At 39.0% G+C, this 230,686-nt stretch carries 201 protein-coding genes, 1 tRNA gene, 2 pseudogenes and 1 riboswitch; of the genes and pseudogenes, 91 read left to right on the top strand and 113 right to left on the bottom strand.

Annotation, left to right across the window (positions count from 1 at the left end):
* Positions 1 to 67 precede the first annotated feature (67 nt).
* From nadC to B3297_RS12070, 3 genes are all read left to right on the top strand, one after another.
* Positions 68 to 925 carry a carboxylating nicotinate-nucleotide diphosphorylase gene (nadC, locus tag B3297_RS12080; RefSeq protein WP_286778944.1) on the top strand — a complete coding sequence of 286 codons (858 nt, stop codon included), beginning with the start codon at positions 68 to 70 and terminating at the stop codon, positions 923 to 925.
* 15 nt (positions 926 to 940) lie between these two features.
* Positions 941 to 1,591 carry a glycerol-3-phosphate 1-O-acyltransferase PlsY gene (gene plsY / locus B3297_RS12075; protein WP_075993893.1) on the top strand — a complete coding sequence of 217 codons (651 nt, stop codon included), beginning with the start codon at positions 941 to 943 and terminating at the stop codon, positions 1,589 to 1,591.
* A gap of 125 nt (positions 1,592 to 1,716) precedes the next feature.
* On the top strand, positions 1,717 to 2,529 hold the full coding sequence (locus tag B3297_RS12070; RefSeq protein WP_112375777.1) for a M48 family metallopeptidase: 813 nt from the start codon (positions 1,717 to 1,719) through the stop codon (positions 2,527 to 2,529).
* Between the two features lie 74 nt (positions 2,530 to 2,603).
* Here the strand turns inward: B3297_RS12070 and B3297_RS12065 are convergent, their stop codons facing one another.
* Positions 2,604 to 3,080 (bottom strand): hypothetical protein, encoded by a 477-nt coding sequence (locus B3297_RS12065; protein ID WP_070563649.1) that lies wholly within the window; start codon positions 3,078 to 3,080, stop codon positions 2,604 to 2,606.
* Between the two features lie 465 nt (positions 3,081 to 3,545).
* On the opposite strand from B3297_RS12065, the gene B3297_RS12060 reads away from it, so the two are divergent.
* On the top strand, positions 3,546 to 6,854 hold the full coding sequence (locus B3297_RS12060; protein ID WP_159333232.1) for a TonB-dependent receptor: 3,309 nt from the start codon (positions 3,546 to 3,548) through the stop codon (positions 6,852 to 6,854).
* An 833-nt stretch (positions 6,855 to 7,687) separates the two neighbouring features.
* On the opposite strand, the gene B3297_RS12055 is transcribed toward B3297_RS12060, so the two are convergent.
* The 14 genes from B3297_RS12055 to B3297_RS11990 all read right to left on the bottom strand — a co-directional run bounded on the left by B3297_RS12055 (position 7,688) and on the right by B3297_RS11990 (position 20,708).
* Positions 7,688 to 9,091: a HEPN domain-containing protein gene (locus tag B3297_RS12055; RefSeq protein WP_286778943.1), complete on the bottom strand. Its 1,404-nt coding sequence runs from the start codon at positions 9,089 to 9,091 to the stop codon at positions 7,688 to 7,690.
* Positions 9,092 to 9,154: 63 nt separating this feature from the next.
* Positions 9,155 to 10,471 carry an ATP-binding protein gene (locus B3297_RS12050; protein WP_286778942.1) on the bottom strand — a complete coding sequence of 439 codons (1,317 nt, stop codon included), beginning with the start codon at positions 10,469 to 10,471 and terminating at the stop codon, positions 9,155 to 9,157.
* Positions 10,472 to 10,603: 132 nt separating this feature from the next.
* Positions 10,604 to 11,287 carry a hypothetical protein gene (locus tag B3297_RS12045; protein ID WP_286778941.1) on the bottom strand — a complete coding sequence of 228 codons (684 nt, stop codon included), beginning with the start codon at positions 11,285 to 11,287 and terminating at the stop codon, positions 10,604 to 10,606.
* A 15-nt stretch (positions 11,288 to 11,302) separates the two neighbouring features.
* Positions 11,303 to 11,911, bottom strand: a complete 609-nt coding sequence (locus B3297_RS12040; RefSeq protein WP_286778940.1) for a hypothetical protein — start codon at positions 11,909 to 11,911, stop codon at positions 11,303 to 11,305.
* Between the two features lie 201 nt (positions 11,912 to 12,112).
* On the bottom strand, positions 12,113 to 12,628 hold the full coding sequence (locus B3297_RS12035; RefSeq protein ID WP_286778939.1) for a DUF4468 domain-containing protein: 516 nt from the start codon (positions 12,626 to 12,628) through the stop codon (positions 12,113 to 12,115).
* 378 nt (positions 12,629 to 13,006) lie between these two features.
* Positions 13,007 to 13,216 (bottom strand): SymE family type I addiction module toxin, encoded by a 210-nt coding sequence (locus B3297_RS12030; RefSeq protein WP_286778938.1) that lies wholly within the window; start codon positions 13,214 to 13,216, stop codon positions 13,007 to 13,009.
* A gap of 163 nt (positions 13,217 to 13,379) precedes the next feature.
* Complete coding sequence (locus B3297_RS12025) at positions 13,380 to 14,018, bottom strand: hypothetical protein (protein ID WP_286778937.1); 639 nt, start codon at positions 14,016 to 14,018, stop codon at positions 13,380 to 13,382.
* Between the two features lie 30 nt (positions 14,019 to 14,048).
* The gene (locus B3297_RS12020; protein ID WP_286778936.1) at positions 14,049 to 14,801 is read right to left on the bottom strand and encodes a hypothetical protein; all 753 of its coding nucleotides are present in this window, start codon (positions 14,799 to 14,801) and stop codon (positions 14,049 to 14,051) included.
* 30 nt (positions 14,802 to 14,831) lie between these two features.
* On the bottom strand, positions 14,832 to 15,155 hold the full coding sequence (locus B3297_RS12015; RefSeq protein ID WP_286778935.1) for a helix-turn-helix domain-containing protein: 324 nt from the start codon (positions 15,153 to 15,155) through the stop codon (positions 14,832 to 14,834).
* 331 nt (positions 15,156 to 15,486) lie between these two features.
* Positions 15,487 to 17,052 carry a reverse transcriptase domain-containing protein gene (locus B3297_RS12010; RefSeq protein WP_286778934.1) on the bottom strand — a complete coding sequence of 522 codons (1,566 nt, stop codon included), beginning with the start codon at positions 17,050 to 17,052 and terminating at the stop codon, positions 15,487 to 15,489.
* A 733-nt stretch (positions 17,053 to 17,785) separates the two neighbouring features.
* The gene (locus B3297_RS12005; RefSeq protein ID WP_286778933.1) at positions 17,786 to 18,487 is read right to left on the bottom strand and encodes a hypothetical protein; all 702 of its coding nucleotides are present in this window, start codon (positions 18,485 to 18,487) and stop codon (positions 17,786 to 17,788) included.
* Positions 18,488 to 18,581: 94 nt separating this feature from the next.
* A complete protein-coding gene (locus B3297_RS12000) occupies positions 18,582 to 19,604 on the bottom strand; it encodes a site-specific integrase (RefSeq protein WP_286778932.1) in 1,023 nt (340 codons plus the stop codon).
* Positions 19,519 to 19,818, bottom strand: a complete 300-nt coding sequence (locus tag B3297_RS11995; RefSeq protein WP_286778931.1) for an Arm DNA-binding domain-containing protein — start codon at positions 19,816 to 19,818, stop codon at positions 19,519 to 19,521. Before B3297_RS11995 ends, B3297_RS12000 begins: the two co-directional genes overlap by 86 nt.
* 440 nt (positions 19,819 to 20,258) lie before the next feature.
* Positions 20,259 to 20,708: a helix-turn-helix domain-containing protein gene (locus B3297_RS11990; RefSeq protein ID WP_286778930.1), complete on the bottom strand. Its 450-nt coding sequence runs from the start codon at positions 20,706 to 20,708 to the stop codon at positions 20,259 to 20,261.
* Positions 20,709 to 21,379: 671 nt separating this feature from the next.
* On the opposite strand from B3297_RS11990, the gene B3297_RS11985 reads away from it, so the two are divergent.
* The 4 genes from B3297_RS11985 to B3297_RS11970 all read left to right on the top strand — a co-directional run bounded on the left by B3297_RS11985 (position 21,380) and on the right by B3297_RS11970 (position 28,419).
* On the top strand, positions 21,380 to 21,754 hold the full coding sequence (locus tag B3297_RS11985) for a hypothetical protein (RefSeq protein ID WP_286778929.1): 375 nt from the start codon (positions 21,380 to 21,382) through the stop codon (positions 21,752 to 21,754).
* 152 nt (positions 21,755 to 21,906) lie between these two features.
* Positions 21,907 to 23,835, top strand: a complete 1,929-nt coding sequence (locus tag B3297_RS11980) for a TlpA family protein disulfide reductase (RefSeq protein ID WP_286778928.1) — start codon at positions 21,907 to 21,909, stop codon at positions 23,833 to 23,835.
* 9 nt (positions 23,836 to 23,844) lie between these two features.
* Positions 23,845 to 27,063 (top strand): SusC/RagA family TonB-linked outer membrane protein, encoded by a 3,219-nt coding sequence (locus tag B3297_RS11975; protein ID WP_201638777.1) that lies wholly within the window; start codon positions 23,845 to 23,847, stop codon positions 27,061 to 27,063.
* A gap of 3 nt (positions 27,064 to 27,066) precedes the next feature.
* Positions 27,067 to 28,419: a RagB/SusD family nutrient uptake outer membrane protein gene (locus tag B3297_RS11970; RefSeq protein WP_286768232.1), complete on the top strand. Its 1,353-nt coding sequence runs from the start codon at positions 27,067 to 27,069 to the stop codon at positions 28,417 to 28,419.
* A 56-nt stretch (positions 28,420 to 28,475) separates the two neighbouring features.
* On the opposite strand, the gene B3297_RS11965 is transcribed toward B3297_RS11970, so the two are convergent.
* The 4 genes from B3297_RS11965 to B3297_RS11950 form a co-directional block, all read right to left on the bottom strand.
* Entirely contained in the window at positions 28,476 to 28,826 is a 351-nt protein-coding gene (locus B3297_RS11965) for a hypothetical protein (RefSeq protein ID WP_286768231.1), read from the bottom strand.
* Between the two features lie 26 nt (positions 28,827 to 28,852).
* Entirely contained in the window at positions 28,853 to 29,569 is a 717-nt protein-coding gene (locus B3297_RS11960; RefSeq protein ID WP_286768230.1) for a MauE/DoxX family redox-associated membrane protein, read from the bottom strand.
* 426 nt (positions 29,570 to 29,995) lie between these two features.
* Positions 29,996 to 31,084 carry a hypothetical protein gene (locus B3297_RS11955; protein WP_286778927.1) on the bottom strand — a complete coding sequence of 363 codons (1,089 nt, stop codon included), beginning with the start codon at positions 31,082 to 31,084 and terminating at the stop codon, positions 29,996 to 29,998.
* The gene (locus B3297_RS11950) at positions 31,081 to 31,776 is read right to left on the bottom strand and encodes a hypothetical protein (RefSeq protein WP_145329640.1); all 696 of its coding nucleotides are present in this window, start codon (positions 31,774 to 31,776) and stop codon (positions 31,081 to 31,083) included. The genes B3297_RS11955 and B3297_RS11950 overlap by 4 nt, the downstream gene beginning before the upstream one ends.
* Positions 31,777 to 32,092: 316 nt before the next feature.
* Here B3297_RS11950 and B3297_RS11945 point away from each other — a divergent pair, with 316 nt between their 5' ends.
* Positions 32,093 to 33,121, top strand: coding sequence for a hypothetical protein (locus tag B3297_RS11945; protein ID WP_070567060.1), 1,029 nt, complete (start codon positions 32,093 to 32,095; stop codon positions 33,119 to 33,121).
* A 31-nt stretch (positions 33,122 to 33,152) separates the two neighbouring features.
* On the top strand, positions 33,153 to 33,461 hold the full coding sequence (locus tag B3297_RS11940; protein ID WP_070567057.1) for a hypothetical protein: 309 nt from the start codon (positions 33,153 to 33,155) through the stop codon (positions 33,459 to 33,461).
* Positions 33,462 to 33,477: 16 nt separating this feature from the next.
* Here B3297_RS11940 and B3297_RS11935 read toward each other — a convergent pair whose 3' ends face one another.
* Positions 33,478 to 34,017, bottom strand: a complete 540-nt coding sequence (locus B3297_RS11935; RefSeq protein WP_286778926.1) for a DKNYY domain-containing protein — start codon at positions 34,015 to 34,017, stop codon at positions 33,478 to 33,480.
* Positions 34,018 to 34,180: 163 nt separating this feature from the next.
* On the opposite strand from B3297_RS11935, the gene B3297_RS11930 reads away from it, so the two are divergent.
* Positions 34,181 to 34,486, top strand: coding sequence for a hypothetical protein (locus tag B3297_RS11930; protein ID WP_075993880.1), 306 nt, complete (start codon positions 34,181 to 34,183; stop codon positions 34,484 to 34,486).
* A 30-nt stretch (positions 34,487 to 34,516) separates the two neighbouring features.
* Here B3297_RS11930 and B3297_RS11925 read toward each other — a convergent pair whose 3' ends face one another.
* Entirely contained in the window at positions 34,517 to 34,780 is a 264-nt protein-coding gene (locus B3297_RS11925) for a 5-oxoprolinase (protein WP_070567048.1), read from the bottom strand.
* A gap of 66 nt (positions 34,781 to 34,846) precedes the next feature.
* Positions 34,847 to 34,940: riboswitch (SAM-I-IV-variant riboswitch) on the bottom strand.
* Between the two features lie 210 nt (positions 34,941 to 35,150).
* On the opposite strand from B3297_RS11925, the gene B3297_RS11920 reads away from it, so the two are divergent.
* The 4 genes from B3297_RS11920 to B3297_RS11905 all read left to right on the top strand — a co-directional run bounded on the left by B3297_RS11920 (position 35,151) and on the right by B3297_RS11905 (position 40,101).
* Complete coding sequence (locus B3297_RS11920; RefSeq protein WP_286778925.1) at positions 35,151 to 35,921, top strand: DUF3050 domain-containing protein; 771 nt, start codon at positions 35,151 to 35,153, stop codon at positions 35,919 to 35,921.
* A 264-nt stretch (positions 35,922 to 36,185) separates the two neighbouring features.
* Positions 36,186 to 37,463, top strand: coding sequence for a TolC family protein (locus B3297_RS11915; protein WP_070567041.1), 1,278 nt, complete (start codon positions 36,186 to 36,188; stop codon positions 37,461 to 37,463).
* Complete coding sequence (locus tag B3297_RS11910) at positions 37,463 to 38,524, top strand: HlyD family secretion protein (RefSeq protein WP_070567039.1); 1,062 nt, start codon at positions 37,463 to 37,465, stop codon at positions 38,522 to 38,524. Before B3297_RS11915 ends, B3297_RS11910 begins: the two co-directional genes overlap by 1 nt.
* Positions 38,524 to 40,101, top strand: a complete 1,578-nt coding sequence (locus B3297_RS11905; protein ID WP_139145021.1) for a beta-carotene 15,15'-monooxygenase — start codon at positions 38,524 to 38,526, stop codon at positions 40,099 to 40,101. The genes B3297_RS11910 and B3297_RS11905 overlap by 1 nt, the downstream gene beginning before the upstream one ends.
* 70 nt (positions 40,102 to 40,171) lie before the next feature.
* Here B3297_RS11905 and B3297_RS11900 read toward each other — a convergent pair whose 3' ends face one another.
* The 4 genes from B3297_RS11900 to B3297_RS11885 form a co-directional block, all read right to left on the bottom strand.
* Positions 40,172 to 41,389, bottom strand: a complete 1,218-nt coding sequence (locus tag B3297_RS11900; RefSeq protein ID WP_236560265.1) for a HAMP domain-containing sensor histidine kinase — start codon at positions 41,387 to 41,389, stop codon at positions 40,172 to 40,174.
* 158 nt (positions 41,390 to 41,547) lie between these two features.
* Positions 41,548 to 42,228 (bottom strand): response regulator transcription factor, encoded by a 681-nt coding sequence (locus B3297_RS11895; RefSeq protein WP_070567033.1) that lies wholly within the window; start codon positions 42,226 to 42,228, stop codon positions 41,548 to 41,550.
* 199 nt (positions 42,229 to 42,427) lie between these two features.
* Complete coding sequence (locus tag B3297_RS11890) at positions 42,428 to 43,714, bottom strand: sensor histidine kinase (protein ID WP_070567030.1); 1,287 nt, start codon at positions 43,712 to 43,714, stop codon at positions 42,428 to 42,430.
* A gap of 9 nt (positions 43,715 to 43,723) precedes the next feature.
* A complete protein-coding gene (locus B3297_RS11885) occupies positions 43,724 to 44,398 on the bottom strand; it encodes a response regulator transcription factor (protein WP_070567028.1) in 675 nt (224 codons plus the stop codon).
* Positions 44,399 to 44,564: 166 nt separating this feature from the next.
* Between B3297_RS11885 and B3297_RS11880 the strand changes: the two genes are divergently transcribed.
* Positions 44,565 to 45,089: a hypothetical protein gene (locus B3297_RS11880; RefSeq protein ID WP_070567025.1), complete on the top strand. Its 525-nt coding sequence runs from the start codon at positions 44,565 to 44,567 to the stop codon at positions 45,087 to 45,089.
* Between the two features lie 144 nt (positions 45,090 to 45,233).
* Here the strand turns inward: B3297_RS11880 and B3297_RS11875 are convergent, their stop codons facing one another.
* On the bottom strand, positions 45,234 to 45,983 hold the full coding sequence (locus B3297_RS11875) for a hypothetical protein (RefSeq protein ID WP_070567022.1): 750 nt from the start codon (positions 45,981 to 45,983) through the stop codon (positions 45,234 to 45,236).
* 245 nt (positions 45,984 to 46,228) lie between these two features.
* Here B3297_RS11875 and B3297_RS11870 point away from each other — a divergent pair, with 245 nt between their 5' ends.
* Positions 46,229 to 47,353, top strand: a complete 1,125-nt coding sequence (locus B3297_RS11870; RefSeq protein WP_083295997.1) for a serine hydrolase domain-containing protein — start codon at positions 46,229 to 46,231, stop codon at positions 47,351 to 47,353.
* Between the two features lie 81 nt (positions 47,354 to 47,434).
* Here B3297_RS11870 and B3297_RS11865 read toward each other — a convergent pair whose 3' ends face one another.
* The 4 genes from B3297_RS11865 to B3297_RS11850 all read right to left on the bottom strand — a co-directional run bounded on the left by B3297_RS11865 (position 47,435) and on the right by B3297_RS11850 (position 51,895).
* On the bottom strand, positions 47,435 to 48,331 hold the full coding sequence (locus B3297_RS11865; protein WP_115050007.1) for a 3-hydroxyacyl-CoA dehydrogenase: 897 nt from the start codon (positions 48,329 to 48,331) through the stop codon (positions 47,435 to 47,437).
* Positions 48,332 to 48,395: 64 nt separating this feature from the next.
* On the bottom strand, positions 48,396 to 50,336 hold the full coding sequence (locus B3297_RS11860; protein ID WP_115050009.1) for an oleate hydratase: 1,941 nt from the start codon (positions 50,334 to 50,336) through the stop codon (positions 48,396 to 48,398).
* Between the two features lie 97 nt (positions 50,337 to 50,433).
* Positions 50,434 to 51,330 (bottom strand): helix-turn-helix domain-containing protein, encoded by an 897-nt coding sequence (locus tag B3297_RS11855; protein ID WP_115050774.1) that lies wholly within the window; start codon positions 51,328 to 51,330, stop codon positions 50,434 to 50,436.
* A gap of 64 nt (positions 51,331 to 51,394) precedes the next feature.
* Positions 51,395 to 51,895 (bottom strand): GNAT family N-acetyltransferase, encoded by a 501-nt coding sequence (locus B3297_RS11850; protein ID WP_115050011.1) that lies wholly within the window; start codon positions 51,893 to 51,895, stop codon positions 51,395 to 51,397.
* Between the two features lie 217 nt (positions 51,896 to 52,112).
* Between B3297_RS11850 and B3297_RS11845 the strand changes: the two genes are divergently transcribed.
* Together B3297_RS11845 and B3297_RS11840 are read left to right on the top strand one after the other, a co-directional pair.
* On the top strand, positions 52,113 to 52,565 hold the full coding sequence (locus B3297_RS11845) for a GNAT family N-acetyltransferase (RefSeq protein WP_201303570.1): 453 nt from the start codon (positions 52,113 to 52,115) through the stop codon (positions 52,563 to 52,565).
* Positions 52,566 to 52,587: 22 nt separating this feature from the next.
* Positions 52,588 to 52,788: pseudogene (locus B3297_RS11840) on the top strand (VOC family protein); the annotation flags it as partial.
* Between the two features lies 1 nt (position 52,789).
* Here the strand turns inward: B3297_RS11840 and B3297_RS11835 are convergent.
* The 5 genes from B3297_RS11835 to B3297_RS11815 all read right to left on the bottom strand — a co-directional run bounded on the left by B3297_RS11835 (position 52,790) and on the right by B3297_RS11815 (position 56,152).
* The gene (locus B3297_RS11835; protein WP_070567003.1) at positions 52,790 to 53,314 is read right to left on the bottom strand and encodes a GNAT family N-acetyltransferase; all 525 of its coding nucleotides are present in this window, start codon (positions 53,312 to 53,314) and stop codon (positions 52,790 to 52,792) included.
* Between the two features lie 3 nt (positions 53,315 to 53,317).
* Positions 53,318 to 53,680 carry a DUF4180 domain-containing protein gene (locus tag B3297_RS11830; RefSeq protein ID WP_046675035.1) on the bottom strand — a complete coding sequence of 121 codons (363 nt, stop codon included), beginning with the start codon at positions 53,678 to 53,680 and terminating at the stop codon, positions 53,318 to 53,320.
* A 112-nt stretch (positions 53,681 to 53,792) separates the two neighbouring features.
* Entirely contained in the window at positions 53,793 to 54,716 is a 924-nt protein-coding gene (locus tag B3297_RS11825) for a Dyp-type peroxidase (protein ID WP_070567000.1), read from the bottom strand.
* Positions 54,717 to 54,789: 73 nt separating this feature from the next.
* Positions 54,790 to 55,386 (bottom strand): hypothetical protein, encoded by a 597-nt coding sequence (locus B3297_RS11820; RefSeq protein WP_070566997.1) that lies wholly within the window; start codon positions 55,384 to 55,386, stop codon positions 54,790 to 54,792.
* Complete coding sequence (locus B3297_RS11815; protein WP_070566994.1) at positions 55,367 to 56,152, bottom strand: class I SAM-dependent methyltransferase; 786 nt, start codon at positions 56,150 to 56,152, stop codon at positions 55,367 to 55,369. The genes B3297_RS11820 and B3297_RS11815 overlap by 20 nt, the downstream gene beginning before the upstream one ends.
* A gap of 488 nt (positions 56,153 to 56,640) precedes the next feature.
* Here B3297_RS11815 and B3297_RS11810 point away from each other — a divergent pair, with 488 nt between their 5' ends.
* Complete coding sequence (locus B3297_RS11810; protein WP_139145020.1) at positions 56,641 to 57,474, top strand: hypothetical protein; 834 nt, start codon at positions 56,641 to 56,643, stop codon at positions 57,472 to 57,474.
* Between the two features lie 151 nt (positions 57,475 to 57,625).
* Here B3297_RS11810 and B3297_RS11805 read toward each other — a convergent pair whose 3' ends face one another.
* Genes B3297_RS11805 through B3297_RS11795 form a run of 3 tightly spaced genes read right to left on the bottom strand, consistent with a single transcriptional unit; the run spans position 57,626 to position 63,434 of the window.
* Positions 57,626 to 58,723 carry an efflux RND transporter periplasmic adaptor subunit gene (locus B3297_RS11805; protein WP_070566989.1) on the bottom strand — a complete coding sequence of 366 codons (1,098 nt, stop codon included), beginning with the start codon at positions 58,721 to 58,723 and terminating at the stop codon, positions 57,626 to 57,628.
* A 21-nt stretch (positions 58,724 to 58,744) separates the two neighbouring features.
* Positions 58,745 to 62,035, bottom strand: a complete 3,291-nt coding sequence (locus tag B3297_RS11800) for an efflux RND transporter permease subunit (protein ID WP_070566987.1) — start codon at positions 62,033 to 62,035, stop codon at positions 58,745 to 58,747.
* Positions 62,036 to 62,045: 10 nt separating this feature from the next.
* Positions 62,046 to 63,434: a TolC family protein gene (locus tag B3297_RS11795; RefSeq protein WP_286726851.1), complete on the bottom strand. Its 1,389-nt coding sequence runs from the start codon at positions 63,432 to 63,434 to the stop codon at positions 62,046 to 62,048.
* 172 nt (positions 63,435 to 63,606) lie between these two features.
* On the opposite strand from B3297_RS11795, the gene B3297_RS11790 reads away from it, so the two are divergent.
* Together B3297_RS11790 and B3297_RS11785 are read left to right on the top strand one after the other, a co-directional pair.
* A complete protein-coding gene (locus B3297_RS11790; protein WP_070566983.1) occupies positions 63,607 to 64,617 on the top strand; it encodes a sensor histidine kinase in 1,011 nt (336 codons plus the stop codon).
* A 3-nt stretch (positions 64,618 to 64,620) separates the two neighbouring features.
* Complete coding sequence (locus B3297_RS11785) at positions 64,621 to 65,316, top strand: LytR/AlgR family response regulator transcription factor (RefSeq protein WP_070566981.1); 696 nt, start codon at positions 64,621 to 64,623, stop codon at positions 65,314 to 65,316.
* 44 nt (positions 65,317 to 65,360) lie between these two features.
* Here the strand turns inward: B3297_RS11785 and B3297_RS11780 are convergent, their stop codons facing one another.
* Positions 65,361 to 66,257, bottom strand: a complete 897-nt coding sequence (locus tag B3297_RS11780) for a LysR family transcriptional regulator (protein WP_046675049.1) — start codon at positions 66,255 to 66,257, stop codon at positions 65,361 to 65,363.
* A gap of 97 nt (positions 66,258 to 66,354) precedes the next feature.
* Here B3297_RS11780 and B3297_RS11775 point away from each other — a divergent pair, with 97 nt between their 5' ends.
* Positions 66,355 to 66,966 (top strand): NAD(P)H-dependent oxidoreductase, encoded by a 612-nt coding sequence (locus B3297_RS11775; RefSeq protein WP_159333219.1) that lies wholly within the window; start codon positions 66,355 to 66,357, stop codon positions 66,964 to 66,966.
* Positions 66,967 to 67,046: 80 nt separating this feature from the next.
* Complete coding sequence (locus B3297_RS11770) at positions 67,047 to 67,337, top strand: putative quinol monooxygenase (protein ID WP_070567167.1); 291 nt, start codon at positions 67,047 to 67,049, stop codon at positions 67,335 to 67,337.
* A gap of 143 nt (positions 67,338 to 67,480) precedes the next feature.
* Here B3297_RS11770 and B3297_RS11765 read toward each other — a convergent pair whose 3' ends face one another.
* The 5 genes from B3297_RS11765 to B3297_RS11745 form a co-directional block, all read right to left on the bottom strand.
* The gene (locus B3297_RS11765) at positions 67,481 to 67,804 is read right to left on the bottom strand and encodes a hypothetical protein (RefSeq protein WP_070566978.1); all 324 of its coding nucleotides are present in this window, start codon (positions 67,802 to 67,804) and stop codon (positions 67,481 to 67,483) included.
* 89 nt (positions 67,805 to 67,893) lie between these two features.
* The gene (locus B3297_RS11760) at positions 67,894 to 68,631 is read right to left on the bottom strand and encodes a type 1 glutamine amidotransferase (RefSeq protein ID WP_070566976.1); all 738 of its coding nucleotides are present in this window, start codon (positions 68,629 to 68,631) and stop codon (positions 67,894 to 67,896) included.
* A gap of 11 nt (positions 68,632 to 68,642) precedes the next feature.
* On the bottom strand, positions 68,643 to 69,374 hold the full coding sequence (locus B3297_RS11755) for a YggS family pyridoxal phosphate-dependent enzyme (RefSeq protein ID WP_070566974.1): 732 nt from the start codon (positions 69,372 to 69,374) through the stop codon (positions 68,643 to 68,645).
* A gap of 1 nt (position 69,375) precedes the next feature.
* On the bottom strand, positions 69,376 to 69,912 hold the full coding sequence (locus B3297_RS11750) for a GNAT family N-acetyltransferase (RefSeq protein WP_083296001.1): 537 nt from the start codon (positions 69,910 to 69,912) through the stop codon (positions 69,376 to 69,378).
* A 110-nt stretch (positions 69,913 to 70,022) separates the two neighbouring features.
* Positions 70,023 to 70,535: an FMN-binding negative transcriptional regulator gene (locus tag B3297_RS11745; RefSeq protein ID WP_083295995.1), complete on the bottom strand. Its 513-nt coding sequence runs from the start codon at positions 70,533 to 70,535 to the stop codon at positions 70,023 to 70,025.
* Between the two features lie 152 nt (positions 70,536 to 70,687).
* On the opposite strand from B3297_RS11745, the gene B3297_RS11740 reads away from it, so the two are divergent.
* Positions 70,688 to 71,182: a GNAT family N-acetyltransferase gene (locus B3297_RS11740; protein ID WP_070566972.1), complete on the top strand. Its 495-nt coding sequence runs from the start codon at positions 70,688 to 70,690 to the stop codon at positions 71,180 to 71,182.
* A gap of 92 nt (positions 71,183 to 71,274) precedes the next feature.
* Here B3297_RS11740 and B3297_RS11735 read toward each other — a convergent pair whose 3' ends face one another.
* Positions 71,275 to 73,095 (bottom strand): mechanosensitive ion channel family protein, encoded by a 1,821-nt coding sequence (locus B3297_RS11735; RefSeq protein WP_083295994.1) that lies wholly within the window; start codon positions 73,093 to 73,095, stop codon positions 71,275 to 71,277.
* Between the two features lie 272 nt (positions 73,096 to 73,367).
* Here B3297_RS11735 and B3297_RS11730 point away from each other — a divergent pair, with 272 nt between their 5' ends.
* Complete coding sequence (locus B3297_RS11730; protein WP_070567163.1) at positions 73,368 to 75,836, top strand: glutaminase family protein; 2,469 nt, start codon at positions 73,368 to 73,370, stop codon at positions 75,834 to 75,836.
* A 276-nt stretch (positions 75,837 to 76,112) separates the two neighbouring features.
* Here B3297_RS11730 and B3297_RS11725 read toward each other — a convergent pair whose 3' ends face one another.
* Together B3297_RS11725 and B3297_RS11720 are read right to left on the bottom strand one after the other, a co-directional pair.
* Positions 76,113 to 78,032, bottom strand: a complete 1,920-nt coding sequence (locus B3297_RS11725) for a sensor histidine kinase (protein ID WP_070566968.1) — start codon at positions 78,030 to 78,032, stop codon at positions 76,113 to 76,115.
* Complete coding sequence (locus B3297_RS11720; RefSeq protein ID WP_083295993.1) at positions 78,029 to 78,772, bottom strand: LytR/AlgR family response regulator transcription factor; 744 nt, start codon at positions 78,770 to 78,772, stop codon at positions 78,029 to 78,031. The genes B3297_RS11725 and B3297_RS11720 overlap by 4 nt, the downstream gene beginning before the upstream one ends.
* Before the next feature lie 187 nt (positions 78,773 to 78,959).
* Here B3297_RS11720 and B3297_RS11715 point away from each other — a divergent pair, with 187 nt between their 5' ends.
* The 4 genes from B3297_RS11715 to B3297_RS11700 all read left to right on the top strand — a co-directional run bounded on the left by B3297_RS11715 (position 78,960) and on the right by B3297_RS11700 (position 81,262).
* Positions 78,960 to 79,613 carry a Pr6Pr family membrane protein gene (locus tag B3297_RS11715; protein WP_070566966.1) on the top strand — a complete coding sequence of 218 codons (654 nt, stop codon included), beginning with the start codon at positions 78,960 to 78,962 and terminating at the stop codon, positions 79,611 to 79,613.
* Positions 79,614 to 79,685: 72 nt separating this feature from the next.
* A complete protein-coding gene (locus B3297_RS11710; protein WP_070566963.1) occupies positions 79,686 to 80,207 on the top strand; it encodes a hypothetical protein in 522 nt (173 codons plus the stop codon).
* Positions 80,208 to 80,335: 128 nt separating this feature from the next.
* Positions 80,336 to 80,743: a VOC family protein gene (locus tag B3297_RS11705; protein ID WP_046675059.1), complete on the top strand. Its 408-nt coding sequence runs from the start codon at positions 80,336 to 80,338 to the stop codon at positions 80,741 to 80,743.
* A gap of 255 nt (positions 80,744 to 80,998) precedes the next feature.
* Positions 80,999 to 81,262, top strand: coding sequence for a hypothetical protein (locus tag B3297_RS11700; protein ID WP_070566961.1), 264 nt, complete (start codon positions 80,999 to 81,001; stop codon positions 81,260 to 81,262).
* Positions 81,263 to 81,343: 81 nt separating this feature from the next.
* Here the strand turns inward: B3297_RS11700 and B3297_RS11695 are convergent, their stop codons facing one another.
* Entirely contained in the window at positions 81,344 to 81,967 is a 624-nt protein-coding gene (locus B3297_RS11695) for an HPP family protein (protein WP_070566959.1), read from the bottom strand.
* Positions 81,968 to 82,349: 382 nt separating this feature from the next.
* Here B3297_RS11695 and B3297_RS11690 point away from each other — a divergent pair, with 382 nt between their 5' ends.
* Positions 82,350 to 82,808 carry a VOC family protein gene (locus B3297_RS11690; protein WP_070566955.1) on the top strand — a complete coding sequence of 153 codons (459 nt, stop codon included), beginning with the start codon at positions 82,350 to 82,352 and terminating at the stop codon, positions 82,806 to 82,808.
* A gap of 2 nt (positions 82,809 to 82,810) precedes the next feature.
* Here B3297_RS11690 and B3297_RS11685 read toward each other — a convergent pair whose 3' ends face one another.
* From B3297_RS11685 to B3297_RS11670, 4 genes are all read right to left on the bottom strand, one after another.
* Positions 82,811 to 83,143: a winged helix-turn-helix transcriptional regulator gene (locus B3297_RS11685; protein WP_046675064.1), complete on the bottom strand. Its 333-nt coding sequence runs from the start codon at positions 83,141 to 83,143 to the stop codon at positions 82,811 to 82,813.
* A 93-nt stretch (positions 83,144 to 83,236) separates the two neighbouring features.
* Positions 83,237 to 84,400, bottom strand: coding sequence for a PepSY-associated TM helix domain-containing protein (locus B3297_RS11680; RefSeq protein WP_070566953.1), 1,164 nt, complete (start codon positions 84,398 to 84,400; stop codon positions 83,237 to 83,239).
* Positions 84,401 to 84,485: 85 nt separating this feature from the next.
* Positions 84,486 to 84,965 carry a hypothetical protein gene (locus B3297_RS11675; RefSeq protein WP_070566950.1) on the bottom strand — a complete coding sequence of 160 codons (480 nt, stop codon included), beginning with the start codon at positions 84,963 to 84,965 and terminating at the stop codon, positions 84,486 to 84,488.
* A 279-nt stretch (positions 84,966 to 85,244) separates the two neighbouring features.
* The gene (locus tag B3297_RS11670; RefSeq protein ID WP_254667721.1) at positions 85,245 to 85,709 is read right to left on the bottom strand and encodes a GNAT family N-acetyltransferase; all 465 of its coding nucleotides are present in this window, start codon (positions 85,707 to 85,709) and stop codon (positions 85,245 to 85,247) included.
* A 363-nt stretch (positions 85,710 to 86,072) separates the two neighbouring features.
* On the opposite strand from B3297_RS11670, the gene B3297_RS11665 reads away from it, so the two are divergent.
* Positions 86,073 to 87,521 (top strand): DUF2931 family protein, encoded by a 1,449-nt coding sequence (locus tag B3297_RS11665; protein WP_070566948.1) that lies wholly within the window; start codon positions 86,073 to 86,075, stop codon positions 87,519 to 87,521.
* 95 nt (positions 87,522 to 87,616) lie between these two features.
* Here B3297_RS11665 and B3297_RS11660 read toward each other — a convergent pair whose 3' ends face one another.
* Complete coding sequence (locus tag B3297_RS11660; protein WP_070566947.1) at positions 87,617 to 88,108, bottom strand: GNAT family N-acetyltransferase; 492 nt, start codon at positions 88,106 to 88,108, stop codon at positions 87,617 to 87,619.
* A gap of 278 nt (positions 88,109 to 88,386) precedes the next feature.
* Here B3297_RS11660 and B3297_RS11655 point away from each other — a divergent pair, with 278 nt between their 5' ends.
* Both B3297_RS11655 and B3297_RS11650 read left to right on the top strand, forming a co-directional pair.
* Positions 88,387 to 88,992: a hypothetical protein gene (locus B3297_RS11655; RefSeq protein WP_070566945.1), complete on the top strand. Its 606-nt coding sequence runs from the start codon at positions 88,387 to 88,389 to the stop codon at positions 88,990 to 88,992.
* Between the two features lie 71 nt (positions 88,993 to 89,063).
* Positions 89,064 to 90,107, top strand: coding sequence for a hypothetical protein (locus tag B3297_RS11650; protein WP_070566943.1), 1,044 nt, complete (start codon positions 89,064 to 89,066; stop codon positions 90,105 to 90,107).
* Positions 90,108 to 90,248: 141 nt separating this feature from the next.
* Here the strand turns inward: B3297_RS11650 and B3297_RS11645 are convergent, their stop codons facing one another.
* Entirely contained in the window at positions 90,249 to 90,932 is a 684-nt protein-coding gene (locus tag B3297_RS11645; RefSeq protein WP_070566941.1) for a YceI family protein, read from the bottom strand.
* Between the two features lie 311 nt (positions 90,933 to 91,243).
* Here B3297_RS11645 and B3297_RS11640 point away from each other — a divergent pair, with 311 nt between their 5' ends.
* The 3 genes from B3297_RS11640 (at position 91,244) to B3297_RS11630 (ending at position 94,999) form a co-directional block, all read left to right on the top strand.
* Positions 91,244 to 91,627: a winged helix-turn-helix transcriptional regulator gene (locus tag B3297_RS11640; protein WP_070566939.1), complete on the top strand. Its 384-nt coding sequence runs from the start codon at positions 91,244 to 91,246 to the stop codon at positions 91,625 to 91,627.
* A gap of 158 nt (positions 91,628 to 91,785) precedes the next feature.
* Positions 91,786 to 93,132, top strand: a complete 1,347-nt coding sequence (gene acpA / locus B3297_RS11635) for an acid phosphatase (protein ID WP_070566937.1) — start codon at positions 91,786 to 91,788, stop codon at positions 93,130 to 93,132.
* Between the two features lie 34 nt (positions 93,133 to 93,166).
* The gene (locus B3297_RS11630) at positions 93,167 to 94,999 is read left to right on the top strand and encodes a cytochrome-c peroxidase (protein ID WP_083295992.1); all 1,833 of its coding nucleotides are present in this window, start codon (positions 93,167 to 93,169) and stop codon (positions 94,997 to 94,999) included.
* A 105-nt stretch (positions 95,000 to 95,104) separates the two neighbouring features.
* Here the strand turns inward: B3297_RS11630 and B3297_RS11625 are convergent, their stop codons facing one another.
* Together B3297_RS11625 and B3297_RS11620 are read right to left on the bottom strand one after the other, a co-directional pair.
* Complete coding sequence (locus tag B3297_RS11625) at positions 95,105 to 95,617, bottom strand: GNAT family N-acetyltransferase (RefSeq protein ID WP_046675073.1); 513 nt, start codon at positions 95,615 to 95,617, stop codon at positions 95,105 to 95,107.
* A 306-nt stretch (positions 95,618 to 95,923) separates the two neighbouring features.
* Positions 95,924 to 96,283 (bottom strand): response regulator, encoded by a 360-nt coding sequence (locus tag B3297_RS11620; RefSeq protein WP_046675074.1) that lies wholly within the window; start codon positions 96,281 to 96,283, stop codon positions 95,924 to 95,926.
* Positions 96,284 to 96,493: 210 nt separating this feature from the next.
* Between B3297_RS11620 and B3297_RS11615 the strand changes: the two genes are divergently transcribed.
* Positions 96,494 to 97,285, top strand: a complete 792-nt coding sequence (locus B3297_RS11615) for an NIPSNAP family protein (protein WP_070566935.1) — start codon at positions 96,494 to 96,496, stop codon at positions 97,283 to 97,285.
* Between the two features lie 13 nt (positions 97,286 to 97,298).
* Here the strand turns inward: B3297_RS11615 and B3297_RS11610 are convergent, their stop codons facing one another.
* The 4 genes from B3297_RS11610 to B3297_RS11595 form a co-directional block, all read right to left on the bottom strand.
* Positions 97,299 to 97,700, bottom strand: coding sequence for a hypothetical protein (locus tag B3297_RS11610; protein ID WP_070566934.1), 402 nt, complete (start codon positions 97,698 to 97,700; stop codon positions 97,299 to 97,301).
* Positions 97,701 to 97,890: 190 nt separating this feature from the next.
* Positions 97,891 to 98,685, bottom strand: coding sequence for a helix-turn-helix domain-containing protein (locus B3297_RS11605; RefSeq protein ID WP_070566932.1), 795 nt, complete (start codon positions 98,683 to 98,685; stop codon positions 97,891 to 97,893).
* Positions 98,686 to 98,765: 80 nt separating this feature from the next.
* Entirely contained in the window at positions 98,766 to 99,323 is a 558-nt protein-coding gene (locus B3297_RS11600) for a hypothetical protein (protein WP_046675076.1), read from the bottom strand.
* Between the two features lie 168 nt (positions 99,324 to 99,491).
* Positions 99,492 to 101,030, bottom strand: a complete 1,539-nt coding sequence (locus B3297_RS11595) for an ArnT family glycosyltransferase (RefSeq protein WP_286778924.1) — start codon at positions 101,028 to 101,030, stop codon at positions 99,492 to 99,494.
* A gap of 232 nt (positions 101,031 to 101,262) precedes the next feature.
* Here B3297_RS11595 and B3297_RS11590 point away from each other — a divergent pair, with 232 nt between their 5' ends.
* From B3297_RS11590 to B3297_RS11580, 3 genes are all read left to right on the top strand, one after another.
* Entirely contained in the window at positions 101,263 to 102,189 is a 927-nt protein-coding gene (locus B3297_RS11590; protein WP_070566928.1) for a 2-hydroxyacid dehydrogenase, read from the top strand.
* A 150-nt stretch (positions 102,190 to 102,339) separates the two neighbouring features.
* Positions 102,340 to 104,409 (top strand): M48 family metalloprotease, encoded by a 2,070-nt coding sequence (locus B3297_RS11585; RefSeq protein ID WP_070566926.1) that lies wholly within the window; start codon positions 102,340 to 102,342, stop codon positions 104,407 to 104,409.
* 118 nt (positions 104,410 to 104,527) lie between these two features.
* The gene (locus B3297_RS11580) at positions 104,528 to 105,118 is read left to right on the top strand and encodes a dihydrofolate reductase family protein (RefSeq protein WP_046675080.1); all 591 of its coding nucleotides are present in this window, start codon (positions 104,528 to 104,530) and stop codon (positions 105,116 to 105,118) included.
* A 51-nt stretch (positions 105,119 to 105,169) separates the two neighbouring features.
* On the opposite strand, the gene B3297_RS11575 is transcribed toward B3297_RS11580, so the two are convergent.
* Positions 105,170 to 105,667, bottom strand: a complete 498-nt coding sequence (locus B3297_RS11575; protein ID WP_070566923.1) for a DinB family protein — start codon at positions 105,665 to 105,667, stop codon at positions 105,170 to 105,172.
* Positions 105,668 to 106,031: 364 nt separating this feature from the next.
* Here B3297_RS11575 and B3297_RS11570 point away from each other — a divergent pair, with 364 nt between their 5' ends.
* A complete protein-coding gene (locus tag B3297_RS11570) occupies positions 106,032 to 106,604 on the top strand; it encodes a hypothetical protein (protein ID WP_070566921.1) in 573 nt (190 codons plus the stop codon).
* Between the two features lie 136 nt (positions 106,605 to 106,740).
* Entirely contained in the window at positions 106,741 to 112,740 is a 6,000-nt protein-coding gene (locus tag B3297_RS11565) for an alpha-2-macroglobulin family protein (RefSeq protein WP_286778923.1), read from the top strand.
* Positions 112,741 to 112,817: 77 nt separating this feature from the next.
* Here B3297_RS11565 and B3297_RS11560 read toward each other — a convergent pair whose 3' ends face one another.
* The 5 genes from B3297_RS11560 to B3297_RS11540 all read right to left on the bottom strand — a co-directional run bounded on the left by B3297_RS11560 (position 112,818) and on the right by B3297_RS11540 (position 119,609).
* Positions 112,818 to 114,254, bottom strand: a complete 1,437-nt coding sequence (locus B3297_RS11560) for a TolC family protein (protein ID WP_070566915.1) — start codon at positions 114,252 to 114,254, stop codon at positions 112,818 to 112,820.
* Positions 114,247 to 117,408, bottom strand: a complete 3,162-nt coding sequence (locus tag B3297_RS11555; RefSeq protein ID WP_286775143.1) for an efflux RND transporter permease subunit — start codon at positions 117,406 to 117,408, stop codon at positions 114,247 to 114,249. The genes B3297_RS11560 and B3297_RS11555 overlap by 8 nt, the downstream gene beginning before the upstream one ends.
* Before the next feature lie 16 nt (positions 117,409 to 117,424).
* Complete coding sequence (locus B3297_RS11550; RefSeq protein WP_254667720.1) at positions 117,425 to 118,504, bottom strand: efflux RND transporter periplasmic adaptor subunit; 1,080 nt, start codon at positions 118,502 to 118,504, stop codon at positions 117,425 to 117,427.
* Positions 118,505 to 118,615: 111 nt separating this feature from the next.
* Positions 118,616 to 119,038 carry a hypothetical protein gene (locus tag B3297_RS11545; protein WP_070566908.1) on the bottom strand — a complete coding sequence of 141 codons (423 nt, stop codon included), beginning with the start codon at positions 119,036 to 119,038 and terminating at the stop codon, positions 118,616 to 118,618.
* Between the two features lie 346 nt (positions 119,039 to 119,384).
* Entirely contained in the window at positions 119,385 to 119,609 is a 225-nt protein-coding gene (locus B3297_RS11540) for a YdeI/OmpD-associated family protein (protein WP_070566906.1), read from the bottom strand.
* Between the two features lie 219 nt (positions 119,610 to 119,828).
* Here B3297_RS11540 and B3297_RS11535 point away from each other — a divergent pair, with 219 nt between their 5' ends.
* From B3297_RS11535 to B3297_RS11505, 7 genes are all read left to right on the top strand, one after another.
* Positions 119,829 to 120,854, top strand: a complete 1,026-nt coding sequence (locus B3297_RS11535) for an NAD(P)-dependent alcohol dehydrogenase (protein WP_070566904.1) — start codon at positions 119,829 to 119,831, stop codon at positions 120,852 to 120,854.
* A gap of 226 nt (positions 120,855 to 121,080) precedes the next feature.
* A complete protein-coding gene (locus B3297_RS11530) occupies positions 121,081 to 121,932 on the top strand; it encodes a universal stress protein (RefSeq protein WP_070566902.1) in 852 nt (283 codons plus the stop codon).
* A 197-nt stretch (positions 121,933 to 122,129) separates the two neighbouring features.
* Positions 122,130 to 122,942 (top strand): glycoside hydrolase family 16 protein, encoded by an 813-nt coding sequence (locus B3297_RS11525; protein ID WP_070566900.1) that lies wholly within the window; start codon positions 122,130 to 122,132, stop codon positions 122,940 to 122,942.
* Positions 122,943 to 122,991: 49 nt separating this feature from the next.
* Positions 122,992 to 123,726: a YoaK family protein gene (locus tag B3297_RS11520; protein ID WP_286778922.1), complete on the top strand. Its 735-nt coding sequence runs from the start codon at positions 122,992 to 122,994 to the stop codon at positions 123,724 to 123,726.
* 32 nt (positions 123,727 to 123,758) lie between these two features.
* Positions 123,759 to 124,598 (top strand): helix-turn-helix domain-containing protein, encoded by an 840-nt coding sequence (locus B3297_RS11515; RefSeq protein WP_112375861.1) that lies wholly within the window; start codon positions 123,759 to 123,761, stop codon positions 124,596 to 124,598.
* Between the two features lie 67 nt (positions 124,599 to 124,665).
* Positions 124,666 to 125,280, top strand: a complete 615-nt coding sequence (locus B3297_RS11510; RefSeq protein WP_046675093.1) for a DUF417 family protein — start codon at positions 124,666 to 124,668, stop codon at positions 125,278 to 125,280.
* Positions 125,281 to 125,446: 166 nt separating this feature from the next.
* Positions 125,447 to 125,854 (top strand): hypothetical protein, encoded by a 408-nt coding sequence (locus tag B3297_RS11505; protein WP_139145018.1) that lies wholly within the window; start codon positions 125,447 to 125,449, stop codon positions 125,852 to 125,854.
* 58 nt (positions 125,855 to 125,912) lie between these two features.
* Here B3297_RS11505 and B3297_RS11500 read toward each other — a convergent pair whose 3' ends face one another.
* The 5 genes from B3297_RS11500 to folE all read right to left on the bottom strand — a co-directional run bounded on the left by B3297_RS11500 (position 125,913) and on the right by folE (position 132,467).
* Positions 125,913 to 126,089, bottom strand: coding sequence for a DUF6496 domain-containing protein (locus B3297_RS11500; RefSeq protein WP_167450483.1), 177 nt, complete (start codon positions 126,087 to 126,089; stop codon positions 125,913 to 125,915).
* A gap of 110 nt (positions 126,090 to 126,199) precedes the next feature.
* On the bottom strand, positions 126,200 to 128,008 hold the full coding sequence (locus tag B3297_RS11495) for a glycoside hydrolase family 2 protein (RefSeq protein ID WP_083295991.1): 1,809 nt from the start codon (positions 128,006 to 128,008) through the stop codon (positions 126,200 to 126,202).
* 185 nt (positions 128,009 to 128,193) lie between these two features.
* Complete coding sequence (locus tag B3297_RS11490; RefSeq protein ID WP_070566893.1) at positions 128,194 to 130,233, bottom strand: M13 family metallopeptidase; 2,040 nt, start codon at positions 130,231 to 130,233, stop codon at positions 128,194 to 128,196.
* 488 nt (positions 130,234 to 130,721) lie between these two features.
* Positions 130,722 to 131,729 (bottom strand): CobW family GTP-binding protein, encoded by a 1,008-nt coding sequence (locus B3297_RS11485; RefSeq protein WP_070566891.1) that lies wholly within the window; start codon positions 131,727 to 131,729, stop codon positions 130,722 to 130,724.
* Positions 131,730 to 131,795: 66 nt separating this feature from the next.
* Positions 131,796 to 132,467, bottom strand: a complete 672-nt coding sequence (gene folE, locus B3297_RS11480; RefSeq protein ID WP_286778921.1) for a GTP cyclohydrolase I FolE — start codon at positions 132,465 to 132,467, stop codon at positions 131,796 to 131,798.
* A gap of 161 nt (positions 132,468 to 132,628) precedes the next feature.
* Here folE and B3297_RS11475 point away from each other — a divergent pair, with 161 nt between their 5' ends.
* Positions 132,629 to 133,117 carry a hypothetical protein gene (locus tag B3297_RS11475; protein WP_070566887.1) on the top strand — a complete coding sequence of 163 codons (489 nt, stop codon included), beginning with the start codon at positions 132,629 to 132,631 and terminating at the stop codon, positions 133,115 to 133,117.
* A 7-nt stretch (positions 133,118 to 133,124) separates the two neighbouring features.
* Here the strand turns inward: B3297_RS11475 and B3297_RS11470 are convergent, their stop codons facing one another.
* A complete protein-coding gene (locus B3297_RS11470) occupies positions 133,125 to 133,562 on the bottom strand; it encodes a helix-turn-helix domain-containing protein (protein WP_070566885.1) in 438 nt (145 codons plus the stop codon).
* A 75-nt stretch (positions 133,563 to 133,637) separates the two neighbouring features.
* On the opposite strand from B3297_RS11470, the gene B3297_RS11465 reads away from it, so the two are divergent.
* Positions 133,638 to 134,330, top strand: a complete 693-nt coding sequence (locus B3297_RS11465) for a CPBP family intramembrane glutamic endopeptidase (protein WP_070566883.1) — start codon at positions 133,638 to 133,640, stop codon at positions 134,328 to 134,330.
* 71 nt (positions 134,331 to 134,401) lie between these two features.
* Here the strand turns inward: B3297_RS11465 and B3297_RS11460 are convergent, their stop codons facing one another.
* Positions 134,402 to 135,694, bottom strand: coding sequence for a DUF389 domain-containing protein (locus B3297_RS11460; RefSeq protein WP_070566881.1), 1,293 nt, complete (start codon positions 135,692 to 135,694; stop codon positions 134,402 to 134,404).
* Between the two features lie 396 nt (positions 135,695 to 136,090).
* On the opposite strand from B3297_RS11460, the gene B3297_RS11455 reads away from it, so the two are divergent.
* Positions 136,091 to 137,059, top strand: a complete 969-nt coding sequence (locus B3297_RS11455; RefSeq protein WP_046675099.1) for an ROK family protein — start codon at positions 136,091 to 136,093, stop codon at positions 137,057 to 137,059.
* Between the two features lie 239 nt (positions 137,060 to 137,298).
* Positions 137,299 to 137,682, top strand: coding sequence for a hypothetical protein (locus B3297_RS11450; protein ID WP_046675100.1), 384 nt, complete (start codon positions 137,299 to 137,301; stop codon positions 137,680 to 137,682).
* A 134-nt stretch (positions 137,683 to 137,816) separates the two neighbouring features.
* Here B3297_RS11450 and B3297_RS11445 read toward each other — a convergent pair.
* The 4 genes from B3297_RS11445 to B3297_RS11430 form a co-directional block, all read right to left on the bottom strand.
* Positions 137,817 to 137,898, bottom strand: a tRNA-Leu gene (locus tag B3297_RS11445).
* A 194-nt stretch (positions 137,899 to 138,092) separates the two neighbouring features.
* Positions 138,093 to 139,151, bottom strand: coding sequence for a hypothetical protein (locus B3297_RS11440; RefSeq protein WP_070567155.1), 1,059 nt, complete (start codon positions 139,149 to 139,151; stop codon positions 138,093 to 138,095).
* Positions 139,152 to 139,352: 201 nt separating this feature from the next.
* Positions 139,353 to 139,796, bottom strand: coding sequence for a hypothetical protein (locus tag B3297_RS11435; protein WP_286726834.1), 444 nt, complete (start codon positions 139,794 to 139,796; stop codon positions 139,353 to 139,355).
* Between the two features lie 144 nt (positions 139,797 to 139,940).
* Entirely contained in the window at positions 139,941 to 140,930 is a 990-nt protein-coding gene (locus B3297_RS11430; RefSeq protein ID WP_139145017.1) for a preprotein translocase subunit SecD, read from the bottom strand.
* Between the two features lie 439 nt (positions 140,931 to 141,369).
* Between B3297_RS11430 and B3297_RS11425 the strand changes: the two genes are divergently transcribed.
* The 3 genes from B3297_RS11425 to B3297_RS11415 all read left to right on the top strand — a co-directional run bounded on the left by B3297_RS11425 (position 141,370) and on the right by B3297_RS11415 (position 143,384).
* Positions 141,370 to 141,690: a hypothetical protein gene (locus tag B3297_RS11425; protein ID WP_139145016.1), complete on the top strand. Its 321-nt coding sequence runs from the start codon at positions 141,370 to 141,372 to the stop codon at positions 141,688 to 141,690.
* Positions 141,691 to 141,978: 288 nt separating this feature from the next.
* Positions 141,979 to 142,545, top strand: coding sequence for an RNA polymerase sigma factor (locus B3297_RS11420; protein WP_112375870.1), 567 nt, complete (start codon positions 141,979 to 141,981; stop codon positions 142,543 to 142,545).
* A gap of 2 nt (positions 142,546 to 142,547) precedes the next feature.
* A complete protein-coding gene (locus tag B3297_RS11415; protein WP_112375871.1) occupies positions 142,548 to 143,384 on the top strand; it encodes an anti-sigma factor in 837 nt (278 codons plus the stop codon).
* A 65-nt stretch (positions 143,385 to 143,449) separates the two neighbouring features.
* On the opposite strand, the gene B3297_RS11410 is transcribed toward B3297_RS11415, so the two are convergent.
* Both B3297_RS11410 and B3297_RS11405 read right to left on the bottom strand, forming a co-directional pair.
* Positions 143,450 to 144,184 carry a ferritin-like domain-containing protein gene (locus B3297_RS11410; protein ID WP_312905311.1) on the bottom strand — a complete coding sequence of 245 codons (735 nt, stop codon included), beginning with the start codon at positions 144,182 to 144,184 and terminating at the stop codon, positions 143,450 to 143,452.
* A gap of 120 nt (positions 144,185 to 144,304) precedes the next feature.
* Positions 144,305 to 145,027: a ferritin-like domain-containing protein gene (locus B3297_RS11405; protein ID WP_046675105.1), complete on the bottom strand. Its 723-nt coding sequence runs from the start codon at positions 145,025 to 145,027 to the stop codon at positions 144,305 to 144,307.
* A 442-nt stretch (positions 145,028 to 145,469) separates the two neighbouring features.
* Here B3297_RS11405 and B3297_RS11400 point away from each other — a divergent pair, with 442 nt between their 5' ends.
* Complete coding sequence (locus B3297_RS11400) at positions 145,470 to 148,283, top strand: PAS domain S-box protein (protein ID WP_286767059.1); 2,814 nt, start codon at positions 145,470 to 145,472, stop codon at positions 148,281 to 148,283.
* 227 nt (positions 148,284 to 148,510) lie between these two features.
* Positions 148,511 to 149,245: an SDR family NAD(P)-dependent oxidoreductase gene (locus B3297_RS11395; protein WP_070566866.1), complete on the top strand. Its 735-nt coding sequence runs from the start codon at positions 148,511 to 148,513 to the stop codon at positions 149,243 to 149,245.
* A gap of 175 nt (positions 149,246 to 149,420) precedes the next feature.
* On the opposite strand, the gene B3297_RS11390 is transcribed toward B3297_RS11395, so the two are convergent.
* Together B3297_RS11390 and B3297_RS11385 are read right to left on the bottom strand one after the other, a co-directional pair.
* Entirely contained in the window at positions 149,421 to 150,500 is a 1,080-nt protein-coding gene (locus B3297_RS11390) for a fatty acid desaturase (RefSeq protein WP_239468819.1), read from the bottom strand.
* A 264-nt stretch (positions 150,501 to 150,764) separates the two neighbouring features.
* Positions 150,765 to 152,171: a hypothetical protein gene (locus tag B3297_RS11385; protein ID WP_070566864.1), complete on the bottom strand. Its 1,407-nt coding sequence runs from the start codon at positions 152,169 to 152,171 to the stop codon at positions 150,765 to 150,767.
* A gap of 125 nt (positions 152,172 to 152,296) precedes the next feature.
* Here B3297_RS11385 and B3297_RS11380 point away from each other — a divergent pair, with 125 nt between their 5' ends.
* Both B3297_RS11380 and B3297_RS11375 read left to right on the top strand, forming a co-directional pair.
* Entirely contained in the window at positions 152,297 to 153,595 is a 1,299-nt protein-coding gene (locus tag B3297_RS11380; protein ID WP_070566861.1) for a hypothetical protein, read from the top strand.
* Between the two features lie 20 nt (positions 153,596 to 153,615).
* Positions 153,616 to 154,713 (top strand): TlpA disulfide reductase family protein, encoded by a 1,098-nt coding sequence (locus tag B3297_RS11375; RefSeq protein WP_286775145.1) that lies wholly within the window; start codon positions 153,616 to 153,618, stop codon positions 154,711 to 154,713.
* A gap of 89 nt (positions 154,714 to 154,802) precedes the next feature.
* Here B3297_RS11375 and B3297_RS11370 read toward each other — a convergent pair whose 3' ends face one another.
* The 3 genes from B3297_RS11370 to B3297_RS11360 form a co-directional block, all read right to left on the bottom strand.
* Positions 154,803 to 155,951 carry an efflux RND transporter periplasmic adaptor subunit gene (locus B3297_RS11370; protein ID WP_070566857.1) on the bottom strand — a complete coding sequence of 383 codons (1,149 nt, stop codon included), beginning with the start codon at positions 155,949 to 155,951 and terminating at the stop codon, positions 154,803 to 154,805.
* A 2-nt stretch (positions 155,952 to 155,953) separates the two neighbouring features.
* Positions 155,954 to 160,297 carry a CusA/CzcA family heavy metal efflux RND transporter gene (locus B3297_RS11365; RefSeq protein WP_070566855.1) on the bottom strand — a complete coding sequence of 1,448 codons (4,344 nt, stop codon included), beginning with the start codon at positions 160,295 to 160,297 and terminating at the stop codon, positions 155,954 to 155,956.
* Between the two features lie 172 nt (positions 160,298 to 160,469).
* The gene (locus B3297_RS11360; protein ID WP_046675112.1) at positions 160,470 to 160,865 is read right to left on the bottom strand and encodes a hypothetical protein; all 396 of its coding nucleotides are present in this window, start codon (positions 160,863 to 160,865) and stop codon (positions 160,470 to 160,472) included.
* Between the two features lie 224 nt (positions 160,866 to 161,089).
* Here B3297_RS11360 and B3297_RS11355 point away from each other — a divergent pair, with 224 nt between their 5' ends.
* Positions 161,090 to 161,470, top strand: coding sequence for a YidH family protein (locus B3297_RS11355; RefSeq protein ID WP_070566851.1), 381 nt, complete (start codon positions 161,090 to 161,092; stop codon positions 161,468 to 161,470).
* Positions 161,471 to 161,569: 99 nt separating this feature from the next.
* Here the strand turns inward: B3297_RS11355 and B3297_RS11350 are convergent, their stop codons facing one another.
* The 6 genes from B3297_RS11350 to B3297_RS11325 all read right to left on the bottom strand — a co-directional run bounded on the left by B3297_RS11350 (position 161,570) and on the right by B3297_RS11325 (position 166,093).
* Entirely contained in the window at positions 161,570 to 162,751 is a 1,182-nt protein-coding gene (locus tag B3297_RS11350) for an MFS transporter (protein ID WP_070566850.1), read from the bottom strand.
* A gap of 218 nt (positions 162,752 to 162,969) precedes the next feature.
* Positions 162,970 to 164,046, bottom strand: a complete 1,077-nt coding sequence (locus B3297_RS11345) for a DKNYY domain-containing protein (RefSeq protein WP_217493543.1) — start codon at positions 164,044 to 164,046, stop codon at positions 162,970 to 162,972.
* A gap of 31 nt (positions 164,047 to 164,077) precedes the next feature.
* Positions 164,078 to 164,455: a nuclear transport factor 2 family protein gene (locus B3297_RS11340; RefSeq protein WP_083296000.1), complete on the bottom strand. Its 378-nt coding sequence runs from the start codon at positions 164,453 to 164,455 to the stop codon at positions 164,078 to 164,080.
* A 179-nt stretch (positions 164,456 to 164,634) separates the two neighbouring features.
* Positions 164,635 to 165,435: a 3-keto-disaccharide hydrolase gene (locus tag B3297_RS11335; protein ID WP_070566848.1), complete on the bottom strand. Its 801-nt coding sequence runs from the start codon at positions 165,433 to 165,435 to the stop codon at positions 164,635 to 164,637.
* Between the two features lie 86 nt (positions 165,436 to 165,521).
* Positions 165,522 to 165,884, bottom strand: coding sequence for a VOC family protein (locus tag B3297_RS11330; RefSeq protein WP_175442012.1), 363 nt, complete (start codon positions 165,882 to 165,884; stop codon positions 165,522 to 165,524).
* Positions 165,885 to 165,889: 5 nt separating this feature from the next.
* Complete coding sequence (locus B3297_RS11325) at positions 165,890 to 166,093, bottom strand: ArsR family transcriptional regulator (RefSeq protein WP_070566847.1); 204 nt, start codon at positions 166,091 to 166,093, stop codon at positions 165,890 to 165,892.
* Positions 166,094 to 166,287: 194 nt separating this feature from the next.
* Between B3297_RS11325 and B3297_RS11320 the strand changes: the two genes are divergently transcribed.
* The gene (locus tag B3297_RS11320; RefSeq protein WP_070566846.1) at positions 166,288 to 168,306 is read left to right on the top strand and encodes a recombinase; all 2,019 of its coding nucleotides are present in this window, start codon (positions 166,288 to 166,290) and stop codon (positions 168,304 to 168,306) included.
* 92 nt (positions 168,307 to 168,398) lie between these two features.
* Here the strand turns inward: B3297_RS11320 and B3297_RS11315 are convergent, their stop codons facing one another.
* Together B3297_RS11315 and B3297_RS11310 are read right to left on the bottom strand one after the other, a co-directional pair.
* Positions 168,399 to 168,665: a hypothetical protein gene (locus B3297_RS11315; protein WP_139145015.1), complete on the bottom strand. Its 267-nt coding sequence runs from the start codon at positions 168,663 to 168,665 to the stop codon at positions 168,399 to 168,401.
* A gap of 61 nt (positions 168,666 to 168,726) precedes the next feature.
* On the bottom strand, positions 168,727 to 169,635 hold the full coding sequence (locus tag B3297_RS11310; protein ID WP_070566842.1) for a diacylglycerol/lipid kinase family protein: 909 nt from the start codon (positions 169,633 to 169,635) through the stop codon (positions 168,727 to 168,729).
* A gap of 51 nt (positions 169,636 to 169,686) precedes the next feature.
* Here B3297_RS11310 and surE point away from each other — a divergent pair, with 51 nt between their 5' ends.
* Positions 169,687 to 170,421 (top strand): 5'/3'-nucleotidase SurE, encoded by a 735-nt coding sequence (gene surE, locus B3297_RS11305; protein ID WP_070566840.1) that lies wholly within the window; start codon positions 169,687 to 169,689, stop codon positions 170,419 to 170,421.
* A gap of 70 nt (positions 170,422 to 170,491) precedes the next feature.
* Here the strand turns inward: surE and B3297_RS11300 are convergent, their stop codons facing one another.
* Both B3297_RS11300 and B3297_RS24875 read right to left on the bottom strand, forming a co-directional pair.
* Positions 170,492 to 171,646, bottom strand: coding sequence for a GAF domain-containing sensor histidine kinase (locus B3297_RS11300; protein ID WP_175442011.1), 1,155 nt, complete (start codon positions 171,644 to 171,646; stop codon positions 170,492 to 170,494).
* Between the two features lie 80 nt (positions 171,647 to 171,726).
* On the bottom strand, positions 171,727 to 171,906 hold the full coding sequence (locus B3297_RS24875; protein ID WP_070566836.1) for a lmo0937 family membrane protein: 180 nt from the start codon (positions 171,904 to 171,906) through the stop codon (positions 171,727 to 171,729).
* 238 nt (positions 171,907 to 172,144) lie between these two features.
* On the opposite strand from B3297_RS24875, the gene B3297_RS11295 reads away from it, so the two are divergent.
* Complete coding sequence (locus B3297_RS11295; protein WP_070566833.1) at positions 172,145 to 172,486, top strand: DUF4377 domain-containing protein; 342 nt, start codon at positions 172,145 to 172,147, stop codon at positions 172,484 to 172,486.
* Positions 172,487 to 172,696: 210 nt separating this feature from the next.
* Here the strand turns inward: B3297_RS11295 and B3297_RS11290 are convergent, their stop codons facing one another.
* Positions 172,697 to 173,335 (bottom strand): isochorismatase family protein, encoded by a 639-nt coding sequence (locus tag B3297_RS11290; protein WP_070566830.1) that lies wholly within the window; start codon positions 173,333 to 173,335, stop codon positions 172,697 to 172,699.
* A gap of 514 nt (positions 173,336 to 173,849) precedes the next feature.
* Here B3297_RS11290 and B3297_RS11285 point away from each other — a divergent pair.
* Entirely contained in the window at positions 173,850 to 176,096 is a 2,247-nt protein-coding gene (locus tag B3297_RS11285; RefSeq protein ID WP_070566828.1) for a TonB-dependent receptor, read from the top strand.
* Between the two features lie 259 nt (positions 176,097 to 176,355).
* On the opposite strand, the gene B3297_RS11280 is transcribed toward B3297_RS11285, so the two are convergent.
* The 5 genes and pseudogenes from B3297_RS11280 to B3297_RS11260 form a co-directional block, all read right to left on the bottom strand.
* Positions 176,356 to 177,168, bottom strand: coding sequence for a helix-turn-helix domain-containing protein (locus B3297_RS11280; protein ID WP_070566826.1), 813 nt, complete (start codon positions 177,166 to 177,168; stop codon positions 176,356 to 176,358).
* A 92-nt stretch (positions 177,169 to 177,260) separates the two neighbouring features.
* Entirely contained in the window at positions 177,261 to 178,280 is a 1,020-nt protein-coding gene (locus tag B3297_RS11275) for an SDR family NAD(P)-dependent oxidoreductase (RefSeq protein ID WP_070566824.1), read from the bottom strand.
* 177 nt (positions 178,281 to 178,457) lie between these two features.
* Positions 178,458 to 178,967 (bottom strand): STM3941 family protein, encoded by a 510-nt coding sequence (locus B3297_RS11270; RefSeq protein WP_070566822.1) that lies wholly within the window; start codon positions 178,965 to 178,967, stop codon positions 178,458 to 178,460.
* A 201-nt stretch (positions 178,968 to 179,168) separates the two neighbouring features.
* A pseudogene (locus tag B3297_RS11265) lies at positions 179,169 to 180,509 on the bottom strand (outer membrane beta-barrel family protein).
* A gap of 250 nt (positions 180,510 to 180,759) precedes the next feature.
* The gene (locus B3297_RS11260) at positions 180,760 to 181,632 is read right to left on the bottom strand and encodes a carboxypeptidase-like regulatory domain-containing protein (protein WP_070566816.1); all 873 of its coding nucleotides are present in this window, start codon (positions 181,630 to 181,632) and stop codon (positions 180,760 to 180,762) included.
* 275 nt (positions 181,633 to 181,907) lie between these two features.
* Here B3297_RS11260 and B3297_RS11255 point away from each other — a divergent pair, with 275 nt between their 5' ends.
* From B3297_RS11255 to B3297_RS11235, 5 genes are all read left to right on the top strand, one after another.
* The gene (locus B3297_RS11255) at positions 181,908 to 182,549 is read left to right on the top strand and encodes a MarR family winged helix-turn-helix transcriptional regulator (protein WP_070566814.1); all 642 of its coding nucleotides are present in this window, start codon (positions 181,908 to 181,910) and stop codon (positions 182,547 to 182,549) included.
* Between the two features lie 110 nt (positions 182,550 to 182,659).
* On the top strand, positions 182,660 to 184,138 hold the full coding sequence (locus B3297_RS11250; protein ID WP_286778920.1) for a phytoene desaturase family protein: 1,479 nt from the start codon (positions 182,660 to 182,662) through the stop codon (positions 184,136 to 184,138).
* Positions 184,139 to 184,142: 4 nt separating this feature from the next.
* Positions 184,143 to 184,979 carry a phytoene/squalene synthase family protein gene (locus B3297_RS11245; protein ID WP_070567139.1) on the top strand — a complete coding sequence of 279 codons (837 nt, stop codon included), beginning with the start codon at positions 184,143 to 184,145 and terminating at the stop codon, positions 184,977 to 184,979.
* A gap of 9 nt (positions 184,980 to 184,988) precedes the next feature.
* The gene (locus B3297_RS11240; protein WP_070566810.1) at positions 184,989 to 185,447 is read left to right on the top strand and encodes a sterol desaturase family protein; all 459 of its coding nucleotides are present in this window, start codon (positions 184,989 to 184,991) and stop codon (positions 185,445 to 185,447) included.
* Positions 185,444 to 186,145 (top strand): lycopene cyclase domain-containing protein, encoded by a 702-nt coding sequence (locus B3297_RS11235; protein WP_070566807.1) that lies wholly within the window; start codon positions 185,444 to 185,446, stop codon positions 186,143 to 186,145. The genes B3297_RS11240 and B3297_RS11235 overlap by 4 nt, the downstream gene beginning before the upstream one ends.
* 136 nt (positions 186,146 to 186,281) lie before the next feature.
* Here the strand turns inward: B3297_RS11235 and B3297_RS11230 are convergent, their stop codons facing one another.
* The gene (locus tag B3297_RS11230) at positions 186,282 to 186,548 is read right to left on the bottom strand and encodes a hypothetical protein (RefSeq protein ID WP_139145013.1); all 267 of its coding nucleotides are present in this window, start codon (positions 186,546 to 186,548) and stop codon (positions 186,282 to 186,284) included.
* A gap of 142 nt (positions 186,549 to 186,690) precedes the next feature.
* Positions 186,691 to 186,969, bottom strand: a complete 279-nt coding sequence (locus tag B3297_RS11225; protein WP_139145012.1) for a Crp/Fnr family transcriptional regulator — start codon at positions 186,967 to 186,969, stop codon at positions 186,691 to 186,693.
* A 687-nt stretch (positions 186,970 to 187,656) separates the two neighbouring features.
* Here B3297_RS11225 and B3297_RS11220 point away from each other — a divergent pair.
* From B3297_RS11220 to B3297_RS11205, 4 genes are all read left to right on the top strand, one after another.
* Positions 187,657 to 188,730, top strand: a complete 1,074-nt coding sequence (locus tag B3297_RS11220) for an ATP-binding protein (protein ID WP_070566801.1) — start codon at positions 187,657 to 187,659, stop codon at positions 188,728 to 188,730.
* Positions 188,731 to 188,745: 15 nt separating this feature from the next.
* Positions 188,746 to 189,318, top strand: a complete 573-nt coding sequence (locus B3297_RS11215; protein WP_217493542.1) for a hypothetical protein — start codon at positions 188,746 to 188,748, stop codon at positions 189,316 to 189,318.
* On the top strand, positions 189,303 to 189,674 hold the full coding sequence (locus B3297_RS11210) for a helix-turn-helix domain-containing protein (protein ID WP_217493541.1): 372 nt from the start codon (positions 189,303 to 189,305) through the stop codon (positions 189,672 to 189,674). Before B3297_RS11215 ends, B3297_RS11210 begins: the two co-directional genes overlap by 16 nt.
* Before the next feature lie 76 nt (positions 189,675 to 189,750).
* A complete protein-coding gene (locus tag B3297_RS11205) occupies positions 189,751 to 190,332 on the top strand; it encodes an NAD(P)H-dependent oxidoreductase (RefSeq protein WP_070566799.1) in 582 nt (193 codons plus the stop codon).
* Between the two features lie 94 nt (positions 190,333 to 190,426).
* Here the strand turns inward: B3297_RS11205 and B3297_RS11200 are convergent, their stop codons facing one another.
* Both B3297_RS11200 and B3297_RS11195 read right to left on the bottom strand, forming a co-directional pair.
* On the bottom strand, positions 190,427 to 192,625 hold the full coding sequence (locus B3297_RS11200; protein ID WP_217493540.1) for a hypothetical protein: 2,199 nt from the start codon (positions 192,623 to 192,625) through the stop codon (positions 190,427 to 190,429).
* Positions 192,626 to 192,888: 263 nt separating this feature from the next.
* On the bottom strand, positions 192,889 to 193,407 hold the full coding sequence (locus B3297_RS11195; RefSeq protein ID WP_112375903.1) for a ferritin-like domain-containing protein: 519 nt from the start codon (positions 193,405 to 193,407) through the stop codon (positions 192,889 to 192,891).
* A 363-nt stretch (positions 193,408 to 193,770) separates the two neighbouring features.
* Here B3297_RS11195 and B3297_RS11190 point away from each other — a divergent pair, with 363 nt between their 5' ends.
* From B3297_RS11190 to B3297_RS11125, 14 genes are all read left to right on the top strand, one after another.
* Entirely contained in the window at positions 193,771 to 194,895 is a 1,125-nt protein-coding gene (locus B3297_RS11190; protein ID WP_070566797.1) for an aldo/keto reductase, read from the top strand.
* A gap of 108 nt (positions 194,896 to 195,003) precedes the next feature.
* Positions 195,004 to 195,648: an Imm19 family immunity protein gene (locus B3297_RS11185; protein WP_083295987.1), complete on the top strand. Its 645-nt coding sequence runs from the start codon at positions 195,004 to 195,006 to the stop codon at positions 195,646 to 195,648.
* A gap of 179 nt (positions 195,649 to 195,827) precedes the next feature.
* Positions 195,828 to 196,379: a putative glycolipid-binding domain-containing protein gene (locus B3297_RS11180; RefSeq protein ID WP_070566793.1), complete on the top strand. Its 552-nt coding sequence runs from the start codon at positions 195,828 to 195,830 to the stop codon at positions 196,377 to 196,379.
* A gap of 138 nt (positions 196,380 to 196,517) precedes the next feature.
* A complete protein-coding gene (locus tag B3297_RS11175; protein WP_070566791.1) occupies positions 196,518 to 196,856 on the top strand; it encodes a hypothetical protein in 339 nt (112 codons plus the stop codon).
* Between the two features lie 564 nt (positions 196,857 to 197,420).
* Positions 197,421 to 197,957 (top strand): RNA polymerase sigma-70 factor, encoded by a 537-nt coding sequence (locus B3297_RS11170; RefSeq protein ID WP_070566790.1) that lies wholly within the window; start codon positions 197,421 to 197,423, stop codon positions 197,955 to 197,957.
* A 163-nt stretch (positions 197,958 to 198,120) separates the two neighbouring features.
* Positions 198,121 to 199,011, top strand: coding sequence for a FecR family protein (locus tag B3297_RS11165; RefSeq protein WP_167450485.1), 891 nt, complete (start codon positions 198,121 to 198,123; stop codon positions 199,009 to 199,011).
* Between the two features lie 85 nt (positions 199,012 to 199,096).
* Positions 199,097 to 202,603, top strand: coding sequence for a TonB-dependent receptor (locus tag B3297_RS11160; protein WP_070566785.1), 3,507 nt, complete (start codon positions 199,097 to 199,099; stop codon positions 202,601 to 202,603).
* A 10-nt stretch (positions 202,604 to 202,613) separates the two neighbouring features.
* Positions 202,614 to 204,605, top strand: a complete 1,992-nt coding sequence (locus tag B3297_RS11155; RefSeq protein WP_083295986.1) for a RagB/SusD family nutrient uptake outer membrane protein — start codon at positions 202,614 to 202,616, stop codon at positions 204,603 to 204,605.
* An 85-nt stretch (positions 204,606 to 204,690) separates the two neighbouring features.
* The gene (locus tag B3297_RS11150; protein WP_070566783.1) at positions 204,691 to 206,193 is read left to right on the top strand and encodes an alpha-L-fucosidase; all 1,503 of its coding nucleotides are present in this window, start codon (positions 204,691 to 204,693) and stop codon (positions 206,191 to 206,193) included.
* Positions 206,194 to 206,320: 127 nt separating this feature from the next.
* Entirely contained in the window at positions 206,321 to 208,852 is a 2,532-nt protein-coding gene (locus tag B3297_RS11145) for a glycoside hydrolase family 2 TIM barrel-domain containing protein (protein ID WP_083295985.1), read from the top strand.
* A 207-nt stretch (positions 208,853 to 209,059) separates the two neighbouring features.
* The gene (locus tag B3297_RS11140) at positions 209,060 to 210,511 is read left to right on the top strand and encodes a hypothetical protein (RefSeq protein WP_286778919.1); all 1,452 of its coding nucleotides are present in this window, start codon (positions 209,060 to 209,062) and stop codon (positions 210,509 to 210,511) included.
* Complete coding sequence (locus tag B3297_RS11135; RefSeq protein ID WP_139145010.1) at positions 210,498 to 212,057, top strand: hypothetical protein; 1,560 nt, start codon at positions 210,498 to 210,500, stop codon at positions 212,055 to 212,057. The genes B3297_RS11140 and B3297_RS11135 overlap by 14 nt, the downstream gene beginning before the upstream one ends.
* Before the next feature lie 40 nt (positions 212,058 to 212,097).
* A complete protein-coding gene (locus B3297_RS11130; RefSeq protein ID WP_070566777.1) occupies positions 212,098 to 212,436 on the top strand; it encodes a hypothetical protein in 339 nt (112 codons plus the stop codon).
* Positions 212,437 to 212,441: 5 nt separating this feature from the next.
* On the top strand, positions 212,442 to 214,391 hold the full coding sequence (locus B3297_RS11125) for a leucine-rich repeat domain-containing protein (protein ID WP_070566775.1): 1,950 nt from the start codon (positions 212,442 to 212,444) through the stop codon (positions 214,389 to 214,391).
* 406 nt (positions 214,392 to 214,797) lie between these two features.
* On the opposite strand, the gene B3297_RS11120 is transcribed toward B3297_RS11125, so the two are convergent.
* Entirely contained in the window at positions 214,798 to 215,580 is a 783-nt protein-coding gene (locus tag B3297_RS11120) for a DUF6794 domain-containing protein (RefSeq protein WP_139145009.1), read from the bottom strand.
* A gap of 307 nt (positions 215,581 to 215,887) precedes the next feature.
* On the opposite strand from B3297_RS11120, the gene B3297_RS11115 reads away from it, so the two are divergent.
* Positions 215,888 to 217,321: a DUF4932 domain-containing protein gene (locus tag B3297_RS11115; protein ID WP_083295983.1), complete on the top strand. Its 1,434-nt coding sequence runs from the start codon at positions 215,888 to 215,890 to the stop codon at positions 217,319 to 217,321.
* A 194-nt stretch (positions 217,322 to 217,515) separates the two neighbouring features.
* Here B3297_RS11115 and B3297_RS11110 read toward each other — a convergent pair whose 3' ends face one another.
* The 8 genes from B3297_RS11110 to B3297_RS11075 all read right to left on the bottom strand — a co-directional run bounded on the left by B3297_RS11110 (position 217,516) and on the right by B3297_RS11075 (position 230,069).
* Entirely contained in the window at positions 217,516 to 217,782 is a 267-nt protein-coding gene (locus B3297_RS11110) for a hypothetical protein (RefSeq protein WP_070566772.1), read from the bottom strand.
* A gap of 297 nt (positions 217,783 to 218,079) precedes the next feature.
* The gene (locus B3297_RS11105; RefSeq protein WP_254667718.1) at positions 218,080 to 220,248 is read right to left on the bottom strand and encodes a glycoside hydrolase family 97 protein; all 2,169 of its coding nucleotides are present in this window, start codon (positions 220,246 to 220,248) and stop codon (positions 218,080 to 218,082) included.
* A gap of 49 nt (positions 220,249 to 220,297) precedes the next feature.
* The gene (locus tag B3297_RS11100) at positions 220,298 to 221,677 is read right to left on the bottom strand and encodes an alpha-galactosidase (RefSeq protein WP_139145008.1); all 1,380 of its coding nucleotides are present in this window, start codon (positions 221,675 to 221,677) and stop codon (positions 220,298 to 220,300) included.
* A 5-nt stretch (positions 221,678 to 221,682) separates the two neighbouring features.
* Positions 221,683 to 222,822 carry a SusF/SusE family outer membrane protein gene (locus B3297_RS11095; RefSeq protein WP_070566766.1) on the bottom strand — a complete coding sequence of 380 codons (1,140 nt, stop codon included), beginning with the start codon at positions 222,820 to 222,822 and terminating at the stop codon, positions 221,683 to 221,685.
* 34 nt (positions 222,823 to 222,856) lie between these two features.
* Positions 222,857 to 224,566 (bottom strand): RagB/SusD family nutrient uptake outer membrane protein, encoded by a 1,710-nt coding sequence (locus B3297_RS11090; protein ID WP_070566764.1) that lies wholly within the window; start codon positions 224,564 to 224,566, stop codon positions 222,857 to 222,859.
* 20 nt (positions 224,567 to 224,586) lie between these two features.
* Positions 224,587 to 227,529 (bottom strand): SusC/RagA family TonB-linked outer membrane protein, encoded by a 2,943-nt coding sequence (locus B3297_RS11085; RefSeq protein ID WP_070566761.1) that lies wholly within the window; start codon positions 227,527 to 227,529, stop codon positions 224,587 to 224,589.
* A gap of 391 nt (positions 227,530 to 227,920) precedes the next feature.
* Positions 227,921 to 229,597: a DUF6377 domain-containing protein gene (locus B3297_RS11080; RefSeq protein WP_070566759.1), complete on the bottom strand. Its 1,677-nt coding sequence runs from the start codon at positions 229,595 to 229,597 to the stop codon at positions 227,921 to 227,923.
* Positions 229,598 to 229,829: 232 nt separating this feature from the next.
* Positions 229,830 to 230,069 (bottom strand): DUF1569 domain-containing protein, encoded by a 240-nt coding sequence (locus B3297_RS11075; protein WP_070566757.1) that lies wholly within the window; start codon positions 230,067 to 230,069, stop codon positions 229,830 to 229,832.
* A gap of 218 nt (positions 230,070 to 230,287) precedes the next feature.
* Here B3297_RS11075 and B3297_RS11070 point away from each other — a divergent pair, with 218 nt between their 5' ends.
* Complete coding sequence (locus B3297_RS11070; RefSeq protein WP_070566755.1) at positions 230,288 to 230,572, top strand: right-handed parallel beta-helix repeat-containing protein; 285 nt, start codon at positions 230,288 to 230,290, stop codon at positions 230,570 to 230,572.
* Positions 230,573 to 230,686: the final 114 nt, after the last annotated feature.

The following is a 230,686-nucleotide window of genomic DNA, read 5'->3' as shown; positions in this document are numbered from 1 at the left end:
TGCTTTTTTTATAAATCTATTTTTCGATTAAAAAATTATTCCACATCTTAGCCCAATAAATAGTATTATGGAGAAGGAAATCAAGGACTTTTTGGCCCATTTTGTAAAACAGGCTGTCGCGGAGGATTTGGGCGATGGAGATCATACCTCACTTTCTACGATTGAAACTGGGGCACAAGGGGAAGCCAAATTGATTGTTAAGGATAATGGTATTTTGGCCGGAGTTGAAGTGGCGCAGGCGATTATTGCCTATATTGACGATACGTTGACCTGCGAGGTGTTTATCCACGATGGAAGTCAGGTTAAAGTAGGTGATATTGCTTTTTATGTGAGGGGAAATATCCAAAGTATTTTGCTGGCAGAGCGTTTGGTGCTGAATGTCATGCAGCGTATGAGTGGCATTGCGACAACTACCCGAAAATACGTAGACCTTCTCAAAGGTACAGGTACGAAAGTTTTGGATACCCGGAAAACCACACCCTTATTGCGTGTATTGGAGAAAGAAGCCGTTCGTATAGGAGGTGGGACCAATCATCGTTTTGGTCTTTTTGATATGATTTTAATTAAGGACAATCATGTGGACTATAGTGGCGGTATTGTACCGGCTCTAAAGCGCGCAAATGATTACAGAAAGAACCTAAATAAACCAATAGAAATAGAAATTGAAGTCCGAAATTTTGCGGAGCTTGATGAAGTTCTTAACTTTGGCGAAGTGGACCGAATCATGTTAGATAATTTTTCGCCGCAGGATGTAGCCAAAGCTGTTCAGCTAATTGACCATCGATTCAAGACAGAGGCCTCTGGGGGAATAACTTTCGACACGATCCGATCGTATGCGGAGGCTGGGGTAGATTATATTTCAGTAGGCGCTATAACACATAGTGTAAAGAGCTTGGATCTTAGTCTGAAAGCCAAATTAATATAAGAACTGATTTAATTAATGATATCGATTTATTTAGTAACTGCAGTATTACTAGCTTATTTGTTTGGTTCCATACCTACAGCAGTTTGGTTGGGACAGGCATTTTATGGGGTAGATGTTCGTGAGTATGGTAGCGGTAATGCTGGGGCGACTAACACCTTTCGCGTATTGGGCCCTAAAGCGGGATCGATCGTGATGTTTGTAGATATATTTAAAGGCTGGACAGCAACAAACCTGGCTTATTTAATAGAACTGGGGCAAAATACCAGCGATGTCCAATTTGTCAACTTTCAGTTGGCACTTGGCGTTATTGCGGTATTAGGACATTTGTTTCCTGTATTTGCAGGGTTTAGAGGTGGAAAAGGGGTGGCAACCCTGTGTGGTATGATCCTCGCTATACATACACCTGCCGCTTTGGTCTGTGTTTCAGTGTTTATCATCATCCTGCTGACAACTCATTATGTTTCGCTCGGTTCCATTTCTGCAGGTTTTGCATTTCCTTTTAGTTTGGCCTTTATTTTTAAAACAACGATACCTTCTGTGCTGCTTTACGGAATAGCCATCTGTATTCTGTTGTTAATTACCCACCAAAAGAATATAGAGCGTTTGTTAAAGGGGCATGAATCCAAGATTTACCTCTTTAAGAAAAAGCCGAAGGAAAAAGAATAGGCACAATAATTGCATTCGCTACGATGGATTAATAAATTATTGTAAAATATCCATGTTGGATGCGCTGAAAAGCGATTATCTTTCGCTTCGAAACTCCATATGGCCCTTGAAATAAAATTTAAACTATGAACGGAATGTTTAAGTATTCAGCTATGGTATTAGCATGTGTAACACTGGCATCGGGGTTGTCGGGTTGTGCAACTTCTGCTGTTACCGGGAAAAAATATTTGAAATTGGTCAGTGCTGATCAAGTGAACCAACAAGCTGCATTGGCTTATAAAGATTTTTTATCGAAAAATAGCGCGAAAGTAGTAACCGGAACTGCAGATGCGGCGATGGTAAAACGTGTTGGTAACAAGCTTGCAACGGCGGTAAATCAGTATTTGCAGAGTACAGGTCGCGCAAATCAATTTAACTTCAATTGGGAGTTTAATCTGGTGAAGAGTGATGACGTGAATGCATGGTGTATGCCTGGGGGTAAAGTTGCGGTATATACCGGAATATTACCAGTAACACGTACAGAAGCGGGATTGGCAACAGTAATGGGACACGAGATAGCACACGCTATTGAAGAACACTCTGTGGCTCAGGCTTCGAATCAGATCGCTTTACAGCTGGGTGGACAAATTTTAGGTTCAGCTGCAGGCGTATCTGGAAACAGTACGCTTGGTGTTTTTAACAATCTTTATGGATTAGGAGGCAACTTGGCGCAACTGAAATTTTCGAGAAGCGACGAATCGGATGCGGATGCAGCGGGTTTGATTATTATGGCTTTGGCGGGTTACAATCCCAATGAAGCTGTAGATTTCTGGAAGCGTATGGCATCGGGTAGTCAAAAAGGGCAGCCTGAGTTTTTGAGTACCCACCCGAGTGATGAGCGACGGATTGCGGATATTCAGAAATTGATTCCAAACGCAATGAAATATTATAAAAAATAAACGATTGATAGGATACGAAAAGAGGAATTTGCGTGAGCAGATCCCTCTTTTTTTTGCATTATATTTTGATCAAGTTACACCCCGGCTAGCGCATCGCTAACGCCGAGCACTACACCGATAACCAATCCCATAAAATTAAAGGCTATGGTAATGATGACCATGATGCCAATAAATTTGTAATGTTTTTTTAACGCATCCAAGCAGAGCTCCAGCTGAATGGTGTCGCGGTTTTCAATAGCTTTTTTCGCTTTGGATCCGAAATTATAAAGGAAATAAATTGGAAGGCAGAAAAAAGCAAGAAATAAAAGATAAAGTACACCGAATGTGGATAAGGCCCCTGCTGTGACATATTCGTCGGCCCCGAGTGATAATGCACTGGCTCCGAAGATTAGGCTGACCATGGTTATGGCAGAAATGCCGATGAAAATAAAACAGACAATGGCCAAAAAATTGGCCCATTTGGCCGCTGAAGCCAAGAAGGAGAGTCCTGCCGGAGACAATTTAATGTCTGCAGGTTCTTGAAAAGAAGAATTTTGAATACCGTCTTCCATGAAGCATAAATCATTAGGTGTGCGAATTTCTGAAAAGTTCTTGGCTTTTGAAACATTTTTTATATAAACCATCAGGCCTATAGAATCGTTTAGATTTTTTTGGTCAGAATAAGTTACAGTGGCTCAAATTCGACAAGAAACTGAGTTGTTTAATAAAAGTCTCGATTGACAGGAAATTAGTTAAAAATTTTCAAAAAGTTAAATTCCGATTGGAAGAATGTTGTTACAAAAAAAAAATCCAGAATTGATGTGGAAAACTATTTTTGATCCGATAATTAGAATGTAAATGCTGGTTTAAAACATCTTACAACGTTTTTTGTCGTGATAAATTATAGGTTGATGTCTGATTTTTGGTGTGGATTTCATGAAATGGGTGTGGTTTAGTGTGTTAAGTTTATATTAAGTCCTTTGTAATTTGAAATCTCTTAGTAATTTTGCTTAACATTTTTTAACAAATCACATTATATGAAAAGATCTTTACTCTTTTTCGCTCTTGTTATGGCTAGTTATGGTGCTGTACAAGCTCAGGTTACGACAAGTAGCGTTACAGGTATTGTAAAAGAGTCAAACGGACAGTTCACATCGGGAGCAACAATTAAAGCTACGCATGTCCCATCAGGAACAGTTTATTCAAGCTCGGCTAATGCTGCAGGCAGGTTTAACCTTGCCAATATGCGTGTTGGTGGACCTTACAGAATTGAAGTAACCTATGTAGGACAACAACCTATCGTGTATGAAGATGTTTATTTGCAATTAGGTGAACCATTCGTAGTAAATCCTGTTTTCGGCGATTCAGCGACTAATCTTGAAGAAGTAGTTGTTACAAGAGCTGGAGTTTTAAAAGGAGAGCGAAATGGAGCATCTACCATTGTTGGGCGTCGTCAGATCGAAAATTTGCCTACAATTACTAGAAGTGTAAATGATTTAACCCGTTTAACTCCCCAATCTAACGGTACTGCTATTGGTGGGGGAAATTACCGTGCCAATAATTTCACTGTTGACGGAGCGAATTTCAATAACCAATTTGGTATTGGCCAAAATATTCCAGCAAATGGATCTCCAATTTCTATTGACGCGATAGAGCAGATCTCAGTGAATGTAACTCCTTTTGATGTTCGCCAATCAGGTTTTACAGGAGCGTCTATTAATGCTGTAACACGTTCTGGTCGTAACGATTTCTTTGGCTCAGCTTTTTATAGTGGTCGTTCTGATAAACAACAAGGAACTCGTGTAAATGATGTGGTGTTTACACCTAATGATCTAAGTGTAAAACAGTATGGTGTAAGTTTAGGTGGTCCAATTATTAAAAACAAGTTATTCTTCTTTGTGAATGTTGAACAATTGAAGCAAACTGAACCAGGGCCGACCAAAGTTGCTTCTGTAAAAGAATCTGACTATGGAACTACAAGTTATTTTGCAAGACCTACAGTTGCTTTTATGGATGAAGTGAGCAATTATTTGAAAAATACTTACGGTTATGATCCTGGTGCTTACCAAGGATATTCTTCGAAAAGTAATAATGATAAGATTTTTGCTCGTATCGACTGGAACATTGCTGATAATCACAAAATCAATTTTAGATACAACCAAGTTAAAGGGAAATCTCCTTCTAATTTGAGTTCTTCATTTAGTGGTTCTAATATTGATACAAAAGTGTATCCAATGAGTAGAACTGGAAATAATGCTTTAAGTTTTCAAAACTCGAATTATTTTCAAGAAACAAACTTATATTCCGCGACAGCCGAATATAATGGAAAGATTGGTAATTTGAATCATTCTGCCCGTCTATCTTATGTAAATCAAGATGAGCCGCGAAGTGTCTCTGGAGATATATTTCCTTTAGTTGACATACGTGATGGTATTGCTGGTACAGGTGGTAACGTACTTACCTCTTTTGGAACAGATCCGTTTACGTACGGAAACCTTCGCTCGGTCAAAACTTGGACTGCAAATTATGACGCTAACTATACCTTGAACGATCATTATTTTACTGGAGGTCTTCAGTTTGAGACATCTCGGACAGTAAATGGGTTTCAACGTTTCGGAGCAGGGTATTATATGTATAATTCTTGGCAAGACTTTATTGGGGGTAAACCTGCTGTAAATTATGCGTTGACTTATCCATTAACTGCAGATGGTTCGCAAGCTATGCCAAGCTTCAAGTTTAACCAGTGGTCACTTTATCTACAAGATCAGTTTACAGTAAATGAAAAACTGAAATTAACGGGGGGAGTGCGTTTAGAACTTCCAACGTATCCAGATGTTTCAGAAATGAAAACTCACCCACTGTTGCAGAGCTTAGAATTTGCTAACGGACTTCATCTAAATACAGGTGCGATGCCTAAAACAAGAGTAATGGTATCTCCGCGTTTTGGATTTAATTATGATGTTAATGGTGATCGTTCATTTATTGTTCGTGGAGGTACAGGAGTATTTACTGGTCGAATTCCTTTTGTTTGGATCGTTGCTCAATCAGGAGATTCCGGTATGCTTCAATATACAAAGACTTATGCTGCAGGTGATGCTAATATGCCTGTATTTAGCCCAGATATTAAAGCGAATTACCCAGCTAAACCTGATGCTGCTGGTACTTCATTGCCTGGTAACATGTCAGCGATGGATGTTAACCTTAAATTTCCTTCAACCTGGAAATCAAGTGTCGCAGTTGATTACAAACTACCTTGGGGAATGGTCGGTACAGTAGAAGCTATCTATAATAAAGATATCAATGCTGTAGTTGCAAAAAATGTAAACTTGGTTGATCCGACGGCAATGAATATCGCTGGATATGGAGATACTAGATTTATTTTCCCGAATGCAAACGCAGATAAATACCTATATACAATTGACTCAAAAGGACAACCTGTTAAAGGATCTTCAGGACAGTTTATTCCAACGTACATGACCAATGCGAAAGGTGGACATTATTATTCGGTAACTGCTCAATTGCAAAAAGGCTTCGATAAAGGATTTTCCGGAATGGTTGCATACACTTATAGTGGAGCTAAAAATTACGGTGATGGAGCTGGAGATCAAATTCAAAACCTATGGTCTATTCCTCTTCAAGCAAACGGTAACTCCAATAATCCCGAACTGGGATATACTACCAATATTGTTCCTCATCGTTTAATGGGATCTGTGACTTACACCAACAATTGGATTGGTAAATTGAACACTTCGATGACATTATTCTATAGTGGAAGCTCAATGGGTAGATTCTCTTACTATTATGGTTCTGATTTTAATCGTGATGGTCAAAATAATGACTTAATCTACATCCCGAAAGATGCTTCAGAATTGAAATTTATTGATATAGCGGCTGGTAACAGTAACTATGGTAAGAAAGCATACACTGCGCAGGAGCAATCCGACATATTTTGGAGCTTAGTGGATGGCGATAAGTACCTTAGCGAGCACAAAGGAAAGTATGTTGAACGTAATGGCGCTGTTGCACCATGGAGACACCAGTTTGACTTCCATTTGTCACAAGAAGTATTTAGAGGAATCGGTGGCGGAAATAATTCATTAGAATTCTTCTGGGATGTGATGAATATTGGTAACCTATTTAATTCTTCTTGGGGTACTTATAAAATTAATAACAATATTTTATTGACTCCAAAAAATATTGATAAAGTAGCAGCAAATGGCACTACAGTTCCAACATTTAACTTGGGCTATGCAAATGGCGATGTAATAAAAGAGTTGAATCGACCGAACGAATCGATCTCTTCAACTTATTATATGCAGTTTGGTGTTAAATTTAAATTTAACTAGGAATAATATATAGTAAATTAATCTACGACACCCCAAAAGCTTGATGATAGCTTTTGGGGTGTTTTTTTTCGATTGCAAAAAGTGCTCGAATTAGGGGGGTATTGCAAATTAAAACTTAAACAAATATTATCAGTCCATTAGAACTAAAAAATTCTTCAATGTTTAGAAATTGCTCATACTATAATTTACAACGGAGGTTTTGATTTATATTATCAAGAGCAACTTTAACAAAGTTTTGTTTTGTCGCAAATAAAGTTCTTTTACGATCACTCTAATTTTCGATCTTTCCGATTATTTGATCAAATGTGTTACCGAATTACTCACATTTACATTGATATATATTTATGGATTATAATATGAAATAAAACAAAAAAACCGCAAATCCATAGAATTTGCGGGTTTCTGATAACACTTAGTGTTAGTGTTGTCGGGGTGGCAGGATTTTCCACCACTCCCCTAAATCGTTGATTATATTATTGTTAGCAAGTAACCTATCAAGAGAGGTAACCGAATAGGTCTCCTTTAATATGTCCTACTTTGTAGGCTTTTGAGTTCTCTTGATAGAACCTTTTCCAATCAGTCAATGTACTTTGTTATCATGAAGATACAAAACTTCCCCGATAATAACAATCCTTTTTTCATGGAATTTAGTCAACAAACCAATTCCGTAAACAGCCAAAGCGAGAACAGCACAGGACAAGAGCGGTGGGGTTTCGCAAGCCACTAATGAGCGAGGGGAAAACGACTTGGCTTCATTCTGGCTTTATCATGGCGTTATTCACCGAATAAATAAAAATATAAGCTCCATCACATCTCGTTTTCAAGCTTTTTAATCATATCAACCTGAAAGGGCTTTCTCCCTTTTTGACTTGTTCGAAATTAATTAACTCTAACAAATACCCACTAAATCCAGCTTTTTTTAAAATTAATGCAATTAATAAAAAGTGTAAACTGTAAACTATATAATGTAGCATTTTATCATCTCCATCAACACTCTCCAATGGTACACGACCATGTAAAAAGTCATTTCTCTTACTAATAGCATCCTTATCAGCTTCAGTAAGCTGAATACCAATCACTTCAAACATTTTTATAAAGCCATCGGAATTAGTCGTCTGATTTAGATTATTTATTTTACTAATAACTGCCTGTCTATTATTAAACGCATTTTCAGAGTATTCATCTATAATGGTTTTGAAACGCTCCCTTATCTCTTTTGAAACACCTTTATCTTTTATCGGATTAATTTTGTTTGAATTCTCGGATAGTATTACATCCTTAAACGTTTCCAGCCCAACGCAATAAGTTGACGCTTTAATTTCAAGAGGAAGTTCAAAACTATTAACAATCATGGATATTACCCTTAAAATCCTTATGTCATCTAACGATTGTTCAACCAGTTTTGCAAATATTTCCCCATTTAAATACCGTTCTTTTTTTTCCAACGAGGGGTAGAAACTAAGAAGATCTCTGGGCATAAGTAGAGACGGGAAACCATTAACATCAGTTTTAAGTTTTTTAAATGAATGCAATACAGGGCTTTCGAACTCTGCATTTTCGCTACGGAAAATAAGTCTTTTTTCCCTCACCTTAACACCACTCAACAATTGATAGTTTAATGAGATAGCCTCAACAATCTTCTCAAACTTTTCATAATAGCATTTATCAAAAGTATCGAAAATCAAAAAATTGTCATCATTAATCTTTGACAAATAAATATGCAACCGAACACCTTTTACAAGGATTTTCAATAATCCTCCAGCATACCTAACAGATTCCGTTTCAAACGGAGATGTGATAAAGTATGAAATCAAATTAGCTTCCAAAGTACTTGGAAAGCCGAAAATACATTGAAAGAAATATTTCGCCTCATTATCAAAAGCAAGAGGCTTAAGTTCAGAAATAGTTCCACTATATGCATACTCTTCGGAATGGTTCATTTTAAACGTTTTCATCCCTCTTTCGATTAGATACCCTGTATTATCCCCAAAAATTGAAAATCGTTCACAAAACCCATAGCAAACTCTCTGATAAATATATGGCTCATTCTTTAAGTTCCGATTTAAGTCTTTCGCTCCAAGACGAAATTCAGACTTATTAAATGTCAGAGTACAGTCAATGCCATTAATAGTTTCAAAATCAGATTCAATTTTATAATCTGTTTCCAAACCTAATCTTCGTACACATTCTTCTGTAGGTCGAATAGAAATTTTCTCAAAAGATAGCTTATCACTCATTTAGAATACTATTTATAATCCAAAAGAACCAATTATGAGCCAATCATGAGCCAATTGAGCCAATTATGAGCCAATTATTTCGTAATAACTTCCTGCTCCTTTTCCAGTATTTCTAAAAATACCATATTCAACCAACTCTGATAAATCACGGGTTGCGGTTGGTTTGGCAACTAAATTTATCTCTTGATACTCTTTATTCGTAATTTTCCCTCTCTCTTTTACATATTCAACTGCTTTTAACTGCCGTTCATTTAGACCAAGCTTAACCAATTGTTCGGTAGTCATGCTATTTTTGAAAAGTGTTACCAACAAACCACCGTCCCGTTCAATAATTTCGGGTTCGGGAAGTCCGGCTTGTTTACAAGCTTCTATGATTTTTATTGTACCACGTCCCCAAGCATCTATCAAACCGCCTTTAAAGCAAACATCAGCAATAAGGACGTTGCGTGGTTGTGATGAATGTGGTCGTTTTAATGACTCAATAGTTAAAGGACTTTGTAAACCGCCCTCGTTCCAAAAAGTAATTTTATCATCGTAAACTCTAATTTGCGTATGTGCACCCATATAATTGCGATGCACCAAAGCGTTTAAAATAGCCTCACGCATTGCTTCACGTGGATATTCGGGCGTTTCAATTCGGTGCATTCCCTCAAACGTAATGTTCTTGACAATGAATTTATGATTGATTTGGTTCAAAACAGTTTGATACAAATTGATGATGTTATTTTCTTCGCTCTCTTGAAATACCAAATCCAATTCATCTCTAAAACGACCAATCCTAACATTAATGCTTGGATAAAATTTACCTGGGTCTTTGCCAAAAAGAACTAATGCGGCACGCTTTAGTTGCCCGCTTTCGGTTAAGCGTAGCTTGTCAAAAAGTTGTTGGGTGCTTAATCCGTCCACTTCGGGCAAGCGTCCTTTTTCTTTTGCCATTACCAAAAACTTAGCAACTGCCGTTTCATCAATATCATAAAAAGTTGCTCGTGGTTCAATCACATCATCCCACGTCTTGCCCGACTTCTTCAACAAAAACTCGTTGAGTGATGCGCCTGTCAATTCCTGCTTGGTGCTTCCACTACGATAGTAATATCTACCACGCAATGAAATAGGTACGGAATAAGGGTGGGTAACGATTTCAATAAAATATTCCCCTGCTTCCTCGTGCAAATTTACCTCAACGGTTATCCCCATTGCATTACGAATCTTATTGGGAATATCGTCCATTAGCTTTTTATACTCTTCTAAGCCAACAATATCTCCATTATCATCTTTTCCAATATAAATCACCCCACCTTGTGCATTTGCAAAACCACAAACCCACTTAAGATATTCTTCGTGCCAATTCTGTTTATATTCTATGTTCTGCTGTTCGGGCATACTGAGCGCTTTTTTATAATTATCCCAAAAATAACCATAATTCTCTATTTGGTGTGAACATCCTACGAAATATGGCTTGTTGGCTTAGTATATTGCCAATACACGAACAACAAAAGGAAATACCTGTTACTTTTAGCGATTTTGTATTTTTTGTATCTCGAAATATAAAGCCACTAAAGAAAGAATTATAAATATTATAGTGGCTACAGTTTTTGCATTCCTATAATCTCTTTCATTCCAAGTGCCATTATTCATACTTTCAATCTTCAATCTTTGCGCTTCTTCATCTCTTCTTCTATTAGAATAAGGATTTCTTGACGAAAATGAAGTTCGGGGTCTATATGGCTTAATTGGGCTTCCGTACTGATCTAATAGCACAATTTTTTGAGATTTTATTTGGGTACTTAAAGGAGTATAATTTATTTTAGAAAAAAATAAATCATCATAAAATTGATCTGATAGCTTGGAATCAGCGATTGAATTTAAATTAACAGCCAAATTGTCTCTAATAGTTTGAAAATATACTTTTTTATTCCTCTGGAATTTTAATAATTCATTGGTCTGCTTTATAGATTGTCTAATGAATTCTCTTTTCTTTTTTACCTCTAATAACAATTGTGGTGAAATCTCTCCGTCCTTTCTATACTGCAATTTTTCCGTTAAGGATTTAAAATAAAAGACTATAGAGATATAGGCTTCCGAATTCTTATTAAATGATATTTTTACATTTCCTGCATTAGGCACTTCCACTTTAATATTTATTTCAGAAGACTTAGTAGACTGGCTTGATGCAACCAATTTTTCAAAATTATACATACCTAATCTTATGAACTATAAAGAAGAATTATCCAACTCGTCTGAATGCAGTAAATCTTTGAAATCAATAGTCACTGATATCATACTTGTTATTTCTTCTAAAACTGAAATACTTGAACTTATTGAGGACAAAAAGTTAGAAATGTCAATTTTATTGAAAAATATCAATGTTGGATTTCCATTTTTGTCGTATGGATAACGGAAAGCATCGGATCTCTCATCATACAGATCTATTTCTGCTATAACTCGATCAACACACTCTAAATTTTCTTCTGACGTCCCTTGTATATTAAGACCACGTTGCTTCATAATCGTAATCCGATCTTTACACCTTCCCCAATTTTCTGTTAACTTGTGAGTACGTTTTAATAAATCTTTCGTGTCGTCAAATTCTCTATAACAAAACAAAATCTCTTTGATTCTAAGTTCGAAATAATGTCGATACAAAAATACTAATGGATAGATTAGAAGATCGATTTCTGATTTCTCTGAATTTATTTTTTCAGCAATAGCTTCTGCTGCTAATTTATATGAAATAGCAAGTTTATTCCACATATTGTAATACTGTCCGCTGTGAGAGACATCCGCATTATTTTCGTGATCGTCAGTTTCCTTAAATATCATCTTGTTATTTTAATAAAAAGCAATATTGAATTAAATTCCCAAAATTATCATCCAATATTATTTCTTTCAATGATTTCCTGTACGTAATCAGGTGAAATAAATACTTGAGTAACTAATGACTTACAGCTTCTCAATGCTTAAGTTCATTTTTATGACTGCGAATTTAAGCCTGGTTACCATGATTTGATACGATTAATAAGTTTAAAAGTCCGATATTGTAGGTTTAGTTTTCAATCTATCATTAAGACCTCGTATAAGCCGTATAATCTCCTCATGAATCTTGTTCGCTTTTTCTACTTTCATTTTATAGTTAGTACTATCGTTAAAGTAATTTCTAATAAAGTCCTTACTACTCTTGTCGACCCAATTCTCAACATCACCGAAAGGAGTGGACGTAGTCACAAATATTTTAATATTATTTAAGGTGATAATATACCTATACTTACTATCTTTTATATCTATTCTCAAAGTATAGAATTGTTCAAAATCGGTCTCATATGTATGGAAAGTATTCTCCCCGACCCGATTAAATGGAAAAATATCTTTTACGGTTCCCTTTATAATCAAAAGCCCTTCATCTTTATTTTCTTCTACTACAACATTTGAAGGAGTATCATAATAGTCTATAATCCACTCTTTGGCCGACAAAAAAAGGAGATCTTTTGAAAACGGTGATTCTATTACTTGCTCATAAACTATAGTACTATCCTTCGTCAATGGTAAGTTTATTTGTTGTTGACAATACAATAAAGCTGGCGTCAGGAATAGGAATAGACAAAAGATCTGTTTTATTAGTGTCATGATTAATTTTTCACACAATTATAATACAAAAAAACATAATGAAATGGCAATAATTTTCACATTCAACTTGACAACATTCACGATGAACCTAATTATGTTAATAACTGAGCGCTAATGAAACTAAATTTTTGAAAACATCCAACAGTTTTATTTGGAATAGCAACAATATTTAACCCTTATGACAGACTAATCATTTTATGCCTTATTTAGACTGTTATCCAATCTGAAGTAAAGGCAAAATTAGAAGAATAAAAAAGTCGTCATTCAGTTTTGAAGAGACGGTATTTTTACTTATTATTCGTCCAATCGAATAATAAGCAGTTTATCCATCGTAGTGACAGTAACCCGTTTTTCGGGGCTAAATCCCAACCTTTCAAGCCATAACCCGCTTAATCTTATAACCGGAACGGTGGTTTTGCTCCAACGATTAAATTTAATTTCCGGCTGTATTTTTAAGCTTCTGACCTCTGGCTGTCTGTTTCCTGTCTTCTTGTGTATATGCATAACCTTTAAGATTCTAAATAGTAATGAACAGATGTGAGATAATACCCTATATGGCGCACGAGTTTTCACGGTAAACGGCAAAAGCGAAAACAGCATCGGCTAAGAGCGGTGGGGGTTCGCAAGCCACAAATGAGCGAGGGGTATTTAGTTCTTATGCCATCGTTTATTCCAGTTTTTCGGTCGCCTCTATAGGCAACCCAAGCATATCGGCTATGGCATTGGTCACAAGTCCACATTCTACCATTTTAATGGTTGCCTTTAATTTTTTGGATAAAATTTTGGCTTCTGTTTTTATATGTTCTTTCTCGCCTATTATCGAAATCGCTTTTTTTACAGCTACGCTGATTACTTTGTCTAATTCTTCGTTAAAAACCTCTGTTTCCGAGTTTTTGGTTTCAATCAATCGCTCATAAAGTTCCACGATTTTCTCAGTTGGATTGTTTTTTTGATTAATATATCCAGCCTGCTCACCTAAAGGGGTAATTTGAATTATTCTCTCATTATCCATCTCCTTAATTGCCTCTACAGTCGTGTGTAATATTTTAGCCACTTTGGCTATCTGCTTATCGCTTATATTTTTTTTCTTTTCCATTTTTGATACGATTTGTTGTGTCATATTTAACATGTCTGTCGATACGGCATGCGCTCCCCCATTAGGACTTAAATTTGAATCATAAATTTTAATTTCTTCCTTAGTAAGACTATTTTTTTCGGTAATGCCAAACAATTTTTTTTCAATTTCCGCGTACATTGTAAGCGCTATTTGGTAGGCCATCTCTGCTTTTTCAATTGCGGTTGCCAATTTTCCTTTTTTGATAGCATAGCGATGTCCTTACCGCACTGCCAAGTAAGCATCATCCAGTTGCATGACCAAGCGCTGTACTGCTTCATCCCGTTGGTCGAATACTTCGCTCAAATGAGGGAAGTAAGGCGCTACGTGCCTTTGGTGTGCATTTATGGAATGTGTGACCTTGTCCCGACCCATCATGAAAATTTCTATTGTACGATAGGTAAGTTCCAACTGCTGGTGGAGCATAAACGCGGTAAGAGGATGGTTGCCATTTTCATAATAGAACGACACACCATCTCTAAATGACAACACTTTTGCCATCTCCCTATCGAAATATGCTTTGGCCTCGACACGGAAATGGCCATCTATGGAAATTAGGTAAGAAGCCATTCGGAAACCAAAAACAGGATTGGAATATAGATGTTTTTCCCCGTGGCACGCTAAATAATAGAATATATTGCGTCTTTGGACTTCCTCTTTTGCCCGCTGTGAATTGAACAGCCTGTAGTTTAAATAAGGATAGTCGCGAAACACCATATCCAGCAATGGCGCATATTCGGACAATGAATTGCCAATGGTTTTGGTTACGAGTACCACCAACTCACCTTGGCTATCCATCTTCACGAAATTTTGGTTATAATATATTTCGTCCACTCGTATTAACCCGATAATTCGTGCGATAAGTTCGATGTATGCGGTATCGCGGGTGTTCAAGTCTGTTGGCTTACTGGCTACAGATGTAAAGATATTAGGTGGCTCCCACCCCATAATTGTCGTGTTAAGTTCATGCATCATCTTTGTCCGCTTCCTTGTTTTTAGATTTGTCTAAGGATAAGCTTCCTGTTTCACCAAAAAGCCTTTCAATCCGTTTGTTAAAAATGGTTCACCTCCTTCCATCAGTTTTTGGATGTCCTCGTATCTGTAGTACATTAGTCCGCCGATTTTCTTGAATGGCAACGTGCCGTTCACCCGTAGGTTTTGGAGCGTGCCTGCGGATATGCTAAGTAACTTGCGCACCTCGTAACTTTTGAGCCGTGTCCTCGGTTCATGTCCTTGTCTCCTCGGATGGGGGTGGTGCTTTCTGATTTCCTCCAACAGTTCCTTTTTGAATTTTTCGAGGTCGTCCCTCGTGATAAGCTCTACGTTCATCTTTCTCCTTTTTGTTATCGTTAAAAACTCTGTTATCCTGCGGACGGAAACAGATGGTACATTTCCGACCGCTTTTGGCACAAAGGAACGGGGTAAAGCTGTTCAGAGGATGACCATTATAGGCATTTGGTCAGTTTTAGTTGAATGTGTATAGAGTTTTATAGTTTGTAGCGAGAGAAATATTGTTTGACTTGTCTGATGACGTGTATTATTTGTTAAATAATAGGTTCTCCTATTACTGTATTTCTGGAAAGTTGATATTAGGAATTGGTTTCATACAAATAGCACCGCCGATTATTAAGCTATACCGATGTTATATAGTGTTTTCATTTTATATTCCAATCTCTATGTAGGTCGATTTTTTCACTTCGTGAAATTTATTCCATATTTTTCTGTATTGTTTAGCAATCGTATCATCATTATTTATTTCTTTCATTACTTGATTTGATTTGTTCAAGTAACTAATAAAATTGCCCCAATCATAATACTTTGAAGGACTATATCCCGTTGGACTGTCATCATCAGGAAGCCATTTTAATCGTCTTTTAGAACCTAAATGAGTAAACCTTTTATAAAGACGAGTTTCAAAGAGTGCATCAGAAGGTATGTGTGCAGATTTAGCAAAATGAGCTCCACGTTTGAAAGACCTTTTCATAGTCCTATAATATTTTGAAAAGCCAGCTGATTTAACTCTTATTTTTGAGCCATTATACATAAACCCTAAATACTCTATTTGCTTATTGGCATTAACATCGCCATTTTTTACAATGCCACCTTTAAATTCTAAATCCTCGTTCAACTCATATCTGTATATGTTTGTTTTTTTAGTTTGTATTTCAAGATTCGCTTCAACTTCAATTTCTTTTCTAATCAGTTCAGCAAAATAATTTTCATCTTTTTGGTCACAAACAATTATTAAATCATCACTATATCTTTGATAAAAGGCATTTTTTGAAGCTGACATAGTTTCAGTATAAACACGTTCGTCAAAATCCAACATATAAATATTTGCGAGTGTTGCACTAATTGGAGTTCCTTGTGGAATACCTTTTTTTTCAATTTTTTTAAGTGATTTTCGAAGTGTTTTTTTATAAGGTTTGTCTACTCTAATCAAATCTGTTGCTTCTTCAAAAAATTCATCCTTATTGCAAAAGGCAACAACATTTTCGTGTCGTAAATTGTATATATTATTTATTTTTTTGCGTTTAAGTTCTTTTTTGGTAGGGTCATTTGGCTTAAAACGTTCGATTATCAATTTATGCTGGAATCTTTTGAATAGTTCATTTTCATTTACATATTTATTGTCAACGAGGTTTTTGTAGATTGTATAATGGTCGTCCGGCAAATTGTCTTCTTTTAATACACGTTTCCATTGTTTATGTAAGATTCTATGGTCTAAGTTGTCAAAAAATGAAGTAACATCTGCTATAATAACAGAAAGTTTTCGATGTTTATTATTTTCTATAAACTCAAATGCTTCAAATGCAAATTCTATATTTGATTTATTTCCACTCTTGCCTTTTTCGATGGGAATTTTTCTATATGCAACCGCAACAGAACCATAAGGTTTGTCTTCTAAATAATTCTCATATGCTGTCGTTAGTAAATTGCTATAGTAGCTATAAATAATAGAATCCAAATGTGAGGGAAAATAAATGTGTCTTTCTTTCTTATCACTTATTGTGCGTTGCCGTTTACCGCTTTCATTTTTGGGAGCATCTTCTACAGGTCTATATTTTCTTTGACTGAGGGTACGGTGAAGTAGGGGAACGAACTTATGATTGGAAATATTCTCTGAATTTGCAATGTAACCTTTTATCCAAATTTTATCTCTTTTACTTGTTAAAGGTTTTCCAATGTGAGGGTATTTTTTAAACTTTAGCCAATCATCATTCATAATATACAGATTAATAAAAAAGGATGGAGTTGGTCGTGGCTTACTTATTAGTAGATACAATCCTGAAGTTGCTTTTCACTTTCGTTATAGGCAACGCCACTCATTGATAGAATTAAATTCATATCTTTACTAAAATTATCAATTATGACAACACCAGTAGAAACAGAACCTAAGATAGTTCATCTTACAATCCTCGCAATGCAACTGTTAATAACATTGTTAGAGGGTTGCAGAATTGGAATCTCTCTTCACACGTCAGCCAAGGTCTGCGTGTGGAACACAAATGTGCACTTTACATAAAACGTACCTACCAGTCTTGTCCCAACTCTCATCCATATCCAGTAAATAGCACAAAGTATTCCAATAGTAAGAGTATGCAAAATTGGCGGTTAGACATCTTATTTTTGAGACATTTTGACATTTTATTGATGATTTATTTATAATTTATTGACAGTTAGTTTGGCATAACGCTACGACCAACTCAAATATATCAGCAAGTATCTAGGGTCTCAAATTTGCAACAAAAAAGCTCTTCTTTAATTGTTTGAGTTTATAGCCGGCTTTACAATGGATTTTGTTCATAAAAATTATTGCGTAATTTGTATAACCCTTTTTATATTCATGCTGTTTATGAATAATGACCTTATAATCTAAGATTAAAATTCTTCTGGTACAATCTTAAAAAACTTGTCCTTTTCCCTTATCGGACGGTAATTTTATACCTCGTTTTTCTTTATCGGCAGTAAACCTGCTCCTTATAGTCAATATTGAGTGCATCCTCTCCATGTTGGAAATATTTACATATCATCTTTGCCCATACCATTTCCGTAGACCCACTCAAAATACGTACACCATCTTCGTTTGGGGTTCTGATTTCACGAAATTGGTGTATGAGGTCTAAAAAGGTACTCAAATACCCATTTGTTATTTTCACTTTATACTTGCTTTCGTATACCTTCAATTTTTCAAGTTTTTCGCTCAGCGTTGAAAGTTCCTCATCCTTATCTGCAAGCTTCTTTTTCAGAGAAGCAATCTCCATATCATAACGTGTAATGGTAATATCAACAGGGTCACGGTATCCATAGGTATTTATAGATACGAGAAAGTCTGGGAAAGTCCGTAGATATTTAAGGTTGACACGGTTACGTGCGTGCTTACGTGAAAAGGGGGATTCTTTTCTGATGGCTTCGATATGGTCGGCAACTATCTCCCTTACGTGTTCGTAAAACTCGGCTTGGGTACATTTGCCCGTGCTTACGGCATAGTCCATTTGATAATTGTAATACTGCTCCTGTTCTTCGTTGCCTATTACGTATAGTCGGGTAAGAAAATGGTTGTCATCGTAGTAGTTCCAAAACCCAATGGGGCTACCGATGTCGTATGGGTGTTTTCTTCTGCTGAATGGTCGGCGTGTCTTGAAATAGGTATCTCGCATGGCAAATCACTTTTGAAATAAAAAAGAGACAGTACAACGGACTGTCTCTAACAAATATACTGAATTTGACCTGTTTAGGGGAATAGCGGTCTTTTTAGCTTCCTGTCGCCATGCGTTCCCTTAGGTTCTGCATATCCTCGCGTAGCTTGTGTTCGACGACTTTGGCGTAAATCTGCGTGGTGCGGATGCTCGTATGTCCGAGCATCTTCGATACACTCTCTATCGGCACTCCGTTACTGAATGTGACCGTAGTGGCAAACGTATGCCGTGCAATATGAAATGTAAGGTCTGTGTTTATTTCGCATATCTCCGCTATTTCCTTTAGGTAACCGTTCATCCGCTGATTGGAGATAACGGGGAATACTGTACCGTTGCTGACTGCCCTCGGGTCGTCTTGGTACTTTTCCATCAGTTCCGTTGCCTTTGGCAATAAGGGAATGCGGACACTTGTGTCCGTCTTTGCCCTGCTTGTATATATCCATAGGTCACCGTCTATACCCGTAATGATGTTATCGGGCGTAAGTTCTGCAAGGTCGATGTATGCAAGCCCTGTATAGCAACTGAAAAGGAACATATCCAATACCTGTTGCAGTCGCTCGACTCTAAACCGTTTGCTTTCGAGCCTGTCAAGTTGCTGTTTTGTTAGGCTTTTGCGCTCTACTTTGTCAAAATGTTTCCTAAACTTGGCAAAGGGGTCTTTTGCCAGCCAGTCCATTGTGACCGCCATATTGACCATCTTGCGGAGACGCTCGATGTGCTTCATGATACCGTTATTGTTCAACGGTCTATGGTGGTCTTTCGGTTTGTAGCCTCGCAGGTAATGTTCAAAATCGGAGATAAACGAGTAGTTCAGTTCCAAAATGGCTATATCTGTACGGCGGTATTTCTCTTTCAGAAAGCGTTTGATATAGCTTTGCGTGGTATAATAGTTCTTCATCGTGCCGTAAGCAAGTTTACTCTCCTGCTCTTTGTTATGGTATTCAATCAGACTGCCAAGTGTCCACCCCGACTGTGCAGACCCCGTTACCCGTTCACGGATGACCACTCCGTCTACTGTATTCCCCGACAATACCAATTCTTGGTAGGCATCGATGATTTTTGCCTTGAAAACGGGCAAGAAATCGGTTAAGTTCCGCCGTTTCCTCACGGCTTCCCTTTGCCAAACCCTTTTTTGCATCCCATCCCGAAACGACTACCGAACGTTTGACGGATATTTCCGTGCGTTTGCCGTTCACCGTTACCCTCGCATAGATAGGTGCTTTTCCCTGCGCTGTTGTTTTCTGTTTCTTGAGGTAAAAGATAACCCCGAATGTGCAATTCTGTGTTTTCATATCAACTTACTTTAATGGTTGCATATCCGCGTTCTGGCGCTATTTGCTCGGATTTGATATAAAAAGGGGTCACCAATCGGTAAAAGCCTTATATCAAACAGTTACAAAAAGCACCAAAACAAACAACTACAAAAAACTGATTTTTAGATATTTGAACCTATTTCGGTGACCCAAAATTAGGTATATAAAATGGGTAACCGAATAGGTCTCATTTTCTTTGGTTTTACTTGAACAAATTGGGGTAAGGAAAAAAGAAAAAACCCTCTAATCATACGATTAGAGGGGTTTTGACCACCTTTGTAGACTTCTCGGTCGGGGTGGCAGGATTCGAACCTAAGACCTCTTCCTGCCGAATAAGGCACGCTATCAGGCGATACTAGATACCTTGTAAATATTAATAGTACTGTTAAAACGAGCTTTCTCAAAATCGCATCTAAAATTTATCCCTTCAACCTTTTCACCTCTTCCGCCAAATCAGCAAACACTTTAGTCAAATCCAAAATCGCTTTAGTCTTAATAGCATCGTCCTGAACGAGTTTTTCTAAAAGCATCTCTACTTTTCCAAGGCCGTTATAGGTAACGTTAGGTTGATTGCTAAGCCCAAATGAATTTTCCGAAACGGTAAATGTGTTGTTGTTTTGGATATTAAATATGGCTTTCTCTTCATTGAATGCACGAATAAATTCGACTGTTATACCCAAAGCATCAGCCAACTCCTTTAATGCTGGTTCAGCAATAGTCCATGAGTTTTCAAATTCAGAAATGCGTCTTTGGTCAAATTTGCTTTCGCATTTTTGTCCTAAAGCCTCCTGTTTTATACCCATGATTTCACGAATTCTCTTTAGATTTTTTCCTTCGTGTATTTTCTCTTCTTGAAATGCAACGCCCATTTTTTATAGATTTTAATAAGTTCGGTAATTTACCGGTATTTTACCATTTTGCTCTAAATAATTGGTTCCTTACCTTTGATATAAAGATACGATTATTTGTCGATAAAATGAGCTTTATACATAGTCTAAAGCCACTTTTAAAGTGAATTATTTGTCTTTAGTAGATTAAAACAATACATTTGCACCATCTTAGGTGGCTGCACTTATGAGTCTTGTCTGTGAAACGTGAGAAATTTCAAATGGAGCAAGGCGATTAAGTGGATCAAAACGCCCGTCAGCAATGGCGCGGCGTCCGCTTACTCGTTCCATCGGCTTCTCACGGCCGCACAGACGGTAGGTTGGATGTCGCGCCATTGCTGTTTCTAATACCTGCTAAAAAGACTCGTTTTTATAAACAAACGAGTTATGAACAAAAAACAACAATCAAAGAACATCATCACAGCCCCCGAGTAGCTCGGCTGGTTAGGCCAAATTAGATTTGGCTTCTCTTTGCCATGGACCACGTAACGCCAATATTATATACCTTGTGACCCCTCATTCAAACGTAGTCTGGCTCCCAATGAATTAATTATTACAAATGTGAACTGAGTAACATCAGGCTCCCAATAAAAAGCTGATTTCGATCGGAGAGGGGATGCTATGTACTTTCGGTTACGAAGACTTACTGAAAAATGAACAGGATTTTAGCGCTACAATTTGCTTTTGATTCGATGATTTATGATGTCCATAAGGACGATTATAACCCTATAAATGAGATTGAGGCATTCTGGAATAATTATGCCTTAGATGCTATTTCTGCTAATATTATCCAGCTATTGAGTACTTATCTTGATGGTGGCATAGGAGAAAATAGGCTTCTGAAAGATGAGGAAATGCAGGAATTTGCAACCGCATTGTATAGGGTGTTGATAGCTTATTGTATCGTCAATCATCGCCATATAGACCTGCGTAAAATGCAGCTGTCAGCAGAAGCTGAAGAGCGCATCGGAAAAGAGCTAGAATTGAGCAAAAAAGTCGCTGAGTTTTTCCGTAGGATATCGAAATAACCACTAACAAAAATATAATGAATACCCTACAATTACTAGCCTTTTTTAAGGGCTATATAACTTATATATTTCAAGTACCTGTGAAGCACTACTTAAGCACAGATATAGTACTAATTACGCAAAATTTGCGTAAGAAAATTAGACAAGGAAAAATGTACTTTAAAGGTACTTCGATCCTGCTAAAAAAGCGCTGTACGATTAGCGCTCAGACCCTAATAGAAATAAGTCTCGAAGCTGAGCCGAAGGCCAGCAGAACAGGGAGTGAGGTATCACCTTCTAGGGACTTTTTTCTGACCAACTTCGCCCTGGCTTCTGCCTTTCATGCAATTGGCATCAAGTTTTCATCGGGATCTCATCGGGCCACAGCGATCAAAACCCGATGCCGACCCGATGAAAACCCGATGAAATGTAAAAATTCGGCAGGAATTGCTCAAAAGATGGTCGACTATAGCTTGGCACAAGAAACACTCAAGCTTGACTATAGCGCGACCCTAGGTTCACCCTTGCTAAGCCCTTGTTATACACAAGGACAACTAAACGATTGCACAAGACCCACACAACAAAAGCAAGCTTTTCAGCAGGTGGGAAATGCTAGATTGACTTATGAAGTAGAATCTGAACGATCTGTTTTAAGGCTCTTTAAGTCGATCTGCAAGGCTTTGGTGTTGCGAGCCAATACTTTGCTTGGATCAATAGGTTTAGTTGTTCAGCAGGCTTTAAAATGCTTTTTATTTGTTGCAGATTATAAGCGTGCGCATCGCATGGTTTTGTCATGCTTGTTTTTATGTTTAGTTTCTATGTTTAGTTTATCGGCTCAGACGCCCCGCAAGGACAGCGGGGCCGATGGGCTCTCCAATCTTGTTGCGCTAAAGCCGGGCGATAAGGTTCCAGATGCGGTATGGAACCAGTCGCTTGAACTCCATTATTTTAATGGGAAAAAGAAAACAATCAAGTTCGCTGATCTGAAAGGGAAGCTGATCTTTTTAGACTTCTGGTCAACAGGTTGTCCGAGCTGCATTGAAGGTATTCCTAAAATGGAATGGATACAGCAGCGTTTTCCGGCTAACATACAGGTTATAATGGTCAATAGTAAGCGGAATAAAGATACAGCAAAACGGATAAAGACAAGATTTGAGAAATTTAAAGCTGATTTTAATTTTACGCCCTCTCTACCCACAGTATTAGATGATACCGTGTTTACCGCATTGTTTGCGCATAATACCCTGCCTGCATTGGCGGTAGTTGATACAAATGGTGTCTTTATTGCCATGACCAGCTCGCATTCGCTGACGGACAAAAATATTCAGGCTTTGGTGGATGGAAATGCCGTGTTAAAGAGCGAAGGCATTTATAAAAACCTCACTCGGAGTGCTGCTGAACCGCTACTGGATACTGTGGGGGTGCATTACATTTCTGCATTTGGGGGATATAGAGACAATTACCTACCTGTTTACCCGAATCTGAATCATAAGAAAGGGACAACCTTCCTTCAAATGGGCAATCAGAGTCTACAGTTTATGCTCTTTCAAGCCTATGGGCAGGTGCTCAAAGGGTTCCGACAAAATGATCTGGTCATAGATGCTCGTCTCGGTAGACAATTCAAAGAAAAGTTGTTGAACGGAAATAGCACCCAAAATAAGTATTGGTATCAGTTTTATACCGATGACTCGGTATCCCGCTCACAATTTGCGGATATTTTTTGTCGAGAATTTCAGAACTATTTTAAAATTGCTGTTGCGCGTAAAAGCGACAGCATTGAACTGTATAAAATACGATTCTCCGATAAGATCAAAACCATTCTTACCAGTGGAAAGGCTTCAATTGCACGCTTTCAAGGGATAGGCGAAGAGGCTTTCTATCAGAATATTCCTATCGGTCTATTTCTGCAGAATCTCTTTTATGCTTTTGATCTTCCGACTGAACTGCAAGAGAAGGAAAATTTTAATATCGATATCACCATACCTGCTGGCTTTGTCCGGTGGACAGAACAAGAAAAGTTAACTTTTCTGAACGAAAGAGGGATAGTGTTTAGTGCTGTGAAAGAATACAGAACTTATCCTTTAGTTTATCCAATCTACTAGCCCGAAGTAATGAAAGTTGGATTATTAACGCTGCTATGCAGCGTAAACATCTTGCTGGGCAAGGCTCAGCAGATGCAAAGTATGGAGATTAAAGGACGCGTACTAAATAGTACGGATAGATCTCCTGTGCCGAATGCGAACATTCGCGTGATGAATAAACAGCTGGTAACGCGTACTGATGACAAGGGGCAGTTTGCTTTAATTGGTGTTGTCGATAGGGACTCGTTGACAGTCAGTTTGGTGGGATATCACGGCCGCACTGTGGCCGGAGGTTATTTTAGAGATAATGCAGTGATATTGCTTCAAAAGGAAGAAAACTATTTGCAGGAGGTACAGGTGAATACCGGCTATCAGACACTTCGGGCAAACGAAGTCACGGGGGCTATAAATTTAATTTCCCGAAAAATGTTGGATCAGCAGGTTGGGACCAATATCCTTCAGCGTCTTAACAATGTTGTACCCGCTATTCGCTTTGACAATCAGCCGATCAAAAATGCTATGCAGCAGAAGCTAAATGTTTCTGTTCGGGGACTAAGTACCATTAACGGTAATCTTGATCCTTTAATTGTGCTGGACGGGTTTATCTATGAAGGTGATATCACCAACATAGACCCTGCGATGATTGAGTCGGCTACAGTTTTAAAAGATGCCGCGGCGAGTGCAATATGGGGAGCCCGGGCGGGAAACGGTGTAATTGTACTGACCACCAAGAAGGGTATGATAGGGACAAATACCCGCAATAAAATTACGTTTGGAAGTACGATGATCTTTAAAGATCGCCCAAATCTGTCGCAGCTGTATCAGGTTCCGAATGCTGATTTTATAGCTATTGAAAAGATGCTGTTCGATGGAGGACATTATGATGTTTTTCTACAATCATTTCCTTATGTAGCAATGACCCCCGTAATTGATATTTTGGACCGTACAAAAAATGGAAAGATTTCGTCATTGGACTCCGCAGAGGCAATCAATAACCTCTTGGCGCAGGACGGTTTGAAGAATTATTCAGACGCTTTTTATAGATCACCGATGTCGATGCAGTATAACTTGCATATCGCCGGTGGCAATGCAAAAAACAGTTATGGGTTAGGATTAGGCTACACGAAAACAACAACTGAATTAGATAGCCGAAATAGAAAATGGAATCTGCTATTTTCAAATAGTTATCGTCCGATTGCAAACTTGCAGGTAGATCTGAATGTGAACTATACCGATCATAGGGATCAATCGGGGAGACCTGATTATTCCAGCCTGAGCTATGGTAGCAAATCGGTTCCCTATATGCAGTTCTTTGATAATGACGGTAAGGAAATATCGTTTGACGGGGATTTTAGAAGGTCGTATCTCGACCAGAATTTTGGTGCTAATTATTTAGACTGGTCTTACTATCCGCTATCGGAATATAACTATTCGAAGACTACCAAAAACTTGACTGAGCTCTTTGCATCGGCCGGTATATCTTATCAGATCTTGCCCTACCTCAAGTTAACCGCTTCAGGACAACATCAAAAGCAGGCTTCCAAGAGTGAGTTTTTAAGTGAAATGGAAAGTTATAGTGCTCGACTGTTGATCAATAAATTTACACAGGTGGATCCGGTGACTGGAAAAGTAAGCTATCCGGTGCCGCGTGCGGGAATTAATAAAATTGGTGAAAGTGAGGGGCAGTCGTACACCGTGCGTAGTCAGCTCAATTTAGATCAACGATTGAGTGCGCACCACTTAATTGGCATCGTTGGTGCGGAGATGCGGCAGAATACGCAGCGTGGAGGAGCCTATACTGTGTATGGATACAACAGTATCCCCCTGACTTCGCAGGCTGTTGACTTTATAAACCTTTACCGCACGAGTCCCGACGCACTATTACAGACAATAGTGGGAAGTCCGGATTTCACAAAAACGGTCAATAGGTTTGTTTCAACATACATCAATTTTTCTGATATATGGAAGGAGAAATATGGCATTTCTTTCAGTTTTAGGCAGGATGGAGCCAATATATTTGGAGCCAATACAAATGATAAATGGTCACCACTATGGTCTGTGGGTGGTTTTTGGGATCTCGGCAAAGAGCAGTTTATGGAGCTGCCTTGGTTGGATAATCTCAAGCTCAGAGCCACATTTGGTTACAGTGGTAACGTTGATCTGACCAGGACGCCCGAACCCATTGCAAATATCGAGACAGCACGATATACGAATTACCCCATGTTGAGTATCCGAAACCTAAATGATCCTTCACTCCGATGGGAGAAGGTCGGAACTTTCAATCTAGGAGTGGATTATGCGTTACTTAAAAACCGGATCTCAGGCAGTGTTGACTATTATGTGAAAAATGGAAAAGACCTGTATGGTACCACAGATTATGATTATACAACATGGGGAGCACAGGCAACAGTGGTTAAAAATGTCGGCGCCATGCTTGGTCATGGACTCGATCTGGCTCTGAATAGTATCAATACAATAAATAGGCTCAAATGGAGTACGAGTCTGGTAGTAGGCCTGAATAAGAACAAAACGACCGCATATTATAGAAGTGTGAACCAAGGGCTCGGCAATTTTCTCGGTAATGGCAATGGTATCACGCCGATAGTAGGACGACCTTTAAATGCAATAGCGGCTTATCGATGGGCTGGACTGAATGAAAAGGGGCAGCCACAGGGATACCTGAACGGTGAAGTCAGCACAGAATATCTCAAGATCAGAAATGCGTCCCTACAAAACGCTTCGGATTCAGAAAGTATTGTCTTTATTGGTTCCTCCAAACCCCAGCTGTTTGGCAATCTCATCAATACTTTTGCGTGGAAAGCATTTTCGATGTCTTTTAACATGAGCTTTAAAGCTGATTATTATTTTCAAAAGCCGTCCACGTCTTACTACTCACTCTTCGAGCAGGGTGTGGCTTATCCCGATTTTGAAAATCGCTGGATGAAGCCTGGCGATGAAAAGCAGACCAGCATGCCTAAAATGGAGTATCCGATAAATGATAATCTCAGTGCTTTTTATACCCAATCAGAAATCCAGATACTTAAAGGAGACCATATCCGCTTGGAATATATTAATGCCGCCTGGGAACATAGGGTACCTGGCAAGAACGAAATGAAATTTAGGCTGTATGGAAATATTGCTAACCTAGGTGTAATCTGGAAAGCTAATAGGCAACATATTGATCCTGAATTTGCATATCGTCTAACCCCTCCAAAAACATTTTCATTGGGAATTCAAATAGATTATTAAGAGATGAAAACAATAATTATAAGTATAACCCTGGGCTTTGCTACACTAATTTTCGGGGCTTGTGATAAATATTTGGATGTACAATCCAATAATAAATTGGTTGTACCCAAAGAACTGGATGACTTACAGAAACTACTGGACAATGTACGTGTAATGAACAATAATTTTTGTTCACGTGGTGAAAAGGCCTGTGACGATTATTTTATTCCTGAGAGCAATTACAAAGCATTGAATGATGTGGAGAAGCTGGATTATATTTGGGAAGATTCCCAATATAATTTTTCCAACGATTGGTCGAGCATGTACAATGTTGTATATATAGCTAATCTCGTACTGGAGCGTCTTGATAAAATTGATAGAAATGAACAGAATGCTGCAAAATGGGACGGTATTAAAGGCGCTGCCCTATTTTTTCGTGCCAACAGTTATCTCAGTTTGTTATGGACCTATGCCAAGGCCTATCAAAAAAATGCCGCTGAGACGGATCTAGGTATTGTTCTTCGGGAAACATCGGATTTTAATGTGAAATCCGTACGGGCCTCCGTGGAAGATAGCTATAGAAAGGTGATCACAGATCTAGAAGCTTCGATTTCGCTTCTGCCATTGGAACCGGATTATGTGGTACAGCCAAGTAAGCCTGCTGTATATGGGGTTTTGGCAAGAGCTTATCTGTCGATGCGTCAATATGATCTGGCATTAAAATATGTTGAGCTGTATTTGCAACGGCGAAACGAGCTACTTGATTATAATAACAGCAATGAAGTGAAGTTGACGGCCTCTTTTCCCTTTAGTTTATTCAATAAAGAGACTACATTTTATATGGAACTGAAGGCAACAATACTGAGTAATGCGTATTCAAATATCGATTCTGTACTCTATCGCTCTTATGATCCCAATGACCTGCGGAAGCAAGCGTATTTTAAAGTGTTAAATAATGTAATCAATTTTAAAGGGCAGTACTCAGGAAGTACGCTTTTATTTGGCGGGGTGGCTACAGATGAAATATACCTGATCCGGGCGGAATGTCTGGCGCGAGCGGGCAAGTTGGTGGAAGCGCAAGCAGATCTTAATAAACTTTTGGCGACGCGATATAAATCAGGAACCTATAAACCTTATCTTTTGACGGAGGCGGGGGAGGTGCTGAAAGTGATATTAAGCGAAAGACGGAAAGAGCTGGTCTATCGAGGGCTGAGGTGGATGGATATCAAACGATTAAATCTGGAAGGGCAGGAGATCGTCTTAAAAAGAGTAGTCGATGGGAAAGAATACAGGCTTTTGCCCAACGAAAACCGGTATGCATTACCTCTGCCGGCAGATATTGTGAGGATAGCAGGAATTCCTCAAAATCCACGTTAATTTACGATAATAGTGGCCCTGTATAGGGCCACTATTAATTGATGCAAGTCGAATCTCTAATTTCGATTAATCGGATTAAACTGCATAGGGCTATACCCAGGTTCCAACGAAGGAATGTATCCAGAGCTGGTAGAAGTTGCTTCGATTGCTATTTTGCTCGAGTCGAAAGATGTTCCAGAACTGTTAAGGTCTGTTGGATCAACTTGAACTGCACAAGCGAGCTCATCTTGGTTATTACAACTTTTGCCATTAGGAGATGTATCCCATTTCGACAAATTCTCTACCTCATTGGGAATTGTTGGATTCCCATGAAAATACACTGTCACAGGATCTAAACTTTTTCCTGCATAAGCTTCAGCACCTTTAAATGCTGAGAATCCGATAATCATGGCTCCGCCTAATATCATGTAGCCATAATTGTTTAAAAATTTGGTTAGCATGTAGCTACCCTCCTTTCTGTATTGCAAACCGGTAATTGATTAGTAAAGCTGCCAGTTTGCAAACTTTTGGTAAATAATTGTCGGTACGGTCCTGTGTACCGATCGTATGTAGATACCAGCAGACCTTTTACATTGCTGCTGGCAGTATTGGGTTGTTGATAGTCGTAAATGCTATCTGGTGCGTACCAAATATCCTTTGACTTCGTATAGTGGATATTACAGTTACTGATGGCTCCCGTTGCCATAAAGCCTATCAGTAATAATGCGATATTTGTTCGGCCTGTTAGTGCACGCTCGCCGTAGTTGATCGTCTTACGGTGCAATCGCCATCCGGTTATCGATAGGCCAAGAATAATGAGATTAAAGATCAAATGTGCTGTCCAGGAAATATTGCTCAAAAAACTGGTACACATGCAAGGTTTCTTGTCATATACATTGAGGATGCCAAGACCGATATAGATACTAAAAGCTATAATAAGTATGGTCGAAACTTTCCATCCCCGGGAGCACAACCTCGCTGATGGTATCGCTAGCAATACGCCAACACCAATTTCCATAAGCGGAAGTAGCCAAAAGAGTATTGGAGCCAGAGAACTGATCACTGGCTGCTGCTCCAGGGCAATCTTGAATGCCCCAAGCTGCCAGAGTTTCTCCATCCCCACATATACCCAAAAAAGTATCATTGCTGCCCGGATGATCTTGTATATCATGTTGCTTTTTTTATTCCTGTCCATAACTTTAATTATTTAGATCATGGTATTTATTATTGCCTATCCCTGTTTTACTATTTTTCGTCGTTTCAAAAACAGGGCGCCGTACCTGCCCATACAATTGGATACAGCGGCCTGCCTGAGCGTCAGCTTCTACTTTCTCGTACGCTGTAAAACAAAGGTAGTATGGAAAATAGGCCGGAGCAGGTGTAGCGAAATGGTTAAGTTGGAAAGTGCACCTGCCTCTATTGGATTTAAATAACGACTGGGATGTAATGAAGATGTATTATGCGATAAAAAGATCCGCAGAGGATTCTTGGTAAAACCGTTGATTTTTGGCGTCTTAAGGCTTGTTTTGATAGATAGAACGAATATGATGAGGGGGGGTAGCGATGGCATACCCCCTGTTTTTTAAATTTTTATGTTTTATTTATTTAAGTCAGGAAACTGTCTATTCAGTTCGTCAAGCATCGTATTCAATACCTTGCGGATACGGAGCGCTGTATGAAACTCGGCGCTTTTGTCCATCCGGATCAGGCTATGCGCAGAAAGTAAGGTGCCTTCCCTCGTTTTGACGAGCCTGGAAAACACCTCGGCAACTTCTTTTTTCTCTGACGACCACATAATGTTGGCTTTTACAGATATATGCATCCAAAGTTTGAGCTCTTTGCCATTAAAATTGCTTTGAATAAATTGTTGGGGATAATCCTGCATTGTTGCTGATGGAGAGATTTTTTCATCCTCCATGTACCCGCGCATCAACTTGAGCAAGCTCCTACGGTTGCTATCATATGCAAAGTCCGGGATACAGGAGAAGTGTTTGGGGAAGCGTAACAAGGCATCCATAAAGGATGGGTCTGAATTGTAAAGTTCTTTCCAGCGATTGAAGAAGCCCATGTGGTTAAAATTGAAATTGACCATCAGAATCAAAAAGCGGTAATGCCAGTTTTTACTCTGGCGCTTGTCTTCAGCCAATTGGCAAAGTGATTCGATCATTTTGGTTAGGTAGTTCTGATGTCGGTATTGAATATAGGGAATCTTGCCATTTTCAAATAGGCTGTCCATACCCGAAAGGATCTCGGTGAGATAGGCTTTAGGTATGCTTTTCTGAGCCAACTTATCCAGAATATAGGGCATATGTTCGTATACATATTCATGCAGCCTCAGATAATAATGCTCTGGCAGCGGCGTACAGGGATCAATATCTTTTTTAAAGAGCTGTTCGATTCGCTCAAGTAATTCTTCTAAGGCAAATAGCGCTGCAGAACTCACAATTTTACGCACGTTACAGAAGCTATACAACAAAGAGTGTAGCCGCAACAATTGAGTATGGTAGATTTGGATAGCCTGACGTGCATTATTTACCTGAATAATCTCCCGATGGGCTTGTAGTGCCAATGCAAAATTAGTATTGCAGGCCTCGGTGATCTCACCCAAATGGTTTGGAATATCTTTGTTATCAAGATAAACCAAGGCTTCTATGAGCGTTGTCAGCTTCTGTAAACTTACGATCATCTATACCTCCTTTTGATATCCTTATGGTACCATGGCCAGCCAAATCTCCCGGGATGCATCTGAAGTATGAGTGAATCTCCTTCATTGGTCTGTTCATGTAGTTGGGGATTGACATTAATCGAAACTTTTTCTTCCTCACCTTCATAATTGAACGAAAACCATAGTTCGTATAGGTCACAGCAAGCAGGGCATTTCTGGATAACAATGGCGGGTATGCGTACAGCTTTTGCATTTGGGATATGCTGGCAATTAGCCATGATCAGCAGCATACGGATATACCAGGTACATGCAATGATCATGATGGGAAATTGGATCCCATAAAGTTTGAAAAGGTCTGTCTTTCTCCAGAAAAACAGATGTGCCATTGCGCAGATGATAAAGGCTGTCGGTATGCCCTTTTTTACAGCTGTCCAAAAGGGTTGTGAGCTGATCAGCAGCTGGTAGGGAAGGCGGTCAAATAGTGCTATGCTGCTGACCTGAATACAGACAAAAAAGATAACGAAAAGCTGCATGACGCGTTCTTGGCCACGCATTTCCAGAAATGGGATAAGAATGATCATTGCCCCGATGCTATAGACGCGCTCGCTATGTGACCGGGCCCAGAAAATCCCATATAAGGTAATCAGTACAGCAATTGCAATAAATACATAATTGCGGCTAAATAGCAGTCTAAATTTCTTTATCGTCCTCATGATTTATGGTTTAATAATCAGTGAAGTTTTACGCTATAAATTTACCCACTATAGCATGAAATTTCAGTGAATATCCCAACCATTTCAATGAAGGTCAATTTTTTACAATGAGGGCTAATTTCTTGACAGCGAAATAGGATTTTCTAGCAACAAAGAATTAAATTTTTCATCCAGCAGGGGAATTATTTGAACCGTAAAACGATGCAAAAGCATTGATTTAAGTTAGTTGGACATCGTTTAATAAATAATTGGCTAAATTTATATAACAAAAATAAGTATGTAAATTTTAATAGCGTTATTAAAATGTCGTCTGTACATGAAAAGTTTTAGCAAAAATAGATATCAGGATAATAGAACATTGACGGTGCAGTATCCCGATGGGATCTGGCAGTTGATTGCATCTTTCATTTTTGGAGGATTCTGTTGGTATCTGGGCTATCGGGGCGCCTTGGCGGAATGGCTTTTAGACTGGCCGGTAACCTATAGCTATCTATTTTTTGTATTGATGGTAGCGATTATTTTCTTTTATATACGATTGGTTATCGTAATATTAGACAAAAAGCAGAACTGGCTGGTTAACCCCGAAAAACGCGCCGGTATGCAATTATTTTTTTGCTGCATACTTCCGACGCTTTTATTGTTCTGGATCATTGGCCCCGATCCACAGGCGAAGGATGAATGGCTGCTGTTTCCTTTAATGGTCATATTTAGCGGTATTCTGGTCCTGAACATGTCCTATACAGTTTATTTCTACGTCGCTGTTTACCACAGGCAAAAAATATTGATTTTAGAACAGAAAGAAACTATCCTGCAGCAGGAATCAAGAACGATAGATCTCCAGGAGCAGATTGAGCTGCTTTCTCCGGGCATCGAAGAGCTGAAAGAGATCCTGGAAACAGCAGGGGAAGATAGAGATGTGGATGCAATGGATGAAATAGACTTAGCTCTGTTAAGATCCATGGATCTGGAACAGGAAGTATTCCTGCTCAATAATAAAATCTTGTCCCAAAAGATATCCTATAAGGATATCGGGATTTTTACTTATAAAAATGGTATAGTCAGCCTTTATTTAAGAACTGCGATGGACGAAAATCTGACTTGTGGCGAGCAGCGCAGCTTAAAGGAAGTTGTCAATAGCACGAAGGGATTTGTACAAAAGATAGACCGGGATAAGGCTATACCTTTGGATATGATCCAAGCTTGCCTGCAACTGAAACGGGGCCGATTGCGTATCCTGCTCAAAATCCCTTTTGAGGGAAGGTATAATTTTGAGGTATCCGATAAAATTGCAAAACATATCAGAGAATGGGTCATGATGCAGGTGCCAATAGAAAAGGAGCAATAAAATTGAATAGATGAACTTTAATAGATAGATTATGGAAAAAGTAAGGGACAATACCTGGAAATGCCGAGCTACTGGTAAAGTTGGATTTCCTTCTTTAATTGAGGCGCAATGGGCAATGCTTCACTTTAAGTTCAGATCCCGGATGAAAAACAAACTGGATGGTAAACGTATCAAACACAGGATGGGTAAAGATGCCTGCAAAAGGGCTTATTATTGTAAGTTCTGTAAAGGTTACCATATTACCACTTGGGAAAAAGGTCACTTTAATAATTACAAGACCAAAGCCGAATCCTGGGAGATACCGAAAGGATTAGGAAATTGGAATTATTCAATAGAATAATCCCGTGGTCTATTTTCTATTCTAATTTTTTTCCTCTATAATATTCATTCCAGCTATCCTTCGCATAACCTTTGCCCAGATATTTAAATGTAAAAGCAGTTGCATCTTTTATCTCCTGACCAAAATAATAGACTTTCCAGCTATCTTTGCTGTATCCATCACCGAGAAGAACAAAGCTTTGGTCGGATACATCTTTTAGTCGATTGCCTCTATAATAGACATTCCAACTGTCTTTGGCATATCCTTCATCCAGTATTTTAAAGCTGGGCGCAGAGACATCTTTAATCTTAACGCCACGATAATAGGCATTCCAGTTGTCTATTGCATAAGCATTGCCAAGGTCTTTGAAAGATCGTGCATCGACACCTTCGACCATCTTATCCCTGTAGAAGATCCGGTTGCCTATGTTGACATAATCGTTTTCTCTGTCATGTCGAAACGTCGTCTGAGACGTAGATCTTTTATTGTGACGACCTTGTTGAGCAATACTTTTCTCCAATATACATAGCAATGCAAAGGAAATAACAAGCATATTTTTTAAGTGGATAAAGGCCATAATGTATCTGTTTTATAATATGATATTTATATTGAATCCCTCCTTTATGACCAAGATAATTCACCGAAGATTTAATCATTTTATCATTTTATTTCTCGTTATCCTTATCCGTTTCAAATGCAACTATTTTGGAATCCAAATATTTTTTTGTATATTGCTGGTTATGAGTTTTAAAGAAAAATTAGAGAACTGGCGCACGTCAATCAATCGCGCCGGTAGTGGTGAGGAATTGTATATTTTGCTTTTGAACTATAAAAGGTTTATCAACAAAAATTGGGTGGACGATTTTGGCGATCCGGGCAACTGGAAATCGGAATTAAATCAGGTCATCAGCAAAGTAAGAAACAAGGTGGATGTAGCAGATATCAGAGCCTGCCAAGATTTATCGTCCTATCAGGACGATGCCCGGCAGACCGCACATTCACTCAATCATACCTTAAAATATCATCACTCATTGACAAAAGGGTAGGCTAGGCCTACCTTTTTTTGCCGATAACGATTACTGTAAAGGAATCAGGACATTCTGTTCCAAGCGTACAGGGACATGCTTCACCGAGGTAAAACCGTCTTCCTTGGAAATGATGTTGGAAAGATCCAGTCCTCTTTTGGAGAACGTACTGATCAAAGCTGTTCTAAAGGTTGCTTTGGCTGAACCCCAGCCTTGTCCTAAAATCGTGTCATTGTTGAGCTGGATCAGTTCATCTGTTGAGTAATAACTGAATTTTTCCAGTAAGTGTTGGTAAAGATTTGTTGTAGTAGCCATACAATTTAAAAATTTAAAGGATTAAACCATAAACTGTATCCAGATCTTGTTGGGAAAATAATCGTTCTGTGACGTTTATTTTGGTCGAAACCCGTATTAATTTACCACCGCGGTGCCTCCACTCGGTTGGTATTGCATCATGCAATTCTGAATACTCTACAAATATAATAGATTATTTTTTATAATAAAAAATATTTTTGTTTTTAAGGGTAAATGAGCGCTAACAACAGGAATAGGGAGTTCAAAAGCGAGGCGCGTTGTTGGCTGTGATTTGGTTATGAAGCGGATAGCTGGGCGAAAAATTTATCATGTTACTGTAATCTCATCGAAAATACTTTTAAAAACAGAGATAAGACAATACTTTTGCGCCATGAATAGAATTGCGGAAATTAACGAATACATTGCTACCGAACGCGAGGTATTATTGCAACACCCTTTGTATCGTAAGATCAAAACGATCAAGAATCTACGTTCTTTTACAGAAGGGCATGTGTACGCTGTATGGGATTTTATGTCTTTACTAAAAGCTTTACAGATTAAATTGACCTGTACGACTTTACCTTGGTTTGCGAGTGAGCATCCATCAACACGCTATCTAATCAACGAAATTGTCTTGGCTGAGGAATCGGATGAATACATTGATGGCCGCCGTTTGAGCCACTTTGAGATGTATCTGGACGCCATGGATGCCATGGGTGCCGACCTTCATCTGGTCAACAAATTTATTGCTCAAGCCAAAAAATCGAACAACATATTCGATGTCATTGCAACGACCACATTGGACAAGCGGATCAAAGACTTTTTGAATTTTACATTCGAAGTGATTGCTGAGGGCGAGGTGCATAAAATTGCCGCAGCATTTACATTTGGACGCGAAGATCTTATCCCGGGAATGTTTACCTCTATTTTGGAAGAAATTAAAACAAACTTTCCTACAGCCAATCTGGATAGCTTTATTTATTATTTTCAACGCCATATTGATCTTGACGGCGACGAGCATGGACCGTTGGCGATGCAGATGATCACAGATCTTGCGAAGGACGATGAGGTTAAATGGACGGAAATGAAAGAGATCAGTAAAGTTGCGCTACAAAAGAGAATCCAGTTGTGGAATGCAATAGAAGATTCCTTATACGGATAATCTATTATTATACCGTCGAGAAAGGCCTTTCAAATCATGATTTGAAAGGCCTTTTTTATGTGCTGTAAAAAAGGATATTGTAAGGACTTCTTGGCAGATATTGGTCTTTTTGTTTGAATTGATGAAAAAATGTCTTTTTTCCATAACATATTGGCGTTTGTGAAGAAATCCAAGTTCCAATAAGTGTCTAAGTTTGCAACGCAAAAAAATTACATAGCACACGTGAACTTTTTTCCTCCCTATTGGGCAAAAGGCATACTAACCATGGGATTGTTAGTATGCGCTATTTCGGACACCTTCGCCCTCGATTCTTTGCGTATGTCGCTGAAAGACATGATCGACAAAGCACTACAAAACAGTAAATACATCGAGCAGTCCTATTTGCAGCTCAAAGAAACTGAGGTGGCAGTACAGCAGCAACGCATGGAGTTGCTCCCTAAGATTTCCGCCAGAGCTTCTGCTAGTTATGCAAGTAATATGCCTGTATATGACCAGGGGCTTTTAAATAAACCTTCCCAGCATGATATCATTCATTACTTGTACGATAGCGGCCTGGATTTTTATCTGAACCTCTACAATGGGCATCGGGACCTAATGAAAATAGAGTCCAAAAAACTGGAAAATGAGCTGGCTAGAATCGATTGGAAGAATGCCGCAGCACAGACGAAATTGGAGGTTTGCAATCTTTTTTTGGATTTGGAACTGTCGTATAGTAACCGATCTTTAATCGAGCAGGATATTGCTGATCAACGGGTACAGCTCAAGGAGATTGAGCATCTGTATAAGGCGGGCGTGGTATTACACAGTGACGTCTTGCGTATTTCGTTGGAACTTTCGAAGCGGGAACTGTTGCTCGTGCAGATCGGTCATGATATTCAGGCTGCAAATCAGAAGCTGCAGCTAATTGGCGGTATTACAGCAGAGATTATCCCCTTGACCGAACCTTTTAAAGTGGAAAGCCCCAGCTATGAAGCGCTTGTTGCCGAAGCGCGAAGCCATGCTTTTTCCCTTCTAAAATCCGAACAGGAAGTTGTTTTGAAGAAATTGTCGGTCAAACAGGCGCGATCAAATTATCTTCCTGAGTTGGGTTTGACCAGCACATTTACCTTTGCCAATCCACAGGTCTTCTTGTATCCCTATAATCCCAGCTGGTATAATCTGAGTATCACAGGGCTCAAATTAAGCATACCGATCTCGGCTATCTATCTCAATAAAAACGTGGTGCGCGGAGCACAGATCGCATTGGATCGACAAGAGGTAAAACACCATCATGAAGAGGAGATTCTGGAAAATCAGCTGTTACAGGCCCTGTTGGATTATCAATTGGCTATTAAGCAGCAGGACGTCTGTCAAAACAATAAGGCGTTGGCGCAGGAAAATGCACGAATTATAAAAAACAGGTATTTTAAATCATCGGCTTTGATTACGGATCTATTGGATGCTGATATGCAATACCTAAAAACACTTTTTGATCTTGAAACCGCACATATTGCGATACAGAAACATTATTATTTTATCGAATTTTTGAAGGGTACTATCTAATGAAACCTAAATCACGAAGAACAGTTGTGGAGGCACAACTCACTCGAATCACCAACTGGTTGGCCGGAATTGTCTTGTTGGCCTTGTTGTTATGGGGCGCTCAAGCATTATGGATGCGACTGCGGTATACCTACACAAATGATGCACAGGTAACGCAGTATATCAATCCCATTGTTTCCCGGGTAGGAGGATATGTAGTTTCTGTGCATTATCACGATCATCAATTGGTTAAACGGGGTGATACCTTGTTGCTTATAGATAATAAGGAATATAAATATGAGGCTGATCAGGTAGCGGCATCCGTCAATAAGGAAGCTGCAGAGATCAATGTTCTTCATAGTCAAAAGGAAATTCTCCAGGCGGAACATGAATCTTTACGCACATCAATTGCTGCCGGGGAGGCTCGGGTAACCAAGCAACAGTTGGAATATGATCGATATAATTATTTGTTTCAGGAAAAGTCTGCAACGGCACAGCAACTGGAGGATGTAAAAGCGACGTTGGATGTGTATAAGAGTGAGCTGGCTTCGTTAAAGCATAAATTACAGGCTTCACAGGAGCGTGTGCATGATGTGGATATGAAAAAAGGTGTGGTTGATGCCGAACGTGTTCGTTTAACGGCAGCTGTCGGCCGCAAACGGCTTGATGTCGGCTATACCGTTATTCGCGCACCTTACGATGGACAGATTGGCAAACGCACGATTGAAAAAGGTCAAATGATAAGTGCTGGCGAAGTTTTGGGCTTTATCGTCAATAGAGAAACCCCAACCTGGGTAACCGCTAATTTTAAGGAAACACAACTCCGCTATTTGCATCTTGGCAATAGGGTTGAGGTGGTTGCTGATGCGTATCCGGATCAAAAATTTTATGGAAAAATTATTTCCATCTCCCCGGCTACTGGATCTGCATTCTCCCTTTTGCCGCCAGATAATGCAACGGGCAACTTTGTGAAGATTGTACAACGCGTACCTGTGCGCATTGAGCTGGATAAGCAAAAGGGAGCCCAACAGCTTCTTTCGGGAATGAATGTGAATGTATCGGTATCAAAAAAACAGAAATAGTGAAGGGAATTTTTAAAGAATGGGTGCCGGAGTGGTTGATCAAGCTTATCTTGTTTAGCAGTTTGATGCCCAGTATGGTCTTATTTTTCCTGCCGGGTGCAAATACAAATGTCACCGCTGGATTTTACGGTGCACAACCCAGTGATGTCCAGTTTCTGATCATTTTGTTTTATGCTGGTTTTGTTGGATTCTACGTTTTAGAACGGCGCTTTTTTTTATACTTTCCCATCAAGCAGTACTACATTATTTTTAATCTTCTACAGCTATTGAATTGCTTTTTGATGTACAGCATCACCGATATCAGCTGGGTATATGGCCTGCGCTTTTTCCAAGGGATGTTGTTTGCTTCTGCCGTAAACTTATCGATCTCCATGATATTCTCACGGTTGAAAAGCGATCGGGCTAAGGAAGTAAGTTATGCTGTCTTTTTTGGTATGTTACTCTGCAGCTCCCCATTTAATACTTTCGTCACGGCTGAATTTATCGATTCATTCAATTTTGATCAGCTCTATCTATACGCTGCCTTATCATTTGTACCGGGTTTATTGTTGATTATGCTGTCGATGCGCTCCATACGGCATATACGTCCTTACCCTTTGTTTTCATTAGACTGGGCAAGCTGCATTTTCTATAGTCTTGTGATCGTCAGTTTTGGCTATCTAATGGTGTATGGACAAGAAGTTTATTGGTTTAACGATCAGCATATGCTGATCATATTCGGGGTAGGTCTAACGTTGCTTATTCTTTTTATTGTTCGGCAAATGGTGCTCAGGCGTGTGTATGTTCATTTGGTGATTTTTAAAAACAGGAACTTTCTCTTGGGCTTATTGATTTTGTACATGATGTATATTGAGCGTTTCTCCTTGACCATCTCAAATCAATATCTCGTACAGGTTATTCAACTCGATCCTATTCATTTGTCCTATATCCAGTGGTTTAATATTGCTGGTATTGTCGCTGGTGTTCTAGGCTCATTGTATTGGATGCTTGGGCAACGCCCCGTAAAATGGATCTGGATTTCGGGCTATTGTTGCTTGCTGCTGTTTCACCAATGGATGTTTTTCTCCTTTGAGGGGCAGGGGAATGATGCGCATTTTTGGATACCCTTAGTTTTACATGGACTCGGAGTAGGGCTTATTATGGTACCCACCATTTTATTTTGTATTACCAGTGTCAGCCCGCAATTGGGGGCTTCTGCGGCTGCGGTCTGTCTTGCTATCCGATACCTGGGCTACACGAGCAGTATCGGTTTGCAGAATTTTTTCAAGTTGTTTGAATATGCCCAGCACCAGCAGGTTTTTAGGGACCAAACGGAAGTGGGCAATCCCTTATTTCGGGAGTACCTGCAGCAGGAATCTGTCAGCATTTTGCAGCATGGACTGCAGTATAAGGAACATACGGCAGCCTTAAAGCTCGTTGCTGAGCGGGTCAAGATCCAATCCTTTGTGCGCTATGCCATGGATTATTATGAGATCATGTCCATGATCAGTATCAGCATACTTTTGCTGATACTGATTTCGCCTTCCTTGAAAAGCATGTATAAAAAGTTGAGAAAAAACAGAATTTCTCCTGCTTAGCTGACAGTGCTACATTTTTCCTTTACCACAATATGCTGGTTAAGGAGACTTAAAAAAAAATAGCATGCTATCAGGATAGGGAACGATGTGAGATATCAATGCTAAAAACACTTCCAACGCCTTTTGCCGAGCGGACGGTGATCTCGCCTTGATGGAGAAGCACGATTTTTCGGGTAAGCGATAAACCAATACCATTTCCCTCGCTATAATCTTTGTTGCTTCCACGATAGAATGGTGTGAATATATTGGGCAGATCGACTGGGTCAATGCCTATTCCGTCATCTTTAAATTCCAGCTGAATTCTATTTTCATCCGCTTTGATAGCGATTAGGCATTTTTGATTGGGTGAAAATTTACAGGCATTTTCAATGAGGTTGACAAAGGCGACCTGCAATAGATACTCATTTGCATTGATGGATAGAAGTTTTTCATCTTCAATCGCCGGATCGACAAAAATGTCGAGTTTATAATTTGGACTTGACTGGAGAACCTGCTGGCATGCATCAATTAGTATTTCGTCTATACGTAAGGTTTTAAACGCGATTTCAGCACTGTCGTAACTTGCTTTGGCAAAATCAAGTAAGCTATTAAATAACTTCTTCAGTTTTTGGGCATCATTTAGCGTATTGTCGATGACAGTTTTATACTCCACTATGCTACGGTCCTTATTGGCAGAAATCTCGAGTTCTGCAATCATGGCGGCCAAGGGTGTTCTTAGCTCATGCGAGATATTGGAGACAAAATGCTTTTGGGCATCAAAGGAGTTCTCGAGGCGGTCGAGCATCGCATTGAATGTGCTGGCCAATTCGGAAAGCTCGTCTTTATTTCCGCTACTCGTAAGCCTGGCATCCAAACTTGTCGCAGAAATGGTTTTTACACGTTGTGTCATTTCCAGGATAGGTTGAAAGACCTTTTTGGAAAAGAATATTCCTGCTGCATAGATCAGAAATATAGACAAAATGAAAACCAAAAAAATGGTAGATAATAGACTATTCAGTTTATTGTAGCCGTATTGATCATAGGCTGCGGCTGTGATGATGTAAGTTTTGTCTTTATATGGAAAGGTTATGCCGATGACCTGCCATTTTTCCTGATAAAATCGTATCTCTTTATTTTTGAGAATATCCTGCAGCATGGCTGGTGTCTCTTTGACAAAGTCGATATCTACGGCATCATGATACAAGAGATCAAAACGGGTGTCGTAAATTGCAACCTCGACTTCGTTGAGGATTTTTCGGTTGTTGTGGTAGATATCTTCTAAGGTCTTTTTGTCGACTTTTGCATTCAAAAAAAGGTTTGCTTTGGTGTAAGCTTCTTTTTTCTATAGGGCGTAAAACTCTCTTTCCCGATTCTCCACCGCTGAAAAATATACTGTACAGGCAAATACCAGCAATATGGTGGCTGTAATCAGCGTGAATAATATGGAGATTCGTGTCCTGATCCGCATTAGTCCTGTTTTAGAATAAAGCCCATTCCGGATCTGGTATGGATATATCTGGTTGCAAAATCTTTGTCGATTTTTTTACGTAGATAGTTGATGTAAACATCAATGAAGTTGGTTCCGGTGTCGAAATGTGTTTCCCACACTTTTTCAGCAATTTCCATTCTGGAAAGGACACGCTCGGGATTTTGCAATAAATAATGGAGTAACTTGAACTCTTTGGGGGTCAAATGGATTTCGGTATTATTCCTTTTGACGCTTTTGGTATGGAGGTTCATTTCCAGGTCTCCATAACGCAAAATTGTTCCTGTGAGTGTATCTTGTTTTTGATATTTTTTGAGCAGGACTCTGATGCGGGCTAGGAGTTCGCGCATTTCAAAAGGTTTGACCAGATAGTCATCCGCTCCGGCGTCAAAACCCTCAATTTTATCGTCTGTAGTTCCTAATGCTGTTAACATGATAATGGGAACATCGGGTTTGATATGACGAATCTCTTTGCAGAGATCCAATCCATCCATCTTAGGGAGTACGATATCGGTTATGATAAGATCAAAGTCGTGTTGTAAGGCCATTTTCTTTCCAGATATGCCGTCGTAGGCAATAGCTGTTTGAAATTCATTTTCATCAAGTCCGCGTTTGATCAATCCTGCGACACGTACGTCATCTTCGACTAGGAGAATCTTCATATAAAGAAAAACGTTAAAAACTTCGATGAATCGAAATTTATCTATGATACCAAATCAGGGGCTATCCATGCATCGTCCCTACAAATGTATTAAACTAAGCTAAATTTACACGGATATGCAAATAAAACTTTCTACACGGTCCTGCGATGACATCACTTACCTAATGTCTGTTATTGATCGTAGGACTACTTTTGGAATTTTAAAAATGAATGGAAAAAATATGTTGATTATTTTCAAATTGATAATCAACAATCCAGCCTTGATACCGGGCGATTTCGGTAATAATTGCCAATCCTAAACCACTGCCTTGGCTGTTTTTCGAAAGTTTGGAAAACCGTTTGAATAAAAGTATTTTATCTAAGGGCATTGAACCGGGGTTATATACCGTTAAAGAAGTTTGATTGAGATGTACAGCAATTGTATCGTTGGCATTGCTGTAACGTATGGCGTTCAGGAGTAGGTTGTTGATCAGAATTTCGGTCAGACTGCTGTTTCCTGTCAGCAGCACCGATGGTTGGATCTCTTGTTGCAGTCGTAGCTGTTTTAGCTCCAGATGTTCTTGCATGACTTCAATACTTTGTGTAACAAGCGAGTCCATACTGATTTTTTCGGAATGATCGAATTGACTGTTGTCAATCTTGGCGAGCAGCAGCAGGTTGCGGTTGATTCGCGTGCTACGTGAAAGCGCTTTATGCATATCTTCAAAGAGCTGGTATTGCTCATCGCTTAGATCCGGGGACTGCAATAAGATATCTAACTTATTTTTTAGGATTGCCAAAGGTGTTTGCAATTCATGAGAAGCATTTTCAGTGAATTCCTTTTGTGATCGGTATACGGCCAGGTTTTTTTCAAGAAGCTTGGATAAGGATTGATTAAGCTCATGGAACTCTATGGTGTCCGTTTGCTGAAAGTCAACCTGTTGTTGACTATTGAGATTAAATGCCTTCAATTTATCAACGGTATCTCGAAATGGTTTCCAGAGCCTAAGTGATATTTTTCTGGAGATAATAAGTAAACCAATGACCAAGATAACAAAGAAAAACAAGGTTGTTGCGGCGATGGCGGCGATGGTTTCTACAGATTCTTCAATATTTGTTTGTACGGTAAAACGATAAGGCGCACCATTGATCTGAATAACAGATGATAGGCATCTAAATCGGTCAATTGTCTTTGGCTCGACAAAACGCTGCGGTTTTTCGATGGTATACACGCTATCTTGCAATAAATCGCCCGGCTTTACGCGATGTATATTGGTTTCAGGTTGTATGTTATTCCATAAAGCGATGCTGGCTTCGAGCTTGTCTTCGGAGAGTTTTAAACTGTTCAGTTCGTAGGTTGTTTTTTTGACGATAATTTCGTTATGTTCGTCTAATTCACTTTTCCATATCCCGTCGATTACAAAATAATAAACAGGAATACTGACACCTAGTACAATCAATACATAGAGTAGAAATGGGGTCGTTATTTTGCTCAGTAGGGGTTTCATCTCACTATTTTAATTTTCCCATTTGTAGCCCGTACCGTATACCGTTTTGATATAGGATTGACTTCCGGCGTCCTGTAGTTTCTTTTTTAAATTTTTGACATGAGCATAGACAAAGTCATGGTTATCGAGCATATCAGCAATGTCGCCGGACAAGTGTTCTGCTAAGGTACTTTTTGAAATTACTTTATTTTTGTTGCCGATAAAAAACATCAGCAGATCGAACTCTTTTTTGGTCAATACAACAGGAAGATCATTGACAATAACAGTTTTTGCCAGTAGATCAATCTGTATTTCATTTTGCACAACAATATTTGAGCTATTGAATTGTTTTCGACGGATCAAGGAATAGATTCGTGCTGTGAGTTCAGATAAATGGAAAGGTTTGGTCAGATAATCGTCGGCCCCCAGTTGTAGTCCATGGATTTTGTCGTCCAATGCATTTTTTGCAGAAATGATGATCACACCGTCCTGCTTTCGCTGCGTCTTCAACTCTTCGAGTAGTTTCAGACCATTTCCATCTGGTAGGCCGATATCCAGTAAGATACAGTCGTACTGGTATAACTGAATTTTGTCCAGAGCATCCTGCAAAGTTGGCGCAAATTCGCATAAATACTGTTGCTCGCTAAGGTATGTAGCGATGCTTTTGGCCAGCTCCAATTCGTCTTCTATGATCAAAATCTTCATGTGGTAAAGATAGAACTTCAATTTAGTAGAAATTTAGAATTTATTTCGCAATGATCTATCAATTTTGTTCATTTTTATTTCTTGTCCTACGACAAGTGTAATCGCTATTGAAACGTGTAATTTTAGTCTAAATCAGTTATTTAGTATTTAAAAAAATCAAAACGAAATGGATAAACCGAAATCATTAAAATTAGAAATCATCATTCCTGCTTATCGCATGCACAGTCAAATTTTTCTGAATGCGTTGGATGGCGTTTCGGAAGAAGATGCATTAAAACGAATTGATGGACAGACCAACCATATCGTATGGATGGCGGGTAATTTTGTAAATGTGCGTTATGCAATGGCACATGTTCTTGGGCTTCAGGAAAATGATCCTTACCATGAGCTATTTTTTATGGGAAAGACACTCGATGAAAGTTATCACTATCCCAGTGTGCAGGAATTAAAAGAAAATTTTAAAGCGATATCACCGAAAGTCTATGCTGCTTTGCTGCAAGTGGACGATACGCAGCTGGCTGAACTATTTAAGATTAATATGAATATCCCTTTTATTGAGGAGGACAAGCTAAATTTCATAGGGATGTGTATCGGACGGGAAGATTATCTGGCCGGTCAGATTGCCTTGATGCGAAGGTTGCTGCACTATCCAGGCATGAAATACGATATTGACGAAAAAATCCAGTACTAAAAGAAAAAATCCAGTACTAAAAATAGAGACTCAAGATCGGCCGCTGCTTAAAACGTTCGATCTTGAGTTTTTTAAGTATGGATCTAGCCGCATGATCTGTCTGCGCTGAAAAGTCAATACGTTGGTTATACCTAGAAATAAGGTTTACTCGCTACCTTTTATCGTCAATATAACACCTGAATATTTCTCGTGGTCTTTACCGATATAGAGCAGATCGACTTTTTTTGTCGCAGCATCCTCGAGCTGTTTTTTCAATAGATTTAAATCCATTTTTTCTGTTTTTTCCTGCCATTCATCGGTCGATTGGGGCCTGAACGAAGCAATGTTCTTCATGTCAAAAAGTGCCGAATTTGTGTCGAGCTGCTTTGAACGATGTATAAAAACAGTGTCGCCCACGATTTTATCTATTTTTATCCAACCTGCAGGAAGTCCATTTATACTGTTACCATCCTGATCGGTAAAAAAAGTAGCGCCATAAAGCTGGCCTGCCTTTAGTTGCTTCAAATTATCAATCATCTGACCAACTTCTTTTTCCCGTTGTTGATTTCCCAATTTATTCTTTACCCCATAAATGACTGCCCAGATAAGGATTGCCGCAGTGACAATTAGAAATCCTTTCCATAACTGAAAATAGGGGATGCTATACTGACTTTTGAACGCTTTGATCTCTGCTTTTAATTCATCTGAATAATTCCGTGCGTGAATCAATTTACCCTGTTCGTCGTAAAGTCTGGAAAGTTTGACAAATCCACCGCCAAAAGGTAGGCCTATAAACCGACGGGCTGGCGTAATAATCTGCAAGGTGAAATTTCTTGGCGCGTTTTCTTTTTTTAAGGTTGCGGTTACCGTTTTTTCTGCTAATACAAAGTCGTAGATACTGAAAATAAAAAACATAGTCTGTCGTGATTTTTTAATGAAGAACTGAGGGAAGGATTCCGGATCAGTTCGGCTTCATGAGAAATGAAGCATGAAAGCAAAATTAAAAGAAATAAATAAAAATCAATAAAAACACCCGCGCATTGCAAGAAAATTTCGATTTTTGAAGGGTACATTTTTGAAAAGCAATAAGGTCAAATTGATTTAATACGCTGTGCCTTTCAGGAGGCTGACAATATAAACCGAAATGTACTGTATAAAATATGATAAACCTAAAACTGAGTTTTATTTTGATCTGTGTAACAAGTGTTGTTATGGGACAAAAAATGGATAAATCAAAATTGGATAGCACCATTGCAGGCTATTATAAGGACCCGGCAGCTCCGGGGATTAGCTGTGCAGTTAGCCAAAATGGTCGTCTTATTTATCGTTATGCAATTGGACGTGCAGATTTGAAGGAAAAGCGTGCAATCACATCCAGCTCACATTTTCGCCTGGCATCGGTAAGCAAACAGGTGACTGCACAGGCGATATATACCTTAGTGATTCAAAAGCGTTTAAAACTAGACGACCCATTGTCCCTTTTTTTTAAAGATCTGCCAGTCGCGCTGAAAGGTATTACTGTAGCACAGCTTCTGCAACATACATCCGGAATCTGGGACTATGAAGAGCTTATACCGAAAGAAAGGAAAGATCAGGTATCGGATAAGGATGTGCTGAAGTATATCCGGCAGACTGATCGTTTATATTTCCCTTCGGGAAGTCAATTTCGCTATAGCAATACAGGCTATTGTCTTTTATCGCTGATTGTCGAGCATGTTGCAAAAAAATCCTTTGCTTCCTTTGTCAAAAATCACTTGTTTGAACCCATAGGCATTAGCAAGGGATTGGTATATGAACCGGGCACGACGGTTGATGAACGAGTCTACGGTTATCATCCGACAGAAGGCTCCTACCTGTTTGCCGATCAGAGTGTGACAAGTGCGACACAGGGGAATGGGGGTGTTTATCTATCTGCGGATGAATATCATACATGGGCCAATTTTTTGGTAAAAGATCGGTTAATACAGCCGGGACTGGAGCAATTGTTCGATCAAATGGCCTACCCGGTAAAGGATGGAATAGCGTATCATTTCGGATGGTTTATTCAAAAAAATGCAGGCCATAAAATCCTGTTTCATTCAGGTGAATCTACCGGGTTTCATCATATCGTATATATCGATGTACAGAAAGACCTTGTGGTTTCACTTTTTAGCAATCGTGATGATTTGATGATCGGTGAAGCATTTGATGCCATCCTTAAAACAATGGGTATCAGCAAACCGGTATTGAATGGACAGCATCGTTCAACTTTTGCATGGTTGAACGGAGTATATGCAAATGAGTGAAAGAAGGAAGCGGATTGAAATAAGCATAAACACTAAATCGTCACCGCTCCACCTGCGACGATTTAGTGTTTATGAAGAGACCTACTTTAAAAAGTCGGGCGATTGATAGGCTGGATTGGGATAGGTATAGAACCCTTCCCCAGTAGCGACGCCCAATTTGTTTTTGTCTATAAAATGCTCTTTGAGATAGGCCACTGTTTTGATCTTTAAGGGATCATTTGTTGCATCGGCGCTCATTTTATTGATATTATAAGCTGTTGTGATGCCAACGATATCGAGTATGCCGAAGGGGCCTGTTGGCGCCCCAGTGGCAACCATCCAGGTTTTGTCGATCGTTTGGGCATCCGCCACTTCGTTGACCAAAAGATCTGTTGCCGCCGAAAGTAATGGGACAAGTAAGGAGTTTACAATATAGCCAGGCTGCTCCTTGTGCAGCGGGAGGGCAACCATGCCAATGGATTTTGCAAAGTTTACAACCTGCTCAAATACAGTTTTGTCTGTACCCGGATGGCCCATAATTTCTGCTGTATTGTGCTTCCAGATTTCATTGGCAAAATGTAGCGCCAGGAACTTCTCTGGACGGCCGGTTTCTTGGGCAAATTGACTTGGTAGCAAGGTTGAGGAGTTTGTGGCAAAAATGGTTTTCTCCGGAGCCACTTTCGCTAACTCCTGATAGAAGCCAATTTTAATGGCTGGGTTTTCGGGAACGGCTTCGATAAGAAGATCTGCGTTTGCTACCGCCGCGGCCAGATCTGAACTATAACTTAGCCTGTCAAAGGTTGAAGCCAGTTGTTCTTTACTCGCATGAAGATCTTTCTCGAATGCCTGCGCCAAAATATCAAATTTTGCTGCTGCTTTTTTTAATACATCGTCGTTGATGTCGTATACAGTGACATGATAGCCATGAAATGCTGTTTGGAAAGCGATTTGATAGCCTAAAACCCCACTGCCAGCTATCGTTATATTTTTAAAGTCCATGATGTTATTGTTTTTTCAATTCGTAAAAATCTGCGCCACGGAATCATGGCGCAGGTTGTGATCCCTATCCTTTAATTCCTTTTAACCAATCTTTGAATTTGGTGATCTGCTCTGTCAGGAAAGATTCATGGTCTTCTTGTTCCTCAGAACCGATAGGCAGGATATGTTCAAAATAAGTGCCTTTTAGCATTTTACGTAGTAAGCCTTCGCCCACAAATGGTTTGTCATCATTTAATGTTTTGGCTGCTTTCAAAAGATGGCGGATGTCGTATTGTAGGGGATTAATATCCGGAACCTGCTTGTTTAAGTTCAGCAGTTCGTATACCGCAATACGTGCGGTACGTACCGAGCTTTCCATGGTAAAGACAACGTCATTGTTGGTTTCGACAAACTGACCGATCAAGCCCAGGTTTTTACATCCTTCAGGTACGACTCTCGGACGGTCGCCTTTTGCTCTTGGCATAAACATCGAGGTGATGTAAGGCATAAATGTCGTACGTACAATCGTATTTTTGATAACATCGTCCAGTTGATCAATAATGCCCAAATGGTGACATAGTTCGGCTAAAATTTCATCTCCAGTACATTGTGGCATTGGCTTTTTGATGTAATTTCCTTCTTTATCCATAAATAAGGCATATACCCATAAGACAAGAACATCATCCGGTTGGCCAGGGAAATGTGGCTGTCTATTACAGGTGAAACTCATCAGCCAATCAGAATCGGTAATGGTAATAATACCGCCAGTGACTGTTTTGCCGGAATAAGGGTCATTGACAGAATATTCTTTTAGTTTTTCGACTAAAGCCGAAGGTTTACATGTCAGGGTCGCAGACTCCCATGCTGATTTTTCGATGTTACTGCAGAACTTTTCGGGTTTACCAAAGATGGCGGATTTGGCAGCCAGATTTTTCCAGAGTTTCCAGCCTGCACTTTGACCGCTGCTGCTGTTGTCGATAGCGATGATCGGTGCATTTTTGTTGTCGCCGTAGAAGGTATCTTCTGTCATTGATCCAGTTGTCACAATGACGAAGTCGTCTTTTCCGATTGGAATTTTTACCTCTTTACCGTCTTGTTCTGTAATCAGGGCCTCCACAACTTTTCCATCGGTATTGCTTTGGATATCCAAGTCTTTGACTAACACATTGAATCGAATGTTTACACCTTTGCTTTGGAGTACTTTGCGCAAAGGGGTCACAAAGGTGTCGTATTGATTGTATTTCGGGAATACGAGTGATGAAAGATCATTCAATCCGTCTATCGCATGTAAAAAGCGGTGCATGTACAATTTCAGCTCAAGTAAACTATGCCAGTTTTCGAAAGCGAACATGGTACGCCAGAAGGTCCAGAAATTGCTGGATAAAAATGACTCGCTGAAGTAGTCTTCGATGGTTAAGTCATCTAAATCTTCTTTATTTTTGAGGAGCAATCGAATGATGGCCAGCTGATCCATTTTGCCCAATCCAAACTTGCTGAAGTCTTTTATCTCACCAAGTTTATGAATAAGCCTTGCTTTGGAGTAGTTGGAGTCGTTGTCATTGATCAAACGGTACTCGTCCAGAACACTGTAGGGGGCAGGCATTTCCAATGCAGGAATGTCCTGAAACATATCCCAAAGATTTTCGTAGGTCATATCCATTTCCCTACCACCGCGGATGACATAGCCGTCGGTTGCATTACCGGCGCCATCTAACGAGCCGCCTTCCACATGGAGCTGTTCAAGGAATGTGATGTTTTCAGCAGGAACATGACCATCTCGGATAAAATAGTAGGCTGCAGACATCCCTGCTATACCGCTTCCGACGATGTAAATTTTACTGTCTTTATATGATTTTGGTGGAATACCTTTATTGCGTTGATAATTTCCGATCTGATCAGAAAAGGGCATCGATTTTTTCGGTGTGTTACGTTGTTGTTCTTTGCTTGAATCGGGTTCATGATTTACATTTCCATATTCAGCAGATGCATTTAATACTTTGTCGAATTTTGAGGTGATTTCTTTCATGATTCTTATGTTTTTTTAATTGTTGAGTAAAGTTACAAAGACCACCTTAATCATTTGTGCCCTCAAATTCGCTATTGTTCTACCGAATTTCCTCTTTCTACATATTTTGTCGCTTTCGGTACTCTGATGGCGATAAGGTGGAGTATTTTTTGAAAAAACGACCAAATGCTGAGATGGAATTAAATCCGATTTCATAAGAAATTTCTGAGATAGTCTTTTCGGGATTCCCGAGCAGCACATAGGCTTCTTTAAGCACACGCTCATCAATAATTTCATGTGGTGTTTTACCTGATGCTCTTTTAACAATCTGAATGAGGTATTTGTTTGAAATAAATAACTGGTCGGCGTAATATTGTACTTCTTTGTATTGATTGCTATGTCGCTGAACCAGGTCTGTAAACTTATAGAACAGGTTGTTGGTCTCTTGTACACTTTCCGTTGTATTATGGTCTTTAGAGACCAATTCGTCGGCGATCTCTAACAGGAGATTAAAGATGATCGTGCGGATGATATCTGCTGTAAAATGTGTTGTTCTTAAGGTAACTTCTTTGAAGTAGTCCATTAATTTTAACAGCTTGTCAATTTGTTTATCTTGGGAGCTGACAATGGTAAAGGTCGAATTTTTAAAAAGCCCCAGTTGTTCGATAAAGAATGGATTGACAATATGTTTAAGCAGGAATGCTTTGTCAAAAAAGAGTAGCTTCATTCTAAAGTCGGCGCTGACCTGCGAAAACCGGATAATTGTTGTTGGGGCGGATATGAGGATATGGTTTGTCGAGATATGGTATTCCTGATTGTCTACCTGAATATTTATATCGCCCGCTGTACAGATACAGATGGCATAATAATCAATACGAAAAGCATTGCTTGGGTATTCAAAAATCGGATTTCCAGAAGAAATATAATAGGGGCGGTGGCAATTTACGCCAAAGAATGATAAGGTATCTTGAAGACTTTCGTGTGTATTATAAGTTGTTTTTACCTTAAACTTCATTGACTTTTTGTTCGGTTTGGGCATATACAGTTCCTATTGTTTTAAATATTCGAATGGGCTTTGTTTATTCGGATGCTGTCCGTTTGAGCATCAGCTTTTCTGTGGCAATATCGTCTTCTATCCCCACGAAGAAACTTTTGAATCCGAATTTATTCAGTAGTCGTCTCGATGCGGTGTTATCGGGATCAATAATACCAATCACATCTTTACCTGGATTTAATGTTGTGGCAAGGGCTAGCATCGACTCGCAAATCTGTGTTCCCAGCCCCTTTCCCCAATGTTCTTTGCGGAGCAAATAACCAATTTCGAATACACTTGGATCTTTTTTGTAGTTAACAAGCTTACAGTCGCCTAAAAGCTTTAGCGTATCCGCTTCGATTACTTTAAAATAGCCTAAATCAGGATCCTGGTTGATTTCTAGAATCGAATCGAACTTTTTCCGGGCCTGCTCTTCGGACAATCCTTTGCCGGTAATGTATTTCATGACATCATCCGCTTTAACCAAGTCGTGGAAAGCGTCAAAATCTTCCGGAAGATATTTTTTGAATAGAAGTGTATTGTACATGGCTAATGTGTTTATTTACAAGATAAGGTTGTTTTCTCTGAAATCAAATTATCGGAACCTAAATCATCATCTTTCTGTCTTATTTAACTTTTTCATGATTTTAGTTCTCCAATTTAACTTACATTGCCTTTCTGTAAAGCGGAAGGGAAGCTTTTATAAGAATGCTATTCCGTAGCGATACGGTGTAAATAAGAATTTTTAGAGGGAGATAATCGTTATGGAAATAAGAGCGGCAAGTGGAGCCGACTATGCGGCAATCCTGCGCATTTGGGAAAATTCGGTTCGGGCAACACATGATTTTTTGAAAGAGGAGGATCTTCAGTTATATAAGAGACTGATCCCAACCGAGTATTTACCACAATTAAAGGTCTATGTCATCGATGACGCTGGACAGCCTACTGCTTTTTTCGCTGTCTCCGATGATAATCTAGAAATGTTATTTGTGGATTCAGCCTACAGGGGAAAAGGTATTGGGACTGTGGCACTACAGTATGTGCTGGATAAGCTCCAGGTGTATAAAGTTGATGTCAATGAGCAAAATCAGCAGGCTGTTGATTTTTATCTGAAAAAAGGATATCAGCTTATCGGACGCTCAGCTGTAGATGGTATGGGCAAATCCTATCCGATCTTGCATTTACATCACGAGAGCGCTATTAATGGATCGAAATAATTTTAATAAAATGAAATAACTCATGATACAAGGTTTATACGAAACGCATATTCAGGTGCGGGATTTAGCTAAGTCTGTCGCATTTTATACGGAGGTACTGGGATTACGTGTGGCACATCGTGATCCGACACGTCCTATTGTTTTTTTATGGATTGGAACCGGCAAAGACTATATGTTGGGCCTGTGGCAGGAAGAAACAAACTTTCAACCGAGACATTTTGCTTTTAGAGTGGATAAAGAGGATATCTTGAACTATGCCGTGGACTATCTGAAAACACGTGACCTGACACCTTATAATTTTTTAAAGGACGGGATCGAAGCACCGATGGTCTTTGCATGGATGCCTTGTTTTCCGGAGCTACCGAGGCCATGATCCGATGTTTATGATACTGACGGAACAGGGCCGCTATAACTGTTTTTAGTCCTTCTTTGGCATAACCCTGTTGCTGGAATTCTTTTTTTATGGTACAGCCCAATTCCACCTGCAGGTGTTCAGCACCAAAAAAATGAACGCCAATATCGCCGATTACAGCCTTTGCTATTTTGTCGGTCATAACGAGCTGAAACCAGGACTCTGGAAGATTGAACGTGTTTGGGTTTTTTGCTATAAATTCATCGACTTCTGCCAAAGAGTCTGGAATCCAGCCCTGGTATTTATTGGTTTCTTTATCTGAACGATACCCGAATATTGCCCGACTGTCTTCCGGCATGATGGGCCGAATCGCTAATCTTTCTGAATCAATGCGCATGGTTTAACGTTTTGAAAATCTGGCTATCGCTTCTTCACGCGTACCTACAAAATTGATTTTTTTTGATTTATTGCTTTCGTAGATAAAATCGTTTAAACTTTTGCTGTTGTATTTGGAGAAATCGCCAACGATGGCAATGTCAAAGCCATACTGCGTATATTTTTGAAGAATTTCACCGGCAAGTTTTGTTTTAAGTTCGAAGAAGTCATCCGTGATGTTCTCTTGATAAATAATTGCTTTGTATGCTTCTTGCGCGCCACAGTCGACCATAATCTGTAGACCATCATCGAGATTATGGATAAAGACGCCTGAACCTTTAACTTCAGCAATGTTTTCGTCACCTAGCTGAATAATAGTGATTTCCATTTTTTTTGTTGTGTCGTTTGAAAAATATATTTGTGGGATCAGATTCCATGATCCATTGCACATCGTTGGGATATGCTGTTGAAAATGATCCGAGATAGCGGATAAATAGGTTTTAACCTGCAAATTCTTTCAGCATATTGATTGTTGGACAGAAGAACAGGGAGCCGGTATGTGCTGTACTAAAGTCTAGTATTCTATCGTAATTTCCTTCGGGTTCACCGATAAACATTCTGTTCAGCATCAATTGTACGGTACTGAATGTGCTGGCGTAAGCGATAAAGTATGTTCCCATTTCATTTGTTGCGATTTGCCCAAAAGGCATATTGTCGCGCACAATCTTTAAATCGTCACCGACATTGGCCAGGGCCGAATGAGAATTGGCCGGTTTTTCATCGTCGCTCATCTCAATATCGTTTGCTTTGCTTCTGCCGATGACCTTTTCCTGATCGGCGACGGGTAAAGAACGCCAGGCATTCATGTCATGAATATATTTTTGCACAAATAAATAGCTTCCACCCTTATAGGCTGCATCCTCATCACCTACGATACCAAAGAAAGCACGATCCTCACCAAGGGGATTTTCCGTTCCGTCGACGAAGCCCAAGATACTTCGCCCATCCCAATATCTGAACCCATGAACTTCCTCCTTGCAATCCGCAACGGGATTTAATAAGGCTGCTATTTCGGTCGCCATGTCAATGCAATAGCTTTTTTCATAAGCACGAATATGGAAATGTAAATCTCCGGGGGTAGCCACAGCAATATGTTTTTGACCGATGATAGGTTCGAAAGGAACCAATTCCTTTGGCATAGGTTCGTTGAGTTCAAGCTTTTTCCAGGCATGGTGGCTTATGCCCAATACCACGCTTGCTTTCACAAGATTTGAACGTACCTGTGCCGAATTGTTGAGATTGACAACCAATGCACATAAGCGTTGGAAGACATCCTTAATGACCACATTTTCGTGGAAATTCCATACCATAAACACCGTATTGTTGCTCGGTGTATCGATGACATTTTGGGCCTGATGATCCATAAGATAAGTTGTTGTGTGTTGTACAGCCTTGCTAAGCTACAAATAAAATCGGTTGTACGGATAGACTTTTTGATTACTCGAATGCGGTTTTTTGATATAGTTTGACGATTTCATCAATGACCAGATCCGGTTCGTCATAAAAGACATGATGCTCCGCATTTTGAGCCAAAAGATAACGTCTATTGTTTTTTTGATCTGCAAATTTTTTAAGGGCAGCAATAAATAAACTGCGATCGGGTTCTTCAAAAGGCGATTTTCCTGAACCAATGACAGTCATGGGGACATTGATTTTTCCTGCAACCTCATGTAAAACAGCCGTTGACGCTTCGTAGTTTAAAACGAGATGATAGAACCCTAGGCTTTCTTTTTTGATGTTATCAAGTTCACTGGCATATTCGCTCTTCAATGATTTGGATCGCTCCATGGTCATGAGATAAGGGGAGACAATATCGATCATTACTGTGCCAACAACCTGAGCGGGATTGGAACCATCATTTCCCGCTCCAGATTCAAAGACAATGGGGATACCTTTTCCTTCCATTAAAGTGAAATGAAGGCTATGGTTGCCTACATTGATCATGGTATCCCTGAGCTGTGCTTTTACGGCCAGCCCGGGAAGTGTCAGTAGGAGGAAAACGGATAAAAGGAGATTATACTTTAGCCTGTACATCGTTCATTTTAAGTGTCATGCTTGTCGCTTCTGTCTCGATCCATTGGCTGTATTCGGCGATAGCCTGTAAGCGAAGTTCGTCGGAGATATACCCTTCCGTAACCATTTGTCGCGATTGGGCGACTTTGTTCCAGATGGCCAGATTGGTATCAAAGTTAGCTTCTCCTTTTTTGTAGGTCTGATCGGCATTGATAACCTGAACAGAATGGAAACCTGCTTCCTGGAGCAGTGCAGCGACCTCATCAGCAACACGATTGTTCATACCTGCATCTGCTCTCCACTTCAGGAAAGTATGGTAAAATGTGAGCATGCTTTCCGGAGGGGCGGGGTTCCATTCAATGGCGGTGTGATTGTAGTCTAAAATAGAAATTTGTCCTCCGGGCTTTAACCAGGATTTGAATAAGCCCAATGCCCTGGGAATATCACTTAACCATTGCATGGTGCGCGGCGTTATAATCAGGTCGAAAGGATGTGGAGGCTGATAATCAAAAATATTGCTGCAGACCAGGTTCAGATTTTGGGTGCTACCATAGTGCTCATTGCCACTGTCGATAAATGACTGTGTATTATCGAGCCCGGTTATAGTTCCGTCGCCGATATAGCTTGCTACCTCATTCGTGAGCGTTCCGGTACCACAGCCCACGTCCAAGATTTCCATGCCAGGAGATAGTAAGGGAATAATCGTTCTATAATCGAAGGATAATGTTCTTCTTTCAAATATCTTATTGGCCTGTTGGTCTTTTCTGTCGATAAATTTCTCTTTCATTGGATTTGGTTTAGTTGACTGTAAATATAGCTTTTGCTTTCCGGTTAAAAAAAAATCTATTCGTTTAACCGTTTTTGTTACGCTAATCAGACCAACAGTTGATGGTATTCCTTGATTTGTTTATGGTTACTATCAGTCGAATATCCTATTCTCCATTAAGAGGGATATAATAATCTTTTTACAAGGTATTAACAGGGGGTTAACTGGGGATTTACCCCTGCTAACCCCCTGTTAACCCCCTGCAATATCCCTGTTATTATGTAAACTGATGTAAAGCAATTTCAAAGCTGTATCGGACGATAAAAGAGGGCCATTTACTGCTTTATGACGATCATGTACTATTTTGATAGAAACAGTGATACTTTGCGATTAATACCCTAATTAGGAAATTATTTTATGTCGTTTCGTTGTTTTTTTAATAATAGTTTTTTATATTGTTGTACAACAGCACTCGTGCCGTTGCAATTACACTAAGATATCCTGATTTTATGCGAAAAGTATTCAAAGTTCTCACGCTAACGTATTGTGCTGTTTTTCTTTCAGCCTGTTCTTCCAACTATCTCATGACATTCAATGGGGAGAATGTAAAAAAAGATGAAGACAAGGGAACGTTTTCATTTAATAATGATACAGTACAAATTGATTATTCCTTTGCCGACAGAAATGGTCGAATTTACCTTCGAATAGAAAATAAAATCGATAAACCGATCTTATGGGATCTTAAAAATTCGGCCATGATTATTAATGGTAAAACGCAAGGTTATTCTGTTGAACAAGCTGCTTTTAATGGAAAGATGAATGCTTCGGTTTACGATATAAACGCTAGTAAATCCACTATATTCAATGATACTTGGGTAAACGGTTCTATCACAGGATCGGTAAGTTTGCCTAAAGATGTGGTGCTTATCCCACCACATGCCTATGTGGATGGGCATTATTTTGATTTTAAAAACGATGTTAAATCCATTGTACGATCATCCCAAAAAGAAAAAGTGTATATGTATGATATGAATGGCGAGAGTTTTGCGGTAAAACTTGCTCGATTTGAAGGCGCTGATTCACCTTACAGTTTACGTAGTTATTTAAGTTATTCGATTTTAGAAGATGGTAAAGCCATTGTTAAAACTACGGAGCAAAAATTTTATGCTGCCCAGCTTTGGCAGACCGGTTCAGTAGCGCTTAATAATATTATTGAACTGTATAATAAGCGTGGAGACGTGCTGGCTGTTAAGGAAAAAAAGGGGCAGGAGGCTATGATCGTTGGCGGGGCCTTAGCACTAACTGCAGCAGCAGCAGCAATTGACCCGAAAGCAGCTGAATAGTGCTTGTCAAAAAGGCATTTCAAATAACCTGTTTAAGGCTGCCCAACCCTTTAAATTTATGGGCATTTAAATTAGAAAAACCGAATAAATTAGAAAGACCGAATCCGGTTATGGGTTCGGTCTTTCTTTTGTTTAGGAATTAGGAGATGTCCTATTTGACTGATGTACCGTCTATAATCTCTTCATCCGCTTTGCTGACCAATTTGGTGTCTTGTTTTAAGTCGCCAAATATTTCGATCTGACCATCGATGCTGCGTCCTTTCTGTACAGGAATACGTTGTGTTTTGTTCGAAACAACAGCAATCACAAAACTTCCTTCGCCCGAAGTAAATACGGCTGATTTCGGTACAACAAAAGTACTATCCTGAGATGTTAAAGGCAATTCGACCTCTGCAACCATGCCCGGCAATAACTTGTTGTCGGTATTGTTAATGTCAATTTCTACCCGTTCGGATCTTAACCGGCTGTCCAGGGCACCCGATTTACGAGCGATCTTACCCGAGAAGGTTTGCCCCGGCAATGATTTGACGGTAAATTGTAAGGGCTGGTTTTCGGTCAGGAAACCCGAATATTGTTCCGGAACAGCAACGGCTAACCTCAGTTTGCGTTGTTGTTGAATGGTCATGATGGGCATTTCCGAACCACGGCCAGCTGGACCAACATAGGCGCCTTGATTGACATTTCTTGTTGCGATGACACCGTCGAAGGGTGCTCTGATTTCCAAATAATTCAAGAGGTTTTGTACTTCTGCATAGGCTGATTTAGCGGCTTGGTACTGGGCAAAATCAGCATTCTTTTTTGACTCAGCAACCTCAAGATCGAGTCTAGCCACAGTTCCTTCCACCTTGCTGGTTTCGAAGAGTCTATCGTAAGTGCTCTTTGTAGCCATATAAACTGCTTCTTGCGATTTGAGCCGCGATTTTGCAGCAGATAGCTGTGAACTCAATTCGGGAGCTTCCAAGACAGCCAACAACTGGCCTGCATGCACTTTACTGCCGATGTCCACATTGAGGCTTTTGACATAGCTACTGACCTTGGCGTAAATTTCGACCTGCTGGAATCCCGTGATTTCCCCAGGGATCTGCATTTTATTGGTTAATTTCTGTTTGGAAGGTACAAATGTCTCCATTGCCGGAGCTGCAGCTTCGGGACTTTCTTTTTTGACATTTTCCTCGGCTGCCGAATGGCATCCTGCTAAGGATGCGATCAGGCCGGCGATAGATAATATTTTGAACAAATTATTTTTCATATTTTATAGATTATACTGCTTTTACGATAAAGGTTTTAATGCGGCAATATAGTGTTTACTTTCTTTGTCTTCAGGATCTAATGAGATCGATTGTGTACTGCTTTTTTCTTGCGCCCAAGCAAATATGAGCGGTAAGATGACGAGTACGGCAAATGTTGAAAATAGTAATCCGCCAATGACGGCTCTACCGAGTGGTGAAACTTGTTCACCACCTTCACCATGGCCAATGGCCATAGGGAGCATGCCTACAATCATGGCTAAACTGGTCATGATAATGGGTCTAAGCCGTAAGGATGCTGCCTCACGAGCGGCAGCCAGCGCATCTCCATGATGCCGACGGATATGTTCGGCATTGGTGATGAGGAGAACAGCGTTCGCAATGGATACACCCACCGACATGATAATCCCCATGTAGGATTGTAAGTTGAGGGTAGATCCGGTTAACAACAATAGAAGTAATGACCCCAGCACCACCGCAGGAACTGTGGTGAGTACAACCATAGAAACTTTGAACGATTGGAAATTGGCTGATAGCATCAGGAATATAACGATAATGGCAACAGCCAAACCAGATTCAAGGCTGCTCATGGTTTCTTCCAATACTTTTCCGAGGCCTATTTGCTCCATGGATAATCCACGCGGGAGTTCACCAAGGGCTTTGATACTACGTTTTACATCTTTGGAGGCTGTTTTCAAATCGGTATGATCAATATTTGCTGTAACTGATACATAGGGCATCGCGCCCAAATTGTCATTTTCTCCATAAGTGAAGGACGGTGTGATGGTTGCAACGTCGCTCAGTATTGGTCGCGCCGAATTTTTCAATAAAGGGATTTCACCGATTTCTTTCTCATCTTTCATTTTATCGATGGGAACCTGAACTTGGACATTATACGAGAGTCCTGCTTTTTCATCGATCCAGGTGTTTTTTTCGGTATAACGCGAAGATGAGGTGGACGCGATAAGCGATCGTGTCACTTCGCTGAGATCGATACCCAATTGTGCAGCTCTAATGCGATCTATTTTAATATCGTACGAAGGATATTTAATGGATTGTGCTAATTGTACATCTCTAAAGTAGGGGATGGCTTTTAGTTCCTCGATCAATTTTCCGGCGTACTTTTCGTTGTTCTTTTTGTTTTTTCCTGCTATCCGAACTTCAATAGGGGTAGGCGACCCCTGGCTTAATACTTTATCCGTAAGTTCGATCGGTTCAAAGGATACCTGTACATCGGGAACTGCTGCTTTCAGGCGTTTTCGGTATTCATCACGGAAACTGTCCATATCATGATGGTAGTCTTTCAGTGCTATTTGGAAAACAGCTTCATGTGGACCGGCCATGAAAAGATAGATCGGCGATACTGAAAACTGCCCGGGGTGCTGACCGATATAGACAGAAGATATGCTAATATGTTCTTTGCCAACCAGTTTTTCCAGTTCGGCCAGCGCCAGTTTTGCTTTTTCTTCGGTGCGTTCGATACGTGTACCTTCAGCGGCACGAAGGCGCATTTGAAACTGGCTGGAGTTGACTTTCGGAAATACATCCTGGCCTATCGTGGAAAGTAAAATGACAACAAGACTTAGCGCTCCAAGCAGATAGATCACCGTAATGGTTTTCTTTCTTTTGAACAAGCGATCGAGCATTTTCATGAATCTGTTTCTGAACCGTTCAAAAATACTGATCTTTCCATCGTTGTTAAAGTCGTCACGTTCCACCAATAGTTTCTTCTGATTCAAGGTATCCTGTTCGGATTCTACGGTCAGTCCAGATGCTGCAAACTGGGCTTCATCTGCATTTAAACCCTCGGATTTGGTCGCATGTGGAGCCTTATGGGCATGATCTTTCATAAACCAGTTTGCCATGATGGGAACGAATGTCTGCGAAAGAAGAAAGGATACGATCATCGAAAATCCAATGGACAGGGCCAAGGGAAGAAATAGCGAGCCCGGAATTCCCGTCATGGTAAATGCAGGTGCAAATACGGCTAATATACAGAGCAGGATCAATAATTTTGGTAAGGCGATCTCCTTACAGGCATCCCAGATAGCCAAGGCTTTGGGTTTACCCATATCCAGATGCTGGTGTATATTCTCGATCGTTACCGTACTTTCGTCGACCAAGATACCAATAGCCAGGGCTAGTCCGCTGAGGGACATGAGGTTGATGGTCTGCCCGAAGAGTTTCAGAAAGAGCACTCCGGATATCACGGATATCGGTATGGTCAGGATAACGATCAGCGCGGCTCTTCGATCACCTAAAAATAGGAGCACCATAAGTCCGGTCAGGATAGCTCCGATGGCACCTTCGGTAATCAAACTCTTTACCGAATTGATGACATAAACGGATTGATCAAATTCATACGATAACTTGACGTCGTCGGGTAAATTCTCCTGAATTTTTGGTAAAGCTGCTTTTAAGTTCTGGACGACTTCCCATGTGGAGGCATCGCCAGCTTTGGCAATACTGACGTATACGGAGCGCTTGCCGTTGACCAAGGCGTAGCCTGCAGTAACATCAGCTCCGTCCTTTACCGTAGCGATATCTCCAAGGTAAAGATTTTGTACACCACCTTTAAATAGCGGGATTTTTTCAAAATCTTTGACCTCTTTAATGGTATTATTGGTCGGCGTAATGTAGTTTTTATCCTGAATGCGTACGTTTCCTGCCGGGGCAGTTTGATTGTTCAGTCTTAGCGCTTCTACAACCTGATCGGGCGTCATATTGTGGTTCCGCATTAAATCGGGATCAACGTTGACCTCAATTGTACGTGGACTTCCCCCAAAAGGAGGGGGCGACAGTAGACCAGGGATTGACGTAAACGATGCCCGGACATAGACGTTGGCTAGATCTTGTAGTTCGTTGTTAGAACGCTTGTTACTGCTCAATACCAGTTGGCCTACAGGGAGGGATGAGGCGTCAAAGCGAATGATGAACGGCGGTTGTGAGCCTGGAGGAAAGGAGGCTTGGATCCGATTGGCCAGGGCACTTAGCTCGGCTGCAGCCTGGGCCATGTTGGTGTCTTCGTAATACGATACTTTCATTAAGGTCAGACCTTGAATATTCTTGGTCTCAATAGACTTGACCCCATTGGCAAAAAGAAGGATATTGACGTAGTTTTTGGCAAAATAAGATTCCATTTGATCCGGCGAATAGCCACCAAATGGATGGGCAATATAAATAACCGGAAGGTTCATTTTTGGCAGGATATCCACCTTGATCGATCGAACGGCACCTATGCCAAAGACAATAAGTCCCAATACGAGTACGAGGATGGATATCGGCTTGCGTAAGGCAAAACGTATTAAATTCATGTAATGTTATTTATAGTTCTTTGTTGAAAATATCAAAATCTCCCGCAGCTGCGGCTTTTAGTAAAAGCGACTGCCAAAGATTGATGTGGACGATCTCTCGATCGGTTTCGGCTCTATTTAGTGTATAAAGGGTCTGCGTCACGTCGACAAGTGTCGCTAGGCCGTTTTTATACATCGTCATTTTTTGATTGTAAGCTTGCTGAGCTGCCGACACTTGTCGGGGAGCTTCTAGATCACTTTTTAGGGCCAATTGGATTTTCACATCAGCGGCATCCAGCTGTGCTGTCAATTGGGCTTCGGCAGTTTGGTATTCTTCTCTCAGGGCATCATTCGTAAAGCGCTGTGCACTGATTTTTTTATTGATACGCGCAATCGAAGTCAGATTCCAGTTTATGCCCAATCCCAAGAGATAATTTTGCCTACTGGGACGAACCCCTTTCCAATAATTTGTGCTATATGCTTGTAAATCCGTAATGTAGTCGCTCTTAAAACCAGATCCCCTTGTCTGAAAGACCCCAAAGGCACTTACAGTGGGAAGATACTCTTTGGTTGATAGTTTCAATTGTTGTTCGCCAAGTTCAATTTTACTTTTATAAAATTGCAGCATAGGATTACTTTCAATCAAGTTGCCTGAAAGCGGAGTTAGCTGTATAGGTGTTTTCTGAACCAGAACAGTATCTATTTCGAGATTTTTCGCTGGAATCCCCATCAATACCGTCAGCTTATTGTTTTGCTCCTTAACATTTTCACGGGCCTGATTGAGACTGATTTTTGCGCGCGATACTTCCGCTGAAGCAAGCGTAGAATCTACTCCGGGTAATATTCCGTTTTTTACTTTGGTGGCAGCAATATTTAAAAATACCAGTGCGCGATCCAGATTCATCTGTTGATTTTTTTCCAATCGTTGACTAGCCAATAAATTGAGGTAAGCCGCAGCGATCTTGATTTTATGCTGGAACTGTTCCTGACCGAGATCGGCCTGTAGTCGTTTGGTATCGGATTTGGCCAATTCGATACGTTCTTTTTTTCGTCCAAAGGTGTAAATGTCCCAATTGACATTGGCTAAGTAAAGCGCACCAAATGCGGCATTCCAATTTTGTTCTGGAAGAGCGGCTCCCGAAGAAGCTACACCCAGCCCACCAAATCCATACAGCGGACCATTTTGTCCGTTGACTGTTCCAAAGTCCTGTTGGGCTACGATGTTCAGATTGGGCCAAAAGTCGCGTTTGACTTGTTCATTGGTCTGCAGGGAGGACTGGAGATAATATTCCTTTGCCTTGATATTTCCATAATTTGCAAGACCCTGTTCTACGGCGTCGCGCAGTGTAAGCGTCTGAGCGAAGGAGGAGGATGTCGCAAGTGACACAGCCAATGACAGCACTAAATTCAATTTCAGCATAGGTTATCTATCATTTTATGGACACGAAGATAGCGATGAGCTAGGCTGTAAGGCCCCTTTTAAATGATCTATCGTGTTTAAAAGTGACCAATTTAATTCGTCATTTATTTTTCTGCTGTTATAAACTTAAAACTCTTACTTTGTAACAGAATTTTAACAAAAAAAAAGGATTATGAGAAAGGTTTTGGAGAACAAGATGATACAGGAAGTCGTCCTATTGATCTTTTCGTTTATCCTCTTTACGTTGAACGACTGGATTTTGATCCTGAGTTGGAAGGGATTTTTGATGGGGGTGCTCTATTTCCTGATCCTTTATGCGCATGCGCAACTAAATCGCTTTTTTCTATTGCCATTACTGCTTAAAAAGAATAAACCCCTGTTGTATATTCTGGCTTCGGTGGCAACGCTGCTGATTTTTGCACTGATATTAAAAGAGCTGACGGATAACGTCATTTACAAGAATTGTTTTCTCTACAAGAATCTGGTTCAGAAAACATTCCATTATCAATTTGGTGTATTATTGGGCTCGTTGATCTGCATATTGGGCAGTATCCAATTTATCGAATTTTACCGCTTTCAACGGGTGAAGACCAGACGCGAACTGCTTTCCAATCAAACGCAACTGTCGCATTTAAAAAAGCAGCTCAACCCACATTTTCTATTCAACACGTTAAATACCATTTATGGTATTAATCTAAAGTATCCGGAACGTACTTCTGAATTGATCATCAAAGTGTCTCAGCTGCTTCGTTATCAAATGGAGAGCAGTGAACGGGAGTATGTGCCTATGGATGATGAAATTGATTTTATTTCAAGTTATATTGAACTGGAACGCGAGCGGTTAGGCTATCGAACGAAAATTGAATTTGACTATCAAAAAGAGGAAGATATCAATTATCAGATAGCGCCAATGTTATTGATTACTTTTGTGGAAAATGCTTTTAAACACGGAACCTGCAGTATTGAAGATTGTTTTGTACATATTTCAATCAAGATTGAAAAAGGGAACTTATATTTGCATGTCCGAAATTCTGTTCCGGTCAAGAAAAGGAATGTGTTTTCGGCGAAAATAGGTTTGGAAAATACAATAGCGCGATTAAAACTTTTGTATCCTAATCGGTATACATTAACGACAAATTCCAAAAAAGAGGAGTATGAGGTGTCATTGGTTATAAATCTTTAAACAATGAATAAAAATAGCTGTATTGTGGTTGATGACGAACCTGCGGCGCATTATGTCCTGGTAAATTATATTGAAAGAAGTACTGATCTGCAGTTGGTCGCTCAATGTTATAATGCTTTTGAGGCATTGGATTTTCTTCGGGAGAACAAAGTAGATTTAATCTTCCTGGATATTGAAATGCCCGAAATTAATGGGATGGAGTTTCTGAAGATGCTGGATAACCCACCCAAAACGATTTTGACAACAGCATATTCCGAATACGCATTGGAGAGTTATGATTACGGCGTTGTTGATTATCTGTTAAAACCTATTTCATTTCCCCGTTTTTTTAAGGCTGTTCAACGTTTTTTATCCTATAACACGACTGTGTCGCCCCAGGAAGAAGAACCCAAATCAATTAGTATACGCATGGATGGTCGTATTATTGACGTTAAATTATCGCAGATCGATTTTATCCAGAGCTTTGGCAATTACGTAAAAATTGTTACCCCGGGACAAACTTTTTTAACAGCAAGCACCACCCAACAAATTCTCACACAGGTGCCAGCATCAAAGTTTGTCCGTATCCACAAATCCTACATTGCTTCGATCAATAAGGTGATCAAATATGAGCATGGAATGGTACAGATCAATAATACCTCCCTTCCGGTCGGTATTACTTTCCGTCGAGAGTTACAGGAGCGGCTAGCCAATAAATAGGTCTGAGCGAATGGAGGTCTTGTTGCTATGAGCGAGTCAGGTGACTACCATTTCTCTTTTAACAGCGTTTCCAACTGCCCAATTTCTTCCTGATACATGGTTTTCTTTCTAGTTCCGAAGTAAAGGATATTTTCGACAGGCGATGTCCCTTCCCAGATTAGTTTTATTTTCCCGGATGCAATTGCTTCAGCACATAGGAAGTCAGGAACAATCGAAAAGCCTGTATTGTTGCTCAAACAGCGTATGATGGAGCTAATATTGGGAACAATATAATTGGGGCTAAAGTCTGGATGTTCGCCAAAGTGTGTTGACCAGTAGTTTTTTAAATGATCCATATCGGCAGCCGTGCTATACCATAATTGTTTTTTAAGGAGTTGAGCTGCTTCTTTAATTTTATTGGCACTCAGCAGTGCTTCCAGTGTGGATGTATCCGTCTGACACCCTGCAATCAAGACAATACGTTCTTTTGAAAAAGCTTCATACTGTAGATTCTGTTGGTTTCCTTTTTGAGGCGTAATAATAAGATCCAATAAACCATTATCAAGATCCTGTTGCATCTGCGGATATTCTCCAAATTTGATAATTAAATTGAAGGGGAGCTGGGCAATATGTTCTTCGAGGGTGTACTGAAAGGTCTCAAAACACATTCCGATACTGATCGTTATACGTTCGTCCAATGCCCGTTTGTGAAAATGCTGTTCACCGGTTTCTAGTTTTTTAAGCGGATCAATAACATAGTTATACAAGATTTTCCCCTTTTCGGTCGGCACCATTCTTCGCGCAGAGCGATCAAAAAGCTTGTGCCCCGTAAATGCTTCCAGGGAATTCAGATGTAAGCTTACCCCCGGCTGAGAAATAAATAATTCCTGTGCAGCTGCAGATAATGTTCCGGTTTCATAGATTGCCTTAAATGTACGAAGCCATTCTAAGTTCCATTTCATAGTTATTATTTTTATGATACAAATATACAATTTAAATTATTTGTATGATTCAAAAATATGATAGAAATTTGTATTATCAATAATAAAAATTATAGAGATGAAAATATTTATTATCAACGGCGGACAGAAATTCGCACACTCGGGTGGTTCTTTCAATACCACAATAACAAATTGGACCGTTGAAACATTGGCTGAAAATGGATTTGAAACAAGGGTTACCAATATCAATGATGATTTTGATCCAATGGTTGAAGTTGAAAATTTTAAATGGGCAGACATTATCGTTTACCATTTTCCTGTATGGTGGTTCCAGGTTCCGAATCGTCTGAAACTTTATATCGATGAAGTCTTTACGGCCGGCCACAACAACGGTATCTATAAGAGTGATGGTCGATCGCGTAAGAATCCGGCAATTAATTACGGCACCGGGGGGTTGATGCAAGGTAAAAAATACATGGTGACTTCGAGCTGGAATGCCCCTGAGACAGCATTTACAATGGAAAATGAGTTTTTTGATCAGCATTCAGTTGATGCCGGTGTTTTATTCGGTTTTCATAAGATGAATCAGTTTGTAGGATTGGAACACCTGGGAAGTTTCCATTTTCATGATATGGAAAAGGGGGCATCTCAAGAACGTGTCGACAATTACGAAAAGGAATATAAACAATATTTGGAAGAGGTCTTCCATTTGGAAACTACGTTGAACTAAAAATTTATTGATCGATAAATCGCTTTATCCATGGCGTTATTGCGATGAAAAGAGTAAATTACCAAAATAAAATCAATAACATGAAGGTATATTTAACCGCAATTTTAAAAGCAGTTCCTGCACATCGGGAAGAAGTATTGGCATTATTGTTAGAAATGGTCGAGGCAAGTAGGAAAGAAGAAGCGTGTATACAGTATGATCTGCACCAGGTAAACAGTGATGAAAATCAATTTATATTTTATGAAATCTGGGAAGATCAAGCGGGCTTGGATGCGCATAATCAACAACCTTATATTGTGGCATTTGGAAAAGTGGCTGGTGAAAAATTACAGGAAACGCCTCAAATTATAGCAATGAATAAGATTGCTTAATTTACCATGTGGTCTGTCCGGACCTTATTGAGAAGATAGCAAACAACATGTGTAGTGGATGATTTGTGTGGGCCTAGGATATGAACTATAATTGAAGTATTGGTGGTGCCAAAATCATTTGTGTTGCCTAGATAGAGCGTGCTCTATTCTGATTTGGTGACGCGAATGATTTTGTTGGTACCTTGCTGAACAGCGACGTCGACTTTATTTCGTTGCGTGTAGCTCTGTTGCAGGAGATTCAATTTTTTGGTCAGCTGACCATCTTGATTATCTAGCCAGAAGGTAGCAGCCATGATACCAATTTGCACTCTGTAACTGGAATCAGTTTCCGGAACAAGCTGCTCGATAATCTGATGTTGATACCAGGTCAGTTTTTTGTTTTCTTTTTGGGAAACACAGCTGTACAGGAGAAATGCCAGAAGGGCGACATAGCCCATTTTTAGAAGTTTACTGCGTCTTAGGTCCATCAATAGTTCTTTGTGTTAATATCAAATCTACGATTTTTTATCCAACTAATGAATTACCTCTACGAATTTTTATGGCCTCATTTAAACAGTTATGCGCATTTATTGACCAGACTTCTCCTGTATGCACATTCAAGTAAATCTAAAAATGTATGAAGTTTATTGTTCATTTCGTTGTAATCATAAGCCTGAATTACGTCGGGTAATTGCACAAATTGGTGCAATTGGCTTTGGAGAAGGAGATCTTCTTCTGAAGCTATCAATAGCCGGACGACTTCAGTCGTGAGTTCCATATGGCATTGAAATCCGTAAACGAGATTTGTATAACGCACAATTTGCCTAGGGCAGCCGGCGCTACTTGCTAAGATTTCACTTTCAGGGGTAAGTCCAGGCATATCGTTGTGCCAATGTCCAACCGATAACGGGCTGCCAAAATGTGCTATTTTGGAGTCGTTTATTCCTGCCGCTGTAAGCGTGATGGGGAAAACCCCAATTTCTTTTTGTGGACTATGTTCATACTTTGCCAATAGCGCTTCGCCAATCAGTTGTGCGCCCAGGCATATACCAACAACTGCCTTGCCTGCATCAATACATCGGCGGATAAAGGCGATTTCGGCCTTAGCGTCAAAATAAGGGTATTCGGAAGGGGATGAATCTGGGCTTTGAGGTCCGCCCATAATGATCAATACATCGACGGAATCAATTTCGTCTGGCAGAAGGTCCTGTTGGTAGACCTGGGAAAAGGTGACCTCATGCTGTTGTTTTTCTGCCCAGGCTAAATAGGCTCCGGGTGCTTCAAAAACTTCGTGTTGTATAAAATGTATCCGCATTGGTTTTTATGTTATCGGTTTTCGTTCCAGTAATAACTATTTGGAGTAGGACGCTGTCCAAAAATTGCCGTTCCTACCCTGACAATCGTCGCGCCTTCCGCTATAGCTATTTCTAAATCCCCGCTCATGCCCATCGACAGTTCTTTCATCGATACATCAGGAATAGCTAGGGCTATAATTTGTTGTTGAATATGTCTAAGCAATTTGAAACAGGCTCGTACCTGTTCGGCCTCGGCACTCAATAGACCTATCGTCATCAATCCTTTAATCTTTAGTGTGTTTAATGTTGCTATTTGCTGTACTAGATCGATCACTTCCTTTGGAGCAGCGCCGTACTTGCTCTCTTCAAAGGAAGTATTCACCTGAATGAGCACCTCCATGGTTTTATCTTCTTTTAAAAGTCGTTGATGCAATTTTTCGGCAAGATCTATACGATCTATTGAATGGATGCAGGATACGTTGTATTTAAGCAGATCCTTGATTTTATTGGTTTGCAGGTGGCCAATAAAATGATTAACATGCGGAATAGTATTTAAATACTCAAATTTGTCTTTTAATTCCTGTACTTTATTTTCGGCAATTAAGGTTTGACCAGTTTGCAGTGCGATTTCGATACGTTCGGCAGGTACGGTTTTAGTCGCTAGCAATAATTTTACTTCGCGTGGGTCGCGCTGATTTGCTTTGCACGCTTTGTCGATACGCTGTTGTATAATGCGTATATTCTCTGTAATAAACTCATCCATGTTACGGTTGTATTGTTTTTTTCATCATAATATCGATTTGCTTATCGTCGCCCAGTTGAAATATATGCTTGTCGAATGCCACAAAGCCATTTTTCCGATAGAAATTGATCGCGCGGGAATTTTTTTCCCAAACACCAAGCCAGATAAATGAAACTGCTTTTTTTTGAGCTAAGACTAGTGCTTTCTCGAACAATAGCTGCCCCACTTTTCTACCGTGAAATTCCTGTAGAACATAGATGCGTTCAATTTCCAATGCCTGTGGGCTTTGGTTTTCGGTCTGCGCTTGTCCGGTATTTATTTTTAAGTAACCGATAACATTATTTTCTAAAACGGCGAAGTAAAATTCAGACTCATCATGGCAGAGCTCGGCCAATAATTTTTCTCTTGCAAAACCTTCCGTTAGATAAGTCTTCATGTTCTCTTCGGTGTTTGTGTCTGAAAAGGTCTGGATAAATGTTTCTTTTCCAATATGCTGCAGCAGGTCAATATCTGTTAGTTTTACTTTAGTGATGGCTATTTCGGTGTTATTTTTGTTCATTTTTTTCATTACTTATTGATCCATTTTTCATTGCTGCGGCAATATTTCTTTCGAGCTCATTGTCGCTATTTTTCAGAAAATCGCGGATACGCTGTTTTTCTGTTTCACTTTTATTTTGACCTAATTTTTTTTTGGCCCTGTAAATCCGTAACGACAAGTTCGAAGGCGATGATACCTCGCATCATGCCACTTTTGAAGCGATCGGAGAGATTGTTCCATTGTGTTAGATAAGCTTCGTCGTAACTGAGGATCATTTGCTCTAAAGCCTTGTTTATTGCTTTTTCCTCCGTAAGGATAGATGCAAGACCATAGGCATGAACCGCAATGTAGTCCCAGGTTGGTACACTTTCCTCCTTGTCGTAGTGCTGTGGCGAGATATAAGCATGTGGTTCGGAGAAAATGACTAATGACGGTGTATTTTCGATATAATTGGCTTGTTCGTTTGCGCGAGCGAAGTGTGATGTTAAAAGCAGCTGATCTTTATCTGTACGGATGTGGAAGGGGAGCTGGGTTGCTATTGGAATCCCCTCTTTAACCGATACGATGGTGGCAAAACTATATTGTTGCATAAATTCAACCTTTTCTGCGTAATCTTCGAACTGGAAATGTTTGGGTACATACATGCAAATAGCTATTTCTTGATTTAATTCAAAATTACGGCCAATGGGTGCAAATGAGCTAGTCCAAATTGAATAATGTAGCTGGTCCAGTGTTCATTTATTGCGCTTGCTTAAGTATATTTACGTTAAAAGATAAGCAAAAAAAGACGCCAAAAATGGAGAAATATGAGCTAAGACGTTTAGAAATAGGAGAATGGCAGCAATACAAAAAGATAAGACTGGAGGCCTTATCTTCTGCTCCTGAGGTGTTCGGTAGCAATTATCAAAAGGAAGCGGCTTATAGTGATGCCGAGTGGATGGCCTTACTGGGCAATCCCAAGTGTGCGATATTCGGTTTGTATAACCAAGAATTATTGATTGGGCTGACTGGTGTCGTGTTGGATCGGACGGATGAATCAAATGCGATTTTGATCGCGTCTTTCATTCAGGAAGGCCATAGAGGCCGGGGGTTGTCCCGCTTGTTTTATGAAGCGCGTATAACATGGGCACGTGAACAAGGCTGCCTCCGGATTACGGTATCTCATGGGGTTGGTAACGAAGCCTCGAGAGCTGCAAATCAATCGTTTAACTTTGCGTATACACATTCAAGAGATGTCGTTTGGCCTGATGGGGTCAAAGCAGAAGAGCTGATCTATGTTTTGAATCTTTAGTTAACCTGCTTCCTGCTGTTGATCAATTACTGCGTTCAGTCCGGTCTGAACGCAGCAACTGATCTATAAAATACAGCGCATGGAAACAAGCTTTAAAGTTCGTTTTCGTGCGAACTGTTGGGTGCTTTCGGATTATATTGCTGGACATGATCAACTTTGGCAAATAGGTGTGGACCATTCATTTCAATTCCTGCCGCTAAAAAGTCATCGAGGATCAATTGAAAAATTTCAGATTTTGCCAGTTCAATTTCCGCGGATCTAGCGATGTAGACATTCAGTTCATATAAAACATAAAAGTCGTCTAATTTTTTTTGCAAGACGAATGGGGCAGGACTAAGGTTGACTCTTTTTATTCGTGGCGGGATGTTCAGCAGCAATTCGTGGATACGTTGCCAAGGTTCTTCATAACCGACTGTCAATTCCACCTGAAAACAAATTCCCTCTTCAGAGAATGTCGAATAATTGACGGTATTTCCCGAAAGTACCGAGGAATTGGGAATGGTAATTTCTTCATTTTTTATCGTTCGAAGCCTGGTTACCAGGGGGGATTTTTCGATAACAACGCCCGTTTTGTCGGCGATAGTGATACGGTCTCCGATACGGAAAGGACGCATATAGGTGATCACAAGCCCCGCTATGATATTGGAAATCGCAGAAGATGACCCCAAAGAGAACAGGACACCAATAAATACGGATATTCCTTTAAAGATATCTGAATTTGCGCCGGGTAAGTAAGGGAATATGAGCACCAGCGTGAAGGCTTGGAGCAGAAAACGAACAATAGTAAAGGTTGGCATGGCAAAATCGCGATGAAAACCATTGACCTCTAATTTGCCTTTGTCAATTTCGCTAAAAATATACTTTATGAATCGAACGGCATACCGCATGACAACGAGTATGACAAATACAGTAATCAGATTGGGAATATAATCCCAAATGGCCAAAACTGCAGTCTTCAGGGGCTTTGTAAAAAGTCCAATGAGATTGGATGCCCAGCTCTGTGTAAATGGAAAGACACTAAAGACAATCGGCAGCATGATAAAGGCAATGAGTACGATCAAGCCCCAACGTAAGATATTTATGGCATTAATAAACATCCGTGTTTTTTGTACGGAGGTGACAAGGACGTAATTTTTGATCTTAATGTCTTTGATCCGCTGTGTTCTTTCTGTCAATATACGTCGCGTACCATATTTTTTCAATTTGTTTATCAATAGAATCAATATCGAAAAAACGACTAGAATGAGAAATACAAGCCCAATACGCGTAAGAAGTTTTGTAATGCTGTTATCAGCACGTTCCGTTTTGATTGAATCCTGAATTCTTTTTAGGTAGTTTGCCGCAATCTCTTCTTTGCTTTTTCCTTCAAGAAGGGCATCGAGTTCTGTGACGGAAGTTATGACGAGATCTTTATAAACGATGTCGGCACTTATTTCGCTGTTTTCGATTTTAAAGGAATCTACTTTCACAAAATCGTCTTCATATAGATTATGGATTCTGCTGACCACATTGTAGGCGCGGTCTTTGGCTAATGATGATCCAAGTTTATTATAGATATAGAATAGCGTATCCTGAAATGGCGCGACCGCATATCTTTTTGTGTTTTTTTTGATGGAGTCTACTTTAACTTTCAGCTGCTGCTTCCGAAGGTTATTTTCTTCGTCAAACTCATTCAGCTGCTGTTTTAAATTTTCTTTTTTGGGGCTATTTTGACTTTTAAGATCGGCAATTTCATGCTGAAGCTTTACCCGTTCAAGAGAATCATTAATTTGCTGTTGTCTAATTCCGTTCAGTAGGGAACTTAGATCCAATTCTTTTTTATTGACCGAATCTGTTTCTTGTGCATAAAGCGGTGCGCTCGTTGAAAATAGACAAGATATAGTCATTAAGAAATAAACGTAAATACTTCTCATCGTGTTATTGGTAAAATTGAATGCCGATGTTTACTAGGTTATTTTGCGCATAACGATCGGACAGGTTCTCAAAGATAATAATTATCTCGATTAGACGGCAGATCGTCAAATATGATATAAATTGAAGGTAAAATGATACGATGCGACAGCTGAATTTAACTTATTCCGACTTTCTTTGTTAAAACGATTGAGCATATGCTCAATACGAAAAACTGTATAGCTAATTTTATCTAAAAAATATGATTAAACCTTTTCAAAAATCTATTTATGCAATGAACAAACTTGGGAAGATATGTCTCTGTGTTATTGTAGCCTGTGTTTCCACTGTTTTAGATGGACAAGCCCAAGAACGCAAAGCTCCGGCTTATCCATTGATTACACACAACCCCAATTTTAGTATATGGTCAATGACAGATCAGCTTCATGCATCGACAACAAAGCACTGGACAGACGCTGATCATTCGCTGTTGGGCTTAATTGATGTTGATGGTCATATTTATCGTTTTCTTGGCAAAGAGGAACCGAGTTATGCGGTTATTCTACCGACTGCCGAAGATAAATCTTATACGGTACAGTATACAGAATCAAAACCTCAAGGTGGCTGGGAATCTTCCGCTTATAATACGGATACGTGGAAATCGGGACTTGCACCCATAGGTGATGACGAGAAGCAGGTAAAAACCCTTTGGAAATCGGACGATATCTGGGTGAGACGCGAGTTTTCCGTAGCGGATCCGAAGGGTATTAATGAGTTGTTTTTAAAACTCAATCATGATGATAATATAGACGTATTTTTGAATGGGAAGAAGGTTTACGAAAAAGTAGGTTGGACCAACAACTTTCAGTATATACCGATTGACAAGACGAATTTGAAGGCTGGGCAAAATAATATTGCCATCCATTTGAAGAATAGTGCTGGCGGTCGTTATCTCGATTTTGGTTTGGTTGACAGGCTTAAAGAGCGTGGGGCACGGATTGAAGAAGCCGTGCAAAACGATGTAGAAATAACAGCGACGCGTACGGTTTATAACTTTCAGGCAGGTAAGGTTGATCTAAAATTAACTTTTACGTCGCCTTTGCTTATGGAAGATCTGAATTTATTGGCTCGACCGGTAAGCTATATCACGTATAACGTCAAAGCAAACGATGGCAAGCAGCATGCGGTTAAAGTTTTTCTAAGTGCATCCACAAATATTGCGGTGTATAAACCTTCACAGGAGGTGATCGCCGAAAAATATGAGACGGCAAAATTGTCTGTACTAAAGACGGGAACGGTCGAACAGCCTATTCTGCAGAAAGGGGCCGATGATATGCGGATAGACTGGGGGTATTTTTATGTTGCTGCGCCGAAGCGGGATAAAACGCAACAGTTTATTAGTCCGAGAGGCGGAGCCGTAGACGCCTTTAGAAAGGGAACAACGACATCGGTAAAAACTGTTAAGGGGACATCACTTGCGCTGAACACGGTCATTCCATTTGGCAATGTGGGGGCGAAAGTGGAGGAACGTTTTGTAGAGGTTGGGTACGATGAAATTTATGCGATTCAGTATTTCAAAAATAATTTGAGACCATGGTGGAACAACTCCGGTAAAGAAACGATGGAAAATCAGCTGACTTTGGCTGCAGATGAGTATCGTAAGGTACTCGATAAGTGCGTGGCATTCGACAAAACAGTGTATGCAGATGCGCTAAAATCGGGTGGAAAAGAGTATGCACACCTTAGCGTTCTCGCTTATCGTCAAAGTATTGCAGCACATACCTTGGTGAAAAGTCCACAAAACGAACTACTATGGCTTTCCAAAGAAAATAATAGTGGCGGATTCATCAATACGGTCGATGTCACTTATCCTTCAGCGCCATTGTATCTGATCTATAATCCGGAGTTGTTGAAAGGGATGTTAAGTGGAATATTTTATTTTAGTGAGAGCGGTAAATATCCCTATCCTTGGGCAGCGCACGATTTGGGTACGTATCCATTGGCCAATGGTCAAACCTATGGTGAACCTATGCCTGTGGAGGAATCGGGCAATATGATTATTTTAACTGCTGCAATCGCAAAAGTGCAAGGGAATGCTGACTATGCCAGGAAGCATTGGAAAACATTGACAACATGGGTAGATTATCTCGTTAAAGATGGTTTTGACCCTAAAACGCAGCTATGTACAGATGATTTTGCCGGTCACCTTGCACGAAATGCCAATTTATCTGTTAAGGCTATCGTTGGTATTGCTTGTTATGCGCAGCTAGCGGAGGCCATTGGTGAAACCGCAATAGCAAAAAAATACCGTGCAATTGCCGAGGAAATGGTTCCGAAATGGATGGAAATGGCATATGCTGGTGATCATTATGCACTGACATTTGATGATAAAAATACCTGGAGTCAAAAATATAATTTGATCTGGGACAAAGTGTTGGGATTGAATCTATTTCCACAGAAAGTGTATGATACAGAAATTAAGTATTATCTGACCAAGCAAAATAGATTCGGCATACCATTGGATAGCCGTAAAGCGTACACAAAAAATGACTGGATTCTTTGGACGGCATCATTTGCTCCATCAAGAGAAGCATTTGAAGCTTTGATAAAACCAGTCTATAATCATGCGATTCAAACGGAATCCCGTGTCCCATTAAATGATTTTTATGATTCGACTACGGGGATCCGCGAAAACTTCAAGGCGCGTAGTGTTGTTGGAGGTTTTTACATGAAACTTTTAGCGGATATCATGAAACAGAAATAAATGAGGAAAATGAGTAGGAGACGGGAGTCCACAATGAAATATTTAGTTTGTGTTTAGTTAATAAGACGGCGGGCAATTAAAGAATTGCTCGCCGTTTGTTTATAGGGTTATGCGTTTCAATATCCCGTATTTTACGGTATCGAAATTTGGCTCAACATGGTTCTTTTTTCTGATTTCTGTTGAAATACGTGTTGTCTTGCAAGTTCTGTATTGTTTTCCTGAAATTTTCACTGCAGTAGAACCTAGAAAGGACGTTAAATATTCCTTTGTTTGCCATTAATATGTCACTGGTATATGAAGGATGACTGTGGTACCAGCAGTTGGGTTTTTGGTGATCTGTACACTTGCTTTCTTGCCCAACAGCTGCATGCGTTCACGACTGATGGTCCCAGAGAGTGAACGATGGGTAATTACAGGAATGTCTGGATTTACTTTACCACTATCTTTAATCGTCACCTGTAGGATATCTTCAGATAACGTAAACTGGATGTCGATACTGCCATCGCCCGTTTCGAGGTTTATGCCATGCAGAATTGCATTTTCAACATAGGGTTGTATGAGCATTGGTGGTAGCATGACCGCACTTAAATCTTGATCTTCAGGTTGTGTGATATGGTAATGAAAGGCATCTTCAAAACGCATTTGCTGCAAGATCAAATAGTTTTCTAAGGTTTCCAGTTCCTCATTTAATGGAACAAGGTTTTCACGGCTTAATTCGAGATTGCTGCGTAGTAGTCGACTGAAACGATTTAAATATTTGATGGCATTTTCCTTCTTATCCAGGCGCATGAAGCTCTGTACAGCGGAAAGGGTATTGAAAATAAAGTGCGGTTCCATCTGTGTGCGCAACAACTGCTGCTGCAACAAGACCTTTTCTTTCTCTTGTATGGAACGGCGCTGGCGAAAACTGTAATATAGGAAGAAAAGTATGATGATCAATAAAATAACCGCGAGCGAGGATATGATCAGCCCTAAACGATTTTGTTGTAGCTGGAGTTTATTGATCTTGATATTTTCGTTCAGTATTCGAATAGATTGATCCTTCGCCTGGAGTTGATATAGGGCATTCATTTCTGCGATCGCTTGTGTATTCTCCGATTGGTAAATACCCCTTTGTAATTGCACAAGATGATTCAATACGTCTATTGCGGCTTTATTTTTTCCTTGCAAGCGATAGACGGCTGCTAGACTGTTTTGAAATGTAATTTCGTTGTTGGGAAAGATTAATTTTGGAAACTGCGCTTTAAGTTTGCTGGCTTTTTGGATGAATTTTTCTCCCAAGGCCGGCTTATTTAATGAAACATAGATTGCGGCAACATTACTGTAGTCTACGAATAAATTGTTCATCAATATAGAGGACGCTGTTTGTTGGTGCAAACGTTCATCTATCGCTATTTTTAGCAACTCATAATGTAAAATGGAGTCCGGTTTTTTAGCCGTTTCATAGTATTGGATCTTCGAATCATATAGAAAACTAATGTTGTATTTGTCTGGATTTTTGGCATGTAATTCTTCGAGTTGATGAAGGAAGGGGGCAATATCTTTTGCTGGCCGCTGTAAAGTATTCAGCGTCTGGATCATTTGTACCAATACGCGTTGTCGGTTAATGTGTCCTTCAGGCAGCGAATCAATTAGGGGGAGTACCGAACGATTCATTTTTTCTGCAAGGTTATACTGAAAGGAGCTCAAGTTGTTTTGGGCAGCGGACAGTAATATCGCTGATTTCGCTTCGGTTGACAATCCTGATGCGGTATCCGACAAAACAATCGTGGCGGCTTTGTTGTAATAATAGCCCGCTTCGCGTTGTTTTGCTTCTATGCTGCGGATATTTCCTATGCCATTGTAAATAAGAGCTTTGTATTTAGCGTTTCCGGTGGTGAGTTCAATGAGTTCGAGCGCCTGTTGAACAAAAAAAAGAGCCGAATCTTGGCCACTCATAGCATAGAGTCGTGCTAGATAATATTTTACACGGGCAGCGAGTACCGTGTCTTTTTTTACGGTGGCATGCTGGTCTAACTTTAACCAGGCAAGTTTGATGGAATCCCCATTTGCTGCATTTAATCTTTGGTCCTCCAGCGTTTTAATCTCTGCGGCAATAGCATCATGATCGGGCGACAGTGCGTCATTCTTTCGAGCGCAAGCGATCGAAAACAAAGACAGTAGCAGCCAAGGGAAAATGCGGTTCAATAGGCTCATTTTTCAGGGAACAGCTGATTTAAGATCGAGTTTTTTCTGCGTGATGAAATCGGAATTTCCTCTTTGTTCTTTAAGACAATATACTCGGAACGATTGACACCAGAAATATGTGACCTATTAACAAGATACGATTGATGGGTGCGTAAGAAATAGGGCGGTGGCAATAATTCTTCATAATATTTGAGGGGTTTAGAAATTAACTCCTTTGTACCATCATTTAAAAAGAAAAAAGTATAGGGACCGTCTCCTTTGCAGTACACGATGTTGTGAACGGGGACGATACGTACATGGTGTATGGAAGACAAGGCGATGCTTTCGGGAAGTTCGCTGGCGTGTAAAGCTTCCTGCACCATTGATAAACGCTGCATCCATTGGGGATTGTTTTCGCTTTTACGCCGGTAACGTTCTAATGCCTCGTTTAATTCGGTTTGATCGACCGGTTTCAAAAGATAATCCAAAGCACCATATTTGATGGCTTTGATTGCAAAATGATTGTAGGCCGTAATGAAAATAATATTCTGTGGAATAGCGATTAGCTTTTTTAGGATGTCAAATGCTGTACCATCACGGAGTTGAATATCCATGAGTATAACGTCTGGTTGTTTCTCTTCAATCAATTTTACAGCATTTGTCACCGTATCACTCCAGCCAACAAGTTCAACATCAGTTTCCTGTTGGATTAAATAGCTGATTTCTTTGCGTACCGCGGGTTCATCCTCGATAATGGCTACTCTGATCATTTATCAATACTTTATACCCTATAAAAATAATAATTGTAAGTAAGGAAACTGAATCCATTTACAATTCGTTGCAATTATTTACAATCTGGATTTAAGATTCGAGTAGGGGTGAATTGGATTTGATCATTTAAAATTCCAAATAGCAGTTGAAATTTTTATATTTAGTATTGTATAGACCACTAGAAATATGGAGGCTCAGAAGTCATTAAAATCGGTTTTTGCTGGTAGCATTGGTATAATTACCTTGTTTGCAATTGTTGGACAGTTTATCTTAAGTGCTCATACCTCCAAGCTTGACAGGATCGACTATATTATTCAGTTTTTTAGTTATTTTACAATTCTGAGTAATGTAATGGTTATGTTATGCTGTTTTTTTACTATTTGCTGGTCAAAGAGTCGAATGGGCCTATTTTTTACTAGACCCGAAACAATTACTGCCGTAACATTATATATTCTTATTGTCGGAATTATCTATAATACCATACTTCGCTTTCTGTCGCATCCTCAGGGTTTATCAATGGTGGTTGACGAATTATTGCATGTGCTCGCTCCTGTGAGTTTTTTCCTTTTTTGGTGGCGTTTTTTGGACAAGGGAACAATCCGGTGGAGTCATATTTTTTATTGGTTGATCTTCCCATTAGTCTATCTTTTTTATACGTTGTGGCATGGTTCGTTTTCTGGATTTTATCCCTATCCTTTTGTCAATGTTTCCGAATTGGGGATGGACAGGGTTATTTTGAACAGCTTTGGAGTAACGTTGGTTTTCATCGTCATTGGTACATTGCTCATTGTATTGGGAAAGTGGCAAAACAAACGGCGTTCTCAACGGATTAAAAAATAAGAAAACTCAAAGCTCTTCGATATTGTTATATCACAAAACGGCGTTTATTTTTTACTTTAATTGAATTGAAAAATGGTTATACGATTTTTTATCTGTGTCTCTTTGGTATTATGTGCGATTTGTTGTTTTGGTCAAGTGGATGTTGATAAAATGAGAGCCGAGTACGCGACTGCTGTTCAAAACAAAAAGCTCTGTGAAACGAATCTGAAACTATTGGAAAAAGCTGCCAATTCCGCCACAGAAAAGGGTTATCTCGCGGCTTATGAGATATTATGGGCAAAACATATGGGCAACCCGTTTACAAAATTGGGGCAATTCAAGAAAGGAAAAAAGCTCCTCGAAGAAATGATCATGAAATACCCTGACAATATCGATTTACGTTTTATTCGTTGGAGCGTGCAGACGCACGCACCATCTTTTTTAAGCTATGGTAAAGATAGATTGCGTGATAAAGATTTCTTGGTCAAAAATTTACATAAATTGCCCAATCCAAAGGGCCGAGAAGTAATATATACCTATCTGAAAGAAGCGAATGGTTATCTAAAAGGCGAGCATGTGTTTTCGCAGGCTGAATTGAATGAGCTCTCCAAGTAACGAGCTTTCCAAACAAGATTTAGCTATTCCACCAGTTCATTGATGCTAAATAAAAATCTTCGCATAGGCCAAGTTTTTTTTGGACGGAAATTTTCATCTTTGTTAGATCAGTAGCAATTAAACTTTAAATGATGAAACAGATATTTATAAATCTCGCGGTAGCAGATGTGAATAAGTCAATGGATTTTTATACACAATTGGGCTTTACGAACAATCCTCAGTTTTCGGATGAGCAAGGTAAATGTATGGTTTGGAGTGAGCATATTTTTGTTATGCTTTTATCTCCGGATAAGTTTAAAACATTTACGGAAAAACCGCTTGCAGATACAAAAAAACAGATCGCAGGACTATTTTCACTTGCTGTCTCTGGTCTGGATCGTGTGAACGAAATTGTTGATAAAGGACTGAAAGCTGGCGGTATAGAACCCACGCCAATGAAAGACTATGGTTTTATGCAACAGCGAAGTATTGAAGATTTTGATGGGCATACCTGGGAGATATTTTACATGGATATGAGCAAATTTCCAACCGCATAAAAATCACAACGGAATAATCGGTGGAAGCAAGGTCCCTGCAGTAATGTAAGGGACTTTTTCTTTTGATTTTAACGTAGCGAAGCAAGTGTATGCCGACCATTGCCGCGGGCGATTTTTTATAGGAAGTACGAATATTAAATCAGGGTAAGCGAATTATAGTTATGGCTTGTCAAAAACGGATGTGCACCCTACATTTGACGAAATGCTCGTTCGTGTTAGATAAGCGGATCAGTATTAGATCATAAAACTTGACATATGTTTAAAAATAGAAAGCTCAGCAAAAATCCGCTTCATTATGTTTATGCGATAATATGGATTCTTATATTTGGTTCCATCGCTTATTACGTTTATTCAGGTGCCGCATTTAAACCGGAGAATGGTAAAATCCATTTGGTCGCCATACTTATTGCTTGGGTGGTGGAGTATTTGGGGCTTACAATTACGAGTTTACTATTCCTTCTGTATGGAATTTATCGGGCTATAATAACTGTTTTAGATGACGGAAAGAAGCGATCATAAAAGGATAGCGTTTGGGCGTCTACCCAAAACGCTATCCTTTATTAGTTTTAGATCGTGTTATTCAATAGACCATAAAGACTTTTAATCAAGACTCGATGGGCTCCTGCTTGCTTCAAAACGGGTTTTTAAATGCTGTCTTCTTGAGCGGCGCAAACGTGATTTTTTTACAGGATAATGTCTCTTTTTCGTGATATTGTTAAAGATCAGAGCCACCAGGAATAAAATTATGCAACCCGATAGTACTGGACTTAATACATACCAATATCCCATCGCTGAAATTTTTGTTCCGCTGCTGACGGCAATGAGTGCTGTTGCTCCACCAGGAGGGTGTAGCGTGCGTGTATGCTGCATACAAACAATGGACAAGGCCACGGCGAAGGGAGCGGTCAGCCAGATAATATCGGGAAGGAGCTGTGCAACGGTAACCCCGGCGATTGCAGAAACAACATGCCCACCAATTAAGTTGCGGGGTTGGGCAAGTGGACTTTGTATGGCACCATAAACCAAAACCGAGGAAGCTCCGAAGGAGCCTATCAAAAAGATATTTTCCAGCGAAGGTAAATGAAGAGATTGGATATAAGCGATAATAAATATTCCTACAAAGGCGCCAATAAATGACCAAAAATGTTCCCAAGGATCGACTAACGTCTCTCTATAGATCACATATCTATAGATCCGTAATTGTCGGTGAAGATGCTGTTTCATTTTATTTGCAAATATATATAGACTAAGGGCTTTAAACTTTGCGTATTCTATCTCGATTTTTGAAGAATTTATAACATCCGATTTCTTATGTTGGATGTCACCATACTTTGGACAGTAAAGTCCATCGAAATGATGTCTAATGAATACCTCATATTTATAGACTCATGGTAGTTACAAAGCTTTTATTCCTTGTTCAGATCGAGAAATTTAATGGGCAAAAGTACATTAAAATAATAAAATCTATCTGCTATAATTTAAAATCTCCCTCTAATACTGCTAGTTTTAACGTATACTCTTTTATGGCCACCAGCCCAACTTACAATTTTGTAAGTTGTTCCAGTCTCCAGAAAAACACATTAGTTTTGTTCAAAAAATATACTTTATGGAATTGAAAGATAATATTTTGGGTTTTCACCACCTGTCGATTAAGGCTCAGGATTTTGATAAGACAATTGGATTTTATGAAAATCTCGGTTTTATTATTGTGCATGAATGGTCATTACCCGAGTTTAATTTAGAACGTTGTGCTATGCTTTTTAATGCCTCTATTGGCTATTATTTGGAAATTTGTGATAAGAATGCTACTATTCCAACGCAGGGAAGAAGGCGTATAGAAGGGGAGGAATATGTCGAGAATGCGCTACTTCATCTGTGTTTTACGGTAGAAGACGCCGAAGATGCCCGAATACAGGCTATCGCCCATGGTGCTCAAGATTTGAGTGATGGAGTATTTCAACTCATACTCAGCCAAGGTAAAAAAGATGTTTTTGTGCGAAATAGCCTCGTTTACAGTCCGAATGGGGAAGTGATTGAGTTTTTGGAGCGTGTTGATTTTAGTTAAGGTTAGTCGTTGTTAAACCCGGAAAGCGCCGCCAATAGGGGTTTTAGTTTACGACTTTTATCGGTCAGCGAATAGATTGATGCTGTTTTACTTCGGTCTTTTTGAATGAGTCCGTCCAGTTGTAATTCTTTCAATTGTTTTGCGAGTGTACGATCGCTGACTTGGGGCAGGAGAATTTTGAATTCCGAGTAGTTCGTATCCTGCTCCAGGAGTTTGAATAGAATCGAAAGCTTCCATCGGCCACTGAATAATGCCAGCGTCTTGGAGGCGTTACAGAACTGTTGTAATGCTTTTTCATTGATTGCATTCGTCGAATTTTCTTTGCGGTCTTTCATAGCAGCTAATATCGATCATTTCTTCTATTATTATCTAGTCGTGTGTCTGATATAAGAATTCATTTGAATAAGTTTAAAAATAAGGATAATACGCTATGCTATGGTTTGAAGTTGAATTGCTTTCTTCTTTTGGCTTTTTGACGGTTTCTTCTTTCTTCTTTTGTTCAACCATATCCATATTCCTGTGATGGGGAGAGAAGCGGCTAGTGTAACGGCTAAGAATACAATAATCTTAGAAGGTAATCCAAATATCGACCCCATATGAATAGATTTCATCATACGTTGAGCCTGTTGCGCCAAAGGTAATTTTTCTAAAGGGTTATTTTTAAGTAGTTGTCCGGATTTGCTGTCAAAGAAAGCCTGGTTGATCTGTAAAGTTGCATTTGAAAAATTTTCCTTAGTTAGTGCAAAAGCTAAGTCCTTCTTTTCAGGAAACGTGATAATTATATTTCCAGAGCTGGGATATAGGCTGTTTAGCTGCTGATAGATCGTATCCAGCACGAGGTAATCTGAAAAAGCCTGATTGTTGATGTTGCTGATCTTCTCTTTTGTTGATTTTTGCGTTGAACCCAATACTTTATAGAATTGTTTATTGTACCAATCGAAACTCCAGGTCAATCCCGTCAAGGTAAAAATAATTAAAAACAAAGATGCGTAAAAACCGCCCACTGCGTGAAAATCCCAGATTTTTCTTCTGAGAGAGGCTGCCATTTTTATCGTTACACGTTGTTTGAGCATGGATTTATTTTTTGGCCACCACAGGTAAATACCACTTAGGGCAAGAAAGAAAGCCGCTAGAGCTGAGATTCCAGTTAGGGTACTTCCGATTTTTTCGACGAGAAGAAAACGATGGATATCCAAAGTCTTTTGAAAAAAACGGTCACTCTGCCGACCTTTGGATAATAGTGCTCCTGTATAAGGATTTATATATGCATACCAGTATCCGGTCTTTTTTTGTCCATACTGAATACGGAAACTACGGGAAGGATCTGCTGGAATTTCGATGCGAAACAACTTCTTGTCCGGAAAGATAGCTTCGGCTTTTTGGGAAATATGTGCAAGGGAAAGACGATTGCTTTGTACAGTTACCTGCTGTTCTTTCGGCCATAAAAGTGGGGTAAGCTCTTTTTCAAAGCTCAATAACATCCCTGTCACGCAAACAGTAAAAAAGATTATACCAAATAATAAGCCCAAATAAAGATGCAATTTTCTAAGTATATTTTTTAGGCTTTTTTGTTTAGCTCTTTTATGTGTCATAGATGCGCTGTCAATCGGATGAACAGCGCAAAAATATAGTATTATCAGTAATTATTCTAAATAAACGTAAAGTTTAATCGTACCGTTAATCGTCCCAATCCTCATTATCGTCGTAATACTCTTCTGGTCTTCTGTCAAGAGGTACATCTTTGACCACACGAATCGCAGCATTTCCTAAGTTGACATTCACTAGAAAAGAAGGGACATTCACAGAAAAGTTCCATCGGCCATTGGTCATATAGACATATCCGCCCCGATAAGGATCATAGAATGTTTTGTAATCGCTAAAGTACACATGATGTCTCATGTCGTAGTGATGTGCGCTAGCCCATCTTGGACGGCCATGATCATGTTCGTATGCATGTTTCCAGTATTTGCGATCTTGCTTATCGCGTTCGCGCACATATTTGTCGTACTCTTTTTCCCGTTTTCGAATGTATTTTTCACGGTCCTTGTTGCCATGCCAGCCATGGTCGTCATGTCCTCTGTGTTGTGCTTGTGTTAAAGCTGGCGTCACCAGAACTAGGCTTAGACAGCCCACCGCAATTGAAATTAGCTTTTTCATTATTCCCAAATTTTCATAGTTATTTTCTAGAATACAAAATCCTTGCCAATTGATCAGTGGTTATGTCTGATCTAATTGGTGTTGTCTGCCAGAGCTGCTTGGACTTCTTCTCAAAAGATACTGATTAGCGGGATAAGGCCTGAAATGGCGATAAATTAGATAAAAGCCGTATCTAATCAAGTTGAATATACATGTGATAATATTCGCCCCCTACTAAAGGAGTTTTTTTGCCGAGTTTGAAACCAATCCTTTCATAGAGTTTTTGTGCATTGGGATTCTCTAGGTCGACGAGCAAACTTTCTTAAAACCATTTTGCTTGGCATGTGTAATTGCATAATTTAAAAGTTCTGTTCCGATACCTTTGCCCCGTGCCATGGGAGCAACCGCAATTGAATCGATATAAAATTCGTCGCCAGCTGTTTCGGCTTCTGGAATCAAATTATTATTGTACAGTTCCTTCATATGATCCAAAATAGGCTGTCTTAATTCAATAAATCGATCACCATCGTAACCGGTTAATGAGCCTAAAATATGTCCATTGTCGTCAATTGCGACAAACGTATGCTCATAACTATAGAGATTACCTTTTTGCTTGAAGAGCTGCGTTAAGAAATTTACAGCCTCGCTTCGATCTTCTTTTTTGATAAAGCGAAATATAATGTCTTCCATTGCCTGGAGCATAATTTCAGGGACATAATGTGCGTCACTTTCTTGGGCACTTATAATGTTATGATGTATATCCATTTTTTTGAAGAATAAAAGCGAAGTTAGTAAACTTAAATGATTTTCGTTAAAGGGCTTTTGATCGGATTTTTTTTCGAAGAAATTTTACTATAACGAGCGATATCTCGCTGAGGGGATAAAGTCGACCGTTTATTGAATGTAATATGAAATGGCTCAATGTATCGATCCTGACGAAAACGAATAACAGTTAATTAAATCCTTCTTGTGAAAAAAATATATTGTCCACGTTGGATCGAATAGTTGATCAATGTATTTGAATATTGATCGGCTTATATTCATAAGACATTTCTTGTTATTTTTGAATCGTGTTGTTGTCAGTTATACGGCTTTCGGCAGCTTTTTTTGGATTAAAAACAAATTACAATGATTATAAGAGCGACAGTTTCTGCTTTTTTGGTTGCTATCATCAGCCTAATTGCGACCTTACTTGTACAGAATGCAGATCTAAATATGGTTTATGCTGCATTTTGCTGTTCGCCTTATTTTATTGTTATCGCTTTGATTTATTTCTATTTTAATTTCTTTCGGAAGAAGTTAAAGGTCTTAGAGAAACCAAAATTCGCTTTTGAACTTGGCTATGGTTTTCTTTTTTATTGCTTATTTTCTTTATTGCTTCCGGTACTTCTTTTTTTATCAACCTGGGGTGATGAATACGAGCATCGGCTTTATGCAGATTTAGGGGGAGTGATTAAGGAAATGTTTCCTTTGATTTTAACACTCAGTATCTTCCTGACATTCTTTAGTAGCGTGATTATCACATGGGCAATAAAATCCTGGAAATATTTGGTTCCGACTTTGCTTGGATATCTTATTTTACTACCGATTATATTCGCGTTCTCAACGACAATACGTGAGTTTAATGACCTCAGGGAAGAACGCCTAACACAAGAAGATAATATCAGAGAAGGGCGCTATAAATGGTTCTGTGCGATGAGTAATCCAGCAGCTTATCCCGTCCAGTTATATAGTGGCCGTTTTATCTTTCCGAAAGATGAAGATTATGAATTTACATTTAGTGAAGGCAATATCGTAAACTATAACGCCGTGTGGGGACAAGCTGGAGGCGGTACATATGAGCAGGTGATGTCATTGCCTAAGGCATTAGACGTTACTTGGTATTCCTTTGCTGAAGATGTTTTTTATCGCATGAACGGTCCGATTGATTATAGTAAATTGCGGAGGTTGTTCAGTACACCATACCAAGAAAAAGGAGCGATCAAAACTAATGATGAACATTATAATAAGATTATTTTGGGTTTTGCTCCTGGCGGTGTACTTGTAGTATGGGCCAGTGGGACAGGACGTCGTCAGGTCGAAATCGGTCGTTATCAAGCCGAAAAAGTAGTGATCCATGCTACGGATACATCCAAAGATAATGGAGCGTACGGTAATGTCTTTAATCAGGAATGGCGCGATCAAGTATTGTCCGATTATCGATTATTCCTTCGGATGTTCAACAAGCCATTGCAAATAAATCTATTCCCTATGGCTACTGGGATAAATTACGGCAACGTTATCCTGTACAGCCTAAATTTGTATTGTCTTCTGACAGAAAAGCATTTGATGCGGACTTGGAGTTTTATAATTCCGAACGATTTGTCTTTGATGAGCGTCTTCGGGATATGGACATGGCATCTCGAGGTATTCCCAAAGATGTGTACATTAAATGGTATGATCAACATAATAACCGATGTGCTGCGCGGTTTTTGTTTGATGAAACTGAGACATTTAAGAATTTCGCTTCATTTTTTAATGACAAAAAGGACGTTGGGGCTATGCTGGAGTTCAGTGTTGACACAAAGACTAACATAGCAACAGCGACATTAAGAACCGATAGTGAAAGTAAGCTGCTTTTGAAAACTGAAGTAATCGACTATGGGGAGCATTTCTAAAATTTGGAAGTGAATCTACAGATCTTTTTTCATGTTATAATTTGGTATTTCGACTTCAGTTCTTATTTGTATCTGCTCAGCGATAACTTTAAATCCATTTGCCTCAAAAAAGGGTTTCGCGGTTTTACTTACATCAGCAGTCACGAAAGTTCTTTCTAGTCTTCTTGCTTCATCTTCCAATGTAGTATAAAGTTTTTGAGCAATCCCTTGGCGTTGAAAATCTTTATGGACATACATGACATCGACATAGTTTCCATGATTGAGGGAAGCGAACCCAACCATTTTCTGATTTAGCATAGCTACAATAAAATACTGATCTTCGATTAGCCGATGCCAACGGCCATGATTATTGACGGACGATACCCATGCTGCAATTTGCTCGTTATTATAATTATCTGCGCATACAGTCGCAATAGTTTCAGAAAATAGGATTAACATTTCTTGCAGATCTTGCAATACTCCTTTTCGGAGAATCAATCCCATTGTTTTTGTTTGAATTTTGGTCATCTTTTGGAAAAAGTGTTGAATAAAAGGCTTGATATGCCAAACCTAATGGGTTGCAGTGGTATCAAAAGAAGGCGAAATTTTAATGAAAACGTGTAATTATGTTAAAGTTATAAATATTATATTTATAACCGCAAGTCGGCGATCCGATTTACGAACAATAAGTCAGTATTAACCATTTTCTCGGAGGATTTTGCGTATTAATTTCAAAGAATTGTTGAAATTAATTTATCGGTTATGCCAATAGGCAGACAGAGCGTTGAAATTGACCTTTTTCAAGCATGAAGACCATATTTTATTTTTTTGTATTCGTTTCTTTGGTATTGTCAAGCAACTTTAATCATGTATGTGGGCAATCTGTAGTGGAAATAGCTGCAATTAAAAACCCTGTTGTCCAACTGGAGGCTGCTCTTCAGTTGCCTATTAGGTTTGATGGTGATACGATAAAATTGAAAAATGCCTTGGCGCCGTTTTTGGAATTGGCAGACAAAAAAAGAAGTGTTGCTTTAAAATGGGCTTATTATATGCGTATGGCTGACGGTTTCTCAATTGCGTTTGATCGCATAAATTCATCATCTGAGCGCTATTATCGTTTGGCTGAGCAGTTGCTCCGTGTACATCCAGATCCTGAATTAGAAATGTTGGGTTGTGCCCGTGAAGGATATTACAACTTTATCTATAGACGGGTAAAGGAAGCATTTCCGTTCTTTTTACGAGCGAATGATTTAAAATCTAAAGTTACTATCAAAAAAATCCCCATGGTAGTCAAGCATTACCAATTTATGGCGAGTTTCTACAGCTACATTGGTGAACAGGCAAATGCTGTTGCTTATTTAGAGGAAGCGCTACCTTTACCACGCCGGCTGCACGGGAACGTGTCGATCTGATCAATTCCATTGCTGTATATCTAGCAAAGGACTCGCTCGATCACCAAGCTTTTACCTATTTGAATCGCGCAATGGATGAAGCTAAATTGGCGAAAGATTCGGTTTGGATTGGTATCATTTCGGGTAATTTAGCAGATCATGCATGGCGAAAAGGTGAAAAGGAAAAAGCTATTGGGTTAGTTAAGAAAAATATTGAGCTTTCTATGCGTTATAATGAGCGGAAAGATGCGATGCGTGCAAATCTCAATTTAGCCAATTGGTATATCGAATTGAAAGAATGGAAATTGGCTGAGCAATATGTGATGACCTGTGAAAGTTTGATGGAAGATAAGCCCTATTTTTTAAAATATAAAGTAGAATTAGCAAAATCCAAGTCTAACATCATGCGGGGGTTAGGACGTGGAGGGGAGGAGCTTAAGCAATTGCATTTGTATCTGATGTTGAAAGATTCGTTGGAAAAAAGGATGAATGATAAAGAGATACAGAAAATGCTGTGGCAAAGGGAGTCTGAAAAATACAATCGGACTATACAGGCTACTGAAGAAAAACGGATTCGGACAAAACGCATGTATCAGTTTATAGGCATTGTTCTTCTCTTGATTTTTGCCATAATTGTATTGTTGGTCAATAAGTCGAAAATTAAAATTAAGATGCGGAATACTTTACTAGAAAAAGACCAACTTGCGCTTGCCGATGAAAAACAATTGCTAGATCAGGAGCTAATGATTTTACGAAACTCTTTGACTGAATTTACAGCCACCATCCGCCAGAATGATGTCGTTATCCAGCAACTTAGGCAGGAGGTGGCGAAGATCTCCGAATCTGATCCGGCGTACATCACGCAGGTTACGGATAATTTGAATGCGCTTTTGCAGCAACACATTATGACAGATGAGCGGTGGCAAAAATTCAAACATGTTTTTAACAAAGTGTATCCCGCTTATCTGACACAAATGCGGCAAACTTATCCAAAGGTTACCGAGAATGATCTTAAGATATTAGCGCTGCTCAAATTGGATTTAAGTAATGCGAGTATGAGTGAATTGCTGTGTGTTTCGGTGGAAGCCGTTCGTAAGGCAAAACAGCGATTGAAAAAAAAAATTAGAGCACACTGAAAAGTAAGGGAGATTCACATTTGATCCATGTCTTGAATAAAGATGATCTCGTATTCGGAGGTTATTTAAATCAAATAGATTAATCAAGTAGAGTCTACCGGATTAATCTATTTGCTAAGAGCGACGAAGCGCTATCGAAATCTATTTCGCATTTTTTGCAGTGACATTAAGTTCAATGTCAACGTTTTGTGCGATCATCCAGTCTTGAGGGTTACCTTCTGTACCGTATGTAAGACCCCAATCTTGTCTTTGGATCGTAAATTTAGAATAGAATGTTACTTCATCACCATTGAAAGTAATTTTTGCAGGGAAAGTTACATTCACCGTTTTATCTTTGATGGTTAAGTTACCACTAACTGTATTTGTCGCATCAGCAACAACACTTTTTCCTTGCGCTGCATCAAATGGGCCAACTTTGGTGATTTCGAATTTTGCAGTTGGATATTTTGCTACGTCAAAGAAATCAGCACTTTTTAAATGTGCATCCAGATCTGATGATTTTTTGCCACCGGATGTCGCAGGATCTACAGAAGCTGTATCTGTCAGAATAGAATTGACATCGATAGTGAAAGTACCACCAGTAACTGCGTTATTTTCAGCTGAAAGTGTTCCTTCGCTTTTCAAAACACCATATCTTGGGTTTAAACCGCCTTTATGGTAACCAGTCCATTTTAATGAGCTTTTATCTGCTTCAACAGTGTAAGTCTGTCCTTTTTGTTCAGTTACTTCCTGAGCAGTTGTTGTTGTTGCTTTGTCGCCATTTGTATTTTGACAAGAAGCTAACAACAGGATAAGGGCTAAACCCGAGATTAATTGCTTTTTCATTTTTAATCGTTTTATTTTTTATATGTTTTTTACACTTTATATTTTGCCGCATCAACTGTGCCAATTTGCAACTGCTGATGTTGTCGATACAAAGGTAGATGATAGATAGTTTATTTTTGGTATCAGTTTCCTTAAAGAAACTACTTTCCAAAAAGATAGTGGTCTGTAACTTTATAAATGCGTATTTTTGTAAGAATAAAGAAATCATGTCAGTGGCACCAAGCTTTGCTTGTGTGTTCATTTATCGTTGATCGTATCGGGGATAAGGAAGCCTGTGAGGGTAGAGCGTACATGAATAAAAAAATAATGTAATGAAAAAGGAAGCAACTTTAACGTCGTCAGGTGCATGCAAAACACGTGTGTTGGCCATTAACGATACCATGGAGATTTTGGCCGGAAAATGGAAATTTCATATTATAGGTACCTTATTGTTGGTTGAGAAATTACGTTTTATGGAACTGCTGCGCGAAGTTGAGGGGATAGGTGCGAAGATGTTGTCTAAAGAACTGCAGGATTTAGAAATGAACCAGCTGATCAGAAGAACAGTATTAAATACCAAACCTCTGACGGTGGAGTATGAATTGACCGAATGCGGAAAAACTTTGGGCCCAATCATCGATGAGATTACTAAATGGGGTATAACTTACCGAAGTAAGCTTTATAACAAGAATGGGGAACTGGAAGCAACGACCTAGTATGTAAACACGCCTTTACTTTTAGTGATAAGAGGGAGGATGCCTGTAAAGAACCTGATACGTTGGTAGCAAATCCCTTTGATAATAGGTTATGAAAACGATAATAATTGTAAGTTTGTTCTAGAAATTACAGTCTAACCTACTAAAAAGAAGACAGGATGCGGTTACAACACTTACTTTATTTGTCTCTTGGAGTTTTGAGTATCAGCAGTTGCGGAGTTACCAAAAACGCCCGACACCAAGAGATTCCCTTTGATGAAGGTATCAAAAAAATTAACCATGTGGTTGTTATTTATATGGAAAACCATAGTTTTGACAATCTTTATGGCGAATTCAAGGGAGCCAATGGCATAGCGAATGTCAGAAAGGGTGATTTTTTACAGGTAGACGAGAATGGTGAAGCCTACCCATACCTCCCCGAAATTCCACGTAACAATTCCTTTCCAACCAATCTACCCAATCAATTTTTTAATATAGACCAATATGTACCTTCGGATAAGGCGACGCCCGATGTTACACATCGGTTTTATCATAATCAATTGCAGATCAATGGTGGAAAGATGGATAAATTTGCACTCTATAATGATTCCAAAGGTTTAGCGATGGGCTATTACAATACAGAGAAGCTACCTTTGTATCCGTTTGCCAAAGCCTATACATTATGTGATAATTTCTTTCAGAGTGTATTCGGCGGATCCTATTTAAATCATATTTATATGATTTCTGCGGCTATTCCTGTTTGGCCTGATGCACCAAGCTCAATGGTTGCTAAACTCGATGCAAATGGAAAGATGATTAAAGATGGTGTAGTTACGCCAGATGGTTATGCAATCAATCATGTGCTTTCTCGCAACAAACCTTATCCTGCGAAATCTGATACTTCCAAATTATTACCTTCTCAGACTATGCCGACCATTGGCGATCGCTTGACAGCGAAAAATGTAAGTTGGGCTTGGTATTCAGAAGGCTGGGATGACGCTGTTGCCGAACGTAAAAATAATTTTGCCTACAATCATGAGCCTTTTTTATATTTTGCTAATTATGAGGATGGTAAGGAAGGACGACAACACATGAAGGATCAAAACGATTTTATCAAGGCCGCAAAAGAAGGAACGCTTCCTAGTGTATCTTTTGTTAAACCAGGTGGGGGCAATGATGAGCATCCTGGAAGTTCGGCAGTCTATTCATCAGAACAACTTGCTGTTAATTTGATCAATGCTGTATTGGAGGGACCGAATGCAAAAGATGCGTTGGTGATTTTGACCTACGATGAATTTGGTGGCTTTTTTGACCATGTTAACCCACCCGTCGTTGACCGCTGGGGACCTGGTAGCCGAATCCCGGCAATTGTCATTGGACCATTTGCTAAGCGTGGTGTAGTGGATCATACGCCGTATGAGACAGTGAGCATCCTTTCATTTATAGAAAAACGCTGGGGAATAGAGCCTCTTGCTGAAAGGGATAAAAAAGCAAATCCCTTTAGAAATGCGCTCGTTTTCAAATAGTCGGTTTTTATATCGAGAGATAGGAAATTGAACTATGTGTAAAAAGGTTGTCGTTTGTATCTTATTGGTTGCAATAGTATTTACCCTCGGATTTACTACAGGGCAGCCTGTTTATACTAAACAAAAAGAGGGTAATGCCCGTGAGCATCTGATTCAGAAAGAATTACTGGATCAGATGCTTTCTTTTAAGACATATATCAAGGATACCCTGCAGGCCGAAGTACAGAAAGGTACGGTGGATACGCTACGTCTCAGAAGAGCCTTTTTGACGACAAGGCTACTTTTTAAAAAGTTTGAATGGGCTTCGGAGTATTTTACTGCAGATCTATCCAGAAGGTTAAATGGACCTCCGGTGGAGGAAGTTGAAAATGCGGATTTGTTGGATCCCTCTTTGGCTAGAGGGGTGGAGCCTATTGGATTGCAGGTGATTGAAGAGCTTATCTATCCCACTTACGATAATAGCAATAGGCAAAAGCTAATTCGTGAAATCGAACATTTGATAACCAATACGGATTATTTGATTTCCTATTTTGAAGATCATCAATTGGAGGATTGGCGCATTTTGGATGCTTCGAAACTTGAAGTATTTCGGATTATATCTTTGGGGATTACCGGATTTGATAATGCACTTTCTCGAAATAGTATGATCGAGTCTTCTATGGCGTTAGGCAGCCTACAGCAAATTCTTTTGCAATATGAAGGTAGAAAAGAAACGCTAACATTGATGCTTAAAGGGGCGATCAAATATTTGCAACAACACGCGGAATTTGAATCGTTCGATAGAGCGCAATTCATTACCCAATTTGCCAACAACATCAGTACAGAGATAGCACAGTTGGAACGTAATCTGCCTGGCCCTAAAATCAGATACAATCGAATGCTTCGGCAAGACGTCAATACGATGTTTGATCTGAATGCATTTAATGTAGATGCCTTTAGCCCGGGACCAAAATTTCACTTCAGCAATGAAAAGGCCGTACTGGGAGAGAAATTATTTTATGATGTTGCTTTGTCAGGAACACATACGAGAAGTTGCGCTTCATGCCATCATCCGGACCTTGCATTTACAGATGGGTTGAACTTGCAAGTGGACATTCATGGTTCGGGACGTTTGCTCAAACGTAATACGCCTACTTTGCTCAATGCGGCCTTACAGTCCAACTACTTCTATGATATGCGTTCGTTGACGCTGGAAGATCAGATACACGATGTCATTGGTAATAAGCAGGAAATGGACGGCTCGGTAACTGATATCGTTCAATATGTTTCTTCGGATAAAATCTATCGGTCATTATTTAATAAAGCATTCAATACAGTGGATGGCCCAATCTCAGCAGAGCAGGTAAGCAATGCACTTGCTTCTTACATTCGTGGCCTGACCAAAATCAATAGCCGATTTGATGATTATATGCGTGGGGATAAGAACGCATTGTCCAAATCGGAAGTGAATGGGTTTAATTTATTTATGGGCAAGGGAAAATGTGCGACCTGTCATTTCCTGCCTTTATTCAACGGTGTTACACCGCCCAAATTTATTCAGAGCGAAGTCGAAGTCCTAGGAGTTCCAAAATCCATGAAAGATTCTGTGCTGGATTCGGATTTAGGCTACTATGATATCATTGGTGTTGATTCTTATAAATATGCTTTTAAAATACCTTCTGTCCGGAATGTAAAGAAAACTGCTCCCTATATGCACAATGGGATCTATCGGACGTTGGATGAGGTCATGGAATTTTATAATAATGGGGGTGGGGCAGGACTGGGGATCAAATTATCCAATCAGACATTGTCAGATGAAAATTTGCATCTGAGTGAAAAGGAAATGAAAGATATTATTGCGTTTATGGAAAGTCTCGAAAGCCAATAAAATGACTACGATTCAATATACGCATTCAAGATGGAAAAGCTGTTATTTTTACCATATCTTGGTTTGCCGGGATTGATCAACAGTCAAGTTAGTTAGCCTTACTGACTATAGGAATAAACTATAATACATGGAGTAGCCAGTTGTTCCGTCGAGCCATTGCACAAGTTCTTTATGACTATAATGAAAACCGGCTTTTTGGATAGCGGCTTTCGAAATCATATTTATTTCACGATGGCTTATCGTCAGTTTTCTTAATTGATTCTCGGTGGCCCACGCCATTCTTATTTTATACAAAAGACTCGATAGACCTAATTTTCTGTACAGCGGCTGTATGAAGGACTGACCAAAGTAGGCCTCTTCTTTATTCAACAGCAGCATGCTGGTTATCCCAATCATTTTTTCATTTTCGAAAAGACCAAAAACAATGCGTGGGTATCTTATGCGTTCTGCCCAATCCAAGTCAGATAGTTCTATTTCAGGAGGAGTGCTCCGTCTAAAAAGTGTAGGTTCGGTTTGAATTGACTCGATACGCATCGCTTTGTAAAGTGGAGATTCGTTCTCTGCAAGCTGACGGATATGGAATGAACCTGATTGAAATGCTAAAACGGGCTCTGACATAACGTAATTAATGCTGTCTTAATGATTATTTCTAATACTATAACGCGAAAGTATGTATTATTATTTATACTTCAAATGTGGTATAGCATTCCTTCTCAATTGCTGATTCCCGATGATTATGGCGCGACAACTACGACTATATATGCCTGCAATTGAGCAAGCCGCAATTGTATTAAAGCAACACATGATCCTATTCGTTTCAATGTGGCCTTATGCGCAATTAGGACATCAAAATATAAGTTTCAGGAGTAGCATTTCCGTAATGGTGCTAAAATATGTAAAGATGCTGAATTATAAGATTAGGAACTACAGTAGTTCGGCTATTCTATTTTCTAAGTCTTCTAAATCAAAGGGCTTGGCGAGATAGCTGTCTGCTCCGGCTTGCTGAGCTAGTGTTTCGATATCGGTATTAGCGGATAGATAGATGACAGGGATATTGCAATATAAGGGATGATTTTTGAGCAATCGTGTGGCTTCTACACCGCCTATTTTGGGTATCCAGTTGTCCATCAAAATTAAATCAGGATGTACCTCTTCTACTTTTTCGATAATATCATGAGACGTTTCAGAGACCGCCATATTATAGCCATTTGTTTCGAGGATTATAGTACATATTTCAAGGACATGTTTATCATCGTCCAACATAAGTATTGTTTTGTTTGACATGTTGCAGCTTTAAAAAAGGTGGAGCTAAATTAAATAAAAAGCTATTGCGAGAATAAGGTTAAAATACCGATTCTAATAAGTATAAACCCGTATTTTCGATATATAAAGATGAAAAAGGGAGTTAATTTGCTGGGTTAGTCTAATTTTGAACTTTCAAAAATAGTATTATCTTTATTTTTTAATTAATATCCAATGTTGTCCTGAATTCTAATGAAAAAATACATTTTTATTTCCAATTGGCATTTCATATTGCCGCTATTATTTATCATGGCAGGAAATTGCCTGTTCGCTTTTGAGAAATCGAAACAAGCGTATTTTCAATTGAAAGTATATCATTATGAGAACGATGAGCAGGAGAAAGTCATTGATCAGTATCTTGAATCGGCGTATTTGCCGGCATTGCATAAATTGGGATTTAAAGAGGTCGGGGTATTTAAGCCCTTAGAAAATGCTGCTGGTCAAGATAGATTGGTTTATGTGTTCATCAGTGCTGCAGACTTCAGTTTGCTGGTTAATTTGGATCAGCGGCTTGCCAAAGATCAAAAATACCTGGAGGCTGGAAAGGCTTATATTGAGGCAGGTTATAGTAATCCTCCTTTCAAAAGGTTGGAGACAATATGGATGAAAGCATTTGAAGGAATGCCCAAATCGGCGCTTCCTAAATTATCTGCTGAAAAAAATAAACGCATTTATGAACTACGCAGTTATGAAGCCGCAACCGAGCAGCTTTCTGCAAATAAGATAGCGATGTTTAACAATGGAGAGATCGATATTTTCAAAAAACTGAATTTTAATGCTGTTTTTTATGGACAGGTGATTGCTGGTAGCACAATGCCCAACCTGATGTATCTGACGGCATTTGAGAACATGGAAGATCGGAATATACATTGGAAAGATTTTGGACCTTTATACAAACCAATGCAGGATTTACCGCAATATCAGAATAACGTTTCCAAAAGTATAAAAGTACTGTTATATCCCACTGCATATTCTGATATTTAGTGGTTGAACTTGTTTATCTTCTCCTAACAAACAAATTGAATTTTTTGCACCAGTCAAAAAAGCTGGCTAACGCCTGTTTGTCCAATTTTTCAAAACTGTAAATCTTATGGGGATAGGGAAGGGCATTCGTATAAATGCCGGTATTTGCTAATATTAGCATCGGATTGCTGTTATTAATTTTGTCAAAATATTTGCCTAGGATGGTGTAGTGTGTTTTAAATAAGGATTCAACAGTTTCGTTATTAGGGACTAATGAAATGGTGTAATCGTAGTCATCATGTTGCATTTTTTCACAGTCGCATATCCTGTTTTTTCCTAAAGCAACTTCATTTCCACTGTCCCAAAAAAAATTTGCGACTTCAAAAAATAAATCTTTTTTGATATGCCCGACGGGCTCAGCGATAAAATATCTCATTCCTTTTCTCTTTTATTTGTGGTGTTCTTCTTGATATTTAATGGACTACAATCTCCTTTCTGTCGGATTTAGATAATCATTAAAGACGCTGTTCGAGTTGTCGCTAACGACGGGCTGAACCAAGCTTTCTAACACAAAGAAATACCAATTCGCTCTAGTTTAAAAGAGATAAAAAGTGGTAAATATTGGACTATTCAAGGTTCCTATTTCGAAAGGTAAGAGCTGTCATACCGGTTACTTTTGAAAATAGACGTGAAAAATATGGATAGTCGTCATAACCTAGCTCTACTGCAATTTCTTTTACAGATTTATTTGAATGGTAGAGCAAACGTTTTGCTTCTAATACAACGCGTTGCTGAATATGATAAGTAACGGGTTTTCCGGTTGTTTTTTTGAGACATTCATTGAGATAGGCCGTTGATATTTTCATTTTCTCTGCATATGCTCTAGGCTGTTTAATGTCAATAAAATCTTTATCTAACAGTGAACTGAACTGTTTGCTGATCAGTTCGAATCTAGACTGTGCATCACTTTTAGTTGATTGGATTAAATACTGCGAGATAATAAGTGCCGCGATGGTATTGCAGCTATCTTTCATTAGTGCAGTATATAGTTTTTCATGTCTTCTTTCGTTGATTTTTAAACAGGTGTCTACAGTCTGGGATAAGACCGCCATTGTATCCTGATCGATTTCGATGGGAGCAATCGTCGTAATATCCTTTAGCGCGTTTACGTAGTCTGAGTTTAGGTTTTCTACACTGATCATTAAGACACTAAAAGCGCTGTAATCCATAGCTAAACCCCGATGTACTTGGTAAGGCTGGATGATCATTACGGCGGAGGAGCCTAATTGATAGCGCTGAAAATCTACTTCAAATATTCCATTTCCCTCTTCAAGAATAAAAAACAAGTAGAAATCATCACGATGTGCCTGACTTATCTTATCTAACTCTAAATTTCTGACAGCATTCCTTTTTATAGCCATTCCCGAATTAAACTCATTAGGAAATGAATTTAATGGGATGGTATTATTTTTTTTTGAGGCTGACGGATTCACGCTCAAATTTAAACATTTGTCAAGATACTAATGATGTTTTTTCTATATCCGGGGTCTTTTTCTCGAAGTTCGAGAATATTGTGTTTTAAATCGATGTTGACATACCATTCCGCGTAATGATGTTTTTCATTTCCGTCGTCAAAGAAAACTTTAGCTTTAATATATTCTTCATCAAAATATTCCGGGTGCCCACTGACGATAAAGGCGGTCGATCCAATATTATCGTGCATTTTAAAGGATGTACCATCAATTTTAAAGAGGCTATTTAAGGCTTTGGTAAAATTGTCACTTAATTTGCCAATCGAATAGAAATTGATCCCTTCGCGATAAAACCTTTGTTTATCGACTTCGGTATCGACAATGCCCAATTTCATGTCGGGACGAAAGGCGATTGCCAAACCAACTATCTCTCTACCCCAAAGCCCCTTAGCTTGGACAATATGATGTTCGTCGTCATCTTTCCAGTATTTTGTGACGGTCAGCTGTAAATCTACAAAATCATCGTCTTCACTAACGTCAATCTGTCTCAAATTACTTTGTCCTTTCAAGAAATTCAAAAAGCGCATAATTATCCTGTTAATTTGGTGTTAAGCTCCATGGCGTAGTTATGATACCAGAAGATATACGATAAGTATCATTTGCGCTGGAAGCCTTTGGCTATTGAATTAAATATACTATTTTTTTTAATAAAAAAATAGACTGGAATTAGCTTAATCGCTTAAAAAATGATTTATTTACAAAGGAAGTTTCTTCGCTGTTTTTTCTGATGCGATCTCTTTGGAGATACGTTCATTGATATTGATTTTTGCATGAATAAAAGTGAAGATTACTGTGCCATATTCCCTGGCGTAGCTATTTGTAATGGAGTCGGCCAATATTGATTTGCCGAAGAAAGGACTTGTTATTGCTAGTTCTCTTTCTCGTTCCCAGCGATCTTTAATTCGAATAACATTGCGGTATGGTTTATTCAAATCAAACCAATTGATGTAGTCAGCATTGAATGAAACAGCCTTAATTCCGCGTTTGGAATAGTAGTTTATGGCGCCGGCCTGCCCATAATTGTCGCAAAGTACCAGCGTATTTTCCGATCTAGGTATTTGGTCATAGAGACTATCGACTTTGCGTGCAAGTTCTTGCCATCCCAACATATCCGCAAAATCTTGCGGGAGCGGATGCTCTTTACCGTCCTCCCAGGTCAACATACCATACTTTCTGTATTTATCGGGATGGTTCACAAAATATGCCGGATTTCTATTGGGAAATGCAATATTATAGACCGGAAGAAATAGGATCGCAGTTAAAGCGATCAAAATAGGTTTTAAAATCTGACCAGTTTTATTTTCCAAAAGTGATGAAATATAAACTGCGCCAAAAGCAAAATATATAGGGTAAAGACCTATTGCATAATAATCTTTAGCTCTTAGAAATAAGAAGATTCCAAGGGTGATAAAGAATGAGTAGAAGAACAGACGATATGTTTTAAATGCAAGATGTTTCAGCAGTGCATATAATCCAAAAATGAGGACGGGAAAGGTCCCGAAAAAAAACAAAAATTGAGAACGTATGAAGCTCCATTGGTTAACATGGACAAGTTGCGTATCTTGAAGTTCTTTGAAATGAACAAATACAGGAAAGTTATTTTTGTATTGCCATATTATATTGGGAAGGATAATTAGTATGGCGATGAGTATTCCGTAATATAGCTTTTTTTCTGTAAATATTTTTCGCTCCGGAACCAATGCGACTGCGGGGATCAAACCCAAGATCAGAAATACGATGTTATATTTATTTAGAAATCCAAGCGCAAAAACAATAGCCATATAAAATAACCACTTGGATTGTCTGTTGTTTAAATATTTTATTATACAGTAATATATGGAGGTCCAACATAAGACATCAAATGAATTAGGTTGATATAAACCATTCAAACGGAATAGTACAGAAAACATAATACAACAGCTTCCAAAGAACTGTGCAAATAGATTTCCTTTCAGCGATTCTATTGTTTTCCAAACGATAAGAATCGTTAAGGCTCCGAAAAGTGCCGGGAAAAACTTGATCCAAAAGACAGAATTGCCAAGTATTTTGATGAGATAGGAAATCCACGATGTTAATGGTGGTACGGAAAGGTAGCCCCAAGCTAAATGGTTTGCTTGATCTATATGTAAGAATTCATCGCGCTGCAATTCGTAGGTTGGGCTAATCAACTGGTATTGCATAATGAATTTAAAAATGATTAGGCTTATTAGGATAATTCGGTTTTTGAGTGCCATCTGAATCTATGTTTATGGATGTCCTCCACCAATTTACGATTAAAATAGATTCTAAACTTTGTTTTTTAATAGAATCGATTGTTTCAGCTAATTTGGGCAGACAGCTAGCCCACTGTTTTGTCTAAATAAAGGAAATCATCACAAAATTTTTTGAAAACGTAAGACTAAGAATCCCCAAGAAAGCAAACGATAGATCGGCATAAAATGTTATTTTCGTGTAAACCAACAAAACATGAGTATAGCATTAATACTGAATAGGGCCAGGGCCGAGGAGTGGAAGGTAGAAATCAATAAATATTTACCTGAAATAAAGGTGGAGATCTTCCCTGAGATTGAAAATTATGATGCGGTCGAATTTGCGCTTTGTTGGAAACCTGAAGCAGATTATTACACTCATTTTCCAAACTTAAAAGTTATCCAGTCTGGGGGCGCCGGAATAGATCACCTTTTTCCCAAAAGTGTTTCATCCCATCTCCGCATTTGTAGGATTATCGATCCCATGTTGAAAAGCGATATGTTTGAACATGTTTTGACTTGCTTGATGCATTCGATGAAGAAGTTTTCGGCTTATATAAACGAAAAAGAAAAGAAACATTGGCAGCCCTTGCTATACAAATCAATTGGTGAAACCAGGGTTACTATCTTAGGATTAGGCGAAATTGGTGGTTATGTGGCTGAAAGGTTGGTCCAATTGGGATTCAACGTAAATGGGTGGGCTAATTCACCTAAAAATCTTAAGGGAGTGAATTCGTTTACTGGAATGAAAAGACTTCGTTCTGCCCTTGAAGACACGGATTTTATGGTTAATATCCTACCATTGACCGATGCAACAAAGGGAATTCTAAGTTGTGATTTGTTCAATTTGTGCCCAAAAGAAACTGTACTCGTGAACGTTGGTCGAGGGGAACATCTCGTGGAAAGTGATTTGTTGGATGCAATTGATGGAAAGAAAATTGCCGAAGCATATCTGGATGTATTTCATCAAGAACCATTACCGCAAGATCATCCCTTTTGGGATTGCCCATCCATTGTGATAACCCCGCATGTTGCGGGTAGGACAAATATTGGCTCTTCCGTCTTACAAGTGGTGGATAACTATCGAAGAATGGTTGACGGGCGACCTTTGCTCAATGAGGTTTCTTTACAAAAAGGTTATTAGCAATTTAAGATGTACGTGGGTTTGCGGCATAATGCATTGATTGGTATTTTATCGGATAAGTTTGCAAAGTTGGATGCTGGAAACTTATAGGCAAATGGATTTTATTTTTTAGATTTATATAGTCAATTATCCTTGCTTTATAAACAATTTATGAAGGTACAAGTATCTACAAACTTTAGGAAACACGCGCGTAAAACAATTTTATCTATTGTTGTGTTTGCGATTACTTATGTTATTCTGCTGCTTTTCGCAATAGGTATTACAGTTGGTTTTACCATACTTGGAATAATGATTTTCACCGCCAAGCCCATGTTTTACACTGCAATTTTATGTTTGGGCTTACTCGCTACAGGTCTGACTATACTGTTCTTTTTATTAAAATTTGTTTTTGCGTCAACAAAAGTTGATACGGGACATCTTACGCAGATATATGAGCGCGACGAACCACAGTTATTCGCACTTATTCATGAGGTCGTAAAAGAAGTTGATACCAGCTTTCCAAAGAAAGTTTTTCTATCGCATGAGGTCAATGCATCTGTATTCTATGACTCTAGTTTTTGGAGTATGTTTTTACCCATTAAGAAAAATCTTCAGATTGGTGTGGGGCTGGTGAATGCAGTTACTCAACAGGAATTAAAGGCTATTCTTGCACACGAGTTTGGACACTTCTCACAAAAGAGCATGAAAGTGGGTAGCTATGTTTACCATGTTAATCAGATTATCTACAATATGCTGTATAAGAATGAATCGCTGGATAATATGTTTGATAAATGGAGCAACATCAGTGGATACACTGCGATTTTTATTGGCATATCAGTGTTTATTATCCAACAGATTCAGCATATTTTGAAGCATCTTTACGAATATGTAAATCTCAATTATTTGGCATTATCGAGAGAGATGGAATTTCATGCGGATGAGATTGCGGCACATGTTGCCGGTTCCCAGGCTTTGGCTGATTCGCTGCTGCGCTTGAGTTTTGCAAATCATGCACTAAATAATGTGCTTACCTTCTATGATAGCAAATTTTCTGAAAATATCCGCAGTCGCAATATTTATCCCGAGCATCGCTATGTCATGCTCCTGTTTGCGGAACGCAATAGATATCAAGTGCGAAATGGCTTTCCCCAGATCGAATTAGCGACTTTAAAAAAATATGATAAATCGAAATTAAATCTTGAAGATCAATGGTCATCTCATCCGTCGGATGAAGATCGGGTAAAGGCATTACAGCAGCTTAATATTGTCAAGAAAGAAATCAACAACGCACCTGCTATTGAATTGCTAGCTAATCGTGCTGCGGTAACAAACCAGATTTCGGACAAGTTGTTTGCGCAGGTACAGTATCAACATCCTCCTTCGCTGTTAGAAATAGCATCTTTCAGTGCGGATTTTGAAAATCGGATGAACAAGTATGCTGTTGATCTAAGATTCAATGATTTCTATGACTACAATCATCCTGTGCGAAAAGGTGAAACGCCAATTTTTCAGGAACAGTCAAAGCCGACTTTTGATGAATTATTTGCCGATAGTAGAGTTGACGCATTATATGAACTTAATAGCCTGAAAAATGATAAGTATGTCGTTGAAGCAATCGGCAAAGGCGAATTAAAGTTAAAGTCGTTTGACTACGATGGTATAAAATATCGTGCTGCGGATGCCTTCGAATTACTGGGGAAAATTGAAAACAATATTGTAGCTACGGAGCATAAAATTACCCTCTATAACCAACAGATCCACTCTTATTTTGCACGCTTAGCGGATAACCAGGGGATGTGTGAAGAGTTTGAACGGAGATATTATGATTTTGCTTTTTTCGATAAAAATTATGAAGAGGCAGAAAAACTTTATGCTGACATGACGGAGAACACCCGGTTTATATTTCAGACTTTGCCTTTCGCAGATATTGAGGCTAGGTTGCGAGACGTCAAACCTATGGAAGGGGAGTTAAAAAAGAAACTGGCAACACTTATGGCACTTCCTGGAAGCAAAGACGAATTGGATGATACGTTGCTTACGTCATTGGACACATATATCAATAGGGAATTAATCTATTTTAATGTAGATCGTTATAATGAGGATAATCTTCAAATTCTTTTTAATGCCATCTCGGTCTATAAAAAGTTATTGGATGATCAGCATTTCGCGAAGAAAAAGCACTATTTAGATTTTATGCTTACCCTTGAGGAGGGTAAGGGGCAGAAAAAAGAACTGTCGTAATTGCCCTTCTATATTGACGGTTTGTCCCCGCCGTACGTCGAATGAAATGGTTTAATTTTGAGAGACAGTAACCCAATTTTAAATTGGATTTGTTTTATTAAAAACTAAAGTTTTTGTTATGCGGAAATTAATAATGAAAATGTCTATTTCCATCGATGGATTTGTTGCGGGCATCCACGGTGAACTTGATTGGATGTTTAAAAGTGGCGACGATCATTCTAGCGCATGGGTTTTAAATATTTGTGAATCTGCCGGCATTCATCTAATGGGTCGAAAGACCTTTGAAGTAATGGCTTCCTATTGGCCTGCTTCGACAAATCCTTTTGCGGCAGCAATGAATGAAATCCCTAAAGCTGTCTTTACAAAAGAGGGCTATCATCCCAAAACAAAAGATTTCGCAGACAATACAAAGCTTCCTGCGAATTCCTCTTGGATGAATGCCCGGGTTTTTGATGCAGGTCTCATTGAAGGAATTAAAGCACTAAAAGCAGAATCTGGGAAGCCAATATTGGCGCATGGCGGAGCTGAATTTATGCGAAGTTTAATTGAAACCGGATTAATTGACGAGTATCATTTGATCACACATCCAATTGCATTGGGTACTGGGCTGCCCATCTTTGACGGTCTTTCCAAACCCTGTGAACTAAAGCTTATGCACGCGCAGGTTTTTCCAGGTGGTGTTGTCGCACATACCTATTGTCCGGCGTAGAATGAACATAATACATCTAGATGTCGTATGTTCATTCCAGCAGCTAGCTTTTTAGAAATTCAGTGAATCGGCAGAGGGGCCATAACTTGCCGGAAGGGGAATATCATTGAGTCTATAGTAAACACCTAATTGTGCCCTGTGATGTGTAATCTGGTTTAATGAGTGACGAATAGCACCGTATTTGCTCCAGCTTGCCAGTTCATGGCCGTCATTTTTAATGGTCCAGCTCGGAATCAAGTCTTCTTCCTTAGCTGTTTCTAAAGCATTTTTTCCGGCTTCGTAATCTTCGTCCAATTTTTTTAAGAGATCATCCCGGGTCAATAGACTTGTGGGCACATAAGCACTTTTGGCAAAGTCAAGTTCTGAAGTCTTTAAAATGGTACTTGGCCATTCGAAAACTTCGACTAAGTGGGTTGCCAGACGCATCATTTTCATGCTTTTTTCATGTGGGGCATATTCATTCTTGCCTTCAGGGAAAAGTGCAATAAAGTTTTTTGTAATTTGATATTCATTCGCTAATTCTTCTTTTAATTGTGGTAATGTTTCCATGTTTTTTACTGTAATAATTTAAAATTCGATTAGTTATCCTACTAATAGCCTTCGCACTGGAATTGTTTTTTCGTTTAATATTTTTCTTTTCCTACTAAGGTTAAACAAAGATATAATCACAGGGTGACAGCTATGTGTCAGTATGAATTATCGATTTATGATAAAAATAAAATAGTGACAGTTCTTATTATCTCATGTTGTTGAAAACTTGGACTGCAAAGTTTCGAGTATTTGTTTTTTTTATAACGTTTATTTACGCAAGCGCAGCAAATAATAAGGCAGGTCAAGCGAATTGTAAAAAGGGTGAAAATGAGCATATAGACTAAGTATATTTGATTGGTAATTAATTAAATAAAATAGAACTATGGGAAATAAGAAAGCAATATTCACTTTTGTAGGCCTGGTATTGGTTGCAGCAATTGGTATCGGTATATGGGCTTACCGTCTTTTGGGAAATATGGAGGCGGATCAGGAAAAAACAGAACAATTATCTTCCCGAATTTTAGCAGGTTTTGGCGATCATACCGCTATTTATAAATATCCAGTACAATTGTCCACAGTAGACTGGGGGAAGAGCTGTCTAATTCTTGAAAATGGCGGTGCCGGTGATTTGGGAATAACTTATAAGGAAAAATGGAACGAGGCATTGGGAACAGTAGATAATTATCCCGGTGATGCTGTCAAAGGCATTGTTATGATAGCGATGGACATGCAGGAAAAAGGTGAGTATGTTAATAAAATCGGCCAAAGAGATAAAGCTTATCAGCGCAATTATATCATTAGCTATGTAGATCTCGACAAGAAGGTAGTCATTGCCCGCGATACTCTATATGGTGAGGAGCCGCCTTTGGTGAATCGTTCCTCCGGTTCGGGAGCTGGTGACTTCCCCTCGGAAACAGCAGTTGTAAATTCGGTCAAAAGTAGGTTGAAGTTATAATTTTTTTTTCTTCGTTTATGGAATTTTGATATTCTTCGCATCCCTGCACGAAAGTTGAAGTGCCGGATGAAAGAATCTAGTACTTGGCTTTAGGTAAATTTATCTATTTTAAAAGAATTTAGCCAGTATCTTAAACATGAAATGGAAATCAATTGTTGTATGCTTTTTAGCTGTTCTGTATTCCGTGGTCCTTTGTGGGCAATCGACCTTATTCAATAGTCCGCGTGGATCTTCTGACTATTATATTTATAAACTGAGCCCAGAAGTTTTAAGAAAAATTCACTTGGGAGAGAAGAAATTCGATGAAACTATGCTCAGCGATTTTTTTCTTAAGTATAAGGCCGGAAGTCCACAGCCGACTTTACCTCCTGGTAATTATGTCCAGGTCCGCGCCAGTGGAGCTGATCTCATCTATCAGGAATTGATTAGTGATAACCTATATGTCAAGATTATCCCAGCAGAAACTTTTGCGATTTGTCTATACGATTCGCTGGGAACGATTATAAAAGATGCACAAGTAAAAGTGAAGGGACGTCGCATGTCATTTGATAAGAAGTTTCATTACTATAAAGTTGCCAATGCAAATAATGACGATATTGTCAGTATTGAACATAAGGGTGTCTATCATTACCTGAGTGTAGAGCGGAGTTGGCCTTACAAAGACAGGGTTCCATTATGGAAAGGGATCAAAAATAGCTTGCTTAGAACAAAGTTTAAGATTAAGAGGTTCTTTCATAAACAGGAAACTGAACAGACAGAAAGCTTTATGGTTTTTAACAAGCCAATGTATAAGCCAAATGAGCAGGTTAAATTTAAAGCTTATCTTGAGGAAGAAAAATGGAAACCTTACCGTGATTCTATTGCCGTACGTCTGACAGGTGGATATGGGTATGCCAAAGATACCGTTTTGACCCGACTTGCTCCCTATCGTCCGGGAATGTACACCTTTGAATTTAATTTGAAGGGGCTTGGCCTTATCCTTGATAAAGATTATGGGATCTCTTTGGAATCTACAAAAACCAAAGTCGTCTTGCATCAACAGTCTTTCCGATATGAAGATTATGAGTTAAAAAGCCTAAGTTTTAATATGACGTCCGAAAAGACGAAATATGCTAAAGGAGACAGTGTGCGACTGAAACTAAAAGCTTTAAATGAAAATGAAATGCCCATATATGATGGGAAAGTAGATTTGCGTGTTGTGACAAGTCCACTTTATACGCTTGATGTAAAAGCCAATAAGGTTAATTTTATTCCAGATACTTTATGGCAAACGAGCGTTTCGCTCGCAGATGTGGCGGAAAAGGAAATTGTATTACCCGATTCAATTTTTCCGGCTGACATTGGTCTTACATTTCGGGCTATTGGCACTTATCTAAGTTCAGATAATGAAAGAATTGAACGAAGTCTCGACCTCAATATACTCAACAGCGAAAAAGAAATTCGTATTGCTGTAAAAGACGGGCATGCAGAGCTGAAATATTTCGAAAAAGGTGTTGCGATGCCAACAACTGCTCAGCTAATGATATTAGGTGAACATCGCGAAATGCTGAAGACTGAAAATTTGAGTTTACCTAATTTGGTTTCTATACCCTGGCAGGCTGAAGAAATTGTTGTCAAGTCGAATGGATTGAGTAAAAGTGTATATTTAGAGGATCAAGAACAGGCACAACTGAATTATCGGTTTTATCGAACTGCGGATTCGGTGATATTGCATGTCAATAATCCCGCTATGATTCCATTTTGGTATCGTGTCCATCGTGCTGGTCGTACGATTGCTTCGGGTTATCATACCACGTTAAATAGTAAATTTTTAGCCCGTGGAAAAGACGGGTATAGCATGGAGATCACCTATCTTTTTGGAGGAAAATCAAAAGTTATCCAGGAAGAATTACCCTATGTGGAGAAGAATTTAAATTTGGCAGTCAACACGGCGACGACAGTTTATCCGGGGCAGAAGGCTGACGTGGAACTTTCGGTTACGGATAAGAATGGTAAACCTTTGAAGGATGTTGATATTATGGCCTATGGTTTTACCTCAAAATTTAGGTCAGCAACCGCTCCAAATATTACTATGGGTGGTCTGATGCGAAGGGCAAGAGTCTCACAAAATCTTAATTTTAGTTTGGATGATGATGAGAAGGCACATCAGGGAGCTCTTCAAAATTGGGTAAAATGGTCTAGAGACATGCAGTTGGATACGATGGCTTTTTATCGGTTTTTATATCCCAAAGATTATTATCAGGAGTCTCTTCCTTTAGATGCTGTCAAGAGCCAGATTTCCCCTTATGTCGTTGTAAATGGTGTAGTGCAGGGGATACATTTAGTCTGGATAGACGGTGTACTGACTTATGCTAAACAAGACCAACAAAATAACAATACTATTTTTGAAGTTTCTGCGGGGCAGCATGATTTTAGATTTAGGACCAAGGATCGCGACATTCGTGTAAGTGGCTTTTATCTTGAAAAGGGGAAAAAGGTCATTGTTTCCTTTAATGCCTCACAGGATACGATTGGTTTTACCTACCCCGAAAAAGCATTCAGCAAAGGCCAGATTTTGGTTTACCGATTACCTAAAGAAGAACGTGGTAAGCTCTACACTAATGAATTGACTGAATTGAAGCGCCAGTTGATTACAGTAACCAACAATTTTGGAGCCTGGCAATTACCCAATAATCATGTGTTGATTGAGAGACCAGCATATATCCAGACAGCTGGAGATCTCTATTACCTCAATCCCCTTAGAAAAACCGTTTACGATAGTCGTTTGCGTACACAGGTTCCTGTGCCACTGATGGTAGGACCATTTCCAAGGACAGAAATTTATAATGGTGTGTCCAAAATAGGTACGCTCATGGTTGACACAGCGAAAATTGGACGTTTTGAAATTGAGGGGGGCTATCAATATAGCATCTATAAAAATTATCAAAAGCAAAAAAGCTGGGATGGCAATCCTATGCGGATTGATCTGTATGATTTCAAGCCAAATTTAGATTTTCAGGAGAAGATATGGTCATTGGAGGATATCAAGTCAAACGTAGAACGTACTTTCAAAGAGATCATGCAAAATAGCACGGGACTAGCACAATTTGCTACGGTGAAGAAAGGAAAAAATGAGGCTATTTTTAAATTGAATTTAACTTTGGGCAATGATGTTGAACAGAAAGGCATTCGGCCTACATTGATCTTTATTGAACCGACGAATGTCGAAGAGAGAATGTATTTTCGACTATTTTACGGTGGACATCGAACTTTTGGAGATCTTCCAGTCGGCGATGTTACATTGCATATTGTAAAGGATGATTCAACTTCTTTTAGTTTGCCAATCAAACTCAAAGCCAATGGGATGAATTATCTCCGGCTGGATTCTATTCAATGGAGCAATGCATCCCAAGCGGCAAGATTGGCTTACAAACTTGTACGTGATGAAATTATTGTGCGTACCTTAGAAAACCCATTGCGGGATTCTATAAGCCATGGGCAAGAGATTGTTCCGCAGCTCTTAAAAATAGACCGGGAAGATTTTAGAACGAAGAGAAAGAATAATAAGGTCGCCAGGGTCTTAGTTTATGATGGGGATACGCCATTAATTGGGGCTAAGGTGAGTGTTCCGGATACCAAAAAACGATATTTCACAAGCTTTGATGGTAGTGTGGAACTTGAGCTCTCCGATGACAAAAATACGGTACTTGAGATTGCTGCTTTAGGGTACAATACCGCTACGGTCAAAGTCTCCAGTGGCAAAGATTATTTCGTGGAATTAAAGCCAAGCGAAAATCAATTGGATGAAGTGGTTGTTGTGGGGTATGGCGTCCAAAAAAGGCAATCATTGACTGCGGCAGTGAAATCGATCAATGCTAGGATGGATGGGGTGACTACAGCTATGCTGCAGGGGGCTGTAGCAGGGATTCGTATTCGTGGCGCTGCTCGTCCGGCCCCCAATGAAAAACCATTGATTTTAGTGGACGGAGTCCCTTTTGAAGGTGATATTTCAAGTCTTGATCCATCGACTATCGCGTCATTGAATGTGATTAAAGATCAATCTATGCTGGGATTGTACGGTGCGCGGGCCGCCAATGGCGTGGTGATGGTTCAGATGAAAGCTGGAGCATCTGCGACATCGACAGGTGCTGTGGATATGCCCTATTTGGAATCTGGAAATACAATGCGCGTGAACTTTCGCGATGATGCATTCTGGCAGCCAAAGCTAACTACCGATGCTCAGGGAAAAGTTAATTTTGAAGCGACCTATCCGGATGATATTACCAATTGGCGAACATTCTTTATCGCTAAAGGAAGTAAAAATTTCGCCGACATAAAAGAGCTAAATGTCAAATCCTTTAAAGCTGTTTCGGCACATTTGGCGACTCCCCGATTTGCCATCAGAAGTGATCAGTTTACAGCCATGGGAAGGGTTGTTAATTATCTTAGCGACAGCTTGCAGCTCTTGCGTACCATCAACAATGGGCTGACAACGCAGGAGGCAACGTTGAAAATTGCGAAGTCCTATCGGGATCCTATATCAGTTATTGCCGCTCAGGGGGACAGCGTCCAACTTGCTTATTCGATCGAATTGTCAAATGGATATTTTGATGGTGAAAAACGTAGCATTCCGATTTTTGAAAAGGGGCTTGAACAACATGAAGGAGATTTTAAAGTACTCAACAGTACCGCAGAATATTTACTAAAAACTTCTCCAGCACTAGGCGAAATCACCTTGCATGCCGAAGCAAATTCGCTGGAATTTTTACAACGGGAAATTGAATCGATCGATCGTTATAAATTTCTATGCAATGAACAGATGGCTTCCAAATTGAGCGCATTACTTTCCAAAAAAGAGCTGACAAAATTGATCGGAAAGCCCTTTACAGAGGATAAGAAAATAAAGGATCTTTTGAAGGAGTTACAGAAAAACAAAAATTCCAATCAGGGCTGGGGTTGGTGGAACAAAAGTGAAACTGTGACCTGGATCAGCAACTATGTGATCGGGGTACTGTTGGATGCCCGAGAAGCCGGCTACCAGGTTGAGATCGATACGGAGATTTATGCAGAACGTGAAAAGACCATGTTGAAAAGCAGCTTGGCTTCGCTGGATGTTCTATTGGATAAAGATAAGCTTCACGGGGCCAAGGAGAATTTGTTTAGCTCCTTGATATATCTACTCCGGTTGGATACTAAAGCTGATTACAAAGATTATTTCTTCGAAATCGACACAAAACTGAAAAGTAAAACCATTAAGGATAAACTGTTGAAATATCTATTGATTTCAAAACTGGGTCTTAAGGATTTACATGCTGCAGATACCGTTCTTAAATACGCGTCAAAGGCTGTCTTAGGTGGGCTCTATTGGACTTCTGGAACTACAACAGATCAGAAAGGCGGATTTTTTATGCGCCCAACGGAAACCAATACCGTGAATACATTGTTGGCTTATGGTGTCTTAAAATCAATCGGTGGTCATGATTCAGATTTAGAAAATATCCGTAATTACTTTTTCGCGCAGCGGCAGCAAAACCAATGGTATAATATCTACGAATCTTCCCGTATCATACGAAGTATTCTTCCTGATGTACTGAAAGAGGGTGAATCTTTCCAGGCACCGGTAATGGTCATCAATGGCAAACGCGTCACTGCATTTCCGTATACGCAAAGCTTTAAGTCGGATGAGCAGATTAAAGTGAGGAAAGAAGGGACGGGGCCGGCTTTTGTGACGGCTTATCAAAATTTTTGGAATCCCAATCCAGCTGTAGAAAAAGAAAAGGGCTTTGCCGTGGCAACGCGATTTAAGGACAATGGTGCTACGGTAGCGGCACTCAAGGAAGGGAAGCCTGTAAAACTTGAAGCAAGCGTAACATTAACTGGTGAAGCTGAGTATGTGCAGATTGAAGTTCCGATACCGGCGGGATGTTCTTATGAAACAAAAACCAATGGATACTATAGAATCGAGGCGCACCGAGAGCATTTCAAAGATCGTGTCGTCATTTTTTGCAACAAACTGGGGAAAGGTACACATACCTTTGAGATCGAACTTTTACCTCGTTATACCGGGACTTATACTGTCAACCCCGCGAAGGCTGAATTAATGTATTTCCCGACATATTATGGAAACGAGAAAATGAAAGAAATCGTGGTGGAGTAAGTGTATTGTTAAAATAAAAAGGGACTTATCACATGATAAGTCCCCAACATATAAAAACTAAAATTAAAAGTGCGCTATTAATGATCCCATCCGCCTCCTAGGGATCTGTATATCGCTACGCTTGCTTTGAGTTGGTTGACCTTCTTCTCAACGAGCTCAAATTTAGATTCCAGGGCATCGCGTTGCGTTAGCAGAACTTCCATATAATCTGCGCGAGCGTATTTAAAGAGGTCGTTGGAAATACCGATAGACTCATTTAATGCATCAACTTCCTTGGTCTTAATTTGTAGGCCATTCTCCAGATTTTTAATTTTGGAGAGTTGGTTTGCAACTTCAATATATGCAGCCAATATGGTCTGTTCATAATGGTAAACAGCCTGAACCTGTCGTGCATTGGCATTATAGTAAGCCGCCTTGATCGCTCGTTTGTTAATCAGGGGCGCAGTAAGTTCTCCAACGAGCGAAGCCAGAAATGATTCCGGCTTAACGAGATAAGTTGGATCAAAGGCCTGAAACCCTACACCAGCAGCAATATCCAAGGATGGGTAAAAGCGGGCTTTAGCCGATTTTATATCCAGTTTGGAAGCTGCAAGTTCATACTCCGCCTGCTTAATATCGGGTCTGTTTTCTAATAGCTCCGAAGGAATACCTGTGTAGACGGTTTGAGGAACAAGCTTGTCAAAAGAGGCTTGGTCTCTTTGAACCGGCTGCGGGAATCTTCCAACAAGGTAGTTTATTCTATTTTCTGTTTCTGTGATCTTCTGCTTGATATCATATTGCATACCTTGGGTTTTCAATATCTGGGCTTCGAATCTTTTGACCGCTAATTTATTGGATCGCGCATTTTTCTTCAGGTCATTCACGACGACAAGGGCGTCGTTTTGAATCTTTACATTCTCATTGATAACCAGGAGTTCGTTGTCCAGCGCCAGGAGTTCATAATAAGAATCTGCAATTTCAGCGATTAGGTGAGTTACCATAAAGTTTTTGCCTTCCACGCTGGCAAAATACCGTTGCAGCTGCGCTTTGGTCGCATTGTGAAGTTTACCCCAGATATCTGTTTCCCATTGTGCCTGTACACCAACTCCAAAATCAAATAGCGGTTCAGGCATTTCACGTCCGGGTTCGATTTCTGTATTCTTTTCCATCGCTCCAATGTTTGTGTAGCGACTTACTTTGTCGACCCCCGCGCCAACTTTTACGCCTACGGAAGGTAGATATTCACCTTTTTTGGCGCTTACCTCATTTTTGGCTATTTCAATTTCCTGAAGCATAATATGTAGCTCCTGGTTGTTTGCTAGTGCCTGACCGATCAGTCCTTGTAAATTGGGATCGCTGAAATAGCTGTTCCATTTTATTTTTCCTGTATTCGCGGTGTCGCTGTCAGCATCGCCATATTTATAAGGAACGGTTCTATTTTCGGCACGTTGTTTTATTTCCAGTGGTTTGCAGGCTGCGAGACTGAGCAAGAAAAGTGCAAAACCTGTATAGTGATATAATCTATTCTTATTCATAATGTATCATGTCTTCGCTTAATGGTGATTCGTCTTCGGCTTGGATCATTTTTCTTCCGTCAGCCAATTTTGCAAAAATGTAGTAAAGTCCGGGAATGACAATAACGCCAAAGATTGTTCCGACAAGCATACCTCCCAGTGCTGAGGCACCTATGGTGTGGTTACCGATAGCTCCCGCGCCGCTGGCAAAGACAAGTGGTACAAGTCCCGCGATAAATGCAAATGAGGTCATGAGAATTGGTCTGAAACGCGCTCTTGAGCCCTCAATAGCTGCTTCCAATATGCTATCGCCAGCTTGGCGCCTTTTCACGGCAAATTCTACGATAAGCACCGCATTTTTACCCAATAAACCAATAATCATGATCAGCCCGACCTGTGCGTAGATGTCATTTTCAAGACCCATTGCCTTTAATAAAAAGAATGATCCAAATACACCCACGGGTAGCGACAACAATACCGCAAACGGAATGATAAAGCTTTCGTACTGCGCAGCAAGTACAAGATATACGAAGACTAAGACGACTAAAAAGACATAAACGGCTTCGTTTCCACGTTGGGCCTCATCATAGGACAAGCCCTCCCAGGCAACTTTATAGCCATGTGGTAATGTTTGAAGTGCAGTTTCGTTGATTGCCTGAATAGCGTCGGCTGTTGTATATCCATTTGCCGGAAGTCCACGGATGGCGGCCGAATTGTACATGTTGTAACGCGTGATTTCGTTTGGTCCCTGTGTTTTTTTTAAGGTCATAAAGGCCGAATAAGGAACCATCTGGTCATGATCATTTTTGACGTAGAGGTTCATGATATCGGAAGGTAGCCTTCTAAATTCTGGTGAAGATTGTACATAGACCTTGAAGAATTGACCGAAACGGATAAAACCCTGCTCGTAGGTACTACCGATAAGGATATTGAGGTTGTCCATGGCTTTACCAATGGAAACGCCTTTTTGCATGGCGGCGTTATTGTCAAATACCAATTCGTATTGTGGGTAATTGGCGGCAAAGAATGTAAAGACTCCGGTGAGTTCCTTACGTTTCTTTAGATTAGCGATAAACGCTTTATTTACTTTATCGAAATCTTGGTAATCGGTGGTTCTATTGAGGTCCAGCAGGCGCATGGAGAAACCTCCTGAAGAACCAAACCCTGGAACAGCGGGAGGTTCGAAGAATTCAACCGTTGCACCAAGATTTTTTGATTTTTCTTCAAGTTCTTCCATGATCTCTTTAACGGAGTGTTCACGTTCACCCCAGGTTTTGAGGTTGATAAGACAGGTTCCGGCATTCGATCCACGGCCTTCGGTCATGATTTCATAACCTGCCAGTGATGAGACAGATTCTACGCCATCTACCCCTTGACAGATCTTTTGGAGCTCTCTGGAAAGCTTATTGGTCTGTTCCAATGTTGATCCCGGAGGAGTCTGAATAATGGCATATATTGTACCTTGGTCCTCACTCGGTATAAAACCTCCTGGAAGCGTTTTGTTAATGACGAAAATTCCGACACAGAAAGCTATTAAGATACCCCATGTAATCACTCTTCGGCTGGCAATTTTACGAAGTAAGGAGGCATACTTGCCCGTTATTCTATCAAAAGTACGGTTAAAAAGGTCGAGCGATTTAGTGAATACGTTTGATTTTTTTGGTTTACCATGGTTGTTTTTCAGGAGCATCGCGGCAAGCACAGGAGTAAGGGTTAATGCGACTACTGCAGATATCACGATGGAACTCGCCATGGTAATTGAAAACTGACGGTAAAATGTTCCGACAGGACCTGTCATAAATGAAATGGGGATAAAAACGGCCACCATAACAGCTGTAATAGCGATAATAGCACCTGCGATTTCGCCCATGACTTCTTTTACAGCGCTGTATGGCGATATGGCACTTTCTTCCATTTTGGCATGTACTGCTTCAATGACCACAATGGCATTGTCCACGACAATTCCGATGGCAAGCACCAATGCAAACAAGGTAACTAAGTTGATCGACATACCGAACCATTGGATGACGAAGAATGTACCTATCAGCGAAACGGGCACGGCGATGATCGGAATCAAAGTCGAACGCCAGTCGCCAAGGAAAATAAACACAACAATGGCAACTAAAATAAAAGCATCGCGTAGAGTATGCATCACCTGTTCGATAGAAGCATCCAGGAATTGGGATACGTCATAACTGATTTTATAGTCTATCCCTGGAGGAAAGTTACCTTTCATCTCCGCAAGTTTTGCCTTCACATCTTTAATAACGTCATTGGCATTACTACCATAATTCTGTTTCAACACAATTGAAGCCGAGGGATGCCCGTCTAAATTGGAATAGATGTCAAAGAACTCACTACCCAGTTCGACTTTAGCTACGTCTTTTAACTTGATGTTTTCACCGTCGCCGTTTGCGCGAACGATAATATTGTCGTATTCTTCAGGTGTATTGTATTGCCCTTTATAGGTTAGGACATATTCGAGGGATTGCGCTGCAATACCCGAGCTTTGTCCCAGTCGACCGGGACGGCCGATGATACTTTGTTCTCCTATCGCTTTCATCACTTCATCAACTGACAAGCTATAGGCGCGCATGCGATCGGGATTTAACCAGACGCGCATGGCATATCTACGGCTACCTAAGATTTGTGATTTGGCGATACCATGAATACGATTGATTTCAGGAATGATATTTACAGTTGCATAGTTGTACAAGAATTTTTCATCCATGCTTTTGTTTGTACTGTAAAGATTCACGTACATCAGCATACTGGGCTGAATTGGATTGACGACGACTCCTTCCTTTTGAACAAGTTCAGGCAGTAGTGGCATAACTTGATCCACCCGGGTTTTGACCAGTACGACGGCATCGTTGGGATCTGTTCCTGGATCAAATACGACGTTTACGGTTGCTTCACCGGCACTGGTCGCATCGGTTGCGATATAGCGCATTCCCTGTACACCATTGATTGCATTCTCCAGTGTAATCAGTGAGGATTTTACGAGTACATCGGCACTTGCACCAGGATAGGCAATGGAGACCGCCACTGTAGTCGGTGCGATTTTTGGAAATTGCTCAGTAGGAAGTTGCTTTATGGCCAAACCTCCGATAAATAGGATTACAACCGATATGACAATAGCAAATACCGGTCGATGTATTACTTTTTTAAACATAATGCTGCTTTTTTAATTACTCTGCATATAAATCTAAGTTTGACATGACTTTCTCCGGAGTCTGATATTTGGATTCAATAGTCTGGTTTTCCTGTACCATGCGAAGTCCATTCAGCAGAATCTTTTCGTCCTTGCCCAATCCGGAAGAAACAACATAGATATGCGGCAGTTCGGCAGCAACTTTTATTTCTCTTGCTTTTACTTTATTATCTTTTGTAATAACGTAAACATATTTTTTTTCAAGCTCCTCGAATGTAGCTTTCTGCGGTATCATAAGCGCGTTATTATAGGGCGATGTAATGACGATATTACCTGTCTCGCCATAACGCAATAATCCCTTTGGATTTGGAAAAGTCGCTCTATAGGCAATATTTCCAGTTTCATTATTGAAGTCTGATTCAATTGTTTCAACAATACCCTCATGACCGAATTCTTTTCCATTGGCCATGTTTAACCGTACATGCAGCGGGCTGTTGTCTTGTTTTGCGTCCATTTGATTGAGGTATTCGACTTCGGGTACATTGAAGTAAACCCACATTTTACTGTTATCGGACAGCTCTGTGATCAACTCACCTTCATCGACAAGACTTCCTTTACGGACATGAAGCTTACCAACGATTCCGGAAAACGGTGCTACGATATCAGTAAATTTGAGATGGGTATTCATAGCGGCTAACTCAGCTTTGGCTTTTTCATATTTTGCTTTTGCCATTTCAGTTTCCTGCGGAGCGACAATATCTTTTTCGGACAGATTTTTGGTGTTCTGATATTCGATTTCAGCATATTTTACCTCTGCTTTAGCACGATTAACATCGGACTCATAGAGGTTGGGCATGATTTTAAAGAGGGGTTGTCCTTTTTGTACAAATTGACCTTCATCGACAAATATCGATTGAATGTAGCCTTTTTCCTGTGCGCGCAATTCAATATGGTTGATCGAACGGATTTGGGCTACATAATCTTTATTGACAATTGTATCTTTGACCAAAGGAGTAGTGACATTGAAAACTGCAGCTTCTTTTTTGTCTTTTTTTTCTGACTGACAGCTTGTCGATAGAATAATAAGGCACAGGCTTATATACATAAAGCTTCTCATGACCATGATAATAGTTTTCTAATTATTTTCGAAAAATTGAACAATAGTGTGACCTGCTTCCAAATGGTTTTGAAAGCTATTTTGAGGTTTTTTTAAGAAATTATTAAAAAATCACAGCCTGAATACACTGTAATGGATATATAGGGCGTTTTTTCGTGAAGTAAGCTGGTTGGAATTTGCAAGCGAAACTGCTGTGCGTGTATTGTGAAATTCGGGATGGATATAAGAGACTAGATTTCCAAAACCATCTCCTTTAAGTGCGAATAAGTTAGGGCTATTGGAATCGCTTCCCGTGTCGTCGTTTTCATTATCATTTTCTGAAAAATAAGCCCTTAATTTTTCATGTCGAGGACGTTTAGTTTTGCGAATAACTTTGGTGTCATAATCTTCGCTTTTTACTTGCTTGTTGAAGTGATTGACAGCGTGAAGATTGCAGGAGGGAATATTATTTGGTGTTGGCACATGATACCAGCCAAAACTGATAAGTATTGCGCAAACTACGCCGAACAGATATTGATGGAATTTTCCTTGCATCCTTGAAAGCAAATGTAATTAAACTTTAAAAATGATACAAGTGATTTAGGTATGGAAATTTTAAAGTTTATGTAATATTGTTACAAAGTGTTTAAACTGACGGTGTTTTAGTGGTTAATTGTGTAAAAATTACTTAAATTCCGTTTTTGAAATTGCGTTTAGGATATATTTTTAAAAAATATGACCTAAATAGCTTTAGTTTTCTTTAATTGGTTGTGTTTTTAGGTGTTTTTCGGGGTGATTTTCGTTGTTTTTTTAGTTTGGCTTAATCTATTCTTTCAATTGAGTAAGAATGGCTTGCAGTATTTTTTGATAAGTGACCACCTTAATATCCAATTGGGCTATTCTAAACGGTTTTTAACGTTTTCTGATTATTTCGTAGCATTTGTATTGCTTTTTCAGCTCTTGTTTTTCGGGTTTGTTCCTGTTTTGCTGATCCAACCCAATCACAATAGCCTTGTTTGTATGATTTGGAAAGTGTTTCAAAAAAAGCATTGGCTTTTTCGTCCGTATCCAACAATTGTTGGAGTTCCATAGTAACGCCTTCAATATGTTCACCTTTTTTTAGCATGTATTTTTATCCTTTGATTCCCGATAAAAATACATAAATATCTTCGAGTTGCCGGCCTTTATTGCATGAATACTTTTGACTTGCCCGTTAGGTAATACGATCAGGGGACTGCAATACTTTTTCTTGGAATAAGACTTACATGTTGCCGCTGTCTTCATATGCGTTGAAACATATATCGTTCTTATTTGTAGTTCTATTAGTCAACAAAAAATTTTCAATATGAAAGCAGTACGTTTTTTTGGGCATAAAGATGTCCGCGTTGTGAATGATCTTGTGAAGCCCGTTCCTAAGGGCGATGAAGTATTACTAAAAATTGGTGGTGCAGGTGTTTGTCATTCTGATCTCCACATTATAGATGAGGGGACCGTTGTAGGTACGGTATTTACCTTGGGACACGAAAATGCGGGCTGGATTGAAGAAGTTGGATCGGATGTAAAAGACTATAAAAAAGGAGACGCGGTACTGGTCTATGGCCCTTGGGGCTGTGGGCACTGTAAACCCTGTCAGCAATCAAAGGAAAATTATTGTGATCACCAGTCGGAAATGGCTTATGGTGGTGGGCTAGGCCTTGATGGAGGGATGGCGGAATATATGCTTGTCCCTTCTTCGCGTTTACTGGTCCCAATTTATGACTTAGATCCAGTTATTGCTGCGCCATTAACGGATGCGGCACTTACTCCTTATTCGGCGATAAAACGTTCGATAGGCAAATTGACAGCAGATGAGTATGTGGTTGTGATCGGAGTTGGAGGTTTGGGCCATGTTGCCTTACAAATACTAAATGAAGTAAGCGCGAGTTCAATTATCGCCTGTGATGTCACCGAAGAAAAACTAGCCTTTGCTAAAGAACTCGGCGCAGCCTATGTGGTTAATTCGAAAGATGCAAATGCAGCCGAACAAATCAATAAGATTACTGGCATAAAAAAAGCTAAAGTAGTGATTGATTTTGTCGGCGCAACATCGACTATAGATCTAGGAACAAAGGTTGTTGGTTTGGATGGTGACCTGACAATTGTTGGATTAGGCGGGGGACACTACCAGTACAATATGTCGGGGCTTCCTTTTGGTGTGAGTATGACAAACCCGTATTGGGGCTCTCGGGTTGAGCTTATGGAAGTTGTAGGTTTGGCTAGGCAAAGGAAGATTCATATTGAAATTGAGCAGTTTAAGCTTGATCAGGCTAACGAAGTTTATGATCGAATGCGCAACGGTAAGATCAAAGGAAGGGCTGTACTGATTCCTTAGTGAAAAAAAAGTCTATCTTTTTGGTAGTTTATTTTGGATTTTATTTTTTTGATGCTTATCTTTGTTGTATCATAATTTAGGTTTATAATTGGTTATTTAAGGTTTTCATTCTCCCCGTTTGAAAACCTTTTTTTTAAGTTTCTCTTTTGATTGATTATTAAAAACCTTCTGCCTTCTTTACTGTTGTAATACTAATAATCCGCGCTGATTTATCTGCAAAATATTTATGGACAAAACAATTCTCGTACTCACCGATTTTTCTGAAAACTCATGGACTGCTATTCGATATGCGGCGAATCTGGCTAAAAAATTTAATTGGACAGTAGAACTTCTGCATACTTATACCATCCCAATAAAAGACAGTGTCCATGCGAAAATGGAGAATATGTTTTTGAAGCCTCAGAAGGAAGAGGCTGAAAGCATGCTCAAGGACTGGCAGATACGTATCGACGATGAATTTCCTGATCTCCGCTGTAAAACCGTAAGTTTGGCCGGCAACTTGGAAAAAACGGTACTAAACTTACTACAAGAAAAGGAATATCATTTTATCGTCATGGGAGCTAAAGGTAAAGGTATGATACAGAAAGCTGTCTTGGGAAGCAATACCTTCGCCCTGATAAAAAAGAGTCCAATCGGTGTCTTGGCAGTACCCATCACTTTCCAAAAATTTGGGTTGCAAAATATCGCATTACTGAGCAATTTTAAAGCGTCCGAATATGATCTACTCGACAGTTTCACCTTACGTGTACCGGAGAAATTTAATCTCAGCCTGTTGCACGTAACACAAAAGTATATCTCTCCAAAACAAGAAGATATTGAAGACTGGAAACAAAAGTTATCCGCCCAATTTTCGTTTAATAAAATTGATTATGTGGAAAAAAATGCGGTCAATCGTTTAGATTACAATATGCCTATACCACGTTGTATCGACTACATGGTGGAAATCGAAGCTATTGATCTTTTACTTGTGTCGTACAGTCCTAAAAGTTTTTTCAAAAGTATATTTTCCCGAAATCTTACGAAAGCAATTTATCGCAACCTGACTGTACCTACCTTTTTTAAGCGTAATTTATATTAATTGCGGGTAATCTCCTCCTGCTTATCACTTTCCATTGGTTGATAGTACACGTTTTAGTAAAGGGAAAATGATTAAACTAAAGTTAGTAGTCGCGATTTTATAATTACTAACGGAGCTTTAAATTGCGTCTCCGATGTGAGGTAATCTATTCATATTTTTCATTAGCTTTATCAATAATTGTATAAAATATAAACATAATGAGCTTTTGGATACTTCCTTTGATCGCAATACTTTCCGTAAGTCCCGATAGTACACATGTAGGAGAATATAAGTTTGCTGAAATGCCCAGTTGGAGTGATGAGTTCGATTACGATGGTCTTCCGGACGCAAAAAAATGGGGATATGATGTAGGCTCCTTGCATAATGGTTGGGGAAATCATGAACTTCAATACTATACAGATGCAAACAGGAAAAATGCAAGTGTTGCAAATGGTGTTTTACGTATTACTGCAATAAAAGAACAATATGAAGGGTTGAACTATACTTCTGCTAGGCTGGTGAGTAAAAACAAGGGCGATTTTCTATATGGTCGATTTGTAGTCCGAGCCAAGGTGCCGAAAGGGAAAGGTACGTGGGCAGCCGCTTGGATGTTACCGACAGATTGGGTTTACGGAGGATGGCCACATTCGGGAGAAATAGATATCATGGAGCATGTCGGTTATGACGAGAATGCAATACATATTACCGTTCATACAAAGGATTATAATCATTCTATCGGAACTCAAAAAGGAGTGATGAAACGAATTGATCAGGCAACATCGGAGTTTCATAATTATCGGATAGACTGGACCCCCGAGTATATTCGTGGTTTCGTGGATGATTTACAGATCTACAGTTTTCCAAATGAAGGAAAAGGCAATGGCGTGTGGCCATTTGATAAAAGATTTCATTTACTATTGAATCTGGCCGTTGGTGGAGATTGGGGCGGTGTGCAAGGCGTCGATAGCAGCGCATTTCCTGCAGAGATGGAGGTGGATTATGTCAGGGTATATGATTTACTGAAACCTTAAATGAATCTTGTTTTCATCTATTTTCTCTAATTTATAAAGATTAATTCAAATGTTTAGGCATCAAGGGAGAGGAAGGAATTATATTCATAATTTAAAGTTAGCCTCTATTTTATCTTGTGTGGCGGGTTTGGTCAATATTACAGGTGTTCTTGCCGTTAGCACTTTAACAACGAATGTCACAGGTCACTTCGCATTTTTTTCAGAACAGTTGATTTTAATTAATTATAAGATGGCTTTGATTTATCTGTTATACATTGCTTTTTTTTTAATGGGAGCTACCGTTTCAGGTTTTATTGTAGAATTAGCTTCAAAAAAGAAATCACATAACGCTTATATCATTCCAATTTGTATGGAGTCTATTATCTTAATTAATGTAGGACTGCTCCCAGCTTTATTAAAAGCAGGGCCAACGTTACCAACCATAATTTCATTTGCCCTGCTTTTTGCTATGGGACTTCAGAATGCCCTGGTAACGAAGGTGTCACAATCAGTTGTCAGAACGACGCATTTGACGGGATTGTTTACTGATCTTGGTATTGAAATCTCGCAGTTACTTTTTTATAGAGAAATTGCTGAAAAAGTGAAATTACACAAAAGTATTTTTCTTAAGTTGATGATTATTGGAGGCTTTTTTATTGGGGGAGTTGTAGGCGGCTTTATGTTTCAATATTTTAAACTGAAAACATTATTGTTACCGGCTAGTATGCTTTTATTTGCCTTATGGTATGACCATATTCTACTTAAGTTTTATCATTTGAAGCGAAGCTTAAGACCGGATGAATAGGTTCGATTAAATTCATATTTTAGCTTAATAACATGAACTATTCCCATATCCTGTTTGAAAAATTAGTATTATCTGCCGGTAGATTCAACATTAGTGAACCATTGTACTGCATTCTTTTATTTGAGAAAGCGACGAGTTTTTCGGTTGATTTGGTGACATACCATGCGGATCCTAAAAGTGTTTTGTTTTTGTCTCCCTATCAGTTGTTTACGATGGATGTGGTGCAGAAAAGTACCTTTAGTGTGCTAAAATTTCACGGCGATTTCTATTGTATAGAATATCATAAAGATGAAGTTGCCTGTAATGGAATTCTATTCAACAACATCTACCAGCAACCTCATGTGTTGCTCTCAACAGCTATTTATCATGAGATATCAACTATCATGGAAAAAATAGATCAGCTCAAAATGTCGTCGGAATCCTATGATCAGTCATTGAGCAGAACCTATTTACAGCTGATTTTAGCGCTGGCGAGTAGACAAAAGCTACTTTTTAACGACCTACAAAAACCGTATTGGGCTCATAGAGATATTATTGATGACTTTGAGCAGTTTTTGGAAAAGAATTATAAAGCGCATAAAGAAGTTACCTTTTATGCAGCGAACTATGGTTTAAGTCCAGCCGTTTTTACGAAAAAAATAAAATTGAAATGGGGAAAATCCCCTTCAAAGTTGATCCAGGAACGCCTCGTATTGGAAAGTAAAAGACAGCTCCATTTGACGGCCAAAAGTATTAAAGAAATAGCAGCCAATTTGCAGTACAAAGACGAGTTTTATTTCAGTAGATTTTTTAAGAAGATGGTAGGCGTATCTCCTAAGGTATTTCGGAAGCGGGTCGGTTTATCAATTGTTGCCGAAAAGTCTATGTTATAGATCTATTTGTCCATGTTGTGGATTTAAGCCATTGTTTAGTTTTGCATGGTATTAAACAAACTACGTTATGGAGAAAATAATAAAGCTATTGGCAAAGTCACAATATATCTTTACAAACTTTGCTAGAATTTCAATTTTTATTGTGATGGCATGGATTGGAGGATTAAAAGCATTTCAATATGAAGCTGATGGTATAGTTCCTTTTGTTATTAATAGTCCGGCAATGCGTTTTTTTTATCATAATACGGAAAAACGGGTGTTGGATAAAAACGGAGAGCTAATACCGGAATACCAGTTGTTTAAAAATCCGGAGGGTCGTGTCGTAAAGAAAAATATTGCATGGCACCAAGAAAATGGAACTTATATTTTTTCTTATATACTTGGCTTTGTAATTGTTTCAATTGGTCTGATGATATTTTTAGGTATCTGGTATCCTAAAATCGGAATTTTTGGGGCATTGTGTACCGTGCTTATGTCATTGGTTACACTTTCTTTCCTGATAACAACTCCAGAGGCGTTTGTGCCAAAGCTAGATGGAGATTTCCCGTCACCTAATTATGGTTTTCCTTATTTATCCGCGGCCGGTAGATTAGTCCTGAAAGATGTAATTATGCTTGCAGCAGCATTGATCATTGCAGCAGAAAGTGCCAGCCGTCTGATAAAAAAAACGAATATAAAATAGAGACAGATAGTTTTTGTATGTGAATTAGCAGCAGGTTGTTTGCTGGAGGCGATCACTACTCGGGGTAAATCCACCAACTTTTGGAAGGTATCTTTCATGCCAGCTGTATTTTGGCAGCATCTTTGTGTCTCGTCGTTAAACTATATTGAGTTATACCACGAACGATATGAAAATAATACGAACGACCCTTCCATTTCTTCTGTTTAGTTTCATCCTTTTAGTTGGATGCAACAATAATCAACAGATCAGGATGATTGATAAAGATGGTAACACACATTTGTTGACAAGAGAAGGTGATCGAAAAGGAGAATTGGGACTGCAGCGTATCATCGCTCGTGGCAATGATACAGTAATAACGATTGATGGTGCAGGTCATAAAATGATATGGACAGCTTCAGATGTGACCAATATTGATACAACAAAGATTCAATATTATCTCAAAAAAAGAAATGGAAGCAGTGTTCATATTTATACACCCGTAGATGTAAATCAAAATTTTATAGATGTCGAGGATAGTCAAAATGTTTTGTCAGATCCTTATGATGGTACAGACAAGAAAAAATCCCTACTGTAGATTGCCGCATGAAAAAGCATAATTTGGGCTAAAGAGAAAATCCTAGCAAGTTTACTTGCTAGGATTTTTTTTTGGGTACTTTGGCACCTTCTTTTTTTGCTTCGGAGAGGCCGATAGCAATCGCCTGTTTTCGTGATGTTACCTTTTTCCCGCTACCAGATTTTAATTTTCCTTCTTTCATTTCGTGCATCGTCTTTTCAACTTTCTCAGATGCTTTTTCTGAATATTTTGCCATAATAGTGTTACCCGTTGATCTGTTATTAAACACTTCTGCAAAAAGAACAGCTGTTTCAGTTGAATCGTTTGAAAATTCTTTGAGAGCGAAATAGCGAACATCTGTATCCGCTAATTCAATTCATTTCCAGCTTTAATCACGGCTTGGTTGACTGCTTTTATTCTTTCAAGATCCATTTTTTGTATTTTACGGTCGTAAGTCAATAGGCCATTGACTTCATGTTCCACATCGGTAGTTTGCGTATAAATAGCAACACTCAATCCTTTGTATCGGAGCAATTGTTCGACATTATCCATTAGGAATATATAACGGTCTGTGAGTGCCTCTATAGTGGGTTCGTAGGCATAGGCATTGTTTTCGACAGGCCACATGTGACCGCGGACAAATAAGCCTACGCCACCAAACTCTCCGAGGGAAGCTGCCCTTTTCGAATCAGGTTCTGAGGCACCCTTTGGGCCAACATAGATATGGGTGTCAACAAAATCTCCATTTCCGGGGTCACCATAAGCTTTTTGGTAAGATGGATTGTTGTTAAATCCCGAATTACCGTTCACTAAACGTGAAGGGTCATATTGTTTGGTCCAGTCGGTAATATTGCGTACATCGAAAGCGCCCCAATTTTCGTTAAAAGGAACCCAGGCGATAATGGATGGCGAGTTGTAGTGGTCGTCAACGATGGCCTTGTATTCATCACGAAATGCTTTTCGATAAATCGTAGTATCTTCTTCGGGATACCAAAGGCAGGGCATATCTTGCCACACAAGCAGTCCCATTTTATCTGCCCAATAATAGAACCGTTGGGGTTCGGTTTTCATATGCTTACGAATAAGGTTATAACCAGCATTTTTGGTAAACTCGATATCATATTTGAGAGCTTCTTCCGTAGGTGCTGTTAGAATACCATCGGGCCAATACCCCTGATCCAGGAGACCGAGCTGCATCACAAATTTGTCATTCAAGAGCGGCCTTACAATTCCGTTTACCTTACCAAGTTTAATATCACGCATACCAAAATAGCTCTTAACCTCGTCAATGATTTCTCCATTCTTCCCATGTATACTTAATTTTAAATCGTATAAAAAGGGGGAGTCAGGAGACCAAAGTTTTGGATTTTCTACCGGGATATTAAATTCCATGCCCGACTGAATTACCGTTTTTGAAATTTCTTTTCCCTCTGAAGAAACGATGGCCGTAACTTTTGCCTTCGCTGTGCTAGTGACCTGTATTTTTAGTTGTTTTTCTGCTACTTGAGGCAACAATTTGATTCCCTGTATATGGTTTTTGCTTACTGGTTCCATCCACACAGTTTGCCATATGCCAGAAGAAAATGTATAGTCGCCTCGAGGTCCATTTTTGCCCGAAGGATACTTACCGTCGTTCTTGTCATGCACTGCGACGACAATGTTATTTGGACCGGCCTTTAAAAACTCAGTGATGTTGATCCAGAAGGAGTCGTAGCCACCTGAATGAGTACCAGCTTTTCTACCATTTACAAATATAGTTGCATCGTGATCCACTGCACCAAAATGGAGTATAATATCTTTCCCTTTCCAATGATTAGGTAGCTCGAAATTTTTACGATACCACAGATTAATTTCTTGTTTGCGTTGTATTCCGGATAAATAGGACTCTGGACAATAGGGGACAAGAATGCTTTCTCGGCTGTGGTCAAAGGAAATTGGGACAGCAGGATTTAGTGCGTTCGGAGCATCCTTTCCACCTATATAATCCCATTTACCGTTGAGACATAGCCATTCATTCCTTTCCATTTGGGGACGTGGATATTCGGAAAGTGGGATTTCTGTTTGCTTGGCTATTGCTGTCCATGGGGTTGAAAGCTGTGGCTGTTGTGCCAAAGCATTAAGCCAACCGAAGAACGATAGTGCCAGCACAAAAATTGAGGTTTTGGTTTTTATCATGGTATACTTCTTGGTTTTTCAGAATATGAATATAAGTATACTAAAATGATTTAGTGAATTATAAACAAAATGTTACTAGTGGGGCTTTCGATATTGGGGTTGGTTGGTTCACAAAAGAAATAGATATTGGATTAAAGAAAATTACAGGAGCTGCCTTTTTTGAGACAGCTCCTGTATAATGCTTATTACCAGATTTTAATTCTCTCTTCTGGACTTTTGTAAAGTTTGTCACCTTGTTTAACATCGAAAGCTTTATAAAAAGCGTCAACATTGATCAATGGACCAAAACTTCTGAAATATCCTGGAGAGTGTGGATCAGTTTTAACTTGGTTGACCATATATTTTTCATTGGATAGGGTTCTCCATACCGTTGCCCAGCTTAGGAAAAAACGTTGGTCTTGTGTGTATCCACTTATTTCACCTGGGTTTCCCTTATCTTTTAAATATAGTTGAAGTGCATCATAAGCAATGTTTACACCTCCTAAATCCGCGATATTTTCACCGTTTGTAAATGTTCCGTTGACGAAAGTGCCTTTTACAGGTTCATATTTATCGTATTGAGCTGCGAGTGTTTTTGTTGCTTTTTCAAAATTGGCTTTATCTTCTGGTGTCCACCAGTCGACCAAGTTTCCATCCGCATCAAATTGCGCTCCGGAATCGTCAAATCCATGGCTCATTTCGTGGCCAATTACAGCACCTATACCACCGAAATTAACCGCGGCGTCAGCTTGTGGATTGAAAAATGGAGGTTGGAGAATTGCTGCTGGAAACACGATCTCATTGTTTACAGGATTGTAATAGGCATTTACTGTTTGTGGAGTCATTCCCCATTCTGATTTGTCTACTGCTTTTCCGATTTTCGCCAAATCTCTTTCATATCGCCATGTGGTGATACTTTGCAAGTTAGCATACAGGTTTCCACCTTTGTTTTCCGATAGAATATTTAATTTAGAATAGTCCTTCCATTTGTCAGGATAGGCAACTTTTACGGTAAATTTATTTAGTTTTTCAAGCGCTTTAACTTTGGTGACAGAGGACATCCATGTTAAATCATTGATATGAAGTGCGAAACTTTTCTTTAAATAGTCAATTAATTCCACCATTTGCGTTTTGGCTTCTGCAGGAAAATATTTTTCAACATATAACTTCCCAAAAGCTTCCCCTAAAGTGGAGTTGATAAGTTCAAATCCTCTTTTGTTTAGTGCTCTTTGCTCTTGCTGGCCTCTTAAATATTTCCCATAAAAAGCAAATCGCATATCTCCCAGTTCTTCACTCAAATAAGAGGCACTTCCATTAATAAGATGAAACTTAAGGTAATCTTTAATGACAGGAAGGTTCTGGTTGCTGACCAATTTGTCAAAGTTCTTATAATAACCTAATTCTCCGATGATTACTTTTTCTGTATTGACGCCAACTTTTTTGAGGTACTCAGGTAGATTTACATTTTTGACTAGAGCAGATAGCTCAGCCAAAGTCTGCGGGTTGTATTGTAATGTATTATCCCGGCTTTGTTCATTGGTCAGGTAGGTTTTTGCAATGCTTTTTTCGTAGTCAACAATCCCTTTTGCAGCAGTTTCAGCATTTTTATACCCCAATTCCTTTAACATGGAAGCTACATACTTTTGGTATTCCGCAATTGCTTCGGTATTTTTTTCATTTTCTTTTTGATAATAATCTCTTCCCAAACCTAAGGACGCTTCTCCTAAATAAACCGCGTTCATTTTAGAGTCTTTTAAATCAGCACCGACCCCCCAGCCGTAGAAATTATTCTCACCTTCTTTGGTTACGGAAGTTAAATAATTCTGAAGATCTTTTAGGTTCTTTATCGCATCGATTTTGCTTAGATTTCCCTGGATGGGCTTAATCCCATCGGCATTTCTCTTCTGCAAGTTCATATAGGAGGCGTACAAGTCCTGTATTTTTTTGCCCTCACTTCCTTCAGGAAATTTATCTTTTAAAAGTGAGTTCAGAATTTTCATCGAATTGTTGTCCGTATCTTCTGCCAATTTATTGAAGCTTCCCCAAGTGGGTTTGTCGGAAGGAATTTTAGCCGTTTTCATCCAGGTTCCGCTTACGTAGTTGTAAAAGTCATCCTGTGGACGTACAGATTTGTCCATTAAGCTCAGATCAAGTCCTTTGTCGGGTACTGTACCTGCTGTCTGTGCTTCCGCATGCTGTGTGTAGACTCCAGCCAAGAAAATTAGGGCGAGTGTTAATTTTTTCATTGTTGTTTTAATGTTGTATGATTTTCAATAATTCAATCTGGGAGTACGCACAAATTACGGATAAAATAGGTTATGTTATTTGCTCCGTGTAATTCGATTTGTAGCAGCCATGTCAATAATTAGCTGTGATTTTTTTAAAGCTAAAAAATCATTTACACAAATGACGGAAAATTCTAATTCAGCAACAAGTAAATCTGTGCATAATCTATAATTTTATTATACATTGACCTATGATTTTTAATGCGATCTGTTAACTGCTACCTCAATAGAATCCAAATTTCTTTCCGAATGCAAGTATCGTATGCTGGTTCGTCAGGAAATGATTGCATTTCTTTGGAGCGCGGCTGAAATATAAATCTACATAAATTGATAGATTAATTAATCACCTTAAAGCTTCCACAGTGGAATTTAGAAAAGCCGTGCGCGAATTCACTATCGAGCGCAGCAATTCTAAGACATCGTACATCGATGATGGTATTTACCTCTTATTAATTGGAATGATTTTCCAGTAGCCTTGTGAGAAGGCGCTCTATATACAGACTGTCCAGTTCTTTCCCGATAAAAACCATCGTATTCAACTTTTTATCCTCCTGTTTCCATTGGCTGCCATAACTCATTTCGATACGAGAACCTACAGCTTGAATAATGATTTTTTTGTCGCTATTTTTTTTAAATGCGATTCCTTTTACCCTGTAGATTCTGTTTGTATATTTTCCGACAAGCTTGCTCAAACCAAGGAATAAATTGACGAAATTAAACTCTTCGGCAAAGGTGTAGATTCGTGTCGAAATATCTTTGAGATGTGATTTTCCGAAACTCGATTGACCTAATATTGTCGTCTTATTGGGGGACAGGTTTTTGAGAAAAGAAAACGTTTCTATTTTCTTTGTGTACACTATATCTTCAATTATTTCAAAAGGAAATTCCATTGTTCCTTTCGAATATAAAGTTTTTGCAAGTGGATTTAGGTTCGCTAAATAATTGTACAGCGAATCTAGATAAGTTGGGTGTACATCGTTGGTTTTATTAATGATGATGGCGTCAGCCGCCATAATTTGTCTGAGTACTTCATCTCTTTCCTTGATCTGATCTTCGACAAGAGCGGCATCTACGAGACAAATAATTTTTTTTAAAGGGAAGTAGTTATGGAATATCGGGTGCGTCGTAAAGGGCTCTATAATTGCAGTCGGTATGGCTAAACCAGTACATTCGATAACCAACTCGTCAAAACTATCTTGTTTTTTATAAAGTAATTCAAGCGAACTATAGAGCTCGTCATTTAGCGTACAACAGAGACAGCCTTCCTGAAGTGGAACAAGTTGTCCGTAATTTTCAGTCAGTAACATGCTGTCAACGTTGAGTTGGCCGATTTCATTTTCGATAATAGCAAAACGTTTGTTCGGATATGATTTCATTAGGGCGTTTAGATAAGTAGTCTTTCCGGCACCTAAAAAGCCTGTCAGTATCGTGACAGGGCGAGCATGACTTTTATTCATTTTTTATGATTAAATATGCGATCTATAATTGTCAGAAGTACATGGAAAATTATTCCATATGGTATCTTATTTCAATAAATTAAAGAAGTCATTTCTTTGACTTTCCGATGCGAATATCCCACTATACTCCATGGTAGTTGTACTACTGGTCGTATCTTTAACTCCCCGTGCTGATACACAGAGATGATCTGCGTCAATGAGCACAATAATATCATCCGTTTCTAAGGTCGATTTAAGTTCATTAAAAATCTGTAACGTAAGCCGTTCCTGTACCTGTGGGCGGTGTGCGTAATAATCTACTACACGATTTATCTTTGATAATCCGATTACTTTTTTCTTTGCTACATAACCAATGTGCGCTCGCCCCACAATTGGCAGAAAATGATGCTCGCAGGCTGAATTTACACGTATATTTTTCTCAACCAATAGTTTGTTGTAACCATATCGATTTTCGAATGTGGAAAGTTGGGGCTTATTGGCTGGATTGAGGCCATAGAACAATTCATTGATATACATTTTAGCCACACGATAGGAGGTTCCACTGAGACTATCATCCTGGAGGTCAAGGCCTAGTTCATGCATGATATCCTGAAAAAGCTGCGCGATCTTTTTAATTTTCTCGCTGTCGGTTCGTGTAAATGCATCATGTCGCATAGGTGTATCAATCGAAGTCATGATATGAAGATCGCCTAGATTTTCGATGGGGGAGGAGATGTCTCTTTTTAATGATGTGTTCATAAATAATTCCTTTGTTAGTGTACGCTGATTAGATATACGAAGGCTCCTGCAATTAGGAGTTGTTAACTTATTTTTATAAATATAGTGAAAAAGTAGTAAATGCAATTTAGTTGCATGTAATGTTTTTTCACTATATTTGATTGTCACATCTTTAATAGGCTATGTTTAAGAAATTTACTCTTGTTTTTTTATTCATTTTTTTAGGTGGAGAGTGTTATTCAGTCTTGGCACAAACGGGGTTGGAATCTCAGCATTTAGCAGACCATAAGCCACTCATGAATGAAGTTTGGAAAACCTTTGATACCATGTTGTATAAAGTGAACAAGAAAAATGGGAAAACGATATACACGCCATTTTTTCCCAGTAAGCTTGCAAAAATGGATGGCATGAAGGTGGAACTTCAGGGGTATATGGTGCCGCTCAAGACAGGTCTCCGACATAACAGGTTCCTATTGTCCGTTTTACCTGTTTTACAATGCATGTTTTGTGGGCAAAATGGAATTCCACCGATGGTAGAGATTACGTTGGCTAACAACGATAAAATTTGGTTGAAGGAGAACCCTATTACTTTAAAAGGATATGTCAAGCTTAACGAAAAAGACAGGACTCGGGTTGAAATTTTTATACAAGATGCATCTATCGTAAAGTAGTAGATTGTTAACTACGCCAAATGGTCCAAAGTATGATCCCATAAACCACAACAACCAAAGCAAGCAACAAAAACAGTTCAAAGCTCGTTTCCGGGAAACCACTTGATTGTGATAGAAAGGCGGCTATTAATAAAATACCAATCAATCCGATACCGATACTTAGTATGAGTTTTCGAGGTTTATTAAATGTATTATTGATTTGGTCAGGTTCTGCTGTATCTGAAATATTGCTTTCCTCTTTCAGTACTGCTATATCCAGCTCAAGTTCCCTTGCTATAAGATTTAGGTTATAGGCCCTTGGAAGGACTTCAGCATTTTCAATACGCTGTACGGATCGCAGATTAAGCTTGACCAGATCAGCAAGTTGCTGTTGTGAGTAGCCTCGGTTTATACGTGCATTTTTGATCAGAAGTGCAATTTTTTCTTTACTTGATTTATTGGTCATCTTACGGCATTTTGCGACGTATTCAAATGTCGTAAAATTAAATGATTTAAGGCCATAGCTTTGTAGAAAAAAAGTATGATTGCTATTGTTATTGAATTGTTGGTTTCTTGGTTTTTACTAAAACACTTCTGTCACCAGGATCTTAGGGTGTTGGGCTTTTATGCGAAAGGCAAACTGTTATTTTTAAGTTTGGTTGTACCAATGTTTTATTTGGTTATCCTCTATTTGGGAATAGCCTATTTGGTAGAAAATCCTTATAAATTTAACCCAGAGTATACACTTGGAGATTTTTTTCGAAGTCTTTATTATGTATCAAAAGCAATTATATTTGAAGAATTGATCTTTAGAGGAGCTCTATTGTATATGCTAGTCAGTCGCTTTGGGAAGACAAAAGCTGCATTCATAACAGCCATAGCTTTTGGAGTTTATCACTGGTTTTCATATGGCGTAATCGGACATGTGTTTGAAATGTCAAGAGTTCTTATGTCGACGGGTGTATTTGGTTATTTACTAGCGCGTATATGTATAAAAACAGGTAAAATAATATTTCCAATTGCTTTGCATTTTGCTTATAATTTCACAACAATGGTCGTATTCTCAAAGGAAAAAAATATTGGATTGCAACTTTTGGTAAAAGCTCATGCCGTCGATCCGGTTAGACCTGAAGGAATATTTCCGCTGTTCATTGTCGTTATTTACTATGTAGGCTTTCCAGTATTGTGTTATATTTTCCTTAAATCGTTAAAAAACACGAATGGCTGGTCCTGATCTTTTAATTTTTCCATTACTTGCTTGTTGAGCAGATGCTATTAAAAATATATTTTCCGATGGATTGCCTACTATTGACTAATAATCGCTACACTATCTTTAGGAAAATGATTTTGCAACCATTGTTGTAATTTTTCGTGTTGCGCTAATGGAAGTGGGGTCTTGGTAGCGTATATAAATGCTACGATCCTGGCGACGCTATCGGCCTTTGCATAATGTTGTTGGACACCAATGCTATAGGAATTCAGTTCGGGGAATAATACAGCGATATCGCGATCAAGTTGCGGACTGGCCAACTGGTATTTCGCTAATTCATTGTTTAGGGCGCGTATCGTGAGATCCTTTTCACTTACAGCTGCTGTACGTCTGTCTATTTCGCTTAGAATACTAGATTTTAAATCTAAACTATCCTGATGAATGACAAGGTTAGTATTGGTAATACCAAATGATTCCATTACACGCTGTAAAGATTCTACCTCTTTGTCACTGAATTTTTTTGATAAAAAGGCAAGTTCAAGTTTCTTTGGATTACTATTCATCTCCAGCTTTTCATAGATAACAGTGTAACCTTTGTTGCTGAGTTCCTGTTGAACAAATTGGTTTACCTTGCTGGTGTATTTTTTTTCTTGCAGTAGATTGTATGCAAAATAGACACTTGGCAATACAAGAATAATCGTGATGATGGTAATACTTTGAGTAATTCTTTTTTCGCGTTTTTTATCGATATAATGAGTTTTGGGGTAACGCAAATATTTGACAATGATAAATGTAGCAATGCAGATAAAAACACAATTGATGATGTATAGAAATAAAGCACCCGCAAAATAACTGAGATTACCGATAGCTAATCCGTAGCCTGCAGTACAAAGTGGGGGCATCAAGGCTGTTGCTATGGCAACGCCAGGAATAGGATTACCTTTGTCTACCCTAGTAATAGCGATAACCCCTACTAAACCACCAAATAGTGCAATCATTACGTCATAGATATTGGGCGATGTACGCGCTAATAATTCGGATTGCGCTTCCTTGAAGGGGCTTAAAAGAAAATAAATAAAAGAAACAACTAAGCTTATTAAAGTTGCTATCAATAGATTTTTTAATGATTTTTTTAAGAGGGGGAAATCAAATGTCCCCAACGCAAATCCAGCTCCAACAATCGGGCCCATTAATGGAGATATAAGCATAGCACCGATAATTACCGCTGTAGAATTTACATTTAGCCCTACAGATGCAACCACAATTGCACATGCTAGAATCCATGCATTAGCACCGCGAAAAGAGATATTGCTCACAACATTTTCTAGAACAGCCTCCTTTCGGTCTTCTCCCTGATGTAGATCGAAAAATCTCAATATTTTATTCATTAGCGTATTAATATAGCGGCTCAGCAATTATTCAGCAATTATTAAGACGCTAAAATTATGCCGATTTTAGTCCTCTGTCGTAATTCTGCTATACAAAGTCTTTACGGACAAAAACACTCGTTAATAACGTGAAATCCATTTTTCATTTGGCTGAAATCCCGGGTGACCGGCAGATATCGTTGTCTGCTTTAGGTTGCTGATACTTTATTTTACCTCATATTTATCGGGTATTTAGCACATTTAAATTTTTTAAGTTAGGTTGATCTGGTGGTCGGTAGATCGGCTTTTCAAAGGGGATTAGCATGCTATTTATGGATAATTGTGAAGAAGATTTTGTTGATTCCTTATAAAATATTATCTTTTAGTAATTTTAGAACTTAGAAACACGGAAGAGAAATGTCATTAATAGATTTATCAAAACGCGTGGCGTTGGGAATAGATATCGGTGGAACCAATACAAAATTTGGTGTGGTCAATCATCGGGGTGAAGTACTTGAAAAAGGAAGCATAAAAACAGATGCTTATCAAACGGTGGAAGAGTTTATTGATGCGTTGTACGAGAAAGCTTATCCCTTAATTGAAGCATTTGGTGGTGAACAAAGCTTTGATGGAATTGGTGTCGGCGCGCCTGATGCTAATTATTACACTGGGACAATAGACCACGCTCCCAATCTCCCTTGGAAAGGTGTGATTCGATTTAGCGATTTAATGACGGCCAAATTTAAGATTCCCTGCACCATTACCAATGATGCAAATGCCGCTGCTTATGGTGAAATGCTTTTTGGTGCGGCACGCGGCATGAAAGATTTTATTATGATTACCTTAGGCACGGGCGTAGGAAGCGGCATAGTGGCCGGAGGGAAGCTTATTTATGGACACGATGGCTTTGCTGGCGAATTGGGCCATACCATTGTCAAACCAGGAGGACGAAAACATTGGAGTACGGGTTCTGAAGGAAGTTTAGAGGCTTATGCATCTGCTACAGGGATCACCATTACAGCCAAGAAAATGCGGGCCGAATTTCCGGAATCGATGTTGAATCAATTCCCTGAGGACGCGATCAATTCGAAGACAGTTCATGAATGTGCGCTCAAAGGGGATGCGATAGCCATTGAGGTATTTAGGTATACTGGGCAGAAACTGGGTGAAGCATTAGCAAATTTTGTGATGTTTTCTTCTCCTGAAGCAATTCTACTTTTTGGAGGAGTAATTAAGGCCGGTGATTTTATCTTAAAACCCGCGAAACTCCATATGGAAAGAAACCTTTTTCCTTTGTTTAGAAACAAAGTTAAACTGGTCTTTAGTGAATTGGAAGAGGCTGATGCTGCTATTCTTGGTGCAAGCGCATTGGTCTGGGAAAAATAATATATTGGTTTGTTCTCAAGGCAGAATTACCGCTTATCGGGACTGTTGTGTTTTGAGAACAACTTGGTTAAATCGCTAAAATACAACGGCACTTTCACAGAATATATATGATCTTGTTGTCGGGGATTTATGGAGAAATAACTGACCATTTAATTTATTATAGCGACTGTTATCTTTTTTTGAGAAGCTAAAGGCATAGTCTTTGCTAATAAGTTCTTTTAAACTTAACACTATTCCAAATGAAAAAGACCATTTTTCTCCTTCTGTTGCTGTGTACAGCTTTATTCTCAAAAGCAGATCAACTTCAGGCCTTGACACAAAAGCAAGCCGAAACGGCCGTTGCATACCTTAAAAAAGAACCCATCGTTATTTTATGGTGTAGCTGTTGTGATAATCAAATACCCAAAAAGATTACTGTTCAAGAAGTATATTTCAAGGCATATCCGGATGGAAAATATTATTCTGTGGTTGTAAAAGGACGGGATGAAAGTGGGGCCGAGGTAGAGGAATATGTAGACTTGGCTTATGTGTTCGTAAAAAAAGGTAAAAAAGCGAAAAGCTTAGGAAAAGTGTTGAAATATGAGTGTGACCCTTGTACAAAACCATTTGACTGGGCGGCTTAAATTCTTGACGCGACATATTATCGCTAATCTATTCTGTTTGCTTCAAGAAATTATACCCTCAATGGTGATAACTTAGCATCAAAAAGTACTGGTCAAAAAAAAATCCCAAGCTGAAAGCTTGGGATATTGATAAGTGCGGAAGAAGGGACTCGAACCCCCACGCCTTGCGGCGCCAGATCCTAAGTCTGGTGCGGCTACCAATTACGCCACTTCCGCATTAGGATTTCTTATGATGTCGCAAATATAAAAACCAAAGTGATATCTTGCAAATCGATAAGCGAGATTCCTCCTCCTAAATACGGATCATCCTGTTTATGAATGGAATATTTTTCAATAGGATCCTTGTTTCTTTAATCATGTGATCAGCAGACGGCTTGTTTATCCAATTTTTTGATGAAATGCTTGCTGTCCTAATCAAGTTTTGTTAAGGCCTTTGAATTTCGTAACAAAAATACATATTGAAAGAAGTCTGTTGTATGATTCTTTTCAGCAGGTATGATATTTGCGCCAAAAAGCCGTGATTTTACAGTTATTAAATCTTGAGAAGTAGCATAAGGTGAATGTGCTGCATTGAGTTTAAATAACGATATACTATTTGGTCGACTTAATTCTTTTAGATCCTGAATGCCTTTCACGAGCATAAGTGGGCCATCTGCATTTACCCAATCTACTTTTTCATCTTCAGGGGTTGGAAATTGAGGATTCTTTGGAAGATACATTTCACTAGCAATGGTATAACTAACAAAGCTAGATACTTTATAGCCGCTATTTTTCAAGCGTGTAGCAAAAGGATCATTGGTTGCATCCTTTCCTTTTTGTAAAACATGAAAAAAACCAAATAGTCCATATAGTTTCTGACCATCAATATGGTGATTTTTAATATAATTTTCCAAATTTAACAGCATAGCTGAATCCCTGGATACGTCAGATTTATCCGCTGTAAAGCTTTTGTCTATGCCAATAACAGTGATTTTTGCCGAATCGGCAAGGTGGCGGTTATAATCATAAATTTCGACCCATTTTTGATATAGCTCTAAACTAGACTGTTGCGGGATACGTTTGCGAATGGAGCGAACCACATCTTTCAGTAGGGCGTTATCTTTTAGCGGCTTGGATAAAAAGCTGTTTAGTTTGTTGGCATTTGTACTATCCATCTCAGCAATGTAATATTTAACACCAAGCTTTTTGTTCAAATAAAATAACAGCTCTTTGTCCAACTTTTGATTGTCTGCGTAGCCATGAATTTCCCCAAGTAAGAAAATATCCGAATTATAGAAGCTATTATCGAATAGAGAATCTACAATACGATCCTTAATCTCCGTTTTATGAAGCTTGAGGTACGCTATATTTTCCGCGTTGGTATTTCCTATAAATATCCGATTGGAAATGAAAAAATAGAGAAATAATAGCCCAATAATAGCCAGTATAGAAAAAAATGTAATCTTAATAAATTTAAAAAACTTTTTCATAAATGAGGTTTTGGCAAAGGTATTATTTTTCAAGGAATGAACCAATAAGTATCCATGCATATAATTAAAATATATGTATTGGTGTTTTTAAAAATTGGGTCATTCTTTAATAGAATTGGGTCATTCTTTAATAGAATTGGGTCATTTTTCAATGACTATTTCCATAGGACGATTGTTGGCGCACAGTGAACCGCTGCGGGCTTATTTTACAGTTTTTTGTACAATAACAGCGATTTTGTAGTTACCCCGTAGCGTTTGTGTCCCTTGTTCCTTGTTCGGATAAGGGGCGATATCCTGTAATGAAATGGTATATCCGTTGGTGTTGGCAGTTCTTTGGTAACCTCTATCCTGTAGGTCTATTGTTGCGAGCTTTATTGTCGTGGGTTTAGTTGCTTTTTCTGCGATCTCAATTTCTGCTACTGCAACTCCAGACCAAATACAGTTGACGCCTTCAGGGCAACGGCTATCTTCTGAAATACCATTAAATTTGATCTTGATCGGATATTCTCGCAATGATTTTCTTTGTCCCTCAGCTAAGGATACACTTTCTCTCTCTGTTCTATTTCCAATATTTTCCTTTTGCGTTGCACAACCCGCTAGCGAACAGAATCCTAGCCCAATAATAAGCGTTTTATAATTCATCATCTTCACCGAAATAAAACTAGTATAAATGTTATCCAGTTATCTAGTCATTACTACCAAAATTAAGCCATATTTAAGAAAACGTGCTAATCTTTCGACTCTTAATAGCGCTAAGCTCCTACTTGAATCATTGCTGGGCTTTTGCGATTATTGCTGTGATCCATTTTCATCATGATCTGGCTTTTCAGATTCTTCACAGCGCGAAAAAAATAGACTGGTAATTGACAGTTTTGATGGATCGAATTGTTCGTCTTTCAGAAGCAACAGATTCTGACGGATGTATTTATTTAAGTATCGATCGTCTTGCTCAGGATTGCCAGCAAAATAGGCCTCATTTTCCGATGCAAACTTACTTACATATCTATTGGTGACAGTATCCAAGACGTACTGTTCGAGGTCAGGATAAAATAGGGTATAATATGCGTTACTAAATATTGCTAGGGGGTCAATATAATTTGCCCGATCATAATCCTTCTTCATGGTCAATATTTCGTGCCAGTGTTCTTGATTTGAACCGTCTTGATTTTCTCTTAAAAAACCTCTTTCTCCACCGTAATTGGAGAGTCTGATGGCTAATTTATTCCCTTCAGCCAAATATAGGAAAGCGCTGAAATGTTGAGGTGCACGTTGGGGTCTGTTATAAACAGCTATAAAATCATTGAATTTTTCTTCATTGCTATACTGAAAGACTTGATAAGTACTGTCATGTTCCATAAACTGGTTTTGTACAATAAATTTAAGCGATTGAACCGGTTTGGATTCCTGATGAACAAAAGGGGGGCTGAAACAGTTTGCCTTGTCATTGAAAACCCGATGTGTACTGTCATTATCAAATTGTACATAGGTTTTACCTTCTTCAAAACCTGCCAAATTGATACAAGTACTGTCTGTGAAATTAGGCTTGTGACGCCCATACAGTTGAAATAAAGGGGCTTCATCTGGATAGAAAAGCAGGTAGTCTTTTTCAAAAACATAGGAGCCGAAAACAGATGTAGCATAACCATATAACAGAAATCTGCCATCTTCAAAAAGACAAATCCCGCTATTACCACCATACTGTCCACTGATGGTCTTTGCCTTATCTTTTCCGTTTGGAAAATAGTGAGTGACTTGCTGTGCTTTACTATTTGTTACCATAAGGATAAGACTAATTAAGCCTAGAATTTTTTTAATGAATGACGTGCTTTTACTTTCTTTCCGCATATCTTTTGTTATTTATCAAATTTAAACCATTGCAACACTGGTTCAATGGTGGTATTTACAATCCGTGCAGGCATTTTACGATTCGCCGAAACCTGTAATGGGGCAAACTAACACATATTCACGCGCTTGGTAAATTAGTGGTTTTATCCGTCGTATTTTCAATTTACATTAACATTTTTTTCCACCTATTAGAACAAAATATACCCCTACTTAGACCGCTGGTTCGAATATCTTTGATTCTCGTCTGATGAACACTTCGCCTGCTTTGGATGTTCATGGAAATTTATGATGATTTTATTATAGCCAATAAGATAAATAGATGTCAACACTAACCCGTATAAATGCATATATGCATCTCAAAAAACATATTCGAATGAATGTAATTGCAGATCTTGATATGAGTATTTTCTATTTTAAGAAAAGACCTTTCATCGTGATGGATTTGTCAAATGAAAAGATATATTTCAATGATAGTGGATTAGAATGGTTGCGTTCAGAAAAACAAATATTGCAGCCTGTTCAATGGACTCGGAGTAAGTATCTTCCCCCCAAAAATTGGGTGGGACTAGCTGTTAATAACCAAAGAGATGATTTGATTATCCAGTTAATTGATGAATTTTATCTGGCGACATGTGATATGCTATCGATAAATCCAATTTCTAAGGGGAATTCGTCCGACAAAATAAAGCTTTAGACAGATTTTAATAGATTTAAATGTGATTCGTCCTCCCAGGCGGAATCAAATCATGAAAAACTAGCATTGAAAATTAGAAATACAAAAAAGAGTAAATTAGTACGATATGGTGGAAGCAAATCATGCATTGCGTATTAAAATATAAATAATAATGAGGATTAACAGAAAATAGGCTAACTTATATTAGGTATTTTAACCCGTTTTATAGGTACTTTAACTTGTTTTGTCTTTGCTGCTTTTTTTTTTAAATTTTTAATTTTCATCTTTAGCGTATTATAAACGTAAAATTTGAGTCCATTACACAACCTTTCTGAAGAAACATTGATTCTTTTATTGAAAAAAAAAAATCAACAGGCTTTTAGTTATCTTTATGATCACTATGCCGATGCACTCTTTGGTGTGGTTTGTCGTATCGTGGTCTCAACGGAGCATGCGGAAGAAGTCATCCAAGATGTATTCGTCAAAATTTGGCGATATATCGATGTTTTCGATGCAGAAAAAGGCCGCCTTTATACCTGGATGATTAACATTGCCCGCAATACAGCCCTCGATCATCGAAAATCAAAAGCTATCGTAAACGAGCAGAAAAACCAACCGCTCTCAAATATCGTAAATAGGGAGGAAGAACAAGATCTAAGTCAGGGCGAACAACACACGAAAGCAGATTTTATTGGATTTAAAAATATTTTAGATAAATTGAAGCCGGAATGGCGAATCTTGATTGAGATGGCCTACTATGAAGGATATACACAACAAGAAATCGCTGAACAGCTTGATGTGCCGCTAGGAACAGTAAAAACACGTACCAGGGCAGCTTTTATACAATTACAACAATTACTAAAAGAGTACCGCTAGTTTTGGATATTAGAGCATACATATCGTCGGGGATTATTGAATCGTACGTTTTGGGACTTGCTTCTGAAGAGGAAGTGAGCATCTTGAATTGTATCCGAAAAAATAATAGCGAAGTGGAACAAGCCATCATCGAAGCAGAGATTGCACTCGAAGATTTGGCCGATAGCCAAGCGATAGAGATGCCTATGCAATTAAAACAGGATATATGGAATAAACTCATTGCAGAAAATCTAGTACCAAACGAAGATCATAAAATTGATGAAACATTAGTACCTTCTTCTACGGACCATAACGACGTAATTGTTATGGATACCGAAAAGAAAACGCTTGTTGCTCGATCATACAAGTGGACTATTGCTGCAAGCCTATTGTTAGCCGTTAGTATTGGTGCTAATATCTTCCTATATCAACGTAAACAAGATACAGCGAATAAGCTAAATCAGACGACGTCCTTACTTGATGCTGAGCAGGCAAAACTTGCTACCCTACAGGATAAATGGGCTCTCGTTCAAAATCCAGCAATAAAAACAATCCCTCTGAAGGGGGTAGAAACTAAACCCGATTACCTTGCTTTGGTATTCTGGGATCAAGTATCAAAGACGGTTTATCTGAGTATTGAGCACATGCCTGTTGCACCCAAAGGTAAGCAATATCAACTGTGGGCAATGGTCGATGGTAAACCTGTTAATGCCGGTGTTTTTCCACTTGACTTAAAAGGAGATACAGCAAGTAAGATGCTGGATATTCCAAAGGCCCAGGCTTTTGCTATTACCCTCGAAGATGAAGGCGGCAAAGATGTACCGACACTCACAGCATTATGTGTAATGGGGAGTATATAAAAAACAATGCCCTGATGGGATAAACCGATCAGGACATGCTAAAAACAGGTAAACTACGTCTTTTGTTAGGATTTTATAAAAAGACCTGCAATATTAAGTACAGCTTCTGCAGTTAGAGGTTCATCGAAAGACTGGGTTGCTGCATTGGTCGAAATTTTCCCCATGGCACCTGCCAATGTTGTAATATCCACTCCCGCTTGTGTTATATTATTTTCGCCTGCATATACCGGATCGACAACTGCGCCAATACCACTGTCATTACTTCCTGTAATCCAAGGTTTTTGATTGGCAGCTCCACCTCCGCGAGCACGACGCATTTGGCGGATATGAGAGGCATGTCGTGCCTCAACAGAATGGATCTGAAGCGCCGCAGTCAGTACAACACGATTGCCGAGTAAAATTCCCGCTTGCCCTTTATAAGCTCTTACCCCGGTGTCTTCAAATGCTTGTGCGATAGCTAAAAATGTGTCGTAGTCACTGAAAACATTGCCGAAAGTCCCCCCAGCGGTGAAATCAAAGATTGGCTTTGAAACAGCTTTATTGCCTAATACCTGTTTAAGAAAATTCACATGTGCAATTTCATGGTCACGAATGGTGGTTATCGCACCGAGTGGTTTACCTGTGGGGATAAGACCTGCTTTGGCAACAGCCATAGTGTAGTATTCTGCTTCGAGATATTCCAAAGTCAACGCATAGTTGAGTACTCCATTGACATCTGTGGGAGCCGTAGCACCATAAGCTTTTTTAAAGAGCTCACCTATCATAAAGGGCAGGGCAGCCAAAGTTATTTTTTTGCTCATTGAAGCCAAACTTTTAATTGCTTCGCGACGAGGGCTGATGCGATCGCTGAATTCAGGATCTACAGCATTTATTTGTTCAAAAACGTTTAAGAGATTCATGATAATCAGTTTTTAGGTGAATTAATAAGTTGGTAGATCGCTCACATCAATCTTGGATTTAATAAATGGCGCTGCGGCACTAAGGACAACGCTTGGACTCTTTGCGACATCAAGACCATTTGAATCCACTACTTCCTGATTGGCAAAGCTACCATTGTCGATCATATCCCTGACCCAGGCGGCATGTCTAGCTTCAACAGACACGATCTTGCCAGCCAACAGTAAATAATTGACATCTTTTATTAACCATCCAGCACCATTGTAGGCCGAAACGCCAAGATCTTCAAATGTTTTTGCTGTTGCCAGTACCGTTTCGCGGCTGCTGAAATTGATACCGCCTAAATTAAATTCAAGACTTGAAATGGCTTTGGCCCCTAGGGCTACCTTGAAAAACTCACGATGAGCAATTTCATGATCACGGATATCCGTAAAAAAAGTTTTTTCCATGTCCGTCATGCCACTATAGGGGTTGTTGACTAGCTGGATATAAAATGCAGCTTCAAGTTGTTCAAGTGCATAGGCATAATTTAGGATGGCAATGTCGCCGCTACCAAAGTACATGCCCTTACCACCGTTATCCATGCCATCATCGTGGTCTTTTTTGCAGCTCGACATACCCAGGATGGCTAATGTAGCAGCACTGGCTCCTGCATATTTTAAAAAATCTCTTCGTCTGAGATCTCTTTTGTCCATGTCACTATTGGAGTTCAATAGTGTTTCGTTGTGGGAGGTTATCTTTTCCATAACAAAAGTCTTTTAGTTTATAATTTTTTTCTGTACTTATACCCATTTACGACTTTTTGGAAAGCTTGGATTTCATAAATTCTTTTTTTTTAAAATATATTTTTGGCATTGAAAAACCGATATAATCTTCTCCCTTTTGGGAACCGAAGGCAGCACGGCGCTTATTATCGGTGATCTTTTAATCTAATAGTTTGTTTTTTATTTAAAACTATTTTAATACAGCGGTGTTCATGATTATATTTTATCATGCTATTACCGCTGGTTTTCTACTTTTTACGATAGACTAAGAAAAGTTAAAACCAAATCGATATTAATTGGGCATTGGAATGATTCAAATCAATCGTTAAAGATTAGTGAAATATTATTTGTACGTTAGCGCATGCTATACATTTGGACCTATAAAGACTTCGAAGATAAAATTATTAACAATACAGGCTTTTGAATGAACGCTAAATTATCGCCAAAGAATGAATCAGATCGGATACGCGTGTTGCATGAATACGAAATTTTAAACACAGCAGCCGAGGAAGAGTTTGACCGCATTACGAAAATTGCATCACTAGTCTGCGGTACACCCATCTCATTGATTTCACTAGTGGATAAGGATATGCAGTGGTTTAAATCGCGGGTTGGCTTGGAGATAGACGAAACAACGCGCGATGTTTCTTTTTGCCAATATACGCTGGAAGAAGATCAGCTGATGGAAGTTGAGGACGCCAAAAAAGACGATCGCTTCAAATCGAATGAACTCGTTACCTTAGAACCAAACATTCGCTATTATGCTGGATTACCATTAATCGATCCCAACGGATATGCCTTAGGGGCCTTATGTGTTATTGATCGTGTTCCAAGGCAGCTCGATCAGCATCAAAAAGAGATCCTAACCCTTCTTCGGGATGAGGTTGTCGCGCTTATTGTCAACAGAAAAGAAAAAGAAAAGTATAAAGAAAGTGAACAAAAACTGAAAGCATTTTTCGATAACTCTCAGGGACTTATGTGTACGCATGATCTGAAGGGCAATTTTATAGCCGTCAATGAAGCTGGAGCCAAGACTTTGGGCTATACACGGGAGGAGATTCAGTTACGATCACTTTTTGATATTGTCCCATCGGAGGGGCACAAGAATTTACAGGACTATCTGGGCGCAATTGTTCAACGCGGAACAATCAAAGGAGAAATGCGAACCTTGACACGCTCGGGTGAGACGCGTATCTGGATGTTTAATAATATTTTGCAGACCAATGGGAACAAAATACCCTATGTGATTGGCAATGCCGTGGATATTACGGAACAGCATTTTCTAGAAAAGGAACTGAAGCATGCCCAAGCAACATTGATGCGGACTGGAAGGGTAGCTAGAATTGGAGGCTGGGAATATACGCCTGCTGATGGGAAGATTGTTTGGTCCGAAATTACGCGAGAAATTCATGAAGTACCCGAAGACTATGAACCAGAGCTAACAACTGCGTTACAGTTCTATAAAGCGGGATCAAGTAGGAATAAAATACGGACTGCCATTGAACATGCACTCGCTACGGGAGAAGCTTGGGATTTGGAGCTTGAGATTGTCACCTTCGCTGGTCATGAAATGTGGATACGTGCATTGGGAAATGCTGATTTTGAAAATGGCCATTGCGTTCGTTTATACGGTACCTTTCAGGATATTGATAAGCGTAAACGCATCGAAGCAGAGTCTTCGAATTCAAAAAAACTGCTTTCAGAAGTATTGGATGCAACCTCCGCTGTAGCTATTATCGCGACCGATACGACTGGTGTAGTCACATTGTTTAATACAGGAGCGGAAAACCTTTTGGGATACCGCAGTGAAGAGGTCATTGGGAAATTGGGGCTTGAACATTTTCATTTGAAAGAGGAGCTCGTGTTGAGAGCTAAGGAACTGGAAGTTGAATTAGGACGTTCGGTAGATAAACTTCGTTTCTTTGTAGATATGGCAGAGCTGCATGGTGCTGAACAGCGAGAGTGGACCTATTGTCGAAAAGATGGATCTAGATTGTATGTTTCCTTAGCCGTTACATTTATTCGGGATATTAACGAAAATGTTATCGGTTATCTTGCGATTGCAACTGATATTAGCCGGATTATTCATCAACGGGAAGAGCTGGAAAAGGCGAAATTAGTAGCTGAACAGGCAAGTGCAGCAAAATCACAATTTTTGGCAAATATGAGCCATGAGCTTCGTACACCTTTGAATGGGATTGTTGGCTTTACCGATTTGTTGCTTGGGACAGCACTTGAAGATACTCAAAGGGAATATCTGAGTATCGTTGATCAATCAGCCAATTTATTGCTTGGAATTGTAAACGACATTCTAGATTTCTCCAAAATTGAGGCTGGCAAACTAGAACTGGACGTTGAACAGACGGATCTTCAGGACTTGGTTATTCAACTGACAAACTTTCTCAATATGCAGATCAAAGCCAAAAATTTAGAGTTTTATCTGAATATCGCGGCCGATGTGCCACATTATATTTGGGTTGATGCCCTCCGTATCAAGCAAGTATTGATGAATTTATTGAGCAACGCCACAAAATTTACCGAGAAGGGAACCGTTGAACTCAGCATTACAGTAGAATCACATGATGCCACCCAGGCTGTTCTGTGCTTTAGCGTCAAAGATACAGGCATAGGTATCAAAGAGGACAATGTGGAACGGATATTTGATGCATTCACACAGGAAGATAACTCGATGACTAAACGTTATGGGGGAACTGGCCTTGGACTAACAATATCGAATAAATTGCTTAAAATGATGGGCAGTGAATTGAAATTGGAGAGTACCTTTGGTGCCGGTAGTCGTTTCTTTTTCACTATTAATGTTCCCGCCGTTTGGGAAATTAATGCGTGGGATGAATTAAAAAAAATAAAGGATGTACTAATTGTTGCAGAGGAAGAGTCGGAGCGAAATGATTTGGATCGGATGTTATCGTTAAAGAAGATTAATACCGTGCATGCAAAAACTGGATTTGAGGTATTACAGATATTAAAAAAGGGACATCATTTTGATGCAATTTTGATCGATCATCAATTGCCTATCATCAGCGGTATTGAAACGATACAGAATATTCGTGAAAAAAATTTCGATAACAATACTGAGCCGACCATTATTCCTATTTTTAGTTCGAATCAGCAGGATATAGAACAGCTATGTCATTCCGTGGCCATAAGTAGATGGTTAGTCAAACCCTTTACGCCGGAGGAGCTGTATACAGCTTTAGTAAAGGTGAACGTTTCTTAGTTTGAAGTAAGCTCTCAAAGTTGCATGAGCCGTATTTACGACCTAAGTTATCCATTTATGCACAGTTAATAGGTTCTCTTGATAGGGAGATGATGAAGTGTCTGATTTCCTTTGAATATGATTTTTTTGATTTCTAGCGTATCAAGAGCATGTTTATTATCGCAAGTTTCGGATTTTACAGCATTATCTTTCTGGATAGCTTTGTGTTGGATAATAAATAAAACACCATGCAAATTTTTAAAGATAAAGTCATCCTGATTACAGGGGCTAATAGGGGGATAGGAAAGTCACTGGTAAGTGCATTGCTCAATAACGGTGCAGGGAAGATATATGCAACCTGCCGGGATTTAAAAAATATGCCAGCATTCAACGATCATCGAATCGTACCGCTGCAACTAGACATTACCGATGTTAAACAAGTAGAAATGAGTGCGCTAGCAGCCCCAGATACTGAGATTCTGATTAACAATGCAGGAACCTTAAATCCAGGGAATATGCTACAAGGAGAAGTATTGGCTATGGAAAATGATCTGAAGGTAAATTATTTTGGAACAATAAACATGATGCGTGCATTTGCTCCAATTCTGATAAAGAATAGGCCATCTATCATGATCAACATTGTTTCGATTGCCGCCTATTCGCCTTTACCTTCTATTGCTGGGTACGCTGCTTCCAAAGCAGCACTTTATTCTGCTACACAATCTGTTCGAATTGAACTGGCTAAAAGGGATGTGACAGTATATGCTGTTAATCCGGGAGCAATTGATACCGATATGAACAAGGGAAGTGATTGGGATATGCCAGACCCAGATCGTATCGCAATAAAGATAGTAGAAAGTGTCGCAGCCGGAAACCTCGATATAGTCCCGGATGAAATGGGACAAGGTATGTATGCCGCATGGCGAGAAGAGCCTGCGAAATTATCAAAAATATTTTCTGATCTCTATCATCAAGAAAATTAGATGTTCACTATTGTTCGGCGCTATCGATGTTTATGAGTAGCGCCGAACAGTATGCTGACGATCAAAGAAGACGCTGTCTCCAAAGTCGATTTTACAATTCGGATCCAAATAAAATTTGAAACTTTATTACATTAAATGGAAAAGGACCAAGATCGCTTCGAAATGCAACGATTGACTATTCTTTTGATTTTAGGTATGGGATACGATATAGTTCATCAAATCTTTTCTTATCATCCCGATAGCTGCTGACGGCTCCAAATTTATGCATCATTTTAATATAGCACCATGCGAGATCTATCTGATAAGGCTTAAAGCCACTCCGCGCACTCTTTGGATATAAATGGTGGTTGTTGTGCCATTCGCCTGCTACAATGCCAGGCCATAACTGGTTTATGGATTTGTCTCTCTCATTGAAATCGATACCTTCACGTTGTTTGTCTTCACCTTTTGCATGCCCTTCATAGTTGAATGTGCGCACACCGACTGCCCAAAAGCCGGCGGCTCCAAAGAGTGTACAGGCAAGTGCGTGACCACCGATTAAATAAAAGGCGGCATACCAAAAAGCCCAGTTTAATATCCAGGATCCTATTGCATGTGAAGGATTGACGTACGACCCCCACTTTTGATATTGCGCATAACTATTAGCTGTTACACCCGTGTGTCGCATAAGCAATTTGACGCGGTTATAGGAATTTTCCGTAAGGTTCTTAGCAATAGGCTGGTGATTTACATCGGCTAAAAAACAGTATAGAAAGCCAGCTTGGGCATTATAGGGATCACCCGGTTTATCGGATTTTGCGTGGTGAACATGATGTGAAATAACATATATTTCTTCGGGAATTACATTGATGGTCAAATTCTGCGTGAAAAAACGCCAGAAACCGTTGCGGAATTTAAATGCGCCGTGTGTCGCAAATCGATGATGCCATATCGTTCCATGGGTCCCCATAACGATCATACTGTACAGGAACGCGGCTAACACAGTCCACCAACTGAAATGGTAAACCAAAAAGAGGATAAAAAAGGGGATGAGGCAAGCTACTTTTAACCAGCTAAAAAAGGGTAACCAATTTCGTTTATCCTTAAAAATATTAAGGCGTTTGAAGAATTCAGTGAAAATTTCTTTTTTGCTTGGCTTTACGAGATTTCCATCGGCGTCTTTCCATCCGTAGGTTGGAACTTGCAGGACATGGTCTAAAAAGGGCATTTGTGGTTGATGTAAATTATAATTTTTGCTAAAGGTATCATATTCCATGGTTAAAAAGTGTTAATGTTAAAAGTTTAACATATCCTTAAGATGTATCAAGCAATTCGAGAAGGATGAAATAGCTTGCTGGAAGATATAATATTAATAAGCAAAGGCATCACGATTAATGCTTATTTTACCATAAAGTGATACGGAATTTAAAGGGAGTTTATAGCTATTCATCCGAATGAGGTCCCTATAAGGTCCGTATGAAGTCCCTATAAGGTCCCTGTTATTATTAAAGTTTTAAGGGCCATATTCTAACACTTTATACTATTGTTCTTTAATGAATTTCATCTCAAACTCATTCTCTTTTCTTACGACTTGTTTTAGGTCAGGCGTAAATTGAAGTTCTATTCCAAGCCCCATTTTGAAGAGATCATTTCCAAGATAATCGAGCGCTACATTTTCTTGACTGGGGGCCTCTAAAATAAGCATACTGTCTTTCTGTACAAAGGTGAGCTTAAATGCGGGCGATATCTCGGCAGCATAGGTGCCCAAATAGCGCTCGATGTGTTCGATAGCCCGTTTTTTTACCTCATAAGGTTCTATGGCGGTAATATTTTCCATATTTTCTAAACGTGCCATCAATCCCCAGCCATAAAAATCATTGGATATTCCAATGAGCAATTGGTTTTCACCTTTTTTAAGTTTTAAGCGGCTATTCCCGTTCTGTACAGATATCCTTCCGTCGGGATACCTTTTCATATTCTGCCTAAAGATATTTTTGTCTGTGTAGGTAATCTGATCATTTAGGTAAAGCCATATTTCATCTGAGAATCCAAGCTGGAGATTAGCTAATGTAGGTTCTTGTGCTGTAATAATAGTTTTTAGCCATATTATCCGACGCTTTTCGGCACTACCGAAGCGTCTTGTAAGGTTTACCAATCCATACCGCTCGGTTGCTATTTTTTCCGTGAAGGCTTCGTCTTTCGGCAGGTCACGAAAAGTAGTTGGTTCTCGCCCTTCTTCCAAAGTCGTGGGTTGGGTTATCGACCAACTTCGGATATAATTGGCCTCATGTCGGGTCAGGTCCACACCTTCGGCTTGCGGTAGGTTCTCAATTTCATTAGGTTTAATCTCGATATTACTGATGTATGCATCGCCGTCGAAGGCAATGCTTCCAGTATTTTCTCGTCCCTCGAGTTTTGGTACGGTCAATCTCAAGCTGTTATTGACAAAAACCTGCATTTGCACACCTGATATGACGAGTTTAATATGATTCCATTCTTCTGTTTTAGCAGCCGCAGGTGCCTGATATTGGGGATAGATGTCCCACATGTTGACACCGTCTAAGATGGGACAGTACTGAATGCCTTCATTAGCGAATGGATGAGCCATTTTAGGAACTCGGAGATAGACAATCTCCTGTTCTTTTTCATTTTTTCGATGAAAATAAATGGCGCTGGCGAACTCTGTTTTTGAAGGTATCACATCATACTCGATGGTTCCGTCTTTAAAAATTAAGTCTTTAATCACGACTGGACCAGATGCTGGAGCGATTTTCATTGCTTTACGACCTTTAAAGTTTAGAAAATCAACTTTTCCGTGCTGGAAGGACCATTGTTCTGCGTTTAATGGAATGCTCTTGCTTATTGATGCTTTGCTATTTTTTTCTTGAGTATAACTTTGTAATAGAATGACCCATATGAAGGCTAGTGTCAAAAATATCTTTTTCATGTTAATTAAATTTTTGATAAATTTAACGGATAGACCTTATTTCAACTCGCTCAACCTTGCGGCAAGTTTATTCAAGTTTGTTCAAGCAGATTGTTTGTTTTTAAAATGTTGATATATAATAAATTATGGTTAAGTTGAGTGATCCCGAATTGTTTCTGCATCTTAAGAATTCCATTGAAAATCAACTTGAATGGGGGGAAACAGCTCATTGGAGTACAGCTGATTTTGAAAAACTTTCGGACAAGATACAGGAGAAAACGGGAGTAATACTTAGTGTTTCTACGTTGAAGCGGATTTTTGGTAGGATTGATTACCAGAGCAAACCAGCCCTCACGACATTAAATACATTGGCGCGCTACGTTGATCATGAGGACTGGCGGGCTTTTCGGAATGCTTATGCACAGAAATATATACCGCAGGAGCAGGCATTGCATAAATCCGCTTTTGAACCAAAGGTGAAGAAAAGAAAACAGCACGGTCCTATATTTATTATCGCTATTTCATCTGTTTTCGTCCTTGTCTTGGTCGGACTTTTCGGTAATAGGTTTATTCCAAATAAGAAGCCTATTAATAATAGTGCCTTCCACTTCTCGTCGAAGACAATGCTGACAGAAGGCTTGCCAAATTCGGTCGTTTTTAATTACGATGCTTCTGCTGCAAATGAAAACGATTCGGTATTTATTGCACAAAGTTGGGACACCAGCCGTAAGATACAGGTGGATAGAAAGGGCAAACACCATTCTGCGATTTATTATTATCCAGGTTACTTTAGAGCTAAACTGATTATTGGGAATAAAATTGTTCGAGAACATGATATACAGATTAAAACCAATGGCTGGCTAGGATTAGTAGAAGCAGCCTCGGGAAAGGAGCCTTTGTATTTCAAAAAAACTGAAATCGTGTTACCCCATGAAACTGCCATTACTCAGGAATTGTTGAATAGCTATAACGTCGACCTCCTCCCTGATGCTCCACTGGTAAGACTTTACAATCAAAAGGATATGACAGGAGTTATGACCGACAACTTTAGTTTTGAAACAGACATCAAAACAGGAGCGAGCAATAATGGTAATAATTGCCAGCGTGTGGAAGTACTCTTACAGGCTAAAAACGATATCATCATTGTACCTTTAGTAAATACAGCCTGTATCGGTGACATAGCTCTTACAGCTGGTGGCTTTTATACGGATAGCAAACAAGATGACCTCAGTGGATTTGGCTGCGATCTTTCCAAGTGGACCAAGCTTAAAATAGTTTGTAAAAATCAGCAGGTTAAATTTTGGATCAATGATAAACCTACATACACTACGATGATTAAAAATGCACCAACTGAAATAGTTGGTTTGCAATATCGTTTTAAAGGGGCAGGTTTTGTTAGAAATACCCGTTTAAGTGGGTCGGAGAGGAAGGATATTAGTTTTTGATAGGTAAACCAATTATGCATATGATGATACTAAAAAAAATATTTCCTTTTTTATTTTTCTTACCGCTAGCTTGCTTGGCTCAGCAAGAAAAAGGAAAGCCTTTCGAAATACAATTTGATATCTCGGGACTTTCCAATGGCGCAAAGCTTCAATTGAATAGCTTCCAGGAAGGTGGTCGGTCCTATGACGTCATACTTAAGGATGGAAAATGTGCCATAAAAGGAACTCTAGAGGAGCCTTCTTTATATGTACTAACGGCAAAGCCCAATTTGAGGGCAGTCATCTGGATTGAACCGGCTCGCATGAAGATATTAGGCGATAGTTTACATTTTTCGGATATAGCGGTGCTGAATTCCAGATCACAGGCTGATGCCATCCCAATCAATAGGCAACTGGATCCCATGTGGAAAGGAGCAGCTGAGCTTGACCGAAAAATTGAAATTGAAACCGATTCGGTCCAACTGGTGGAGTTGAAAATAGCATCGGACCATTATTATCGGTCCATCAGACAGTTGAGAGTCCACAATATTTTTGATAAAACACCGTCTTATCCACTTATGCAGGAACTCTATTTCTTAAGGACATCATTGACAAGAGATTCCTTGCAGTTGGCTTTTGATAGGTTCTCTCAGAATATGAAAAAAAGTAGAACAGGACGGTTCTTAAAGGAATTTCTCCAAGCAAAGGAACTTAGAAGAGGGGATCTGGCTCCAGCTTTTATTGTCAAAGACCTTAATAATAATGATGTGAATTTGACTGATTTTCGGGGAAAGATTGTTGTTCTCGATTTTTGGGCTGCTTGGTGTGTGCCTTGTAGAAAAAGTAATAAGAAGCTACCGATGTTGTATGCTAAATATAAAAAACGAGGTCTAGAGATCCTATCTTTTAACCTAGACACAAATAGGGAGATTTGGAAGAAAGCAGCGGTCGAAGACGGCATATCCTGGACCAATGTGGGCGATCAGCAAGCGCTGAATAGCAAAACAGCAATTAACTATCGGGTGCAGGGATTACCAAAGGTTTATATCATTGATCGAAATGGTTTTATCATGGATACCGGAGGATCTGGGGTGGACCTAGAACGTACTATAAAAGAATCTCTCGATCCTTTGCTTTAAGATCCAGTATAAAAAATAGAGTAGGAGCCGAGGGGGAGGTTATGACCTTTCCTAAATGCAGGAAAGGTCTTTCTCCAATGACGTATGTTTTATTCTTCTGATGTGTTCTTTAGTTGCATTAGGAGCGTGTAGGCATTTTTGCTAACGATTTTCTTCCCTTCAAAATCGCGGTAATTCAATACCTTCACTAGCCCTTTTTGAGGCTCCTCAACTGCTATTTCCGCCAGGCGATAATTGCTGTTTCCTTCCGATATGAATACATAATTTTTTCCTTCAAAGTCTACGATACTTTCTTCAGGCAGAGCGTGCCCCAACGTAGCCGTTGTTTGTATTTCAGCATTCATGTATACACCAGGTATCATATTCTGATCATATTTGTCCAAATGACAATGCACATCTGTCATGCCGGAGGGATCGACATCTTTGCCGATCAAATGGATTTTTCCATTGTACTTTTTACTTGGGTTAGCATTGGAGTACGCCAATAGAAGCTGTCCAGGGCGAAGCTGTTCAAGATCCTTTTCATAGACTTTGAGGTTCAGATGGATATCCGTTGGATTGATCAATTCGAAGAGGATATCTGAAGGATTCACATATTTCCCGATGTTGACATTAACCTTGCTCACATAGCCATCTATAGTGCTGTATACGGGAGCACTTTTTCGAATATTTTCAGCAGAAACTGTACTGGGCTGAATATGTATGAGCTCTAGCTGTTTTGCAATGGCATTCATTATAATCTGTTGACTGTTCATTTCGGCCTGAGCTTGCTGCATTACTTTATCGCTACTCGCCTGATTCTGGTTGAGTTCCTTTTGACGTCTGAAGTCAAGCTGGGCAAAATGTAACTTTGATTGGGCCGAGAGATAATCTTGCTGAAGCTGCACAAACTGTGGATTTTCCACAACTGCTATAACATCTCCTTTTGAAACCTTCATACCAGGAAGCAGCTTGGTACTTTTTAAGTATCCTCCTAAAGGAATGCTTACCGACACGAAGTTTTGAGGCGGAACATCTATTTTTCCATTGACTTTTAAGATGTTGGTTATCGGTTCGTCCGCAAGCGTTACTATTTCTAAATGCACATTTCGCAACTGGGCATCTGTTAGGGAAACCAGGTTTTCGTCTTTGGGGCCTGGTGGCGTGGAGGCTGCACTTTCCGTATTTCGATGACAAGAAATACAGAGTACAGCCAACACATAAACCATATAGTGGGATAAAAGATTTTTCGTTTTCATTTTTATCGATTTATCATAATGTAATGAAGCAGAATGGCATTTTCATTGAGCTGCCACAACGCATCCGTATAATTACTTTTCAGTGAGATTGCTTGGTTGACCAAAGTGACAAATTCGAGATAATCTATGGCGCCGTTTGAGAATTTTTTCTGTACGGTTTCAAAGACTATTTCAGCATTCTTGAGTCCTTCGGTTTCATATTGATCGACAATATCAAGACTGGTCTGATAGCGTTGAGAAAGCTCTTGTACTCTTTTTTTAAGCTCAAATTGTGCATTTTGCAATTCGTCGCTGGCGATGGTTTCCGCTAGACGTGCAGTCTCGATCCGAGCTCTCTGTCCTTTGGAAAATAACGGTACGGCAACACCTAACTGTACAGAATGGAATCGCGGACTTGCGTCGTAGGTCCTGTTATCTGGACCGGTACCTTTAAAACTATTTAGATTATAGCCTAATAGCAACTCGGGGAGCAATTTAGATTTTTCAACCCTTGTTGCTTGTTCCGAGACTATTTTTTCTTGTTCCAATACCTTGAGCAAAGGATGATCGGTTATTGATAACTGACGAAATTCGATCTTTTCCATAGAACTTAGGGTGTAGGTCTCTTCCGTATTTAGCAGCCACTGGAATTGCAATTGAAGTACCTTTATCTCATCACGTACCTGTCTTAATTGGATCGTGATAGCTGCTTTTTGATTCTTCGCGGTTACACTTTCAAGGGCATCACTTTCACCTGCTTTTTGACGTAGAATGGTTTTGTCGAGAAAGCTGCTATACAATGACAGTGCTTTAGTCAAAAGCTGTTCCTTTTGTTGCCAATACAGTATGTTGTAATAGGTAAGACTGACAGCCTTTTTAAGCTCAAACTCTTTGAGAGAGACTTGTAGTTGACTTCTTTTCCATTCTTCGGTATAGCGGGCCCGTTGCCTTTTGTAGACCGCAGGAAAACCAAAACGTTGACTGATACTGACCTTTGTATCCTGATAGGCGCTATTGATCTGGCCATAATCCAAACTGATATCCATCTGCGGAATATCGGCAGTGGATGACCCTATTAGCGCTTTGGCATAGGCAGCTCTTAGTTTTTCAATTTTTATGTTATGGTTGTTTTGGAGAGCGAGTTCAATAGATTGATCCAAAGTAACAACAGTCTGTGCTGTTGAATTGTTTGTTGTTAAAAAAATAAATGCAATCAAAAGAGGTGCAACATGTCGTCCTTTTAATTTATTGAGTTTAAATCCCCGTTCTATAGTTACATAAAGCAAAGGGAGAACGAATAATGTTAATAACGTTGCTATAAGCAGGCCACCAATGACAACAGTTGCCAATGGGCGTTGTACCTCAGCTCCAGCGCCATTGCTCAGTGCCATGGGGATAAAGCCCAGTGAGGCAACCGATGCGGTCATCAAAACGGGGCGCAAACGATTTTCTCCGCCATCGACAACAATGCGTACAATATTGCGGATGCCACTTTTTTGAAGCCTGTTAAATTCGGAGATCAATACGATACCATTGAGGACAGCCACGCCAAATAAGGCTATAAATCCAACCCCGGCACTGATACTAAAAGGCATTCCCCTTAGTGCCAACAGGAAAACCCCACCTATAATCGATAATGGGATAGCACTATAGATCAATAAACTTTCTTTAACAGATTTAAACGCAAGGAATAGAAGTATAAAGATTAAGGCTAAAGCAATAGGGACAGCAATCAGGAGGCGTTGTTTGGCATTATTGAGATTTTCAAAAGAACCGCCATATTTGATGGAGTATCCTGTTGGAAGTTTGATTTCCTTATCAATTTTAGCTTGTAGTTCATGGACGATACTTTGTACGTCGCGGTCTTTGATATTAAATCCGACGACAATCCGGCGTTGTGCGTTTTCACGTTGGATCTGATTTGGCCCTTGCTCAATGGCCACACGTGCCAATTGGGAAAGTGGAATTTGGTTGCCCGTAGGCGTGGGGATTAAAAGGTTACGGATATCGGTAATATTCTTTCGGTCCTTGGCGGCTAGGCGGACGACCATGTCAAAGCGTTTCTCTCCTTCGAATACCAGACCTGTACTCTGTCCAGCAAAAGCAGCATTTATGGTTCTATTTACGTCAGCAATGGAGAGTCGATGCTGGGCGATCATTGGACGGTTATAGGTTATGACGACTTGTGGAAGTCCGCCAATAGGTTCGACGTAAAGATTTTGGGCTCCTTGGACCGTTTCAATGATTTTACCTATTTGCTGAGCATGTAAGGCCAGAGAATCGAGGTTGTCTCCAAATATTTTGAGGACAACATCTTGCCGCGCCCCCGTCATCAGTTCGTTGAACCGCATTTGGACGGGGTACTGAAAGCCGGCCGTAATACCGGGTACATCCGTCAAGGCCATACTCATTTTTGAAGCAAGTTCTGGAAATGTATGGGCCGAAGTCCATTCTTTTTTGTCTTTTAGGATAACCATCATGTCTGATGCTTCCATTGGCATAGGATCGGTTGGCACCTCGCCGCTGCCAATTTTGGTGACTACTTTTTCGACCTCAGGAAATCTGCTTTTCAGAATATGGGCAGCCTTTTGAGTGCTTTCAATAGTCGTAGTCAGGTTACTGCCTGGAAGAACCCGCGTGTCGACCGCAAAATCTCCCTCCTCTAGTGAAGGAATAAATTCCCCGCCGAGGTGACTTAGTGTAACTACGGCAAGTATAAAAAGCGAGATAACCAATGCAAGAATAGTCTTTGGAAGTCGGAGTACTTTGAGTAATACATGGACATAAAATTTTTCAAGTCTTTTCATCAGCCGATCCGAAAGCGAAGGTTTGCTATTTCTCGCACGGAGTAATATTGAACTCATCATCGGTATATAGGTGAGCGATAACAGGAACGCGCCTAATAAAGCAAACGCGACTGTTTCGGCCATGGGTTTGAACATTTTGCCTTCGATTCCTTCCAATGTTAAGATGGGGAGGTAAACGATCAGGATAATGATCTGTCCAAAAACAGCACTGTTCATCATACGACCGGCAGATGCTGTCACCATATCATCCATTTCAGAAGCGGGCACCTTGAGCAATTCTTTGAATCGTTGCTGCTGCATAAGCTGATGCATCACAGACTCGACAATAATGACAGCCCCATCAATGATTAATCCGAAATCGAGTGCACCGAGACTCATCAGGTTACCACTCACTCCAAAGAGGTTCATCATGCAGATTGCAAATAGCATGGCTAAGGGAATGACGGAGGCTACGAGCAATCCAGCCCGTATATTGCCTAGGAAGAGTACTAGTACAAAGACGACAATTAATGCTCCTTCCAAGAGATTTGTCTGTACCGTACTGATGGCATTATTGACCATTTTGGTACGATCAAGAAAAGGTTCAATAAGGACACCTTTAGGCAATGTTTTTCGGATTTCCTCTACCTTGGCCTTTACATCTGCAATGACTTGGCTGCTATTGGCGCCTTTTAACATCATCACGACGGCTCCAGCAACTTCACCATTGTCGTTGTAGGTCATCGCGCCATAGCGGGTTGCATAGCCAGGTTGTACTTGAGCAATGTCCCGAATGAAAATCGGCAGGTCGTTTTGCTTACCCGCAATCGCAATATTTTGGATGTCGTCAATGTTACCGACCAGTCCTTCGCTTCGGATATAAAGGACTGTTGGTCCTTTCTCAATGTATGCGCCGCCGGTGTTTTGGTTATTGGCATTTAGTGCGTCAAAGACATCGTTGATTGTAATCCCATAGGCATTGAGTCTGTCAGGGCTGACAGCGATCTCATATTGTTTCAGCTTTCCTCCGAAACTACTGACTTCAGCTACGCCTTTGACGCCTAGCAGCTGCCTTCTGACAATCCAATCTTGGATAGTACGCAGTTCGGTTACATTATACTTGTGCTCGTATCCCGACTGGGGTCGAACGACATATTGATAAATTTCTCCAAGACCTGTAGAAATAGGGCCCAGCTGGGGAGAACCTATGCCTGGAGGAATTTCTTGCTGTACCTGTTGCAGACGTTCAGCGACTTGTTGCCGGGCCCAATAGACATCAATGTTGCCATCGAAGACAATGGTTACAAGGGATAGCCCAAATCGCGAAAAACTCCGGATTTCCTGTAATCCAGAAATATTACTGTTGGCCTGTTCGATTGGAAAGGTGATTAATCGTTCAATATCCGTTGCACCAAAAGAAGGGGCAATAGTGATGACCTGCACCTGATTGTTGGTAATATCAGGTACAGCATCAATAGGAAGTTTGGTCACCTGATATGTGCCTATCCCGATTAATGCCAACATCAGTAGTGCTACAATGAGTTTGTTCTTTACAGAGAACTCAATGATTTTCGTAAGCATAATAAATAGATTCTGTTAAATCGTAAAATAATAGCGGGAGACTTCAGCCAAGCATAGAATCGCAGCGATAAAAAAGGATGCAATTGTGACATGACAAAACTTAAACTTTTACTGACGTGAAAGTTATGGTCGGGTGGAAGTCTTCAACCGAAATAATAAGAAGTATGATGTATTAACAGAATTTGGGCGGCTGCCAAATGGAAGTTATGAATGTATCCTCTATAAACTGATCATTCCAAACAGCGGTATTGTTATTTTTTTCGGGTAAGGATCTATTTTTAATTTTGATAGCAGCAATTTGGGGGCACACAAAAACAGCGTTGTATGAGGTTGTATGCATCATAAAAGGAAGTTTTTGATCTTTCTCATAGTCATCGTCATGTGGGTGATTCTCTAGGTGGTACCCACTGTAGTGTACGTTCAGAAAATCGACGACAGAGAGGCTTGGATTTTTTACTTTGTGCTCAAAATAATGCTCAATCAACAACGGAAATCTCAATAATTGTGAAATTTCGGTTGCCGACGCGATGTAAATCGTCAAGAAGCATATAGCCAGCAGCTTTTTCATCCTAAACAAAGCTATAAAAAATATCATTAAAATATTAATCAAACTTTTCAACGTTCTGCAGCGTTTTATTGAAAAACAAACAAAATGATTGCTGAACCTTAAAAAATTGACTAACCTGTGAACGATATGTGCTAAAGCATAGTCACAGCCATAACAGGTTGCTTAAGGCTAGGTATAAATTTTACAATTCTTTTAACGTATTTGTTGATCAAAATTTATTTCGAATGAATAAAAATACCCCCCAAAAGGTAAATGACCATCTTGCTAATGAACGAACTTTCCTTGCTTGGATCCGGACGAGCCTAGGGATTATGGGATTCGGTTTTGTAGTTGTTAAATTTTCATTATTTATTCGTCAGATTGAGCTCATTTTAAAAAAAGATGTAGTTGCAGGCTCACAGCATGAACATTCTGGCGCTGTTGGCGTTTCCATTGTAGTCATAGGTGCATTGACAGTTATTGTCGCTTTCTTTAAATATCGTAAAACGAACAAACAGATTGAAGCGGAAAACTTTACTCAAACTTCAAATAGCATCACGATTGTGGCTGTGTTAATTTTTGTCATAGGTATTATTCTGAGCTGGTATCTTATCGATGGTCTTTAAGGAGAAAGCGTTAGATCTAGTTCGCGCTGGAATGATTATTCACGCTAACTAGATCTAAATTGACCGTGCATTCGCTATTTACGATACGGGCAAAATATATTATTGCGATGTACACTGCGCGACCGTTATTTGCTTTATTGCGCTACGTTTTTCTAGAAACTGTCGTAGGGCGATCATCAAAAAAGCAAGAAAACCAAAGCCCATCGTAAGCCATGGCGAAAATTCTACACCTTTCGAAACGATAATCCAGCCACCTACGGTAGTTCCCAAGGTTACCCCAAGATTGCCAAATGAAGTCGCTAGACTATTGGCAAATTCTAGCGCCTCGGGTGCAGAGGAAATCATATAGGTAGATGCGTTTAAGAAGCTAGGAGAATAAAGAAATCCCCACAAGGCAATCGTACAGAACGTGGCGAATAGATTGTCATCGGAAAAATACAGTAGTAAGGGGATAATAAGTGTACCCGATAAGAAAAAGGCCGTGGTAAACGTAATATTTCGGTTGAGCATTTTCCCTGCAACCCAGTTAGCAATGACTCCGATAATACCAAATACAAATAACATATAACTAACCATGGTACTGTCCATATTCTTTGCTTTGTTTAAATACTCGGCTAAGTAACTATAGGTAGAAAACCAAGCTGATACCATAAAGAAATTCATGGCGGTGCTGACCAAAAAGATGGGCTTGGTTAATATTTTCATTTGACTTCCATAGGTTTTTTTTTCTTTCACGGGCAACGGAGGAATGGTAAGATAGATCGCTAATAGCGCGATTATACTGACAACTGCCTGTATTGTGAAAGAATATGTCCAAGAAGAAAGACTGGCAATGTAGGTGGCGAAGGGGACGGTTGTTACCATGGCTATCGCAACACCACTGAAAACAATACTCATAAGTTCATTTTCATTTTGTTTCCCCCCTTTTAAAATGGCGACAGACAATGCTGTTGCAATATAGACAGGTTGGAGAAAGGCCGGAAGAATTCTTACAATAAGCAGTAACCAAAAAGGAGGGGATAATGAAGAGACAATCGCTGTGACTAAGAAAATAGCGATGGCAGTTAACATGACTTTCTTGCGGTCGAATCCCGAAGCCAGTAATGTCATAAATGGCCCAGTTATCGCAATGATCAAAGCAAAAGCACTCAATAAATAACCTGCTTTATCGATACTGATATGATAATGATCGGCTAGTTGCGGTAAGATGCCAATAATGCCAAACTCTGTTGTGATTACTGCGAGAAAACCCAAAGCGCCTATATATGCGTATTTTTTCATAAATAAAAACTGTTGTGTATGATTAATTATACGAGCAAATGTAAAGGCAAATACTTGCTTCTGGGTGTCAAGCAGCTATTTGTGTGTTACTAACAAATTTGTAAGTAATGGAAAAAGAAATTGTTATATTGGTCGGATTGTGGCGAACCCAAGGAAGGAAGAGAATGTTGTTTGATGTATAGCGCTTAACGTCTGACTAATTGCTTCCATGATGGATTTTATACCTTTTTTCCTGTAAGGCTACTAAACTTATTGCCAAGTTTGTCCTTATAAAAATCGCCTTCCTTCTTAAAGCTTCTTGCATCTACTTCTTCAAGCAACTGGTTTTTATAAAACACATTTTTTGTGTCTTTTCCAAAATCATTGCCCAAGGGTATAAATGTTTTTACATAGGCACCTGGGATTATTTCCTGATTATAGAACACGTGACTTTTGTCTTTTGAATAGGAGTTGCTTCCGTAAGAGTCAATTTCTTCATCAATAGGATATAATTTAAAAGAGGGGGCATCAACATGCGCATATTTAAAATCTTTTCCTCTGAATAGGATAGTTTTATTGTCGATATTGATATGGTCCTGATCAAGCACACGAATTTTGTGAATGGTGTTAAATGGCCTCTTTACAACAGCTAACCCCTGTTGAAATGGCGGATAATAAATCGTGTCATAAATTTTTATGTAATATTTGTTAATCGCTTCAACGTTTCCAGTATTGGCTAAAATTGCCTTAAAAGTACCGATATTAGGTGAAATATATACGGAGTCTTTATCCTTTAGAAAGTAATCGTTGATGAACGAAAAGGTGTTCCTGTCGACTTTTATGGGATCATTCGAATAGAAGTAATGATCCTTGTCGCGTGCCCAGTTTATATGACCCGCAACCGGCTCATATGTCTTCGGATCTGCGCCTTCGATAATATGGAAGCCCAGGACCTGATCGATATAATAAACGTGAAAACGATCTTTTGGAATCTGCTGGTCAACATAAAAGGAACTTTTGTCTACAAGTTTTTGGGGCATCCCACGAAAATAGACCGCATTTTTATCTTTGGCGATATCTTCTGACAGGACTTCAAACGATTTGGCGTCAGCCTGCATTTGTGAAATACCCAAGCTAAACCAATTTCCATTCTGACAATAAGCGATCTGCCCTTTCGAATCAATAAAATAGGAACCCGATTTTTGTTTATTGACGGGTTGGCCAATATTTCGACAAGAGATAAGAAAACAAGAAAAAATACAAGCTACAAAAAAAGCACGTTTTTTAATTTTTGTAATGCAGACAAGTGCTAACATATTCTTTTTTTAATTAGTTATTACCAATTATTTATGAGGGTAATTGCATAAAACTTGCCCCAATAACCTTTAATGAGTTGTCAATGCGTTTCCAGGTTCTAAAATACCGGAATTTTCCTTCGAGTGGTGCCCCCATAACCTGACCTTTGGCCGTCATCGTAACGACTGAAAGTGCGGTATCTCCCACGAGCTTGATCGCATTGATTTCTGTTGCGGCTTGTTCAATAACCATTGCCTTTGACCTATGCGCATTTAGATCCATTTCTTTTGTTAGCATTTGGCCGTCTGGCGCAATTGCTACCAGACTATCGTACAGAAGGAGGTCAAGAGCATCTACATCACTTGCTAGCTGAGCCGCAAAAAGCTGGTTCTCAGCTTCGATAATATCTTCTTTTGTTATTTTGTCCATAGTTAAATCTGATGTTACCATCTTTGTTTTAAGTGTTTATTATTTTAAAAATACTAAATCATTGTTGAGCTTTCGCCATTAGACAATTTCTTTTTTGCGCGCTATGCACCACGAGAACAGTAACTGTTTAAGTTCCTTATGACAATTTGAGATTATTAATTACACCTTCTTTTAGCTCCTTATTTATTTGGTGTAGGCAGCTCCTTAATCCATATATTCTTAAAATCTACGGGTTGACCTTCACTCTGTAAAGCGATAAATCCACTGCTGAGCAACTTACCATCGATCTTCATTTTGGGGTCATACCCATTGGCCGTTCCACCTCCAATCTGAGGTTTTGAATATTCTAGTACGGTATCTCCGTTAATGATGTGTTTGATTAACGAATCTCCCAATACAATCAATTCCCCTTTAACCCATTGATCACCATCATAGGTCTTCGAAGTAGAATTTAAACAATGTGAGGAAGCTATTTTGCCCTGATAGACCACATTGGTTCCAGGGGAACACATATTTCCTGTAGGACGGGGTTGACCATCGCTCAATCCTCCTAAAAGTTGCATTTCGACAGAAATAGGCCAGTCCTGTTCTTTCAACATTGTTCTGGGGTCCTGCGAATGAAACATCACGCCGCTGTTACGAAGCGTATAGGAGGGGGCACCTTTATGGAGCGCGCCTACAAATCGATATTCAAACTTTAAATGATAATAAGAAAAGGGTGTTTTATAATATAAATGGCCAAATTGATCATTAAAATCATCATACTGATCATATCTGACCTTAATTATTCCATCTTCGACTCTAAACGTATTTCCGTAGTTCACACCGACATCATGATGATGAATTTTAACAAACCAATCATTGATGTCTTTTCCGTCAAATAATGATTTCCAGCCAGTATTATCTCCCTGGCTTTTCATTCCTGCGCATCCTGCAAAAATAAGGCCGGTAGCTAATATGGAGTAAAGGATTCTTCGCATAACATTGATGTTTGGTTTAAAATTGGATAGCAAGATACGATATATTACACTAAACTATACATTGCTTCAGCGGGTACCTCCGAACTTTACACTTTATTTGATTTGGAATAATCTGTTATTCCAAGTTTGTTTCCGGATGGATCGTTAAATTCAACTGCTAAACCTGTCATGATCTCAAATGGCTCGCTTAAAAATACGATCCCTTTTTCCTTAAGCCGTTCATATGTTGTCCTGACATCGGCAACGGTAAACCAAATCGTCGGTTTGGTATGTTGTAATGTACTAAGAATGATTGCAGGTTCATTGTCACCTATCTTGAAAGCCGTCATTCCCTTATCCGAAAAATCGAATTTAGTTTCTAGGCCAAGTAGATTTCCATAAAATTCCTTTGCCTTCTCGAGATTTTCTACGGGTAGAAAGAAATTGTCGTAATCCAATATTAAACTCATTTTGTTCAGGATTTAATTTGCGATAGGTCAATACCAAATGCCGTCAATTGAGATGCTCCAAATTCAGTAATATAGAAATTTTTATCACTAGGATCTACTTTTGCTAACCAGCCTTTTATAATCAGAGCCTCTAGTAAAAGTTGGCCGAGTTTTCCGCCGATATGTTCGTAACATAATTTTGCAGGCTTCATTTTATTGTTATTTTTCATTTTCGTCTCTTATATCAAGTTAATCGTTGATTTATAATTTCTTACCTGTAAAAGTATAAAACTTCAAGTGGAAGCTAAATGACCAAAATCATTGATTCAAGTGGCTATTTGACACAATTCAGCGAGCCAATCTTTGTGAGTAGGAAAACAAAATGTATGCAAATTTGGTATCTAGAGTAGGGATTTTATAATTTATGAGAAAAGAACAGGATAAAGAGCAGCAGGTAAAAAGTTTGTTTGGACGATTTAAAGGTGAATTAAGGGATCCTGCTTATGTAAACGTTGATTTTTTGGTTTTACTCGTGGACATCATCCGGCCAAAGCATGTTCATGTACTTTATCAGGTTGATATTCAATTTTTATTGGGCTTTCTTACAGCAGCACCCGAAGAACTCCAATGTTTTCAACTTTATCTCAAAAGAGTCTTGGCTGAAAAAGATTTTGATCAATTGATTTCTGATACCGGTATAATTAGTTACGCAGATTTTTTTTATGAACTAAAAAAAAGAATCACCGAGCGGTATTTGCCTTTTCAACCACCTAAGTCTACTTTACAATATCTGTTAAATCAGGTTTTTTACAAACCTGGGGATGCGGACTGGGTTGCCGCGATTCCGCAACATCAGTTCGATGAGCTGTTTCGTGTATGTCAATTTGAAACGATTTACGATGACAAAACGGGTTTTGGAATGACCGAAATATTGTATGGGTTGGAACTGTTGGTTCAACGTATTACCGGGCGTGCAATGGAAACAGACGTAAACAAGATGGTACCCGAGTTTCAAAATTTTGATAGCCCATTTATTGCTATTATGCGGGAGTTTACCGAATTGAATGATCGTATTTTACAATCAGAATATAAGTTTATTTCCTCGGATGATCTTTCTTATAAACAAATCTTGGTACTTCATAAGCAATGCGAATCGTATATTGAAACGGCTTTCGATAATTCACATCGTTTTGGAATTTCCATCAAAGTGAATCAATCGCTCTTACGTATGCGGCAACAACTGGAAAGGATCCGAGAAATCTTGTCGTTTTTAGTCATCGATCATGCAGATGAAAAGAGGCAAAAGACGATTGCGCTGGGCACTACACTTATTGGTTATAATTCCCGGAAAAGCAATATTCGCAAATTGGTTGGACAGAGTACACAGCTCTTGGCCTACGAAATTACGCATCATACTGCGCAGACCGGTGAGCATTATATTACCTCAAGTAAACAGGAATATTGGAAAATGTTCCGTTCAGCCTGTGGAGGAGGCCTCATTGTCGGCGTTATGTGCATCGTTAAATTATTGTTAGGTAAGATACACAGCAGTGAATTTGGTCATGCATTTCTTTACAGCATGAATTATGCGATTGGCTTTACGTTTATTTATCTTCTTGGTGCAACTTTGGCAACCAAACAGCCTGCGATGACAGCTTCTGCATTGGTGAACGCTATTGAGCAAGGGATTTCCGAACAGGGGGACAGCAAACATCGTTATTGGAAATTTGCTGAATTGTTTGCCCGATTATTTCGGTCTCAGTTTATTGCCTTTATTGGTAATGTTGTGATGGCTTTTCCGATGAGCCTTTTTCTTGTCTGGGTAATTCAACAATTGTTTCAGGTCAATATTGCGAGCGCCAAGTGGTTACATCTGGTCAATGATCTTAATCCAATAAAAACACCGCTGATCTTGCATGCGTCTATCGCCGGTATTTTTCTATTTCTTTCCGGGATTATTGCCGGCAGTATTTCAAACCGAGACAAACACAACTCTGTGTACTACCGCATTCAAGAACATCCCCTATTGAAAAAAATATTCGGCCAGGCAAAAACAAACAAACTAGCTTCGTTTTATGAAAAAAAATGGGCTGGTATCGTATCCAATATTTGGTTTGGGATCTTTATGGGAACGACAGCTTCCGTTGGACTTTTTTTAGGTTTAAATCTAGATATAAGGCACATTACATTCGCCAGTGGGAATCTGGCATTGGGACTATTTGGTCATGGGATGGAGCTATCTACTGATATATGGATTTGGGGCATTTTAGGGATTGGTATCATAGGATTCTTTAATTTTATGGTCAGCTTTTCCCTTTCCTTACTGTTAGCGTTTCGCTCGAGGAACCTTCCATCAAAAGAATTGATTAAAATGGGAAAGGCGGTTTGGATCTATTTCAAAATAAATCCAAAACTATTTTTCTTTCCACCACAAAAAAATTAAAAATGGGAAGCTTCTTCCAGTGTTAGCTGAGCAATCTTGCTATTTTAAGGTCGGCGCAACACCTATACAGCTAGCAGAAGATGTGGCCCTATCTAGACATTGATATCACCCGAAAGATCAGGTTTATCTTCATCATCTTTTTCTTTCTGCTCGGCTTGCGCTTCCTCCCTGTCATGGGTACGATCATCTTTAATACCCGATTGATTGGTATTGGGATCTCTATCTTCTTTGGAAGTGCCCTCTTGTTGAGCTTCGGATAAGTCTGGGCTTGGCTCCCGTGGATCTGGGTTTGGAATGGCTGCGATGATAAGAACAAGCATGCCAACATGCGTTTCTTTGGTGTTTTTAGATCTGTTCATTTTAACGAGTTTTTTAAAAAAGAACATTTTTTGATCCATTATCGTTGGTTCAAATCATATTTTATTTATTGCCAGTGACAATTTCAACTATACCTTCGAGCGAGGTAAGCTTCAATTGTTGGCCGAAGTAACTCTTGTGCTCATCATCGATGTGTATTTCGTTGCCTTCCCATTCCATCGCCAATCGACTAGCCCGGATAGGTTTTATTTTAAATTCGACGTTGGTTCCATTCAATAGTCCATCGATATAGCTAATAAGTTCCTGGCGTTGATCGACAGTGACAATGATGATATCAAATTGTCCATCTCCAGGGTCAGCGTCAGCAGCAAGAACTAGCCGCGGTCCCATACTTGATATATTCATGATCTCAACAAGTATGCAATCTTTTTCATAATTATTTCCAGCCACTGTGAGTCTTAGTGTGGTAGCTCGGAATGTTTCTACCAGTTTGCGAAGCTGCCTTAGTGCGGTTTTGATTTCATCTTCTGCGCTCAGCTCTTCTGTATTTTTTTTATCCATTTTCTTCATCAGTAAAGGAAATACACCAAAGCCAATGGATTCAATAAAATACAACGGCTTTCTTTCTAGCCCCATAACCATTCCTACATCGAATTTTTTAAGTTGGCAATTTTTCCAGAGATCGATAGCTTTTTCAATGTTCAAAGGAATACCAAGAGAAATAGCAATATTGTTTGCAGTGCCTTGTGGGAGTATGGCGATTGGCCTTTTAAATCGTAGTTTTTTTTCCAATAGCGCCATAATTACCATTCTTATAGTCCCATCACCGCCAGCAAGGGCAATGATGTCTGTCTGCGGGTCGATTTTTTTGACAGCATCTTTTTTGGTTACTACAATGCAATTGTGGCCAAGATCTTCAATCAATTGGCATAGTTCATCTTTGTCTCCGTTTGAGTCATCCCCAGCAGCAGGATTATGTACTAACCTTATGTTTTTGCCATGTTCTTTCATAAAAGCTGAACAAAGCCTGCTTGAGATTGGTTTTCATAGAAAAGGACAGTTATGAATATACTTATTACCAATGATGATGGCATTTATTCACCGGGGATTGCGGCACTGGCAAATGCAGCAAAGGAGTTTGGGACGGTAAAGATTGTTGCGCCCGATGTGGAGCAATCTTCTATGGGACATGCTATTACGCATTCCCGGCCCTTAAGCTACCGACGTGCACCGATAACTTTTGAGGATATTGAAGCGTTTAGGGTAAATGGCACTCCAGCAGACTGTGTGGCGTTGGGTCTACATATGTTTCCCGATACGCAGGTTGTACTTTCGGGTATTAACATGGGACCAAATTTAGGCAATTCCATGTGGCATTCCGGAACTTTGGCTGCGGCAAAGCAGGCGACACTGCTCGGTATTACCGGTATAGCATTGAGCACACCCGTAGGAAAGACCGAGCCGGATTTTGAAGGATTGTATCCGTGGACAACCGATGTGCTGAAGATTTTACTGAAAAATAAAGGCCCTGCTCTCTATAATGTGAATTTTCCAGCCAACCCGGAGGGGCTTTCCTGGACAAGACAATCAGTACGTTTATATGATGGCCGTGTGGTGCCCGGAGAGGATCCTATGGGAAGGAAAAACTATTGGATCACAGTGGTGCCATTAGAACCGGCTGAAAAAGGTACTGATCGCTGGGCAGTAGAACACAATTTGGTTTCTATTACGCCTTTACGTCTTGATCTTACTGCACATGATGAACTTGCAGCAAGGGAGACAGGCGAACATAAATAATAGGTAGTAATAAAAGAAAATACGATGGTAACAGCCGAAAATTTAATACGAAATCTTGGTTTATACTTTACTATTGAACAACTGTAGTTGAATCTATTGGGATCATCAGGTTAAAAGTTATTTTATTGTCCTTTAAATTTACGGCTATTTTTCCCTTATGAATTTTTACTATTTCACTCACAATAAACAATCCTAATCCGAGCCCATTACTATTGACTCCTTTTACAAAAGGTTTAAATAGATCTTTAAGATCCGAATATTGAGGATAGGAGACCTCATTTGTAACACTAAAAATGAAATTTTCTTTTTGAATGAATGCATTTATTTCGATATTTTGAAAAGGATTACCATGTTTTATCGCATTTCCAATTAAATTAGTGAATGCACGCCCCATTTTCTGATGATCACAAGGTACATCAACTGGAAGGTTGATGTTGGCAATTAGTGCTCTGTTATGTAATACTTCAAATTCAGATAAAATTTGCTTGATCAATGCATCCATGCGATAATGATCATTAATTCTAATTAGCTTGTTTTGAAGACGGATACTACTGAAATCTAAAATATCATCTATCACTCCTTTGACGCGTGATGAAGCCTCTTGTATTTTCTTTATTAAGTTTTTTTGGCTTTCATCTTTAATGTTTTCGCCAAGATATTGTGATATCACTTTTACGATGCTGACGGGATTATTTAAGTCGTGAGCCAAGGACGATAAAACAAGTTCTCTGTTTTTGGAATAATTAAGTTCCTGCTCCAATTTTTTCCTCGTATTTCTACGTTCAATAATGGTTTTGAAATCTATTGCAATCAAATCACTGCAAACAGGTAGCAGCGTCTCTAATTTAATTGGGTCGAAGTGTACTGGTTCAGCGTTCATGAAACTCAAGTGCCCAACAATAGAATTATTTTTGTTAATAATTGGGTAAGAGATATAGCTTTTTAAACCGAATTCGTGAAGAACTTGTGTCCATTCGTCGACAGAACACTGCTCGGTATCATCAATGTAAATAGGGGAGAAACCTTTCCTTATTTCCTGATATATTTTAACGTAGTGTTCACTATTTTTATTGACGATCTTCTGAGAATGATAATCGTAAACACACCAATTTCCCCATTTCCGGCCATCTTTCTTGCGTATCATGCCATATCTCATTTTCGTGTGGCCACATAAAGCCTCCAAAATTCTTTGACAGGAGTCGAAGTCGCTCTTCTGTTTATGCATATCGTACCATTGATTTTGATTTAATTGGCTTGGGATCGTCATCTTTATTGCCGGTCGATTGGTTTATTAATAGCTTTGATTTACTGTTGAGGTTGATGCACCTTAGAGTTGTTAAAACCCTTAATTGCACGAAATATAAACACTATCATCGCAAAAAATAAAAGTATATGAATAAAATCTTCAGTTATGAATCCGCCTAAAAAAGTGACAGACCACATGATCACCATACCGATACCTGCCAAATATAATAGATCTTCCATATTAAATACGATTGTTTATTGAAGAACAATATTATCAGCGAATCGTTTCGTAATTTTATAACGCGATAGGAAAAACTACTAAAAAGAAGCTGTGTTAAGTGAACTCAAACGCTTTAAGAAGAATCATCAGGTTTGAAGATATTGAATATTGTTGTTATAAGCAATACTGATGCGCGTAAAATAGGTATAGTAAAGAATATATATAATGGTTATATTAGTTATTATTAAAATTTCTTTTATGAAACGTATAAACCAATTACTCAAGGGGCTTCTTGCCGTCTTCATTTTATTCTTTTTTATCCAGTGTAGCAAAAATTCTGCTGAAAGCAATGAGAAAATAATGATTGTGGGACCGCAGTTGGTTGATTGCGAAGGTGTAAGCCCAATGAAGTGCATGCAGGTCAAGGCGGAAGAATCAGATAACTGGGAATATTTTTATGGAAATATCCAGGGATTTAACTACGAATCAGGATATGAATATGTGATCAAAGTAAAGGTCGAAGAGGTCAGAAATCCTCCTGCTGATGGTTCATCTCAGCAATATACACTGATAACTCAAGTGTCAAAAACAAAAAAGTAATTTGATTATATACTAAGAAAGTCCCTTTTTGAGAAATTGGGACTTTTTTATTTTCTTATCCAGACTGCCAAACGGAAAAGACCTTTATTCCTTTAGGAAAAGGGTAAAAGTGATGAAAACGGATGATACGCTTTTTTTAAACGGAAGGTAATCTACGGAATAAGCTTATGTAAAAGCGATCCCGCAGATGGTTAAACAAAATAAAAATACTTATTTGCTTTCTAGTGCGACTTCCTGTGCTTTATAATAGCTTTCTATTAAAGCTTGATAATTAGGCATCACCAAGGAAAGTGCATGTGCATATTTCGCAGCGTCCGTATGTTTCCAACTTTTTAATATTTCACTAATTACAGCTGTGGTCGTAATGGGAATAACGCCTGCCAACTGTAATCGAGAAATTGTTACTTGTGTTGATAATGGACTCATATCGCCTGAAGCATCAATGACCGCAAAAACTTCATAACCTTCCGAAATTGCTGAAATGGCAGGAAACGCCACACAAACACTTGTTAATACACCTGCAATAACCAATTTTTTCTTACCAGTAGCTTTAACAGCTTCAACAAATGCAGGAGTGTCCCATGCATTTACTTCACCAGTACGTCCGACATATTGTGCATGTGGGGCATTTTCGTGGATTTCTGTCATCAATGGACCATTCGGACCCTTTGGTTCTGAAGCAGTTGTAATAACAGGAATGTTTTCAATAGCGGCGACCTGTGAAAGAGCGACTACATTACTTCTCAATGTAGGTACTTCAATATCTTTTACTGTCTGGAATAGACCACTTTGATGATCGATCAATAAAAACGCTACATCGTCCGCGTTGATTCTTGTTGTAAGTGCCATGACTTTAAGATTTAAAATGTTAATACTAATTTTTTATAATGTCAATGGTTCCGGTATTCATGAAATCTGACCTAGAGGAACCTGTTTTCTTTTGTTTGATAAAGTTAGGGACTGTTGAAGCAGCAAAAAATGGAGTACAACAAGCATAAAACATAATGTACATTAAGATTTATTGCTGCTATTATCATTCTGCATCCTAATGGAATAATCGATGGAGTTATTCGATCGCTTATTATTCTAAATTTTTAGCTTTAAGTATTTCCCAACTTTACTATATTTGCCGCTAATAATAATTAGTCTAAATAGTAATTATGTCTTTTTGCAGAGCAGTATTTCCAGGATAGCAAGGTTTGGAAATAGAAAGACATCAATATGCAGACAGGGCAAATGATTTTTTTAACACCTTAAATACGTGAAAAAAACAACAAGATCTTGGTTTATTACCCAGAATACAATATTGGCTAGTAGTCTATTGGTTTTAAGTTTTTCTATAATTCCAGCAATAAGTTTTTCCATGGAAAAACCGATGACTCTTAAGAAAAATGGTCATGGTCAAGAACCAGGGATAATTAAGGGCAAAGTGAAAAATTCAGTGGGGAAAGGTTTGTCCAATGTGTATATCAATATTGACGGGATAAATAGTACCAAGACTGATAATGAGGGGAATTTTATTTTTTCAAAGATTCCTAAAGGAATTCACTCCATGACCGTAAAGCATATTGGTTTTCAAGAAATCAGATCGCAGATCGCACTGGAAGGGGAAATTCTGGAGCTTCCGGACTTTGTCATGGAACAAACAAGTAATCATTTGAATGAAGTTGTCGTGACGGCGAGCAGATTGGCTGAAAGCATCGACGAAGTACCATCGTCAATTACCTATATCGGAGGTAAGACCTTAGAAGATCAGCGTCTGATAAATGACAACTTACCTAATATCTTAATGCAGAAAGTGCCAAGTATCTCTCCAAGTGAGGAAAGCCAAAACAACTTCATCGCTAAAATACGTGGTCGGAATTTTTTGGTACTTATTGATGGGATTCCTCAATCTACTCCTTTAAGAAATGGCGGAAGAGATATGAAGACGATTGACGCTAGCGCAATTGACCATATTGAAGTCATCAACGGTGCCTCTGCAATGTATGGAAATGGTGCCGCCGGTGGTATAATTAATTACATTACAAAGAAGCCAAAGACAGACAAGAGTTTTCACTCGTCAACCTCTTTAAATAATTCCCTAAGCTTGGTCAAACCAAGTGAAACATATGGGTATAATTTGGCACAAGTATTTTCGGGATCGCAAAACAAGTTTGATTATGTCGTGCAAGGAAAGATTGCGCGAACCGGCGTGGTCCGCAGCTCTGATGGCACCATTGTAAGTCCATTTTATGGTCTGGGCGAGACAAAAAGTTATAATACCTTGGCGAAGATTGGTTATCAGATTAACAATAATCATCGCATTGAATTGATGGGGAACTATTATAGAAGTGTTCAGGATAGTAAATACGTCGGCACTAAGGGGGAGTTTGGAAGTAAACCCGCTATTGGGATCCCTTCAGATACAGTGATTAATGGCGGAACACCTTACAATAAAGCTTTTCATGTAAAGTATGATGGCAACTTTGGTCGGACTTCAGCAAATATGAGTCTTTATTATGAAGATATGAACACGGTATTTGAAACCTACAACCAAAACTATTCTGATCATAAGGGAGCTAGACTAAATTTCAGTACGCCCTTTGATCTATCCAACAACAATAAAGTAACCTTAATTTATGGAGTAGATCTTTTAAAAGATCACACGGTTCAAAAAACGTTGAGCGATGAATTAGTGACACCCGATATGAACATGAAAAGTGGGGCTTTATATCTTCAAAGTAAATTTAATCTCGCCGATTACTGGATAGTGAAAGGTGGTGTGCGGTACGAAAACTTGGATTTTAAGGTAGGGGATCTGACAAAAGCAGGGAAAGTCACTCCGGGAGACAAGAGCAATTCAAATGCATTTGTATTCAATTTGGCAGGAAGGTATAATAAATTGAAATACCTACAGCCCTTTGCTTCATTTTCGCAAGGATATTCTATTGGCGATGTGGGGCTTGTATTGCGAAATGGAGTACCTTTGAGTCAAATCGATCCGAAGCCAGTAGTCGTCAATAACGTTGAGTTGGGTCTAAATGGGACCTATTCTATGTTGAGCTACCAATTGACAGGGTATTATAGCTCCTCCAAAAAAGGCAGTACGTTCGCAGAAACGTCAACACCTGGTAATTATGAATTGATTCAAGTGCCGCAACGTATTTACGGTTTGGAATTTGTTGTCGATATAACTCCTGTTGACTGGTTCAAGTTTGGTACTATACTCGGGTACATGGATGGTAGGCAAGATTTGAAAAATGAGGGAAAGTATAAGGATAAATTGGACAACTCCATTATTTCGCCTTTTAAAATAAATATTAATGCCGATTTCAAATTGACAGATCGGTGGAACGTCTATCTCCAATATTTACATTTGGGTAAACGCGATGTTTTTCAACCTTCTGAATATAATTATGGCAAATACCCGATTTCGGGCTATGGGCTGATGGATTTCCAAACGCGCTATAAATTAAAGAATCTAGCTTTCATTTTTTCAGTTAATAATATCCTAAATAATGATTACTTCCCGCTGCACGCGGAGGTGAGAGGAGCCACCAATGAAGGCCGTTATTATGTAAAAGGAAGCGGGACAATAGCAAATTTAGGTATTCAATTGGATCTGTAATTATTTATCGTAATTTCTATATTGCAACTGGAATAAAATTCATAAAATAGAATTGATTCGAAGGTATTATAAGCTGCTCCCATTAGACGTATAAGAGTTGGATTCATCTGTGCTAGCTGATATATATGAGTTTTCAGTCTGCACGATGATAGGTGGCCTTTGAGATAAGCTTGCGCTCGCTATGATTTGTATTCAACGTTTTCAAATGCTTAATATGTATCCGGAATGAAATTCGCTATTAGACCTATTCAACATTTTTTCAAAGTCCCGATGCTAGCAGATCGGTAGGCGTGTAACCAAAATGCTTTTTAAACGCATAGGAGAAATGTGAAAGATTTTCGAATCCTACCGCGTAACAAACTTCGATTGGTTTCATTCTTTTTTCAACAAATTGATAGTGTGCTAGCTCCAATCGTTTTTTTGTTAACCATCGCTGCGGTGTGAGGTTGAAAATCTTGCTAAAATCCCTTTTGAAGGTGGTGAAACTTCGTCCTGTCAGATAACCGAATTTTTCCAGCGATAAATTGAACATAAAGTTCTTTTCCATATAGCCTGCCAGGTCAATTTTGCCGGGTTCTTCAAAGTTAGCCAAAATAGGATCTATTTCTTTATCTATCGCCCGGAGGATACTGATTGCTTCCGTGATTTTCAGGGAGGCAATGTTCTCGGGCAGTTTCTGTAGTTCAAAATCAGGAATCAATGAGGAAAGACAGCTTTCCAGTAAAGGATGATTGTTAAAGCTGTATATCTTTTCCGATTTTCGAGCAGAAGGCTCTATGGTCAGATTTGCATAGAAATTTTTTAGCTTCTCACTCGTTAAGTGCATCACGACCGTTTTGTGAGGCTGTCCATCTTTTGGGTAGTTGATAATTGTTGCTAACTGATTTCTTGGAATTAGAAAAATATCACCTTTTTTAAACACGTAAGTAGCATCGGCTTGTACAATTTTTGTTTCGCCGGAAATAAACCAGATTAACATATGGCACTCGAAACTGATATCCGATTTGAAAAACTTATCCTCATAACAGGATAGCTTAATATCATCTGTTATATATTTTGCTTTATACTCCATGATTCGAATTTTCTGTTCGGCTTTAAAGGCATTGTGATGACATAAATATAAAAAATTAATAGCTAAATCTTTTATCGTAAGCCGTTTGGATATTAGTCTATATTGAACTTTACTCCGATCATTTCTTCACTAAGGTGCCAAAGGCGTTTTGCTGAATCTTTATCCAATGAATATTGTTGGACACCGTTCTGATGCAGTTTTGTATGGGTTGGGATTAAAGGATCTGTTGGTAGCAACTCTGCGATATCGTTATCTTCCAGATATACACCGCCTATTTCATCTAATAACGGACTGGTCGCTGCAAAAACCGTAGTCGCAGCACCTTGTGGAATGGTCTTCAATGCAGCCATCATCGCTGGGTGTATATTTCCATTTTCATCTAAAAATCCTAACTTCCTCCATTGTTCCGGGTCTGCATCCCGCCCCAATTCTGTACCTCCGATCGAGCCGGGATGTAAAGAATACGCCCTTATATTAAAATCTTTGGCTCGGTTATCTAGCTCTAAAGTGAAAAGATTGCTTGCCGTTTTTGATTGACCATAAGCCTGAAGAGTTTCATATTCGCGATTTTCAAAATTTGGATCTTCAAAATTGAAGGAAGAATTATGGTGTCCAAGAGAAGATACATTGACAACTCGTGCAGCACCCGCCTGTTTTAATGCGGGCCACAGTCTAGCTGTAAGATGAAATTGCCCTAAATAATTTGTCGCTAGTTGCGATTCAATTCCACGTTGGTCACGCTGCAAAGGGACCCACATAATACCGGCATTGTTGATTAGTAAATGAAGTGGTCTGCCTGATAAAATGAATTTTCTAGCAAATCTGTCAATAGAAGATGGTTCAATCATATCCACTTCTTCGATTTCGATATTTACTATACCTGCTAAATTTACTTTTGCTTTTTCAACGTTTCTTGCAAGAACGATAACAGTTGCACCGGCAGAAGCGAGCGTTTTGGTAGTTTCAAGTCCGATTCCCGTATTACCTCCCGTTACAATTGCGATTTTATTGCTTAGATCAATTCCTTTAATGACGTCCTCGGAAGTAGATTTTGCTGTGAAGCCAGAACCGATTGGTTTCTGTAATGCCCCTTGATAATTGTTTGCTTTCATTTTTAAAAATTTGATTTTGTTAAGACAAAGGTAGGAGGGATTTTGACGCAGGGTTTTGTTTAGACGTCCTAACTTACTTTGTTTAAAAGATCAATGAAAAATATTAGGCGAACAACTCATTCAATTGATTTGTACAGGTTTTGAACGATTTTGGGGGATCTAATCTTTTTCTTTTTACTATTGCTGATACCGCTGATAATATGATTCAATGAGGTTTTTGAGCTCATTGAAGTCAAGCGACAACTGATCGGATGAAATGGCTATTCCATTTTCGAGCAGATGTTGTTGTACTTGTGGAGCGAACTGCTGTATATAATTTTCGGGATTGTGTAGCTTCAAAAAAACAAAATGGACACCATGGGCCATCCCTGTTGAGACGGATTGAATCGCAGTCCATTTTACTGTCCCAACCTTTATTCCTACTGGTGTACCGTTATATCGAATACCATCTGCGTTTAATAGGAGGCCGGTTCGATTTTTATTAAATAGGGCCTTTATACCACCAATCAGACAATAACACCCTAAGCCTCCTAAGGTCAACATCAGTGACCCAGGGAAAATTCTTATTTTTTCGGCGACAAAGAAGATATAGTAGGCAAATGCCAAAGCCGCTATCGTCATCAGCAAACCAAACAGCGCTAATTTCAGGCGCTTTTTATTATCAAATTCTATGATAGTCTCATTCATAATTCACTTTTTCTTCTATGTATTTATAGGACTAAATTAGAATAACTTTCCTCAAATTTTCAAGGGAATTCCAATTCGTGGTGAATCGTTTTAAATTCGCGGTATTTTAATGTCTATCTGTATTTAAACTATTTTCTAAACTCAATTATATCCAGCGCTATGCCTCCACGAATCATCTGTGATGATCAAAGTATTGATGGGTTAATCTATCCTCGAATCCTTTTCGAGCTTTTTGGTCTGTTTTGCTGAAAAGGTTTTTCCAAAATTGTAGCTGAAACTCAATTTTGCATAGCGTGACTTCAATTTATTCACTGTTTCAATGCTAATCACATTGCCTAAACTGGAAATAGGTCCTTTTTGTAAGTTGAAAATATCCTCAATCGTGAGGGATATATTTAACTTGTCCTGAAGCACTTTTTGCTGTAAACCCGTCGTGATATATCCCGTTGCGCCATATTGCATTTGAAAACTATTTCTTTTCGATGCATAAAAGCCGAGTATTTGAACAGTAGTCTTTGGCAGAATATAGATGAAAGTATTGATCGACCCACTAAAGTTGACAATCCCAGGTAACAAAATATCTTCTGTATTGTTCGATCTGAAAGTTGGGCGTTGTGCTGATAAATATGTACTGACATTCACGCTGCTTCCAAACTTGTTTTGCGACATGACATAACCTCCAATTTGATTTAGATTGTAATCATTATAATAGTTAAACTCTGGACTCCCAACTTCCTCATTATATCTGGAGATATATGTAAACATATTCTTCGAGGAGTTTCCATATAAAGAAAATATCAGTGAATGGTTGCTATTCCACTTATGTGAATATTGCAGATCTAGCCTATTCGCAAAATATGGCTTCAAATGCGTGTTACCATTGGTGAAATAGATAGGATTATTGTTCACCGCAAAAGGATTGAGCATACTATACCCGGGACGTTCGATTCTTCTGTTCCCTGATAAAGCAATGCTGTTTTTAAGGTCTTCGAAATCATAACGTATATTAAAGTTCGGAAATAAATTAAGATAGTTGTTTTTAATTTGTTCGTCAGTTGAAACGGCTCGTAATTTATAGTCGAATGATTCTAATCGCAAGCCTAAATCGAAGGAGAAGTGTTTCAATTTACCATTCAGAGAAGAATAGGCTGCAAGTATATTTTCGTTATATTAAACCTTATATTCATTATTTAATTCTCCTGCATCGATAATTCCATCTGTGGCTAGATTCTTAAAGAAGCTTTCTGTATTTGCACGGGCATATTTTGCACCGAATTTTAGATCAATACCCTTTCCAATGTTTGTTTTGTAATCTGTATTGAATGTCCAGATTTCATATGGTCTGGAAGTAATAAAATTTCTGCTATCATTTTCTGAGGAATTTATTTCCGTGTTAGAAAAATCATATGCCTTTCTCCAGAATGAAGTGTTATTCTCATTCGAGTATTTCGCGTAATTCATACCGATCGAAAGCTTGCTTTTCGTTTTAAAATCTTTATCATAAATGAAGTCGGCGATATGAAAATTATTGTCCAAAAACATGAAGTCCTGCTGTTTAAGCTGCCTTTGAAATTGATCTTCCCGATTATAGATCGTAGCGTCTCTTTCATTAGGAAATTTGCCATAAAAGCTGGCGTACCAATAATTAAAAGAGAGTGTGCTCGTCGAATCAATATTATAAAGTGTATTGGTTTTCATGGAATGTGTTCTTTGGGATCTTTGGCTGGCCTGTTCTTGTCTATAGAGATAACTAGAATCGGGTAAGTAATAGTTTTTTATTAGATCGTTTCGTTTATGTAGGGTTTTCACTATATGAAAAATTATAGCCCACTGAAATTTCAAACTTACTTTTTTTAAGATTTAAATTGAGCGATTGGTCCGTCCCCCAAAGGGTGGAAACACTTGTAATTGCCGACCCAAAGAAGCCCAAATTGGAATTTTTCTTAAGTCTGATATCGAGCACACCTCCATCTCCGGCGGAATCATATGCCGCACCCGGACTTGTAAGCACGTTAACGGACGAGACCTCATTGCTCGGTAGAGATTTCAGGTAGTTAAATAAATCTTGACCACCCAAATTGACTTTCCGACCATTGATCAATACAGTAGCTCCTTTTCCAAGCAATTGTAATTTGCCTTCCATTTCATCAACTGTTAATCCCGGAACCTGCTTGAGCAGTTCTGCTATATTTGTACTATTGCCTAGTATATTGTTTTCCGCATTAAATCTATACCCACCGGTAATAAGTTCTAGGGGAGGTTTTCTGGAAGAAACTGCAACCTCCTCAAGCTTATTGTCAATCTTATGAAGCTTTATAGTACCCATATCTATATTGCTCCCGTTGGGTATTACAATTCTTTTTATCTGAAACTGAAAGCCCATATGATTGATTTTTAGGTAAAATGAACGCTGACTATGGGTCAATTGGAAGTCCCCACTTTCATTTGTCACCACTGTTCTGACAGGATTGCTGCCACTTTGATGATCCAGTAAGGATATGGAAACTAAATGAACAGGTTCGTTAGTAATAGAATCAACTACTTTTCCCGTAACAGTAAAGGTTGAATCGATGAATGAAATGATCGTCGTGTTAGACGAAGCATGAGATATAGCGAAAAACAACAGGTATGGGAGAACTAGGGCAATTTTTTTTAACTCTTTCATGTATTTAAGGTTCTTGTGCAAAGCTTGATGACAATTGTTTGCAGTTAGTGACTATAGGTTAGTCGAGCTCACGGAAAAAATGTTGCACGTGTAATAATAAAAACGAACATAACTTTAGAACCTTGGTCTTGTTATAGTTAAAGCAAGTCTCTATCCTCGATGGGTTACAGTTTGCCACTATTAAGGCTATGATGTTGGTTTATTTTTATTCTAAAAAATATTATTTTTAAAATAATTAAAACAAATATGGTATATTTATGTTCTAAATAAAGTGTATGAAATATCAGCTTTTAAAAGAAATCATTGGATTAGTTGAAGAGTTTGAACAGGAAAACGTAGACGGAATCTATAGCACTGACGCAAATGGATTTAAACGTTGGATAGTAACAAAGGCAACCGATGTTCTCGAAGAACCCAATTGGGACGGTAAGGAAAATGGGCGTAGTCCGGAAAGTGTCATCAGCACGTTAATAGTGCATATGAATAGGTTCGCAAAAAGTTATTCAAAGGCTGCTATTTGGGAATCTGATTTTTCCACACAAGAGGAGTTTATCTATCTTATTACACTACGGTCCTTTGGTGAGATGACAAAAATGGAATTGATCAGAAGGAATATTCATGAAAAACCAGCCGGCATGGCCATTATAAACCGTTTGATCAAACAAGGTTGGATACGTCAACACGATTCAAAACTGGACCGCCGCAGTAAGTTGCTGTACATCACGGAAAATGGCTTGTCGGCATTGGACCGGCAAATGGGAAAAATACGTCATGCGACGCAGATTGTTTCAGGCGATTTGACCTACCACGAAAAAATAACATTGATAAGTTTATTGGATAAACTGAGCAAATTTCATCAATTAATCTATGATAGAAATATTGCACCGGAAAAATTGCTGGAGCAAGTGAAGTTATAATCCACATCGGGATGCGATAGAAATGACAAAAATCAATAGGATGTGTACATTACTAGTTGCGGTGCCAATAAGTATTGGGAATTGCCCAAGTAGTTTAGCTAAAAAAACAAATGAAAAAGAAGGTAGCCGTTATTGGCGCAGGTTTTTCGGGTCTTTCAGCGGCAGCGTATCTTGCTAAAGCAGGGTACGATGTGCATGTTTTTGAGAAACATACGCAGCCCGGTGGAAGGGCGAGACAATTCAGTACGAAAGAAGGATTTAAATTTGATATGGGACCGAGCTGGTACTGGATGCCCGATATCATTGAGTCCTTTTTTTCGGATTTTGGATGCAGCACAGCTGATTTTTTTGAGCTTGTATCGCTCAATCCTCAATTTGAAATGATATTTGGCTCCGGACAAGTTCGTGTTCCGGAATCCTATCAGCAATTAAAACTATTATTTGAACAGATCGAACCTGGGGCTGGTACGCAGTTAGATCGATTTATGGAAGCTGCAAAATTTAAGTATGAAGTGGGGATGCGGGATTTCGTCAATAAACCCTGTCACAATTGGGGCGAATTTCTCTCTCCAAAGATTGCACTTAGCGCTTTTAAGCTAGATTTGCTTTCCAATTTCCGATCCTATGTTGCCAAATATTTTAAGGACCAACGATTGCGGACATTAATGGAATTTCCGGTCATATTTCTGGGCGCCTCACCCAAGGATATTCCGGCATTATATAGCCTGATGAACTACGGCGGTTACGCACTTGGCACTCATTATCCGAAAGGAGGTTTTTTTCAATTAGTACTGGCGATGCAGCAAGTAGCGGAGAGGCAAGGTGTCACTTTTCATTTCGATCATAATGTTGATACATTAAAAATTGAAAAGAATAAGATCACTTCATTAGGTGTTAATGGCGTAGATTACGCATTTGATCTTGTGGTTGCATCCGCTGATTATCATCATATCGAAACACTACTTACCAAGGATTTGAGAAACTATGATGAAGATTATTGGAAGAGTAGGACCTTTGCCCCTTCGAGTTTGATATATTATCTGGGGATGAAATCGTCCATTCCAAATCTAACACACCATACACTGTTCTTTGAGCATCCGTTGGACGATCATATTGACTGTATATATGGTGAAAAAAAATGGCCCCAAAATCCACTGTTCTATGTATGTTGTCCATCCAAAACGGATCCTCATGTGGCTCCCCCAGGCAGTGAGAACCTCTTCTTGTTGATGCCGTTGGCGACAGCTATCTCAGACGATGATGAAACACGTGAAAAATACCTAATTAAGATGTTAGAGCGTTTGGAAAAGCATACTGGTACAAAAAACCTATACGAGCAGATTACATACAAGAGAAGTTACTGCGTAAGCGACTTTATCAGCGATTACAATGCTTACGCTGGAAATGCTTATGGGCTAGCAAATACATTAAAACAGACAGCGGTATGGAAACCCAAGATTAGAAATAAGAAAGTCCATAATCTTTTTTATTCAGGTCAGCTGACAGTTCCTGGTCCCGGAGTACCTCCATCCATCTTATCGGGGAAAATTGTTGCCAAAGAAGCCATTGAATTATATCGTAAAACATAAGACCATGAAAAAGCTATTTGATGAACTCGCTTATGAAGTAAGCAAAAAAACAACTGAAAAGTATAGTACAAGTTTCTCGCTTGGTATATTGGCCCTCAAGCCAAGCATTAGGGCTAGTATTTATGCAATCTATGGCTACGTAAGGTTGGCTGATGAAATAGTCGATAGTTTTCATGGTTATGATAAGCAGCGACTTTTGGCGCGGTTATACCTCGAGACTAACTGTGCTTTAGAGGAAGGTATCTCATTAAATCCGATATTACAGTCTTTTCAGGAGACGGTGCATAAGTATGCTATCGACATCGAGCTGATCCGACAATTTCTGCATAGCATGGAAATGGATCTGAATAAGGTCGACTATAATTCCGAACGTTATAAAGAATATATTTATGGTTCGGCTGAAGTGGTGGGGCTGATGTGTTTACAGGTTTTTACAGAAGGTAATAGACAGCGCTATGAGGAGTTAAAACCTTACGCCATGAAACTGGGTTCTGCATTTCAAAAAATAAACTTCTTGCGTGACCTCAAGGAAGATTATCAGGTGCTTGGACGTACCTATTTTCCAAACCTGGATATGGCGGTGTTTGACAATGCACTCAAAAGCCAGATTGAGGATGAGATACACAGCGAATTTAAGGAAGCGCTTTTGGGAATCAAAAAATTGCCTGCATCGGCAAAATTTGGCGTTTATCTGGCTTATAAATATTATCTTTCACTATTTGCGAAGATTCGGAAAAAATCCTCCAAAGAAATTTTGGAAAGCAGGATTAGGATACCTAATGCACAAAAAGCCTACGTTGCTTTTAAAAGTTATCTACGTTACAAAGCTGCTTACTTATAAAATAGAGTTATGAATTTTATTACAGTATTGGTCACTTTTATTGCTATGGAGGGCGCCACCTGGCTTATCCATAAATACATTATGCACGGCTTTCTCTGGATATTACATCGCGATCACCATGATCACAGCAATGTGGGGTTTCTGGAAAAGAATGATTACTTTTTTATCATTTTTGCCCTTCCCACGATCGCGTTGATGTATTTTGGGTCGTTAAAGGCGTACAATTATCTGTTTTATATTGGATTGGGAATTATGCTCTATGGTATGGCATATTTCTTTGTGCATGATATATTTATCCATCAACGTTTCAAATGGTTGAGTAAAACGAATAACCCTTACTTTTTAGCGCTTCGTCGCGCCCATAAACAACACCATAAACATTTAGGCAAAGAGGAGGGCGAGTGTTTTGGCTTTTTATATGTTCCAATGAAATACTTTAAAATGTATACTAACAATGAAAAAATATGATGCAATATACTTATTCGCTTATCTTATTTTTTACGGTCATAATCTGTTTTGTCGCATCCTTCGACAAGCGGCTTCGATTCGATCGTGAGTTCATCCCATTTTTAAAGGCATCAGCGCTTGTTGCTGTATTTTTTATAGCTTGGGATGTCTGGTTTACCAGTAAGGGAGTGTGGTGGTTTGACACAAGATATACCTTGGGACTGGCTATAGCAGGACTACCATTGGAAGAATGGCTATTCTTTATCTTCATCCCTTTTTCATGTATTTTTACCTATTTCTGCATCGATAAATTTTTTAGATTACAATCGCTATCGGCTTTTAATAATGTTGTTGTCTTTGTAAGTTTCATTATATGTGCTGTTGTTGCCCTTCGATATGCTGACAGAATCTATACCGTAGTTACCGCTGCTGTGACTATGGTGACATTGGTGCTTTTTCACTTTGTATTTCGGATACAATGGATTACGCAGGCCTCTTTAGTCTTCACTTTGCTGATGCTGGGCTTTTTACCTGTCAACGGCATACTTACCGGAACAGGATTGGAGTCCCCTATTGTCAATTACAATCCAATGGAATTTATGGGGATTAGGGTACTTACGATTCCGGTTGAAGATGCAGTGTACGGATACACTCAGTTTTTGTGGGTTCTTTACTTTTTCAAAAAGTTTCAAAGTATGCCCCTAAAATCCAATCTATAAAGTGGATGCATTTGGACAGCTCAAATAAGCTCAGAAATCCGCTGCTTGATTTTTTGGAAAGTAAATCCATGTTTGTAATGGATTTACTTTATCGACTCTCACTTTGAATTAAAAATACCTTAATTAATTTTTTTGCTTATTGTTTTACCCAGTAAAAAGTTTTTGAAAAGATGCCTTTATGGGCCACAATTTTCAACTTTTTTCCCTGCAGGTACATTTCGCAATTGCCTTTTTGGCCAGTATCATGGTTTTCCACAGTCCCCTTCCATTCATTTTTTTCAAAACGCACATTGTAGAGGGTTGGACGTCCTTTGGGATCAAGACCAGAAAATTTTCCGTTGCTGTAAGTGATGGTGATAATGAAGCCTTCCTCGGTTTTCCATTTACCTGCAAAAATTATCATTGGAGGATTGAGCAACACTCATTATTGCCATGAAGATGATGACAAGGGATGACAGTATTTTTTTCATATGTAATGATTTCATACTGCAAAGCAAATTAAAATAATCTGCAGTGTTTTTAATATATCTTAAAAATGAAATCGACTACCTGCACGCGCGTATCACGCTTAGTGTTTGTTGGGTAATACCCAGATAGGAGGCAATATGTCCCAAGGAGGCTCTTAGCAATATGCCAGGAAATTTGTCGAGCATATTTTTATAGCGTTGCTCGGCAGTTTGAAATTGTAATGCAAGAGTTTTTTCGGATAGCATACTAATCACTTGCAGCGATACCTGCAGCCGGAAGTTCTTAAAAGCAGGGATGCTATTACAGAGTTCGTCGAGTTTGCTATAGGGGATAGCACGCAAACAAGCTTCTTCCAATACCTGTTTACCATAGGGGTGGGGGCGGTCAAAAAAAAACTTTCAAAAGATATCAGGAAATTATTCTCGTCGAAAAAATAATGAGTGATATCCTTTCCATCTAAATTATAAAAAGCGCGTAATAATCCTTTTTCAATAAAATAAACATTTTGGTGGTGATTGTCAGGATGTGCCAGTACAGTACCTTTCGCAAATATTTGTTTACTAAAGGCTCTGCCGATAGCATCACATTCGGCGCTGTTCAATTTTATGTTTCTAAGTAGATAAGATAAGAGTTCCATTTACTTCAAATATAGAAAAATGCAACAGGCTGCCCATAATTCCTCTCCAAATTTATTTGAATATTCTCCAAGTCCATCAGGCAATAAATGGATTAATTTCACCGTTGGCAAAAGAGTGTGAAATGTATGCCCAAGATTGAATTTTTTAATACCTAATGGATTGTGCAGCAAGTTGCTTTAAGTAGGAGATAGTATCTGGTATAAGAAATGATATTTCAGCCCTTACCAAGCTTTCTATTTTGTAGCAATCCTGTAACGATTGATGTCAGTAATCAATTCAGCCCTATTGCTGTTTAAAATGAATTTAAAAATTTTTAGATGGACCCAAATTACGGTTTTGAGCTTTAATACCGCAAAACAATATCTGTTTTTTTCTTGTTTTTATTCATAATATATAGGGTATTTAATGAATAAAAACAAGAAAATTAGTGACTTAACTCAACTCAACGAAGACCTGGAAAACTATTTTAGCAATACCATTATCCCGCAGTTATTCGTTGATGCTAACTTAATTTTAAGAAAGTTCACTCCACCAGCAATGAAGCAGTTTGATCTTAAATCTGAATTCATAGGAATGCCGCTAGAGGATATAAGAGAAAATTTTAGATTTCCGACCTTTATCAGTAATATAAACACGGTGATAGCGACAGGTAAAATCTTGGAGAAAGAAATACAGACTACAGATTTAAAGTGGTACCAGATGAATATACTCCCTTATCATGTCCGTAATGAGAACCGGACGAATGGAGTCATTATTACATTTGTAGATATTACGCCAAGAGTAAAGGATCTTAAAGAACAAGAACGGCTTGTTCTAGAACATGAGTTGCTGCTCGATACAATAGCCCATGATATTAAAAATCCATTATTGGTACTTAAACTAACATTTGGGTTAATGAAGGAATTTAAGGATAAAAATTCAGCGAAATTCTTGCCCTTAATGCAAAATCATGAGAAAAGTTTGGTAGAAATAAAAAAAATAATAGATGATCTGACCGAAAGTCGTTGGGAAAAGCAGAAGTATCAGGCATCAACTGAACTGATCGATCTTCCAAATATTCTAGAGGACGTGCGGTTGAGTTTAGCACCGCAGCTGATAGAAACCGATGCAATCATCCGACAGGATTTAAAAGTTTCGGAATTTACTTTTGTACGACGTAAGCTGCGTAGTGTGCTCTATAATCTGATGAATAATGCGATTAAATATACACCAGAGTCACAGTCTCCAGAAATTCTAGTGCAATCTTTCAAGGAAGATGGCTATGTCGTTATTTCTGTAAAGGATAATGGGATAGGCATGGGGCCAGAAGTGCAGCAGACGATTTTTGAGAAATTTAAACGCGCAACCAAAATGGTCGATGGATCTGGCGTAGGTCTATATTTGGTCAATACGATTGTGACACAAGCTGGTGGAAAGATCGACTTAATAAGTGAGCCTGGGCATGGAACAGAAATAAAGATCTTTTTGAAGCAAGATTAGGTTTGAACTTCGGAAATGATTGATTTAATTGATCATGTTGAATTTGTTCGTAGATTAGAGGAGAAACACCAAAATAGCAGTAGCAAAAGATCAACAGTTTTAATATGGATGCCACAAATCATGAAAGCAGACGAACAGACATACCGTAGTTACAGGCTTTCCATTGCAAGCGAATTTGAAACGGTGTTTTCTCATTTTTATTTTGCAGAGAACAATTCAGCAACTGCCCTAACGAAAACATTGTTGCCGTCTTTTCAGACTATTATGGTGTTCAACTTTGGTACAATAGTCCGATTGGTTTCTGATGCCAAAAATGAAATCGAGGTGGACAAATGCATCGTACTAGGTCCCTTAAAATCTGCCTTTGAATATACACTTCTCCCCGGATCACAAATTTTAGTGGTTAATTTCAAGGGCGATGCATTTTATCGTTTTTTTGGAAAGGCATTTCTTTCACAGCATTTGCCAATAAACCCAGATGAAGTTATAAGTGAAAATTGTTTTAGCTACCTGTGGCATCAGTTGAACGGTATGACAAGTGTATCAGACCGAGTAAACTGCATTCTCGATTTTTGCAGACTTACTTAAAATCACAGCACAGCACCGCGGCTTTATTGGCTAATTTTAAAGACAGTACACGCAATCCAGTCAAGACCATTGCCGAAGAAACCGGGCAAACTGAAAGAAATGTGCAATTGACGCAAAAAAAGCATTTTGGCTATAGCTCCAAAGAGCTTAGTAGATACCAGCGTTTTGTAAAAGCAATTGAACTGATACAACATGTTCTTTTATCATCGAAAAAAGTGGACTGGTTTGAAATTATAGCTGAATGTGGATATTACGACCAAAGCCAGCTTATCCGGGATTTTAAGCATTTTATCAATCTTTCCCCAAGAAATTTTGTTCGATTTCAGCAAGATATCTGCCGGGCTTCAGGAGAATAGCCTTTTCGTTTTCTTACAATTTTTCCGTTTACTTTCAGGCTATTTTTGTTTTATTCAATTACTTAAAACAAAAAAAATGAAACATCTTATTATTTATGCCCATCCAAATACGGCAAGTTTAAATCATTTATTCAAGCAAACAATTGAAGAAACACTCCTGCAACAAAAGAACGAAGTTGTAGTCAGGGATCTGTATCAGCTTAATTTCGACCCTGTGCTGTCCCTTGAAGATATGGACGGACAACGCAGGGGCATCGTAAGCGAAGCAATTAGAAAGGAACAGCAACATATTTCCTGGGCTGAAGCTGTTACCTTTATTTATCCGATATGGTGGACAGGTATGCCGGCTATGATGAAAGGATATATCGATAGGGTATTCAGCTACGGATTTGCCTATAGGTACGATAACGGAGTACAAAAAGGACTGTTGGCCGGTAAGACCGCCTACATTATCAATTCACATGGAAAATCAAAGGCTGAATATCAGGAAATAGGAATGGATAGGGCGCTGATACTGACCTCCGACAGAGGTATCTATACCTATTGTGGCTTCGATGTGAAGTGCCATTTATTCTTTGACCGTGCCGACCGTGCAGCAGCAGAAACGATAGATGAATGGAAAATGGAAATCGTTGATGCTTATTCCTTGGTTCGATAAAGTCCTTTTACCAAGAAGTTAATTTCAGCTATATTAACTTCTTGGGAGGACGGAGGTGATCTTGATCGGATATGCTATCAACTTTTTTGTTCATCTATTTTCTTGTTATTCTAACCATCCCAGCTCCGGCTAATTCGTAAAAACCAGTACGACTTGAATGCACACGTTTATATGATGATTTAACTTTTTGTTCTACGCTTATTTTGGTTAATACTTCTCTGGAAAAGCCTAAAAGCCTCATTTGTGCCCGGAGCAGATCACTGCCCTCCAATCGGAAAGTGACTGAATCTTTGCCGACTCGAAAGTTTGAAATTGGGTAATTTATAAAAACTATTCCACCCCAATTGGCCACTTTAAAATACTGTCGTGGTATGATACCAAAGGCCAGTCCGGCGCCATATACTTCCTGGCCGACTTCACCGCTTTTCTCCCAGCCATCATGTATGTCTTGAAGTGGAATCCATAGATCTTTTTGTATTTCACCCGTTTTGGTTTTTTCGACAATCATTTCTGTCGGAAGTAGCGGAGGGTAATAGTAGGCGAGTCGGCCCGCAGCATACTTGATAAATTCCGGGATCAATATTTTTAGCGATGGAAGAATAGCCATTCCTGCTGCCACCTCAAGATAATGATGCAGGGCAGCAAATACTTCCAGCTCTTCGTATGCCGCGGTATAGGGGGCATCTTTCAAGGGAAAAACAGAAAAAAAATAAGGAAAGTTTTTGCCGTAACCATAATTGCATTCCCACAATTGACAGTTTTTAAATATGCCGGCGAGGCAGCAATAGCTTAGTTTTAGGTAATGCTCATCGTCGGTCACCTTATACATCTCCAAAAAGGCCCCAGCAGCAAATGCCGTATTGTTGGCCTGATAAAATATATCAAAGGCCAGACCGTCTAAACTTTTAAGTGCTCTGCTTGCTTCCAGAAAAAATCGTTTTTCTTTGGTCAGCTGCCAGGCCAGGAGCATAACGTGTGCATATGATCCCGGGACGTCTTTTTCACCACCTTTACCTGGAGTCGTTTCGGCTTTTAATACCTCCAAAGTGGTCATCTTATAAAAGACAGGCCATTGATAGTCAAAATGTTTGGCAACCTTTATCGCATAATCTATCGAATCCAGAAATAGTTTTTCAGCCATCTTGTCGCCCCGCAATGCAAGCCTGGCGAGGTTTAACAAGGGGTGATGTAGATACCAGGAGTCCATTACCATCTCACTCTTTTGCTCTTCGGAATGATCCAAGTCATCTTTTAACGAAGGGTGCCACCTGACTAAACTCTTTATAGACTTATCATAAAATGAGGTGAGTCCATCGGAGAGCTCCTGCAACAAAGGGTGCTGCTCTCCGGTCCAGGTAAGATACTCATGCAATGGGAGTATGACGGCAAGCTGCACCATGATTTCTGCAGGCGTTTTGTAGTCGCCCACATAAGCATTCAGATAAGGACTGCCGTCTGTTTGTGTCCAGCAACCTTTGTTGTTCGAAATATTATCCAGGATCTTTTCAGCCGACTGCAGCCAATTATGTTGGCTGGCTTCAGGCTTAGGAAGGAGGAGGTATATTGATGCCAGTGAATCGAGGTAACTTTCAACGACCTCGACGTCACTTTCGGGAATCTTTTCATCGAGCTGTACAAAAGCATCCGAAATGATATATTCTTTATTGGCCGGCAATGGTTTTTCAGCGTTTACAGGAAACTGGAACCCCAGTTCTGGCCATTCACCGCCGACAGTTTCCCGGAGTGATACTTCTGTTTCCTGGCAATAGGGAGACATGGCTGTGAGATTCTGAAAATAGAACACCGAACCGGCTTTTGGCTTTGTCATACTAAAATAAAGCTGTCCTGACCGGGACCCTACCTGTTTGGCATGTATTTTTCCCACTGTATTTTCAGTATTTCCATCTTTAGTCAAGGGAACAATATCGCGGGGCCAAAACGGGATAAGAAGCGGTAATTTCGTTCGCAAGGTCGTGGTATAACGAAAGGTGGCGCGCAGACTTTCGGGAAAGAAGACAATGATTCGATAATAGGCTAACCTAGTAGAAGCAGTGATAAGGATCTCATCGGGAGCTTCGGAGATCGTCACCTTTTCAAACCTGCTATTCATCCCAAAGGCCAGTCTAAAGGCTATGCTAGCGCCCGTTGGCCAGATAACCACGAGCCAAATCGAATCGCCTGGATTATGAATTTTGAGTCTGTATGTTTTTAGGTCTATTTCAAAAATAGACGTAGAATCTGCTATATCAGCCTGGACCGTTGCTGTCCAAGGAGTGACGGGATTTATCATCATGCTAATTTCTTAACTGTATAATGTGCTTGTCTCCTTATAGGAAGAGAAGCAAGGTAACAATCGTTTTAACAATTGATGTTTATGGTACAACTACGGTGAAAACGTGTTTGTCCTGTTTTTCAATTAGGCTGATGAAAGGAATAACTAAGCTTTGAAGAAAATAAATTGATTGTGGCTAGGGATAGGATGTGTTTTGCTAAAGATAACTCAATGGACGATTGCACAGGTATAATAAATGCCCGGATTACCGGGCATTTATTAACTTATGACGCAGACTCGTTTACTGACGAGACGGCTATTTCTGTGAGTAATGTATCGGTTTGCTTTTCCTCATCTAGTGTTTGTTGAAGCAATTGCTCGGCTTCAGTATGGTTCATTAATTTTGCAAATGTGACAAGGCAACCATAGCTGGCGATTTCATAATGTTCAACTTTTTGGGCTGCAGAAATGAGTGCCGCATCTAGTGCTGGATCGCCTTCAAAATTTTCAATGATTTCATCAGCTTCCTCCAGCAGACCTTCCATAGCTTTACATTTTTTCCCGCGGGCAGCAATGCCCAACGCTCCAAATACTTCTTTAAGCCGCTCGATTTGTCCTTCAGTTTGGCTGTGGTGCTCCTCAAATGCTTGTTTTAATTGTTCGTCTTCTGCGGCTTTGCTCATTTTCTTTAAACCTTTTAAGAGCTGTTTCTCCGCGCCTAAAATATCTTTTAATTCGTCTACAAATAACTCATGTAAATGCTCGTTTGGCATTTGTTGCTGATTTTGATTCGATTTTGCCATAATTCTTTTTAGAGATGGACACGAGTGGGGAGAAGATCGTTTTTAAAAATTCTTAATTTTGATTTCTGTTTTGTCAATTCGGGAGTACAATTATTGGAAAAGGTCTAAAACGTATTGCCGGGGATCAACTATTTCTAATTTTTTTAATTGTGCTGGATCTACCAATCTATTTCTTGGTGTGGTCACTAATAGTATGCCATCGTCCTTCATGCGATAGCGATGATCTGCTATAGTGATGATCTTCTAAAACAAAGCAGGCCTGAGAATGGTTTTTTTAGCAGAATCCTGATTGCTATATGCATATTGAATTTGGCCATTGCAAATAAATAGCACAGTCAAGGGAATTTAGATAAGGTGCCGCGTATGAAAAGAAGAAAATTTATAGTGCAAACAGGCCTTGCAGGATCGGGCTTAATCTTTAGCGCAGCGGCACCTAATATTTTGGTAAGAACAATTAAAGAACATAGTATGGTAAAACCTGATAATTTAAGCAAACACAGACGTTTTCGCTCCAATAATAAAGCCGGGTTTGGTGGCGTGGCATTAGGGAATGGCTTTCAGCAAAACGCAGATCTAGAATGTCTCCAAGCAGTAGAAGCAGCTTGGAATGCTGGGATACGATTATTTGATACTTCCCCATGGTACGGATTGGGCATCAGCGAACGCAGAATGGGCTTGTTTTTAAAAGATCAGCCACGCGACAGCTTTACCCTTTCCACTAAAGTAGGACGACTCTTAGAACCTAAAGAGGACTTTACCATGGAACAGTTGTTATGGAAGGGTAAAATGAATTTTCGTTATCAATACGATTACAGTGCTGCCGGTGTGAGAAAAAGCGTAGAGGATAGCTTACAGCGCATGGGCTTATCATCTATAGATATCGTATATATTCATGATCTTTCACCCGACAATGGTGATATGAAAGACAGCTATGGAAGTTACTTTGAGCAAGCGGCGAAAGGAGCGATGCCCGAGCTGACTAAAATGAGAGAAGAAGGTATAATAAAAGGATGGGGGCTAGGTGTCAATACCATCGAACCAATTTTGCAAACATTAGACGTGGCAGATCCCGATATTTTTCTTTCAGCCTGCCAATATTCGTTGATTAAACATGATGACGATTTGAATAAGGTTTTCCCAAAGATCGCTGAGAGAGGGTTGTCGATTGTTGTAGGCGCACCACTGTGTGCTGGATTTCTGTCAGGCAGGGACCGCTACCTATATGATGGAACGTTTCCTGCTGGGGTTAAAGAAAAGTTGAATGCTTTACAAAGGGTGGCTGACGATCATGCTGTAGACCTGCGGACAGCTGCATTGCAATTCGCTGCAGCACCAGACGAGGTTTCAGGAGTGATACCCGGAGCACATACCGTAAAGCAGGCCATTCAAAATGCGGAATCTTTCAAGACTAAAATTTCCGCCGATTTTTGGGAAGAATTAAAACATGAAAAATTAATTGCGGCAAATGCTCCCGTACCAAAAGCATAGCATTTAGAATCGTACCTTAAATAAATTGGCTTGCCGTATCGAATTTGAATAACAGTATCTAAATATGAATAGACAAATTACACAAAACAACATAAAAGACAATACAACATAAAAGACAATACATTCTTTTGGTATAGCTATATTAAATGGTTCAATGGATACGACGAAATAAACGAGATCAACATTGACGAAGCATTAGAAGTTATCGGCATTGACAAAGAAAAATTAGCGGAATGGGAAGAACGATTTTTTTCGCTAGATGACTTTGGAGAAGTTTCAAAATTTATCGAAGGAAAATTAGATGGAGATACGACCTTCTTAATTGAATTTCAAGATCATGAAATTAGATTTTTTCTTAACGACATTTACTTTGGGAAGTTAGGTGGGCATTTTGAAGCTTGGTTTCTAACTTGGGATGAACTGTTATCACTTCAACAGTTTGAACAATTATTTCTGCTTATGTTACCAATGACAGCAATTGAAAGAGAGCAAAGAGACCATGCGAAGCAGATTATATATAACCATTTAAAGACAGTACCACAGTTTGAGCAAAGTGCGGAATATATTTCTAAATGTATTTTAAACGGACTTTTAATTGACGAGGTCTTTTTTGAGCTTGATGAAGTGGGTACAGTAAACAATCAAAACCATAGTGTTCGAAATATTCGAAAATATCCAAGATATAAAGAAAACATAATTGAATTGAATAAAATCTTAAAAAAAAATTGCAATAAAAAACTCGGCTCATTATAGTTACGCCAGATCCGCGGCTCATGAAATTCTGGTGCGATCTTTCAAAGAAAATGGCTATGTTGTTATTGCTGAAAAGCTCTTTGATACTTTGCCAAATAAAAAGTTTTTTTAAAATGCCTTAATGCGCCACAATTTTGATTAAAGTCTCTGCAAAAATGAGCGATAAATAAATTTTAAAGATGAAAATATTAATTTGGAAGGGCATTATCTACAATTCCCTCGAATATTTTAAACTGACACAACAGGGAGGCTTTTTTATGGTCGATTCCAACATTATTGGGTATTATGAAGATAAAATCTATACCCTCAAATATCATTTGAAGATTGACGAGCATTGGAATGTTCAAGGTCTTGATTTAGAATATGAAGTGAATGGCGTTAATAAAAGAATAAAAGGAAATAAAGTTAAAAATGACTGGGAAATAAATGGATCGATTATAATCGATTTTCAGGGTATTGATTATATTGATATCTCCCTCACACCATTTACCAATACACTTCCGATCAATAGTTTGAATCTCGAAGTCGGTGAGAGTACGGATATCAAAGTGCTCTATTTTGATATTCTAAACGACGGCATAAAACCAGTTCATCAGAACTATTCGAAAACGAACATGTTAACCTTTCAATACAAGAATGTTCCGAAAGATTTTGAGGCCGACCTTGAAGTAGATCATTTGGGTTTAGTGGTCAATTATCCGGGGTTATTTACCAAGGTAGCCGAAATTTAGCAAGCATCTTCCGGAGCTCAGAAGAACTTCGATTTATAGTCCCTGCGTTTGCACCGGAAAAGGCGAAATCGTGACGAAGTTTCTAAAAACAATATTCCTTTTAGTGCTGTCTTAGCTATGTAACATAAACAGAGCACAATGAATTTTGATATGATTAAATGTGAGGACCTCGGCCAGGCCATACATATACCAAACACGACGGACGACCATCACGAAGAAACCTGGTTTGTGAAATTTGGCGAGGAAATAATAGGTGTTGGACTTTTTCCAAAACAAAGCTCGAACTGCGTTTTGGCAATCGTTGGCGATAGCTATGACGACAAGAAAATACTGGGCGACATTGATGCACATGATAAAGTGATTATTGAAGGATTGAATATCGCTTTTGAAGGCTACTTAAGATCCATCCGCGGTGATGTAGTCATCGGCGAAAAGCAAGTAGATGATTTCTCGCACAATAATCAAAAGTTGGATTAATACCCTATAAAAAAACTGCTCAACTGTTGAGGCAGTTTTTTTTTATCCTTAGCGAAGTACGCTTGTGCGGCTTTCATTTCCGGAAATGAGCATAACAAGGCAGACACGAGGATGTTAAAATATGCTGAAATAGGTTTATCCTCTAATTTAAGAATTAATGTGGATTTTTTTTGTTTAAACAATTGATATTCTTACAGTCAACCAAGTTTGTGTTCCTACGATATTATGGGCTTTATTTTATAATGTAGAGACAAAATATATCGCTGCTGGGGAGTACAGCTACTCTAGTGTGTCGATTGATCCCCAACTTTGCTGCTTCTTATCCAGTTTTAGATCTTTCAATGAAATAAACATATAACTATACCAACGTGATACTATGATTTCGAGTCCAAAGCAAAATTTGGACTAATTTTTTATTTAAAAATTTTATATATCGTTTTATACATTTATAAAAAAATATTAATATTGTATTTATGTAATACATAATATTGTTGGCATTTTTCATAATCTAACCAATTAGTCTTAAACATCTGCTAACCATTGAAGAACAATTTAATTACCGATATGGAATCGAATCAAGTGGAAAGTCAAATAGAGCACAAAATTTTGCGCTGTCTAAAAGACGGAGATATGCAAGCATTTTCCTTAGTATATAATTTTTACTGGGATGGCCTCTATACCTTTGCTTTACGATTGATGAAGGAAGAATCACTAGCACAAGATGTTTTACATGATGTCTTTACTGAGTTGTGGGCCCGTCATAAAAGATTAAACATCCAATCATCGTTAAAAGATTATTTATTCATTTGTACAAAAAACAGATGTTTTAAACTGCTGGGGAAATTACGTAGGTTAAATGAATTAGAGGAACACCTGTTGTTAGACATAGCTGTTGAGCATGATGAGCTTTCATATAAAGAACTCTCTGATCAGCTTGATGGATTATTAGCGAGACTTCCTACCAAAACAAGAGCAATATTTATCATGAGTCGCGAAGATGATTTATCCTACAAACAAATCGCCAAAAAAATGAACCTTAGTATCAAATCTGTAGAATATCATATATCAAAAGTCTTGAATAAATTACGAAAAGCCTTATAATTATATTCACCTTTTCGTTATTTTGTCATATTAACAAATTAAAATCTTTCAAATTCATCCGTATTATAAGCATATGCCCCTTAACGATAGAGAAGATATAAAAAAACAGACTTTTGATCGTATTCTAACAACGATTAGTAGAAAGAAACGTAAAAAGCGTTTGTTGAATGGGGCTATCCTATTTTTTGTTTTATCTATTTGTTCTGCTAGCTTATACTTTTTTTATTCTCGTTCCATTAATATCTCCCCCCAAAAATCTGAGCATATTTATGCGGATATTACAGCTGGAGATATCACAATTTCAGGGTCAAGGCCCATTTCCCTTGTTGAATGGGAGAATAATAAAAACAAACCTTTCAAAGTCAGTAAAAAGAAAGATATGTTGATTATTGAACCGACAGAATCATCAACCTCCGAATTTGATGATGTTGTTCTGCGCGTTGGGGTTGGTGGATTGTATAAGGTTTTGTTAAAAGATGGAACTATAGTATTTCTTAATTCCAATTCCGAGCTAAGCTACAAAGGTGATTTTTTAAAAAATCGGATTTTAAGTTTAAAAGGGGAAGCCTTTTTTGAGGTTGCAAAGAGACAACAGGCTGGTATTAAACAGGAATTTACTGTTCTGACAGGGAAACAGCGGATAGCTGTATTAGGTACTAAGTTTAATGTTTTGTCTCGTGAAAAGATCGAGCAGACTGTATTAACAGAAGGAAGTATAGCTTTGAGAAGTATGAAATCAGGAAAAAATGAGTTTCTTGTTCCTGGAGAGAGAGCCATGCTGGATGATCAAGGATCTATTGATAAAACAACTGCTATAACCGAAGATTATACATCGTGGAAAGATGGTAATTTGTATTACGAAAATAAAAGCTTGCGCTATATTCTCTCAGATCTCGCTAATATTTATCCGATTCATTTTGATCCCAATAAAGTTCCCAATCGAAATTTTACACTTTTTCTTAAAAGAGATCGCTCGTTTTCTGAGATTTTGGATCTCATAAAAAGATCAGGCAATTTGAACATCACGTTAAAAGGTCATGAATTAATTTTTTAAAAAAATTTTTTAGGGTAATCGCGTTTGGGAGACTCTTTATTGTAAGAATGGGAATAATGCCCCTTTTACAATAAAGCCTAAAAATATGAATAAAAAATTTCACCTGAGAAAAAACAAATTTTGGTTTGTTCGGGACCAATCTGCTTTAACTTTTCTAAAGCGATCGTCAAGAATAGGTACTATCCTTGGTTTAATAGCTCTCCAAAGCCTTCCCTTAGCCAAGGCACAAGAATTAAACCTCAATCTAAAAAATGCAACCTTATCAGAGGTCCTAAAAGAGATACGTAAACAAACGGGATATCAGATTATTTATGATTCGGATATTTTGCAAAACAAAAAATTAATCTCTTATTCTGGTTCCAAATTGGATTTGAGGTTAGTGTTGAAAAAAGCGCTCACGGAGCAGGATCTAGATTTTGTGATTGAAGGTAAAACTATTATTGTTAAACCACAGGAAAGGAATAGTTTCAAAAATATCCCAAATCAAAAATTAGAAAAGATAGAGATTAAAGGTACAGTTTTGAATGCATCGGGAAAACCAATTGCGGGTGTGACTGTGACAGAAAGAGGTACCTCAAATACTGTATTGACAGCAGAAGACGGAACATTTACTTTAAAAGTAGCAAATGAAAAATCTATTTTGGATTTTTCCTATGTGGGGTATGCTTCTTTAAGTGAAAACGCTAGTCGCAACCCAATGCTGTTGACAATGGCCAGTCAGGATAGAGCCTTGGAAGAAGTTGTCGTAGTGGGGTACGGAACTCAAAAGAAGGCAAATTTGACTGGTGCGGTTTCTTCCCTTGATGGTAAAGAGTTAGAGTCAAGACCTGTGCAGAATGTTGGACAGGCGCTGCAGGGCATGATTCCTGGGTTGAATTTACAGACAACTGGATTGGGCGGCGAGCTAAATCAAAATCTAAGCGTCAATATCCGTGGTGCGGGGACGATAGGCGTAGGGTCGAGTTCATCAGTTTTGGTTTTAATTGATGGGATGGAAGGTAATATGAATGCGCTGAATCCTCAGGATATTGAAAATATCACCGTGCTTAAAGATGCAGCAGCTTCTGCTATTTACGGCTCCAGGGCACCTTTTGGAGTTATCCTCATTACAACAAAATCTGGAAAATCGGGGAAGATAACAGCAAATTATAACAATAATATAAGACTGGGCAAGCCAAGAGGGCTACCAACGATGTTAGATTCCAAAACATTTGCTTACTATTTTAATGAAGTCGCAGCAAACGATGGTGAGGGTGCAAAATTTTCGCAGGAGGTATTGGAACGGATTGACGCTTATCAGAAAGGAGAAATAGAAACGACAACTACCCCAAATGCTAGTGACAGATTTCAATACTATACGGGATCTAATGGGAATACAAACTGGTTTAAAGAGTTTTATAGGGACTTTACAACTTCCCATGAACATACGCTCAGTTTGAATGGCGGTACTGAAAAGCTAAATTTTTATAGTTCTGCAAATTACATGGATCAAAATGGTTTGAACAGATTTGCCAATGATAATTTTCAACGATATTCGATAGCTACGAAAATCAATGCAAAGATTAGCGATAAGGTGGACCTCATGTACAATACGCGTTTTGTACGTGAAGACTACGAAAAAGCAAGCCATATGAATGATTTATATTATCATAATATAGCGAGAAGATGGCCTACGATACCTTTGTACGACCCAAATGGAAATTATTCCGAACCAAGTGAAATATTGCAGCTGCAGCAAGGAGGACGTTCAAAATTTCAGAAAGATTTTCTTTATCAGCAGCTACAATTACATTATCAGCCAATCAAAAACTGGAATATAACAGGAAATGTCAATTACCGCATTACGACTCAAAATGACCATGCCGAAATTTTGAAAGCTTATTCAAATGATGCAAAAGGAAACCCGTTTCTCCTTGCAGTAGGATACAATGCTGCGGGGTATACCAATGTGTCTGAATACAATCGCAAAGACGAATATTTCAGTACAAATTTCTTTTCAGATTATTCCTTTGACCTCAACGATGATCATCATTTCAAAATTTTGGCTGGTTTCAATTCAGAGCTCAATAAGTATAGAGATCTCAATGGAAGCATGAGCGATCTGATCACAGATAATATACCGACATTGAATACTGCCACCACCAATCCAAGGGCTTCTGGGGGCTATCAACATTGGGCTACCGCTGGTTTTTTTGGACGATTAAACTATAGCTACAAAGATAGGTATCTTTTTGAGGCTAACGGACGATACGACGGCTCTTCACGTTTTCCAAGAGATTTGCGCTGGAATCTCTTCCCCTCAGTTTCCGCTGGATGGAATGTAGCAAATGAGTCATTTTGGCCTATTAAGGAGCATGTTTCCATGTTTAAGTTACGTGGTTCCTATGGCGAGTTGGGAAACCAATATACGGACAATTGGTATCCTTTTTATGCAACAATGCCAGTAAGTATAGCTAATGGTACCTGGCTTTTGAATGGACAAAAAACAAATACAGCCAGTGCACCTGGGCTTATTGCCTCAACTTTGACCTGGGAGCGTGTATCAAGCTGGAATGTGGGGTTGGATCTGCGGGCACTTTCCAATCGTTTAGGTTTATCTCTTGAAGTCTATCGTCGGAATACATTCGATATGATAGGACCAGCACCAGAACTTCCCGCTATTTTGGGTACAGCTGTGCCGCGATTAAACAATGCCGAGATGAACTCCAGAGGCTTTGAAATTGAGTTAAATTGGAAAGATCATATCGGTAAATTGAATTATAGCGCGCGAGCTGTCCTTTCCGACGACCGTCAGACAGTCACCAAATATCCTAATCCTACAGGTACGTTGAGTACCTGGTACGATGGCCGCAAGAATGGGGAGATCTGGGGATATCAAACTTTAGGAATAGCACAGAGCGCAGAAGAAATGGCTGCACACCTCGCTAATGCCAAACAGTCTTTCGGGACAAACTGGCAAGCTGGGGATATTATGTATGCTGATCTCAACGGGGACGGTCAGGTTAATAATGGAGCCAATACGTTGGCGAACCCAGGGGATCTGGCAATTATAGGAAATTCGGCCCCACGCTATCGTTATAGTTTTGATTTAAATTTCAATTATAGTGGATTCGATTTAGGGATTTTCTTGCAAGGTGTTGGAAAACGCGATTATATGCCCAATGGCCCATATTTTTGGGGGGCGAATGGCGGGATGTGGCAGTCTGCTGGATTTGTTGAGAATATGAACTTCTACCGCGATGAGAATTCCACGATGGTACAGAACGGTGTTTTAGGTGTTAATAAAGATTCCTATTTACCAAGACCTTATTTTAACACCTCAAAAAATCAGCAAACACAAACTAAATATTTGCAGAGCGCCGCTTATTTACGTTTAAAGAATGCTCAATTTGGATATACGTTTTCTCCACAGCTATTGGCCAAGATAGGATTTACCAAAATTCGTATTTATGCATCAGGTGAGAATTTGTTGACTTTTACCAAAATGGCTAAGGTTTTTGATCCGGAAACCGTTGGACTAGGAGGATGGAACGATGGAAAAACATATCCATTTTCGACGACTTATTCTTTTGGCCTTAACTTGAATTTTTAATTAGATATATATGAAAACGACATATTATTTTTCTACAATTTCTTGGTTGTTATCGATGACCGTGCTGTTCACTTTGCATTCCTGTAACAAGTATCTGGACAGGGAACCCTTATCCAATGTAACGCCGCAGGAATATTTAAATACCGAAGCTGATTTAGCCGCATATACGGTTGGACGTTATGCCTTTCCATCCCATTCTGGCTGGGGGCTTGGCACATTTGCCAACGATAACGGTACCGATAACCAGGTGACTTCAAGTTATTCGACTCGTTGGGTTCCGGGAGAATGGCGTGTGCCGAGTTCGGGCGGCGAATGGGATTTTGCTCAGATTAGACAGTTGAACTATTTTCTCGAACAGGTACTTCCAAAATGGAAGAGCGGTAAGTTAACAGGAAATTCAGCAAATATAACTCATTATGTGGGTGAAGCGTATTTTTTGAGAGCGTATGAATATTTTAATAAAGTACAGGCGCTGGGTGATTTTCCGATTGTTAAAAATACACTCAAAGATAATATGGAGGAGCTGACGGCTACTTCCATTCGACAACCTAGAAATATGGTGGTTAGATTTATTCTTTCTGATTTGGATTCGGCAATTACGTTGTTGAACGATGTAGCCCCTGACGGAAAAAACCGTATTTCAAAAAAGGCCGCTTTACTTTTTAAATCTCGTGTAGGGTTATTTGAAGGCTCTTGGCTAAAATACCACAAAGGAACTGCTTTCGTCCCTGGCGGAACTGGCTGGCCGGGCGCAAAATCGCACCCAAATTTTTCGATCAATATCGATAATGAGATCAATTATTTCTTAGAACAGTCGATGACTGCAGCTGCTCAGGTAGCCGATGCAGTCGAACTTGTCGGAAATACAAAGGATGATGGTTATAATTCATCTTCGAACCCCTATTTCAAAATGTTTGGCGACGAGAATCTAAATGGTTACAGCGAAGTACTTTTATGGCGGAGTTATTCAATGCCTTTAGGAATTACGCATGCTGTAAATCACTACATGAACCGTAATGGCGGAAATTCTGGATATTCAAGAGGCCTTGTGGAAAATTTTACGATGAAAAACGGACTGCCTATTTATGTTTCGAACTCCGGTTATGCAGGCGACGATTCCATCAGCCTCGTCAAAAAAAATCGGGATAATCGCTTACAGCTCTTTATGAAAGCACCTGGTGAATTGAGTTATACCAACCAGATTTCTTCGACAGGTGCTGTACAGACAGAGCCGAGACCAGATATTATCGGACTAGCCGAAACAAGGTACGTGACAGGTTATGCCGTGAAAAAAGGAATGAGTTATCTTTTTGCCCAAGCTGAGGGACAGACTGGTACCACAGGCTCAATTATATTTCGTGCTGTTGAGGCTTATTTAAACTATATTGAAGCAAGTTATCTTGCAAAGGGAATGATCGATGCAAAAGCGAATAGTTACTGGACAAAAATCAGAGAAAGAGCAGGTGTAAATACAGATTTTATGGCAACCGTAAATGCGACAGACATGCAAAAGGAAGCTCAAGGTGATTTTGCAGCATATTCTGCTGGGCAGTTACTATCCGACAAACTTCTTTATAATATTAGAAGGGAGCGCCGTTTAGAACTAGTTGCTGAGGGATTTAGATTTAATGATCTTAGGCGTTGGCGGGCGTTGGATCAATTGGCAAGCAATCCATACATTATTGAAGGGATGAGACTGTGGGGGCCTATGCAAGACTGGTACAAAGATAAAGGTGTATCGACTTTAATCGTACCCGGCACAGCAGGAAAAACCGCAAATGTGTCCTCACCACAGGAAAGTCAATATTTAAGACCCTATCGGATTAATCTTTCGGCTAACAATCTTGTTCTAAAAGGCTATAGCTGGACCAGTGCCCACTATTTGTCTCCTATAGCCATAAGTCATTTGAGCATAACTTCAACAGATGGTAGCCCAGCTGGTTCAATTATTTATCAAAATCCGAATTGGCCTTTAGTTGCCAATCAGGGAGCCAATCAATAATTGGTCGGAACCTTTACGAAAACTTTGAAGATAAGATAGTTCGGAGATTATTCCGGCTATCTTATTTTTGTCAGATAAATATCAAATGAAGAAAATTAATACAATTACATTACTGTTATTGGCAGCGGTTTTTCATGCTTCGGCTCAAAATATGATTGCATTACAACCCGGAGAATCAGAATCTGCTATTGTAACCAAAGCTGCCAACGTGATACCGACCCAAAGACAGCTTGATTGGCAAAAGCTGGAAGTGACCGGATTTCTCCATTTTGGGATCAATACCTTCACAAATAAGGAATGGGGTGAAGGGAAAGACGATCCAAAATTATTTAATCCGACGCAATTAGATGCAGAACAATGGGTTAGGACAGCAAAGGAAGGTGGAATCAAACTTTTGATTCTTACGGCGAAGCATCACGATGGCTTCTGCCTCTGGCAAACGAATACAACAGACTATTCGGTTAAAAATTCTCCTTACAAAAAGGGAAAAGGAGATATTTTTGGCGAACTTGCTGCGGCCTGTAAAAAATACGATATGAAGTTGGGGGTATATCTTTCCCCTTGGGATCGACATGAAGCTTCTTATGGGTCAGAAGCTTATAATGATTTTTTTGTTGCCCAATTGAGCGAATTACTGACCCGATATGGTCAGATTGATGAAGTTTGGTTTGATGGTGCTAACGGAGAGGGACCTAACGGTAAAAAGCAGGAATACGATTGGAATCGTTATTATCAGGTTATACGTGAAAAACAACCTGAGGCCGTTATCGCAGTTATGGGACCCGATGTAAGATGGGTCGGTACAGAAACGGGGTATGGACGGGACACAGAATGGTCAGTTGTACCGGCTAGTAATCTAGCACAAAATCAGATAGCTGCAGGATCGCAACAGCAGATGAATATTAAACCGGCCGGAGATATGCGTAATAAAGATCTTGGGAGCAGAGAAAGGATCAAAGAGGCAAAAGGGCTGGTATGGTACCCAGCGGAAACTGATGTTTCTATACGCCCGGGATGGTTCTATCACGAGGAAGAGGATAACAAAGTCAAAAGCCCGGGTAAGTTGATGGATATTTATTTTAATTCGGTAGGGAAAAATGGTGTCTTGTTGCTTAATATTCCACCAACAACTGCAGGTTTGATTCATTCGGTAGATGCTGCAAATTTAAAAAAGTGGAATGACTGGCGCACAGCATTGTTTTCGAAAAATCTTTTAAGCAAAGCTAAACTCCATACTGCAGGCCTCGTTTTAAAAAAATGGAAAAAAATGCCATTTTGGACGACGAAAGATGAAAAAAACAGCATAGCAACTTTTGAATATACCCTACCTAAAGCAACCGCGTTCAACGTTCTTTCCTTACAGGAAACCATCGCTTTAGGGCAACGTGTCGAGCGATTTAATTTGGAGATCTGGCAAGATGGAGTCTGGAGAGAAGTGTCGAAAGGAACTACTATCGGTAACAAACGTTTATTGACTTTTCCGACAGTTAGTGCCCAGAGATTAAGAATCAACATTTTACAATCTCGCCTAAACCCGCAAATAGAACAGCTGGGACTCTATTTCAATGAAAAAGGAGCATTTGAATAGCACATTATGATTTCAGCTTTAATTCCAATCACAAAAGATCTGAATAATTTTATTATGTTATACATAAGTTGTATTTTCGGATCTTCAATTTGTTTTTATGAACAAACTCAACCTTAAAATGCTATAGATGCAAAAAGAATCTAAATCTTATTTATCCATTTTTTCAACCCGAGGACTGAAATTTATACTATGTGCAATAATATCTATTGGACCAAATACTTTATTTGCTCAGGAACGAATAGTAACCATGCTCGAGGATGGATGGAAATTTACAAAACATGATCAGCCAAACTTCGCTGATATCGGATTGATTACAAGCGAATGGCAGACTGTTCGTGTTCCGCATGATTGGGCAATTTATGGCCCATTTAGTGCCAACAATGATAAGCAGCATATGGCTATTGCTCAAGATGGACAAAAGGAAGCATTGGAACATGCAGGTCGGACTGGTGGACTTCCGTTTGTAGGCGTTGGCTGGTATCGTAAAGAATTTGAATTGCCACAAAACGTTCAAAATAAGCGCACGGTTTTACAGTTTGATGGTGCTATGAGCAATGCTGTCGTTTTTGTGAATGGGAAAAAGGTCGGCAATTGGCCTTATGGCTATAATAGTTTTTATTTTGACGTTTCCGAGTATGTGAGTCCGGGTCAAAATTTGGTCGCGGTAAGATTAGAAAATAAGTCTGAGTCATCCCGCTGGTACCCTGGCGCAGGATTATATCGAAATGTTCGATTGGAGATCACTGAAAAAACAAGTATTGCACATTGGGGCACCTATATTACGACGCCTGAGATCACAAAGGATTTCGCGCGAATTCAGGTTCGGACTGATTTAGCCGGTATAGATCTGTCGAAAGATTCTCTTTCCTTAGAAACTATTCTTATCGATAGCCATGGACGCATCGTGGCGAAGAAGAATGATCAGATAGGCAACTACCAGATCCAGCAGATGCAACAGGAATTGTTCGTTGAGAAACCACAATTGTGGGAATTGCAATCCCCCAATTTATATAAAGCTGTCAGCAAGCTCTATCAGAACGGCAAATTAATCGATAAATATCAAACCGTATTTGGAATCAGAAGCATTGCTATGGTACCCAATAAAGGGTTTTATTTGAATGGAAAGCTGACCGTATTTAAAGGAGTGTGTTTGCATCATGATTTGGGGCCTTTGGGAGCAGCTGTGAATGATGCCGCTATTAGGCGGCAGTTACGAATAATGAAAGATATGGGCGTTAATGCCATTCGCACTTCCCATAATATGCCGGCTCCGGAGCTGGTGCAAGCCTGTGACGAAATGGGTATTATGCTAATGGCGGAAAGTTTTGATGAATGGAAAATTCCCAAAATGAAGAATGGGTACAATCAATATTTTAACGATTGGGCCGAAAAAGATCTTGTAAATCTGATACGGCATTACCGCAATAATCCAAGCGTTGTGATGTGGTGTATTGGAAATGAAGTACCCGAACAAGGAAGTCCTGACGGATCTAAGGTCGCGAGATATCTGCAAGATATTTGCCATCGTGAGGATCCATCTCGCCCAGTTACCCAGGGGATGGACAACCCTGATGCGGTTATAAATAGTAGCTTTGCCTCAACGATGGATGTTGCAGGCTTTAATTATCGTCCATTTAAATACCCCGAAGCCTATAAAAAGTTACAACAGCAGTTAATTCTTGGTACTGAAACTGCGTCTACTTTGAGTTCTAGAGGTGTTTATAAATTTCCCGTTGAACGAAAATCGATGGCAAAATATGACGACCATCAGGCTTCGAGTTATGATGTAGAGCATTGTTCCTGGTCGGATTTGCCTGAAGATAACTTTATTCAGCATGACGATCTACCTTACGCAATAGGTGAATTTGTCTGGACAGGGTTCGATTATTTGGGCGAACCGACACCCTACTATACAGATTGGCCAAGTCATAGTTCTTTGTTCGGTATTGTAGATCTTGCCGGTATCCCTAAAGATCGATATTATCTTTATCGTAGCCATTGGAACCAGGAATTGCATACACTTCATATTCTTCCTCATTGGAACTGGAAGGGACGCGAAGGACAGAAAACGCCAATTTTTGTCTATACAGATTACCCTGCAGCGGAAATTTTTATCAATGGAAAAAGTCAAGGAGTAAAAAAGAAAGATTTTGATGTTACCTTGGTAAATTCTAACGATAAAAAGGCACAAAATGATTTTATGCGTCAAAAGCGCTATCGTTTGATGTGGATGGATACTAAATACGAACCGGGTACGGTTACGGTAGTTGCCTATGATTCTTTAGGAAATATAGCTGCAAGAGATAGTGTAAAGACGGCAGGTAAGTTATATACTGTACGTTTAGACGTTGATCGGAAACAATTGAAAGCAAATGGAAAAGATATTGCTTTTATCACAGCTACGCTGGTTGATAAACAGGGGAATATAGTGACAGGCGAAGACCGAGAATTAAAATTCAAGGTAAAAGGGCAGGGGGCTTTTAAGGCTGTGGCGAATGGAGATCCAACAAGTTTGGAATCATTTCAGAAGCCTTTCATGAAGTGCTTTAATGGTCAATTGGTTTTTCTTGTTGAAAGCAGAGACTCTGTTGGGGAAATTATAGCAGAAGTAGAAGGAAAAGGATTGAAGAAAGCAAGCGTCAAATTAACGGTGAAGTAAAAGATATGTTTCATCCTATAATGCTGTACAATCAGATAATATAGGTGTGTGTATAGATGGAATTTGCTTGTGGGGCACGATAATCTCATAAAGGTCTATTAAATATTGTAGAGAATTATTTGGCCTAATTAATGCATCAATTAATTATGTTTAAAAAAATGCTTTTGATACAACCTTTTTAATATCTTTGGTGAGTAACTTCATTTTATGAAAAGAGCTATTTTTTACCATTGTGCTCAGCTATTTTTCTTAATTCTAATTTTATTAATTGGAGGATGTTCCAAGAAGGAGAATATTGCGAGCAAAACCGATGAATATATTGATCAGGCAGAAATATTAAATCCTTTGAATCTTGTTGTAAGTGCTGCAAACAAAGATTTAATAGAGTTATCTTGGGATAAGGTGAACAGTTCGCATTTTAAGCCAGTATCCTATGCGATATATGTCGATAATAAGCTTGTAGCGAAGGATCTTAGTATAACAAAATACAGCTTAATTAATTTGCTTGGCGATACAAATTATAAGATCCGTGTAATTGCGAGTTCCCAAACGGGAATAACACAAGAACAAAGCATAGATGCAAGAACTGTTGGAGGCAGCACAACTAACGGAAGTACTTATGTTGAATACAAAATTCAAACGCAATCACGTATAACGGGCAATAATAGCATCCGTCTTCTGGAAGATGGTGGACATTTAATCTGTACATTTTTGCAGCATGAGGGGGGAGAAACAAATTTTAAACTGATTGTATATCGTACAAATAATAAAGGCCAGATTATATGGTATCGCTTGATCCAGGATCTAAATTATTATGATTTACCACCACATGTAGTGTTGCCTTCTAAGCAAGATGAAGCTTTCATTATTGTTAAACACGATATTTATGTCATTGATCAGACGAATGGTAAACTGAAACTGGAGAAGCCCGTTTCGATAGATTTGTCTCCGAATGATTACGTTTCATCAGTTCAGTTTGACGCGTCACATAACATGATCATGGGTACAGGTGGGGGAGAGCTGTTAAAGGTTACTACCAGCGACTTTAAAGTTGTTTGGAAACGTAAAAATAGCTCCGTTGGCATTTCTTCAATTCAGTTAGACAATGCGCAACAGATCTATTATAGTTTGCTTGATTCTGAAGCATCAAAAATTAAGGTGCAAAAAACAGATCGGGACGGTAATGTGCTGGCTACTTTTGAGTTTGATGGAAAGCTTCCTGGCGATTACGAACGTCAATACCATATGCCTATTTTACTGAAAGATAAAAATGATATTTTTTATCTCTGGGGTTTTGACTTCTATTCCTATTCGTTAAGGTATGTCAAATTTGATAAGAATGGCAATGTCAAGGCAAAATTGGGTGAGTACGTCAATTTAAAGCCAGCAGGAGCTTTTTTTGATAATGATAACAATATTGTGGTCTATGGACAGCAAGAAGGTGGTGGAATATCCACTTATGGTACTATAAATAAGTATGACAGTGATCTGAAGCTCTTATCGACTTTACAATATCCTAATTTGGAGATGCATATGTTTAAAAATATGACCCAGAATGTCGATAATTCATACAACCTGTTTTTCTATTATATACAAACCTGGTCCTATGAAAATTTGAATTTCATTTATATTAAAACAAAATCAAATGGGCAACTTTAACAAATACCTTTGTCTACTGGGGCTTGTTTTTCTTATGTCGGCCTGTAAAACTGAAAAAAATGAGGTTTTTCCAAGGATTATTAATGAGGCCATCACTAGTGTCCGGGATAAAGAAATTTCAATGACCTATCAGATTTCCAGTCTAGGATATACAAAATCGGGCGTCAGGTACTATAAAAAAGATAATCCCAGTCAAGGAAAAAGTGTTGAAGCTGTTCGTGAAGGCGATATGTTTCGACTCACATTGAATGAACTGGATTCCGAATCTACTTATATTTTGGTGCCTTACATCGAGTATAATGGCAACACAATAGAATCTGAGCGTAAAACTGAAATAACCACAACTGCTCCATTCCCAGAAGATTTTACGCTCTTTTGGCCAAATACAGAGGCAGAGTATGATGAAAGGGGCCAGTTTAGGACTGTGGTTGAAGGGAAGAATCTTAATAATATTAATCTGAGAGATATTAAATTTCTATTTGGAATGGACACGCTTCACATGAACTATCCCATTGCAACGAAAAATGGAACCTATCAGATCAGTCTAACGGGTTATTATCCGTATCGAGACGGAAATTATATGTTGCGCGTGATTTATAAAGAGAAAGAGATCATTGGTCAGGCTATTGATTTTATTTATAAGGGAAATACATTGGCCATAGGACTGAAAAAGACGAACTGGAGAACTAATTATCCTTCGATCTGCAATGACCAAATCTATTATTTTTGGAACAATTCTGTTTCACATTTTGATCCTGAAACGAGCCGGTTGCAGAATATTGCTCATATTCCCGATACGATGGGGGTTATTCCGCCAAAGTCCGTATCCATTGGAAATCGAATATTTTTTCTTGCACTTCCAGTTAGCCATATTTTGCCTTCGCTAGAGCCGGACCTTTTCAATGGTTATGAGTTGTTTTGTCAAGCTTTTGACATTGAAAAACGCGAATTTTCAAAGTACTATTTTAGCCGGCCCCAACTTAAAGAATCGCACGGTTATAGTAATCATAGTATCTTTGTGCACAATAATGCGGTCTACCAAACGTATACACTTACAGTGAATTCTCGTGGAATAAAGAATATTGTCGCCAAATATAACCCGACAAAAGATAAATTTGAGGAGATCGCCACTTTCGATACTAATTTTTCCAGTGAATGCTTTGTCTCAGTTAAAGGCAGATTATATGCACTTGGAGTTTCAAATGTATTTGACCAAGGTTTCAATATCGGGTATACCTTAACGATATATGCTGTTGACGCGAACACATTTAAACTTACAGAATTATATCGTGTCGGAACAACAAATCAAACCTATCCTTATGCGCCAGTAGGTGCCATAAATTTTAATGGTGATATATTACTGGCATTGGACGTCAATAATTTTATGATGTACAACATAGTAAAAAACACGCTAAGTCCTATCTATTTAAGTATTAATGGAAATCATATGTATTTTGGCGGAATGTTCACTTATAAAGACAAGTATTACCTCAATGCTGATATTAACTTTTTAGAAGGCTCAATTTATGAAATGTCTATCCAATAACAACTGTATATGCTGGTTTATAGGAGTTTTATTAGTCCTTATGAGCTCCTGCAAAAAGGAAACCGTATATAACGAAATAGATGCTTTTGCAGATATTCAAAATAAAGTTACTTTAGATAAAGGCCAGTACATACTGTCTTTTACACTTGCTTCGTATCCATATAGTAAAGTTGAAGTATATGTACACGATGATCTTGCTGTTATGTACAAACAGACCGGAGGAAAAATCTACAATGCCGTGAGTCAAAATAACAATAAGTATAGTGTGTTCTTTTCCCCTTTAGAAAAATCGAAAAAATACTATTATCAACTGATTGTTAACGACAGCAACGGGAATTCAGTACGTTCAGCAATATTTAATTTTACAACTCAACCTTAATATCCATGTATAATAAGTCTACATTATTTTGGTGTTCATTTCTTTGTGTTTTTTTTGAAAGCTTTTTATTTGTAGCCTGTTCAAAGAAGGAATACCAGGATGTACTGAAAACAGTATATGAACCTAAGGCCGAGCCCACTGAACTATATGACGAATTCACCGTCCAGCTAAAGGGTAGCGCCTTACAAAAAGGGGAAACAGGTACATGGAGTATAACAAAAGGAACTGTAGTGGAAGATTATGTGAAAATCGACGACCCTAATAACCCTAATTCGTTTTTTAGGGGAGTGCCTGGAGAGGAATATATCCTTACCTGGACGGTAAAAGGTAGCGGTAATAGTAATACGGCCACAGTCGATGTTAAAATACCCGAGTTACATATCGATATTAAAGAAAACACACCTTCATCCTTTAAGACGATACTTCACTTTGCCGTGGATCCGAAATATAAAGGTAAATGGTCTTTCGATAAAGCTTATGGTCATCTACATAGCACATACCACGATGGTTGGGCCAGACCGGTAGAAGAAAATCCAACCATTGAATTGCATGGTTATTCCAATACCAGCTATCAAGTTACCTATACGATGACTTATGCTGGGAAAAATTATCAGTTTACCAAAAAGGTACAGACTGGCGAATATCAAGAAGACGAGGCATTAAATGAATTGCAAATGGGGCGCGGTGGGCGTGTTGTTGAAGATAAGGATGGACATATTATTGAAATGAATATGCAGGCTTCAGGTATAGCACATCGTTTTAATGACCCGGGCTCTTTTCCTGCGCTTAAGGCATTTAAATATCTAAGGAAGCTTATTTTAGGTGGATCTTCATTGAAAGATGTTCCGACTATTTTTGGCGATCATTATCTTGCCCTTGAAGAACTTAGTCTAGACAGAGTTGGCTATTATCTTACTATTCCTGATAATTTTGGCAATCTGACCAAACTGAAATCATTTCACCTGACACCGATGCGAACCCCCGATTTGGGATATACCGTGGTATTGCCAAAAACTTTTGGAAATTTAAAGTCGCTCGAAACCCTTATTATGCGGTATGTCGGCGATGTAGACTTCAACGGCACGTTGGGTAAACTGGTCAATTTAAAACACCTCGATTGCTTTGTTACCCAGCTTCCTTCAGATTTTGGAAACTTGACCAAACTGGTGTCTACGGAAGTTCTCGCGCAACAGGCTTATATCCCATCAAGTTTGAGTCAATGCCGTAATTTGAGGTTTGCACGTTTTAGTTTTGTTTATCCGGGATCATCACCAGTTACCTTGCCTTCGGATATCGATAATTTGACTAAGTTGGACACGCTTGAAATTTACGGAGAAAGTAGGCTTCAGCAACTGCCACAATCTTTTGGTAACCTCAAGAGCTTAAAACAACTTTGGATTCAAGGAGAAAGCTTGCAATCTATTCCTGATAATATTGGGAACTTGTCTAATCTTAGATTCTGGTTAGTGGGCGGTAATTTTAAAACTTTACCGGCTTCGATAGGTAACCTTAAAAAATTAGAAGATCTTTGGCTATCCCCTTCTGTAGAGAAGCTTCCAGATGAGTTCGGCGGATTAAGTAGTTTATCCTATCTGAATATGGAGAATAGTAGACTGACAACTCTACCGGAAACATTCGGAAAACTTAAGAGCCTGAAGGAAATCAATGCAAGGGCATCTTCGATTACTGATTTTCCAAGCAGTTTTGGACAATTGGACGGTCTGCTAAAACTGGATTTCAATTATAGCAAGCTCAAGAAATTTCCTGTAGAGATTTGTGCTTTGAAGGCCGTGAATAACGTTATTTTGAACGGTACAAATTTGGGTCGACTTCCCGATGAAATTTATTCCATGCGCTCAGGTGTGATTTTTACGCTATATCAATGTTTGAATATGGACTATGATCAATTAAAGGAAATCACTGCGAAAAGAGATGGTCTTGTATTTTATTACTGATAAGCGGATCATGATTGCCTGTAAATATGTTAATTTTTAAGGCATGGCCCACAGGAAGTAAACATAAAGTCCGATAGCACAGGATGCTCCAGATGAATGTTTACAGAATATTTTTGGACGGAAACAAAGGGGTATAACGTAATACTATTCAAGCTTAATGAAGTTTCAAAAATTTCTTTTCGGACGATCAATTTTGGGTAAATTCCAAAAGAATAGAATAAAATGATAAAGGAGCTGACCGCATGATCATCCTTTTTTTTGGAAGTATTATAAGGATAGCGAATGCGAGAAAAAAAAGAATTGTAATAACCGGAAAAACAAACGGTACTAGGCCATCAAAATTCACACAAAGCCCAAAAACTGTTAAAAATAAAATTGGTAATACGATTAGTATTATTGAAAAGTTTTATGGAGTCCAGTACTTTTTATAATACTCTAGCTGCGATTTTACATCGGGATCTTTCCCCTTTAATTTCCTATAATAACTTGTTAATATGATGCCAGACATGTCGTCAGGATGCCTTATTCCCCGTTTAGTCAAATATGCGGAGAGCCTTGAACCTCCCCAGAGGCCCCAATTATTTCTCATCCACATTCCAAATCCGAAATGTGAGCCGGCCATAAACTCTGACTCTGTCATTTCTCTTATTTTATTTTTGGTGCTATCATCCCAGAACGAGTCTATTTGGACAAAACAATCGTCAAGGTTTTTCGGGATATAAATACCGGCAATTGTGTCCGCATTCATCCGCTGTCTGATTTCCTTTTTCAATTTGTTTTCCTTCAGTTTGAATGCCTTCAGGAGAGAATCTTCTTTTACATAACCTGCTGAGAGTAGCTGTTTATAGTATTCCAAAATCACATCTTTTTTAAAGTTGTGGATTCCTTTATTATTTAAATATGTAAATAATGGAGATTTTCCAGTCGAAAGGAGCGAGTCAATCAATTCAAATTCACTTTCAAGTTCATTGTCGGTTAATTCACTTAACTCTACCTCATCACTATATTTGATTACGTTTTTTAGGCTATCCGAAACGTTAAGATTTAAGAATGAGGCTGTTTCTTTCAGATTTCTAGGAAGGGAGTTTTGAGCAGAAGCAGAGGGCAGTGACCAAACAACTGATATAAGTGCAAGCAATATAAATCTTAGGGTGGTCATATTATTGGTGTAAAGCAGTTTTAAATTCAACTAATTAGATCTAAATAATTCTTGAACTAATTTAAGAATTTATTCTTTTCTAACAGCTGTCAACTTAGGTAACGTTGCACAAGAAATGTAATATGCTTTCAAACAGTTATAAGACTTAAGTGATCAATTTAATATTAATGAATAAGATTATCGAAAATGGCTGGCAGCCTGTTCAATATTGAACGGCTAGTGTTCAATAACGGTCAGTATTAAGAAAGAAATTCGTTCGTAGTGTATTGGCAAATAGCGTGTTAAATTTATTGGCAAACTATTTGGAATCCCCATTCAAGTACAAAATAAATAAAAGATGGTAAAGCCTATTTCCAATATGTTCGAAAAAACTTCTAAATATGTATTGATTATCCTATTCAGTTTATCATTTATGCTTACCTATGGGCAGCGTAACGAAATTATGGATAAGCCAAAAGTTGATGAGCGTATCGAGCTTCTGAGTATTGTGTTTAGACTTGCTGGCAATCAAGAGTATAGCTCAGCTATTTTTAAGCGCTACGTTGATCGAATCAATGAACACTATGGTCCTTTTAAAGAACACGAATTGATCACTTTTGTCAATAAGATTAAAAATGAAAATGGCATAGGCTACGATGCAGTGATGAGTATGGCCATACATCTTGATGATAAGTTCAATCTTAAGCAAAAAAATATCAACGAAACCCTGGACAAAAGGTGGAGTAGAGCTAATGCTCTTCAATTCGCAACACTGTTAAAGAAGTTTTACAAAGACAGTAATAGCAAAGGATTTTTTCAGGATAACCAGGCACTGTACAATGAGGTACAAAAGCGCTTTCTTCCAATTTATGAACATATTGAATTGGACTGGTACCCTAAATTCTATGGTAAGAAACCATCCGAAAAGTTTTTGATTGTGAATGGTTTGGGAAATGGCGGCGGTAACTATGGGGTAGCCATTAAAAATCCACAGGGTCTTAAGGAAGTCTACGCTATTATGGGGACATGGAGTATGGATAGTCTTGGCATGGCTGAATTTCCTTTACAGAGCTATTTCCCTACATTACTTCACGAGTTTAACCACTCCTTTGTTAATTATTTATTGGAAAAAGACACGACAATTTTTAGAGACAGCGGCGAAAAATTATATAGCCTTGTAAAGGAGAAAATGAACCGGCAGGCATACGGTAGCTGGCAAACGATGTTGAACGAGGCATTGGTTCGAGCTGCGGTTATCAAATATCAAAAAGATCATAATTTCAGCTTCGAAGAGATTTCAAAGGAAACCAATGGACAGCTAGATAGGGGATTTCTTTGGATTGAGAAACTTGTTGATGAACTTGAACACTTTGATCGTCAGCGAGACTTATATCCTACTTTAGAGAGCTATATGCCTGTACTTGCCAAAGCTTATCGATCTTACGCTGCAGATATTTCTTCTTTAGATGCAGCTTTTGAAGAAAGAAGACCAAAAATCATTTCTTTTGAGGGAATTCAGGATGGACAAACCAATGTCAACAACACCTTAAGGGAGCTGAAGATAAATTTCGACAGGCCCTTATTGGGACAGGGACGGTCATTTAGGGGGATTTCCAAAGAAGGTTTTCCGCTGATAAAAGGACATCGTTATTCTTCAGATAAGAAATCTGTTATCATTGATTGGGAGTTAGAACCAAACAAAACCTATGAAATTATCATTACAGGAAATGCATTCCGTACTGCAGATGGGATACCGATGAAAGATCATTATCTAAAATTTAGTACAAAGTAATTTACTGTAATGGACAATATTTGACCATATACATAATCAATTGTGGCAAAGGTAACTCACATTATCGTTGTGAGAGTTAAATAGGTTCATTCCATTGAGGTATACCGACAAACATATCATTTACAAATTTTTCTGTATACCGCTGCATTCCAGCTTCCTCCTTATCAAAGTAGGTCTTTATTTTTGAGCATACTTTAGGGTTGGAGCATAACTTGACGCGGAAGTTTTCGATCCATTCGGCCCGTATAACAATCGTAATTAATTTTTTTTGTGTCTCTGGACAAGCCGATTACAGTGATAGCTTGGCACATCCCAGCATACCAATCGATAATATACACTTTGGTGCCCGGGCTAAACTGTTTAGAGCCTTTGTGGGTTTCCATTTTCCCTTCACCATAACTAATTTCCTGTTTGATATTAGCTACTAATGTCGATAATGGTATAGGTTCTAAATGATCCATATTTATTCAGCGCTATTTTAATTAAAATATTTTCGCAACTAGCTTCATGATATCGCTTTACTGGTTTTTGAATTTACAAAACAGGATGTAAGAAATAGAACCGCATATATCACGCATTGCATCTCGTTGGTGGTCCGATATAAAGTTCGCTAATGAACATTAGTTATATCGATCCGTTAAACTATCATAAGTGAGATTGGGAAGAAGGCCTTATTAATTATAGAAATGGATAAGACATTTAGGGATTCATTTCCGTTTGGATCCGAAAAATCCTCCCTATGATCTCATCAATTGCCTTTATTTTTTGATTGGGACAATCGAAACAGCATAACCACCGCCTGCGGCACAATGTTGAACGATCGTGTCCTTTTTCGTTACTCTTGTAGTTTTTATTGTATACGCTTGTGGTTTTGTCTTATAGTTTGCGTCTGACGCATCAGCATAAATAGTTGCCAAATAGGTCTTTCCTTCATCCAGAAAATCAAATTTTATCTTCGATGTTCTGCTGGAATTTCCATTTACACTTCCTAAAAACCATTTTTCTGTATTTTTTTCTTTACGGGCAACGGTAATATATTGACCAGGTTCAGCCTCTAAATATTTACTGTCATCCCAATCCAGCCCGACATCTTTAATAAATTGAAAAGCATCTGGAAAACGATCATAATTTTCCGGAAAATCTGCTGCCATCTGCAAAGGGCTATACATCGTTACATATAGCGCCAATTGGTTGGCCAACGTACTATTCACATGGGCGCCATTGGCGAGGTTCATTTCAAAAATACCGGGGGTATAATCCATTGGACCGCCAATAAGTCTTGTGAAAGGCAAGATAGTTACATGATTGGGCTTTATGCCACCAAATGCATGGTATTCTGTACCTCTAGCAGATTCATTGCCTATCAAATTTGGCCAGGTACGTGCTACACCCGTCGGACGTACAGCTTCGTGCTGATTAACCATAATTTGGTAGGAAGCTGCTTTTTCTACAGCATACTGAAAATGGTTATTTGTCCATTGGCTATAGTGGTGTTCACCCAATGGAAGAATATTTCCTACATACCCACTTTTTACAGCATCATAACCCAATTGGTTCATCAGCCTATAGGCTGTATCGATATGTCGCTCATAGTTGCGGATAGATCCGGATGTCTCATGATGCATAATCAGTTTCACACCTTTGGCGTGTGCATAATCGTTTAATCCTTTGAGATCAAAATCAGGATAAGGCGTGACAAAATCAAAGACATAATCTTTATCATTGCCAAACCAATCTTCCCATCCGATATTCCATCCTTCAACCAAAACACCCTCAAAACCATGCTTCGCAGCAAAATCTATATACTTTTTAACGTTTGCTGTTGTCGCGCCATGGGTACCATTTGGTTTTGCCATACTGAAATCTGTTATTCCCAACTGGACAGACGGAAATTCATTTGTATAGGACCAACTACTCTTACCGGAAATCATTTCCCACCACACGCCTACATATTTTGTAGGCTTTATCCAGGAAGTATTTTGTATTTTGCTTGGCTCATTCAAATTATAGGTCATCTTAGACGCCAATATATCTCTTGCATCATCACTTACGATAATTGTTCTCCAAGGTGAGGTAGCGGGTGCTTGCATTTTACCCTTATCGCCATGTGAATCTGGCGTAAGCCAAGATTCAAAAACAAAATTTTTGTCATCCAAATTGAGGTGCATCGTCGAGTAATTCAGACAGCTTGCTTCATGTAAATTGATGTAAACACCTTCATTGGTTTTTAGCATCAACGAGGTCTGTACCCCCGTTGGCGAGAAGGAGGTTTGAGAGACGTTGCCGCCTTCGTAAGCGCTTCCCATCAAACCCCTTATTTCAGATAGTTTAGATGTGGTATAATTATATTCCTGGGTGTCATAATCGCCAGGAATCCAATAAGCGGTATGGTCACCAGTCATGGCAAACTGGCTACGTTCCTCTTTAATAGTGAAGTAATTTAGGTTTTTCTGCAGTGGAAATTCATACCGAAAACCGAGACCATCATCAAATAAACGAAAACGGATAATAATTTGGCGCTCTGTTTGTTTTTGGTTTAATGTGACAGCGAGTTCATTATAATGGTTTCTTACATTTTTAGTTTCTCCCCATACCGGTTGCCATGTTTCATCGAAAGTGCTGGTCTTTGAATCGGAGATTTCAAAATTGCTATAAAGCGAGCTCTTCTTTTTTATCTGGGTTTCACCATCCGTTTGTCCCTTTAAGTTTAATTCTTCATCCGGTTTGAGCTTGAGTTCCAATCCCAGATTGCTGGTCTTGATTACCACGTTGTTTTTAAACTTTAATTCGTAGGTTGGCGTACCTTCTTTTGTCAATCCAAAGGCCAGTTCAAATCTTCCATTGGGCGATTTTATCTGTTGCCCCCGTGCTACGATCCCGTTACAGCAAAAGACGACAAATAAAAGAAAAATTGATTTTTTCATCATTTCTATTTTAGCATATATATTAAAATTCAGTATTGTTATGAGCTTTGGATTACTTCGTTAATCGCAAAACTGTTACACCATGTGGTGGAATATTCTCAAGATAGGAACTCATTGTCCCCAGGTCTTCATGTTTCCATAAATCCCTTACCCGCCAATGGCTGCCAGATAAATCTGTAAAATTCAATCCTCTGGTTTGATAGTTACTCTCTCTATTAAAAAGGGCTATGACCCAATCACCATTGGTCAACTGACCTTTCCAGATCTGGCTTTTTGGATCTTTCGGATCGTTGGTTAAGGGTTTTCCGACAAATCCATCTTCTCTTAAAGCAAGTAGTTCCCTATTTTGGTAAAGCCAAAGATTTTTACCGATGGAATTATAACGGTCTCCAATTGTGACAGCGCCGCCAGAAATAAAGCAGGCTGAGATGACACTCTTCTTTTCATGATCATTGGAAAAAGTATTAATCCGAAGAAAATCAGCATCCAGTATCATCTTTCCTCTGCCTGAAATGTTAGACCAATAGGTCAGACCATCCATGCCATTTGCATATTGTGACCATCCAACACGTTTGATTCCACGTTCATTGTCGCTCCATCGCCACCATTTGCCATCTCCAACATCGTCGTTGACGCGGATCATGTGTCCGTATTTTTGCTCTACCTGCGCATCATTATAGAGATGTGGCATCACCAGACTTAAGAAAATTCCATTTTTATCGCAGGCTTCACGCATCCACCGAAGAGCTTTCTCGTAGTACGCCGCCGGACGTACTGGACCTACTGTCCCCATATTCCTATCTTTTCCATCTTCAAACCAGGAAAGAAAATCTACGCGTAGATAGCGCACACCCATATCCGCATAGTATTGAATATATCCTTTGACATATTCTTCGGCTCCCGGTTTGTCAACTTGTACCCACTTAAACCAGGTGGCCTGTTCATCTTCTTTCATGATGCTGGAAAGGGGAATATTCGTTCCTTTAATTTTTACACCAGCATCAGCAGCCAATTTGATTACCCATAGGGGGTTGTTGTATATTCCCAAAGTCATCCCTCTACCTTTCAGGTTATCGGACCACCAGGCGTAGTCGTGCTTCCATTTGGACGAGTGGGTTGTACGATAACCATCGGCGTTGTATTTAAAGTCGTCGCCCCAGCCGTCGATACAGACCATCTTGTAACCTAAAGATTTTAGGTTGTTGTCAATCCAGTTGATATTCTTTTCCCATTCATCTTCAGGAATATAACCATCCGTTTCGAAGTTATATTCGTAAGGGCTCCAATATAGTGGGCCGACGAACGGATTTTGCAAACTGTCTGGATGAATTATCTTTGTGGTTATATCATTTGAAGGAGTTTTTGAACATGCTGTCATAAACAGCATGTTCAAAAATACAAGTGGTGTAGCGAGTTGATGAAATCGTCTCATATGGCCTAATTTTTGACAATTGAAATTGTTTCGTAAAGCTGGTTGAAGGTAATTTTATACGTTCCAGCTTCGGTAATTTTCCATTTGTTGTCGATTTTACCCTCAGCGATAATTATTGCATCTTTTCCTGTTGTTCCTTCTCCATTGGTTGGTGGCATGAAGAAATCTCCGTCCCAGCTTCCGGTTGCGGTTGGGATCTTAAATTCGCCCACTTTTAATGAGCCTGTATAAGTAAACTCATAAGGGTTTCCTGCTGTAGGCACCATTGGTGTTGGATTATCTATTGTCCAGCCAGAAGGCACAGCGTCCCCTACGAGCCATATCTGCTTGTACGGGGTAAAAGGTTTGATCGTTATAAATGGGGTTGCACTGATATTAAGCAGAATCTTGTAAGCGCCAGCAGTTGCGATGTTCCATTTATAATCAGGGTTTCCACCCGGAACCAGCTGAACACCAGTTTCGGAAAGTTTTGGATGGTTTGCTAAAGGCATAAAGAAATCTGTCCCCCAATTTCCTGTCGCTACAGGGATTTTAAAGTCACCAGCATTCAATACTTCATTAAACTTAAACTGAAAGGCGTTGGTCGGATCTTTCTTCATTGCATTTGGGTTTTCAATATTCCAGCCATTTGGCGTAGCATCGCCCACCACCCATAGGGATGCATACGCCGCACCGACCGGACCAGGAACAACCTGTATGCTGATTGTTTTCGATGTAGTTGACAGCGTTTTTGACGGAATTAGTCCGAGCACCGTAATATCCAGTTTGGACTCTATATTGACCGTCATCTTCAATTTTTCAACTAGTATAGCGTTCAATTCACCCTGGGTAAACCGTTTGCTTATCGCTCCAGAGGCGACTGCTACACTATCCCGTTGCTCACCGTTAGCCAGGATTATTTTATAAGAGATCATTGAGTTTGAAAATGCCGGCCACGAAACCGTAAGCGCATCCTCAGACGGCTTACTCGGATTAATGACCACTTTATCAGCAGATGCTGTAATATCCGTAATTTCGAATGGCAGTGGAGTAGGTGCATCCAGTTCTTTCGAACAGGACTGCACCATTATTAAACATACGCCCCATAGCAGGATATTTCCAAGTTGCTTTGAAGCCGACAATCTTATATTCCAATTAAATTTCATAACTTTCAAAAGGTTTTATACTTACTAAAACTGATTAGTATCCGGGATTCTGTTGCAATGACGGAGTTAGTGTGAAAACACTCTGTCCAATAGGATAAATTTTAGTATGATCACTATTATCAGGTTCTTTATCCCACCATTTTCCAGAATTGAATTTACCCCAACGAATTAAATCGGTTCGGCGTCTTCCTTCGACCAGGAACTCACGACCCCATTCATCGATCATTTCCTGATCGCTCAATTGCTGTCCCGACTCCAGGTACAGGCTGTTTGAGCCAGTTGGATAGTTACGCTTACGCACCGCATTCAACAATTTTGCGGCGGATCCTTTATCGCCGGTTCTATATTTACATTCAGCTAGTGAATAATAAATTTCAGCAAGTCTAATCTCTGCAAATGCCGAAGAAATGGTATTTGGATCCTTAGAAGGATATATCGGATATTTCGCAACCCATAAGCCAGAGTTGTCATCTGCATGGTTCATATTGGATTCTTTATCTGCGATCTTTGTTCCCGGAGGGGTATCTTTAAACCATCCCACCTGATCACGGGCAAAGATGGTATATCCTCGGTTGCTTTTGACCAATTTTGTCGGATCGCTATAATAGGGGAGGTAACCGAACAAAAACATACCTTCTCTTTTACTATTGCCAAGATTTTTATATTTCTTTAATCGAAGATCATCTGGATAGCGCTGAAATTTGATAAAGGGCTTACCGAGGGCAAAATTATACTCGACACTGTCCACATCCCGTCCTGGCTGAAGGGCATAGCGGGTATTCATATTTCCGAAATCGGTAAAGCCGAAGAAATTTTGAGCCTGATGCGGTGCCATCCACCAATACATATCCGAACTATAATGCCAGTGTGTGCGGGCCAAAGTTGCAGGGAATCCGTAGATAACTTCACTTGAATTTGCGTTATCGTAATCAAAAGGTTTTGACCATATCGTTTCCAATTGGTAATTGCCATATTTTCCGTCTATGATATCCTGACATACCGCAGCACATTCAGCATATTTGCTTTGACCCGTATAAACTTCAGCATTCAGATAAAGTCTGGCCAATAAGGCTGCGGCTCCGCCTTTTGTCCATCTACCAATACCCGTTGTGCCGAGATCCTGACGGAGTGGCAATCCGGGAATAGCATCTTTCAGCTCTTTTTCAATAAAGGCGAAGGTTTCAGCAGGTGTCGCTTGCGGCGGAGTTGCAGTTTCACCCTTTACTTTTGTTACCAGTGGAATATTCCGGTATAAATCAAAAGCCCGTAGGTTGAACCAGGCCCGGAGTGTCTTCAGCTCAGCCACAAAGTCGGCCTTTTCCGCTTCAGTGATCTGAACTTTTTGGATATCCACCTTTTCGATATCCTCAAGCGAGTTTGTAGCTAAACTGATACCCTGAAAAAGAGCTTTCCACATATCACTGGTATAATCATCCTGAACTGTCCAGGTATGGTAATGAGCCCGTTGGTATTTGCCTCCATCAAACCAGTCGCCATCCCTATTTGGGGTCATCAATTGGTCGGCAGGGAGTTCCTGCGCGTAAAATAGACCACCACCCTGAATCGACCAAAAGGCATGTTCAAACGGTCTCAAAAAATCACGGATCACATCTTCTCTTTTCTGTAAGAAATTGTCAGAAGTAATTTTATCATATAAGGTTTCGTCAAGCTTGGTACAGCTTGCGCTTCCCAAAATTAGGGTGCTAATGGAAAGGGGAATTATATAACGTAATGAAAATTTCATCTCTTTGTTGTGTTTAATCGTTAGAATTTAACCTGTAAGCCTGCTAGGAATTGTGCCGTCGATGGATAGTAAGACAAGGAAGTATTTATACCGGGTGTCAGTCCATTAACGGATATTGCTTCAGGATCACCTGTTGTAAACTTGGTGAAAGTATATAGATTGCGTGCTACGGCATACACCCGGATCGAACTGATTTGCTTGACAGGAGGTTTGATATTATAACCAATCGTAATATTGTCGATTTTTACAAAATCACCTTTCTCCAAGAAGTAATCCGAAAGAGTAGAATAGGTCTCTGCATTGGTCAACGCAGCATATTTGCCATTTCCATAAGCCGATTTGAGCACGTTCGCACCAGATTGCGTAACTGGGGTTCCCAAATAAAAAGCGGTCGTGTTAAAGAGGTCGTATTTAAATGAACCTCGTAAAAATACCGAAAGATCGAAGTTTTTGTAGGTAAAGTTCTGTCCCAAACTGGCGGTAAACAATGGTAATCCATTGCCTACAAAACGTTTATCTTCTTCCTTTGCTGTGTTTCCGGGTATAATATTGTTGTCCTTATCATACACCATCAAACGTCCAGTGGCGTCGATACCGGCAGATTCGTACATATAGAAACTGCCGATTCTCCGTCCTTCTTCCAAACGTTGAGCTGGTCCGGGAGACCCCGGCGAAGGCATATAGGACATGAATTGAAAGTTTTGCCCCTTATAAATGTCATTTGAAAAGGAAACGAATTTATTGCTATTTGATGCTCCAGCGAAACTTACCGAATATGAAAAATCTTTCTGGGTGAGGATTTTAGCATTCAATTGCACTTCCAGGCCCGAATTTTTCATAGTACCTACATTGGCAAAGGTTGTTGTTAACACGAATGGTGGAACCGGAACGTTATAGGAGCCTAGTAGATCTTTGTTGGTACGTACATAATAATTGATACTACCACTTATTTTTCGTTGGAAAAGATCAAAATCGACGCCGAAATTTAAGTTCTGTGCTTTTTCCCAACGAAGGTCATAGTTGGTATTCTGACTGGGACCCCAAACTTGGTACGATGCCCCGTTAAATGCAAAATAACCATAACCTTGATAAGTATCTAACGAAAGGTAACTGCCAAAGTCCTGATTACCCGTCTCACCGTAATCTGCTCGAAGTTTCAGGTCATTGATCCAAGAAGCTTTCGGAAAGAAATCCTCTTCCATAATTCGCCAGCCTAAGGAGAGCGCGGGGAAATAACCCCATTTGTTCAGTCTTCCAAATTTAGAAGAGCCTTCATAGCGCAAACTTGCCGATGCATAATATTTATTTGCCAAATCATAATTTACTCTTCCAAAAAAAGCGATCAGTTTCGCATCATTTTTATATGAACCAACCGATCTGAATGTGTAATCACCCGGCTGTGGATTGGTAGGAATAGGGACGTCATATTGACCTGAGCCCAGATTGTTATACGTCAGTACATCGGATGGGAAATTTTGGTTACCCGCATTCATTCCTGAATACAGAAAATAATTATATGCATATCCTCCTAATACGTTAATATTATGTCTTCCGAAACTTTGTTTGTAGTTTCCTGTCCATTCAAATACATACTGGTCACTTTTTTTATAATTTCTTCCTGCTGAATTTCTACCACTATTTCCATTAATCGCGCCTGTATTGTAGGACGGTGTAAAATTGAAATCAAAAAAATCAGAAGATTGTTGTGCCAACGTTACCTGTGTAGACAAGTTTTCCAAAATGTTAAGTTTAAAAGCTGCATTCCAGTCCAGGTACTTGCCCTCGGTTCCATCCAATACCGTGCGAAGTTCTTCAACAGGATTATAAGCACCAGAAAAACCCGTATTGATATAATTGAATAAGTTTGGATTTTTTGCATCCATCACCGGCAATGTCGGATTTAGTGTCAAACTTTGATTGAATGCATTATAACTGGCATTATTTGCTTTAAGGAACCTGGGCGCAATGGTTACAGTGGCTGTATACAGGTTATTGGCCGAGGTATGGGACAGATTCAACCGCGCCCCGTATTCTTTCTTGTCTGAACGTAAGTCCAATCCATGAGCATTGCGCAGGTCAAATGAGACGATATAATTGGTTTGTCTGTTTCCACCAGCTAACTGAAGCGTATTTTTTTGATTAAAGGCGAATTTGCGCGATACTTCGTTAAACCAATTGGTATTTCCTCCAAAATCCGTTCCTCGGTTGTGTTTTAAAAAATCTTCGGCACTGAGAACCTGGATACGGTTATTCGGTAAGTCAAAACTCGCATATCCATCATAAAATGCGTAAGGCTCAGATGTGCCTTTTTTTGTTGTGATAATAATTACGCCATTGCTCCCACGTGTTCCATAGATAGCAGAAGCTGCACCTCCTTTGAGTATATCGATTGATTCAATATCGTTTTGATTTAAGTTGTCAACATTTCCCCCAGGAACACCATTAACCACATAAAGCGGTCCAAGTCCGGCGTTGCGGGAAGACACACCACGTAGTTGCAGACTGGGAGAGGAATTCGGATCTGACTGGCCAGTGTTTACTACACTGAGTCCCGCTACCTTGCCAGCAAGAGCATTAAGTACGCCATTTCCACCAAATACGTTGAGATCCTTACCGTTTAGATGTGTAATGGCGCTGGTTACTTCTTTTTTATCTAGGGTTCCGTAGCCAACTACTACAACGTCCGCTAATCTTTCTTCATTTGTTTCAAGCGTTAGATTATAGACAGTGGCGTTATCAATATTCTTTTCCAATTTTTTATAGCCTAGAAAACTTATCTGTAATTTATCCCCGACATTTACTGCGGATAGTGAAAATCTTCCTTCGTCATCTGTTTTAGTAGCTTTTGGTTTTCCGGATACGGTAATAGAAACACCGGCCATTGGTTTACCTGTCACATCAAGAATTTTCCCTTGAATGTTTTTTTCTTGAGCTTGTACCCATGTCATTATCAGTATCCACATAAACACAGTTAATAGATACTTTAAAGACGAGCACTGTCTTAAATAGATTACCCTCATAAATTGGTTGTTTAAAATTTTTAAATTATCCCTTTTTTGCTGCTTAGGTATTTTCTAAAACAGCCATTGGTTACAGTTCCAAATCTAGAGAAACCAAATCCCAGGAAAAAGATCGTAAACGCAAAATATAAGTCTGGTGAATGTTTAAGTATTTGATTATTAGCTGTTATATCTATATTTTTCTTTAGAAAAATATAGATATAACAGCAGTAAATTAGGTAGGGAATTAACATTTAGCGTACCGAATAATCTAAATTTAACACGCAGTACGATATGTAATACAGCGAATCAGAGCTGTATAGATGGGTATTTAAACGTATCGGGTGTCTTGTTTCTAAATACTTTTAATCGTTCCGATCTGCATGATGTTTTTATCAAATTCATCCTTATCTATGATAGCTTTGCTTTTAATTTTTGCCCGATAAGTATAAATTGTGTTTAAGGAACAATGGAGAAATCCAGCAATTTTGGATGAATCATTTACACCGAGTCTGATTAGGGCGAAGATGCGCAATTCGGTATTCAAGAGCTCATTCGTTTTAAGCATTATCTTTCCATCTTCGGTCAGCAACGAGTTTATATCGTCTACAAAACTGGGAAAGAGATGAAGAAAAATATGATCAAAGGTATTAAACAGTTCCTTTTTTTCTTTGTCTATTCTCTCGTTAGATTTAACCAAGTTAAGGAGCTCCGAGATTTTGTCTCCCATGATCATTTTCTTTATTAAGGTCTGAAATTTCTCCAATTTCGTGATGTACATTGAACAGATATCAAGAAAATGTCCGATGTATACCTCTTTGATGTGATTGGATTCATACAACAAATTGTTCGTTTTGGACAATTTGTTGTTTACAATTTTATACTCTTCATTTTTAGTTTGTAATTCGTCATTTAGTTTATTGAGATCCTGATTTGCTTTAAATAATTCGAGCCTGAACCTACTCACTTTTCTCATCTGTTTATAAACATATATTATCGCTAGTATCAATAATATGGAAAGGACGGAAGCAACAATTAAAAACGTAAACAATTGCTCCTTTTTTTGTTTTTGATGTTCCTGATAAGAGGTATCAATAATTGGGAAAATTTGAGAAACTTCATAGGTCCTAAATTTAGCATTGCAGAAGATTGCGTCTTCAAGCGATGATTTTATACACATATAGGATTCATCGATGTAACCTTGTTGGTGCAGTAAAAATGCTAACGCTTGCATGGAAGTATTTTCTTTTATCGCATTTTTAATATCGCAAGCTGCGGATATAATCAGCAGTTCGCACTGTTTGCCTACATTGCCTTCCTTTCGGTATATTTCTGAAAGTGAGAATGCAAGCATTGCTTTTTCATGGCTATCTTCCTTTATTGTCGCGAATATTGAATTCAAGATTACTTTAGCCTCTTTTATTTTGTTCAGGTCGATCAGTTTTTCTGCATATACCATTTTGTAGTGATTCGAAGATTCATCAAGCAGCGTTAATAAAGAATCACGATAATTACGGCTAATTGCTAAATAATTTTTTTGGTTATAATTATGGTATGCATAAAACTTGAAAAAGTTCTTTTGAGCATCCAGATATTTTATTTTTAGGTGATTGTTTAATTTTTGGATGGGTATTCTATCCAAAATATCTTTAGAATCAATGTACATACCTGCGACCAGATAATGTAGAGAAAGGTCTAATTCAGTTTCTAGTATCCAATTTGGACTCTGGAGTTTATTTGCCAGTTCCAAATTTTTCTTAGCATAATAAATAGCGGAATCAGATTTATAGGATGCGTATGAGCTACTCAGCTGTTTTTGTAATTCAAATTTTAGATTCAGATTTTCGGTGCTATTGTCCAGCTTTTTTTTTATCAGGGAAAGATAAAGCTCTTTTTGCTCAACAAAAGTATCTTTATTTTGAATGAGATTAGTAAGATTGAGAATTGAGGAGTCTTTTAAAGCAATCGCTTTAGTTTTGGAAATTGTGGCTATAAAAAATAAAATCAGATATAAAAATACAGGTTTTCCCATTTATATTAGTAGAATACTATTCAAATTAAAGAAATTGAGCAGATCAAATATAAATAAATAACTTGAGTTTGTTCAATGGCGCTTTTTTTATAATAGATCATATCCGAGATTAAACACAATCCTGCGTGTTGAAACATTACACCAATAATGACCTATTCCATTTTCAGATACCTGCCCTCGAACGAACCCGTTATAACGTCTGACACATGTAGCGGTTCCGTGGCTTTTTGGGTTACGCTCCAAACTGCTTTAAATGGTGGTTGCAATGTTTGTATATGAACTGACCTAATTGGGCTCTGGACATTCTACCAAAGAACCAATGTACAAATGTAGCTTTTTCAAATGTTTCATATTGCTCGATTAATAATTGCGTTACTGTCATTTTTCCCCAAAGAGCATCGCTGTCCTCGTGTAATAAATTAATTCTTTCGATGACCGCTTCTCTTATGTTTTTCTCAAATATTGATTTCATATTAGGAACATTTATCTATTCTATCTGGATTTTGATCATTTGCAGTCTTACAAATCTAACAGATTTGTTCTTCGATCGACTTTGCATAGGATAAGAAATAGAATTGCATATCTATCGCATTACATCTCGTTGATAGTCTGATAGACAGGATAATTTTTTGAACAAGATATTTTGAAAGTGGATTTTTAGCCCTGGATCAAACTGCCGGAAATGTTGTTTTGGGTGTTGGGAAAACGGGCATCTCGTTATATACGGTCGACAACTGTTCCGTAGAGGGAAATATTATTGAGGGGAATGATTCCAATGAGGTCGGTATCGATATTCAATCTTCTTCGGTACGCAGATCATCAGATATCAATGTGAGCGGAAACCAGATCAAAAGCGGATTTAAAAACGGTATCAACACTTTTAAATCGACAGGAACAGGATTTGACAGGATAGCTATCACAGACAATCGGTTGAAAACTGTGGTGCAGCATATCCAGTTAAAAGGTAAATTTTGAGCTACTTTAATTTCGTGCTTAATTTATTTTTGCAAAGTATACATCTCCGAATATCGCAATAACAAACATGAGCAAATAAAAAATGTGAAGTCTGGATATACTTGAACAAGCTGA

The sequence above is a fragment of the Sphingobacterium sp. UBA3519 genome (assembly GCF_002377215.1).
In the GTDB taxonomy this organism is placed as follows: domain Bacteria; phylum Bacteroidota; class Bacteroidia; order Sphingobacteriales; family Sphingobacteriaceae; genus Sphingobacterium; species Sphingobacterium multivorum.
The sequence above is the reverse complement of the archived record's forward strand: the minus strand, read 5'-3'. Positions and strand labels throughout refer to the sequence as shown.

Bases quoted from the DNA above. Each gene is read 5' to 3' on its own strand.
- nadC (WP_286778944.1), top strand. From the start codon at position 68: ATGGAGAAGGAAATCAAGGACTTTTTGGCCCATTTTGTAAAACAGGCT.
- plsY (WP_075993893.1), top strand. From the start codon at position 941: ATGATATCGATTTATTTAGTAACTGCAGTATTACTAGCTTATTTGTTT.
- B3297_RS12070 (WP_112375777.1), top strand. From the start codon at position 1,717: ATGAACGGAATGTTTAAGTATTCAGCTATGGTATTAGCATGTGTAACA.
- B3297_RS12065 (WP_070563649.1), bottom strand. From the start codon at position 3,080: ATGGAAGACGGTATTCAAAATTCTTCTTTTCAAGAACCTGCAGACATT.
- B3297_RS12060 (WP_159333232.1), top strand. From the start codon at position 3,546: ATGAAAAGATCTTTACTCTTTTTCGCTCTTGTTATGGCTAGTTATGGT.
- B3297_RS12055 (WP_286778943.1), bottom strand. From the start codon at position 9,091: ATGAGTGATAAGCTATCTTTTGAGAAAATTTCTATTCGACCTACAGAA.
- B3297_RS12050 (WP_286778942.1), bottom strand. From the start codon at position 10,471: ATGCCCGAACAGCAGAACATAGAATATAAACAGAATTGGCACGAAGAA.
- B3297_RS12045 (WP_286778941.1), bottom strand. From the start codon at position 11,287: ATGTATAATTTTGAAAAATTGGTTGCATCAAGCCAGTCTACTAAGTCT.
- B3297_RS12040 (WP_286778940.1), bottom strand. From the start codon at position 11,911: ATGATATTTAAGGAAACTGACGATCACGAAAATAATGCGGATGTCTCT.
- B3297_RS12030 (WP_286778938.1), bottom strand. From the start codon at position 13,216: ATGCATATACACAAGAAGACAGGAAACAGACAGCCAGAGGTCAGAAGC.
- B3297_RS12020 (WP_286778936.1), bottom strand. From the start codon at position 14,801: ATGATGCATGAACTTAACACGACAATTATGGGGTGGGAGCCACCTAAT.
- B3297_RS12015 (WP_286778935.1), bottom strand. From the start codon at position 15,155: ATGAACGTAGAGCTTATCACGAGGGACGACCTCGAAAAATTCAAAAAG.
- B3297_RS12010 (WP_286778934.1), bottom strand. From the start codon at position 17,052: ATGAATGATGATTGGCTAAAGTTTAAAAAATACCCTCACATTGGAAAA.
- B3297_RS12005 (WP_286778933.1), bottom strand. From the start codon at position 18,487: ATGCGAGATACCTATTTCAAGACACGCCGACCATTCAGCAGAAGAAAA.
- B3297_RS11995 (WP_286778931.1), bottom strand. From the start codon at position 19,818: ATGAAAACACAGAATTGCACATTCGGGGTTATCTTTTACCTCAAGAAA.
- B3297_RS11990 (WP_286778930.1), bottom strand. From the start codon at position 20,708: ATGGGCGTTGCATTTCAAGAAGAGAAAATACACGAAGGAAAAAATCTA.
- B3297_RS11985 (WP_286778929.1), top strand. From the start codon at position 21,380: ATGAACAGGATTTTAGCGCTACAATTTGCTTTTGATTCGATGATTTAT.
- B3297_RS11980 (WP_286778928.1), top strand. From the start codon at position 21,907: ATGTACTTTAAAGGTACTTCGATCCTGCTAAAAAAGCGCTGTACGATT.
- B3297_RS11975 (WP_201638777.1), top strand. From the start codon at position 23,845: ATGAAAGTTGGATTATTAACGCTGCTATGCAGCGTAAACATCTTGCTG.
- B3297_RS11970 (WP_286768232.1), top strand. From the start codon at position 27,067: ATGAAAACAATAATTATAAGTATAACCCTGGGCTTTGCTACACTAATT.
- B3297_RS11965 (WP_286768231.1), bottom strand. From the start codon at position 28,826: ATGATATTAGGCGGAGCCATGATTATCGGATTCTCAGCATTTAAAGGT.
- B3297_RS11960 (WP_286768230.1), bottom strand. From the start codon at position 29,569: ATGATATACAAGATCATCCGGGCAGCAATGATACTTTTTTGGGTATAT.
- B3297_RS11955 (WP_286778927.1), bottom strand. From the start codon at position 31,084: ATGATCGTAAGTTTACAGAAGCTGACAACGCTCATAGAAGCCTTGGTT.
- B3297_RS11950 (WP_145329640.1), bottom strand. From the start codon at position 31,776: ATGAGGACGATAAAGAAATTTAGACTGCTATTTAGCCGCAATTATGTA.
- B3297_RS11945 (WP_070567060.1), top strand. From the start codon at position 32,093: ATGAAAAGTTTTAGCAAAAATAGATATCAGGATAATAGAACATTGACG.
- B3297_RS11940 (WP_070567057.1), top strand. From the start codon at position 33,153: ATGGAAAAAGTAAGGGACAATACCTGGAAATGCCGAGCTACTGGTAAA.
- B3297_RS11935 (WP_286778926.1), bottom strand. From the start codon at position 34,017: ATGGCCTTTATCCACTTAAAAAATATGCTTGTTATTTCCTTTGCATTG.
- B3297_RS11930 (WP_075993880.1), top strand. From the start codon at position 34,181: ATGAGTTTTAAAGAAAAATTAGAGAACTGGCGCACGTCAATCAATCGC.
- B3297_RS11925 (WP_070567048.1), bottom strand. From the start codon at position 34,780: ATGGCTACTACAACAAATCTTTACCAACACTTACTGGAAAAATTCAGT.
- B3297_RS11920 (WP_286778925.1), top strand. From the start codon at position 35,151: ATGAATAGAATTGCGGAAATTAACGAATACATTGCTACCGAACGCGAG.
- B3297_RS11915 (WP_070567041.1), top strand. From the start codon at position 36,186: ATGGGATTGTTAGTATGCGCTATTTCGGACACCTTCGCCCTCGATTCT.
- B3297_RS11910 (WP_070567039.1), top strand. From the start codon at position 37,463: ATGAAACCTAAATCACGAAGAACAGTTGTGGAGGCACAACTCACTCGA.
- B3297_RS11895 (WP_070567033.1), bottom strand. From the start codon at position 42,228: ATGAAGATTCTCCTAGTCGAAGATGACGTACGTGTCGCAGGATTGATC.
- B3297_RS11890 (WP_070567030.1), bottom strand. From the start codon at position 43,714: ATGAAACCCCTACTGAGCAAAATAACGACCCCATTTCTACTCTATGTA.
- B3297_RS11885 (WP_070567028.1), bottom strand. From the start codon at position 44,398: ATGAAGATTTTGATCATAGAAGACGAATTGGAGCTGGCCAAAAGCATC.
- B3297_RS11880 (WP_070567025.1), top strand. From the start codon at position 44,565: ATGGATAAACCGAAATCATTAAAATTAGAAATCATCATTCCTGCTTAT.
- B3297_RS11875 (WP_070567022.1), bottom strand. From the start codon at position 45,983: ATGTTTTTTATTTTCAGTATCTACGACTTTGTATTAGCAGAAAAAACG.
- B3297_RS11870 (WP_083295997.1), top strand. From the start codon at position 46,229: ATGATAAACCTAAAACTGAGTTTTATTTTGATCTGTGTAACAAGTGTT.
- B3297_RS11865 (WP_115050007.1), bottom strand. From the start codon at position 48,331: ATGGACTTTAAAAATATAACGATAGCTGGCAGTGGGGTTTTAGGCTAT.
- B3297_RS11860 (WP_115050009.1), bottom strand. From the start codon at position 50,336: ATGAAAGAAATCACCTCAAAATTCGACAAAGTATTAAATGCATCTGCT.
- B3297_RS11855 (WP_115050774.1), bottom strand. From the start codon at position 51,330: ATGAAGTTTAAGGTAAAAACAACTTATAATACACACGAAAGTCTTCAA.
- B3297_RS11850 (WP_115050011.1), bottom strand. From the start codon at position 51,895: ATGTACAATACACTTCTATTCAAAAAATATCTTCCGGAAGATTTTGAC.
- B3297_RS11845 (WP_201303570.1), top strand. From the start codon at position 52,113: ATGGAAATAAGAGCGGCAAGTGGAGCCGACTATGCGGCAATCCTGCGC.
- B3297_RS11835 (WP_070567003.1), bottom strand. From the start codon at position 53,314: ATGCGCATTGATTCAGAAAGATTAGCGATTCGGCCCATCATGCCGGAA.
- B3297_RS11830 (WP_046675035.1), bottom strand. From the start codon at position 53,680: ATGGAAATCACTATTATTCAGCTAGGTGACGAAAACATTGCTGAAGTT.
- B3297_RS11825 (WP_070567000.1), bottom strand. From the start codon at position 54,716: ATGGATCATCAGGCCCAAAATGTCATCGATACACCGAGCAACAATACG.
- B3297_RS11820 (WP_070566997.1), bottom strand. From the start codon at position 55,386: ATGTACAGGCTAAAGTATAATCTCCTTTTATCCGTTTTCCTCCTACTG.
- B3297_RS11815 (WP_070566994.1), bottom strand. From the start codon at position 56,152: ATGAAAGAGAAATTTATCGACAGAAAAGACCAACAGGCCAATAAGATA.
- B3297_RS11810 (WP_139145020.1), top strand. From the start codon at position 56,641: ATGCGAAAAGTATTCAAAGTTCTCACGCTAACGTATTGTGCTGTTTTT.
- B3297_RS11805 (WP_070566989.1), bottom strand. From the start codon at position 58,723: ATGAAAAATAATTTGTTCAAAATATTATCTATCGCCGGCCTGATCGCA.
- B3297_RS11800 (WP_070566987.1), bottom strand. From the start codon at position 62,035: ATGAATTTAATACGTTTTGCCTTACGCAAGCCGATATCCATCCTCGTA.
- B3297_RS11795 (WP_286726851.1), bottom strand. From the start codon at position 63,434: ATGCTGAAATTGAATTTAGTGCTGTCATTGGCTGTGTCACTTGCGACA.
- B3297_RS11790 (WP_070566983.1), top strand. From the start codon at position 63,607: ATGAGAAAGGTTTTGGAGAACAAGATGATACAGGAAGTCGTCCTATTG.
- B3297_RS11785 (WP_070566981.1), top strand. From the start codon at position 64,621: ATGAATAAAAATAGCTGTATTGTGGTTGATGACGAACCTGCGGCGCAT.
- B3297_RS11780 (WP_046675049.1), bottom strand. From the start codon at position 66,257: ATGAAATGGAACTTAGAATGGCTTCGTACATTTAAGGCAATCTATGAA.
- B3297_RS11775 (WP_159333219.1), top strand. From the start codon at position 66,355: ATGAAAATATTTATTATCAACGGCGGACAGAAATTCGCACACTCGGGT.
- B3297_RS11770 (WP_070567167.1), top strand. From the start codon at position 67,047: ATGAAGGTATATTTAACCGCAATTTTAAAAGCAGTTCCTGCACATCGG.
- B3297_RS11765 (WP_070566978.1), bottom strand. From the start codon at position 67,804: ATGGACCTAAGACGCAGTAAACTTCTAAAAATGGGCTATGTCGCCCTT.
- B3297_RS11760 (WP_070566976.1), bottom strand. From the start codon at position 68,631: ATGCGGATACATTTTATACAACACGAAGTTTTTGAAGCACCCGGAGCC.
- B3297_RS11755 (WP_070566974.1), bottom strand. From the start codon at position 69,374: ATGGATGAGTTTATTACAGAGAATATACGCATTATACAACAGCGTATC.
- B3297_RS11750 (WP_083296001.1), bottom strand. From the start codon at position 69,912: ATGAACAAAAATAACACCGAAATAGCCATCACTAAAGTAAAACTAACA.
- B3297_RS11745 (WP_083295995.1), bottom strand. From the start codon at position 70,535: ATGTATGTACCCAAACATTTCCAGTTCGAAGATTACGCAGAAAAGGTT.
- B3297_RS11740 (WP_070566972.1), top strand. From the start codon at position 70,688: ATGGAGAAATATGAGCTAAGACGTTTAGAAATAGGAGAATGGCAGCAA.
- B3297_RS11735 (WP_083295994.1), bottom strand. From the start codon at position 73,095: ATGAGAAGTATTTACGTTTATTTCTTAATGACTATATCTTGTCTATTT.
- B3297_RS11730 (WP_070567163.1), top strand. From the start codon at position 73,368: ATGAACAAACTTGGGAAGATATGTCTCTGTGTTATTGTAGCCTGTGTT.
- B3297_RS11725 (WP_070566968.1), bottom strand. From the start codon at position 78,032: ATGAGCCTATTGAACCGCATTTTCCCTTGGCTGCTACTGTCTTTGTTT.
- B3297_RS11720 (WP_083295993.1), bottom strand. From the start codon at position 78,772: ATGATCAGAGTAGCCATTATCGAGGATGAACCCGCGGTACGCAAAGAA.
- B3297_RS11715 (WP_070566966.1), top strand. From the start codon at position 78,960: ATGGAGGCTCAGAAGTCATTAAAATCGGTTTTTGCTGGTAGCATTGGT.
- B3297_RS11710 (WP_070566963.1), top strand. From the start codon at position 79,686: ATGGTTATACGATTTTTTATCTGTGTCTCTTTGGTATTATGTGCGATT.
- B3297_RS11705 (WP_046675059.1), top strand. From the start codon at position 80,336: ATGATGAAACAGATATTTATAAATCTCGCGGTAGCAGATGTGAATAAG.
- B3297_RS11700 (WP_070566961.1), top strand. From the start codon at position 80,999: ATGTTTAAAAATAGAAAGCTCAGCAAAAATCCGCTTCATTATGTTTAT.
- B3297_RS11695 (WP_070566959.1), bottom strand. From the start codon at position 81,967: ATGAAACAGCATCTTCACCGACAATTACGGATCTATAGATATGTGATC.
- B3297_RS11690 (WP_070566955.1), top strand. From the start codon at position 82,350: ATGGAATTGAAAGATAATATTTTGGGTTTTCACCACCTGTCGATTAAG.
- B3297_RS11685 (WP_046675064.1), bottom strand. From the start codon at position 83,143: ATGAAAGACCGCAAAGAAAATTCGACGAATGCAATCAATGAAAAAGCA.
- B3297_RS11680 (WP_070566953.1), bottom strand. From the start codon at position 84,400: ATGACACATAAAAGAGCTAAACAAAAAAGCCTAAAAAATATACTTAGA.
- B3297_RS11675 (WP_070566950.1), bottom strand. From the start codon at position 84,965: ATGAAAAAGCTAATTTCAATTGCGGTGGGCTGTCTAAGCCTAGTTCTG.
- B3297_RS11670 (WP_254667721.1), bottom strand. From the start codon at position 85,709: ATGGATATACATCATAACATTATAAGTGCCCAAGAAAGTGACGCACAT.
- B3297_RS11665 (WP_070566948.1), top strand. From the start codon at position 86,073: ATGATTATAAGAGCGACAGTTTCTGCTTTTTTGGTTGCTATCATCAGC.
- B3297_RS11660 (WP_070566947.1), bottom strand. From the start codon at position 88,108: ATGACCAAAATTCAAACAAAAACAATGGGATTGATTCTCCGAAAAGGA.
- B3297_RS11655 (WP_070566945.1), top strand. From the start codon at position 88,387: ATGAAGACCATATTTTATTTTTTTGTATTCGTTTCTTTGGTATTGTCA.
- B3297_RS11650 (WP_070566943.1), top strand. From the start codon at position 89,064: ATGGATGAAGCTAAATTGGCGAAAGATTCGGTTTGGATTGGTATCATT.
- B3297_RS11645 (WP_070566941.1), bottom strand. From the start codon at position 90,932: ATGAAAAAGCAATTAATCTCGGGTTTAGCCCTTATCCTGTTGTTAGCT.
- B3297_RS11640 (WP_070566939.1), top strand. From the start codon at position 91,244: ATGAAAAAGGAAGCAACTTTAACGTCGTCAGGTGCATGCAAAACACGT.
- acpA (WP_070566937.1), top strand. From the start codon at position 91,786: ATGCGGTTACAACACTTACTTTATTTGTCTCTTGGAGTTTTGAGTATC.
- B3297_RS11630 (WP_083295992.1), top strand. From the start codon at position 93,167: ATGTGTAAAAAGGTTGTCGTTTGTATCTTATTGGTTGCAATAGTATTT.
- B3297_RS11625 (WP_046675073.1), bottom strand. From the start codon at position 95,617: ATGTCAGAGCCCGTTTTAGCATTTCAATCAGGTTCATTCCATATCCGT.
- B3297_RS11620 (WP_046675074.1), bottom strand. From the start codon at position 96,283: ATGTCAAACAAAACAATACTTATGTTGGACGATGATAAACATGTCCTT.
- B3297_RS11615 (WP_070566935.1), top strand. From the start codon at position 96,494: ATGAAAAAATACATTTTTATTTCCAATTGGCATTTCATATTGCCGCTA.
- B3297_RS11610 (WP_070566934.1), bottom strand. From the start codon at position 97,700: ATGAGATATTTTATCGCTGAGCCCGTCGGGCATATCAAAAAAGATTTA.
- B3297_RS11605 (WP_070566932.1), bottom strand. From the start codon at position 98,685: ATGGCTATAAAAAGGAATGCTGTCAGAAATTTAGAGTTAGATAAGATA.
- B3297_RS11600 (WP_046675076.1), bottom strand. From the start codon at position 99,323: ATGCGCTTTTTGAATTTCTTGAAAGGACAAAGTAATTTGAGACAGATT.
- B3297_RS11595 (WP_286778924.1), bottom strand. From the start codon at position 101,030: ATGGCACTCAAAAACCGAATTATCCTAATAAGCCTAATCATTTTTAAA.
- B3297_RS11590 (WP_070566928.1), top strand. From the start codon at position 101,263: ATGAGTATAGCATTAATACTGAATAGGGCCAGGGCCGAGGAGTGGAAG.
- B3297_RS11585 (WP_070566926.1), top strand. From the start codon at position 102,340: ATGAAGGTACAAGTATCTACAAACTTTAGGAAACACGCGCGTAAAACA.
- B3297_RS11580 (WP_046675080.1), top strand. From the start codon at position 104,528: ATGCGGAAATTAATAATGAAAATGTCTATTTCCATCGATGGATTTGTT.
- B3297_RS11575 (WP_070566923.1), bottom strand. From the start codon at position 105,667: ATGGAAACATTACCACAATTAAAAGAAGAATTAGCGAATGAATATCAA.
- B3297_RS11570 (WP_070566921.1), top strand. From the start codon at position 106,032: ATGGGAAATAAGAAAGCAATATTCACTTTTGTAGGCCTGGTATTGGTT.
- B3297_RS11565 (WP_286778923.1), top strand. From the start codon at position 106,741: ATGAAATGGAAATCAATTGTTGTATGCTTTTTAGCTGTTCTGTATTCC.
- B3297_RS11560 (WP_070566915.1), bottom strand. From the start codon at position 114,254: ATGAATAAGAATAGATTATATCACTATACAGGTTTTGCACTTTTCTTG.
- B3297_RS11555 (WP_286775143.1), bottom strand. From the start codon at position 117,408: ATGTTTAAAAAAGTAATACATCGACCGGTATTTGCTATTGTCATATCG.
- B3297_RS11550 (WP_254667720.1), bottom strand. From the start codon at position 118,504: ATGAGAAGCTTTATGTATATAAGCCTGTGCCTTATTATTCTATCGACA.
- B3297_RS11545 (WP_070566908.1), bottom strand. From the start codon at position 119,038: ATGCAAGGAAAATTCCATCAATATCTGTTCGGCGTAGTTTGCGCAATA.
- B3297_RS11540 (WP_070566906.1), bottom strand. From the start codon at position 119,609: ATGCTAAAAAAAGGTGAACATATTGAAGGCGTTACTATGGAACTCCAA.
- B3297_RS11535 (WP_070566904.1), top strand. From the start codon at position 119,829: ATGAAAGCAGTACGTTTTTTTGGGCATAAAGATGTCCGCGTTGTGAAT.
- B3297_RS11530 (WP_070566902.1), top strand. From the start codon at position 121,081: ATGGACAAAACAATTCTCGTACTCACCGATTTTTCTGAAAACTCATGG.
- B3297_RS11525 (WP_070566900.1), top strand. From the start codon at position 122,130: ATGAGCTTTTGGATACTTCCTTTGATCGCAATACTTTCCGTAAGTCCC.
- B3297_RS11520 (WP_286778922.1), top strand. From the start codon at position 122,992: ATGTTTAGGCATCAAGGGAGAGGAAGGAATTATATTCATAATTTAAAG.
- B3297_RS11515 (WP_112375861.1), top strand. From the start codon at position 123,759: ATGAACTATTCCCATATCCTGTTTGAAAAATTAGTATTATCTGCCGGT.
- B3297_RS11510 (WP_046675093.1), top strand. From the start codon at position 124,666: ATGGAGAAAATAATAAAGCTATTGGCAAAGTCACAATATATCTTTACA.
- B3297_RS11505 (WP_139145018.1), top strand. From the start codon at position 125,447: ATGAAAATAATACGAACGACCCTTCCATTTCTTCTGTTTAGTTTCATC.
- B3297_RS11500 (WP_167450483.1), bottom strand. From the start codon at position 126,089: ATGGCAAAATATTCAGAAAAAGCATCTGAGAAAGTTGAAAAGACGATG.
- B3297_RS11495 (WP_083295991.1), bottom strand. From the start codon at position 128,008: ATGATAAAAACCAAAACCTCAATTTTTGTGCTGGCACTATCGTTCTTC.
- B3297_RS11490 (WP_070566893.1), bottom strand. From the start codon at position 130,233: ATGAAAAAATTAACACTCGCCCTAATTTTCTTGGCTGGAGTCTACACA.
- B3297_RS11485 (WP_070566891.1), bottom strand. From the start codon at position 131,729: ATGAATAAAAGTCATGCTCGCCCTGTCACGATACTGACAGGCTTTTTA.
- folE (WP_286778921.1), bottom strand. From the start codon at position 132,467: ATGAACACATCATTAAAAAGAGACATCTCCTCCCCCATCGAAAATCTA.
- B3297_RS11475 (WP_070566887.1), top strand. From the start codon at position 132,629: ATGTTTAAGAAATTTACTCTTGTTTTTTTATTCATTTTTTTAGGTGGA.
- B3297_RS11470 (WP_070566885.1), bottom strand. From the start codon at position 133,562: ATGACCAATAAATCAAGTAAAGAAAAAATTGCACTTCTGATCAAAAAT.
- B3297_RS11465 (WP_070566883.1), top strand. From the start codon at position 133,638: ATGATTGCTATTGTTATTGAATTGTTGGTTTCTTGGTTTTTACTAAAA.
- B3297_RS11460 (WP_070566881.1), bottom strand. From the start codon at position 135,694: ATGAATAAAATATTGAGATTTTTCGATCTACATCAGGGAGAAGACCGA.
- B3297_RS11455 (WP_046675099.1), top strand. From the start codon at position 136,091: ATGTCATTAATAGATTTATCAAAACGCGTGGCGTTGGGAATAGATATC.
- B3297_RS11450 (WP_046675100.1), top strand. From the start codon at position 137,299: ATGAAAAAGACCATTTTTCTCCTTCTGTTGCTGTGTACAGCTTTATTC.
- B3297_RS11440 (WP_070567155.1), bottom strand. From the start codon at position 139,151: ATGAAAAAGTTTTTTAAATTTATTAAGATTACATTTTTTTCTATACTG.
- B3297_RS11435 (WP_286726834.1), bottom strand. From the start codon at position 139,796: ATGATGAATTATAAAACGCTTATTATTGGGCTAGGATTCTGTTCGCTA.
- B3297_RS11430 (WP_139145017.1), bottom strand. From the start codon at position 140,930: ATGGTAACAAATAGTAAAGCACAGCAAGTCACTCACTATTTTCCAAAC.
- B3297_RS11425 (WP_139145016.1), top strand. From the start codon at position 141,370: ATGAATGTAATTGCAGATCTTGATATGAGTATTTTCTATTTTAAGAAA.
- B3297_RS11410 (WP_312905311.1), bottom strand. From the start codon at position 144,184: ATGAGCAAAAAAATAACTTTGGCTGCCCTGCCCTTTATGATAGGTGAG.
- B3297_RS11405 (WP_046675105.1), bottom strand. From the start codon at position 145,027: ATGGAAAAGATAACCTCCCACAACGAAACACTATTGAACTCCAATAGT.
- B3297_RS11400 (WP_286767059.1), top strand. From the start codon at position 145,470: ATGAACGCTAAATTATCGCCAAAGAATGAATCAGATCGGATACGCGTG.
- B3297_RS11395 (WP_070566866.1), top strand. From the start codon at position 148,511: ATGCAAATTTTTAAAGATAAAGTCATCCTGATTACAGGGGCTAATAGG.
- B3297_RS11390 (WP_239468819.1), bottom strand. From the start codon at position 150,500: ATGGAATATGATACCTTTAGCAAAAATTATAATTTACATCAACCACAA.
- B3297_RS11385 (WP_070566864.1), bottom strand. From the start codon at position 152,171: ATGAAAAAGATATTTTTGACACTAGCCTTCATATGGGTCATTCTATTA.
- B3297_RS11380 (WP_070566861.1), top strand. From the start codon at position 152,297: ATGGTTAAGTTGAGTGATCCCGAATTGTTTCTGCATCTTAAGAATTCC.
- B3297_RS11375 (WP_286775145.1), top strand. From the start codon at position 153,616: ATGATGATACTAAAAAAAATATTTCCTTTTTTATTTTTCTTACCGCTA.
- B3297_RS11370 (WP_070566857.1), bottom strand. From the start codon at position 155,951: ATGAAAACGAAAAATCTTTTATCCCACTATATGGTTTATGTGTTGGCT.
- B3297_RS11365 (WP_070566855.1), bottom strand. From the start codon at position 160,297: ATGCTTACGAAAATCATTGAGTTCTCTGTAAAGAACAAACTCATTGTA.
- B3297_RS11360 (WP_046675112.1), bottom strand. From the start codon at position 160,865: ATGAAAAAGCTGCTGGCTATATGCTTCTTGACGATTTACATCGCGTCG.
- B3297_RS11355 (WP_070566851.1), top strand. From the start codon at position 161,090: ATGAATAAAAATACCCCCCAAAAGGTAAATGACCATCTTGCTAATGAA.
- B3297_RS11350 (WP_070566850.1), bottom strand. From the start codon at position 162,751: ATGAAAAAATACGCATATATAGGCGCTTTGGGTTTTCTCGCAGTAATC.
- B3297_RS11345 (WP_217493543.1), bottom strand. From the start codon at position 164,046: ATGTTAGCACTTGTCTGCATTACAAAAATTAAAAAACGTGCTTTTTTT.
- B3297_RS11340 (WP_083296000.1), bottom strand. From the start codon at position 164,455: ATGGACAAAATAACAAAAGAAGATATTATCGAAGCTGAGAACCAGCTT.
- B3297_RS11335 (WP_070566848.1), bottom strand. From the start codon at position 165,435: ATGCGAAGAATCCTTTACTCCATATTAGCTACCGGCCTTATTTTTGCA.
- B3297_RS11330 (WP_175442012.1), bottom strand. From the start codon at position 165,884: ATGAGTTTAATATTGGATTACGACAATTTCTTTCTACCCGTAGAAAAT.
- B3297_RS11325 (WP_070566847.1), bottom strand. From the start codon at position 166,093: ATGAAAAATAACAATAAAATGAAGCCTGCAAAATTATGTTACGAACAT.
- B3297_RS11320 (WP_070566846.1), top strand. From the start codon at position 166,288: ATGAGAAAAGAACAGGATAAAGAGCAGCAGGTAAAAAGTTTGTTTGGA.
- B3297_RS11315 (WP_139145015.1), bottom strand. From the start codon at position 168,665: ATGAACAGATCTAAAAACACCAAAGAAACGCATGTTGGCATGCTTGTT.
- B3297_RS11310 (WP_070566842.1), bottom strand. From the start codon at position 169,635: ATGAAAGAACATGGCAAAAACATAAGGTTAGTACATAATCCTGCTGCT.
- surE (WP_070566840.1), top strand. From the start codon at position 169,687: ATGAATATACTTATTACCAATGATGATGGCATTTATTCACCGGGGATT.
- B3297_RS11300 (WP_175442011.1), bottom strand. From the start codon at position 171,646: ATGCATAAACAGAAGAGCGACTTCGACTCCTGTCAAAGAATTTTGGAG.
- B3297_RS24875 (WP_070566836.1), bottom strand. From the start codon at position 171,906: ATGGAAGATCTATTATATTTGGCAGGTATCGGTATGGTGATCATGTGG.
- B3297_RS11295 (WP_070566833.1), top strand. From the start codon at position 172,145: ATGAAACGTATAAACCAATTACTCAAGGGGCTTCTTGCCGTCTTCATT.
- B3297_RS11290 (WP_070566830.1), bottom strand. From the start codon at position 173,335: ATGGCACTTACAACAAGAATCAACGCGGACGATGTAGCGTTTTTATTG.
- B3297_RS11285 (WP_070566828.1), top strand. From the start codon at position 173,850: ATGGAAAAACCGATGACTCTTAAGAAAAATGGTCATGGTCAAGAACCA.
- B3297_RS11280 (WP_070566826.1), bottom strand. From the start codon at position 177,168: ATGGAGTATAAAGCAAAATATATAACAGATGATATTAAGCTATCCTGT.
- B3297_RS11275 (WP_070566824.1), bottom strand. From the start codon at position 178,280: ATGAAAGCAAACAATTATCAAGGGGCATTACAGAAACCAATCGGTTCT.
- B3297_RS11270 (WP_070566822.1), bottom strand. From the start codon at position 178,967: ATGAATGAGACTATCATAGAATTTGATAATAAAAAGCGCCTGAAATTA.
- B3297_RS11260 (WP_070566816.1), bottom strand. From the start codon at position 181,632: ATGAAAGAGTTAAAAAAAATTGCCCTAGTTCTCCCATACCTGTTGTTT.
- B3297_RS11255 (WP_070566814.1), top strand. From the start codon at position 181,908: ATGAAATATCAGCTTTTAAAAGAAATCATTGGATTAGTTGAAGAGTTT.
- B3297_RS11250 (WP_286778920.1), top strand. From the start codon at position 182,660: ATGAAAAAGAAGGTAGCCGTTATTGGCGCAGGTTTTTCGGGTCTTTCA.
- B3297_RS11245 (WP_070567139.1), top strand. From the start codon at position 184,143: ATGAAAAAGCTATTTGATGAACTCGCTTATGAAGTAAGCAAAAAAACA.
- B3297_RS11240 (WP_070566810.1), top strand. From the start codon at position 184,989: ATGAATTTTATTACAGTATTGGTCACTTTTATTGCTATGGAGGGCGCC.
- B3297_RS11235 (WP_070566807.1), top strand. From the start codon at position 185,444: ATGATGCAATATACTTATTCGCTTATCTTATTTTTTACGGTCATAATC.
- B3297_RS11230 (WP_139145013.1), bottom strand. From the start codon at position 186,548: ATGATAATTTTTGCAGGTAAATGGAAAACCGAGGAAGGCTTCATTATC.
- B3297_RS11220 (WP_070566801.1), top strand. From the start codon at position 187,657: ATGAATAAAAACAAGAAAATTAGTGACTTAACTCAACTCAACGAAGAC.
- B3297_RS11215 (WP_217493542.1), top strand. From the start codon at position 188,746: ATGATTGATTTAATTGATCATGTTGAATTTGTTCGTAGATTAGAGGAG.
- B3297_RS11205 (WP_070566799.1), top strand. From the start codon at position 189,751: ATGAAACATCTTATTATTTATGCCCATCCAAATACGGCAAGTTTAAAT.
- B3297_RS11200 (WP_217493540.1), bottom strand. From the start codon at position 192,625: ATGATGATAAATCCCGTCACTCCTTGGACAGCAACGGTCCAGGCTGAT.
- B3297_RS11195 (WP_112375903.1), bottom strand. From the start codon at position 193,407: ATGGCAAAATCGAATCAAAATCAGCAACAAATGCCAAACGAGCATTTA.
- B3297_RS11190 (WP_070566797.1), top strand. From the start codon at position 193,771: ATGAAAAGAAGAAAATTTATAGTGCAAACAGGCCTTGCAGGATCGGGC.
- B3297_RS11180 (WP_070566793.1), top strand. From the start codon at position 195,828: ATGAAAATATTAATTTGGAAGGGCATTATCTACAATTCCCTCGAATAT.
- B3297_RS11175 (WP_070566791.1), top strand. From the start codon at position 196,518: ATGAATTTTGATATGATTAAATGTGAGGACCTCGGCCAGGCCATACAT.
- B3297_RS11170 (WP_070566790.1), top strand. From the start codon at position 197,421: ATGGAATCGAATCAAGTGGAAAGTCAAATAGAGCACAAAATTTTGCGC.
- B3297_RS11160 (WP_070566785.1), top strand. From the start codon at position 199,097: ATGAATAAAAAATTTCACCTGAGAAAAAACAAATTTTGGTTTGTTCGG.
- B3297_RS11155 (WP_083295986.1), top strand. From the start codon at position 202,614: ATGAAAACGACATATTATTTTTCTACAATTTCTTGGTTGTTATCGATG.
- B3297_RS11150 (WP_070566783.1), top strand. From the start codon at position 204,691: ATGAAGAAAATTAATACAATTACATTACTGTTATTGGCAGCGGTTTTT.
- B3297_RS11145 (WP_083295985.1), top strand. From the start codon at position 206,321: ATGCAAAAAGAATCTAAATCTTATTTATCCATTTTTTCAACCCGAGGA.
- B3297_RS11140 (WP_286778919.1), top strand. From the start codon at position 209,060: ATGAAAAGAGCTATTTTTTACCATTGTGCTCAGCTATTTTTCTTAATT.
- B3297_RS11135 (WP_139145010.1), top strand. From the start codon at position 210,498: ATGGGCAACTTTAACAAATACCTTTGTCTACTGGGGCTTGTTTTTCTT.
- B3297_RS11130 (WP_070566777.1), top strand. From the start codon at position 212,098: ATGAGCTCCTGCAAAAAGGAAACCGTATATAACGAAATAGATGCTTTT.
- B3297_RS11125 (WP_070566775.1), top strand. From the start codon at position 212,442: ATGTATAATAAGTCTACATTATTTTGGTGTTCATTTCTTTGTGTTTTT.
- B3297_RS11115 (WP_083295983.1), top strand. From the start codon at position 215,888: ATGGTAAAGCCTATTTCCAATATGTTCGAAAAAACTTCTAAATATGTA.
- B3297_RS11110 (WP_070566772.1), bottom strand. From the start codon at position 217,782: ATGGATCATTTAGAACCTATACCATTATCGACATTAGTAGCTAATATC.
- B3297_RS11105 (WP_254667718.1), bottom strand. From the start codon at position 220,248: ATGATGAAAAAATCAATTTTTCTTTTATTTGTCGTCTTTTGCTGTAAC.
- B3297_RS11100 (WP_139145008.1), bottom strand. From the start codon at position 221,677: ATGAGACGATTTCATCAACTCGCTACACCACTTGTATTTTTGAACATG.
- B3297_RS11095 (WP_070566766.1), bottom strand. From the start codon at position 222,822: ATGAAATTTAATTGGAATATAAGATTGTCGGCTTCAAAGCAACTTGGA.
- B3297_RS11090 (WP_070566764.1), bottom strand. From the start codon at position 224,566: ATGAAATTTTCATTACGTTATATAATTCCCCTTTCCATTAGCACCCTA.
- B3297_RS11085 (WP_070566761.1), bottom strand. From the start codon at position 227,529: ATGTGGATACTGATAATGACATGGGTACAAGCTCAAGAAAAAAACATT.
- B3297_RS11080 (WP_070566759.1), bottom strand. From the start codon at position 229,597: ATGGGAAAACCTGTATTTTTATATCTGATTTTATTTTTTATAGCCACA.
- B3297_RS11075 (WP_070566757.1), bottom strand. From the start codon at position 230,069: ATGAAATCAATATTTGAGAAAAACATAAGAGAAGCGGTCATCGAAAGA.